Here is a 230,686-nt window from a genome sequence, read left to right as displayed (position 1 = left end):
AAAATGCGGCGGAACCGGTATAGCTGTGATCAAATCGTATGAAAGCGGGGCGTTGCCACAGGCTGAAACCGCGGTATTCAGCACCGAATGCCATTGTCCACTCCGGCACATCCGGTAAACGATCGCCACGCTTTGCCGGGGTGCCGGGCACATCGTTATTCAGACGGGCGCGGGTGTGATTCAGTGTCAGATTCCATTGCCATTGCGGAGAAGGGCGGTACGCCAGCTCCAGTTCCAGCCCGCGGCTGGTGGCGGAGCCGAAGTTGGCAGTCAGGTTAAAGCCACACTGCAGCACGATTTGTTGCTGAATATCCTGCCAGTTCATCTGATAGGCAGTGGCATTCAGTGTGATTCTTCGCTGATCCCAGCTGGTTTTACTGCCTATCTCATAATTCCAGACACTGTCCGGTGAAAATTTTCTTAAGGCATCGCTGTTAAGATTTAAATTGCGTACTTCCTGGCCGCAGGTGGCTTCCGGTGCCGGATTATTCGGCCCGCCAGCGCGGTAACCTTTTGATGCGGTAACAAACCAGAGCTGATCCGGCGTTGCCTGCCAGCTCAGATTCAGCTTGGGATTGATACCATGATCGGCGGCATCACCGGTGACGCCCGAAGGTTTGCCGCCGACAAATTCGCCATCCACCTGTTGCGCAAAACTCTGATGAATGCGGAAAGCGCGCAAGCCCAGTCGTGCGCTCCAGTTAGGACTGAACTGATAGCTGGCTTCACCGAACAGTGCGGTTTCGGCGGTGGTGGCAAGGCGCGCACCCTTGAAGAAACTCTGATAACTGGTACCAAACGCTGTGTTATAGCCATCGGTGACCGGAATTTGCGACGCCAGCGGCGCATTTACATGATGATAATACGCACCGCCGACAAACTGCCACGGGCCTTTCCAGTCGCTGGTGAAGCGCAATTCCTGCGTGAATTCGCGGTTGGTGTAGTTGCCGATCATGACGACCGGATAAATGCGGGTTTGCGGCGGCGAGAAGAAAGCATTGATGACCCGCGAGGCATCTTCATCAATGGTCACACTGCGGTAGTAATACGACGTGGACGACAATAATTCAAATTGTTCAAACTGTTTACGAATATCAATGGCGGCCAGCGCAGAAACCTGGGTGCCGGGTTCAGGGACCAGCCGGGTTTGTACCAGATTGCTGATACTGCCCGGTGGTGCATCTACCTGAAACGGTGCGCCGAGCACAGTACGTTGCTGCAGGGCACTGGCGGTGATACTCAGGCCATCCGGCAGCCACCAGCGCAGGGTGGTTTTGATACCGGTGGTTTTTTCGGTATTCGGTTTATCACTCTGCATGTTGTCGGGCAGAGCCAGCAGATTTTTCGGGTTGATCCCAACCCGCTGAATAAAGCCATCCTGCCAGCGGTAAAACACGGCAATGCGTGCTGCCAGCGTATTCTCAATCAGTGGTAGATTCGCAGCTGCGCTGGTTTGCATGTTCCAGCCGCCGTCCTGCGTGTGGCTCAATTGCTGGCGCAGATCCCATTCGTAGCGGTTCGGATCCGGCATTTTACTGATATAGCGTACGGTTCCGCCCATAGAACTGGAACCATACAAACTTCCCTGCGGACCGCGTAAGACTTCGACGCGCAGGATATCCAGCATGGCCGGATCTAATACACCGCGCAGCGACAGCAGCGAGGCATTGCTGGAGGCAGCTACCGGCGTATTGTCCAGGTAATAACCGACGGTGCCCGCACTGCCGGCGCTGGATGCAATACCGCGCATAATCAGAATATTTTGTCCGGGGCCGGAAGTGACCACGTTCAGACCCGGTACCAGCCGCGCGACATCCGATACGGTTTGCACGCCGCTGTTCTGCAATTGTTCAGCGGTGATTGCCGTGACACTGATGGCGCTGCGTTGTATGGCTTCTTCCCGCTTTTGCGCGGAAATGACGACGGTGTTTTCTGCGGCAGTGGTTTCCGGAGGTACTGTCTGTGCAAAGACTGGTCCGGCAATCAGAAGTAACAAAGTGCCGTTGCGGCCGGCACGCCATTGTTGCAGAGCAGCCATACCAGCCTCCGTTTCCGCAATATTTTTTGTTAGGTGCAGTGTAGATGCTGAGTTGCGAATTACCAGTTCTGTGCAGCGCCGGTTATCTTTTTTTTACAGTAAAAAAGTGAGCTTAAGTCTGAAAGGATTATGCCGTTATCCGCATCAGGGAATTCTGAAGGCCCGGACTTTCTGCCGACGACCGCCGGATCGCTATGCTGAACACCGCATTTGACCTGAAAATGACCGCAAACTGTGGATTCGCTATCTGGCCGCAGGTATTGTATGGTGCAGCTTCCCGGAAACAGTAGCTGTGATATGCAATGAAACCCGCCTTCCTCCCTTATCAGCCAGCGAGCGAATTCTTTACGGATGAGCTTTGCTACATCACCGAACTTTCAAATTCTCCGGCGGACGAAGCCATGTCCGTGGCGCTGGCCAGAGTCGCACCTGGCGTCACCACGCGCTGGCACAGCCTGCACAATACGGCAGAGCGCTATGTGATTTTATCGGGGCAGGGCGTGGCAGAAATCGGAGACGAAGCGCCGCGTGCTGTCGGCCCGCATGATGTGATTCTGATTCCGGCCGGATGCCGGCAGAGAATCCGCAATACCGGCAGCGATGATCTGCTGTTTTACGCGATCTGCACGCCACGGTTTTTGCCGGAAAATTATCTGGATCTGGAAGCCGGATAATCACTGCGCTTTCAGCAGACAATTGATGCTGTGTTGTTTTTAGCCATGTCAGATTGCCTTATGCTGCCATTTCACCGGAATCGCGCTGCAATTTATGCAAAAATGATTTTTTTATTTCTGTGCAGCAAAGTCTGACCACTTCTTTTCGTTGTAGTGGTTTCAGATCTGCTTATCTGGTATTCACTATGAAGAAAAAAATCATTCCGGTATTCCTTGCTTTGTTCAGTCTGTCCGCAGCCGCTGCCGAACCTGCATACACCTGCGATACAGCGCGTGGTTGTACAGAATTGCAGGGACCAGTCTTTGATCTGGGGCGTGGTGCGACAATCAGGTTGCCGGATGGATGGCGCTTTTACAGCTATCCGACCTTGCCGATTCCGGAAATGGCTGGCTTGCGGGAAATCCGTGCCGTGAAAAACGGTATGGTGATCGCCGTCACACCGCTCCCCAAACTGGAAGATAAAACTGTTTCTCAAACGCAATTGTGCGAATCAATGGCGGAAAGCGGTAAGCAATATGTTGCGAAATCGCTGGAGAAAACAGTGACGCCGGTGCCTTTTTCTGCGGGAAAAGTTAACGGATGCTATGTGGCATTTACCTCGGCCAATCCGGGCGAGAAGGTGTTTTCTGTGCTGAAAAACCGCCGCCATGCCAGCGTCGCCAGTTTTGCAATAGACCATCCTAAGGCCATTTTTTCCGTGAGTGCCGTCTCAGAAACAGCGCCGGATGACGATTACCGCGCCGCGCTGGACGCCATTCAGCACATACAGTAAGAGCCGGGCAGGGCGGTTAATGTTTAACGCCCTGCCGGCACATTTACTTTCGACGCTTCCAGTATTTTTGTCAGTTGTCCCGATTCACTGAGTTGCTGAAAACCGGCATCGAAGCGTTTGATCAGTTCTGCTGCGCGCGGCAGTTTTTTATTGATTACCACGTACACTGGCACTACCGCGATGGCTTTATTTTGCATAATGATGCGGTTGCGCTCTGCAGCGGTAAAGTGCTTTTGCAGTATACGCTGGCCGGTACCGGCATCGACCGGTACCAGATCGATCCGGCCATTGAGCAGCTTGCGGAAACTGGAAATGTCGCTCGGGCCGACATCGGTTTTCAAAATACCATGTGCCTGCAGACTGCTGAATTCCGGCGAATAGAAATTGCCCTGCACGACGCCAATAGTTTTGCTGCGTAAATCGTTCAGCCGTTCCCACGGGAATTCTTCGCCATTACGGTGAAAAAATACCACCCGCAAATCAAAAATCGGCCTGGCGGAGTACAGCAGTTTTTCTGCGCGTTCTGCTGTATGACCCCAGCCATAACTGCCCTCATACAAGCCCTGCATCACGCCGCTGATAGCGCGGTTATTCGGCACTTCCGCCAGCGTCACTTCGACATTTGCCAGCCTGAATGCACTGGTCACGATTTGTGTCAGCGGCGCGTCCGGTGCTGCACTGTCGATATAGGGCGGATAGTACTGTGCGGTCAGCGTCAACTGCAGTTTTTCCCGGAATTCAGTTGAACCAGCGCTGGCGGGTAAACACGCCAGTAACATCATGAGCGCCAGTAAGTTACGTCGCATACGGAATTCCGGTGAACTGAGAAAGAGATTTAATTGCAGAAATTCGACAAAAACAGGATTTCATAGAATCATGTTCAGGATATAAGAAAGTCTGCGGTTCACCGATATGTTTTACATCATTTGACCTTTTTTTATGCCTTTCTGACAAAGTGGATTGGTCACGAAACCGGTGTGCCGGACGGGCGGATAAACCCGTTTTGTACATACCCCCCGTCTTTTCAGTAAAACCGGCTGAATGCCGTTATAAAATCTGGCTTCCCACAGATACCCACGGGGGTATTATTGACCTTCAACAAATCGATAAAAACTGGTGTTGCGTGAAGTGTGCAGTAGCCCGCATTTCACTGGCCGTATGCTGTATTGTTGTCATCGTTATATATTTTTCAGGAATCCCATGCATTCGTTCACGCGCAAAGATTTACTGCGGCCGGTTGGCTATGCCGCGTTTGGCAGCGCTTTCGTTCTGAAAATTGCTGAAGTCAGTTCTCTCGTATGGATGACACAGGGAGTTGCCGTACTGATTTGTGTGCTGGCAGCTCTGACTGCCGCCAGACAGCGTGCCGCACTGAGCCGTCTTGCGCTGCCTGTGGCCGTAGCGGCAACCGCCTTACTGGCTGCGCCTTTGCTGATGCATGTACAGACACCGGCACGCTGGCTGATGGCGGGACCGGTACGCTTGTATCTCGCACCTGTGCTGTTGCCACTGATCTTGCTGACCGTGCAGCATGGTCTGGCGTTTCAGAGTCAGAAAGAAAAACAGTTTGCGCTGACGCTGGGCGGTGCGCTGATTATTCTGTCGCTGCAACCGGATCTGGCGCAGGTACTGGCGTTTGCAGTGGCCGCGATCTGGATCAGCTGGCAGCAGGGTTTATCCAAGGTCAGGCTGGCGGCACTGGTGATGATGTCGGTTCTGACCGCCGGCATTGCCGCCGCAAAACCGGATTTATTATCACCTGTACCGCATGTGGAAGAAGTATTCGCGCTTGGTTTCCGCCATTCGGTGTTATCTGGTCTGGGCATCACCGGCGCGGCAGTAGCAATGCTGATAGCGATCTGGCGTGTGCCGGGCCAGCACCTGCGCGGTATCGCACTTTATTATTTCTCTCTGATGCTGATCTCCCTGAGCGGCATCACTCCGGTGCCTATGCTTGGTTACGGTGCAGGCCCGTGGCTGGGACTGGCGATGGTTGTGGCTCTGGGAGCTTGTTTTCCATCCGGTCCGGTACCACCGGTGCAGGCAGATCAGCCGGACGCGCCTGTCGCACACTGAACGCATGGACTGTGCTGTAACACAGTCAGTTTAAGCCGGCATTCAGCCGGCTTTTTTATGCAGAAAACTGCATGACAGCATGGCATAAATTGCTGACCGACAGCGTGTCGCGGGAGCGCCGCGAAGGTCTTCCAGCGCCGCAAAGACATATACTCCCCCCGTTTTTCATCAAAACCGGCTGGTCGTCGGCATGAAATAAGGGCGTTTTCAGATACCCCTGGGGGTATTTTGAGGCCTGAAAATGGCTGTTTTGTACTGTTCAGGCATCCTGCTGTGCACCTTTCAGCCAGAACGGAGCCACTGTTCAGATACAGGCCGGCATGCCGGGGAAGCGGGCGGGATCGCTGAAAGCCGTGCACAAGGCGTCATAGACGACGCGGATGCGTGGCGGTACGGGGCCGCGTTGCGGGCGGTAGATGTACAAGTCCCACGGTGCCGGGTCGAGTTGCGGCAGTACGCGCTGTAACTGACCACTTTGCAGATAAGGGTGGGCCATAAAGCCGATCAGCTGACCAAAGCCCATGCCGTGCAGCATGGCGCGGCATTCGGCGCGGGTATCGGTAACCTGAATCGCTGGCTGACGGGGATGCCAGAACTGGCCCTCTGCCAGAAACCAGGGCCACGGGCGGCCGGTGTTCGGATCAATCACTGCCGTTACTGGCAGTTTGTCCAGATCTTCCAGCGTTTGCGGCGCACCACAGCGGGCAATCAGTGCGGGTGTGCCGACAAACACAAAGCCTGCCTGAGCAACACGGCGTGCAATCATCGATGCATTCCGCACATGGCCGAGCCGCAGACCGATATCGATTTGTTCGTCGACCGTGTCTGCCGTGGCATCTGATAAGCGCACATCGGTCTGCAACAGCGGATAACGTTGCTGAATATCGGCCAGTACCGGTATCAGGTAATCCTCGCCCAGCGCGACAGCAGCAGTCAGCGTCACCGTGCCGCGCACCTGCTCTTGCTGATCCTCCTGAAAACTCTGAAACAACTGATCAACCCCTTCCACGCTTTGCCTTGCACGCACCGCCAGCGCAGCGCCGACATGGGTGATGCGGGTCTGGCGGGTATTGCGGTGAAACAGCATTTCGCCGGACAGGGCTTCCAGTTCCTGTATCGCCCGTGTTACCGCCTGCGGCGACATGTGCAGACGCACCGCCGCTTCTTTGAAATTCTTACATTCTGCTGCCACACAAAAAATGCGCAGCATTTCCAGACGGTTCAGCATGTTTTGTCCTGATGTCAGATGGTTGATGCGGGATGACGCCGGATGAGCGCAGGGCAGGGAGCCGCGCCAGATTCATCTTCGTAATTTCCGCATGCCTTCATTCAATAATTCCAGAAAACGGAATACTGAAATCAATTTTATGTCATTTATTGGATTTAAGCTGCGCGCCATAATGCCTGACATCGCGGAACTCACCGCATACCAACATCAAAAGGAGCAGAACATGCAACAAGGTATTCAGGGCAAAGTGGTTGTGATTACCGGTGCCAGCAGCGGTATCGGTGAAAGTACCGCACGTCATCTGGCAAAACTGGGCGCTAAAGTGGTACTGGGTGCGCGCCGTACCGACAAACTGGCAGTCATTACCGAAGAAATCCGTGCCGCCGGTGGCGAAGCGGTGTTTGCTGCTGTTGATGTCACCCGCAAAGCGGAAGTTAAGGCACTGGTGCAAACCGCGATCGATCAGTTTGGCCGTATCGATGTGATGATCAACAATGCCGGCCTGATGGCGATTGCACCGATGAACCAGCTGCGTACCGATGAATGGGATCGCATGATCGACATTAACATCAAAGGCGTGCTGTACGGCGTAGCCGCTGCATTGCCACACTTTGAACAGCAGGGTGGTGGCCACATGATCAATGTTTCTTCCGTTGCCGGTATCAAAGTGTTCGCACCGGGTGGTTCTGTGTATTCCGGTACCAAGTTTGCCGTGCGTGCGATTTCAGATGGTTTGCGTCAGGAAATGGCCGGCAAAGTACGTGTCACCAGCATCGAGCCGGGTGCTGTGGATAGTGAACTGAAATACGGTTCCGGCGATCAGGCCAGCCGTGAGGCGGTGATCGGCTTCTACCAGCAAGCGATTCCTGCGGATTCCGTGGCACGTGCAATTGCGTATGCGATTGAGCAACCTGCGGATGTCGCGATCAATGAAATCGTTCTGCGTCCGACTGCGCAGGAATTCTGATCCGCTTTATCTGAATTTGTACAACGCGACAGCGTATGTCCTTCGGGGCATGCGCTGTTTTGCGTTTGAGGGATGGTATAAAACCAGATACGGATGGTTTCAGGCAGCGTTGTGTTGTCAGCAAAATGCAAGCAAATGCGCGCATCATAGGCGGCCGCGATCTTTTGGTCGCAACCACAATAGAGCCCGCTTTTTGTACTGCGGGTGTTTCTGATGCCTTTATTCCATTCCTGATGATGTTGATTCGCCCCGCTGACCAAAACGATTTACCTGCACTAATGGCACTACGTAACTGGTACATCGATCATTCATATGCAACTTTTGATGAGCAACACCTGAGTTTGCGCCAGATGGCGCAATGGTTCACGCAGTTTAATACGGGGCCGCACCGCTGTTATGTTGCGGTGGCTGACGGTGAAATTGCGGGTTACTGCAGCAGTCAGGCTTACCGCGCACATCCGGCATTTCGCCATACGATAGAAACCAGCATTTATGTCGCTGCGAACGCTGCACGCAGCGGTGTCGGCAGTGCACTGTATCAGCATTTGTTTGACGCTTTGCGCGGGCAGGATTTGCATCGCGCCGTCGTCGGAATCGCATTACCGAATGACGCTTCGGTTGCGCTGCATGAAAAATTCGGTTTTCGCCGTATCGGTGTATTCGACGAATATGCGATCAAACACGGACAGCGTATCAGCTCGGTATGGATGGAAAAAAACTTGTCTGAGCAGGGCTGGCACGCCTGATATTCCGCACTTGTGGCGCTGGCGGATTCTGCGTAAATCTGCGCTAAACGTCGTATTTATGCAGAATCCGAGGGATTTATCAAAAGAAAAATTAATATCCAATGATAGAATCGTTTGCTTTTGCAGCCCCGCGACGGCAGCAGGCAACTTCAGGCAAATTGTTGCTGTACTGCTGAACAGGCTGCTCCGGATCTCAGCCTGCTCCGGCAGGCGTACAGCACAAGACTCATGCCAATTCAGCGCTTTACTTCCACGAATGCAGCCCGCGGCTGCACCTCTTCTTTGCGTTTTTCTTCGATTGCCCGTGCGTTACTGCTTGCCGGTGTACTGAGTAGCGGGATGCTGCAGTTCAGCGTACTGGCACAGGAAACTGCCACAGCGCAGCGTCTGAGTCAGGCTGATCTGGCTGCCACCCTGCAGCGCGGTGTTGCGGTCCCTGGCTGGGTAACAGAACCGGATGCGCCTGCGCCGCAAAGTACGGATAAGCAACCCGTTGTGATGCGTCTGACGGATACCCAGTTTCAGACGGGGCCTGAAGCCGCAAGCTTTTACCGGCGTGTGATTGAAGTCAATCAGGCGAATTCGCTCGCCGGTGTGGCGCAGATGGAATTGCGCTACATGCCTGAATATCAGAAGCTGGCGATCCATACGATTCGTATTCTGCGCGGCGATCAGGTACTGGATAAAACCCAGAGCGCGAATCTGCGTTTGCTACAGCAGGAAAATAATCTGCATTCCGGCATTCTGACGGGTTCGGCAACAGCTGCGGTGTTCGTTGATGATTTGCGGGTAGGCGATTCGCTGGAAGTGCTGTACACCATCAGCGGCGAAAACCCTGTGTTTAACGGACGATTTGCTGCCTCGGCAGCATGGGATTCCGGTATACCGGTCTTAAGTCGCCATGTCAGCGTGCAATACGATGTGCGCGATCCGGTGTACTTCAAAATCATCGGCCCGGGTTCGCGTGAACTGAATCAGCGCGAAGAAAAAAACGGCCAGCGTACAACGCTGCATTTCTCGGCGAAGAATTTACGCGCCGTACACACAGAGCAATACACGCCGGCTGAATATGATCAGTTTCGCTGGCTGCAATTCAGCCAGTATCGCAGCTGGCGCGATGTGGCCGTGTGGGCGAACGCGTTATTTCAGGCGCAGGACAGTGGTGAACTGCTGAATAAGCTGGTTACCGAGTGGTCATCCTTACCCGGCGATGAAGAAAAAGTGCAGGCCGCGCTGGCCTATGTGCAGAGAGAAATTCGTTATTTGTCGATGTCGATCGGTGAAAATTCGCACCGGCCAACCGCGCCGGAAACGGTGCTGAAACAGCGCTACGGCGATTGCAAAGACAAAGCGCTGTTATTGACCACGATACTGAATCGTCTTGGCGTAAAAACCCAGCCAGTGCTGATTGCAACATATCAGCGGCGCGGACTTGATCGCTTATTACCATCCCCGTCGCTGTTCGATCACGCCATCATTCAGGTGCGGGTGAACGGAAAACTGTACCAGCTGGATGCGACCCGCGCCCAGCAATACGGCAAGCTCGACAAAATGGGGCAGGCGCACGTCGGATCGCAGATTCTGGTGGTCAGCCCGGATACGGATGCACTGAGTAAAGTCAGTCTGGAGCGCGATTTTTCCTCCAACAACCGTAAAGAAACGCTGATTGTGAAGGAGTGGAAGCGTCCCGCAGAGTTGCGGGTGGAGCAGCGCTACACCGGACTGGAAGCAGAAATGCTGCGTTATTACGCATCACAGCAATCACGCGATGAACTGGTTAAAGCCTATATTTCCGCGATTCAGAAACGTTATCCGCAAGTGGAATATTTGCAGGACTTTAAGCTGGATGATGATCAGAAAGAAAATGCCGTGACGATCAGGCTGGGTTTTATGGCCCCGGATTTGTTTAAGAAGACTGATAACGGCTGGAATATCACGTATTACGCATCGAATTTCCGTGAACGCTTCTGGGTGCCGGAAACGCCGCGTCGCCGTTATCCGCTGGCGGTGCCAACCTCGCCGGTTAACATCGATTACGAATTTAAAGTGCAGTTGCCGGCGGGATTTAATGGCCGTTATAAACCCGGCGTAACCAACATTCAGTCAACGGCATTTCAGTTCTCTGAGAAACTGGACTTCGTCAACCGCGATATCAGTGCGAAACTGCATCTGTCGCTGAGTAAAGATGCCGTGCCGGAAATGCAGGTACCGGATTTTCTGGATGAAGTGAAGCAGGTTGGGCGTTACATGGAAAATACGCTGGAAATTCGTAATACCGATGCCAGCGATGCGATTGTACAAAAGGCTGATAACGCGGCGCAGCAGGCGCAGGATCAGAATGCCGTTAAACGATTATCGCTGGAAAACCGCTTGAAAGACGATGAAAACAATCCGCTGTTGCTGGCAGAAAAAGCACTGATGATTGCGCAAAGCCGCGATACGGCGCAACTGGCGGGCCTGATGGCGAAGCTGGATGCAATTGCGACGGAAGATAACAAAGTTGCGTCTTACAAGGCGAAGGCATGGTTTTTCAGTGGTCAGTTTAAAAAGTCGGAAGACTTACTGACAGCGCTGACGAAGACCGGGGATGATGATCAGCTCTGGCTGATGCTGGCGCTTTCGCGTTTCCAGCAAAAAAAATGGGCGTCGGCACAAGATGCATTACGCAACATCATTGCGCAGGCAAAAGAGCCGGGCATGACCAAAACTGCCATGATTCTTCAACTTTTGTGTCAGTTAAGAATCAACGGTAAGTTACCGGAAATTCTGTTTGCCGACAAAAATAAAGACTGGCGCAGCGCGGTGCTGGATACTGTAAGCGGAAAAACCGGTGATGAAGCTGTGCTGCAAGCATTGCACGCAGATGCTGGCGAAGCAATAAACCCTGATGTCGCAGAAGCTTATTTCTATCTGGGGCAGTTTTACGCCGCAAAAAATAACAAAATCCGTTCAGTGGTTTATCTGAAAAAAGCCCGCGAGAAATCACTGCCGGATCAGATTATATTTCCCTTACTGTCGTTTGATAAATCGTTTTGATAGGCTGATATGCGTACATCTATGAAGAAAAAATTAATTCTGGCCGTCACCCTTTGCACTGCGCTGCTTGGCAATCCGGTCATGGCAGATGTTGTCAGTGATCCGGCACCGCAAAGCGATATTCAGGCCATGCTGAATGCCAATGAATATCGTCAGTTTTTCCGCGCTCAGGTACAGAAAGATTTGCAGCAGGCTGAGGCCACCGAAGGCAAGCTGGATATCAGTTTGCTGATGTCACCTTTGACCGATGAAGTTCTGGACCGGATCGCTACCGAAACGATTGGTAAATACTGGTCGGCAAAATACTCAAAGAAATATGTAGAGCAGCTGGCGACACCGGCAGGCAGGCTGACAGCAAAGTTTGATCAATACGCCATGAAAGGAACTGCGCAGACGGAGTTTCTGAAGCTGGCTCTGAAGGACAGAGCTGCAATAAACGATGTACAGCGCAGTTTGCCTTACAAGAGTCTGGAGAATGCGTTCAGACAGGGTACTCCTGAATTTGGTAGACAAGTTTCAGCTTATCTCCGTGAGAAAGATAATCAGCGCATACGCGATGGTTATAAATTCTTTCTTCAGTATCTGGAAGCGATGAATGCCCATGCTGATGGAAAGCTGGCTGAAGCACCGGAAATTCAGCCGCCGCTGAGTACTGGTCGCCAGAGGATAGATACGGAAAATCAGTTGCTGTACCAGTTCATTTTGAAACGGGATCAGTCTGACAGAGTTCTGTCCGCTAAACTGAATAACGGTAAACTGATTGACGAAATCCTGAGTCAGGCAGCGCTGGTCGATCCTGTCATGCTGGAAAAAAATCTGATCACCATTGCAGAAATTGAAGAAATGCGCGCAGCCAGTGCCACTAACTATGACAAACTACTGGAGACATATTTTGCGATTGATGGCGGGCAAACGATGACGGCGGCGGAACGACGTCAGCGCATTAAGCTTACCGATACGGCGGCCAGCCGTATGGTGACGACCTCACTGGAATTTGCAGAAGCTGAAAGCGCTTATTACGCATCAGTACGCCGGATACTGCTGGCTTGCCAGGCAGCCCAGGGAAAATTGAAACTGGAAAACGGTCAGCTTACCTTCAGTCAGCAAAAAGACCTTGCAGAGTTTGATGCCCGCCGTGCAGAGTTCCTGAAGGCGCTGGAAGTGATTAATGCACTGAATGACAGAGAACGTAAACGCCGAGAGCAGGCGATACAAAACCTGCGCGTAAAAATCTGATCTTACGTGAAAACAAGCGTGACAGTCGATAAAACGGGTGCTCAGCACCCGTTTTACATTTGGCATTCTTGCGCTTTAGTGTGTGCAAAGGTTTTATTTCAAGTCAGATCCGATTAGTAAGCAGAGCCATCTTTGTGTGTGAATTGCCACTGACCGCTGACAAACTGCGCCATCAGATCATCATCAGGATAGGTCACTTCATCACCCGCACTGCGATCACCAACTTCCAGAAAAATCAGTTCTGTTGTGCCGGTATTGCGAATTTGGTGCGCATTGCCCGTGCCCGATGGAAAACCAGCGCACATGCCTGGGCAGATGTTGGTTTCTCCTTCGTCTGTAACGATTACACCGCATCCGCTAAGCACATAAATGAATTCATCCTGACGCGTGTGTGCATGTCGCAATGCAGAGATGCCGCCGGGCACCAGCCGCGTCAGATTTACCCCGAAATTTTTTAATCCGAATAAATCGCCGAGTACATGTTTGGTCCGGCCTTCCATCTGCATTGCAAACGGTGCGGGATACAGGGATTTGACGGTACGTGCAGGAACGGCGGCGCTGTGTATTGCTACAGGTACCTGATCTTGGTTGCGCATTGTATTGAATTTGTTAATTGGTGACGGGCCAGCCGGGTGCTGACATCGTGATATTCCACTCTTTGATCTGATATTCTGCGACGCCCGCTTTGCAAAACGGATCATCGTGCAGCCAGAGACTGACTTCATCGCGATCACTGGCTTGCGCAAGAATGATACCGCCATCACGCGGTGTCCTTGCCCCAGACATCAGAAAATGTCCTGCATCGTAATGCGATTTCAGAAAAGCACGATGCGCATCCAGTGCTGCATCCACTTCCGGTAAAGGCCGTATATAGTCAACAAGAATCAGAAAGTATCGCAATTTGAATGTCACGCGGGTGGGGAGAGGGAAATATGCTGTATTGTATTTATGCTGAAGCCTGCTAACAGTTTCTTCAATCAGCCAGATGGCTTAATCAGCTATTTAATACAGCAGACGTCAGAATGAAAAAAGCCCCTGAATTTCAGGGGCTTTTGCAGGGAAGTATTACTTCGCTACTTTGGTTTTAGCAACGGCTTCTTTGATCACAGTCGATGCTTTAAAACGTACAGTATTCTTTGCAGGGATTTTGATCGCTTCGCCAGTAGACGGGTTACGGCCTTTACGGGCAGGACGTTTTGCGACCTGGAAAGTACCGATGTTTGGCAGTGCGATTTTGCCTTCTTTTTTTACGGTGGCAACAATCGTATCCAGGATTGTACCCACGATTTCATTCGCAGCTACTTTAGTCAGACCATGTTCCGCAACAATCGTTTCTACTAACAGGGATTTGCTCATGTTTTTCTCCAGAAAAAAGCAGTTTTACTGAGTGTATAGCGAGTTCTGCAGCGAGTGCAAGTCTTGTGTCGTGAAAAAACGCGTTCTGCTGCGGATTTTTTGACAGATACACGATCATAAGACCAGTTTGTTGCATTCCTTACGCCGGTAGTCCTGCCGGCACAGAAATTTATCCTGTCCGGACGATGATTTTCTTCAGGTTTCAGACCTACAGCAAGGCCGCAAGTTCCCGTAATTGCCGTATGCGCAAATACACTGGCAGCAGGCGCCAGACGACAATGCACAACAAGAACAGCATCACGAATGGCAGCAGGTTACGGTTGAACAGCATAGGAATCACCAGCGCCAGCAGCATCCCCGCGATAATTGACTGTGGTCCGAGCCATCCGGCGTTTTCTGTCATTCGTTCGGAAATATTGTTGGCAACCGGCGACATGCGCAGCAAGATGCGTTCGGTCTTGGATGCATTCTTTTTCAGATTCAGCCAGTCAGCAGACTGATGCGGCGCTTCACGAATTTCGGTCAGCAAACCAAACAGCCCATCGATTTCACGCTGCAGGTTAGCATCCGCCTCTTCAAAGAACAGCCAGGCTTTCGCAGCGGATTTCAGCGCCAGCACGGTGCCGTAGTAACGCTCCGATATGTCGCCAAGGCCGATGCTCGCTTCCTGGGCTTGCCAGGCTTCAGCCTGCTTTTGCTGCTCCACAGCCTTTTCCGCTTCGGGAATCAGTGCATCCATCACGAGTAATCCGGCGGCGGACATGCTGCTCAGATCGCCGAGTTCTTGCAGCCACGGGCAGTATGCAGCGAGGCCAGCGTAACTAGTTTGCAAACGCTTACGCAAGCGTTCGGCCCAGCGTGCATCGTATGCACAGGCCAGCAATTTTGCATGGGTATGCGGCAAGTCGGGGCCGACCGGAATGCTGTCGCTGAACATCAGCTTATCGACATTCACATAGCCAGCGGACGTACTGTGAATACGCTTCTGAATTTTTTCGCGGAAGCTGTGCCAGGTCTGAACAAATTCATCAGCGCTGCGGTACCAGCGCTGCGCCAGATCGGCAGAGGCGGCATCGCCTTGCTGTCCGTACAAATCGAGCACTTTATGGTGATACAGCGCGTGCAGCCAGCTTGCTGCATCTTTTTCACCTTTCAGTGACCGGTTTGCGTTCAGCAACACAGCGGACAATTCAACCGAGTCCCCGCGCCATACCGGTGGTAATCCCGGCGATAAATATAAAATCAGTTGCAGCAACTGAACATCAACCGATAACTGTCGGTCATGCCGGTTATCGAGCAGGATACGAACGGCATTATGATCTTTCTGCACGTCCCGGAACCACTGCAGCAATAAGCCGTTTGCCAGATCGTTGCTGGCCAGAGGCCAGTTTCTTGCCAGTGCAACGCCCAGTTGCTCCTTGGTATGGCAGATATCTGCACCAATGTGAAACGGTTCGCGGAATCCCGCTGTACCCGATGTCTCAACCGGTTCGGGCAGGGTAATATCATTCGCCAGCCAGCGCAGTATTTCTGCTGACGCCCAGCGTTTTGCCGGATCGCGCAGCAGCAGGCCGCGCAAGAGTTTTTTCCAGCTTTTATCGCTGACGCTGTTCAGGTCAATTTCACGGGTAGCCAGTTGATGCAGAATCACCGCTTCAGAAAACTGATTGAACGGATGCCGGCCGGTCAGTGCTTCTAGCAGTATCATCCCCAGCGCCCAGTAATCGGCTTTAGCGCTGATCACACCGGACAGTGTTTCCGGTGCAGCGTAATGCAGGGTACGGGCCGTGCCTGTCAGTTTTTGCGTTGCATCCAGTGCGGAAGCGATACCGAAATCGGTCAGGATTAAATCCAGCGGCTCTTTTGTACGGATCAGGATGTTTTCAGGTTTCAGATCACGGTGCAGCAGACCTGCCTGGTGCACGCTGCTGACAGCGCTGTCCAGCTCCAGCAAAATTGCCCGCAGCTGTACCGCGTCCGGTTTTTCCTGCTGAAGGTACTGGCGCAGAGAGCCGAGCTCGCAATACTCCATCAGTTCATACTGCCGGCCGGATAGTGTTCCGGTTTCCAGCACATGAACCCTGTGTTCTACCGGAACTTTTTCCAGTCGCTGTGCGATTTCGGTTTTGAGGCTGATGCCGTGGCGGTACAGCTTCAGGACGTAGCGCTGGTGGTCTGCGCCGCGCAACAGCAGTAAGTCCGCCTCACTGCCTGAGGCGGGTAAAGGTGCAATCAGTGTGTATTTATCCCTGAGGCCGGCAGGCAGATTCCATAAACCGCCGTGTATAGCGGTATCCTTACGCTCGTCTTCCTTGACAGGTGCTGACAATGGCCGGTTGCAATACAGGCAAAGCTCGGCATCAGAAGGGTTTTGCTGCGCACAGTCTTCGTGCGGACACTCAATCGTATCCGCAGACAGTTGATTTTTTTCCGGGGTAATGTCCGGTACGCTGCGGTCGGACGCTGCAGCCGACGGCGTTTGCGGGCGCACTGTCAGGTCGACACCGGTCAGCAGCATACCGCACTGGCAGCGCAGGGTGTCGTGGCTGTTTTCAGTGAAACAGCCGGGACAAACGCGTATGTAATCCTGAGTCAAACTTATCTCCAGCTTACCTGTTCAAAACGCAAACCCCGCGATTCTGCCAGCGACTCCAGCGCCTGCATATCGCCGCGTGCCGGAATACCAATGTACCAGATGTGTTTGCCATCGGTCATAGTCTGTATGCGTTTTTCCTGATTTTCTAACGGGCTATCCTGCCACGCAGCGTACTTTTGTTGCGCCAGTGGTGTCAGTATTACCAGCGGCTGATTGGCGGAACCGCGCCAGGCCAGTTCCGGTGGCTGCGCATCAATATAGGGTTCCGGTATCAGCGCATCGATTTTACTGAGCAGCTTACGGTATTTTCTCTGCAGAGTGGTCAGCGGGTAGCCGCTGTAGCACAGAATATCCATCGTGATACCGGCTTCCTCACGCCAGAAGTGAATTGCATCCAGTAAGGCATTCAGTGCTTCCGGCTGATCAAAAGGTTCTCCGCCGGAAATCGTGATGCCCTCGACACCATCCTTAGCCACGTCACGGCACCAGCTCATCAGCCTTGCGACAGTCATTTCATGTCCGGCATCGCTGGTCCACGTGTCCTGCGAAACGCAGCCTTTGCATTGTATGCGGCAGCCCTGCAGCCAGATCCCGATACGTTTTCCCGGGCCAAGTACCGTGACCGGATAGTGGGCTTTGTTGACGGCAATTTTCATGTTGCCTGCACGCTCAGGGAAATCACTTTATCCTGTTCCTGAATGCCGGTAATGATCAGCTTTTGTTTGCCTTCCAGATCGGTTTCAAACAAGGCGCGCGACAATGGATTAATCAGACAAGATTCCAGAGCATTACCGATACCGCGACCACCGTTGCTCAGGTCACGGGTGCAGCGCAACAAAAGTTCATCGCGTACTGCCTGCGGCATCGATAATTGCAGACGCAATTCTTCATGTAACCTGCGGGCGACATTCCGCAGCATGCCATCAAAAATCTGGGTGGCGACTTCGGCCTGAATAAAGTTAAACACTACGATGTTGTCGCCGATGCGGTTCAGCAGTTCCGGACGGGACAGGCGGAATTTGAAATAGTCGCTGATCGCATTGCGGACTTTGGATTCCACCATTTCATACGGATCACCGGGTTGCACATTTTGCTGACGATGGCCGTACTGATCTTCGGTAAATATACCGAGGTTGGAAGTAAATACCAGAATGGCTTCTGAAAAATATGCAGTATCGCCGCGGCCATCGGTCAGACGGCCATCTTCCAGAATTTGCAGAAATTTATCGAGAATACGCGGGTGTGCTTTTTCAATCTCGTCAAACAACACCACAGAAAAAGGCTTCTGGCGTACTGCATTAGTCAGTTCACCACCGGCATCAAAACCAACATAGCCCGGTGGTGCACCGAGCAGGCGTGCACTGGTGTGTTCTTCGGCGAATTCACTCATGTCAAAACGCAGATAGGCACGTTCGTCACCAAACACCAGCTGCGTCAGGGTTTTAGCCAGCTCGGTTTTACCGACACCGGTAGGCCCGGCAAAAAACAAAACACCGCGCGGACGGTTTGCACCGGAACGTGCATGGGCGCCGGTCAGTCCCATCGCAGAACGTTTCAGAATATCCAGTGTTTTGACAACGGCAGGTTTCTGGCCTTTGACGCGTTCTTCGATAAAGCCTTGCGCTTGCCGGATTTTGTCGCGCAGATAGTCTTTGCGCCACGGATTATCCAGTGCTCCGACTTTGTAGCAACGAACAGCATCGTCAATCGCATACATATCGAGTTGTTGCCGGTCTGCCAGTTCTGTAATGTCGGACAGGGCCGTCAGGCTCATGCCTTCGGTTCCCTCGGTGAAACCGCGTAAAAACTGCTCGCGGGCAGCCGGTGTTGCGCTGGAGAAACCGTTGAACAAAGGCGCCAGCAAACCTGCGGCGGCGCGACGGGTCTCGAAATCAGGTCTGGCGATTACCAGCGAAGCCACGCGTTCGCTGTCGAGCGTGAACCATGACGGTAAATCCTGCGCGCGGTTCAGTAGCCAGATCACCGGGTTGTACACAGGTTTGCCAACCGTGTTTTGCGGTACCAGCGGACTGGCCTGCAGCGAAATTTTTTCTGCCGCCACAAAAAAGCGGTGTTCTGCTTCGGTCAGTTGTTCATGGTGGCGTGCCAGACGTGAGGCGAAATCAACGATCAGCGCGCAGCGGGCTTCACGTTCCTGGCTGAGCTTGCGCATCAGCTTGCTCAGGCTTTCCAGACTGATCATTTGCAGTCCGTCGCACAGTTTTAAATCAAACAGACGTGTCGCCAGATCGCGTGCGGCAGGCTCGTCAGGATAGACGCGTAAGCCATCGGCAGGGTCAAAAATCAGTAAAAACTGAAATCCCTGCTGGCGCACCGATTCCCACAGACAGCGAGTCAGTGGCACCAGCGCATTTCCGGCAGCTACCGGTGAAATAAAGCTGTCGCGAATATTACCGGACAGCACAAACTGAGAACGTATCGGCAGCAGGCGTTGTAAGTCCTGCAACCAGCGCGGCGAGGAAATGGTCATTGCAATGGTCGTTGTCGGAGTTGTTGCTGTTGTACACGCTGTTCTTCTTCAAGGAACTGCGGCAGCTTCGATGCCAGTACCAGCTGTACCGGCAATTCACCGGCTTCCAGCCGGCGCGTGACTTGCAGTGATAATCCGCGTGCTTCCAGTGCTTTCAGTAAAGCAGGGAACTCGCTGCACCAGCGGTCTTCAGCAATGTGATCCATCACACTACGTTCATTCTCGCCTTCGGCAACGGCCCGGATGACATTGAAATTCGCCGTTTTCTGTTTAGGGTCTATGCGCAGGCGCACCATGTAAGCACCCCAGTCACTGCGACGGAAATGCACCACACCGCCTTCTACAAAAAGAGTTTCGCGGATTTCTTCGACCTGATAGCCAAGATCTTTCAGACTCTGTTCGATGATGATGGCCTGCGCTTCCTGCACCTGACGCTGCAATTCTGCATCCAGCAATTGCTGTACCTGCAGGCGCAATTCTGTTGCCAGCATGTCCGCATGCGGCCCCGGCAATGCCAGACTCAGTTGCTGCGCCAGTTGCTGTAAAGGTTCAGGAATATCGCCCAGATGTGCGATACGCTGCAATAAGCGCTCAGCGATGCGGCGCGGGATTTGCTGCTGTGCAGTGCTGGCCAGCGTAGTTTCTGTTCCTTCATGCAGTTGTTCGGCCCGCCTTGCCGCTTCTGCCAGCAGCACAGGCTTACATTGCTGATTCAGTGCCTGCAGTGCCTGTACATAAGTGGTCAGCGCCTCTGCATCTTCGGTTTCGGGGCGTACTGGGCGTGCGCAACCGATTTGTGCTTCACAACCTATCTGGTTTGCCAGTGCGATCAGTTCAGCGTAGTTATTTTCCGCCTGAAGTAAGGCTTGCTGTAACTGATGCTCGTAAGAAGTTGATTCATCGCTGAACGTGCTAATTCTGTTCTGCAGGGTCTCTTCGTTTTTGTCCGCTAACTGTTCTGCTGTCAGATGCGCATTCACGATGGCGGCTTGTGCGCGTATCAGTGCCGCACTCAGCAAAATACTGAGAGGATCAGACGAAAGGAATAAAGCTGTGGTTGGTCCGCTCATGATGTCTCACGGAAATTTTCTGTGTGCAGAAATATAACACGTGAAAGTATGGGCTGATACCCACCGGTCAGTCTGGCGGAAGCCTGTTGCGCGGGCGCAAAATGCGCTGGTGAAGGGTGTCAGCGCCGGCTGGATGGGGAGTCCGGCGCTGTCAACGGTGATTGCATGATGCGATCACCGTCCGAAATCGGGGATTACTTGATTTCTGTAATGAAGTTTTCTTTGCTGCGGCGGACTTTTTTCAGGTTCACCAGCCAGTCGTTTTCTGCTTCACGGTAGCCCAGTGGCAACAGAATAACGCTGCGCAAGCCTTTTTCACGCAGGCCCAGAATCTGGTCCACTGCATCCGGATCGAAACCTTCCATCGGCGTGGAATCAACCTGCTCTTCAGCCGCTGCAATCAGCGCGGTACCGAGGCCGATGTATGCCTGACGGGCAGCGTGCTGATAATTGGTTTCAGCATCACGTTTCGGGTAAGTGTTCAGCAACATATTGCGGTAGTTTTCCCAGCCTTCATTGCGGAAGCCGCGTTCTTCGTTGACCAGATCAAACATCATATTGATGCGTTCTTCGGTGTAGTTATCCCATGCTGCAAAAACCAGCAAGTGGGAACTATCCGTGATCTGACCCTGATTCCAGGCGACCGGTTTGATTTTTTCGCGCAGTTCTTTGTTGGTCACAACCAGTACTTCGTATTGCTGCAGGCCGCTGGAGGTCGCGGTCAGTCGGATGGCTTCCAGAATACGGTCTACTTTTTCTTGCGGAACCGCTTTAGACGGATCCATTTTTTTGGCGGCATAACGCCATTGCAATTTTTGAATCAGATCGCTCATAGCTCTTCTTTCAAAACAAGTCAGTGGGGAGAGATTTGTCTGACCGCGATATGCGGATTTCACTCAGGCAGGTGAAGCATAACAGGGTTTTAAAAAGTTTGCAGACGACCGGTCTAATCTGATGTCGAATGATTATTTTCGGGAGACTGATGGCAGGGCCTGACAGATTCCCGAGACAAAAAACCGCGTTCCGGCGGAAGAAATTGCCGGTCTTGCATGCGGTATTGTTACAATGCCGGAAATTCAGCATGAACCATGCTGCAAACAGCATTTCTTTTCCTTGATTCAACGCCGCTCTGCGGCTTTACCCGCGACTACGATGAAAAAACTTTCTCTTCTGGCCAGTGCCTTACTGGCGTCTGCTTACGCTTGCGCCGACGACACCAATACCAACGCCGATGTGCAGAAAGCGGATTCTGAAATCCGTTTTACTGCAGAGCGCATTACGCTGCCGGGCAATGAAGGCATGGGTATGCTGGGTGGTAATTACCTGATCAACATTAACAAGAACATTCAGTTCGGCCCGGCGGTATATGGTGCGGTGACCGGTAAACGTGGCGGTTTCTTTACCGGTGGCGCGGAATTGTCTGGTCGTTATGAAGTCATGCCAAAAGTGCTGGCGCAGGCGGGTGTGTATGTTGGCGGCGGTGGCGGTGGTGTTGCCATGGTGGGCGGCGGCCTGATGGTGCGTCCGCATGCAGATTTACTGTACAAATTTGACGGCGGCACCGCCGGTGTCAGCGTGTCGCAAGTGCGTTTCCCGAACGGCTTTATCAAGAGCAATCAGGTCGGTCTGGTGATGTCGCTGGACACGAATTTCCGTTACAGCCCGGTTTCTTCTATCGGCAAAATGCTGAACATTGATGATCGTGGCGGTATGGGTTTTGACCGTATCGCGGTGACTGCCGGTGCGTACAAACCAGCCAGCGGTGTTGCCGATCTGGGCGGCGTACCTTACACAGGGAAAATTGGTTACGCAGGCTTCCGCAGCGACCGTTTCATTTCTGAGCAAGTGTACTGGGGTATTGAAGCCGGTGCGGCAGCCAAAGGCGGTGCCGATGGTTACGCAGAAGTGCTGGGGACCGTTGGTGCAGAAACACCGGTGTTCGGTGACGTGAAAGTCGGTGCGCGCGCGGCGCTGGGTCTGGGCGGCGGCGGTAAGCTGACCGTTGGCGGCGGTAGCCTGGGTAAGGTTGCGGTGTACGCTAGTGCGCCACTGACCAAAGACGTATTCGTGGCGCTGGAAGGCGGCATGCTGCGCTTCCCTGACGGTCAGTTCAAAGCCAAGTTCGCTACCGTGCAACTCGGTGTGGAACTGGATACTCACCGCGAACGCGGCGAAGCGCGTACTGTGCGCGGCATGGAATGGGGTTTCTCCGGTGCTTACTATCCGAAAGCAAAACGCTATACCGGTACGGAAGAAGGCGTGAAACTGGTTGGTTTCAAAATCGACCGCGACATCACAGCAAACACCTATTTCAGCGCACAGGCACACAGTGCTTACGACGGTAAAGCCGGCGGTTTCTCGGTGGGTCTGGCAGGTCTGGGTGTGAAAACCGATATCCGTCCGAACAGCTTCTTTGCCACAGCAGAGGTGTTGTCCGGCGCAGCAGGTGGCGGCGGTATCAGCTCGAAAGGCGGCGCGATTGTGCAGGGCGTGGCTTACGCTGGTTATGATTTCAATTCCAAAGCCCGTCTGAAACTGGGTGTTGGCCGTGTGAAATCGCTGAAAGGTGAGTTCAACTCGAATATTTTCGACGTGACCCTGACCGTCCCGATCGGCGTTGCCAGCCGTTAATCAGCACGGACATAGCGATACATCTCAAAAAGGCCGGTTTTCCGGCCTTTTTTGCGTCAAATGCGGAGTTTTGCATAGCTGTTGCCTTGTCGTCGGCAGAAAGTCTGGTCTTCCGGAAAAGTGTGATGACGACTTCAGCATAATCTGGTGTACTTCCGTGGCGATATGAAAAAGGCCGGATTGCTCCGGCCTTGGTCTGCATCCTCAGGATCAGTAAATTAGCGCGAGCTGTCCTGCTGAGTACCGGTGTAGTACTTGACGCTGACGGCTTTCAGACTGCCATCGGATTGCGGAATGCCAGACACTTCCACTCGTGTTCCCGTTTTGATGGCAGCTTGCAATGCCGCCAGACCCGCTGCGCTGGTCAGGTCTTGCGGACTCAGGGTGACCTTATCATTACTGCGATCGACCTGATAAGCCAGTGTTGCACTGCCGCTGGCGGTACTGACCGTGATCGTTACCGGTTTCGTGCCACCCTGCGCGGTGACCGGGAAGGTATAGCTGCTGGCGGCGCCTGCTGTCAGCGTACCTGCTGCCGTGGTGCGCGGAATCGTGATTGGCATCAGCACGGCAAACGGTGCAGACCAGCCATTCGCATTGGCTTTATCTCCCCAGACGGCATAGGTTGATCCGGCTGCATAGTAGGTGGTGTTCGGCGTGCCGAAACTGATCGCCGCATTGTTCGCGCCGCCGGTTGCCGCAATAAATTGTTTGATCGCATCGGTGCTGCCACTGGTATAAGTGACCAGCGTCGGATAGCCGTAACTCCAGAATTTAAAGCCGGTAATGGCCGTTGCCGGATTCAGCGGATCGTTGCCGTTGGCGGTGGCGCTGTCGATGTAATTCAGTTTGGAGGTGTAATTGTCATTCGGCGTATTGAAGCGGTAACCGAGATTGAAACCCGTCGCTGTCACGCTGCTGATGCTGCCATTCATCGGTGCGGATTCAATATCCACGGTGCTCGCACGTAATGGCTTGGCAGTGGCATCCGCTGGTGTGACCTTCACTTTAAAACCACGCAGCAAATTACCGGCGGCGATAAAGGAGGTACCGGTGCCGATCGGCGTCGCATCCGAAGCCGCATTCGGATTACGGAAGAAGAATTTGGTGCTGGCATCGATCAGGATGTTGGTGGTGCTGCCATCCGCGTTATCCATCTGGAAGCTGCTGCCGTTACGACCATCGACATGGGTTACATGGCCTTCAGGGCTGACGAATACCTTGCTGAAGGATTTCGATGCATAAATGCGGGTGATGACAAAGCTGCCGTTTTGCTGGTAACGGGTAGCAATCCTGACGTATTCACCTGACTGCTGCAGCGCTGCCAGAATGGCTGCGTTGCTGAAGTCTTTGATCGTTGCGTTATTGGCGGGGGTATCCAGATCATAGAACAGCGTGCCGTTGGTCGTATCCAGTGTCGCCGTCATTGATTTTCCGGAATCGACCGGACCCCAGTTGCCATTCGTCAGCGTCGGGGTCTGCAGTTCAAACACAACGGAATTCAGCGAAGGCGCTACGCTGGTGACGCTGGCATATTTGTGGCTCAGCACCAGACGGGTCAGATCTGCGACGGGCTTGTGTTTCACCGGTCCGGAGAAATTAACTGACCAGATATTCGCACCACCGCCGGCCGGAACGTGACCAACGATAAATGCCGGATGATCGAGATCAAACTCCAGATTCAGCACGCCGCTGGAGCCGGTTGGCGTCGGGTTGGTGGCGGAGGTTGCCTGTGGTGCTGTGAATGGTTTTTCCAGCTTCAGGTTGGCTGTGACCGTTAAGTTACCGGTCGTACCGGTCGCATTCTGAATCACGATACGGGACGGATCAATCGTGGTATTCGGTTTTTCAGGGAAACCGGTTTCGGGATCGCTGGCAACGACCAGACCGACATCACCCGGATTGGCGCTGATCACGATGCTGGCGCTGGTGTAGGTGGTGCCGGATGTCAGATTCGCGGCATTCAGACTGCTGGCGATATTGTCCAGCTGAACCAGATTGCCGCTCCAAGGCGTGGTCAGCAGGTTGGCTGTTGTTTTGCCGGTGGAGTCAGTCAGCGTCAGCGACAGAATCTTGACATTAATCGCCGCCCAGTCTTCGGAGGAAGCATCGCTGACGACAATCGGCACGACCACCGGGGAATTGGTCGTGGCAGAAGGCGGCGTGGTCGGGTTATCCGTGCTGGCCGAGCCGCTGCCACCGCCGCCGCAGGCGCTGAGTAAGGCGAGCAGGGAAGTGCCGATCAGTAATTTGCTGTGCTTCATGTGAGTCTCCGTTGGCTGATTAAACAAACATTGCTGAAATCAGACTAACGAAGTAGCGCAGCTGCCTGTGTATCGAACTGTTAAATGACTTTGTTTTCTGCTATCGGAAATGCGGCAAAACGACGTTATTGCAGTGGTATTGCAACAGTGCGTTACTTTTTAACCGAATAAATGCAGTAAAAAACAACGCTTGCGTCTCAGGGGACTACTGAGCGGCGGGTGCGTTTTGCCAGATCATGCATGCCGGACTGCTTAAAAAACGTTTTTCAGCCCTCAATGCGGTGTTCTGCACAGCGGTTTCCTTGTCGTCGGCAAAAAGTCCGGGCTTAGCGAATGAGCTGATGACGGACTCTGCACAATCATGCGACGTTTGAACTGATTCGACTTACCACCAAGCACGCCGGAATAAGCCCAGCTGATTGACTTTAAACAGACGCGCTGGCCGTTGTGCGCCGCCTTTCATCGCATCAGTAGCGATCAGTAACTGTGCATCATCTGCGGCTTCACCCGGCGCGACATCACTGACTTTGATTCCCAGACGGGAACGGAAAGTGCCGCGGCTCAGCGTTTCGCCAAAAATCTGCTCATAAGTGCGCTGCAGCTCGGTCAGGGTAAAGGCTTCCGGTAACAGCCAGCAGGGCAGGGTGGAATAGCTGGATTTATTGCGCACCCGTTGTACTGCGCTCTGAATTTGTGCTGCATGGTCAAATGCGAGCGCCGGTAAAGCATCGACCGCAAAGAAATGAAAGATGCCGTTGCCGGACTGCTCCAGTGCTTCCAGCGGTATCAGCGCGACATAGGAAATGGCTACAGACCAGCCACGCGGATCACGCACCGGTCCGGCGAAACAGCGCAATTGCTCCAGATAGCGGGGTGTGAGGCCGGTTTTTTGTTGTAAGACCCGCTTCGCGGTCGCTTCCAGATCCGTATCTTCCTCGGTATGAATGTAGCCGCCGGGTAAGGCCAGCGCACCGGAAAACGGATCCTGCTGCCGCTGATGCAGGGCGACGTGCAGCGACTGGTTTTTCAGTGTTAGTAATACAATGTCAACGCTGACAGCGGGTGTGGTGTAGTGCGTGCTCATAAGCGGAGATGATCAGACGACAGAAAACGACCGATTGTCGCCTAGTTAGTTGATTTTTTCAATTAACTCGACTAAGCTTCACTTCGTCGAATAATTCAACTAAGAGGTTGCGATGATATCGGTTCAAGGTCACAGCGCACAGGGTTGTCAGGGATTGCCGCTGCAATCTCTGCGTTTTCCGGGTGGTGAATGGCATGTCAGGCTGACCGCGCCGGACAAAGCCGCAGTCTGTACACAGTTTGAGATCAGCGCGCTGATTCAGAACGCGGATCACGTCATGCAGTTACTGATGCTGACAGATGCGTTACGCCGCGTTGCACCGGATGCCAAGCTGCACCTGCATATGCCGTATGTACCCTATGCACGGCAGGACAGGGTAGCGAATCCCGGCGAGGCGCTCAGCATCCGTGTGTTCTGTGATCTGATCAATGCGCAGCATTACGATCGCGTCATCATCCAGGACCCGCACAGCGATGTCACGTCTGCATTACTGAACCGTGTTGTGATTGCATCGCCACTGTCCGCGCTGCAGAAAGTGCTTGCGGAAACAGGGCCGGTAGCCTTGCTGGCGCCGGATGCCGGTGCGCATAAACGGGTGGCAGTACTCGCGAAAGCACTGGGTTGCAGTATGCTGTGCGCGGAAAAAACACGCGATACCATCAGTGGCCAGCTGGCCGCAACGCGTATTCAGGGTGAGTTGCCGGAGTTGCCGCTGCTGGTAGTGGACGATATTTGCGATGGCGGCGGTACTTTTCTTGCGCTGGCAGATGCAGTCCGCGCGGCGCAGCAACATCAGCAAATATCGCAGCCGCTGTATCTGTATGTGACACACGGTATTTTCAGCAAAGGTGCGGATGCCTTACTGCAGCAGTATCAGCGCATTTTTACCCGCCATCGCTGGACAGATGACAGCCGTTGTGAAGTTGTGTAAGTATCCGGCTCAAAGTTTCGCCGGCAAAGACAGTGCAGTACTCAGGAGAAAATCATGCAAAGCAAAGAAAACCACGTTCTGAATGGCTTACAACCGTTTCATCTGGCAGATTTTTATAAAACCGGCCACCCTGCGATGTATCCGCAGCAAACTACGCGCCTCGTTGCGAATTTCACGCCACGCTCCGCGAAACATGCACCGGTACTGCCGCAATTGTTTGATCACAAAGTTGTATGGTTTGGTTTGCAGGGTTTTATACAGGAATTCTTAATTGATTTATTTCAGCGTGAATTCTTTGATTTGCCGGTTGATCAGGCGGTGCGTAAATACCGTCGCCGTATGGATACGGCCTTAGGCGCCGGTGCAGTGCCGGTCCGCCGACTGGAAGCCTTGCATGCACTGGGCTACCTGCCGCTGGAAATCCGCTCGATTCCTGAAGGTGCACGGGTGGATATCAAAGTGCCGCCGGTCATTTTTATGAATACGCATCCGGATTTTCCGTGGATAGCGACATATATCGAAACCCTGTTCAGCTGCGAGATGTGGAAGCCTGCCACCGTTGCGACACTGGCATTTGAATTCAGAAAACTGTTACTGCATTTTGCCGACCGCACCGGTACCGATACCGAATTTGTGAACTGGCAGGGGCATGATTTTTCTATGCGCGGTATGAGCGGAGTGCATTCTGCAATGCGCTGCGGTGCTGCGCACTTATTATCGTTCTGGGGTACAGATACGATTCCGGCGCTGGATTATCTGGAAGATTATTACGGTGGTAATGCGGATACAGAATTGCTCGGCGGTTCGATTCCTGCGTCGGAACACAGCGTGATGGCCTTACGTATTCTGCTGACGCTGCAACAGTTACGCACGCAGCCCGCATATCAGCACGCCGATGAAAATAGCTTACGGCGTGCCGCGGAACTGGAAGTCATACGCAGTTTTGTGACGGAAGATTATCCGTCTGGCATGGTTTCTCTGGTCAGCGATACCTTTGATTTCTGGAATGTGATGACGGTGATTGCACCGGCATTGCGTCAAGATATTATGCAGCGCAAACCGGATGCACTCGGAAATGCAAAAGTGGTGTTCCGTCCGGATTCCGGTGATCCGGTACGGATTCTGACCGGATACGATGCAAGCGAGCTTGAAAGCAGGGGCGGCGTGCCGCAACGCAATGCGGACGGCCTGTACACGCTGAAAACTGGTCAGCAGATTACCGATGCAGAGCGCAAAGGCGCGGTGGAATGTCTGTGGGATACCTTCGGCGGCACAAAAACTGCCAAAGGTTATCGCTTGCTGGACAGCCATGTCGGTCTGATCTACGGCGATTCGATCACGCTGGAACGTGCCCGCGACATTTTGCTGCGTCTGGAAGCCAAAGGCTTTGCATCCGGTAATGTGGTGTTTGGTATCGGCAGCTTTGTCTACGGCATGAACACCCGCGACACCTTCGGCTTCGCCATGAAAGCGATCTACGCTGAAGTCGGTGATACCGCAGTTGAAATTTACAAAGATCCGGCAACCGATGACGGCACCAAAAAATCTGCGCGTGGCTTAATTCGCGTCGACTATGAAGACGGTCATTATGTTTTGCACGAACAACAGAGTGAAGAACAATTTGCAGGCGGCGCGCTGGAACCGGTATTCCGTAACGGAAAATTGCTTAAAACCCAGACGATTGCAGAAATTCGTGAGCGTTTGCATGCGTCGTGGCAAGCGGACAGATGTCTTCTGAAAGACTGGTAATCATGAAAAAAAGCGGAACGTCAAAACGTTCCGCTTTTTTAGTTATCTCACGTCTGTATCTTTGCCGCTTGTTACATTTTACGGGTTCAGATTTTCCTCGAGGAATTTCAGCAAACGCTGATAAAAGTCTTTATTGTTTTTAAAATCATAAAAACCATGTACTTCATCAGCGTGGTAAATCCACTCATGTTTTTTCCCGGCCGCATTCAGCGCTTCGTGAAATGCAATCGCAGGTTTTGGGGGCGTGATATGGTCTGCGCCGCCGTGTGCAATTAACATCGGGATATTAAACTTCGCCACATGGGTTATTGGTGAAGCGTTTTTCAGATCTTCTTTGTCGCTGCCCATTGTGCGACTGAAGTAGCTTGCGCTCTTGGGATTTTCGTTTTCATAAAGTGAAACAAGATCGTATACTCCCGACATGCCTGCCACACATTTCAGCAGACCTGGTTCTTTGACAGCAATCATCATGCTGGCATAAGCGCCATAACTTCCACCGAATGCACAGGTCCGTTTGTTATCAATCCCTTTCAAACTGCCCGCATATTGAATGCCGTCAACCAGATCGTTAATCAGCTTCTTATCCCAGTTTTTATGACCGGATTCAATAAACTTTTCACCGCGCCCACCTGATCCCCGAAAATTGACCTGCAGTACTGCGTAACCGCGGTTGGCAAGTAATTGCGCTTCATAGTCATACGCCCAATTGTCACGGACACCAAATGGTCCGCCATGCGGAAGCACCACCAGCGGGCGGTTTTTGCCGCTCTCGGCAGGATGCGTCGTTAAATATCCCTCAATCTTCACGCCATCCCGGTTTGTGAACTGGATGGGCTGTCTGGCGGCCATTTTAGCCGGATCGAAGTTTTCGTCCGCGTAGAACGATGCACCGGATTTCCCGGTTGTTCTGTCGAATACAAAGTAGAAGCCGGGATCTTTATCGCTATAGACGAAAACCATCCATTTTTGATTATCTTTGCTGGTAGAAACGACCTTAACCATCTGACCGGGGAATTGTTTGATCAGTGCATCATAGGTCGCAGCTTCGTCAACCATAAAATCATTGAAAGTGACTTTTTGTACACCGGTTGAATTGTAATAGGAATAAACTTTACCAGTGACCGGATCAACATTTGCAAATAGGTCAGAGTCTCCTTCGGCGACTGTCGTAAACTCTTTAAAATCCTTTGAAATTTTCACTATTTTATAAGGACCTCCATTTTCAGAAATCCTTGCGAAATAACCGTCACTGGTTTTTGTGATGAAACTGAGATCTGAAATTTTTACCGGCACCTCGTAATTTTGCCATTCGTCTTTTTTATCAAAAGGCATTACGTATAATTTCTGCTTTTTATCATCAAATGTGTAAGCGAATGCCGCTTCACCATCATTATCAAAAAAATAATTTACGTCTGCATTTGTCGTGATATGGTAAGTTTTTCGGCTGGTCGTGTATGTATTGATGCGTGTGAGGGTTTGTTTTTTATTTTCCCAACCGCTGCTTACGACGAAAATATCGCCGTTACTATTGCTGGGAATCCCACTGATATAACCCCATGCTTCATCATTTTCGTGATGATAACCACGAACGGAGGCTTTACGCATTCTGTAACCAAACACATACTCCTGACGTTTTCCATCGATATCGTAGGCATAAATTTCACCGGTTAATTCAGGTGCGACACCACGTCCGCGCTCAGTTGCCTTGCTTACTGCAAGCCTGTCGGCACTGACCCACGCAAGGCGACCCGGGCGTTCAAATTTTGGTAAGCGAACATTAGATATCGTAGTCATATCGCTTAATCTGATCACAGAGATCAGATTTACCGGGTATTCTCCGTCATTAACAGTACGGATGAGTGCGACGTGCTTACCATCGGGAGACAACAAGGGTTTTGAAATCGTATCCGGCTTGATAAAAACATCCAGAGGAATTTGTTCGATTGCCTGTGCTGCGAAAGAGAACTGAGAAAATGCAAATGCTGAAAAGATCTGAACCAGATGGCGCTTATTGATTTTCATTGTTATGGTGATGAGTGAGTCAGTTTAAAGATATGATCAGTTGGATATGACTTGTAACTTATTCAGTAAAATCAATGAATATAAGTTAAATTTTATGTCAATTTAATATTGATTGTCGAATAATAGTTGAAATAAAGTATTTTTGTTTTTTGCACTTTTTAAATTAACTGCCAATTGAATAGCTAACGATATGCTTACTTTCCAGCTTCGCGCCACTCTGTTCACCCAGCTTGCAACCTTATCCGGTGCGGGTATCGCCCCCGCGCAAGCATGGGGAATGTTGCGGATACAGCGTCGGGTGGATCCTTTGCTGGCGCAGGTGAAACGGGCTGTAGCGCGGGGCGAAAGTATTGCGAAGGCGGGGCAGCGGGCTGGGGTGCTGACGCCGCTGGAAGCAGCGCTGATTGCAGCCGGAGAAAACAGCGGTGATCCGACGCCGGTATTTCGTAAGCTCGGCGACTATTACACCCGGCGTGATACGGAATGGCGGCAAATCCGGTCGCGCATGATGTCACCGGCTTTGCTGGCCGTCGCGAGTCTGCTGATCCCGCCTATCCCGCGACTTTTTGCCGGAACGCTGACGGGTGCCGCCTATTTCACCCACATTCTGACCGTTACCGGTGGTGCTGCAGCGCTGATGTTGGGCGGACGCTGGTTGTGGCAGCGCTTCGACCGCAGCAAACCGGCACCCGAACGACTGGTATGGGATCGTCTGATCTTATCTCTACCGGTCATCGGTGGTCTGCACCGCCGGCGCTGCCTCGCGGACTTCTGGTCAGCAATGGCAATGCTGGAAGAGGCGGGAGTGCCTTTGTTTGAAGCATTTCCGATGGCGGTGAATGTGGTGAACAACGGCGTGTTACAGCAGGCGCTGGCACCGGTGTTACGTGCCTTACACGCGGGGCAGACTTTCACCGCCGCGCTCAGAACTTCCTCTCTTTTCAGTGGTGATCATGTGATCCTTGGCATGATTCACTGTGGCGAATCTGCGGGACGTCTGGCAGAGCATTTACAGCGCGTTGCCAGTGCGGAACAGACGGCGCTCAGCGATGCGCAGCGCAGGCTGGCCGACTGGTTGCCGCGCGTCGTTTATGCGCTGGTGGCAGCCTGGGTGTTCTTCCAGCTGACCACTGGCCCGGGCATTCATCAGCGCTTACCGGAAGTCGGGTGAAAACGCAGTAACGGCATCGTGTATTGTGCAGGTATCCGCATCCGTCATTTCCGGAGACCCGGACTTTCTGCCGACGACCGGCGGATCGCTGTGCTGAACACCGCATTTCAGGGCATTTCTGGTCAAAATGACGGTTTGTCAGAACAAATCTGATGTTTTTGTTGCCGGATTTCTGAGAAATATCAGCTTTGCATAGGAAAGCACTGCGTGCTGGCGGGCTTCGGGTTACATTGACAGCCGGTGTTTCAGCTTTCGGGAGCGACAATTGGCGACAGTCTGGGGATATAAGCAAACCCGGCGCGGCAGAGGGTATATTGCGGAATGGTGTCCTGTGTGCAGGGAGATGACTGCGCACAAACTGATCCGTATGGGATCCGCTTTTCATATCAACTATGTCAATTTCACCGATGGCCGCCTGCTCGGCTTTGAACTGCGTTGTGAGCATTGTCAGACGCCTTACTGGCTGGAGGAACACAGCTACCCGCATTTCACCCGTGAGCGATTGCCGCTGGACCAGCTGATCCGCGAAACGCATCCTGACTATCATCAGCGCTTTGCAAACGTACTGGCACTGAGCCGGAAGGCGCGTACTGAACCATCCAGCCTGACCGAAGAAGAACGGCATTTTCTGGTTTCCTCGGCGCTGGTTGCTTTGTCATATAAATGGGAACTTCATCAGAACGGTACCCGTGCGCGGCTGGCGATGTGCTGGCAAGCGAGTGTGGGTCTGCTGTTTGCCGGTGCAGTGTACGCGGTGATTGATGCGAATGCAGAACCACTGACCTGGTGGACAGGCGCAGTGATGGCAGGTTCTGCACTCGCGATGACTACCGGTTTGCGGCGCTGGGCTCGACATCTTTATCTGCGGCGCCATATTTATCCGGCGCTGGCCAGATCATTCGCCACACTGCAATTACCCGTTTCGGTACTGCAACAGGTGTTGCGCGAGCTGCGCGAGGGTGGTTACGATCTGGCGGCGGTTCTTGACGAGACCTTACTGTTGCAAGAGGCAGACCGTTACGCAAAAAGCGCTTTTACTCTCGGAATAAATGGGTAAAGTTGCGGCTGACCGGCAGTTTCTCGCTATGGTCTTTCAGTATCAGCTGCATACGCTCCGCATCCACTCTTTCTGCTGCCGCAATCTGATGCACATTCACCATAAATGAGCGGTGAATCTGCCAGAATTGTTCAGGGTCCAGACTGCTTAGTAGTTCTTTGATCGGTGTCCGGATCAGGGCTTCGCTGTCCGCCAGCACAACGCGGGTGTATTTTGTATCCGATTGAAAGAACAGTACGTCAGCGACGTTGATCAGACGGATTTGTTTGCCGACGGTGGCTTTAATCCATTTCATCGCAGGCGCAGCTGGTGCCGGTGCAGCGGCGCTTTGCAGGCTGCGTAACAGCATCTGGATATCCGGTGGTGCAGAACTGAGTTTATCTTTCAGCCGCTCAACCGCTATGGCAAGGCGCTGTTCTTCCACCGGTTTAAGCAGATAGTCAACGGACCCCGCTTCAAACGCTTCAACGGCGTACTGATCGTAGGCGGTGATAAACACCACGTGCGCCTGACGACCGATTTTACGTGCCAGCTCCAGACCGCTCATGCCCGGCATGCGGATATCGAGAAATACGACGCTGGGTTCATGTTCCAGAAACGCATCCCAGGCATCGGGGCCGTTTTCTGCGATGGCGACGATGGCGGCTTGCGGCCAGACCCGCTGCAGCAATTCTTGCAAGCGTTCGCGCATTAAGGGTTCATCTTCCGCAATCAGGATTTGTGGTTTCATGTTTGTCTCGTGTATTTGTGATGAGTCACGGTGATTGTTCAGGCAGCGGTGTAAGGAATGCAGACACTGGCGCAAACGCCGCCTTCGGCACGTTCATAAATATCCAGTTTCGCGGCATCGCCAAACATTAAGTGCAGACGGTCTCGGGTATTCTGCAATCCGGTACCGCCGCTATCGACATCAGACAGTCCGACACCGTTGTCTTCCGTCATAATCTGAATGGTTTGGCCGGTTTGCCCGATGCGGATACGGATCATTCCGGGGTGAACGGATGGCTCGATGCCGTGTTTAATCGCATTTTCGGTCAGGGTCAGGATCAGCATAGAAGGGATTTTTACCGGTTCCAGTGCGGCGGGAAGATCAATCTCAAATTGCAGCCGGGCTCCCATTCTGACTTGCATCACATGCAGATACGCCCGTATCAGCGCACATTCTTCTTTCAGCGTGACTTGTTCCGAGCGGATTTCGCTGAGGCTGGCACGCAGGAAAGTGATCAGATTCGCGGTCAGTTCAGCGGCGCGGGCACCGTCGTGTAAAGCTAATTGCTGAACTGCACCGAGGGTATTGAACAGAAAATGCGGTTCTATCTGCGCGCGTAACAGGCGCAGTTCGGTTTCAGTTTGCTGACGTGCATGGCGTTCACGTTCCGCGTCGAAACTCAGTTGAGCATTCAGCAATTCATAGCTCTGATTCCTGACCACAGCGATACCACCGAGCAGGAGCGCATAGATGCCGCCGACAATCAGGCTGAGTTGTGCGAGTTCAGCCCAGTTTTCAGTCAGTGCCTGTGTTACAGGCTGGCCTTTGGCCAGTGCAAAGCCGGCCTTGGCGAACAAAATACCGAGCGTCATGCCGCCGACACCCATCGCAACCACTTTCAGCGGACGGGTAACCAGTTGCCGGTAATTAAACCAAATACTGAAAGCCGCAAACGAGACTGACCAGCCAAGCAACTGACCAATTGCCAGCGCCCCCAACACGCTGCCTTTTTGCTTGTACATATATAAGCCCACACCCAGCAGCACAAAGAGCAAGCTCATTTGCACGAGCCGCTTCCACAACAATGGTCCGCGCCATTTCTGACAAAAGTGGTAAAGCTGCAGCACCTCAATCCGGCTCAGTTTACTCAGACTGCGCGCCAGAAATGCCGATGAATCCGGTACAGATTTACCCTCGCTGAGCGCGGACAGGGTTGCCATTGTTTGAGCGTCCCATGCCTGATAGCGCTGAATGATTTGTGCGAACATCATTGGTCTCCTTAAAGTTTGATCGGTGAACGCAGTCTGACGTTTTGAAACGCAGAATTCATGCGAAACCAGACCAGTGACGAATTGGCGGGTATCAGAGACGAAAAAAGCGGACGTCCGTCAGGAGGTCCGCGTTTCGGAGTCAGCTTTGTTAATACGTCATACAGGCAGCATTGATCAGACCCATTGCCAGACTGAGTGCGGCGAGGAAAATACCGCTGGCGGTGCGGTTTTGCGGAATATCGCGGACCAGTTCCGGTAACAACAGGCGAGTAATCAGGTAGGCAAGCAACTGAACCGCCAGCGCAATGCCGCCCCACAGCAACATGTCGGCAAATGCAACGCTGTTGGCGATCGCGGATGCCAGTGCAATGCTGTATCCGAGCAGCGCCCCCGACAAACTGATCGCAGCAGCGCTGTTACCGTCGCGTATCAGTGCAATTTCGCGGTAAGGTGTGATGCGCACGTAGATCACAATAAATAAAAATATCAGCACCACGGCGGCGGCAAAGTGCGTCAGGAAGGGCGGAAAACCGTGGATAAACGAAGAGGCGATCATAGCTTCAGTCTCATTCAGTAAAAAAGTGAGGAATAAACCGGCTGGTGTCTTTGGTAATCAGGGTTGCGTCTTCACGTATGCCGATACCGGCGGCCTGATCACCGACAATCCACGAACCGATACAGGCAAAGGCCGGTGTAATGCCGTCATCATAAAACGGTAAAGGGGCAAGCTGCTGATATACATAGCCTTCCGCGCCGTACTGACCTTCCGTACGCAGGATCTGGCTGCCCTGATACAGGCTGATGTTGTCGCCTTCGCGTGAATACAGCGGTTTCTTCACATAATCGCCACTGATGCGCCACTGATCAAAACTTGCGGCGAGAAGATTAGGATGATTCGGGAACATCTCCCACAGCAGCGGCAGTATCGCTTTATTCGATAACAGCATTTTCCAGGCGGGTTCGATACACTGCATTTTGGTCTGCAACAGGGCAGGGCCGAAACCTTCGCGGCACATCCATTCCCACGGATACAATTTAAATAAACGCTGAATGGGCTGATTGTCCTGATCAACGAATGTCGCTGTATCAGCATTCAGTCCGATATCCGCCATATCCAGCTGCACGGTACGCAAACCGGCCTGCATCGCGGTATCGCGCAGATAGCTCAGATTTCCCCAGTCTTCTTCGCTGGCGCTGATTCCGGCAAAATGCACCGGTTTTCCGGCCGATATTTTCTGCCACTGCGCGATCAGTTTTTCATGCAGCGAGTTGAACTGATCGTGCTGGGGAAACACATCCTGCAGCCAGTACCATTGCGCCACGCTGGATTCCACCAGACCGGTTGGTGTGTCAGCGTTATATTCGAGTAACTTCGGTTCGCCGCTGCCGTTCCAGCTCAGATCAAAGCGGCCATACAGTGAAAATTCACCGGCCAGCCAGCTGTCTTCAATCTTTTTCCAGAATGGTTCCGGAATCGCGAATTTTTCATAACTGCCTTCACGCACAACCTGCCCGACCGCCTGCAACGCCATCTGATGCAATTCTTCTGTCACGCTTTCAAGATGATCGATCTGGTCCGATGTAAAACGATAGGCGTAGCGTTCGTCCCAGTAAAGATCATCAATGGAGTGATAGGTGAAGCCCAGTTGCTCGAACTGCTGCTGCCAGCCCTGGCGCGGTTTCAGTTGTATGCGTTCCATTAACCACCTCCTGAACCGTGTGCAGATCCGCCGAAACCGCCACGGCTGACACCGGAGACCGAGCCGGAGCGTACGACGCCGCTGCGCTGTGCCACTGCGCGGCTTGGCTCCGCATGACGGACACCGAAATCAGCCTGCGCTCGCTCACGCCCACCGGCAACGTAGTAAGGACCCCAGTAACCGCCGTGACCCACATAGGTGGAATGACCGGAATTCAGCGACTGCGCAGTTGTGCTGGCACTCTGATCCAGACTGCCGGTGATCTGGCTGCTGACCGGTGTTTCGCAGGCTTTGTCGCCCCAGTCTTTCTGGCAGTCTTCTAAGGAAGTGTATTCGTCACGAATGGCGTGCAGCGTTTCCGGAAGGCGCTCAGTTTGCGAATCCGGCGACGTATCGGAACTGCAGGCAACCAGCAATGTGCTGCCCGCCAGCATTAAAGGTAACGCCGCACTGACTCTACGACGGCGCTGATGAGATTGAGACACGTGAGTTCTCCGTTGAATGAATAGGCGGATTGTAGGCTGACGTTGTGAAGATGACTACGTTGGAAGGATGAGAGAATTACCGTTGTGTGCAAAAAAAAACACATTTCGGTTTGTCTGTAGCACAGCGGTCGTGCGCCAGTTTAAACGCAGATCAATGTGTGCAAAAGCAACCAGACAACGGCGGGACTGAGTAATTGTGAGCCCGTCCCGCCGGGTGATGTAAGAAAAGTGGAGAAGGGCGTCGTTTGTCAGTTTATGCGCTGATTCGACGCATTATTCATAAATACCGCCACAGACAATCGTATCCTCCAAACGCTCGCAATACATTTGTTTAGGTTCGATCTTTTTAGACTCGGGATTCACGAATTTATACTTCTGCCAGAAACTCGCATTTTTTGCCGCCAGATCGACGCGCTCTTTGACGAAGGCTTTGCCGTCGATATCTTTCAGATCAATCAGATTCTTGCCGATCATTTTTGTGTTTGCGCCATGCGCAAGTACGGTGCCATCCATACGATAGACAACGAGATACAGATCCCGTACGGTAAAAGGGCCGTTCTTGGCAGAGATATCCGAATAAACCTTTTCTTTATCTGAAGATTTTAAAGTCGCGACGCCTTTCTTCACCATCGCCTCAGCTTCCGCCTTCGTGGCGCGCGGCTCATCTGCGAAGCATACCTGTACCAATCCGGCAGCAGTAAGTACGAGCATCAGTTTCTTCATTGAGTTCTCCTTGTCGTTATTGAATTTCTGTCATGCCAGATTTGAGTATAGGTAACAAATCAAAAACTAAAAGGGGAACAGCAAACAATCACAAAACATAAATACAATTAACGGACTTATATGAAACAATTAACCAGGAAATTACAAACGGCAACCATACTCGATCACTGCAGCAAAAAGTCTCTAGAAAAGACAGGCTGATTGCTACTGACGGGTTGGTCAGAAAATATCCCGTTTTTCTGAATGTACTCGAACGGATAAACGGATTTGAACGAATACAGCCAGCCCGCCAGCAGGTAAAATCCTGTCTTTATATCCTTCGCGATTGCTCATTCTGCTTCATGCGTCTCTTACACACTTCCGACTGGCATCTGGGCCAGCACTTTATGGGGAAAACCCGTCAGGCTGAACATGAGGCGCTGATACAGTGGTTGCTGCAGCAAGTGCAGCAACATGCGGTGGATGTGGTGCTGATTGCCGGTGATGTGTTTGATACGGGTGCGCCGCCCAGTTATGCGCGTGAACTGTATAACCAGCTGATCCTGCAATTACACGATGCAGGTACCCGCTTGATTGTACTGGCTGGTAACCATGATTCTGTGGCCACGCTGGAAGAAAGCCGCCAGCTCGCTGGCCGTCTCGGCGCGACCGTGATTCCGGCACTGAGTACACAGCCCGCCGAGCAAGTCATCACACTGCATGATCGTCAGGGCAAACCAGCAGCCGTGTTATGTGCCGTGCCGTTTATACGTCCGCGCGATGTGTTGCAAAGTCAGGCCGGACAAAGTGCGGAAGAGAAGCAACTCAGTCTGCAGGAAGCGATCTTTTCTCATTATCAGCAACTGTATGCGCTGGCAGAGGATCAGCGTCATCAGCACGGCCAACTGCTGCCAGTGATTGCAACCGGACATTTAACAACGGTGGGGGCCAGTGCCAGCGAATCGGTACGCGAAATTTATGTCGGCGCTTTACAGGCTTTTCCGACCACGGCATTTCCGCCTACTGATTACATCGCGCTTGGCCACATTCACCGGCCGCAACTGGTTGGCGGGCTGAACCATATCCGTTACAGCGGATCGCCGCTGACACTGAGCTTCGATGAACTCGGGCAGAAAAAACAGATGCTGCTGGTCGATCTGAACGAAGATGGCTTACAACAGGTAACACCGCTGGAAGTGCCGGTATTTCAGGCAATGGCGACGGTGCGCGGCAGTCTGGCAGAACTGGAAAATGCGATTGCGCAGGCAGCACAGGCTGGCAGCGCTGAACGCCCGGTCTGGCTGGAGGTGACAGTCTGCGAAGATGATTATCTGAGTGACCTGCAAACGCGGGTACAAAGCATCAGTGAAGGACATGCTGTAGAAGTGCTGCGCATACGCCGTGACCGCAGCGAAGCAATCGCCCGTTTGCAGGCGGAAAGCCGTGTCACACTGGAAGAATTGCAGCCACAGGATGTTTTCAGCCAGCGTCTGGCGCCGCTGAATCTGCAGCCGGATGTACAAACCGAATTGCAAAGCCGTTTTGAGACTGTAATGCAGGCATTGCAGGGAGCGGCTGAATGAAAATCCTGACCCTGCGTTTAAAAAATCTGAATTCCCTGAAAGGCGAATGGCGTGTCGACTTTACCCAGACACCGTTTAAAGATCAGGGTTTATTTGCGATTACCGGGCCGACCGGTGCCGGTAAATCGACATTGCTCGATGCAATCTGTCTGGCGCTGTATCACGAAACACCACGCCTGAAGACCTTATCCGCCAGCAGCAATGACATCATGACGCGGCATACCGCAGATTGTCTGGCGGAAGTGGAGTTCGAAGTCAAAGGTCAGACCTACCGCGCCTTCTGGAGTCAGCGTCGCGCACGCAATAAAGCGAATGGTGCATTACAGGCGCCGGAAGTTGAACTGGCAGACGGGCAGGGCACAATCCTGACCAGTAAAATTGCAGAAAAGCTGCGCCGCACCGAAGCCATTACCGGCCTCGATTTCGGGCGATTCACCAAATCCATGCTGCTGGCACAGGGTGGATTTGCCGCATTTCTGAACGCGAGCGCGAACGAGCGCGCAGGCTTGCTGGAAGAACTAACCGGCACCGACATCTACGGTCAGATTTCTCAGCGCACCTACGAATTGACAAGGGAAGCGCAGCAGGAACTGAAGCAATTACAGGCCAGAGCCGATGGCATGGAGTTGCTGGATGATGAAAAGCGCAGCCAGATGCAACAGCAATTGCAAACGCTGGCGGCACAGCAAACGACTGTGAACGAAAGCACAGAACAATTTCGTCAATGGCAGCAATGGCGGCAACAACAGGCACAGGCGGCGCTGGCCTGGCAGCAGGCGCAGCAGGCTGAACAGCAGGCGCATGCCAGCTGGGAGGCAGCACAGGGCTTGCGCGATCAGCTGGCCCGCAGCGAACCGGCAGAACAATTGCGCCCGTTGTATCTGCGCTGGCAGGAAAGCCAGCAGCGTACCCAGGCCACGCAGCAACATCTGCAGCAACTGCAACAGCAAAAACACACCATGCTGCAACAGGCACAGCGCCAATTGCTGCAGGCGAATGCGCTTGCAGCGGATGCCGCTGCTCAGCACAGCAAGGCACTGGAACGCACCCGGCAACAACATCAGGCGCTTTCCATCTGGCGCGATCAGCATCAGGATGATGCTGCGCTGGGCGAACAATTGTCCGGCTGGGAAGCCACGCTGACGCAATGGGTGCAAACCACGCGGGAACAGCAAGCCGTGCAAAGCCAGTTGCAGCTGCAACAGCAGCAATGGCAGACACAGCAGCAAGCAATCACTGAACAGACGCAGGCGCTGCAACAGGCACAGGATGCGGAAACCCGGTGCAGTCTGCAGACGGAACAAGCGCAGCAACACCTGCAGCAATTGCAGAACAGCCACACGCCGCCGCACAACGCCGCCAGCCTGCGCGGCATCTGGCAGCAAAGTCAGCAGGATTTACAACACTGGCAGCAAAGCGCGCTGATCGCGGAACAATTACGCCAGTGCAGCGCAGATCACAGCAAACTGCAGCAGGAATTGCAGCAAACCCGTCAGCAACTGGCGCAGTTGCAACCGCAACTGACCGAAAAACGTCAGCAATTCAAACTGCTGAAAGAGCAGGTCGAAGACAAGCGCCGCTTACTCGAACAGGAAAAAATCATCCGCAGTCTGGATGCACACCGCGCTGCCTTGCAGCCGGGCGAAGCCTGTCCTTTATGCGGTGCGGAAGAACATCCGGGCATTGCGCATTATCAGGCGCTGGACAGCAGTGCGACGGAACGCGCTTTGCAGGAAAAATCCGCGGAGTTAAAAGAGAGTGAAGAGCAGGGCAGGTTACTGCGTTCACGCGCCGATAAGCTGGAACAAAAGGAAAATTCGCAAACGGAAGCACTGCATAAAAGTGCTCAACAGCTACAAAGCCTGCAACAGCGCTGGTCTGCGCTGGCACCCGTGCTGCAACTGAATGAAGACGGCTGGCGGGATGAAACTGGTTTGCAGCAACGCTGGCAGCAGGCACAGCAACAGGAAAGCCATCTGCGCCTGCATTTGCAGCAACTTGAGCAGGCAGAAAAGCAGGTGCAACACCTGCAACAGACACTGGCAAGCCTGCAGCAACAGCGACTGAGCGCACACAATCAGCTGGCACTGGCGCAACAGGCAGCAACTGCCGCGCAGGAACAAATTCAGGCGCTGCAGATACGCTGTCAGGCGCTGGAACAGCAATGCGCGCAACTGAAGCGGCCATTACACGCAGCAATGGGCGATGCAGCCGACAGCGGCATCAGCGCGCAGACATGGCTGGCGCAACGCAAAACCGCGTGGCAGCAATGGCAGCAGGAAAATCAGCGCTGGCAACAACTGCTGCTGCAACTGCAGCAGCACATTAGCACTGCTGAGCAATCTCAAAGCCTTGCCGCACAATGGCTGGCACGTTGTGAGCGCGAAGGGCTGACAGCGCTGGAACATGCTGGCGGACAGATCTCCGAACAAACGAACGATCCCGCAGGCGAACTGGCGACGCTGGCAACAGCGTATGAAACCAGTCAGGCAGCACTGGCCGGATTGCAGGGGCAAGTTTTGCAACTGGAGCAGGAATACCGGCAGCAGCAACAGCAACTGGCGTCACTGCAAACCGAATGGCAAAGCGCACTGGCTGCCAGCCCGTTCAGCGATGACCATGCATTTCTGGCCGCCTTGCTGCCTGTGGATCAGCGGGCAGCGCTGGAACAGCAACGGCAGGATTTGCTGCAGGCGCTGAAAGACAGTCAGGCGATCGGGCACAGTAAATACAGTGAATTTCAGGCGCTCAGCGCACAGGCTTTGTGTACGCAGACGCTGGAAGAACTGCAAACCGCACTCAGCGCACTGGAACAACAACGCGAACAATGCAGCCGCGAAGCCGGTGCAATTCAGGCTTTGCTGCAGGATGATGACGCCCGCCGCAGCCAGCAATCCGGCTTGCTGGCCCAGATTCAGGCACAGACTGCGAATGCTGACTGGTGGCAGCGTCTGAACGATCTGATCGGTTCTGCCGACGGCAATAAATTCCGCCGTTTCGCGCAGGGTCTGACGCTGGATCATCTGATGCATCTGGCCAACCGGCATCTGGCGAAATTGCATGGCCGCTACCTGCTGCAGCGCAAATCCAGCGGCGAACTGGAGTTGGAAATCGTCGATACCTGGCAAGCCGATGTCACGCGCGATACCCGCACTTTATCCGGTGGTGAAAGTTTTCTGGTCAGTCTGGCACTGGCGCTTGGTTTATCAGATCTGGTCAGCCATCAGACCTCGATTGACTCTTTATTTCTGGATGAAGGTTTCGGCACACTGGACCCGGACACGCTGGATATTGCACTTGATGCGCTGGACAGTCTGAACGCCAGCGGCAAATGCATCGGTGTGATCAGCCATATCGAAGGCCTGAAAGAGCGGATTCCGGTGCAAATCATCGTCAGTAAAGGACACGGGCTGGGTACGTCCACGCTGAAAGTCAGCGGCTGAAGCAGAGCAAATTGTGCCGGACTCCGCATCCGGCCATTTTTACACCTGCCCGCTCGCCCACTGTTTCTGCGGACATCGGTGAAAAACCGGCATTTTTCTGTGCTGAATGCCGCATTTCAGGGGTTTTACCGTTCTTGCAGCGTCAAAGCCGGATCAGGCTCCGCATAGCGGCAGCAGCAGCCGGTAACCTGCTCATGCGGTATAGCTTTTTGCATTGCGGGCCATCGCAATAAAAGATTGCAGATAGTCGATGTCGCGCTCGGCTTCGCGGGTACCCAGATAAATGTGCTTCTGTATGCCTGATGCCCCCAGTCTCAGCGTGCGCAGCTGCAAATGCGGGGCGTAATCGGTTACCAGCCATTTTGGCAGCGCAGTAACGCCGCGTCCGCTGGCCACCATTTGCAGCATGATGTCGGTGGTTTCTATGGTTTTGTGTCTGCGCGGCGTGACCTTTGCCGGCAGCAAAAACAGGTTGTAAATATCCAGCCGCTCGACCGGTACCGGATAAGTAATCAGGGTTTCTTCCGTCAGTTGCTGCGGACTGACTGCTTCCTGATTGGCCCACGGATGATCCTTATGCACCACCAGCACTTGCTCATAATCGAATACCGGCTCAAAAAACAGGCCGGGTTTATGCAAGGGGTCCGGCGTCACCAGCAAGTCAATTTCAAATCCGAACAGCGCACCAATGCCGCCAAACTGAAATTTCTGCTTCACATCCACATCCACCAGCGGCCACTGTGCCAGATAGCCGGACACGATTTTCAGCAGCCACTGGTAACAAGGGTGGCATTCCATCCCGATACGCAGCGTTCCCCGTTCTCCCTGCGCAAACTGACGCAAACGCGCTTCCGCCAGATCCAGTTGCGGTAACAAGCGTTGCGCCACCGCATGCAGATACTGGCCAGCCTGTGTCAGACGCAGGCTACGGCCTTCGCGCAGCCAGAGCGCAGTGCCCAGTTGCTGTTCCAGTCTTTTCATACTGTGACTGAGTGCCGACTGCGTGACATGCAAGACCTCGGCTGCCGCCGTCAGCGAACCTTGTTTTTCCACCTCCAGCAGGATGGCTAAATGTATGCGCTCCAGCATAAATGACAAAAATTCATAGAACTGTGAGAAAAGACCATTTTACTTCATTGTTTGCACTCTTTACGATGCCAGCATTCTGTGACGAAAAGTTATTGCCAGCGATGCGGAACGCGGCTGGCCGCCAACACAGAAAACCGGTAAATCCGGCGCAGACACGCCAACAGTAAGCGGAGATCACGATGAATAATGACTTACGATTCAGCATCAAAAGTATTCCTTTCGATGAACATTACCAGCCGGCAAACAGCACGCGCATCACCACGAATTTTGCCAATTTAGCGCGCGGGCAGCAGCGTGAAGAGAATTTACGCAATACCTTCCGGATGATTAACAACCGCTTCAATGCGCTGGCGCACTGGGATAACCCGACGGGTGACCGTTATGCTGTGGCGCTGGACATTATTTCCGTCGGCATCCATACCAGTGATGAACACACCAGTGCCTTGCCCTTAATTGAATTACTGAAAACCAGCATTACCGACCGCAGCAGTCAGCAGCAAATCGCCGGTATCGTCGGTAACAATTTCTCGTCGTATGTCAGGGATTATGATTTCAGCGTACTGCTGCCGGAACACAACAAACATCTGCCCGGTTTCAGCGTGCCGGATGATTTCGGTGAGCTTCACGGCAGGCTGTATCAGCATTTTGTCAATTCAGATATTTATAAAGCCCATTTCGGCAAACAACCTGTGATTTGCCTGAGTGTTTCCGGTAACCGGACCTACCAGCGCACAGAAAACCGGCATCCGGTACTCGGGGCAGAATACGTACAGGATGCATACTCGCTGACCGACGCCTATTTCAGCAAAATGGGACTCAGCGTGCGCTATTTCATGCCGCCGGGCAGTGCTGCGCCACTGGCCTTTTACTTCAGCGGCGATTTACTCAGCGATTACAGCAGTCTGGAACTGATCAGCACCATCAGCACAATGGACAGTTTTCAGAAAATTTATCGCCCGGAAATTTATAACGCCAACTCCCCGGCAGGTAAGACTTACCGGCCCAGTCTGAACAATACCGATTTTTCATTGACACGGATTGTGTATGACCGCGAAGAACGCAGCCGCCTGGCCGTGGAACAGGGGAATTTTGCCAAAGAACATTTCATCCGGCCCTGCAGCGCGTTTTTTGCGCAAAATTCAGCCCTTGCCGGGTAAACATCCATCACAAAGGAAGCCGATTCGCGATGAACACTTTACTACCCACCTCAACCGCCGGCAGTCTGCCCAAACCGTCGTGGCTGGCCGAACCTGAAAAACTGTGGTCCCCGTGGAAGCAGGAGGGCGAGGCATTACATGAAGCCAAACGGGATGCCTTGCTGCTGTCGCTGCAGGAACAAAGTCTGGCAGGCATTGATATCGTCAGCGATGGCGAACAGACGCGCCAGCATTTCGTCACCACATTTATCGAACATCTGGACGGTGTCGATTTTGAAAAGCGTGAAACCGTCAGAATCCGTAATCGTTATGATGCGAGTGTGCCGACGGTGGTTGGCGCGGTTTCGCGCCGCAAACCGGTTTTCGTCGAAGATGCCCGGTTTCTGCGTCAGCAAACCACGAAAACCATCAAGTGGGCACTGCCCGGCCCGATGACAATGGTCGATACCCTGTACGACAGTCATTACCGGAATCGTGAAAAACTGGCCTGGGAATTCGCCAGAGCACTGAATCAGGAAGCGCGCGAATTAGAGGCTGCGGGAGTCGATATTATTCAGTTTGATGAACCCGCATTTAATGTTTTCTTTGATGAAGTCAACGACTGGGGTATTGCATGCTTAGAAAAGGCAGCGGAAGGGCTGAAGTGCGAAACCGCAGTGCATATCTGTTACGGCTACGGCATCAAAGCCAATACCGACTGGAAACAAACGCTGGGTTCTGCGTGGCGGCAATACGAAGCAACATTCCCCGCACTGCAGGCATCGTCCATCGATATCATTTCGCTGGAATGCCATCGCTCCCGTGTGCCGATGGAACTGATGGAACTGGTTCGCGGAAAAAAAGTGATGGTCGGCGCCATCGACGTCGCAAGCAATCTGATCGAAACACCGGAAGAAGTCGCCTCCACTCTGCGGGCAGCACTGCAGTTTGTTGATGCCGGCAAACTGTATCCGAGCACCAACTGCGGAATGGCACCCTTAGCCCGTTCTGTTGCCAGAGGAAAGCTGAGTGCCTTATGTGCCGGTGCGGAAATCATCCGGCAAGAACTTAGCGCGCGCTAAGCCTGCAGCTAACGGAATCCGGTGATTGTCTGACCTGCAGTTCATTCAGCAGACAGTCACCGTCGTTTTTTAAGCATCCCTGCACACGCCTTAAAACAACACAATTGCCATCATCAAAAAACTGTTTGCGTTAACTACTAAAAGTTTAGTACTATTATTTTAGTTGATTAATTCTTACGCAGCAGGAGCCATTGATGAATATGCCGCTTACCCCGACCGATGCCGAACTCGCGATTTTGCGGGTGCTATGGCAACAGGCGCAGCCGTGTACGGTGCGTGAAGTACACGAAGCCTTGCTGCAGCAAAAAGAAAACGCGTACACCACCGTACTGAAAATGCTGACTATCATGCATGAAAAAGGACTGGTCACCCGTGACGCATCGGAACGCAGCCACCGCTACAGCGCTGCGTATCCGGAACCGGAAGTGCAGCAGGCGCTGGTGTCAGATTTATTGCATAAAGCCTTTTCCGGCTCGGCGCTGCAAATGGTGCAAAGCGCACTGGACAGCCAGCCTGCCAGCGATGCGGAACTGGATGCGCTGAGTGCGCTGATTGCCGAAGCGCGTCAGCGTCGTCAGTAAGATTTTCTGCCCGCCGGGGTGATACCGGTTTCCCTCTGAAGGAGAGCAGCAATGATATCGATTCAGCTTGTACAAACCGCACTGTGTCAGGCTTTACTGACCGCGTGCTGGAGCAGCGCCCTGATTGCCACCGGCGCATTTGTGTATTTCCGTATCGCCCGTCAGCACAGCGCCGCGCAACGGCATCTGAGCGGCATGCTGTGCATCCTGCTGATGCTGCTGATTCCGCTGAAAATCTTCTTTTCCGTATTACAAACCGGCGATATTCCGGATGCTTTACAGACTTCCGCAATAGGTATTGCGGCGGTGGTTCCGGCGGATGTGCTGATGGCTGAGGGCAGCGATACGCTGGCACTGGCAGGCTGGATTTCCTTAGCGTGGCTGTCCGGTTTCTCCGTGATGCTGCTGCGCTGGACGGTGGCGATGCTGTATCTGCGCCGCTGGCAACAGCAACTCAGTGCCAGTGTGCCAGCAGAACTGAGCGCCATGCTGCAAACGCTGCGTCAGCAAATGCAGATACGGCGTCAGGTCAGTCTGCGATTGCTGCAAGACCGTCTGGAACCCTGGACTGCGTATCTGTGGCATCCGGTGATTGCGCTGCCACATCAGGTTTTACAGCAATTACCGGTGCAACATCTGCGTGCGATTCTGGCGCACGAACTGGCGCATATCCGCCGCCTTGACTGGCTGTGGAACCAGATTCAGTTACTGGCAGAAACCATCCTGTTTTTTCATCCGGCAGTCTGGTGGTTATCAAAACAAATCCGTACGGATCGCGAACATGCGACCGATGATCTGGCGCTGCGCAGTACCGGTACCGATCCGCTGATTCTGGCCGAAGCACTGACCCTGCTGGCCCGTATCCAGCGACAACAGACAAGCCGTCGCAGCCATCGCTGGCAATTCGCCACCGTTAATCAGGCGCAGGATGATGCAGGTAAGGGCAGCCGTTTTCGTCAGCGCATTATGCGTCTGCTCAAGCAGCCAGACAGTCCGGCCGTACGTTTCAGTATGCCGCTGGCGGTGCTGATGGCACTGAGCTTTGCAGGCGGCGTAGCAGTGGCACCGGTATTACCCGATATGGTTCTGAAAGCCACCCAGATCGAGATCGCCACCGCACCGGAAATTCCTGAATTGCCTTCGCTGCCGGAATTACCTGCATTCCCGAAACTGCCATCATTGCCGCAAGCGCCGGATGTGCCGCAGGCACCGGAATTACCGGCCGCTATTCCGCCACTGTCCGAATCCGAACCGTATCAGGCCGTACTGGCGCAGTTGCAAAATGATCCCGGTATCCGCCGCCATGCCGGAGCAGATTTGCAATTCGGCCAGCCAGTGTACGGACGCATCTACATTCGCGAACACTGGTTTGAACCCGGTACCAGTTACGTGAAATATCACATTCCGGTCAGCGGCAGCCAGGGTTCAGCGATGGTGGTGGTACATGCAACCAAACCGGATAAGGTCTGGAAAGTCGACAGCATAGACCTGCAAGCCTTGCCACCCGCGACGGCTTCCGGCCCCGCCTGAGTTTTCTTTCCCTGCAGTCAGAGCGGCATATCTGTGCCGCTTTTTAAAAAATCTAACTACTAAAACTTTAGTAGATGACAGCACTCATCCTCAACCTTCAGGAGACATCATGAAATCACGCAAGCGCACGCCTTTTCTTACCTCTGCTATCGCCACCGGTTTGCTGTTATTCAGCCTCGGAGCACAAGCCGCCGGCGCACTGGATGCTGCGCAGCGCAAAGCCAGTCTGTACACGCTGGCGGATAAAGTCGCGGCCAATTATGTGTTTCCGGACAAAGCAGAACAGCTTGCAGCTGAAATCCGCAAACGTGCCGATCAGGATGCGTACAAAGACGTGGTCAGCCCGCAAGCCTTTGCTGAACGTCTGGGGAAGGATTTACAGGCACTCAGCCATGACAAACATTTCCGGGTCGATTTTGAACCCGGCTTTGTACCGGATGCCAAACCGTTTCAGGGGCCATCAGTCGCAGAAGTCGCCGAAATAAAAGCGGATGCGGCGATGCGCGCATTCGGTATCGGCCGCCTGGAACGCTTGCCCGGCAATATCGGCTATCTGGAAATTCGCGGTTTCGGGCCGACTTTTTCTGTTGCCAAAGCCTATGAGGCGGCGATGCTGATTCTGTCCGGCACTGATGGCCTGATTCTGGATTTGCGCCGCAATCACGGCGGTAGCCCGGAATCGGTGGCGCTGCTGATGAGTTATTTCTTTCCGGAAGGCGATAACCGCGTGATCAACAGCATTTACAACCGGCCGGAAAACGCCACCCGCGCATTCTGGACGCAGGATAATCTGTCAGTTCGCTATGGCGGGAAAGTCACGGTACTGACATCGTCCGACACGTTTTCCGGTGGCGAAGAATGCGCTTATGATTTTCAGACCCACCAGCGCGGCACCATCGTCGGTGAAACCACAGGCGGCGGCGCCAATCCGGTGGCACCGCACAGCATCCAAATCGGACTGGTCGCCGCGATCCCGTTTGGTCGGGCAGTGAATCCGGTCACAGGCACCAACTGGGAAGGCAAGGGCGTACAGCCGGATATCCGCGCTAAAGCCGCCGATGCTTTGCCGGTCGCCTATCAGCATTTACTGCAACAATTGCTGGAAAAGCCGCGCGACGATGAACACCGCGACACCTTGCAGAAAACGCTGGAAAAAACCCGCTCACCGAAGACCCTGTTTCCGGTGTATTACCCGGGCTGAGCGGTTATGTGGTCGCTGCATTATCCCCTGAACTGCAGCGGCCACGTCCCCCACTATTGTGCCGGACTCCGCATCCGGCCATTTTTACACCTGCCCGCTCGCCCACTGTTTCTGCGGACGTCCGTGAATAACCCACTTTTTTCTGTGCTGAATGCCGCATTCTGGCTAAAAATGACCGAAAACGGCTCGGGCAAGGTGCTGCGACTGATACTGTCCGTATCCTGAACACCGTTGCACATGCGGTGCCGGACGTCGCGTTTTTACCTGCAGACTGGCTGGAAATGCGATTTTTGTGTTGCAATTTCATCAGCGAATGAAAAGTCCCTGAAGCGCATCGTGTACAGTGAAATCTGCAGCTGCCGGAGATTTTCCGGCACATTCGAAATCCATTCGGTTACCGGAGAAAGTGCGATGCAGCCACGTTTTGATCTGAACTATTTACGCCATCATGAACACCGTTCTCAGCTGGGCTGGCTGATGCTGCGGCTGACGGTGGCCGGCATCATTGCAGCACATGGCTGGACCCGCGTTTTTAATGGCGGCGTGCTGCCTTTCGGTGAATTTCTGAACGGCCACGGATTTGTAATTGGTACGGCGCTGGCAATGTTTGTCACCGGCAGCGAAATCATCGGTTCGGTGCTGCTGATACTCGGTAAGCTGGTCACGCCGCTGGGTTTGTTATTTGCATTTATTTACGGCATGGGCATTGTGCTGGTGCATGCGAAAGAGGGCTGGTTTGTGGTCGGCCCCGGCAATGGTGGTGCGGAATACAGCGTGCTGCTGATCGTGTCGTTTCTGGCGCTGGCCCTGCATCACTATCCGCAAGCCAGATTACGTCTGGTGAAATCTGATCAGCACAGCACCGGCAAGCAGGGCAATCAGCGCTGAGGCGTGCTGTGCTGCTTCCGTCATCCGCAATTTAGTGAGGCCCGCGGATCACGCCGGCAAGCAGGCAATGGCTATGCTGAAAACCGCATTTATGTGCTGTCAGGGCTAAAGTACTTGCCCGTCAGCGGTGTCAGGACGAAACAGGCAATATCCAGCCCGTAATAAAAAATTAAGGAAACGCGGGAACCTTGTTTGTCCGTGCCAGTCTGATAGCACATTGCCTGTACTTCCCGCCGGTGCATCTTCTGCACCGCCTTTCCTGTTATGAAAAAAACGACTTCTGTTTTCCGGCCGGCATTGCTTCCGCGCCTGATTTGCGCTGCGCTGGGTCTGGCTGCTGCAACGCATGTCCTGGCGGATGACAGCGGCAACGCCGACAAAACTGCCGTCAAAACAAGCGCCGATAAAAACAATGCAATCAGCGGTGCGGAAGATGGCTTTGGCAATCAGTCCGGCAAAGAATCGATCGGCATTTACGATGATGGCAATGTGCGCGGCTTTTCGCCGTCCAAAGCTGGTAATTTGCGGATTGAAGGCATGTATTTTGACCGCGCCGCCTATCTGGGACACTTGCTGACCGATGGTTCCAAAGTGCGGGTCGGCGCCACGGTCAGCGGCTACGCGTTTCCGGCACCGACCGGCATCGTTGATTATGAATTGCGTAAAGCCGGTGATCAGCGCGAATGGAATATCGGTTTTGAAATGGAACAGTCGGCACGCGGACGCGGCGACCGCGCCACCGATGTGAATCTGTTACTGCCTTTGAATCCCGGCACAGACGGGCTGCGCTACGGCGTGTCGGTAGCAGGCTCTTTGTATCAGGAAATCACGCCGGGTCGCGAAGCCTCGTTTTATCGCTCCGCCGCCGTGGTCGGGCGTATCCGCTCTGCTGAAAATGCAGTAGCACCGTTTGAAATCCTGCCGTTTTACAGTCTGGATCAGACGCCGTACGAAACGCCGCATCCTTACTGGCAAACCACAGATGGCCAGCTGCCGCCTGCATCCGCGCTGCATTTGTCGTATCCGGCGGCGCTGCATGCACCGTGGCTGCGCGCCTCCGGCAATGCGCGCACTTACGGTGTGATCGCGCATCAGCAATGGCCGGAAGACTGGCAATGGCGTACCAGCCTGATACGTTCGCATGCAAAACACCGGCAATCGTTTGATCAGGTTTTCTCCCAGACCGCTGCGCAGCAATGGCAGCGCAGCCTGATCAGTGAGCAGGGCAATGAACGGGATTCACGCAGCGCTGAAATCCGTCTGAGCAAACGCTGGCAGACAGCGGACAACAGCCACTGGCTGCACCTGATCTGGCGTGGCCGGCATGCGCAACAGCGCTATGGCGGCGAGGCAGAAACCGATGGCGGCAGCGTGTCTGCGGAAACCGGTTTGCCCGCATTAAACCGGCCCGGCGCGTTCAGCTACACCGCAAAATCCTCGGACAATGTGCAGCAAAGCAGTCAGGGGCTGGCATATGCGTTTGCGCATCCGGCATGGCAGCTGAATCTGGGTATCATGCAAACCCGTTATGAAAAGCAAACCCGCGATGGCGGGACACAAACCGAGCGCAGAATTGAAGAAAGTCAGCTGCAGCCTTACTGGCATCTGAGCCACCGTCTCAGCGATACGCTGTCGGTGTACGGCGGCCAGACGCAGGGACTGGAAGAAAGCGGTGTCGCGCCGGTCAGTGCGAGTAACCGCTTTGAAGTGCTGCCACCGATCCGCACCCGCCAGCATGATCTGGGTGTGCGCTGGCAGGGTGAACTGAATGCGCAGCGCTTCAATGCCGTGCTCGGCTATTTTGATGTCAGCAAACCGTACTACGGCTATAACGCGGCGCAAGCTTTTGCCCTGACCGGTACGGTCAGACATCGCGGACTGGAAGGCAGTATCGCCGGTAATCTGCATCCGCAACTGAATATGGTGATGGCGGCAGTGTGGCAGGATGCGACGCTGAGTCGTACACAAGGCGGTACAACAATCCGTCCGGCAGGCAGTATTCCGCTGGAATGGCGCAGCTATCTGGATTACCACCCGCAACAACTGGCGGATACTTCGTTCGATCTGGGTCTGCAGTACAGCGGGCCGCAAACCACGTCCGAAACCACCGGCAGCCGTTTGCCGAAAAAAGTGCTGGTACAGCTTGGTGCGCGTTACCAGTTCCGTGTGCAGGACATGCAGGCGCAGCTACGCTTGCAGGTTTCGAATCTGTTTAACCGTGACAACTGGAATATGGACAGCGAAAACAGTTTCCAGCCTGGTAAACCCCGCACCTGGCGACTGGTGCTGACACTGAGCCAGTAAAGCGGGCAGGGCGCACGGACTGTGCAGCGATCCGCATCCGGGCAAAAAAACACCTGCCCGGAGCGCCACTGTTTCTGCCGACATCCGCGAAAAATGCCGTTTTTTCTGTGCAGGATGCCGCATTTGGGGTATTTAGACGCTGATGCGGACCATCCCGGACAAACTGCACCGACTCTGCCGGGCATGAGGGCCTCCGCATATACGGATCACCAGCTTGCGATCAGACTGATACGGAATGATCTGGATTCCTGCGGATGAAAATGCACATCATAGACTGGGCGCGGCTCTCCCGGCAGCTGAGAAGCGTAATAATAATCAATCGCCGATACTGCACGGTTAGTCAGGTTAAACCCTTCCAATTCAATACGTGCTGCCGGATGCAGCTGATATGCCAGTCGGCCATTCAGGGTAACGCCAGAATGGGAGCGGATACGGTTGTCAGTCGATAACGGACGCGGACCAAAATAACGCAGCCTGAGCGCACCTGACCACGGCCCCAGCTGATCGACCGAAAGCGCCAGTTGCCCGACACCCTCAACAGCACCCTCGACGTAATCACCTGCCAAAGGATCATGGTCACGCGCGCGTGCACGTGCATAAGCGGCATCCAAGTCTATCGAAAGCCATTTATTTAACTTCAGATAATTAGAGAACTCAATGCCGTAACGCCGGCTCGGACGGCCCGGTTCAGTTGTTCCGGCATCACCTGCATATACCAGCTCCGAATCAAAATCGAGGCGGTACAACGATACCGTCGTTTGCATCTGCGAAAACATTTCGGTTCTGAGCCCGATTTCCACGCCTTTGGAACGCACCAGACCCGGCACTGGTTTCAGGCTGTCACCATTGACAGGATCAATTTTTGCAACTGTGCCGCGTGCGTCATTACTGTGAAAACCGTGACCGGCATTCACATATAACTCGGTCTGCGCCCAGGGTCCGAAAATCAGATTGCATGAGGGGCTGGCAATCCCGGTCATCACGCGTCCGGAATTGGCAGCTGAATCACTTCTCACATCGAACCGGTATCGGTCTGCTCGTAAGCCTGCGACAGTGCGGAAAGTATCTGTCCAGCGCGTCGCATTCTCAACATACGCTGCAGCACTGGTTTCGACAATTCTGTCCCTGCGAATAATGGCGGTCTGCTGCCTTGCCTTGCTTTGGTACAAACCATTGCTGATATTATCATTCTGCCCGGTCACGCCTAAGGTCCAGTCCGACTCCAGACCTATCGAATTGTGACTGTGCCAGGTATGGCTTGCAGCGAATCCGGATGTTACCCGCTGATCAGGCTGTGCAAACTGATCACCATTCAGCGGATCACGCATGAAATAAGTGAAATCAGAAAATAAATCCAGTTTTCCCCGAATCAGATATGCATTGAATTTGCTGACAGAGCCGGAACTCGTCTGACGCCAGCTACCCGACAAACTCTGGCGGTTCGCTGCGCCGCCATCGCTGGCATTGATCGCGTCAAACCTTCCCAGCATTCCCTGGTCGACGGCCCGTTTAGGAATCTGGTCCGTCGCTTTCCAGTTTGCGCCGTAGACCATCGCTGTCATATTCCATCCATTGGCGGCGTAGCCTTCGCTGTATCGCAGTACAACATTATATTTCCGATAGTTATCACCACGGGTAAATGGTCCGTCATTACGCATCGATTCCAGTGCATACAGTACATTACCGTCACCAAGAACGGATGATGCCGCCAGCAGAACACGACGATATCCGTTCTGACCGCCACTCAGTACCAATCGGTTGTCGGGTAAACGATTGATATAGCTAATTGATGCTGTGCCGGCAGATGAGAAATCGCCTGAACGTGCTGAGTAAGGACCCTTACTGTACTCAAGACGTCCAACCAGTTCCGGGATCAGGAAGTTCAGATCCGTCCAGCCTTGCCCGTGCGCGTGACTGCGCTGATTGACCGGCATGTCATTGACGTAGCTAGCCAGATCGGTGCCATGGTCCAGATTCAAGCCGCGCAGAAAAAACTGGTTTGCTTTACCCTCTCCGCTATGCTGACTGACAATTAGACCGGGTGCGGCCTCCAGAATTTCGCCTGGTCGGTAAACGGTACGCTGCTCCAGCTCACGTGCTGACACAACTCCCTGACTGGCGGTATCAGCGATGCCCATCTGACTGGTCCGCGAACCTTCCACAAGAATACGCTGAATGGCCGGATCATCGGCAAACGCGGCATTCACTAGCATGAATGGTGTAACAAACGACAGTAACTTAAAACTTGCACTGTTTTTCATCTTGGGGCAGAAAAGAAATTGCGCTCCGCTACACTTAACGCACAGTACTTCGTACAGACCACCCAGTTCAGAACCGGATGCTGACCGGTGGTTCGCCGATATCAAGCACTGTCTGAACAGGACGGTATGAGACGACTAGCAAAGGTTGCCAGACCGGGTGCACCTGCAGCGTCACACTACTCACGGCTGCGGCTGCGACTGCACTGGCCTCAGCCCGTATCTCCAGCAGAGGCGTATGCTGATGTGAACCAGAAGCAACCGTTGCCTGCATCAGATTTTCCTGAATCACCGCCTGCACTTTGTCCGGAGTGGGCCACACCCAGTTGCGCAGTTTCAGGATCTGATTCTGCTTATCCCTGATCACGACCGCATTTTGCAATTGCTCCTGCACCTGCAACCAGCGTCGTGCAAATTCTTGTGCAGGCATTGACGCATGTGCCAGTAGAAATTCCTGATAGGTCGTCTTTTTCAGACTCATACGATACATGCTGTCGTCAAGTCGCATGAACAGGCTCAGCGACAGGTGATTCCCCTCGCGCAAAACCAGCGTTGCTTTATTCACTTCTGCTTCATGCGCAAAACAAACCGGACCTGCAGTCAACAGTATCGCTGTCAGCGTTGCGCAGAAAATCGTCTTTAAATTACTTTTTTTCATATTTTCTCGGCCTCAACCTTGATCAGAATGGTATCTATCGGCAATAGGCAATGGTCGGTTGCGTTGTTGTTCCGCTGCCATTCATAAACTGAAAATTCCAGCATATGCTTTTTCCGGCATTTTTCGGTTGTGCCAGTGCAGCGGCCAGTTCGCTGCCGGTCAGCACTTTGTAGCGAATCTGGTAAGTACCGGCTGCATTGGTATAGCTGTCGCTGCCGGTCTCCGTGCTCACAAAACTGTTTGCTGATGTGAAGCGCAATACCTGATAACCGTCTGCCGGATCTGTACTTAAGCTCATGCCGGAGACGCTGAACGGCGTTACCGGAGGCTGCCGCATCGGCGCATACTTGGCGCTCTGGCCTGCCAGATCAGGACTAGGGGTACCGCGCAGACAGGACAACACATAGGGCGATGCATCCGTCACGTGATAGCTGTAGCCGGCCGGTGCATTCGCGACAGCAACCGTATTGCCGCCGCAGATATTGTCGCGGGTTGCAGTTGTGCCATCCGGGTTGTTGTATCCGAAGATTGCAAATCCATCGAGCGCCCAGCCCAGCGGATGCGTATCCCAGTAACTGGCTGGCTTAGCCGCCATCAGACAGACTGGCGCCGCATGGTAGTGGTAATCATCTGCACGGCCCGCGTGACCATTACAGATATCGAGTTCGCCCAGCACTTTGGTATCACCAAACTGACAGCCGCCTTGCTTACAGGGATTGAAGATCGGAACCCCGTTAATCGCAACACCGACAGGTCCGTCGTTAACAGAAGTCGGTGTGGCAGCAATCGCAGGATTCAGCGGGATTTTCCAGCCATTTGCCCCCAGAAAATTCTGTACGGTCGGCACTTGCAGATTGGTCGCAGTAATCCCGTTCATCATCGTATGGGTGGCGATGCCGGTTGAACTGACATAGGCATAATTTGCATCGCAACTGACCAGTGCATAGCCACTGCCGGATGCTGCCATCGAATTGCGGATATTCTGACAGGCAGTACTGCTGCCCGTCATGGTAGTCCGGGTAAAACTGAGGCTGATCGATGCGCTGCCGAGTGTCAGCGGCGCAATCGCAGCACTGAGCACAGAACCGGTAACCTGCGCAGCCGGGACATTCAGCACCGGACTGCCGGACAAGGCATATACCGTCAGTGTGTATACTTTTGCCCCCGGTCCCTGAGAACACGGTGGCTGATACGCTGCCTGCGGGCCGTCACTGCCGACACCGTTGATACCAATACCGAAGCTGTCTTTTTTCAGACTGCTGACGCTTGCGGGAATACCATACAGCACCCAGTTCCATTTGGTCGTGCCGTCACCCGGCAAAGTCGTCATCAGCACGGCAAGCTCCTTCGTACCGGCCGGCAGATTGCTCCAGCTTAAAGGAATCGAGGAGCCGGTACCGTCACAGGTGTAATCCGCCGCCATTGCCGCACCATTCGTGCCGGCCAGACTGCTGAGAGTAAAACCGGCCGAAGGCGGCTGTGCTGCCTGCGGTGTGACGCTGACAGCGGAACTGGCCGTACCGCTGCCTACGGCATTGACCGCCCGCACACTGCAACTGTAAGTCGTGCCATTTGTCATGCCGGTCAGCGTTAAGGGGCTGGCCGTACCGCTGGTGCTGACGGTGCTTTGTGCCGCATTGCAAGTCGCCTGATAGCTGAGAATTTTGCTGCCGCCATCGCTGGCAGGCGCGGTAAATTGCAGGCTGACACTGGCATCACCGGCAGTGGCTGTCAGGCCCTGCGGTGTACCCGGAACCGTCGCGGATACAACCGGCCCCTGAGGCGCACCATTATCGGTACTGGCACCACCTGCACCGCCACCACAGGCAGCCAGCAACAAAGCGAGTATCACAGAAATACCCTGAGAGGCAGGACGTATCAGCATCATCAAACTCCGGATTAAGTTCAGAAGACAAAGCGCGCTGTCTGACAGCACATTGATTGCATTCTAGAAAATCCCTCTGAGCGGCAAATGACAAGTTCGTCATTTTGCAAACATCCGGTTACGGGTGCGTCAGTATCCGCGGCATCAGCGACGGGCCGGAATTTCGTAGCTGTAAGCTACTTCGCCGTCAGTGCGCTCAGGCGAAACATCTTTCGGAAGATAGGAGCGCAGATACTCAACACGGACTTTGTCAGGAGCGACATACACGCGCACATGGCCGGAGTTAGGTAACAGTTTTCCACTGCGGTAAGCATCTGCAAAGTAAAGCTTGTAATCAGGATCCGCAGGCTCCGGTACCGTCTGATAAACCACACCGTCCAGTTCCTGATGCGCAAAAATATGATCATGGCCCTGAAAAAATGCAGTCACTTTGTGCTTCACAAATAACTGGTGCAATGGCAAAGTCCAGCCGGGACGACGCTGCGCAAATTCACTGACACCACGCTTGTCTTTTCCACCCCATTCATACAACCCGGCCTGTTCTGTACCGCCACGCCCCGTGCCCAGCACATGGTGACTGAATATAAATTTATACGTGGCCGTACTGCTTTCCAGGGTCTGACGCAGCCACTGATACTGGCTGTCACCGAGCGTGATATCCCACAGATCGCGCTGCCCCCGTTTGTCGCCGCTTTTTTCATGTTTTCCCGGCTTGTTATCGACCACAGAGGCAGAGTGCCAGTAAGGATCGATCACAACAAATAAAGCATCGCCCCAGTGCCATGCAAAGTAATTTCTTAATAAACCGATATGCGGCACAGGTTCTTTGTTACCGGTATAAAAAGCATCCGGCGCTGGCTGAGAATAGTACTGATTACGTGCATTCTGCGCCCAGACTGCGACATTCTCTGCGCTGCCATTCAGATTCGCCGCCGCTGCCTGTTCATGATTTCCGTTGACCAGAAACAAAGGCGCAGACCGTCCTATCAGGCCGAGAAACGGACGCTGATACTGATAACGCTGCATTACAGTAGCGCGGTTCAGTTCATGCAGAGTATCGACACTGAAATCATCCCCCATCATCAGATAAAAATCCGGTCCGGCAGAGGCTGCTCTCTGCAGCGTCTGTACATACAGTGCCGCATCAAACTGGTGTGCACGTTCAGGATGAGAGTCGCCTTGCAGTGCAAACATAAATGATTGCCCGGGCGCTTTGGCAGTCCGGAAAAAACCGGTTTCTTCTTTCGTTTCTGCATCAGCACAATCGTGATTGCGGGGTGTACACAAACGATAGTGGTAAGTCCGGGCAGGAAGCAAACCGGAAATCAGCAATTCTGCAGGCTGGCCAGCCTTCAGCTGTAACGATGCACTGCGTACCGGCTCAGCGCTGCCACTTGCATACATCACGCTGACCGGCTGGTCTTCCTGCGCCAGTAAATTCATCGTGATGCGGTCTGTGGCAGGGCGGGCAAGTATGACCGACAGCTGTTGCTGTGCCTGTATTTCAACGGGTAAAGACGCAGTGCGCTGTTTACCCTGTCCTTTGCGTTGTCCCTGCGATGGCGGATCTTCCTGATTTTGTGCCTGCAACGCAGACTGCGGTGTATACATCGCAGCAAGTAAGCATAATGAACACCATGTGCGGCGGAAGCTGAAGCTTTGCATAACGGATCCTGTTCAGGGTTTGCGCGGCGCAATCTGATAACTGTGCAGCGGTGCGGCCGACGTATCAGCACCCGCCGGATACAGTGCAACCCGCGCCATTTGCGGACTGACACTGACCTGCATAAATCCTGCTTTTGCCAGTACCGTACCGCTCAGATAACCATATTCCGTCGCCGATTTTTCATCGCCGCCACCGCTGTGTGCAGGCTGCGGCACTTCCTGATAAATAATTCCGTCACGTTGCTGGCTGGCATACAGATGATCGTGCCCGTGAAATACCGCACTGACACGATAACGATGCAATAAGGCATGTACCGGCTCTTTCCAGCCCGGACGATTCGCTGCCATACCCGGTGTACCGTCTGCATTCAGTCCGCCCCATTCACCAAACGGAACCGCCTCCGCACCACCACGTCCCTGACGGTCTGCACCACCCGCTAACTGATGAATGAACACAAAAATATAGGCCGCCTTACTCTGGCGCAGCGTTTGCTCCAGCCATGCGTATTGCTGGTCACCCAGTGACAGATTCCAGCGCTCCGGTGCACGGCGCTCCGGCCCGTACCAGTAAGGGTTAAGAACTATCATCTGCGCATCGCCCCATTGCCACGCATAGTAATCTTCCAATGCGGATGCGCCTTCATGTACTGGTGCGCCGCTGTAAAAACTGTCCGGCTGCGGATTCGGAAAATACCGCCGTCGCTGAGTATTTGCCCAGACGGCCAGATTATCCGGGCCGCGCCGCAGTTTCACGTCCTCACCATCATGATTGCCAAGTACCAGAAACAACGGAACCCGGTCCGCCATACTGCTGAAAAAGATACGCTGCGCCTGATACTGGCGCAGCGCGTCGTCGCGCGACGGATACTTATCAGTCATGAAGGTATCGCCCAGATCAATGTGAAAATCTGGCTCACGCTGGCGGATATTATTCAGTGTTTCACGATACAAGGCGGTACTGGTGTTCTGATCCAGATGAGAATCGGCCGTGATGGTGAACTGAAAAGGCTGACCTGCAGATCTGGCCGTGCGGAAACGCCCCTCCGGTAATTTGCCGGTCTGGCCTGATACTCTTAACTGATAGAAATAGACCGTATCAGCACGTAATCCCTGCAAATGCAGGTTGCGCGGTTCTGCCTGACTTAAGGGAAAAGGACCCGCTATCGTGGCAGAAGCCGGATTGCTGCCCTCAGCCCAGTACAGCAATTCCGCAGTGCCGTCTGCATCATTGCGCCGAACACTCAGTGTTACGGATGCGCTTGACGGTCGGCCGACGATCACATCCGCATTTTCCGGAGCAGGGAAGGGCGGCGGCTGATGCGGCGGACCGGCACGCCTGCCATTTTTCTGTTCTGTATCCGGTCCTGTTGCGGTTTGTGCCGCCAGTTGTCCAGCGGTCAGCAAACTCAGCAAAGCTGCACACAGTGTGGCATTGATCACATCGCGTTTTTTCATAGATCCCCGGCTAAGGTGCGGCAACAGTCCAGCTGTCATCAATCTGTGCATTTTTCCGGCTTGCGTTTTCTGCAGCAGGTAACCATGCACGAACATATTCTGCTTTTACACCGGTTGGTGTTACGGTGACGCGGATATGACCCGCACTGCTGAGTATCGTACCGGAATTGTAATGATAAGTGCTTGCCAGTGATGCCCCGCTGCCGGTATTCACCGCACTGGGTTGCGGCACTTCCTGATACACAATACCGTCCAGAATCTGCTTCGCATACAGGTGGTCATGGCCGTGAAAAACGGCTGTCACCTTATTTTTCACCAGCAATGCATGTACCGGCATTGCCCAGCCGGGCCTGCGGGCAGCAAATCCGTCTGTACCATCCGCATTTTTTCCACCCCATTCATAGAAAGGTGCGGCTTCAATACCACCACGCATTTGTCCATCCAGTCCACCGACCAGATTATGCAGAAAGATAAATTTAAACTTCGCTTTACTGGCCGCCAGTACCGCTGTCAGCCATTGGTATTGCCGGTCGCCAAGGGTCAGATTCCAGCCATCTCGGCTGGCTTGCGTCATACTGTTCCAGTAAGGATCAAGCACAATAAACTGTGCATCACCCCATTGCCATGCATACCAGGATTGCCTTAGCCCGACAAAGGCTTCCGCAACCGGATCACCGCTGAACCAGCTGTCCGGCGCAGGATTCGCAAAAAATTCCTGCCTTGCCAGTGTGGCCCATACCGGCAGACTGGCAGCAGTACCGTTATTCAGCCAGCCTGCTTCGCCTTCATGATTGCCATTCGCAAGAAACAGCGGTACCGAATGAGAAATCAGGCCGAAGTTACCGCGTTCATAAGCATACCGTGCACGTACAGTTGCCTGATCAGGCGCACTCTGCACCACTGCCGTGAATGGTGCCGTATGTTTCTCCGTCATAAACGTGTCGCCCAGATCAATGTGGAAGTCGGGTTTATCCGCGAGCACATTCATCAGTGTGCGCTGGTACTGGTTTAAATCCGAATTTTCATCAAGATGGGAATCTGCCTGTATCGTAAAGCTGAACGTCTGCCCCGATGATCGTGCAGTACGGAAACTGTACTCATTGCCGGCAACGGTCTGGGTGCTGCCTGCCGCCTGATACTGCAAGCGGTAGTAATAGGCCTGATCGGCCTGCAGCCCGCTGAGCCGGATTCTAGCCGGTGTGCCTGCCTGTAAAGTGCTGAATACAGTCTGCCCTTCGTAAATGCCGGCATTTCGGCCGTAACTGATGGCGACGCTGCCATTCTGTGATGCCGACAACACGCTGATGATCAAGCCATCGGAAGAGGGTGCGCCAAGTAACAGCGATCCCTGAAAAGCTGTTCCCGAAACCGCTGCCTGCGGAGTGACAGACACACTGGCGGCAGGACCACTGCCAACTGCATTGACCGCACTGACCGTGCATTGATATGCAGTACCGTTACTCAAACCTGTGACCACAACCGGCGGCGTATTTGCAGTATTTTGTACGCTGGTTCCGCCACCGCTGCAACTTACTGCATAGCGCAGAACCGGTGATCCGCCATCACTGGCGGGAGCACTGAAATTCAGGGTTGCCTGCGCATTACCGGGTGTCGCAACCAGAGACTGTGGCACACCGGGCAGGGTCGCATTTCCGCCAGCGTTATTGCCATTCCCACTGCCGCCGGATGTACTGCCCGCGCTGTCCGCACCGCCGCCTCCGCCACCACATGCGCTCAGCAAGGCAGTGAGTATCAGACTACCGGCAAATGCCGGAATTTTTCCTGTTTGCATGGATTTGCTCCGTCTGAGAATGCCACTCATGGCAAGGTATAACTGAACGCCACGCTGCCACTGACCTTACCCGGTCCCTCATCTTTCGGAAGATAGGTGCGCACGTACTCCACTTTGACACCGGCGGGTGAAACGCTGACGCGGGTATAGCCGGTATTCGGATATTTATCACCACTCAGATACGCATCCGCATTCCACAGCGTGTAATTAGGATCAGCCGGCTCTGATAAGGTCTGATAGGTCACGCCGTCCAGTTGCTGGCGCACCCAGATATGATCATGCCCCTGGAAGAAAATACTGACCTTGTTTGCCACCATCAGTTGATGAATCGGCATCGTCCAGCCGGGACGATTGCTGCCGAACAGCGCACTGGTTTCACCCCATTCGTAGCTTTTTGCCAGTTCGATACCGCCACGACCGGTTCCCATCACATGATGTGCAAAAACGAATTTGTATCGCGCCTTGCTTTGTTCCAGTGTGGTTTTCAGCCACTGATACTGCGTATCGCCATGCGTGATATCCCACAGATTTGAACGCTTCACGCCACCGTAAAACGGGTTATCAACACATACCGGCGACTCCCAGTAGGGATCAATCACAACAAATAAGGCGTCTCCCCAGGTCCAGGCGAAGTAATTGCGCAAGTTACCGATAAAGGGTACCTGCGTGTTATTCCCGGAATAAAAGCGGTCCGGTGCCGGTTGTGAGAAATACTGGTTGCGCGCAGTTTGAGCCCAGACTGCCACATTGTCCGGTGTGCCATTCAGCAAATACCGTGCTGCCTGTTCATGATTGCCATTCACCAGGAAAACCGGCGCAGTACGTCCGATCAGGCCGAGGTAAGGCCGCTGCAGGGTATAGCGACCAGTCACCTGATCTTTCGTTACCGTATTCGGATCCAGTGTATCCACACTGAAATCATCACCACTGGTAATGTAAAAATCCGGCTGATCTGCAGCTGCGGTCAGTAAAGTCCGCTGATACAGCGCATCATTAAATTGTGTATTCAGCCGCTCAGGATGAGAATCGCCCTGAATTGCAAATACAAAACTGCTACCCGAAGCGCGTGCTGTATGAAAACTGTATTCGTCACTGGTCGAAGAGATACTGCCGTCAGTACTGCGGTACTGCAGACGATAGAAGTAGCGGGTATCCGGTTTCAGTGAGTCCAGCAGAATGTCAGCCGGCTGACCCGCATTCAGGGTAACGGGCTGTGTGCTGATGTCATAAATGCCGGACCGGGTTCCTGCGCGCAAACTGATACTGCCACTCTGTGCGACAGCATAAACATTGGCATGAATACTGGTATCTGACGGTGTTCCGAGCACAATATTTCCCGTAAATTCACCGTTACTGATAATGGCTGCCGGCGTACCACTGATACTGACCGCCGGACCGCTTCCGGCACTGTTAAGTGCGGTCAGGGTACACGTGTAAGTTGTTCCGTTGCGCAGACCGTCAATCAGCAACGGCCCGGTGCTTGCACTGACGCTGCGTGTCTGGCCATCAGCAGTGCAACTGCCGTTGTATGCGCTGACAGGTGCGCCTCCATCGTTCAGCGGCGGACTGAAACGCAGACTCAGCATACTGTCGCCACTGGTCAGCTGTACATTCTGCGGCGCACCGGGCGGACTGATTTTTACCGGCGGCGTAGCGCCACTGGTATCTCCTGACGATGTACCGCCACCACCACAGGCAGCAAGAACACTCAGCAGGCTTATGCCTGCAAAAAACAGGCTTTTACGGCGGCGAAAGCGGGAGCAAAGCAACATCGTAGTTCCTTTCAGACAATCCTGGTCAGGGCTGAGTGCGAACCGGACGCGCACGGCGTGCCGCAGCCTTGTCGGCCTGCAAACGCGCTTTATCAGCCTCAATCACTGAGCGGGGCGCACCTGCGGCTTTATCAGCAGCGAGCTGTTGTTTATCTGCCTGAATCTGCGCCTTAGCGGCTGCGTGTTTGCCAGTGCCCGCCAGCGCGGCGGTACAACTCAGCAGTAAGAGGATTGCGAAAGAAAAATGACGTAAGAAGAGTGAGCGCAGCATGGTTGTCTCCTGATGATATAAACAGTCAGGAACGAGTGTATGCAGCTGCAGACAGCCTTAAATGACATCTTTGTCATCCGGCAGCCTGATGTCCGGCGCTTGCGTCAACGGCAGGCGAAGCTCAAGACTGACTTCATTGTCAGGGGTGTCCAGCAAACGCAGGCTGCCGTGATGTGCCCGCGCAATTTCCAGCGCCAGACTGAGTCCGAGGCCACTGCCATCCGCATGGCCTGCGGCATTGGCGGCGCGATAAAAGCGTTCAAAAAACCGTGCACGCTCAGCAGCCGGAACCGGCAGACACTGATTACTGAACATCACGACCATCTCCGTATCACGCTGCTGTGCATGGATTCGGATCCATCCGCCGGGGCAGCAATAGCGCACCGCATTACTGATCAGATTATTCAGTAATTGCTGCAATAACACGTTATCAGCCTGCAGTTGCAATTGCCGGGGAATGCTGGCTTCGAGTTGCTGATTTGCGACCAGCATCCGGGCATCACTGATCAGATCATCCAGTAAGTCGCTGAGATTCAGCCATTCAGGATGGAGTGGTAACTGACCGGCATCTGCCCGCGATAACAATAACAGCCGCCGGGTAATTCCGTTGAGCTTGCCCACCTGATCCAGAATCTCGGCCAGCTCAGATTGACGCGTGGTATCACTGGTCTGGCTCAGAATCTGTTCCAGCTGCCCGCGCAGAATGGTCAGCGGCGTTCTCAGCTCATGCGCTGCATCGCCCGAGAAACGCGAAGCCTGATGAAAACTGATTTCCAGCCTTTCAAGCATGTTGTTATAAGTGGCAATGAGCTCCGCAAATTCTGCGTCAGCCCCGGCATCACTCAGCCGCTGCCCGAGATCTCTGGGAGTCAGACTGCGCATTGATTCGCGCAAACGGTTAACCGGACGTAAGGCCAGCCCCGCCAGTAACCACGCGGCAACCCCCGTCAGCAGCAAGGCCAGAGCCAGCACCGGCGGTAATTGCTGCTGTACTGCCTCGCGCAGCTCAGCACCGGTATCGGCCAGATCTGCAGCAACCAGACCTTCGCCTTCACTGGCCGTGAGCACTGCCACACGCCATGAAACTTGCTGCCATTGCCGGGTTTTCAAACGGCAGGAATCTGGCTGCCCGGCACCGTCACGCTGTACGGTGTCGCGGCCAGCGTGCTCCGGGACGATCTCCGTGACTTGCAGCTCTGCTGGCCACTGACCGAATTGCATACCGGTTTTTCCATCCGGAAACCGCTGAAGAAACATCAGTTGATCAGCAGACGGTAAGTGCAGTTTAGCTGCCATATCTGCCGCCAGTCGCTGCGCAGACTCGTCCCGCCGTTCTGCATGACTGACACGTCTGGCTTCCTGACACAGTCTCGCATCCAGCCTATCCTGTTCCTGACGCAACAATGCCGCCCAGCCAGCCCACAAAACGGCAGCCATCAGCATGGACACAACCGACAGCGATGCAACAAACAGCTTAAAGCGGAATGTGAGTCGCATCAGACGGAAACTCCCGTCCGGAAACGATAGCCGGTACCGCGCACCGACTCGATAGGAGACAAATCCGGATCAAGCTCTGCAATTTTGCTGCGTAATCGCCGGATACAAACATCCACCACATTGGTACTCGGATCAAAATCGTAGCCCCAGACGTGCTCGAGAATCTGTCCGCGAGTCAGCGTCTGACCATTTGAGCGCATCAGAAATTCCAGTAACGTGAACTCACGGGAAGTCAGATCAATATCGTGCTGATGACACCGGACCTGACGGTTCAGCCGGTCCAGCTGCAAAGGCCCGACCTGCAGCAAATGCTGATGATCACCACTGAGGCGACGCTGGATAGCCTGTATCCGCGCAGCCAGCTCTTCGACGAAAAATGGTTTGGCAAGATAATCATCGGCACCCAGATTTAATCCTTCGATTCGGTCCTGTAATTCATTCCGGGCTGTCAGCAGAATGACCGGGGTCAGAATTCCCTGTTCGCGTAACTTTCTGAGCAGCGTAAGCCCGTCCATTTCCGGCAGCATCACATCCAGCAGAATCAGGTCATGTGTGCGTTGCATCGCTGCCTGCAAACCGCTGCGCCCGTCGCTGCAATGACACATGGTATAGCCACGGCCAGCGAGTCCGGCACACACAAAATTCGCGATGCGTGCTTCATCTTCAATCAGCAGAATCTTCATCGTAATCTGCCCTTCAGCGACGACTGACCGCCGCTTTCGATGCCGGTGTTGGTGCCGGAACAGCCGCAGGAGGCGCATCAGGTGGTGGCCCCGGCGGACGTGGATCCAGCTCATCCAGTTTTTGCAATGGCAGACCTGCTGCACGCATCGCATCTTCCAGCGCAGGGCTGGGGCGCATACCAGCGTCACGCAATTGCCGCTTAATCAGTTTTGCATCATCTGCACTGAGTTTTGACGCCTTGTACGGCGCGAGAATTTCTTTCACTTTCTGCAATTGTGCTGCGCTCAGCGCAGCCGGTGGCGCTGAAGCAGGCGGTACAGCGCGGGGATTCGGTGGTGCAGGGGGCGTATTCTGCGCGAATGCAGACGCGCAGGGCATCAGTGTCACCAACACGGGCAGGCACAAGCGAACAAAATGAACCGGCAACATAAGCACTCCGAAAAAGATCTTCTGGATCAGGTCCGGCACACGCCGGGTTGGTACCGGTTCATTGTAACGCCGCACTAAGCCGGTGAAATGACAAACTTGTCATTTATGCTGTTGTGCAGAGATCCGCATCCGGGCAAAAAAACACCTGCCCGGAGCGCCACTGTTTCTGCCGACATCCGCGAAAAATGCCGTTTTTTCTGTGCAGGATGCCGCATTTGGGGTGTTTTGGCGTTCTATGGCGTTCTCTGCGCTTACTGTGCAGGCGGCGGGGTAAAGCCGAGCGGGCCGGCGATGCGGTTCCAGGCGTTAATGTGGGCGATTGCCAGCGTCAGGTTCACGCAATCTGCTTCGGAAAAGTGTTCACGCAGTCGTGGCATCAGCGCCGGATCGGGCAGGGCGGGTGTGCTGGTCAGCGCTTCTGTCCATGCCAGCGCGGCTTTTTCTGCGGCACTGAACAAAGGCGATTCCTGCCAGGTTGCCAGCTGATCGAGCTGTGCCTGCGGCACGTTCAGCGAACGCGCCAGATTCACATGAAATTGCAGACAGAATGCGCAAGCGTTTTTCTGTGAAGCGCGCACTTTCACCAGCTCGGTCAGTTGCGGCGATAAGCCACTGTCTTTAATCGCTTTGCCGAACTGTCCCAGTGCTGCCGTTGCTGCAGCATGCTCCTGTTGCAGGCGGGTATATGAAAAGCCCTGCGTTGTTTCCTGTGTCGTTTCTGCGGTTGTTGCTTGCGTTGTCATGTCAGTTCCTTGTTCAGAAAAAACGGTTTATGCGACAATATCAGAGTTCGAATATTATATCAGAGCACTGATATTATGCTTTTTAATCAAGAAAATCCGGTTCCGCGCACAGGCGAGGGCAAACGTGGTGAGCATGGCTATGCCGGCTATCTGTTACGTCAGGCAGCGCAGGCGCATCGCAGCTATGTGGAAACCTGCCTTACACCGACCGGTTTAACCCTGCCACAGTTCTCGGTGCTGACCATGCTGCATGCTTACCCCGGTTGCTCGAACGCGGATCTTGCACGTTTGTCGTTGCTGACGCCGCAAACTGTCAGTCTGATTGTCAGTAATCTGCAAAAAGCCGGTACCATACAGCGCGAAAAACATGCGACCCATGGCCGTATTCAGCAAATCGCACTGACCGAACACGGACTCACCCTGCTGCAAGCGGCAAGGACACAGGTGATGCAGGCAGAACAGCAAATGATGGCGGGCTTCAGCGATGATGAACAATCCACGGTGCGGCGCTGGCTGAGTCAGGTTGCGCTGCGCTTATCGGCAACGGATACGGCTGATGTGTTACAGAATTCCCATGCAACCGAAAGGAAAGAAATGCAATTTGCAGAAAAACTGGCAACGCTGCCAACAATCGATCATTTACGCGGCTTACGTCTGAAAGACGGCGATCTGGTGATTGCTGACATTCTGAATCAGCCCGGTTCAGCGGGCAGTGTGCGCGTGTACCATGCGCTGTTTCAGCAATTCGGCAGTATCAGCAAAGAGGCGGCCGAAGCCGGTATTACATGGTATGCAGAACACACTGCAGACGCACATCAGCATCCGGGCAAACATCCGAATATCGACCGGCTGATCGCGATCAGTGCAGGTCAGCTGCCTGCGCTGCAAGTGGAGCTGATCGCCGCATAATCTGAGGCGCCCGCCTGTGCTCAGTGTGCAGACGTAAAAAAACCGGCCAGTAATCGGCCGGTTTTTTATTTGTTCAACGCTGCGAATTAATCGCGGCTGATGAAAATACGCAGTACATACCAGAACATCAGCGCAACGGATGCAAACAATTGCAGTGCTGCACCGACATAGCGGTCTTCCGGATAATGGTGAATGACTTCCGAAGCGTCGTACAAAATCGCTGCACCGGCAAAACCTACCATCGCAACACTGAAAATAATGCCCAGTGTGAAACCGAAAACCGCGCTGCAAATGATCAGTACAATTGCGACCAGACCAGCCCACTTCAGAATGGTACCGAGGAAAGAAAAGTCTTTACGGGATACGTAAGCCACGCCCACCAGACCCAGCGTTGCCAGTACGGTGATCAGACCGGCGTTCGCAATCGCACCCGGTGCAACTTTGCTGGCAATCGTCAGCAATGGCACAAAAATAACGGCTTCCGCCAGAATGTAAGCGCCCAGCGCCAGATACTGGCTGCTCAGACTTTCCGCAGTATGCGCGGCACGGGTTGCAATCCAGCCGACGATCATGAAGGCGCCGAGGATGGCCATCCACGGCACAAATTTCAAAGCGCCCATAATGGCATTTGCAATACCGGAAGTAAAAAAGAATACTTCCAGCGCGGTAAATGCCAGTAAAGCACCACCCAAGTGATTAAATACCTTGGCGATAAAGCGTTCACGTGAACCGCCAAACGAATGTTCGCTGCCCGCGAGTTGCATATTGAATTCCCCTGAAAAGTGATTGTTGTAGCACTGATTTTACATTGTTTTGCAAATTTACCTATATAAAACCGAGGATTGGCAACAATCAGCGGGTTTGTGCCAGCTGATTGACAACAGCACAATACGATTGCTGCACATCCGCGCGCGCCATCAGTCCACTGTGTCCGGCACCGGCAATATTCATGAACTGTTTATCCAGAGAGGGAATCGCGTTGAAAACAGCTTGTCCGAGTTCTGCCGGTGTTTGCTGATCTTTCTCTCCGCTGATCACCAGCGCCTTGCCCCGGTACTGGCTGACCGCAACCCGGTTATCGATTTCCAGAATCGTTGGCGCATACGTGACTTTGGTAAACGGACGCAGTAACAACGGTGTCATCAGCGGAACGACTTCGTCCACCCGTGTCGCTGTGGTTTCCAGTACCAGTCCGTCCGGCTGACGGTGTTGTGCGATATAACCCGCCATAAAACTGCCGAGCGAATGGCCGTGCACAATCAGTTTGCCTTGTACGCGCGAGCGGACTTCGTCATAAATCTTTAAGGCATCTTCCTTCAGCGCCTTAGTGTCAGGTGTGCCCGGTGTGCGGCCATAGCCACGGTAATCAAAGGTGTACAGCGGAACTGCGCAGCTGGCGGTGGTCCGCAACAGCATCGGAATTGTGTCATCTGCATGCGAAAGATTGCCGCCAAAATACAGCACGGATACGCCGCTCAGCGGGCGCGACGGCAATGCCTCAATCCCTTTCAGACTTTGCTGCCCGCCGGAAACCAGTTCCAGATTATTCAGCCTGGCGCCCGGGCTGGCTTTCTGAATTTTTTCATCGCTGACCGGCCCCGCGTACTGATATCCGGTTGCGCTGTCCGGCCGTAAAAACGCATTATCTGCAACATGAATATTCATGCAACCTGTCAGCGTTGCGCTGGCCAGCAGGGTCAGGGTAAGAACAGGGTAAAGTTTAGCCATCGGTGTCTCCGTTTTGTTATTTTTCAATCTAATCACAAATGCCGTTGCGATTCAAATCACACAGCTTAATTCAGCGGCGGTATGCCGTTTTCGTCTGACCTGCAATGTATTACTTGCAGCATGCACCTCGGTGAAAAAGGAAAAAAGTACTGCGGGATTCGCTACGGCGGATTCTGACAAAGGATGCAGTTGAGATAGCAATGCAAGCGGGCAAGAGATTGCTAAGATGCGCAAAACAATCAGGGAGATCACGGTGAAAACAAATCCGGTAGCAGGTAATCGCTTAAAAACAGTGCTGGCAATCATGGCTTTCAGCTTCATGCATTGCGGTCTGGCAACCGCATCTGATGCGGAACCATCAGCCATCGATAACACGATGACTTGCTTCCGCGAACAAGGCCTGCAATTCAGTGATCTGACAAGGCGACAAAACAACCCCGCTTACCGTACCGTTCAGACCACACAAGGTACGGAAAAAATCTCAGTGACCGATGGGGTAAGATTTTTCTGGAGCGCAGCCGGGCAGCAGATCAGAATCAAACTGCACCTGGAGCAATCAGCAAATGGTCAGATTGCATCCGATGCCGACATCATTGCACGTGAATATCAAAAATTCGGTGCCACACCGGAAACGATGACACGCAATATCACGCCGGCAATAACTGAACTGGGACTGCGTAATCCGGTGCTGGGAAAAGGGCTGGTTGGTGTTCACAGCCTTATTTCGGCAAAACGGCAGCAGATTCTGACGATGTATATCAACTGGTTACCCGCACAGGATGCCACACAGGACAATGAAGCGGTTTATTCGGCAGCAATGTCAGAATTGCTGACCAAAACCAAAGCCTGTCTCTGAAACGGGCTATCGCAAGGGAATCAGCTCAGGATCAGTTTAAACGCGGTCATCGCAAAAATACCGGCAAACATCCTGTTGATCAGTGTGCGGGTACGTGACGGCCCGCTCAGATAGCTGGCTGCCCGCGCAGCCAGTCCGGCGTAAATCAGATCAAACAACCAGCCGGATACCACCAGGCCGGAGCCAAGCTTCAGGTACTCTGCAGCCAGTGTTTCACCTGGCCGGATAAACTGCGGTAAAAAAACGCCGCAAAACATCAGCGCCTTTGGATTCATCAGATTTGTCAGCAATCCCTGGCGAAATGCCACTTTTCCTTCAAACGCCGGTTTATCCGGATTCTGATCTGTATTACTGCGTAAACTACCGTAAGCCAGCCAGATTAAAAATGCGGCGCCGGCAAACTTTGCGACTTCCAGCAAGACCGGAAATACGTGAAACAATGCAGACAAGCCAACACCGGATAAAACCACATGGGCTGAACGGGAAAATGCCAGTCCTGCAGACGTCCAGACGCCGGCACGAAAACCGCGCTGTATCGCATTATTCATGACCAGTGCCATGTCCGGTCCGGGCAATAAGAAGACCGCACAAACAGCGCTGAAATATAACAACCAGTGTTCCACGTTTACTCTCCCTGTAAGACAGGGTGGATTTTACGGAAACCTCGGGTCAGAAATTAGCCCTTATTAGCCGGATACATCTATTTTTATGCATTATTTTTTCAATTTATCTAATAAATAAGCATAATTCTTTCAATATATCGCAAATCATCAGAAGTTACATGCGGACTATTGTGTAAATAAAACCAGGATACCGGGCGGTAAGCCCGGTTATCCTGGATTAGTGAAGGTAATTACACTCAAGCAAGTGACACAAAAAACCGGCGCTTTCCGCTTACAGCGCCTTTAATCAATTGCTTTCATCGATTTTACGATTTTCCCATTTTCATCAAGCATATTAATCTGCGTGTTGCCATCTGCATTCACAATCAGCAACATCCGCGTTCTGCCGCGGGCATCTTTCAGCGCCAGAGCAGATGCCTTATCAGCTGTCGTACCGAGACGAATGCGGTTTTCGGACAATCGCCCCTCATCACTGAGCTTTTGCCAGTAAGCAGCTTTCTCTTGCGACGACATTTTTCCGGATGCCTCACCGAATTCAGATATTTGTTTGAGCGAGGTCGTCAAGTGATGGGGAACATCATTAATCATAATCGCTGAGCTGGCCGATTTTTCATTGTTTGTATGCAGTAACTGCAAAGCCTGATCCTGTCGATAGCGATCAAAAGTCAGTGAAAGACCTGCACGGATTTTTCCATCAGCATCTTTACTGCCTTTCTGAATAAAGCCACCGTTTTCATTTCCTTCCTCATCGAGAAATATCATTCCGGCAAAACTGGCACGATCTGGTCTTGGTATTTCTTTTCCTTGCTCAAAAGCCCCGGGGAACTGCGCTTTGTTCGCGATAATCAGGCGCTTTGTACCATCCGGCTCAACAATATTTATACGTCCTACCGTAATTTCATCGAACTGTGCCTTAACTGGCCCGTCTTTTGCTCCCGTTAAAAATACTGTCGTCCCGATCACAATGGCAGCTGTCATTGCGCCGGAAAAAAACGGAGTTAATTGCTTATTAGAAATTTTCATGTGCATCTCCTGAAGGAATTTGTTAAACAAAGTGAACTAACAAATCGAGTCTAACAATGAAATCTGCACAATTCTTCAGATTGAGATGAGCAGCTTCTTACGCTGATAAACCGGCTGAAACAGAGACTAAACGGTATCGCTGATGGACTCAGATACGCTCCGTGTATAGCGGCAATTCATCTAAATTGCATATAAAACAATGCAAATTCAGCACAGAGAAAATTGCCCTAAAGGAAATGAATATTTACAAAATCGGAAAAAAAATGCCTAGAATGCACGGCAAAATGTACCTATTGCCTTTACTGGCATGCTGCCGATGCAGAAGAACAGCCTTGCGCTGTATAACAACGTGAAATGACTTGGAGAGAAAGAATGACTGATCCTTTAACCGATAGTCTGCTTTTGTTGTTTTCAGAAAAAGCGCGGGAGCAAAAGGATCCTGTCGCGGCCGTCGCTGAACTCAATTTACAACTGCAAATTCACCGGCGGACTACTGACCAGGACTCCGCGCCACTGGCGGGCCTCAGAAATATTGGTGCATTACATCTTACCCACGTCATCAAACGCGCCTACTCTCATCACATATCGCCGGAAATCATGGTCAGTACCCTGGCGAGGGCCGGGCAACCGCTGGATGCAACAGCTTTCGCCATCCAGCGAAGCTATGGTCCGATGACAGCGCTGACACTGATCGGATTGTTGAAAAACGATGAAATCTTTTCGCGTGCCAGTGAATCAGAACTTCACGCTGCGTTAACCGAAGCCGGTTTCGATCAGGTACAAATTGTGAATGCGCTCTGGATTCAGCATGCCGGATCAGATACATCTGATGAGCACGCTTACTCAGCCTGATTTTTACATGCTATTTACGTGTATTTACACGTAAATAGCATGGCAATATCTCTGACTACCATGCGAGATATCGGCCTGATTTTTATAACTACCCAGATTCGCTGAACCAGTTCAGACAAAACGAATGCTTTCCGAGCACATACTGCTGATGCTGCGTCTTTTTTCATGGCATTTCCAGCTTAAAATTATCAATAGGTAATTTTCCAAACATGTGTATCTGCCCAAGCGCCTTTGGCACAGAGCTTGCAATTCTTCCCGTACGGTTTGCGTAAAGGATGACAGAGATGCGGGGATGGGCGGGTCAAATTTTGAATTCTGTATCTTTAAACAAGGTTACCGAATGGCCTGCGCTTGCCAGTAACGTTCTGTCTGCCAGCCTGATCGGTGCATATACTGCTGCCAGTCTGCCATCCAGAGAACATATTATTGCGCTGGTATTTTCTATGTTGTTTGTAAATACCGGCCAAAGCCTCATTTTCATGATGCGCCCGGGCAATTCTGCAGCGACTATCAACAGTCAGTCGTTCATCAACAGCATTCCTGTCGGATTGCTTGCGGTAGTCGGTGTGGCCATGGTTTTTGTTGGCTGTTTCACAATTCAATCATTGTCACGGCATGACTCACGCTGGCTGATCGTGGGATTATTTGTTCTGATGTCTCTACAATTTCAGTTCTCTGAAAAACCCGTACTTGCCGTCATTTTCAGCGCTGCAGTCAGAGCATGCTATTTTTTACTTGCTGGTCTGGTTTTTAGTGAAGGATTTCCGGTTTTACTGGCTTGGATTGCAGGGTTGATCTTCACCTTTCATATCGCCAGTCACTTTGCATCACTGCACAAACAAAGCATTTCTCTCCGGAAAATCTGGGCAATTGTTCTGATGTTGCCTTTAGCTGCTTACGCAACCAGTGGATTGCAGCTTTTTCCGAGATTGCTGGCAGACGAAACCGGACAAAATGCATTCATATCCGGAATTCCGAACCAGAGCATAGTCATGCTGGTACTGATATTGTTTTCATTTGGCGTACTTGCCAAAGCAATCGAGACTCTGCTTTACCCTGTACAACCGGACGCATCAAGAATAGGGCGGGAATTACTAACGGCCGCGGTCAGCCTGCTGGACGCTGTAGCGATCATTACGGTGCTTATTCACCCGCCAATGTGGTTTATCACACTGTGTTTGCTGGCCTACTTAATTATCCGTGGGTTACAAACACTGTTCTGATTTGTTGAATACCCAACAAAAAACAACTTTAAATTCAATAATTCGGCACAGTATTTAGCAGTTTGCTACCATATTCATGCACCTGCAATATTTAACTTTTCACACCATGATTCCACGCCTCCCGGCTCACAAAATCAGCGTTGCCCTCTTTATCTGCGTAGTAGCAGCTTCTCTGAGCGCCTGCCTGAAAGATAACGTTGATGTAAAAGAAGTACCAGGATTAACGGAGTCAGATACGCAGTCTGCAAACCACAAAGAGTACTACATCAGTGTATTTTCAACTAAAAAAGAAGATAGTGATCGAATAAGCAATTATTTAACACAAAAGCAACTGAGAGTTGTCGCATCGCAGGAAAATGGTGGAACACGAATCTTTGCATATCCGCCACCTGACAAAAATAATCTTGCATTCATCATGGATGAGTTCCAGCAAACACAAAAACTGGCCATGGCGTCAAAAACACCGGATAGTACAAAAGTTCAGGTTTTCTCGAAGCACAACTCCGTAATCCCGTAAGCACGGAATAATCTCTTCCCTCAACTTAACTGCAGATTTCCCAAAAGCTAACGCTGCAAAAGTACAGGCGTAAAAAAAAACCGGATTCTTTAAACAGAATCCGGTTTTTCGTTTCAATTCAGACTATCGATTGCAGCCTGAATTCACTTTATCGAAGTTACTGCGCTTTCGCTGCATTCACAGCAGCAGTTGCATCAATAATACCAGCGCCACATGCAGGGCAGTTTGCCGGTGGACGACGCGATGTTTTCATCAGAATGTCTTTTACTTGCGCCTGCGTCAACTTAGGATTAACAGAAAGCATCAGAGCCACAACACCAGCCACGTGCGGTGTTGCCTGAGAAGTACCGGCCATTGTGCCATAGGCATTCACTTCAGCAGGGGTCATCGCAGTGTAACTTGTTTTGCCGGAAGGTAAAGTCGAGAAAATCAGATCACTTGCCGATGTAAATCCACCGCCGGGTGCAGCAACAGTGACAGTGCCACCATAGTTGGAATAACTGGAGCGTGCCCCGCTGATGTCATTGGACGCAACCGTAATGACGCCAGGGCAATTTGCCGGACTGGATAACTTAGCATCGATCGATTCATTACCTGCTGCCACAACAACGATTGTACCTGCTGCCATCACAGACTGAAATGCAGCTGCTGTTGTACGGCTACACGCATGAATACCACCAAGCGATAAGTTGACAACATTTGCCTTGGTTGTATTCACCGGCATGTTTGGAACTGTCAAACCGGCAGACCAGGCAACCGCGTCAGAGATATCTGAAGTTGAACCACCGCACAGTCCTAAAACACGCAACGGCAGGACCTTTGCCAGTGGAGCAACGCCAGAAATTCCTTTTCCGTTGTTAGCAGCCGCAGCAATGGTACCGGCCACATGTGTACCATGCCATGTACTATCTTCCGCAGCACAACTTGTACCATCTGACCAGTCCCCCATATCGATAGCATCCGGGCCGCGAACGGAAGATCCTGTCTGTGGTTTTGGCAAGCGCGCTCTGTTGTAGTCAGTAATAAAATTATAACCATACTGTCCAGCAGTACCACCTTGCGCCGGCACAAGATTTGCCGTCAAATCTTCGTGAGGTACGTAGCCTGTATCAGCCACGGCAACAACAATGCCTTTACCTTGTGTGATATCCCATGCGGCGGGAAGATTAATCGCACCAGGTTGCTTTGGCGCATCCTGCATATCCCACTGGTTAGTTGCGTAAAAAGGATCTGTCGGCACAGAAAGTCTGCGCATAATATAGTCAGGCTCAGCATATTCGATCGACGAATCTGAAGCTGCCAGCTTTTTAGCAAAACTCAGCATCTGTGATGTTTTCAAACCCGCGGAAGCTTTATATACCCAACCGCCAGTTGCGAGCTGGCGTTTCACTGTAAACGCAACTCCCATACCTGCGCCAATTTGCTGAAGCTTGCCAAGACGTTGAGCCTGCAAATTTACAAGTTCATTTTGTTTACCGGATGCAGAGGCAAATGCCTCAGCATTCATGTGATCATTGCGGTATTTCACAATGATCTGATCCAGGTTGTCTTCTTTTGGTGCCGATAAATTCGTTTTTACAGCTTTTGCAGGATTTACTGCATTTGCCATTGCGCCTTGACTCAGACAGAATCCTAACGCAGCGACTGCAATCGGGGTCAGTGTTTTAAGCATCTTTTTCATTCTTACAATTCTCCAATTAGATGGTCTTAGCTTGATTTTTGCTGGTCTTAGTTAGCGTATGTGATTTTTGTCAGTTTCGATGCGATCGCCGAACTATCGCCACCAACCCACGCATCACCCCAAGTAACGTAGGATCCATCTTTCGCAATCGCCAGGAAAGCACCAAACGGAGTTGCATAAATTGCACGAATATTAACGAGTTTTGAAGCTACTGATGCACTATCACCACCTTTACTACCCATACCCCAAGTCACAACCGTACCATCAGATTTAAGCGCCGCAAATGCGTATTTATTTGCAGTAACCGCGACAACTTTGTTCAAATTTGCTACAACTGAACTACTGTCTCCGCCATTTTGAGGATCACCCCAAGTAACAACGGTTCCATCTCCTTTTAAAGCAGCAAAGGCATATTCAGACGTCGCAATTGACTTTACGTTAGTCAAGGAGGCCTGCACTTTCGTCAGGCTATCGTTCATTCGCACAGAGTCGCCCCAGGCAACAACCGAACCGTCAGACTTCAATGCAGCAAACGCAGACTCTGTTGCAAAGATATTCGAAACGTTCGTTAATTGCGATGCAATGGATTTGGTATCAGCAGAATCAATCTGTGGTGTGTAACCAAATGCAAACGCTTCGTTTTTGGAGTTAATCGCTGCACCAGCATAACCATTCATAAACAGCTTAGAAACGTCGGTTGCATTTGGAACAGGTATAGACTGATCGCCACTTGAAGCGTATCCATAGCCCCAGTTGACAACCGTACCATCTTTGCGGAGAGCCAGGAAATCAAAATTTCCACCAACAATTTGCGTCACGTTGGTCAGAATAGCTTTTACATAGCTGGAGTCGCCACCGGTATCGGGATTACCAAATGTGACAACTGTGCCATCATTTTTCAATGCAGCGTATGACCCTTCATTTGCAACAATGGTCTTTACGCCAGTCATTGCAGCCTTAACTGCCGGACTAAACCCGTAAACCTGATCTGTCATCGGAAAATCACGAGGTCCGCCGAGTCCACGCGCACGTCCCCATGCAGCAACGGTGCCATCTTTCTTTATAGCGAACAATGCAATTTTTCCGGGTATTACAGTCGCTACGTTAGTCAGCGGGTCGGTTGTAATTGCTCCTGTTGCAGGATATGCGAGGGTTGGATCGGATACGGCGACAAAGCTGCTTCCCCAGGTTTTAACAGTGCCGTCATTCAGCAGCGCAGCAAACCCTCGCTCAGATGGAATGACTTGTGAGATGTTCGTTATTGCTGCAGCCGTAGAAGTGTTTCCTCCCCAAACCGGGTTGCCCCATGCAACAGCGCTTCCGTTTTGCATAACAGCAAAAGCTGCTGAGCCGGCATAGACAGCGTTTGCGGCCAGAGTTTGAGTGCTCGTTGCTGAAGAACAAGTAGCCGTCGCCACCAACGCAGCATTTGGCTGACTGTCCTGAATAGAAGTTCCTGTACCAGCTGCAACTCCAGACGTAGTCGCCCATGACACTGTCGGGGTAGTGGAACAATTTGTGGAACTTACAATCGCAGTCAAATAACCACCTCGCGCACCAAACACATCGATAGATACAGTTGGCGGAGGAGGTGGAGTGACAGTAGCGTCAGAACCACCGCCTCCACAACCAATCAATGCGGAACTGAAACCTGCGGCACTCAGTGCCAGTGCCAACTGCTTCAAACGAACTGCTGGCAAACTCGATTTACTTTTCATTTGCAAAAACACTCCAGACGGGTTAGGACACATGTATGCCAATTTTGCTTGGCAATTTTTTATATTTTTTATTCGAATTACGCACAGAGCTTAGCAGTCCACGTCTGGAGCGTGCTTACAGATTTAAGCGCAAACGCATGAAAATTTAAGAAAATTTGCTTCGCAGCAAATTTTCCAAACTTATATTTCGAATTGTGTTGTTTTATCACAAACCCGCACTTTATTTTACATAATCTAAATTCGACGCTTTTATTATGGTAATTTTCTGGTCATACAAATGGTATTTAATGAGAAATCGAGAAAAATCCCAAAATCTCAAGAATTTCAGGCACTTTTACGTCATTTAGTTAGTTTTTTTTCAACTTTTTAAAGTAAAAATCCGTTAAAATGTGCAAAATTAATTTGGCTGCGATAGGCTCAAATTCTGGATACACAGATCTTCTGTTTATCTACTAAAGCCTTTTGCGCAGCGCACAAAACTGTTACTAAAAATGCTCACAGCATCCTTACTTACACTTATTGTTTCATTCCTGACTTGCTATCTGCTGGTTAACTTTCAGCATATACACGCTCACATATCCACTGATCACGTTGCATCGGGTCCGCAAAAAATGCACGCTAGCGCTACCCCCAGAATTGGTGGCCTACCCGTTATGCTGGCCGTTGTTTCAGGTATGGTTTATCTCTACTTCAGTGAGAAACAGACAAACAGCTGGTATTTTTTATGTTCGCTCCTCCCGGTCTGGCTTGCCGGTATGACTGAAGATTTCACAAAAAAAGTCAGTGCATTGAAACGCCTGATTGCCGCATTTATCTCGGCGTTAGTTGGCATGTGGTTGATTAACGCTAAGCTATATCCTTTAAACATCGGAATAATTGACCAGTTCACGCAAACTTACATTTTACTGAATGCGCTAATCATCATGATAGGCGTAGGAGGAACAACTCACTCGCTGAACATCATCGATGGATTTAATGGGCTCGCTAGTGGTGTAACTATGATGCTGCTTACCGTGATCGCTTACGTTGCGTTTCAGGTAGGAGACAATTTTATCCTCACCCAATCATTGCTTTTATTATTCGCAACTTTGGGATTTTTCGTCTGGAATTTTCCGGGCGGCAAAATTTTTGCAGGTGATGGTGGCGCCTACCTTTGGGGCTTTGCGATTGCCGAACTGCTCGTTCTGTTAGTAAACCGCAATCCGGGCGTATCCCCATGGTTCCCTGTTTTGGTTGTGATCTATCCCGTCTGGGAAACCATTTTTTCAATTTACAGACGCAAATTTGTTCGCGGCCATCCGGTCGGTGAACCAGATGCAATACATTTACATAGCTTGATCTATCGCCGACTGGTGAAGTGTTCAGATAAAACACCTGCGCTTAAAATCCGCCAAAATTCCATGACGTCCCCTTATCTTTGGATAGTTTCCCTTTTCGGCACCATCCCTGCCCTTTTTGTATGGAACAATTCCACAAGGATATTCATATTCATGGGCTTATTTGTGTTAATTTACGGCGCTCTTTATTCGATGATTGTCAAATTCAAATTAAAGTCCTGGATGAAAAGTGGCCGAAAAAACCAAATTAACTCAGAAATTTCAAAGCCAACGATTTGATTCAAAGAAGTTACTTACTGTAGACAAACCCGGGCTCGATCCTAACCAGCACTCAGGTTGAAGAAAAGATTAATCTCATATGCAGAAAACAATGAAGCAATTTATACCCACTTTAACATTGCTGCTACTCAGCAGTGCAAATGCACAGCAAGCTGAACCTACGTCAACCGAAATATCTGCCATCCCCAACGAAGTGTTCAAAACGCCGAAAATTTCAAACCAAAGCAGCATTCAAAGCGTCTCCAACGAGCCTGTAGTTGCACAACGTGTAAATGCCGGAAATACGGATAAAAGCGATAAAAGCGAGTTTCAGGCTTTTGTACAATATTCCACCGGAAAAATTCTGAATTTATATGGACAGGACTTTTTCTCCGGATCCCCTTCCAGTTTCGCTCCCTTGCAGAACACCCCTTTGCCAACAGACTACGCTTTAGGGCCCGGCGATGAAGTGGTAATCCGCGCGTGGGGTGGCGTCGATATTGACTATAAAACGACAATCGACCGTAGCGGCAACATCACTTTACCTACCGTAGGAACTATCTCGCTTGCCGGTGTAAAAGCGGGTGATGCAGAGTCTGTTATCAAAGCCAGTGTCGCAAAACTTTATCGTGACTTTTCAATGAGTGTCACATTCGGTCGTCTGCGTGCGATCACGGTATATGTCGTAGGTCACGCCAAACGCCCTGGCTCGTACACCGTGTCTGGATTTTCCACTTTGGTTACAGCCCTTCTGGCAAGCGGTGGACCAAATTCCGTTGGCTCTATGCGGAATGTTCAGGTAAAGCGTAACGGTAAAACTGTTGGTAACTTAGACATCTACTCTTTCATTGCCAAAGGCGATAAGTCCGGAGACATTAAACTGCAAGATGGCGATACTATTTTCATTCCTGCTGCGATAGGTCACATCGCACTGACTGGAAAGGTAAATACACCAGCGATCTACGAACTGAAATCACAAAATGAAGCACTCAACAATATTCTCGAAATAGCTGGTGGTTTGCCAGTTATTGCAGATCCGCGACGCGTATTTTTGGAACGAATTGATCCGACGAAGTCACAACCTCGAAACGTCGAAGAGTTCAAGCTGGATAACCAAGGTCTAAATAAAAGTTTGAAGAGCGGTGATATCGTCACAATTAGCCCTATTACACCAGATTTTTCGAATGCAGTCTCCTTACGTGGAAATGTAAATCAACAACTACGTATTCCATATACAAACGGAATGCGCATCAGAGATCTGATACCAAACCGAGAAGCACTGACTACGCGAGCTACAATTGCAAGACGAAATTTTGAAGGTCTTGATGTCGCAGCTACAAATCAAAACAGTAATTCAATAGCCGCAAGAATCGGCAATTTGTCCGATGAAATCAACTGGGAATACGCCGTTATCGAACGGACCGATAAAGAAACCCAAAGTATCAGCCTGGTTTCATTTAATCTTGGTCGCGCGATGGCTGACATCAATAGTCCCGACAACTTGACACTTCAGCCCGGCGACGTTGTAACGGTATTTTCACAAAATGATATACGGGTCCCGGCGTCAAAGCGCAAAGTTGTTGTCAGAGTAGAGGGTGAAGTTAACATCCCTGGTGTTTACGAGATGACGCCGGGTGATACGATCCAGTCCTTAATTGCTAAAGCGGGTGGTGCGACAAATAATGCTTATATTTTTGGCGCAGAATTTTACCGAGAGCAGGTACGAAAAGAACAGCAAATTAACCTTGAAAAAGCAGTCCGACGTCTCGAAGCACAGGTGCGCTCAGAAAACGTCAAAGTTGCTGCAAACGACACAAGCAATGACGCAGCAACAGCATCGGCACGGATTCAGGTTGCTAAAGAATCTAGTGCTAATGCGATTGCCAGACTTCGAGATCTAAAAGCTACCGGTCGAATTTCTTTAGATTTAGATCCAAGTGAAAATAATGAAGGTTTAAATAAGTTACCAATACTAAAGCTCGAAAACGGTGATCAGCTTATTATTCCAAGCCGCCCGGATTTTGTTCATATATTTGGTGCTGTAAATCAAGAATCATCTTTAATCTGGCAAAAAGGAGCTACAGTTGATAAATATTTACAAAATTCTGGATTGACGCCTGACGCTGATACAGAAAATATCTTTATATTACGTGCGAATGGAACTGTTTTATCTTCGACAGGACGCGGATGGTTTTCCAGCATTAACTCTTATACATTGATGCCTGGAGATACAATCGTCGTTCCTGAACGCTTAAACAAAGAAACCCCCTACAAAGTATTTACTAGCGGACTCAAAGATTGGGCACAAATTCTCTCAGGATTCGGAATTAGTGCTGCCGCAATTAAAAGCCTACGCCAATAATTACCAGTCCAAATAATTCGAAAAATATTTTCGTAATCCTTAGATAATTTAGCGTAGCGATATTATTAATTTTTCAAAATATTATATGAATACATGCTTCCGTCGAAAAAGAACTTAGACATATTAGTATTCCAAATAACTAATTGGCTTAGTACGTTTGTTTGGTACTATTGTTTTTTAAGAGCTTTTGATGCTTCTACTTTCTCACAGATCGTAAAAGCTGAGGTGAGTTTTGGATTTTTTGGTATTTTCATAACTTCATATTCGTTAAATCAGCATCAATCTGATCCAAATAAAGCATCTGAAAATCGAAGCCTAGTCACAAGAATTACCGTGACTGGGCTCGGTTTTTTAACATATTGTTTAGGGTATATATCTTTTCCAGAAATACTTGCAATTTTAAGTGTTACTTCTGTACCGGCCCATCTTCCTTTGTTATTGAAATACAATAAAGTAATAACAATTCCACTTATATTAAGACTAGTATTTGCACCAATTGTCCTATACTGGAGTCCGAAATTTTCAATTAATCAAATAGCAATATTTTACTTTTTGCCTTTAATCGCGTACGGAGCTTTTTCCTATGTATTTTATTACCCAAAACTGAATGTAAAAAGTACGCTGAAATCGTCTCCTCGTACATTAACAGCCACCACAAAACTTGTCATCCAATTTTTTACAACATATCTTTCATCAAAAATTCAAGCAGATATCATATTTCAAATAATAAATTACTCAAAAGATTTTGCAACTTTAGAGCGTGTAATAAGGTCTGGATATTCTTTTACATTCCCATACATTATAAGAAAAAAATTCTTTAATGAAAAATGGAAAAAAAATTGCTCAATTATATTTATAATTATATTTGCAATATTTTTCAGTGTATATAAAAATATTTCACCGAAATATATGGTTTTTTTACCAGTTATTATTGATATGAACATGTCATTATTTATTGGAAATAACATTGCAATAGATTTAATATATCTTCTGCTACTTTTAGTGACGAATTGGTTATGAATAATAAAATAGCGCGTGTTCTAATTTCGGGTGGTCGTGAAACAGGAGGACTCGAATCTTTTGCACAAGCCCTAGCAATTGGATTTCGGGAATTAGATATAGATGCAGAAGTGATGTCACCATTTGAACTAGCAAAATCAATTAGGCTACTAAGAGATCCGACTATTTTAAAAATTTTTAGTACAACTTCAGTATTTTTAGCACCGATATCTAAAAATGCTATTTGTGTAGCACATGGTTTTCCCCGAATAGATGGCCAAGGGAAATTTAAATTTTTGGGAATTCTAATAAGTCTTTTTTTTGCCAGCAAATTTTCGAAACTCGTTTCTGTTTCAAATTACGTTGCAGTTCACTTAAGAGCAATATTCAATATTAAAAGCAATTCAGTAATTAAAAACCCACTAACAAAAATATTTCTTAATTCCGAGGCACGCAATTCAGAAAGAAAATTAATTACGTATGTTGGAAGACTACATTCGGTTAAAAATGTTGACAAAATAATAGACCCAATTTTAGATTTTTTAAGCGAAGAACCTGAATTACAATTTCACATTGTTGGTAGTGGTGAACTTGAAGGCCAATTGCGTAAAAAGATAAATCGTTTCAACGATCGAGTAATTTTCCATGGCTCGCAAAATCAGGACTTTATACTAAGTATTCTACAAAAAACAAAAGTATTTATTTCTGGCTGTGAAACAGAGGCATTAGGCTTATGTTACATGGAAGCGTTATCGCAAGGGTGCAATGTTCTTATGCCAGCCTCCGGTGGCGGTTTGGATATTGATCTTTCTTTAATTGAAAAGAGAATTTTTTTATTCGAACTCAATTTCAGTCCAAGCTTCATAAAGAGACAATTACAGAAAGCGTATTCTATAAACTGTCAGCCATGGGATGCTGGTTTATTTGCTCCCAAAGTTATCGCTAAAGCTTATCTTGACGTTGCAATGCACTAAGAGACGTTAGAATTTAATATATCAAATGAAAATGACACAAGAGAAAAATATTTCCAGCTTACAGTTGACATGTTTAATTTCTCTCTATCATAGAGATAATCCAACCCATTTTAAAGAAGCACTTGAAAGTATTGGAAACCAAACTATTCCAGCAAATGAAGTTGTTGTTGTTCAAGATGGACCTGTCGGGGAACAGCTTACAACAATTCTAAATGAAGCAAAAACAAAGTTGCCACTTAAATTAGTTCAAATTAATCAAAATGTTGGCCGCGGGGAGGCTCTTCGGATTGCATTACCTCAATGCACTCATGAGCTGGTTGCTATTATGGACGGTGACGACATTTCAAAACCTTATAGATTTGAAAAACAAATAGAAGAATTCAAAAGAGATTCAAATCTTCTGATTATCGGTGGGTGCATTGAAGAATTTAATCTTACTCCTGGTGATCTGAAACAGCGAAGGAATGTCCCTCTGACAAATGAGGAAATAAGAAATAAAGTACGCAGGAGAAATCCATTTAATCAAATGACTGTTATGTTTCGCAAGTCCGCTGCATTAGAAGCTGGCGGATATCGACATAGTATAGGTTTTGAAGACTATGATTTATGGCTCAGGCTACTCAAGCTAAATGGCAACGCCAAAAATTTGGAAGATATTCTCGTTGATGCAAGGGTTGGTAACGGAATGCTCGATCGCAGGAGAGGATTTTCGTATATAAAATCTGAAATACAGTTCTTCTTTAGAGCCTTTAAAGAGAAATCAATTAAATTCAATGACTTAGCAGCATCAATAACACTTAGACTAGCCTTTAGGCTATTACCACAAAAAATACTTAAATACTTATATATTAAAATTCTTAGAAAATAGAATGCTAAGCCTATTAAACAATGAAAAAAAAGGCTATACATACATCAAACTAACAATTTGTTTCTTAGCCATTTTTTTAATCCTATACTTATACGAGCAACTAACCGGCGACTTCGAATTATTTAGGGGAGACGCTTCATATTATTTTTCCATTTTACAAGATGATTCTTGGAAAAATATTTACGAACTTGAACCAACAATGTTTTGGATATTATCAATATTCAATCCAGATTTATTTTCACAATACATAATAATAGTAATTGGATTTAATTTAACATTATTAACATATATAATAGCAAGAAAAAAAATATCCATCATTAGTTCAATTTTAATTTTAAGCTTCTTCTCCTTTTCATTTTATGGAATTCATCTTGGATTAAATTTTCAACGTCAATTATTTTCAATCTCTTTCTTTCTTTACTTTATACTAGAGAAGAGATTAAGAATTTTGGCTGCATGCCTATCTATACTCAGTCATCAGTATGCTTTTTTAATGTTTTTATTTTATTTTTTATGCACTGCGAAATTAAATAAAAATCTGAAAATTTTTTTTGTTCTATTTTTCATACTAATATTTACAATAATATCTAATTTCTCATTCAATGACGCAGTCTCAACTTATGGTGAAGTTGGTGCAGAATCAAGCTTTAAGTATGCAGCGAAGCAACTTGTAAACACCGCATTTTTTTTATTTATAAAATATTTCAATGATAAGAAAGACACGTCCTTCGTTGATTCCATTGACATGTATATTATACTAAGTGTTCCATCGATTTTATCACCAATATACGCTGGAATATTTTCAAGAATCGACTACTATCTTGTCCCATATCTTATATTTCTTTGGCAACTACATCTACCTCAAAACAATAGATCAATTTCCTACATCACTTTAACATTATTTATTTTATTGACAGGTTTTTTGTGGTGGTATCTTAATTTTGAATGGATATTTAATGCAATTGAATAATTTCACACAGAATAAGAAATTTCATTAAAAAATGAATTTATTTAACAAAACAGTTTTTAACTACATGTAAAAATAAAATTATAATTTCAATAGATTCAAAAAAAACAATTAATAATTATTTTTAGCACCCAAAAAATAGTGAGAATAAATTGCTTACATTTAACAAACCAAAAAACTATGCATTTATTATAAAATTGTTTTTACCAAAAATTATACTTCCTTCGATTATATTCAGTATAATGGGGGTCGGCACTAGCTATTTAATAGCACCTGAGTATAAATCAAACATAAAAATACTACCTCCGCAACAAAGCCAATCTTCGGCATCGATGCTCATTGGTCAGCTAGGATCTGTCGCCGGGGGAGGAAGTTCAATGTTAGGCCTAAAAAATCCTAATGACTTATATATCGGAATCCTTAAAAGTCGCGCTATCTCAGATAAAATAATTAGTCGCTTTAATTTAAAGGAGCGATACAATCAAAAATTAATGTCTTCTGCTCGTAAAATTTTAGAGCAGAATAGCTCTATTGCAGCTGGGAAAGATGGCATAATATCAATCGATGTTTGGGACCATGATCCTGAAATAGCCGCAAAAATTGCGACTGCATTTGTTGACGAATTAATTATTTTAACGGGTGAGCTTGCGATCTCTGATGCGTCAAAACGCAGATCTTTTTTGGAAAAGCAAGTGAATTTAACGAAGGAAAAAATTCTGGCATTAGAACGTGATATTTCGGCCAACGTTGAAAAGACAGGCTTAATGAGTGTAGATATACAAGCAAAAAGTATTATTGAAACTACTGCCAAATTGCGTGCAGTAATCACTGCAAAGGAAGTTCAGCTCAAATCTATCGCGCCCTTCGTAACTCAAAATAATAATGAATATAAGCGATTAAACCAGGAGATCATCAGTCTTCGGACAGAACTTGACAAATTGGAAAATGGTTCTCATCAGTCAATAGCAACAAAGCCAGATGGTGAAATAGTTTCAACCAATGTCCAAAAAATACGGGATTTAAAATATTATCAGTCTCTATTTGAGTTGATTTCAAAACAATACGAGGCTGCAAAATTAGATGAGGCTAAAGATTATCCTTTAATCCAAACGCTTGACACTGCAGTAGTACCAGACACAAAAGATAAGCCAAAGCGAATGATTTTCGCATTTGGGTTCATGGTTTTCGGATTATTATCGTCAATTCTCTTTCAGGCAAAAAAACTGAATATACTTACTTTTAGGAAATTCAATGAAGATTAATGTAATTGGTGGTAGTGGTTTTGTTGGTACTCGCCTGTGTAAAAGCATTAAAGCGAAAAATGTTCATTCATTTTCGATTGTCGATAAGGTTACAAGCAAGTCATTCCCTGAATTATCCACTGTTGCGGATGTCAGAGATGTAACTGCCTTAAATAGTGCTATTGATTACGGTTCAGTGATTATTAATCTTGCTGCGGAACACCGAGATGATGTGACTCCCAAAAGCCTTTACCATGATGTTAATGTCACCGGCGCAGAAAATATTTGCCATGTCGCGCGAGAAAAAAATATTACAAAGATTATTTTTACAAGCTCAGTTGCTGTTTATGGCTTCGCACCACAAGATACAGACGAAAATGGTGCAATTAATCCATTCAATGAATATGGAAAAACAAAATACGCTGCGGAGCAGGTTTTTAGAAAATGGCAAAGTGAAAAACCCGATGAACGGTGTTTGGTCATTATTCGACCAACTGTTATTTTCGGGGAGCAAAATCGTGGCAATGTATATAACTTGCTAAAACAAATCGCATCTGGAAAATTTGTCATGATTGGGAATGGAAGAAACTCAAAATCAATGGCATATGTTCAGAATATCGCTGATTTTATTACTCATTCAGTTTCTTTTCCTGCTGGCTTACATATATACAATTATATTGACAAGCCGGATTTTAATATGAATGAATTAGTGTCAGTAGTTAAAAATACACTTGGCAGAGGTAACAAAGTTGGGATCAGAATGCCATACTCAGTTGGTTATGCGATCGGGAAAATCTTCGATTTTGCCTCAATAATAACAACAAAAAAATTTCCAATTAGTTCCATCAGAGTAAAAAAATTCTGCTCTGATTCTAAATTTTCCACTAGCGTATCAGAAACCGGATTTAAACCAAGTGTTAGTCTGTCAGATGGACTGAATAGAACAGTAAAGTATGAATTCTTAGAAGATCACGCAAATGAGCAGTTATTTTATTCAGAATAACCTTCCACATTAATGGCCCTCTAAAGGTTCATGTTTTTCTGAAAACTAGCTTCATTATTCACTTATTCCTAAAAAGTTTTTAGGAATAAGTGAATTTTTCCGAAATACCAATTTATAACATTAAAATTTCGTAAAAATATTCTTGAAATTTACTTCACATTGATTAATTCTTGTGAATTGCAACGACTGGTTGCAATTTTTATGATCCTCTCACCATCCGCTCCATAAATATAACGCCCCCATGCAATATTGCCAACGTGGTTGTTGTCGTAATAATTTATTTTTGACCACATTAGTTTGTCTTTACTGTATCTTAGATAGCGTCCAGCTTCAGTATCCTCTAGAAATAAACCTCCATCGTTTAGTATCTCTGCTCTTCCTTGCGTAATCGTTCTAGGTCTATCCTTTTTTAATAGATTCTCATAAGGCTCACTGACTTTATTAGTGTCAAAATCATATAAAAAGACTCTATTGATATCTTCTTCCCGTAAAAATCCCTGCACACCTTTTTTAATACTAACAATATTATTACTAAAAATAGATATTTTCTGATCATCAACAAATTTGGCTGAATGTTGATACAGCCACGGCCCTGTTTTGTACCATGTTATTTTATTTGTATTTGGCCGATATAAAAAAACTGTGCTTAAATGACGCGCTGAAATTAGCAAATCTCCTTTCTGCCAGTGCCGCGTATCAGAAGGTGCAATTGATATTTGATTCAGATGGATCGGATCAGGGTTTAGGCCATAACCATTCGAACCGAGAGCTAACGCTAATAAATTGTTATCGTATAATATTTTCATTATCGATATTTTTTTTATTAATTTTCCATCTTTGGAAAATTTAGCTATTGCATCGTCACGAATACTATTCTTTAATTTCTGAAGTCCATCCCATGTAAAATCATCTACCGAGGGTGCCCATATGTTTCCTTCGTCATCGATTTCAACTGAATGGTGGACAATTTGATCTGTAAGCCATATGGGTTCAGAAGAACATGGACTCATTTTAACCAGCGCAGTGACTGCACTAAATATGATATCTCCGTTATCAAGCAGTATAGGATGAACTGCTCTCGCGGACTCCAATGTTACGTAATCAGAAAATTTTTTCTGAGATGATTTCTTTAATATTAAATTCCAATCAGGGGACCATTTAATAACCTCTTTCCCATCTGAAATTTTTATTAATTTTACTACCGATTTTTTTTCAATTGAATCTAGTCCTGAAAACAACAAATAACCTGAATCTTCTTTATTAGGGAAGCTACTTTGAATTTTATTATCTTCTATAATTCTTTTTTCCTTAATCAATCTTGCTGGGTCACCACTTGCCCAATATTTGAGCTCGCGATAAAATTGATTAATTTCATGAGGAAAATTACTTAAGAATAAAATTTTGTCGGAAAGAAAATTCGGCACATATCTTTCATCTTCAAGAATTACTGACCTAGTTAAGTAGCACCATAAAATGGTATTTAATAAATATAAAAAAAATATCAAAAAAAATAAGTACAAAATTTTATATGTTTTTTTCATGATCAGTTAAGTAGTCATAGAATCTATCTATTTCATCAAATCCACAGCTACTTGATGTGAAAATATTTGAATTAATATGTAAATCAACATTCTTCACGTCAGAATCACTAACAACGGATAGTTTCGTCAGTTGCTCTTTAGGATTGCTGCACAATTTATCGTAATCAAATAGATACAAATTATCTTTATTTAATATATTTTGAACTGTGTTTTTATAAAAAAAATACCAATACTCACACCAATACCGGACATCTTTTTTTTCATACTGACTATTAAATCGCCTTCCATTTAAGATAAATGGTTTCTGATTTATACCAAACTCGTGATGGCCTAACCATTCAAAATATTTATTATCAAATTTCGATGAATTTTTATCCAAGAAATTTTCATGCATTCTCAAAAGGGATTTAGCGGTCTCCATTGGATTTCGATACACTAACAGTACTACGCTGCTACTATCTGAAAGAATCTCATTAATTCTTATGCAATTATTATTATTTTTAGATAAATATCTTAAGCGATTTGATGTGAAATTTGACAAGAATAGATTTTTTTTAAAATTTGAAAATTTATCTAAAATTTCTTTGTCAGGACTTTTTATGTCATAGGCAATTTTGTTATTTTTATCTACCTTACAAAAAGTTGACCAAAAAATTTCCTCAAATGCTTCAACACTATCAAAATTTATCAGCATTCCGTCGCCGTGCGCCCTTTCTTTTAACTCACCTTTAATTCTAAAGTTATTTGATATTAATTTCCAAAAATTTGGTGACATTACAAAAGGCATATTTCGATATGAAAGTGAATAAAATTGCCCTGTACCATACAATAAATTAAGTAACAAGGTAGTACCAGACCGAGCAAGTCCACAGACATGTATGGATCTTTCGTCATAATACATCTCTACAATTTTTTTATTTTTTTTTAAAAAAAAATCACACTCCAAATCAAATGCAAACTCTCTGGTAAATTTAAAGTCTAGTGCCAAATAATGCAGCGCTTTTTCGATTAAAGAGTAAGAGTTTTCATTCTTCATTTTTCATAATTTTACGATATTTATAAAAAAATAAAAAAAACATTGCTGTCGCAATGGAATAAAACATGATTTCAGCCAAATCCCACTGATAGATAAATATTGGAATAAAATATACAAATGAAACAAATAAAAATCGAATTGCATAATCCGCAGAATCTTTGATCATACAAATTCCAACTCTCTTCAGATATATCTGTTTCTCATCATCAGTTTTTAACTGTCGAAATTCATTAATTACTATAGCATTTCTAGCAAAAACAATTTTCAACCTGTTAATTGAAAATAAATGATACGATAAAAATATCGTGACACTTATACACACTAACCCTAAAAAAAAGCTCATTTTTTTCCTCTAAGTTTTTTTATAAGCTTTTTGAATGGGTACCAGACTGCTCCAATTAACAGAATAAAAAATCCTACAATAATTCCTAAGACACTTGCTATGGCGCCGACTCCCATACCCGGCCCCACATAGCCATAAGCATTTGTGGAAAACAATACAATCGTAATAAGAAGCATAAAAGCGGTATGTTGAAACTTCATTACTTTTCCTCCTAATGTTGCCACATTGTAATATATTTATATTATTGAATTATAACGTCCTTTTACACAGTGTATTTGAAAAATTTGGTTTAGCAGCAGCCTGAATGAGACTGTTACATAAAACGTCTGTAAAGTAACTGAATGTCGTTCTTCGTTGTAGCAGCCCCAAAGACCGAGTACTTACTACCTTGGTTTAGTTGAACTTGCAACGCAATTTCCCATTGGGCTTTGTTAAACCGCGCCTCCACCCAGTAGCGGCGGCTGCGGTCTTCGGGGATGTGGGTGATCATGGTGCTGAGGTCGAGATGGGGGATGATGGCGTCTTGCCAGGTGGCGTGCAGGAATAGCTGGCGGCGGGTGGTGAGGTTCTGGGTTTGCTGGCTGTATGCGCGGTACAACAAATAGGATGGCAAGGGGCCGGTTTGCAGTTGCTGCCAAGTTTGGTTGTCCGGTGCGGCGCTGTTGTAGTGGGCTTCTGCTGTCAGCGTCAGTTTATTGCTGGTGGTGTAGCTGATGCCGCTTGCGATCTGTTGTTGCCATTGCTGTTCGCCGGTGTGGAATGCCGGATTGTAGGCGGCAAATGCGGCATCCGTTTGTTTAGGTGCGTAGCCGCCCGACCATTCCAGATTGAAAACCGTCGCGTCGTTCAGTAAATGACTGAGATTCAGTCCGAAGCGCGGCTTCTGTCCTTTTTCCTGAAAAATAATTCCCTGCGGCGTGAAATCGCCGACTTTCTGGCTGACTGCCAGTAAATAGCGGTCATTGTGATTAGTTGCACCAATATTCGGATTCCATCCGGATTGCATCTGTAAATCTGCCAGTCGTGGTGATGCTATCAGCGTCAGCGAACCACTGTCCCACAGCTGCTGAGCGCGCAACATCACACTGCCCTGCCGGTTTTCTCTGAGGCTGGCCGGATCGACCGATACCGCAGAGCGCACCGCGTAGCTTTTGAAGAAGTCGGTCGGGTTATAGCCGAGAGCAATGCCGTAGCGGGCATTGATTCTGCCTGCATCCAGCAGGGTATTTTCTGCGGGTTTCCAGCTGACACCGGCTTCTTTCAGTGTATTGATTGCGCGGTCGCCGTTACTCGTGGCTGGCAAGCTGATATCCACGCGATCAGAGAAAAACAAGCGCCAGGCTGGCGTCAGGGTTTTATCGAACTGGACATCGACAGAAAGACGCTGGCTATTTTCATCGCCGCCATCCCGCAAGCGTGAGTAACCGCTGGCAACTTCAGCAAAAGCCCGCCAGTCGCTGGCTTTTTCGGGCTTCTTTTGCATATTATCTGCCAGCGTCAGCGCTTCCAGTTCGGGATCATCCGGTCTGGCATAAGCGTTCACTGACAGTAAGAGCATCAGCAATACAGGCAGCTTACTGCGAACAGGTTTGGCGGGACGATGGGTTCGCATAGACTTATTCCGGTTTAAAACGAGGCAGATAATCGCGTTGCAACCAGGTTTCCGGCACATCGCGTTTTACCCAGTCGGAATAGCGCATCACGGTGACCCAGTCGCTTTCCAGACCATCAATAATCACGGTTTCTGTCGGACGTTCGACACCAAATATCGGTTGATAGCGGCGGTAGTAGGCCGTTTTCAGTAATTTGCCGCTTTCCGCATAAAAACGGGATTTCACCGGACGCATACTGGTTTTATCCACCCACATCAGAATCCGGTGATATGCCGCGCCGTCGCCGCTGGCGTTCAGTTCCAGTTTGTAGGCGTGGCGGGTCTGACGCTCACCATCCTGCGTATCTTCCTCAGTAGCGCTGACTGCCTGATAATCCTTGGCGAAATTCACCGTGACCACGTCGCCATTGGAAGCCTGCCCGAGCAAGCGTTGCTGTGGTGACAGGCGGATACTGGCTTTGCTGGACGGATCAAAGAACCACATATCTTTGCCGCTGAATAAAATCAGCTTGTTCGCATCGCGTGCCGGTGCGACATAGCGCACCAGCGAACGGAACTGTCCGCCTTTCGGATCGGCTTTGGAATAAATCGCCAGCGTACTGGATTCCGTTTCCTTGCCTTTACGGTATTCCACCAGCGTATTGGTTAAACCAAACGGAAAGTCCGGATTACGAATCGCATCGCTGGCGGCCAGAATTTCCTGCGGCGACATGGCATAACCAGCGGGGCTGATGGCAATCGCTGCAGCCAACACCATAAACTTCCGACGATACTGAGAAAACACCTTCATCACATTCTCCGTGAACAATACATGATCAGACATGGCGCAGCGCATCCACAATTTCAAACTTCGCCGCGCGGTTTGCGGGCAGCCATGCAGATAACAGTGTGACAGCGATCATACTCAGCACACTGCCAGCCAGCAGCGGAATATCCTGCCCTACCCGTACCAGAATCAGATACGCATACGAATAACCGGGCGGATTCCATGTCCAGCCACTGTGATTAATCATGTAGGCCAGAATCAAAGCGGAGATCGCACCGAGGACAGAACCAATCACACCGAGCAACAGCGCTTCGCATAAAAACAGGCGGCGGATACCGCTGCGGCGTAAGCCGATGGCACGCAGGGTTCCGATTTCATTGGTGCGTTCCACTACCGCCGTTCCCATCGTATTACCAATCGTGAACAGCACAATCACTGCAATCAGCATCGCGATAAAACTGAACATGGAATCCATGAACTGATTGGTCTGTTTATACATCGGGTTCAGCGTATCGTAGTCGAGCACATCCAGTTCCTGCTGCGGGAATTTCTGTTTCAGCAGTTCCGTGATGCGTGCTTGTGCCGCCGCGACCTGCTCCGTTTTTTGCAGCTGAATCATGATCGCCGTGACCTGCCCCGGCTGGTTGCCGTAGATCAGCCGCTGCGCCTGTTCCAGATGCATCGCCATATACACATCGTCCAGCGCTTTGATGCCCATATTATTGGCTTTGATCACATTCAGACTGGCAACGTTCGGCGCACCACCGGCAGTTGCTGCCAGCACTTCGATACGGTTTTCTGAAGCCGGTGTCACAGGTTTTTGTTCGCCTTCTGCCATCGACAGCGCGGCAATATCATCCGGCACTTGCCCCGCATCCTGCCTAGCTTTGCTGACCGCAGGAATGCAATCATGCTCAGAAAGTAAACTACACAACTTCAGTTTACGTGCGACACCCGTACCAACCACCACGGCATCATTGCCCTTGCCTTCCAGTGGAATCGGCAGTGCATAGCTTTTTACGCCGTACTGATTCCATTGCATCATCGCATTCCGCTCTGCAGGCACCAGACCTTCTGCCAGCACCGAGCGCGAAACACCGGCAGAGAAATTCCCCGCCAGACCACCCAGACGTAAATTCGGTGTGATCAGAAACAATTGATCTTTTAATGCCGGATCATCTTTCAGCGTCTGAATAATCTGTTGATAATCGTGGATACCGTAAGCAGTCGGATTATCGCCACCATCAATAAAATAGCCTTTGTGCTGAATTTGCAGATGGCCGGTGTATTGCACAAAACCGGTCAGCGAACCGTACAGAATATTGGAGCGATAACCGCCGAACAGCAAAATTGCCGTCAGCCCCACCACCATCGTTAAGATCGTCGTCAGCGAACGGCGACGATTGCGCAACAAGTTACGAATTGCCAGCATCAGGGTATTCATGCTTTCACCTCTCTTTGTTCTGTACCGACAATTTTTCCGTCGCGGATAAAGACAACGTCATCTGCTTCCGCCTGAATTTGCGGATCATGCGAGGAAAACACAAAGCTGACATCGCGTTCGCGCTGCAAACGACGCATCAGTGCAATCACTTCTGCACCGGTCTGGCTGTCCAGATTGGCGGTCGGCTCGTCTGCCAGCACCAGACGCGGGCCGATGGCGAGTGCGCGCGCAATCGCAACCCGCTGACGCTGCCCGCCGGAAAGCTGTCCCGGCAAATTATTCCGGCGATTACTCAGCCCCACATCTTCCAGCAAAGCTTCGGTGCGCTGTTTGCGTTCTGCGGCTGGCACGCCGGCCAGTATCAGCGGGTATTCCACGTTTTCAAACGCCGTGAGCACCGGCAGTAAATTGAAATTCTGAAAAATAAAACCGATGTGACGGGCGCGGAAATCGGAAAGCTGATCATCATTCATGCTGCGCACATCAATACCGGCGATTTCTATATTGCCGCTGTCGGGCCGGTCGAGGCAGCCAATCAGGTTCAGCAGCGTGGTTTTGCCGCTGCCGGAAGGGCCGGACAATACGGTAAAACGACCGGGACGAACGTCGAGGGTAATCTGGCTGAGTGCGGGCACACTGACCGCATCCATGTGATAAGTCTTGCCGACATCTTTTAAGCGAACGGGATACATCACAGCATCTCTCCTGAAAAATACGCCCGGCGAACCGGAGCAATTGCACGGCATGCTACCGAAACAGTGCGCTGCAAAATTGTACCGTTACGACATTCAGGCGTATTTTTGTCGCGATTTTCACAAAATACCTATTCAAAACCCTCACCTGAATAAAAATTTTTTCGAAAATCTATTCTTTTTTCTCACCTTCCGTAAAGAAACACGACTGCAACAGACGCCGAACACTACATTTTCGATGCTTAGTTAGCAACAAAATCCAGCATTTCTGGCTGTTCTTGCTGCTTTTCATGGTTTTTTAAATAACTTTTTTGTTGGATTTGCGGAATACGCATCCGCTTATTCAAAATCCTCACCTTTTAAAAAATACCCTATACGAAGCTATTCTTTTTCCTCACCTTCGCAAAATAATGCAGATTAAGTGACGGAAACAGCCAATATCCGCACAGAATTTCCGGATACTGGACACACGCAGCAGTACGTTTTTTCACAGGTGCGGATTTTGTCGCCCGAACAGCGCTGATTTTTGCAAAGGTGAGAAATTCGAATATGGCAAAGTGAAAAATGTGCTGAAAATCAGGCTTTTCGTCGGCATCGTTGCGGAAGTTTGCGCACTGCCGAATTGAAACAGATCGTGATACACACCGAATTCCGGCGTAAGTTCGCGTATCCACGCCTAAACACGCGGCGGATTGTTTCTTAACTGGGTGCGTCAAAGCAGGATTTTTTATTTTTCCTATTCAAAATCCTCACCTTGCTGCACTGGCGGTGATTTTCTTCTGTCTGATCACGCCATACAGGCTTCAAAAACGGGCGTTTTGGCCTGAAATGCGGGTTTCAGCACAGCAATCAGGCGGTCGTCGGCAGAAAGTCCGAGCTTCAGAAAATGCCGGATGACGATTTCTGCATGGCTGTAGCGGGATTTCACCGGACTTTTTCAGCGTCAGCTATTAAAATTCCTCACCTTTGAAAAAAATCTGCCGGATTTTTACTTTCCTTATTCAAAGTTCTCACCTTCAGTGATTTTTGAGCGCCTTGCTTGCCTGCTCCTCATGCTGCATCGCAGAAAAAATGCTGATTTCAGTTAAAATGGCGGCCTTTCTGCATCCGCCCTTCCCCCGCACTTTGCTGTGCTGACTGCGGATTCACTTTGTTTTCTTCCGGAATAACCCCTTGCAACACATCAAAACTCCGTACGGCCAGATCGCGGTCAAAGTCTGGCAAGACACCCATACGCTTTCCACACTGGCACCGGTTGTGCTGCTGCATGATTCGCTCGGTTGTATACAGTTGTGGCGTCAGTTTCCCGGCTTACTGGCTCAGGCCACGCGCCGCCGCGTGATCGCGTATGACCGCGCCGGTTTCGGCCATTCCGCACCGCGCAATGGCTATATCGGTGACGATTTCATCGAAGCAGAAGCGCAAACCGTGTTTGCAGAATTGCTGATAGCCAAGGAAATCAACCAGTTCATCGTGATGGGCCACAGCGTTGGCGGCGAAATGGCGGTGAATGTCGCAGCCGCGTACCCTGATCGCTGCGTTGGTCTGATCACCGAATCGGCGCAGTCCGTGCTGGAGCCGATCACCCGCGCCGGTATTCTGGAAGCGCAGCAATTGTTTGCAGATCCTGAGCAATTCAAGCGTTTAGCCCGTTATCACGGCGAAAAAACCGCGTGGGTACTGAGCGCGTGGATCGATACCTGGCTGGGCGCCGCCTTCGATAACTGGTCACTGGATCCGGTTCTGCCTTCAGTGAAGTGCCCGACGCTGGTGATCCACGGTGAGCTGGATGAATACGGGACGACTGCGCAGGCAAAACGTATCGCCGATGGCGTCAGCGGATCTGCGCAACTGGAGCTGATGGCGGGTATCCACCATGTGCCGCACCGCGAAGCCGAACAGCAAGTACTGACCATGCTGAGCAATTTCATGGCGGCGCTGGCGTAATCGCCCAGTGAAAATCGCGCGGCATCGACGGAGATTTGTGCAGAGATCGTCATCCGGCATTTTCTGAGGCCCGGACTTTCTGCCGACGACCGCCGGATCGCTGTGCTGAACACCGCATTCCGCACTGAAAACATCAAAAAACGGGCCGCACAGCCCGTTTTTTTTATTTTCAGATATTCAAAGTCCTCACCTTTGGAACAAAAATCCGGCCGGAATACCGGCAAAAAACCATCGTAAACAGCTTTTTATGCAAGGTTTTTCAGGTAAATCCTTTGATTTTTTGATCCCTATTCAAAATCCTCACCTTAATACTACTGTTCATCAGAAAAATCTGTTTTTTGCAAGAAAGCGGCCTAAGATGAAAGAAGGTAACACCCGTTACCTTCGTTTCGAGAGCCGCACATGAACCACCCACCCTCTCAGCTGCAACCGATTTCCCGCCTGCCTGCCCTGCTCGAAGCGATTTCACGTCAGCTGCAATTTCTGCAGGAACAAATCACCACGCTGCAAAAACTGCGGCAAAGTCAGGAAACGCTGGATGAAGTCTCGCTGGCGCGGCTGCGGCGCATCTACAGCGAAATGGCGGATTTGCCGACGCTGCTGCATGAACAGTTGCTGTACTGGGATACCGTCGCGATCACCACCGAACAACGGCACAATCTGGAATTATTTGCGCAATGCATTTCGGTGCTGGATGACGGCATTGCGGTGATTCTGGAACTGATACAGTTGCTCCGCACCCGTTACTCAGCCTGATTTGCTACCTGAAGCCGGACGCAGATTGTCCGCACCATAAAAAAAGGCAAGCGTTGCCTTTGCCACGCTTGCCAAACCGGAGTGACGGCCTGACGTGCCGTCCACGAGGGGAAACCGGTACTCTCCACTACCACGTTGCAGCACCACTGCAACGCTCGTTCCTGCTTCAGACAATCATTAGTATTGCCAAAAAATGCGTTGCAACTCTTTGGTGTTATTCGTCGTTGCCAGTGCCACGCTGGCCAGAATGCGCGCTTTTTGCGGGTTCAGATCATGCGCCACGATCCAGTCGTATTTGTCGTCCGGCTGTTCTGCATTGCGCAGTACAAAGCCACCGGCATTCACATGCGAAGAACGGATAATCTGAATACCTTGCTTATGAATATCCTGCAGTACCGGAACCAGCGGGCCTGCAACAGAACCATTGCCCGGACCGGCATGGATAATCGCTTTCGCGCCAGCCTGTGCAAATGCGCGGTAAGCCGTGTCGTTCACATTGCCGCCTGCATATGCAATTTCGACTAAAGGCAGGGATTTTATTTTATCAATATCAAATTCAGAAGCATTGGTATGACGTTTGTCGAGGCGGCGGAACCAGTAGCTCTTACCTTCCACAATCATTCCCAGCGCGCCCCACGGGCTTTTGAACGCATCCGGACGGATGTTGATCATTTTGCTCACATCACGTGCGCTGTTGATTTCATCGTTCATCACTACCAGCACACCACGGGAACGGGATTCTTTATTACCAGCCACGCTGACCGCGTTGAACAGATTCAGCGTACCGTCTGCAGACATCGCCGTACCCGGACGCATAGAAGCCACCACCACAATCGGTTTGTCGGTATGCACTACCAGATTTAAGAAATACGCGGTTTCTTCCGTGGTATCGGTGCCATGCGTAATCACGATACCGTCCACATCATCGCGCTTCGCCAGTTCAGAAACGCGTTTGCCCAGCGTCAGCAGATTGTCATTGCGCAGACTTTCTGAAGCTACCTGAAACACTTGTTCGCCGCGTACGCTGGCGATATCGTTCAGTTGCGGAATACCGGCAATCAGTTTATCCACCGGTACTTTGGCAGCCTGATAGGTTGCGCTGTTGGTCGCATCCGCACCGGCGCCTGCAATCGTACCGCCGGTCGCCAGAATCACCACTTGCGGTTTTTGCTGTGCCATCGCCAGCGCACTGAAGCTCAGTGCAATCACCAGCATCCCGCATTTGCGCAAACCTGCTGTCATTCGTTTCATCTGCTTGTCTCCTCACAATAATTTTTTCAGATGACGCAGTGTAGAAGCGCTACCGCTTCCGGCAAAATGTCGGAAAACACGTAAAACGACGAAAATAAATTTTCCTGTTAAAGAAAAAAATTACCAAAACTTCAGAACAGAGCCTGAAAAATGCGACCGCGCTGCTATGACAGCGAACGGAATAGCGCCTGAGAGATTTTTTTCATCACCTGTATTGAGCACCAGTATCCGGGCGCATAAATATGCGGAAAAAAGCAAAAATGAGACAAAAAAACCCCGGACGATGCCGGGGTCTCTGCAAAACAGGGAAAATTACTTCGCTACGGTAACCGCCGTCACGGTGATTTCGACCGGTGCGCTGTTCACTGTGCCATCATTCACAATCAGGCGTGCCGTGTAAGTGCCCGGCAAATCCACACTGAACGTTGTGCGCGGAACTGTAGCAAGTCCCGTGAACACAGCTTTACTGCCGGCAGGTACGGTAACCAATGTCCAGTTATAACTTAACCGGTCACCATCAACATCATAGCTTGCTGTTCCATCGACAAGTGCTTCGCGGCCAGCTTCCCAAAAACCATTGCCAATTGGTGTAATCTTTGCCACCGGCGCGTTATTTGCTGACTTCGCAATAATAGATACCGATGCTGGCTGGCTATCTACTTTTCCGTCATTCACAACCAGCGTCGCGATATAAGGCCCAACGACATCTGTTTTCAGTACGGGGCGAGCCACATTATTCGCCGACAGGCTTGCTTTACTGAACTCTGGTACGCTCAGCGTCCATTTGTACGTCAGCGAATCGCCATTCGGATCATAGCTACCGCTACCATCCAGTGTTACTTGCGTTCCCGGTGTTACTGTCTGACCTGTTCCGGTCAAAGCAACCGGCGGAGAATTGACGGTTGCAGAAGTCACTGTCACAGTAGCTGCCGCGCTGTCTGACTGCCCGTCATTCACAATAAGCGTCGCAATATAATTTCCGTCGATATCCGGGGTAAATGTCGGATTCATCGCGCTTGCAGACGAGAGACTTGCTTTGCTACCGGCTGGTACTGTACTGAGGCTCCACTTATAAGTAATGGTATCACCGTTGCCGTCATAACTCTGACTTCCATCCAGTGTTACCGGTTTTCCGGTGACGACGCTCTGCGCCTTGCCTGCATCTGCAACCGGAATAATGTTCTTAACCGTCGCAGCGACAGTCACAGTCGCCGGTGCACTGTCCACCTTACCGTCGTTGACAACCAGAGTGAACACATAATTTCCTGTTTCGTCGGCGGTGAATGTCGGACGTGCATCTGTCAACGAGGATAGGTAGGCATTACTTTTCGCCGGACGGCTGGTCAATTTCCAGGTGTATTTGAGGGTATCACCGTCCACATCGGTACTGCTTGTCGCATCCAGCGTTACTAAACTGCCTGTGTAAACGCTCTGTGCTTTTCCGGCATTTGCTACCGGTGCTGTATTTACTTTGGGGCCGGGAACAGTTCCGGCGCTGTCTGTCGAAGAGGAACCACCACAACCACTGAGTACTGCCGCTGTGATGAACATCAGTGAAATCAATTGATTACTACGTTTCATGTTTTTCTCCGGAGAGTAAGGAATCCCGTACCGGCAAGCAGATGCGCCTTGCCAGCAAGAGAGAAATTGCGAATCTGATTTATTTAGTTTTTGCAGAGGACTGATATTTCAGTGCCGCAGACTTTTCTATCGCCAGCGGAATTGCACTGGCAGGTAATGCATATTCGTAATTGCCTGCCCAGCGTTCAGCAAAAAACACACCGGGTGGTGCTTTTTCAACCAGATAGAAACGGTTCGTCCAGTATTTACTATCCTGATCCTGAAAGACCGCAACATACACACGACTGCGCGATACAACGGTGTCCGCGTATGTATTGTTAACCCATTGTTTTTTATGCTGGTTTTCGAATGATGTTGCAGGATAGGTGTACACCAGTTTAAATGTCCGGCCAGACTGTGTTCCACCGACAGCTTGCGTCCTGATCAGAATATTCCATTGATTCTTTGCGGCTTCCATTTCTGCTTTTGTCGGCAGTTCAGACGATGGTTCACGCAAAGCAAGATTCGGATCCGCTGTCGCAGCAGTATTTTCCAGCGCGGTATCAAACGCTGCATCGGCGATCCTGTATTGCTTAATAATTCTTTCTGCAGTCCATGCCTTTGCAGCATCTTCTTTTCCTGCTTTTACCAACATTGGCAGTACAATGCCCTGGCGCAATAAGTTGTGTCCGTCGGGATTGGTTTTATCTCCTGCATACGGAGCAGACCCGACATATAAAACGCCGGGTTCGAGTTCCAAAAAGCTTTCCAGACCGGTTGGCAGTAACTTTTCAGGAACGAGATTGCCTTGCAGATCCGTTTTATAGCTCATTTGCCCGTACAAAAAATGCTGGCGCGACGCCGGATTTCCCTCTCTCAGCAAGAAATGCGTGGTCGTTTGCAAGGCGCGCAGATTGCGGTCTTTATATGTTGAAGTCCGGCTGAACTGTGCTTTCGGCACCAGCTTTGCCGGATCAGTCGCTTCGTAACTGTGGCGCGTCCAGATTGTTGCAACTCCGGTTGCATCATCGTATTCGACAAGGAATTTCCCAACGGCAAATGCACCTGCCTGATTCAGGGAAACGCCACCCATCGGGACATTTGCGAAGTAAATGCCACTGATACCACGCTTATCAGACTTAACGTTTTTCTGATCCAGCATGCCGTCTGCTTTATCTTCTTCAAGCTGCTTCTTATCGGATGCACTGAGCGTATTTTGCTGTAAACCACCGCTGGCGGAAGGCTGGGCAACTTTTTGCACCGCTTGTTCAACCAGCTTGCCAAACAAGCTTTGTGCATATACCGGAGCGGTGCACATCAATAAACCGCCTGATACCGCAAGGCATAAGGCGGCGGGTAATTTCTTACTGCGCGTCTGCACTTCTGAATGTTTCATCGGAGATCCTGTTTCATAAGAGGGATTCCGGTACTGTCTGATGTTGACTTCTGCAGCAGAATACTCAGCAGAGCACCGGATTGTTTTATCAAAATGATTTCTTATACATTTCGACAACATCTTATAAAATGCAGGGCGCATTGAAATCACATGAAAATGTGGTAAAGATGTGAAGTTCTGTGTATATGATGTGATCTTCCAGCACGTTTACTGCTACTCACTGCCGGTTCAGTTCACAAATTTTCAATTCGTGATGCTTATGGACGTCAAAATCGGGATCGTCGAAGACAATCCACGCACCCTCACCCGCTTCAGCAAGGCCATCAGTGAACATACTGGCTGGCAGTGTGCTTTCGCCTGCAGCAGGCTGGCAGATGCGATGCAACAGATTCGCGAACATGCCATTGATGTCTTACTGCTGGACCTGGGATTACCCGATGGTGCCGGTATAGATCTGATCCCGTTTACGCTGCAACGTCAGCCGGCATGTCAGATTTTGATTATTTCGGTATTCGGTGATGAGGAAAATGTGATTCGCTGTGTAGAAGCAGGCGCATCCGGGTATTTACTGAAAGGCCAGGGCGACGATGATCTGGCAGAGCATCTGCAGGATTTACTGAATGGCGGCTCGCCGATGTCGCCTCAGATCGCCCGCCGCGTCCTCAAACAACTGCGTCAGTACGCCAGTCCTGCACCGTTGTCCGGTAACGAACCGGTGAGCGTACCGACACCGAATGATCTGACCGGTAAAGAACTGGAAATTCTGAAAGACCTCGCCATCGGCCATACCTACAGCGAAGTCGCTGCCAATCTGCATATCAGTCTGAATACTGTCCGCCATCATGTTAAAAGTATTTACAGCAAGCTTTACGTCAATTCACGTACGCAGGCAATTAACACCGCAGCACGGTTGGGATTACTCTGAGTTTGCAATGACGGCACGAACAGAAAACGAAATCCGTTGGCTGAAAATGGTGACGGCTGGGATTGCGCTCGCCGTCATTTTATTTTTCTGCTCCATCGCCCATGCTGCTCCCGTAAAAATCTTACAGGCTGAAATTGCTGAGGGCCAGTACAGTCAAGCAAATGCTGCAACCGGTCAGTGGCAAACCGTTAGTTTGTCCGATGTCTGGCGAAGAAAAACGCCATGCCGCGATCATATTTGGACATACAGAGTACCGCTCAGTGTTTTTCCCGATCCGCAAGACCGTACTTTATTAATTTACCGCGCTGGAAATCGTCTGCGTCTTTTATTAAACGATCAGCAATTTGCCGAAGCCGGAAACTTTCTGAATCCGGATACGGATGTCAGTAATCATGCAATGATGTTCCGGCTGCCGACAACTGAACAGTCTGCTAACGCGACAATGCTCTACATTCAGGTTGCCGGTGACTGCCGGCGTTACTCTGGTTTATCCCAGATGCTTGCGGGAAAATTTACAGATATCGCCCCTTTGTATCAGCAAAAAGTCGATACTTTTATCTGGTCGACTGTCGCAATTGTGGTTGTGTGCAGTATCTTGTGTTTTGTGAGTCTCAGCGCATCCCTGCTGTACCGCTCATTTAATGCGTTGCTGTTTGGCATTACCTGCGGATTCTGGGCCTTGCGAGCATGGCTGTGGTCCATGCACGAATTGCCACTACCTTACGCAATCTGGTTTTTTCTGATTGACCTGAGTTTTGGTGTCTGGATGTCGCTGATTTGCATTCTTGCTATGCGCATCAATCAGATCCGGTATCGCTGGCTGGAAGCCGCGCAATGGATCTCACTGGTATTCTTTCTTGGCAGTTCTGTCGCGCTGGCCTTCGGAGCGCCTCCGGTGTACAAGGCTCTGGGAATCGACCTGGTCGTGGTTGCAGGAACCGGCGCGCTTATCTCCATCATGATTCAGGCATTCCGCACGCCTTCTCCGGGAAATATCGCCGTATCTTTAGCAGGATTTGTCATGCTGGTACTGGGTGTCTATGACCACTGGAACGTCTGGATGACCGATGCAGCAGATGCCTATCAGCGTTTTTACTTTACGCCGCTGATCGTACTGTTTTTTATCCTGGCGGTTGGAATCGTATTGAATCTGCAATATATGCGCGCTATGCGCAGCGACGCGCAGTATCAAAAAGTACTGGAAGTAGAAGTCAGCCGTCAGCGCGCAATTCTGGAACAGCACCATCAGGCACTTGCTCAGCAGGCCAGACAGGAAGCGGTCACGCTGGAGCGGGAACGAATTATGAAAGACATGCATGATGGTCTCGGTTCGCAACTGGTCAGTCTGATGTCGCTGGTACAAACCGCACCACAACAGAAAACTGAAATTGAACATGAGCTGCAAGAAGCGCTTGATACTTTACGTGCAACAATCGATACCCTGAGCCCCAGCGGTGAGGATCTGACGACCATACTCGCACAATTCCGTTTCCGCCACGAATCACGTTTCAAGCGTGCCGGCATTCAGCTGAACTGGCGGGTTAAACCATTTTCCAGCACGGCGTGGAGTTCGAACAACCTGATACAGTTCGAACAAATGATTCGCGAAATATTCACAAACATCATTAAGCATGCCGGTGCCAGTCAGATCTGGGTGGATGCGGGAACCAATACCGAAGATAACTTTCTGTTTATTCAGGACAATGGCACAGGCTTTGATGCCTCCGCACGGGTTGGTCGTGGCTTAAAGAATCTGCATCAGCGTGCGTCGGAACTTGGAATCCGGCTCCGCATCGACAGCACTGACGGGGTTGGTACCACGATCTCAATGCACTGGGCCTTATGATAGGCCGGCGGCCCATTCCTGCCCGGTGACGATTCTTCTCCCCCTAAAACGCGCCGGACAGCCTCAAATGCAGTGTTCTGCATAGCGATCCGGCGCTTGTCGGCAGAAAGTGCGGGCCTCAGGAAATGCCGGATGCGGACATCTGCACAATCAGCGTGTAAAAAACAGCGATGCAGCCCCTTATTGCTGTGCGACGGGCGATGCCGTTGCTGCGAGCTTGTCAGGCACGCTGACACCCATTGCCGCGTACAAGGCCACCGTGTCCGCGTAGCGGCTCAGCCGCGCCTGCAATAAAGCCAGACTGGCTTGCTGTTCTGCCAGTTGTGCCTGCAGTACTGTCTGCAGCGGAATCGCACCGGCTGCACGCTGTTTGCGGGCGACTTCCAGCGCTTTCAGGGTTGCCTGCTGCGCTTTACTGTTCAGCTGCCATTGCTGGCTGTCCGCATCCAGCGCCCGCAGGGTATCCGCCACATTCTGAAATGCATTCAGCACCACGCTGCGGTATTGCGCCGCTGCCTGCTGATACTGCGCTTCCGCAGCCCGTTGCTGATGCAGCAACGCACCGCCACGGAATACCGGCTGCGTCAGATTCGCGCCCAGATTCCAGAACGAGGAATTGCCTTTCAGCAGATTTGCCAGCGTCAGGCTGCTGCTGCCCAGCGTACCGGTCAGGCTCAGATTCGGCAGACGCGCCGCCACAGCCACGCCAACCTGCGCATTCGCCGCCTGCAACTGCGCTTCCGCGATGCGGATATCCGGACGCCGTTCCAGCAGTTCCGACGGAATACTCAGCGGTAACTGCGATGGTAATTGCAGTTGCGCCAGTGTGAATTCCGCTGGCAGCGCATCACCGGGCAGCAAACCCAGCAATACACGCAACTGCCCGCGCTGCTGATCCAGCGCCCGCTGCACCGGTAATAAGCCAGCTTCTGCCTGCGCCAGTGCCGCTTCCTGCGTGGCAACATCCGCGGCGGATGCAATACCCAGTGCTTTTTGCTGACGGGTCAGTTCTGCCAGCTGACGGTTCGCCAGCAATTGCGCCTGTGCGATCTGCAACTGTTCACGCAGACCGGCTTCCTGCACCGCCGCCAGAATCACATTCGATACCAGCGTTGTGCGGGCCGCCTGTACCTGGAAACCGGCAGCATCCACCTGCGCCGCAGCTGCTTCGTTCTGACGTTTCAGTCCGCCTGCCAGATCAAGGTTATAGCTGACGCTGACCTGCGCTGTGTGCAGCGTGTATAAGCCCGCACCGGAAGCCGCCGGACTGGCCAGCGGATCGGCCACTTTCTGGCGCGTCGGCTGCCAGCTGGCATCGACCGAAGGCAGCAGACCGGCGCGTAATACCAGCGCATTTTCCTGCGCTACCTTCAGCGCCGCATTGCTTGCCTGCAGATCTGCATTATTGCTGAGCGCCGTCGCAACCAGCTGATTCAGCGCTTCCGACCCGAACGCTTTCCACCAGCCGTCCTGTAAATCCAGACCGGGCAGCAATTGCTGAACAAGGGCTTTTTCATCCGCCGTGACCTTACCGGTAGTCGCTTGCATCGCCTGCTGCGGCAAACCGGCCTGATGTCCGGTCAGTAAATCCGGCCGGCGATAATCAGGACCCGCGGTACAAGCCGTCAGCGCAGAAATACACGCCAGTGTCAGTAATGATGTTGAAAATCGCATCATGCCTCTCCTTCGCTGGCATCAAATTGCACCGGTTGTTCCGCGACTTTTTTACGGTTACGTACACCGGATTCAATCATGTAATACAAAGCCGGCAGTACAAGCAGCGTCAGTGCGGTTGCGGTAATTAGGCCGCCCACCACCACAGTTGCCAGCGGACGCTGAACGTCACTACCAAGCCCATGTGCCATCGCGGCCGGAATCAGTCCCAGCGCTGCCACGGTCGCGGTGGTCAGCACCGGACGCAGACGTTCGCCAGCGGCTTTGATAACTGCCTCTTTCAGGCTGAGATCCGGCTGCTTACTCCAGCGGTTCAGATTCGAAATCATAATAATCGCATTCAGAACTGCCACGCCGAACAGTGCAATAAAGCCCACCGCCGACGAGACGTTCAGTGTCATATCGCGCAAATGCAGTGCACACAAACCACCCAGCGTTGCCAGCGGTACGGCAGACAAAATCAGTGCTGGCTGACGCAGATTTTTAAATTCGCCGAACAGCAGCACAAACATCAGTGTCAGCACCATCGGTAAAATCATCGCCAGACGCGCCTGTGCCCGTTGCTGATTTTCAAACTGGCCGCCCCAGTGGAGTGAAAAACGGCTGTGGTCGAACTGCACCTGTTTTTCGATTGCGGCATGGGCGTCATCCAGAAAGCCTGCCAGATCACGGTTACGCAGGTTCAGACGCACCGTCAGGTGACGCTTACCCATTTCACGGGTAATCGTGGTTTCACCCTCGGCAAACGAAATACGCGCCACTTGCGATAAAGGAATTTCTGCATTCGACGGTGTGATCAGCGTCAGATGACCGATTGCTTCCGGGCTGTTGACCACGGTGTTATTAAAGCGGGCAGCGATGTTATAGCTGCGCTCATCGATAAACACCTGCGTGACCGGCGCACCGCCGATACCGGTTTGTATCAGGCTCATCACATCCGCGACATTGATACCCAGACGGGCTGCGGCAAGCCTGTCCACATCCACTTTCAGCTGCGGCAGCGGTGGCTCCTGATCAATAATCACGTCTTCCGCACCGGGAATGGCACTCAGGGTACGCACCACATCATTCGCAATACGGCGGGTTTCGCGGAAATCATTGCCCATTACTTTTACCACCAGATCGCTGTGCGCGCCGGCCAGTTTATCCAGCACACCGTCTATCATTGGCTGGCTGAAGCCAACCTGCGTGCCGGGCAATTTTTTGAACCGCTCCGCCATTTTTGCGATCAGTTCCTGCTTGGTCAGACCACTTTTCCATTCACTATACGGATGCAGCGTGACGGCGGTTTCGATATGCGAAGGTGTGAACGGATCAGTACCGTCATCATTGCGACCCAGCTGAGTAACGACGTGATTCACCTCGGGAAATTCCAGCGTTGCTTCACGCAGCGCATCCGCCATACGCGTTGCTTTATCCAGCGAAATGCCCGGTGGCAGCGTCACTTGCAGCCAGATCGAACCTTCATCCAGATACGGTAAAAAGTCGCGGCCGATGGTCGCACCACTGACAATCACCGCCGCCAGTGTCGCGATAAAGATACCGGTCACCACGCGGCTGCGGCCTACCAGCCAGTTCAATACGCTGTTGTAACGCGGTTTCAGCCATTCCAGCACCGGATTATGAAAAATCTTCACCGGTTTTTTCAGCGCCATATAAGACAGACCGGGAATCAGCAACAGCGCAACCAGCAAAGCACCGAGCAGCGCAAAGCCAACCGCGTAGGCCATCGGTGAAAACAGTTTGTATTCAATGCGCTGGAATGCGAACAAAGGCAGATACGCGATGATGATAACCAGAATCCCGAAAAACACTGGCCGCGTCACCTGACGTACCGACTGCATAATGTTTTTGCCCTGCAGCGTTGCTTGCGGTTCTTCTTCGCGGCGGCGCAGAATGTTTTCCATCATCACAATTGCACCGTCCACGATAATCCCGAAATCAATCGCGCCCAGCGACAGCAAATTCGCCGGAATTTTGAAGTGGTGCATCAGGATAAATGCAATCAGCAGCGAAACCGGAATCGTGATCGCAACGATAATCGCGGCACGCGGGCTGCCGAGAAACAGCAGCAGTACCAGTGTCACCAGCGCAATCCCTTCAATCAGCGTATGGCTGACGGTGCTGACGGTCGCGTTCACCAGATTGCTGCGGTCCATATACGGCACCACCTGCACATCTTTCGGCAAAATCTGCTCGTTCAGCTCTTTCACGGCTTCATGCACACCCGCCATCACACGCGAAGGGTTTTCATTTTTCAGCAGCAGCGTAATGCCTTCCACCGAATCCGGATTGTGATCAATCCCCAGCACGCCATGACGTTCCTGATGGCCGTAAGTCACCTGCCCCAGATCGCGCAGCAACACTGGCACACCGGCTTTTTGCGTGATGACGATATTGCCCAGATCATCCAGATTACGGATCAGGCCGACACCGCGCACCACCATGCCCTGCTCGCCACGGGTCAGCACACTGCCGCCCGCATTGGCATTATTCGCATTGATGGCTGCGGTAATCTGATTCAGTGACACCTTGTATTTGCTCAGTGCTGCCGGGTCCAGCTCCAGCATAAACTGGGTCGTGATACCGCCGAAATTCGCGACATCGACCACGCCGGAAACCTGCTTCAGGCGCGGAATCACTTTCCACAACTGCAATTCAGACAATTCACGCAGGCTGCGGGTTTTCGATACCAGCGTGTAGCGGAAAATCTCACCAATCGGCGAAGTCAGCGGGTCCAGCCCCGGTTGTGCGCCATAAGGCAGGGATACACTGCTGATGCGTTCCTGCAAACGCTGACGCGACCAGTAATCATCTGCTCCGTCTTTGAAAACAACCGTAATCAGCGATAAGCCAAAGGTACTCTTGGAACGCATCACATGCATGCCGGGCGTACCCATAATCTGGCGCTCCAGCGGAATCGTGATCTGTTGCTCCACTTCTTCCGCCGCCAGACCATTCACCTGCGTCACGACTTGCGAGGTGGTGTCGGCGATATCCGGATAAGCTTCCAGCGGTAACTGATTCCATGCAAACCAGCCATACGCGGCAACCAGTAAAAACACCAGCGCGACGATACCGCGCCGGTTAAAACACAGGGTAACGAGGCGATCAATCATTGAAAATCACCCCGTCTTTCAGCAATACACGCTCGCCAGCTTTCAGACCGCTCAGTACTTCAAAACGACCGTTATTCAGCGGCCCGACTTTGACTTCACGTGCAGCCAACTCACGCGGCGCGACTTCCACATACACTTTGCTGGCAAACCCCTGCTGCACGACAGCCGTCGCCGGAACCAGCAAGCCCTGATGTGCGCCGGTACTCAGCTCGGCTTTGGCAAACATGCCGGGTTTCAGTTTTTTATCGGCATTGTTTAACGGAATGCGGACTTTGACCGAGCGCGTATCAGGGTCCAGCACATCACCGACGTACTGGACTTTCGCCTGCACCGCTTCTGCATATGCGTCAAAACGAATCGTTACGCTCTGGCCTTCCGCCAGCATGGCCAGATCTTTTTCTTTAGCAGAGGCGGTGACAAAGACTTTCGATAAATCCGCGATACTCATCAGCGGCTGATTCACATCATTCCAGTAAGCGCCCGGCGCCGCATTCAGCTCCACCACGCGACCGGCAGCCGGTGCGCGTACCACCAGCTGATGCCCCGGCAATACATCTCCGGCACTTTGTGCTTTCGCACCCAGCAAGCCCAGACGAGCTTCAGCACGGCTCAGTTCTGCCTGTGCCTGCGCCACATCGCTCTGCGCCTGTTCCAGATCGCGTTTGGTGCCGACATCGGCTTTGTCCATCGCTTGCTGGCGTTCTAACTGACGCTTGCTCAGATTCAGCGCCGCCCGTGCTTTTTCCTGATCGCTGATTGCCTGCGGCAGATCGGCGGAATCGATGGTGAACAGCACATCACCGGCTTTGACGATATCGCCAGCCTGTTTGCGCACGGCAGTAATCCGGCCTGCCAGCGGCGTCATGATTTTTACAAAACGCAACGGATCGGCTTCCACCACTGCAGGTAATTGCAAAGGTAATGCCACTTCCTGCGGCTGCACCACCGCAATTTGTAAAGATTTTTCGAGCGCAGATTTTGGCGCGATCAGAATATGGCCATCTGCGTTACGGGTATAGCCTTCTGCCTGCGCAGGTTTGTTATCCGCGCTTGCGCTACGGTTTGCCAGCAGCCACACGCTGCCACCCAGTACAGTAAGACTCAGTATGCCCGCCAGTAAGCGGCGGGGATGGATGGATTTTCTGATCATAATGCAGCCCTTTCTTTGCAACGAACAAGGATGTACACCCTGTCAACGGGCGCTATCGTAGGCAATCTTGCTGCGCTGCACACCTGAATCTTTCTTCAGGAAACGCGGACGAGTCAGCGTCGCTGCTATACTGCACGGCATCGCAAATCCGGAGGTAGCGCATGCGTATTCTGCTGGTGGAAGATGATCTGAAAGCCGCGCGTTTGCTGGTAGCAGGCTTACAGGAAGAAAACTGGCAGGTTGATCACTGTGCCAGCGCTGAAGAGGCAGAACAGCAGATTCCGCAAGGTTATGATTTGCTGATTCTGGACTGGAATCTGCCCGGCATGGATGGAATGCTGCTTTGCAACAAACTGCGCAGTGCGGGTGTTTCCACACCGGTCCTGATGCTGACCGCACGCGATGCGCTGCAGGATAAAGTGCAGGGTTTGCGTCAGGGCGCGGATGATTATCTGGTGAAGCCGTATGCGTTTGAAGAATTACTGGCCAGAATAGAAGCCTTGCGCCGCCGCGCAGAATTGCAACCTGCACCGGTATTACAGGCATTTGATCTGAGTCTGCACCTGCAAACCCACACTGCGGTGCGCGCCGGACAGGAAATCGAACTGACCCGCAAAGAGTTTGCACTGTTAGAATTTTTTATCCGCCAGCAAGGTCAGCTGATCAGCCGCCATCAGCTGGCAGAACATGTCTGGAAAGCAGATCTGATTGCGATTGATAATCTGATCGACGTTCATATCAAAAATCTGCGTAAAAAAATCGACCTGCCCGGCTGTGAGCCACTGATACAAACCGTACGCGGGCAGGGATTTGTGTTCGCTTTACCGGAGTAAACATGCTCTCGTTCCGCCAGCGTCTGGCACTGATACACAGTGCCGCGATTACGGCCATTGTGGCCTGTGCCGCCTTTGCAACCTGGTGGGGTTTGTCGCATGAGATGAATCAGCAATTAGATCAGGCATTGCTGGCGATTGCGGATGCGGAAGTATCCGTACTTAACAGTGCGCCGGATCAGCCGGTGCGGGTGCATGATCAGCAAACCGGCAAAGCGCCGCCCTCGCTGGTACGGCTGGACCGGCTGGTACAAATCAGCTTACGCGACGGCACCGTGATCGCAAAAAGTCAGAATCTGGGTGACGCCGATTTACCGCTGACCAAAGACATACTGCAGCAGACAGCGGCAAATGAAACCGCGCTGGTCACGATTGATAATTTTGGCGAAGAACCTTTGCGCATGATTGCCGTGCCTGTGCATGCCGGTGGCAAGGATTACATTGTGCAGGTAGCAGGTTCGCTGGATGACACGGTGCGTATCGTCGATTATGCCACCGGCTTGTTCAGTATTCTTGCAGTGGTGCTGATCGCTGCCGTGGTACTGGTCGCGAACAATCTGACCAAAAAAGTCTTTATGGCGATTGAAGATATTGCGAGTCAGGCAGACCGCATCGGTGATGCGAATCTGAGCGAGCGGCTGGCGCAATCTTCGGATGCTGATGAAATCGCGCATCTGACCGGTACGCTAAATCAGATGCTGGCGCGACTGGAAAATGCCTTTCTGATCGAACGCCGCTTTACTGCCGATGCCTCGCATGAAATGCGTTCGCCGCTGACACGCTTACGTGCTGAAATCGACATTTGCCTGCGCCGCGAACGCAGTCCGGAAGCCTACCGCGAAACCCTGCGCTCCTGTCTGGAAGAAGTCTGTGGCATTACCAGTATGGTCGAAGAATTGCTGTTACTGGCGCGCATAGAAAGTGGTCAGGAAGATGATGCCGGAGCCCATTGCAATGCGCAGCAATTGCTGGAAGCTGTTGCCAGCGCACACCGCAGTGCTGCCGATGCGAAGCAAATTCAGTTGGTGCTTGATAATTCCCTGCCTGTGGAAATCCGTTTATCTGAGCGCGCAGGTAAACTGATACTGAATAATTTTCTTGAGAACGCGCTGAAGTTTACCGGCCACGGTGGTGAAATCCGGCTGTCAGCAAGCATGGATGGCCAGCAATTGCTGATCCGCGTACAGGACAGCGGCCCCGGCATCGCAGAACAGGATTTACCGCATATTTTTGAACGTTTTTATCGCGGGCAGCACGCCAAGTCCAGCGGTATCGCCGGTGCCGGACTGGGCTTATCGCTGGTACAGCATATCGCCAGCCGCGCCGGAGCCAGCGTGGTTGCGGCGAATACCGGTTCCGGTGCGATTTTCACCCTGCAAGTCGCACTGGTCTGAGTTTCCGGATCTTTCGGATTTTCTGCAGTTCGCTGAACCGGCATCAGCAAAAGCCCCGTTTCAGCGCCATTTCAGCCATACATACTGAAACCGCACATTCATCGTGCTGACACAAATGCTGCCGACAATCAGCAGCAGCTAAAACGCATTTTGGCAACTCACGCCAACTCCCGGCGCTGAAAAAACACGCCTGACGCTTTACGGAGGACCCATGGAAGCATTACACAACATCAATCTGACATCGTTTCTGGATACCATGATCAGCCTGACAACCGCCTTCATACTGGGCGGACTGATCGGTTATGAACGCCAGATACGCCAGCGTACCGCAGGGCTGCGAACCAATGTGCTGGTCGCCGTCGGTGCGGCAGTATTCGTGGATATGGCAAACCGGCTGGAAGGCCATGAAGGCGCGGTGCATGTGATTGCGTATGTTGTGTCCGGCATCGGTTTTCTGGGTGCTGGCGCGATCATGCGTGAAGACGGCAATGTGCGTGGCCTGAATACTGCCGCGACCTTGTGGGGTTCTGCAGCAGTCGGTGCTGCCGCCGGTGCGGACCTGATCATGGAAGCGGTAGCCGCCACGCTGTTTGTGCTGGCAGCAAATACGCTGCTGCGCCCGATCGTGAACCGCATTAACCGTCAGCCGATTGAGGGCGCGGATGTGGAAGTCACCAATACCGTGTATGTGATTGCGTCCAGCACACATCAGAAATGGACGCTGGCGTATTTGTCTAAAGCACTGGAACAGGCGAATTACCCGATTCGTGATCTGGAAGTGCATGCTTTCGGCGATGACGATATCGAAATTGAAGCGACGCTGATGGCCACTTCCGTTGAAGCGGCAGAACTGGATAAAATTATCGCGACGATTTCAGAACAGGCTGCCGTGCGGCAAGCGTTCTGGAGCCCGAGTACCTCTGAATAAGCGAGATAGCCCTATGCGCACTGCCATGCTGATCAGCGCCCTGCTGCTGACTTTGTCCTTCTCCGCACATGCAGCAGAAACTGAAACCTGCTGTGGCGCAATCAGTGTGCGCGGTGTTCAACTGGCGGAGCAGTTACAGAACAGTGGTGTCGAGCGTCTGTGGCTGGCTGGAAAACACGTAGACTGGGAAAGCGGCGAGCCGGATCAGGGCGATAAGCCAGCGAAATCGCATTGCAGTGCCTTCGCCGCCGCATTTGCCAAAAAGCGGGATGTGTATCTGCTGCGTCCGCCGCAGCATTCGCAGGTATTGCTGGCATCAGCACAGGTGGTCTGGCTGCAAAGCGAAGCTGCGCGTGCTGCTGGCTGGCGAGCCGTGGCGGATGCGCGCGCAGCGCAGACACTGGCAAATCAGGGACAACTGGTCGTCGCCGGTTTTCAGAGTCCGGACCCGCATAAACCCGGCCATATCGCCATCGTGCGCCCTGCAGAACTCAGTGAACAGGATTTACAGCAAAACGGCCCTCGCCTGACACAGGCCGGACAAAGAAACTATCTGTCCGTCAACGCCCGCATCGCCTTCCGTTACCACGCGGGTGCATGGCCGGACGGGATTCGTTATTTTGCGTTTGAAGACACAATCGCGCCGTCATCGCATTAAGTAAGCGCAGCAGGCTGGATTTTCTGATTTTTCCGGTTTCTCCGTTTTTCGGCGTAGTTCCGCGTTATCCGGCAGCCTGAGGCCGGAAATTCCTGCTTTTTTGCCACAAATGCGGACTTCTGCACAGCCACCGCGCTGTCGTCGGCAGAAAGTCCGGACTTCCACAAATTCTATATGACGACTTTTGCACAATGAAACGGGTGGAATCGCGGTGTTTTCTCGTGTATTACGCTGTTTCAGCGCGGTTATTTATGAAATGAGTTCCATTCAGATCATAGTGACGACGTTGCGATGTTGATTACTATGCATTTTTTCACCACTTCTTAAGGTATTATTCATTCTGCATCTCTGACGACATACAGCGCGTCGCATCAGCCGCATTCACGCTGCGGCATTCACACATCTTGCTTGTTTCTTTGACGTATTCACCGAATTGGCGGGTCTATGGTCAGTATTCACCGGTATTTGCAATATCAGCTGAGCGGACTGGTTTTGTTGATTGGTCTGGCGTTCACCATGGGCGGTTATGCCTTCATGAGCCGCATGGCGGAAGATGATGCGGTGAAATCGCTGCGCTCCATGACCGGCGAATCCGGTTATGTGCTGGATCAGCTGTTGCAGCCACCCACCACCCTGCTGAAATTGCTGGTGAATGTGCCGGATTTAAAAACCGGTAAGGAAGAAGACTGGATGCTGCGGCTGCCTGCGCAGGCATCGATTCTGCAGGATAACAAGATGCTGAGCAGCGTTTACGTCGCCGGACCGCAGGGCCAGTTTCTGTTATTACGCACCCTGCATTCTGACTGGGATCGCAAGCGCTTCGACGCTCCGGACAATGCGCAGTGGCTGGTTCAGCTGCAAAGACTGCATCCGTCGGATGGCGAAGATCAGGTCTGGGTGATTCTGGATGATAAGTTTCAGATACTGGCGCGCCGCCGTGTCAGTTCGTTTGCAGATTACGATCCGCGCACCCGTCCGTGGTATCAGGCCAGCCATGAAAAAGACGGCGTGCTCAGAACAGCGGCGTATACGTTTCATGCCACCGGTAAGACCGGTATTACCCTTGCCAAACACATGGGCAAAGGCTGGGTGATGGGCATGGATATCCGTGTCGATTCGCTGGAGACGGAACTGACGCGACTGGCGCAAGCGAATGCAGCGCACATCGCCCTGTTTGAATATTCCGGTGCCATCGTTTCAGCAGACCGGCAAGATGCCGGCATGACCGAATTTCTGAAAGGACTGGAGCACGCATCGGCCGCATCCGCCACACAAAGGGTTGACTGGCTGTTTGATCACAAAGGCGAATCATGGTGGGTGGGTACGGCAGATATTCATATTGAGAATTATGAAGGTCTGAAACTGCATGTGGCCGTACCAAAAGACAAATTACTGGCAAAACCACGGCAATTGCGGAATACCCTGCTGGCGGTGACTTTACTGATCACCTTTCTGACGCTGCTGATCACGCGCAGAACTGCGATGCGGATTTCCTCGGTGTTTCAGACGCTGGCAGAGCGTGCCGATGCGCTGATTCACTTTGATTTCAAAGCCTTCGCCAGCACAAAAACCATCATCACAGAAATTGCACAGCTGGAAGCCGGACTGGAACAGACCCGCACCACCACCTCGGATTTTTTGCGTTTGCTGGAAAAGGTGTCACGCGAAGCCGATCCGGAAAAGCTTTTACCACTGGTGCTGGAAGAAACCACCAAAGTCGCGCGGGGCGAATCCTCGTGGCTGTATATCCATGATGGCAGCGAGTGGCAATTGCGGGCTGAACGCGGCCCCGGTCATCAGCATGACTGGCTGAATACCTGGCTGGCAATGCCGCAAACTGCGCGCAACGCGATGCTGCAAAGCCAGTCCGCCACCGGACATCACGCGCTGATGCTGCCACTGCGGGGACGACGCGGGCAATTGCTGGGCTTACTGGTCATCGACCGTCGCTCGCCGTTCAGCGAACAGCATCAGAATTTTGTGGAAACTCTGTCCGGATTCGCTGCTTTATCGCTGGAATCGCGCGAAGCCATTGCCCAGCAAAAACAATTGTTTGAATCGTTTATTAAATTGCTGGCGGAAGCAGTCGATGCCAAAAGTCCGCATACCGGCGGACATTGCCACCGCGTTCCGGTACTGACGGAATGGCTGGTGGAACTGGCGGCAGCCAGCGATGCGCCTTGTGTCGCCGGTTTTCAGCTGAATGAAGAATTGCGCGAGGCAGTGCATATCGCCGCATGGCTGCACGACTGCGGCAAAGTCGTCACGCCGGAATATGTGGTCGATAAAGCGACCAAACTGGAAACCCTGTATGACCGCATCCATGAAATCCGGATGCGGTTTGAAGTCTGCAAACGGGAAGCCACGCTGGCAGCATGGCAGGCAGCCTGTCCGCAAGGATTGCCGGAAGCGGCAGCGCAGGCATTGCATCAGACTTTACAGGCGCTGGACGCAGATTTTGCCTTCGTCGCGGAATGCAATCTGGGCAGCGAAAGCATGTCGCCGGCGGCAACAGAACGCCTGCGGCAAATCGCGGACAGAACCTGGACCCGCACGCTGGATGACCGGCTGGGCATCTCGCATGAAGAAGCACTGCGGCGCGGTGACACCGCGGACGACACCGTTCTGCCGGTACAGGAAAAGCTGCTGAACGACCAGCCACATCACAAAATCCCGCGCCCCGCCGGACAGGCATTCTCTGCCGAAAACCGCTGGGGATTCCGGATGCAGGTACCGGAATATTTGTACGATCGCGGTGAATTACGGAATTTATCGGTAGAACGCGGCACGTTGACCGAAGAAGAGCGCTATAAGATCAATGAACATATCGTCCTGACCATCAAAATGCTGGAAGCGCTGCCGTTCCCGCGCCATCTGAGCAATGTGCCGGAAATCGCCGGCAGTCATCACGAACGCATCGACGGCAAGGGCTACCCGCGCGCCGTTGCGGCCGGATCGCTGAGCATACCAGCCCGCATGATGGCGATTGCCGATGTGTTCGAAGCTTTAACCGCACCGGACCGGCCGTACAAATCCGGAAAATCCATCGCGGAAGCACTGGGAATCATGCGCAAAATGGCGGCTGGCGGCCATCTGGATATGGATTTATTTGAGATGTTCGCGCAATCCGGTATTCCGTCGCGCTACGCAGAAACCTTCCTGAATACGTCGGCACCTACCGGCGGAACCTTGCAATGATGCCTCAGGGGGGGTCGGGCTGTGGCTGGCTGAATGCATTCGGGTTGAGCGATCCGCCATTTCGCTGTCCGTCAGCCTGAAAACAGCCGGATGCAGGCGCAAATGCGGACTTCTGCACAGCCACCGCACTGTCGTCGGCAGAAAGTCCGGGCTTTCAAAAAGACGGGATGACGACGTTAGCACAATGATGCCCGCCGTCGGTCAGATGATGGCGGGAGACATGGACAATACAGGCTGCGGATGAACGCTCCTTATTTACTGTCCTTCATCAGCGATTTCTCGCTGACGCAGTGCGGCTTGAGTAACCACAAATCTACCTGCACACCCGGCCGGCTGTCATTTTTTCCGACATTGCCATAGCCCTGCCGGGAATTGGTACCACCCAATGTAAATGAATCTTTTTTCGGTGCGGACTGATTCATATCCTGCAGGGTGATTTTGACCAGCTCCGAAAAGGCAGTCCGTTTCGTTTGCTTCAGAATCTCGAGGTATTTTTCTTTTTCCGCCGGCTCGATTTTGATACCCAGTTCCATGCCATTCGGCAACTTCACGCGGTGATATTCGGTATTCAGCACATCCCAGGAATCCAGTACCTTGCCATTTACACTTAAATCCACGGACTGCACAGGCTCACCGGCATCATTACAGCCCATCGCAAAACTCAGCGGCGTCACGAAAAACGCTGCTGCCATCATCAGAACCTGCCATTTTTTCTGCATTTGAGTCATTCCAGTACCTCCGGATTTGGGGTGAGCGACCCGCCGTGTCGTCGCAGGATGCATGACGAATATAGCACATAAAAATTGCTTATCTGACTATCTTTCTTATCAGCAAGAGTCACGTCAAACCACAATGAAACCTGCACACTCGCAACGCCGCTAATCATCGTCATTTGCTTTCTGCACCGCGCAAACCGCAGTTGGTCGCAATCCGCAGGCAATGCAAATCTGCGCTTGCTACAGTAAGCACATGCACTCACCGCAGTGAACCCTGAAACATCTGAAAGGAAAGATCATGTTAATGACCGACAAACTCGACAGCTTATTGTTAGCCAGCATTGCACTGGTCGCGCTGATGCAATTCGCACAGCAATTACTGGCCTGAGCACAGACATCATGCTCGGATTTCTGATCTGGCTTTGCCTGTTTATTCTGTGCTGGCCGCTCGCCATCTTTGCGCTGCTGCTGTATCCGCTGTGCTGGCTGATCACCCTGCCCTTCCGCGTGCTGGGTATCGCAGTCGATGGCGTGTTTGAGTTGCTGCGTGCGATTGTGATGCTGCCGGCGCGTTTGCTGGGCGGCGGCAGATAAAAACGTAAGGCTGATAAGGCCTTCGCGCCGCAACCGGCTTAAGGATCAGGGCTTCAGGCGCACTGTTGATGAAGCTGCCGATGCCGCCTCAGAGCAACACGCACAACGCATAAATGGCAACGGCGATGATGCTGAGCACGGTGCCGCAGGCAATCATGCTGGCCGATCTGCCGGTCTGCAGATAATGGGTTTCCAGCACGACGATATTTGCCGCTGGCGGCAGCAGACAAATCATATACAGCGCAATCCGGTTCTGACTGACCAGCTCAATCTGCCACTGCATGCAGACCACGATAAACCCGCTCAGCAATACAAATAAACCCAGTGCCTTCCCAATAAACGGCAGCAGCGCCTGCCGGAAATCGCTGACACGCACCGGCGTTTCTGACAGCCAGATGCCGAGAATTGCCATGCCGGTAAAGCTCATCAGAAACTTCAGTACCGCATACGCCGCCTGCCCCTGACTCGCAATCACGTCGCTGAAAGGACTGAGTAAGATACCGGCTGCCAGTGACCATACCGGCGGCGCTTTCAGCGTTTCACGTATGCGGGTACGCAAATCCGCCCCTTTCACCAGCAATCCCACACCAACCGAATTCCCGAACAGGGAACTGCCGACATACGCCGCGATAAAAATCATCGCCGCCCCGTTACCAAACAAACTGCTGGCCACCGGCAACCCGAGCCAGCCGATGTTCAGGTAACAAAAGCACAGATTCTGTACCGGATCTTTCGTGACCAGCCGACTGATCACCAGCATCAGCGACATCACTACCATGATGCCGCCAATCACCACAAACACGCCCGGCGGATGCGTCGCGATATTAAAAATAATCACCAGCGGAATAATCAAACGGGTCAGCAAAGTCGAAGCACTGGCTTTCACGTTCAATCGGGATTTGCCCAGCAAAAAACCGACAAACAAATACAGCAGGGGAGCAAAAACGGTTACAGGCATGCGGGCTTTCAATCACAGGCGAAATCTGTCCGAAAGGCCTTGCGCCGGATCAGGCCGCTGATCTCCGCACAGTCCCGCACATCCGGACAAGAATCGCCCCTAAAATTTACTCTAAGGAAACTTTTTGATTATAGAAGAAAGCAATTCGCCCGGTCATTCACAGATCATGCGATTTTGCGGAATTCGCTGTTACTGAAGAAGACTCACGTCATCCGCTGCAAAAACCGGATTGTCACGAATGTTACCGGTGAATGTCATCGTCAGATTCAAGGCATCCATCGCAGGAAGAAAGTTCCTGCACCGGAAACGAAGAAATTCCTTTTCCCCCGCCGCCTGCCGGAAGCAGGCAATTTTGGCCCGAATGCGGATTTTCGCACAGCAACCTGGCGGTCGTCGGCAGAAAGTCTGGTCGTCCGGAAAATGCGGATGCGCATTCTTGCATAGTCCCCTCAGCGCTGCGAATGATAGTCAGGTATCACATTGCCATTCAGCACGACGGAGCACGGAAGTAATTCACGGCCCCCATCTTCTTCCGGTCGGGCGTATGCACAGCCACATTTCAAATTGGCAACCTCAAGAGACATTTTCAAATTGATAATCCCAAAAGCGCATCCGCCGCCGTTTCAAACTTATGCTGAATTTTTATTTGTCTGACGTGGTGGTTCGGTCACAGCCGGTCACACCATATCGAACCGGATGAGATTCAGGACGAAAACCGGGATTTTTGCAGTTTTTCAGCCACTATGGGCAACTAAATTAAGGGTTGATTACTTTTATAATCAACCTCAGTATTTTATACAGATAAATTCACAGAAAAATTTTCCAGTAAATCGTGGGCATGTCTGTTTCCTTTAAAAACAAGGGCTTGTCTGCGGTGAATCCGGAAAGCGCGGGAATACCTGTGCTAGTACGGACTATGCGCGGCAGCAATGATCTGTATGCAGATTGGAAGGTCGAATGCAGTTTTTTCAGGCTTTGCACCGTCCGGACAAATGCGTCCTGAATTCGTCATACCGCGAAGCGACACCGGTCAGTGCATGACGGCTGCGACAGAAGAAACGCGCCTTGTATCGGAGGCTGGATATACGCGAACCATAGTGATCCGACTTTCTGCGTAAAACGCCCCGAAGAGCTCGGAATCCGGTTCTGCTCAGCACGCACAATCTATGCTGATATCGACGAAAATAAAGTCGAATCAAGTAAAATCGGACATTCAGATGGCATTTCGCGCTGGCAATAAAACTCCTCAGTCAAACATCCGGGCGAAAACGCTGTGAATTGACGGGAACACATGCATTGCGGCGCATTGCCTGCCTTCCTCCAGCAAGTAGCCGATTCATGAGTCCAGTTCACCCGCTTTTCTACGTGGCAGCGTTATTGTGTGCGTATGCCGTTACCGCTATTTTGAGCCGGTTTGTCCCGCCACCTGCCGCCCACGGGCGGACAACAAGCATTGATGGCTTACGCGGTTATCTTGCGTTTTCTGTTTTCATTCACCATGCAGCGATCTGGTATTTTTATTTGCGCAGCGGAGAATGGCAGGCTCCGCCAACTGCGCTGTATAACCAGCTGGGTCAGGGCAGCGTCGCGCTGTTCTTTATGATTACCAGCTTTTTGTTTTTCAGCAAAATTCTCGATAGCCGGCAAAAACCGGTCGACTGGGGACAGTTATGGATGTCGCGACTGTGCCGGATCGCCCCGCTGTATTTTGTTGTGGTTGCGATCCTGTTTGTGCTGGTCGGTTTTCTGACTAACGGAACACTTTCCGATTCCCCCGCCCATCTGGCAAAACAAGTCGCGCACTGGCTGCTGTTCACGACTTATGCGGCGCCGGATCTGAATGGTTTTGCAAAAACAACTCTGATACTGGCAGGCGTTACCTGGTCATTGCCATACGAATGGTTTTTCTATCTTTGCCTGCCAGTCATTGCCTGGAGTCAGGGGCAGAAAGCACCAGCGGCTTTCCACAGGGCGGGACTGTTTTTCCTATTGCTGTTTATCGCGTGGAAGCCACAATGGCAGCACTTAATCGCATTTGCGGGCGGCATGCTTGCTGCAAAGCTTAGGTCTTCACAGGGCGTTTGTGCGTTCGCGACTTCACGCACCGGCTCCTTCGTGGCAACTGGTGCACTGATGCTGTGCTTTGGTCTTTGCGACAGCATCCGCCATCCGGCGGCGCTGCCCTTACTCACGCTGGCATTTGCGCTGATCGCGAACGGCAGTCATCTGTTCGGAAGTCTGACGAACCCTGTCTCACGTCTGCTGGGGGAGTTTGCCTACAGCATTTACTTAATACACGGACTTCTGCTGTTTTCATGCTTTTCGCTGCTGATGGGAAATGACAAGGCTGCAGCACTGAGTGTGCAGGAACACTGGCTGAGCGTATTTGCGTTAATCCCCTGCGTGATTCTGCTCAGTTATGTCAGCTTCCGGTGCGTGGAAGTGCCAGGAATGCGCCTTGCAAAGCCTGCGTTGCAAAAACTTCGCACATGGCGCTCATCTGTTGAAGAAGCTGTCTGACAGTCGGCCCAATTACTGGTTATTATGGGTTATTACAAGCTGAAAAAGAAAATAACACAAATGTTCTACTCAGCATTTCGACAACCGGTACAATGCGCGACTCAAAATGTTTTAAATAAGACAACATGAAGGCACCCTTAACTTTCTGGTTTACCGGATTATCCGGGGCCGGTAAATCTACCATTGCAAATGCGCTTTCATTAAAACTGAAAGCGGATGGCTATCCGGCATATGTCCTTGATGGCGATGTGCTCCGGCAGGGATTATGTAAAGATTTAAAATTCAGCCCGTCTGACCGGACAGAAAATCTGCGGCGAATTGCTGAGGTTGCAAAACTGATCAATCATGCTGGCATGCACGTGATCGTCGCAACAATTTCGCCAATGCGCTCCGACCGCGCAATGGCAAAAGCAATTATTGGCACTGCATGGCGGGAAATTCACATCGCCACGCCACTGGAAATCTGCGAAATGCGGGATGTTAAAGGACTTTACCGGCGTGCAAGATCAGGCGAATTATCCGAGTTTACCGGTGTATCAGCACCATACGAAGTCCCGGCGAGTCCGGATATCAGCATCGATACCGATAAAAAAAGTATTGAACAATGTGTTACCAGCATCCTCAGTAAAACAATTCTTTAAGTTTTTTTGAGATCAGATCATGCGTCGGACAATGACTCACAGCTTGATGTTTTTTTGTATGTTTCCGTTTTCTGTGCATGCGGAGCAAACACAAATGCAGTGGGTCAGGCTAAGCGATAGCAACCATACTTACATTTTTCCGGTATTTGCCAGTCAACCACTTGAGAGAATCTCACCCGCGGTTGAGCGGATCATCTTTGTGCAGCATGGTGCAAAACGCAATGCTGATGATTATTTCAGAACGATGGATTCCATTGTTCAGTCAGATCAGCGCACACTGGTGATTGCGCCTGCTTTTCTGACGAAAACCGACGAATCAGGTAAGGGATATGCCGGTCCCAGGTGGACGGCGTCATCGTGGATTACGGGACTGATTCCTTCTGTTGACGGGCAAGGTCCGGGCACTTTCCGGGTGTATCAGGACATCATTCAACTACTGCAAATGCAGCATCCGCATGCTTTCCGCCAGATTATTTTTGCTGGTCACTCTGGTGGCGGGCAATTCATTCAGCGCTTTGCCGTACTGAATCCTATCGACGAGCAACTACGGGCACAAGGTACTGATGTACGTTATCTGGTCGCTAATCCATCAAGTTATTTGTATACCAGTCCCGTCAGGCCTGTCTTACAAAAAGATGGTTCTTTCATCCTTGCAAAACCGGATCTCGCAAGTGTTAACTGCCCTGACTGGAATCAGTACAAATATGGTCTGGAGCAAATCCCGAACAGCGATGTTGCTGATTCAAATGAGGTCGGCAAACGCTATTTAAGCAGACACGTTTCTTACCTGCTGGGTGAGCTGGATACCGATCCGCAGCATCCATTGCTGGATAAACATTGTGCTGCCGAACTGCAGGGACCGTACCGACTCGCACGCGGACTTGGTTACCGGGCATTTTTACAAGAATTGGCGCAACAAACCCAGATGGTCGGGCCATATTCCAGCGGACACAAATTTATCGTGATTCCGCGCACCGGACATGATCAGAAGAAAATGTTCAGTGCGCGCTGTGTCGCAGCGATTTTGCAGGATCGTCCGGCAACAGAAAACTGTTCCGCCGACGATACGCCAGCCTCTCAGAATGGTGACTGAGTTGTGATCTGGCCACCCAGCGACATGAAAAGACCGCCACCGAGATGGTGAATGGTATGGGTTGCCGGGTCAGAGACATCCATATGCCAGTGGCCATTGGAGAATGCGCGCGGGTCTGCGGCAGCGGAAATGACTTCCGCAAAACAAGTATCGTAGGCTTGTTCTGTGTGCGACTCAGGAATCAGGCGGCATTCCATCCATGCGATGCAACCGTCTTCCAGTACCGGCAAGCCGAGCGCAGGACCTTGCTGCACTTGTAATTGCAAGCGATCAAACTTGTCTCCGTCGCGACCGCTGATACTGCCAGCGGCATAGGTTTGCGTTGCAAATTCTGCGCTCGGAATGACGATGGCAAACTGTCCGCTGGCATTGATCAATTCTTTGGTCAGCGTGGATTTATCAATCACAATTGCAATGCGCGGTGGCGTGAATTCCACCGGCATCGACCATGCGGCAGCCATCAGATTACGTTGCCCCGCAAAGGCCGTCGTGACCAGCACGGTCGGGCCGTGGTTCAGCAATCTGGATGCATGTTCCGGCGCGACTGGTTCAAAGCGGGACATCCGGCACTCCTCAGGCAAAACGACCCGGTCCGTCCGGCCACGGCGTCAGAATTTCGAAGCCACCGTCTTTCACCAGCACCATATGCTCCCACTGCGCTGACAAAGAGTTATCTTTGGTCACCACAGTCCAGCCATCTTTCAGTTGCATGATGTCGCGCTGACCTGCATTCAGCATCGGTTCGACGGTAAAAATCATGCCAGCCTGCAGCGTCATGCCGGTGCCCGGACGACCATAATGCAGCACGGTAGGTTCGTCGTGATAAATTTTGCCGATACCGTGGCCGCAGTATTCGCGCACGATGCTGTAACCGGCTTCTTCTGCCAGTTTCTGAATCGCATGTCCTACATCGCCCAGCGTTGCACCGGCGCGGACCTTCTGAATACCGGCCATCATTGCGTAATAGGTGGTATCGACCAGACGCTGCGCATCGTCGCTGACTTTGCCAACGGTGTACATGCGGCTGGTATCGCCGAACCAGCCATCTTTGATCACGGCCACGTCGATATTCAGAATATCGCCTTCATTCAGCACCGTTCCGTCCGGAATACCGTGACAGACCACATGATTCGGCGATGCGCACACAGTTTTCGGGAAGCCGTGATAACCAACGTTGGCAGGCTTGGCTTTTTGTTTATGCACGATAAAGTCGTGGCAAATACGGTCCAGCTCATCGGTGGTAATACCCGGACGAATGTGTTCGGAAATCATCGCCAGCACTTCTGCCGCCAGCGATCCCGCGTATTTGGCTTTTTTTACGTCCGCTGCGGTATGCAGCGGAACCCGGTTTTTAAAACGCATCACAGCTCCACATAGAATTTCCGGCATTGCGCCAACACTTCTGGACAAGTACCAGAAAACCGGGACCCATTATCCGCAACAGCAACAGATCTCTGCCCGCCATTGCGCAATGCGTCCGAAAGATAAGACTTTACCAAAATTCGGCGAATCCGTTTGGTGAATGCAGCATACAGAGTGCGTTTGTACCGGACAGATGTGCAGCCGGCAGGCTGATCAGGTCGTTTTAAAACTGCCTGCATCAATATCTTGTTAAGAAATTCAATCAGGATTGCCGGAATTGTCTTCGCCACTGCTGCGGCGGGATGCCGAACCGCTGACGAAAATGCATACGCAGGGTTTCTGCAGCACCGAATCCGGCCTGCACGGCAACCTGTTCGACCGGCAAACCCGTCATTTCCAGCAAATGCTGAGCATGACTCAGGCGCTGATGCAGTAACCATTCGGTGAAACTGCTGCCTGTCAGCTGACGAAAGTGGCGCGTGAATGTGCGCCGGCTCATCGCCATTTTTTCGGCAAGCTGATCCAGCGTATACCTTCGTTGCGGCGCGTTGCGCACTTCATCCAGCAGATCGCTGAGTTTGTGATCGCTGCGGGTTTCCGGCACTGGCTGTTCAATGAACTGCGCTTGCCCGCCCTGCCGGTGCGCTGCAATCACCAGCCGGCGTGCCAGCCGGTTGGCGACCTCAGCTCCGCATCGCTGACGTACCAGATGCAGACAGCAATCCAGTGCTGCAGCTGTTCCGGCGGACGTCATGATGCGACCCTGTTCAATGTAAATCACATCTGTATCGAGCAAGACCTGCGGAAAGCGCTGACGAAAGTCATCGGCATATGCCCAGTGCGTAGTGGCCTGCAATCCGTTCAGCAAGCCACATTCCGCCAGAACATACGCACCCAGACACAAACCCACCAGATACGCCCCGCGCGCTTCGGCTGCCAGCAGGGCTTGCCGTAATGTCTCCGAAACGGGTGTACCGGCATGCCAGCTGGGCAAAATGACGATATCTGCATGGGATATGGCCTCTAGCCCGCGAGAAATCCGGATCTCAAAACCAGCCGATGACGAAATCTGCCCAGTCTGCTCGGCGCAGACAACGCAGTTCACCGCCGGAAAACCCGGATGCGCCTCGCCGAATACCAGGCAAGGCACCGATAAATGGAAGGGGCTGATCCCCGGAAAAGCCAGTACCGCGACTTGCAATACGCTGCTCATACTCGCCCTCCAGATTTCGATTGACCCGATCCTACCGATTACTGTCTTTCAGGTCAATGGCGGGCGACCCGGGGCGAGCGCAGAATCCCGGTGTCACTCAACCGAAAAGAGGAATACACCATGACACAACAAGCACTGATCGTGATCGATGTTCAAAACGACTATTTTGCCGGTGGCCTGTTTCCGCTCTGGAATTCAGAAGCGGTACTGGAACAAACGCTGCGTGCCGTCAGCCATGCAAAAGCGCAGGGCATTCCGGTCCTGCTGGTGCAACATGTTGCGGATACCAGTCAGGGTAAAGCGCCGTTTTTTAATCCTGACAGTGAAGGCGTTGCGATTCACCCGCGTTTGCTGGCACTCGTGCCGGACGCACCTGTGGTCATCAAACAGGCGGCTGACAGCTTTTGGGAAACCAGTCTGGAGCAGCACTTGCGCCGGCTCAATATTAGCAAAATAACATTATGCGGCATGATGACACACAATTGCGTCACCCATACCGCTCTGTCACGCAGCGCAGACGCTTACGAGGTTGGCATACTGAGCGACGCCTGCACCACCGTTTCCGAAATACTGCATCTGATCGCACTGAGCGCCATCCGGAACCGGATACCGTTGCTCAGTACAGATGACTGGATCGCTGCGGTGTAACACTGTTTTACCGGAAGAAATCAGCAAAAACCGGACAAAAGCGCTATGATGAAAGCGTAATCGACACTTTTACGGAGCACATCATGTCCGGTACCGTCAGCGGCGTTAATCAGCAACAGGTTCAGCAACTGGCTTCGCAACTCAAATCCGCAAGCCTGAACCGCAATGATGCGGATGGAGATAACGATAAAACCAAAATCCCGCAGGCACAGGCAGTGCAGCAAGCAGAACGCAAGCTGGCAACCGTCGGCAGCGTCGGCACACAGATCAATACTTCTGCCTGAATTCTTCCGGCAAACCTGAACCGAATCGCTGGCTGGTGCGCCTTGCACTGGCCGGCAACGTCGTACCGTTTTCCGCATCACTCCTGCCCACGGTTTTCTGTGTTGGTATCTGCTTAGTTGTGGCCTGCAGATACGCTCGCCATCCGGCGCTCAAAAATTATTTGACTGAATATTATCGCCTCCGTATGCTGCGCACTTCCCTGTCGCAGACATCGCTTTAGGCATAACTGCACAGGCCCGATACCAAAACGCATTTTTTCACCAAAGGCAAATTGCCTTGCCACTCGTGGCTGCCGGTGAAATGTGTTCCGAAGACCGATCACCCGACCTAGCCATGCAGCGCCGCCAGATTACCGCTCTTTTTGTTTCCGTCTTTCCCTTGTCTGCCGTCCCCGCCGTTCAGGCCCAGCAAACAAACTCAAACGTACAGCAAGTCGAAGTGCAGGCGAAAACGCAGCCTGCAGATCACAAAACCGACAGCGCCGGAAAAGCCGTCTACACACGTCAGGAATTGCTGCAATTCGGTGATCTGAATGTCAGTGAAGCCTTGCGGCGTCTGCCCGGCATCACCGTCAGCGGTACGGAAATCAGGCTGCGCGGACTGGGTAGCGGATACACCCAGATTCTGCTGAACGGAGAACCGGTCGCGCCCGGTTTCAGCATCGACAGCCTGTCGCCGGAACTGATCGAGAAAATCGAGATTCTGCGCTCTGGCTCCGCAGAATACAGCGCACAGGGGATCGCAGGTACGATCAATATCGTGCTGCGCAAGCAAACCGCACAAAAAGGGCTGAGCTTACGTGCCAGCCTGCAAAGCGCACCGCGATGGCATTTGCCGCAAGCCGGTCTGGAATGGACTACCGGCAGCGGCGCCTGGCAAGGCGGACTGAATGCGGTCGTCAAGCAAACGCGCAATGAAATCCGGCTTCGTATTACCGAACAGCAGGCAACGCTGCAAGGTAAGCCGCTTGCAGAACGCTGGTTTGATGAACAGGATTTTTTCCGTACCAATACCATCAGTCTGGCACCGCGCCTGAACTGGAAAGGTGACAACGGGAATCAGGTTCAGACCCAGCATCTGATCGAATACAGCGAAAATCATATGCATGGCGGCAATCATGAAACTACGCTGCTTGGTGAGCATTCAAGCTATCCGGATACCGCGTTCCGGTCACAAGCCAGCGTCCGCAACTGGCAATCCGATATTCAGGCCAGCCAGCGGCTCGATGAAAATACCCGCCTCGAAGGAAAATTATTGCTGCGTTACAACCGGCGCGACAGCGACTATTTCTTCGATGGCGATGCGCCTGTACCGCAAACCAGCCTGCGCCGCGAAGTGTTGTCGTATGCCCTCGATAAAACCCTGAGCACCAGCGGCAAATATAAACGCAAGGCCGGTGAGGCACACAGTCTGGTACTCGGCTGGGATGGCGCGATGATTCAGCGCGCCGAACAACGCCTGCAACTCGATCAGACACCGCCAGTCGCCGGACAATCCATGCTGGATGAAAACTACCATGCGGATATCCGCAGACTGGCTTTGTTTGCGCAGGATGAATGGGATATCAGCGACCGGCTGCTAACCTATCTGGGCTTACGCTGGGAAGGTTTGCAAACCGATGTCAGCGGCAACGCACTGCCTGCGGTGCGCAATCGTTCCAGCGTGTTCAGCCCGGTCAGCCAGTGGTTGTGGAAAGTATCAGAAGACAAACAAGACCAGTTACGTCTGGCGATTTCGCGTACTTATAAAGCGCCGTCTACCCGCGATCTGGTGCCGCGCCGCTATACCGTGAACAATGCCAACAGCCCGGCCAATGCGGATTTTCAGGGGAATCCCGCCCTGTTACCGGAATTGGCATGGGGACTGGATCTGGGATGGGAAAAAACACTGGCCAAATACAGTTATCTGAACCTGTCCGGCTATCTGCGGCGCATCGACAATGTCACCACGTTCCAGTTATTCCGCTTCGGTGATGAATGGGTTTCCATGCCGGCCAATCAGGGTAAAGCCCATGTACGCGGCATCGAAATCGATACGCGTTTATCGCTGGAACGCTGGAGCACAGCCCTGCGCGGCGCACAGCTGAAACTCAATCTGAACCGTAACTGGTCGGAAGTCGACAGCGTACCGGGCCCGAATAACCGGCTGGTACGGCAAACACCGCTGAGCCTGAATGCAGGAATGGATTTTGTGCTCAGCGACACCATGCGCGCCGGCTGGAATCTGCAATTCCAGCGTAACGGGAAAATCCGCCCTTCTGAAAAACTGGATACCTATATCGGCACAAGTAAAGTGCTGGATGCCTACTGGAACTGGAAAATTGATAAGCAGACTCAGTTAAAGCTGTTCGCGGGTAACCTGCTGCATCCGCACGTGGTGACCGGCGAAGGCTATCATGATGCCTACCTGCTGTACCGTCAGTCGGAAGAGCGGACCTACCGCAATTTCCGTCTGCAATGGGAACAGCAATTCTGAGCGTTTTGCGCCGCGTTCAGTAAAACCACACGCGGCGTATCAGGCCATCGTCCACTTCATATACAGCAACCGTATGACGCGGGGACGGATCCAGACCGGTGACTTCTTCGTGATCCACCACAATATTGCCGCTGACAATGCGGTTGAGCACTTTTGCATGCAGATCCGGCAGCGTGAAACGGTTTTTTGCGTAATGCTCGCTGAACGCCTGCATACCCTGTAACACCGGTTCCGGCTGCGGTGGACGAAAAACCTGAACATCGTGGCTGTATTCAGCGACAAAGCGCTCCAGATCGTGCGCGTTGTAGGCATCTAATTGCCGCTGTACGACAGTGTCTGGTTTTTTCATAAGCTGGCTCCGGATAGGGGTAAGAGAACGCTGTAATCTGTCAGTGCAGTATAAACCGCCTGTTTGACATTTCGCTGACAACGTTCAGAACAGCGATAACTGTCCGGCGTCTGCAACATTCTGTATGCCGGACGTCAGCAAATCCGGCCTGAAATCCGCCGTACTCAGACCTTTAAAATGGCGACCGCGGTCCTTAATGCCACAACGTGCCGCTGCTTTTTCAAACCGCTGGCGTATCAGATCAGCCCAGATGCCCGTCCCTTTCATCCGCTGCGCAAAATCTGCCACATAATCTGCTCCGCCGCGCATATCACGTACACGGTTCATGACCCGTGCCGCACGTTCAGGATAATGCGTTTGCAGCCATTCCTGAAACAAGGGATTCAGTTCCTGCGGCAAACGCAGCACGATGTAGCCCGCACTGTGCGCACCGGCATCTGCGGCGGCTTCGATCACTTTTTCCAGATCCGGCTCGGTGATGAAAGGAATGACCGGCGCAATGCTTACACAGACCGGGATGCCTGCGTCGCTGAGCGCGTATGGTGCGCAAGCGGCGCGCCGGTGTGGTGGCGCGCGGCTCCAGAATACGCGCCAGATCAGCGTCCAGCGTTGTCAGAGTAATGGCGGCCGTCGCCTTCTGCTGAGCAGCAAGGTCTGCCAGTAAACCAATGTCACGCTCGATCAGCGAAGATTTGGTGATCATCGCCACCGGATGACGGGAACGATGCAGCACTTCCAGCACCTGTCGCGTAATACCGAATTCGCGCTCACAAGGCTGGTAAGCATCGGTATTCACACCCACAGCAATCGGCTCGGGCTGATAGCCGGGCTTCAGCAAGGTTTTCGTCAACAGTTCCGCTGCATTCGTTTTGGCAAACAGACGGGTTTCAAAATCCAGCCCCGGCGATAACTCCAGATAACTGTGGCTGGGTCGTGCATAGCAGTAAATACAGCCATGCTCACAACCCTGATACGGATTCAGCGACACCGAAAACGGCAAATCCGGCGACTGGTTACGACTCAGTATCGTTTTCGCCTGCACCGCTTGCACCTGCGTTTTCAGCGAGCGCTCACTGTCTTCAGAATCAATGTCTGATAAGGGGTGCTGCCACCCGTCATCTTCTGCACTGCGTTGCTGCTGATGAAAACGGTGCGCAATATTTCCGATTGCTCCACGCCCTTTTGTCGCGTGCAAAGCTACCTGTACCAGCGGTTCGGCAGGTTCAGCAATACGAATAAAAGTGCGGATTTTACGGGACATAAGAAAATACTGATCATATATACAGTATTTTAGATTGTAGCGTATTTCCAGCATACGACTGGTGTTTTTTTCTGCACTGACACATTGCATCTGATGCCACTTTAGTCACAAAAATAGCAGTCCGGCGCGAAAACGAGCAAAGTACAGTATCGATGATTATCAGACCATGACGGAGACCATCACCATGCGCCTTTCCCCTTTACCGCTGGCACAACTCAGTTTGTCAGTGGCCCTGGCTTGCACCGCATTTACCGCCTGCGCGGACGAAACAACGACAGCCGCCACCGCCAGCCAGCCAGCAGAGACCACCGCTCCTGCAATTGAAGTGAAAGCCTTACGCGATCCGGCCATCATGCCGTATAAACAAGCGTATGAAATGTTAACCGGTATTCAGAAAGCAACGCAGGATAAAGTAAGGGTCATCATCCGTGTGCTCGCATCCGGCACCAGACAACAGATTCCGGATCTGCAAATCCGGCTGGAAAGCAACGAAAACCGCTGGCCGGTGCCGGTCAGTGACAAAGGTATTATCGATGTGCCCGTGATCGCCAAAGCCTATGCGGAAGGGGCGGAATTCGTGACGAATCAGAAAAAAGGCAGTCTTGGTGCCGACCTGACGCTGGTACCGGTGCTGCCGCCGGATGGTTTCAGCGCCGCGCAAATCCGCGACAGTCTCGATGCCGGCCGCACAGCCTTACGCGAAATGGTCCCGTGGTACTACCGTATCTTCATTTCAAATCCCAAAGGCGTCGCTGTTTGCTACGATAATCCGCATCAGCAAATCGTGTTACGCGGTCAGCAGGAGCGCGTTGTCGCTGCGACCGAAGCGAGGAAAAATCCTTATGGCAGTAAATGGTTTTGTGGAAATTTCATCGCACGCGAACTGGAAAATGAACAAATCCTGCCCGCTGCCGGTTACCACCTGTTGTATCTGTAAAACTGAGTTTTCACACAAAACATCACGCCGCGTCCTATACTGAATTTGTCTGCCGTCGCGGGAGAGCATCATGGTCAGCGCTGCCGAACTGTGTGAACTGATACGCGAAATCGAAACCGAAGACCCGATCGATTTCGCCGACTTACCGTTTGATGATCAGGCGCTGCGACAGCAAGTTGCCAGCGACCTGTGCAACATGAGCGGACAAATGCAAAACCTGAGTGCGGAAGACCGGGAAATCACATTAATGGCGGTCGCAGCACGCCTGGTATTAGAAAATCTGGTACTTAATATCCAGCTATTGCGCCAACATCATCTGGCCACCGATGCCGAAATTCAGGCCCTGCTCAAGAACATAGGAAAAACCTGAGCCGTCTCAGCAGCACATGCTGAAACGGCTGCATCACCTTTGCCACAGACCGTGGCGAACAGCTTGCCGGAACCCCGATGACGACTACACTGAAATCAAAAGGGGGAGATCACGATGCTGGAAGGCATACGCATTTTAATCATCGGCGCCAGTCATCTGGCCACACCGGGCTATCTGATTACCGGTCTGCACGATCAGTTGCAGGCCAAAGGTGCGCAAGTGCACAGTATCGGCGTCTGCGGCGTCACGCCGTCGGCCTGGGTCAGTGAAACCCAGGGTTTGTGCGGCAGTGCCGAGCGCAAGGGTAAATCCCCGCCACGACTGTCAATACTGCGCGCTGCCCATACCACGCCTGTCCGCACACTGATTGCGCAAGACCAGCCGCAATGGGTGATTGTGGTCATGGGCGATACACTGGCCGGTTACAAAGAAGGGAATTTTTCACGCCAGTGGGCATGGACGGAAGTGCAGCAACTGACCTCTCAACTGGAACAAAGTCAGACCCGCTGTATCTGGGTCGGCCCCCCCTGGGGCAATGACGGCGGTGCGCTGCAGAAATCCAATCAGCGGGTTAAACAAGTCTCGGATTTTCTGGCAGAGCATGTCGCCCCCTGCCGCTATATCAATTCGCTGACCATGAGCCGTCCCGGTCAGTGGGCAACCGCTGACGGCCAGCATTTTTACGACGATGGCTACCGCGCATGGAGCACAGCAATCACCCGCGAAGTGCTGCAAATCGTCAACAGCCGCTGAGTCTGCTGACGCGCCGCTGGCTGATGTTCGGCAGCGGCTGGCTGCTGCTCGCTTATCTGCAAGGCTGGCAGGCGGGCAGCGCAACGTTGCTGCTGGCGGGTGTTGCCGCCTTCCTGATCTCTGCTTTACCAGCGCCCCTGCGGCGCGGCGCAGCTTTATGTGTATTGATGTTACCCGCGGTGCTGACCGCCACCGGCAGCATTGGCGTGCTGACCGGGTTTGCCGGTAACAATCAGCATCAGCACTGGACCGGCATCAGCTTCGTTTGCGCATCGCTGGCTGCCGGTTTATACCGCGCACCGCTGACCATGCCGCAGTGGCTGGATTGTGTGCAGCCCTGGCGCTTTAATTCCGGTCCCTGCGCACTGCCGGATACACGCTCAGCACCACGGCGAATTCAGACACGACGCCTGCGTTCTGCGCTGAGCTGGATATTGCTGGGGGCATTCTTTTACAGCGTGCCGGCTGCCGCCTTATCGCCGCTGTTACTGCTGCGACAGTCATTTGCCGCGCCGGACATTCTGCTGTTTGCACTGGTGTTTGAACTGTATGTGTATTTCAATTTCAGCGGCATCAGTTTCATGGTGTACGGTCTGCTGAAACTGGCCGGTTTGCCGGTTATCCTGAATTTTCAGGCACCGTTTTCTGCACGTCATGTCCCGGAATTCTGGCAGCGCTGGCATATCTCACTGTCACAAGTGCTGAAACTGTTGATTTTTCAGCCCTTGCGCCCGTTGGGCGGCATCTGGCTGGCGGTACCGGCAGTCTTTCTGATTTCCGCGCTGTGGCACGGGGTGACGCTGAATTTTGTACTGTGGGGCAGTTTCCATGCATGTGCCTGGCTGGTTTCGCACAGTCTGATCCGGCATGGCTGGCGTCGCAGTGCACTCGCGCTACTGGCCCCGGTGATTCTCACCGGCCGGCTGATTTTCTCTGAAGCCGACACCCACATCCTGCTGCATAAGTTGCAGCAACTGGCTGGCTGGCGTGATGCGGCAGACAGCTGGATCAGCGGTATATCCATGGACTGGCAAACCGCCACCGGCCTGATGTGTGTCGCGGTCTGGATTGGTTGTGAAATCGCTTTTCCGCGTCAGGTCAGGCATTACCGCCTGTTGCGCCGCACGCCGGTACAGATCGCTTTGTTGCTGCTGATCCTGCTGATCGGGCGCAGCGGGCTGGGCGGTGTGTATGGTGCCCGCTGAACGCATAAAACTGGCAGAAATGCGGTGTTCAGCACAGGGATCCGGCGCTCGCCGGCAGAAAGTGCGGTTGTCCGAAAATAACAAATGCTGATTTCAGCACATTGCCACACTCATTCCGCACGCGACAACAGCCTTTTTGCAGCCCAGCGCGCATCCTGTGCACGCTGAATGCCATCCTGCTCAGATCCGGCGGTGGCACCGTCAAACAACACCAGCAAGGCATCCGCCGTGCGCTGTGGTTCTGAGGCACCGGCGTCCGCGCACCAGGCCACCAGTTGCTGTTGCAGCCACTGGCGCTGTTCACGTGCGACGGTACGGGCAGGATGCGCCGCATCCGGATATTCCGAGACCAGATGCTGCACCGGACAACCACGGAAATCCGGCTGGCTGACCCAGTTCAGTAAAAAGTCGAATAAGCCCAGCGCACGCTCCGCCGGCGGCAGGCTGCCGACTTGCGCCTCAATCTGCGCGCGCGCATCCAGCGTTCGTCTTTGTATACAGGCAGCCATCAGTTCATCTTTGCTGCGGAAATGCGTGTACATCGAAGCTTTGGCCACACCGGCATCCGCCAGCACGCGATCTATGCCCACGGCGCGGAAGCCTTCCTGATAAAACAATTGATCGGCACTATTGATCAGGCGTTCGCGCACGCCGGTGCCGGATTTTGCGGAAATTTTTTTTGTCGTCATGTGTTGACAATACAGACCGGTCAGTCTAAAGTCAACTCCGCAAACAGACAGACCTGTCTGTTTTTTCATTCATTCAATGATCAGGAGTGCAATATGGGATTTCATATCGAAGGCGCCGTGGCGCTGGTAACAGGGGCAAATCGTGGTATCGGTGAAGCGCTGGTTGACGCACTGATCGCTGCCGGTGCGGGCAAAGTGTATGCCGCTGCAAGGCAAATCACCGATCTGGCAGCACTGCAAGCACGCCACGGCAACAAACTGGTGGCAGTACAACTGGATGTCACCCGCGCGGATGACATTCAGGCCGCCGCCGCGCTGGCAGGCGATCTCACGCTGCTCGTCAATAACGCCGGCGTGGCAGCTCATATGGGCAATGACTTTGCTGACCCGCAATGGCTGAGCGCAGGCCGCACGGAAATGGAAGTAAATTACTTCGGCACGCTGGCCATGATGCAGGCATTTGCCCCGGTGCTGGCACGTAACGGTGGCGGCGCAATTGCGAATGTGGCTTCCGTCGCGGCGCTGGTAAATTTCCCGCTGTTCCTGAGCTACAGCGCTTCCAAATCCGCCACCCATTCCGTCACGCAGGCCGCCCGTCTGGCACTGGAAGGGCAAGGCACACGGGTATTCGGCATCTACCCCGGCCCGGTTGATACCCGTATGGCAGAACAGGTGCCTTTTGACAAAGTCACCCCGGCCGCCGCTGCAAGCGCCATGCTGCAGGCAATGCAAGCCGGTCAGGAAGAAATTTATCCGGATCCGGTGGCTCAGGAGTTCGGTAAATTGTGGCACAGCAAACCGAAAGCGCTGGAAGACCAGATACGCGGCATGATGGCCGGCTGAAACTGAGTCCGCTGACCATCGTCACAAAACGTCCGCCTGCAGCGTGCAGGGCGGACGTTTTTCCGTTGCGGTCCGGCATGCCGGCTGATACGCATTCATCTCTTCGCATAACCCTGCAACCGCCCGAAACCACCTGAAATGCGGGTTTCTGCACAGCCATCCGGCTCTCGCCGGCAGAAAGTCCGGCGATCCGGAAATCGCTGATGCGGAAGTCTGCACAATGTGCAGGCTACCTTCAGGTTTATTTCGCGCCGCTTTCGTTGCGGCTGAAGCAATCGTTGAAGACGTCTTCGATGATGGTGTTGCCTTCACTCAGTCTTGCGCCGCCATAGGCCAGATTCAGGGTGGCGCTTAAAAAGTCGGCTGGCAGTGTCGGAATGCGTTGTTTGATGGCTGCCTGCACCTGATCGCGGTTTTTGCCGGCATTGCGCTGGCGGGCGGCGTACTCCAGCAAGCGCATTTTACTGAAGCAGGTTTCGGCTTTGGCACGATGCGACGGTTGCGGATTCAACTGCAGTTTCTCAGCACAACGGTAAAAACGCGCACCTGCCATCGCATTGCCGGATGCATAGGTTTTGTCTTCAAACGCGGTAAAGTCAGCGATTTCTTCGCGGGCAGCATTTTCCCCCATGATTTTCCTGCTCGCCTGCTTTGCCTGTTCCACTGTCAGCTCACCCTCATCAATCATATTCGTCAGATGCCAGGTGCGTTTTGCGTACATCACACAAAAATTGTATTCCGGCGCGCCACCGGCGCCCTGTGGCACAGGAAAGCCACCCAGACCACCGAGATCCGGATCTTTTGCCGCAGACGGGCTTTGTTGTGCCTGCGCAGTCAGCGCAATGGCGCTCAGCGTCAGTATCAGTAATGTTCGACGGCGGAAGTTCAGCATGATGTCCCCTGAGAAATAATATCGTTATGGTTTGTTTTGGAAGAATGTTGCCGGTCTGCATCTGACAGCCAGCGCAGCAAATTCTGTTCACCACCGGCACTGAAAGCAAACACCCGCGAATCCGGTAATCGTCTTCCCCAGCCCAGCGCGGTAAAGCGTAACAGCAGCAGATTCCCCAGTAAACCAGCCAGATGATGGCGGCGCTCGCTCCAGTCCAGACAGTGGCGGCAAACAGGACGTTTACCGGGTGTCAGGTCTTCCGGCGTGATACCGATCTGCGACAGCACTTGCTGGCCGTGCGCCGTCAGCGCCATGCCCTGTTCGCCCACCGTCAGGCAAGCCGCCTGCAGCAGCCTGTCGTACACCAGCACCCCCAGCTCACCGGCCAGATGGTCGTAACAGACCCGCGCCTTGCGTAACGCCGGTTCACGCGGACTGGAACGCAGCCGCAACGCACCGCTGCGAAACGCCACATTCATCAGCGATTCCAGCAACTGCGCGACATCCTCATTCGCCAGCCGGAAATAGCGATGCCGCCCCTGCGCCTCGACCGCCACCAGACCTGCTTCCAGCAATTTCGCCATATGGCTGCTGATGGTTTGCCGGCTCACACCGGCAATCTCCGCCAGCTCGGTGGCTGTCAGCGCCATGCCGGACATCAGCGCCGTCAGCACTTCCGCACGCGCATGGTCACCAATCAGTGCAGCAATCGCGACAATATTCGGGCCGTCTTTCATCGTATTTTTTCCGGAACTGAGTTTACATCTGTGTTTTATCGCCGCGTTCAGCAGCCCCGCCATAGTAACAGCAGCGCCGCCCTGCACCCTTCGATCCGCATCGAAGCATCGCGGCTACGCTACACCGTATAGTCCTGCCATCCGCTGCAACGGCAGCATTTATCGGGAGAAAAATCCATGATCACCTGTTTTATCCGCTATCAGATTGACCCTTTTCAGCGCGATGCATTCAAAGAATATGCCGACAACTGGGGACGGATTATTCCGCGTTGCGGCGGACATTTGCTCGGTTATTTTCTGCCGCATGAAGGCAGTAACGATATCGCGTGGGGTCTGATCGCGTTTGACAGTCTGGCTGCCTATGAAGCCTACCGTGCCCGTCTGCGTACAGACGACGAAGGCCGCGCGAATTTCCGGATGGCGCAGGAAAAGCGCTTCATCCTGCGCGAAGAACGCAGCTTTACGGAAGTGGTGGACAGTACTTTTCTGAAGCAGGCAAACCATGATTGCCGTGATCTTTGAAGTCAGCGTGCGTGAAGACGCGCAAAACGCTTATCCGGACGCTGCAGCGGCGCTGTCCGGCGTATTGCAGCAGGCCGACGGGCTGATTTCGATCGAACGTTTTCAAAGCATCAGCACGCCGGGCAAGCTGTTATCACTGTCGTTCTGGCGCGATGAAGCTGCAGTGGCCGCGTGGCGCAATCAGCCGCAACACCGCATCGCCCAGCAAGCCGGACGCGAAAAATGGTTCGCCGGCTACCGCCTGCGCGTTGCCAGCGTGCTGCGCGACTACGGCATGCATGAACGGGCGCAGGCACCGGCGGACAGCAATCAGCATCACCAGCCACCTCCTTTGGAAGCGTGAATCTGCAGCGGTCGCAGAAGTCGCGTGACGGTTGGCGGCTGCATTGTCTTCTGCCGGCTCCGTCAGACGGAAGCGAGCGTAATTATGCAGCTATCGTCATCCACTGTTTTCGGAGCGCCGGACTTTCTGCCGACGACCGCCGGATTGCTGTGCGGAAGTCCGCATTTGGGGTCAAAATTGGCTTTTCGGGCATGTCCAAGCCGGTTTTGGCGTCTGAATGCTGCTGACAGAACTCGCTGCGTTCCACTCTTCAGCTAACGGAGTTACTTTCGATATTCAGCTCACCATCAGGCAAATTTCATGCTGCAGGAATTTCCGGAATTTTTCTTCATCGCTAAGCTGACTGATGCTGCACAGAAGAGCCGTATCCCGGCGGCAGATACTGCCGGATCAAACCCAAGCACTCCTCAATTTCATCAAACCCGTCAGCAAAAATGCCACGGTATCACGTATGCGTGAAGCGGTGAAGCCAGCCATTCATCTGCGTTTTGACGCTACCGTGTCAAAGGAATTCCATTCCACACAGGCCGCGTTTGTCTTGCGTTATGAACGAATATCCACCACTTCCCATTCCCCCAAATAAAGGGCAGCACAAGCTGCCCATTAATGGTTACTGGCGAACTAAAATTAACAAAGACATCCCGGTATTTGTCCTGACCGGATCATTACCGACGGTTTCTGTTGAAATGTCCCGACCGATTAACAAGCCGCCTCCGACTGGGCTGAGAACAACATTTGTTCCGGCCAGATTAATCGTTTTACTGTTTTGATCGAAGTTCCAGTTCAACGTGGTTCCAAGAACGCCATTGCAGCCGGAAATCAGCTTGTTATTGAACGGGGTTACGTCAGTCACCCCGTTCGTTGTTTTTCCATAGCCGGAGTTCGGACTGACTTCTTCGCCGCTGTTTGCGCTGCAAGTTAAGGTCGCTGTGTAGGCAATATTGTTGCCGTTATTGACGGCAGAAAACACGACCGTTCCCAATGTCTGCCGGACACTGACATACGCCGTACCGACACCTGTATCCAGCATCATCAGTTTATAGCTGCCGATAAAGTCATTGATCGTCAGAGTGCTGTTGGATTCCATTTTGGCGACCCTGGCCGACAGTGCCGATAAGTTTGAATTAACACTGTCAATTGCAGTCGCCAGTGCCTGGAAATTCTGGTTTACCGCCGCCGCACTGGCGGGTTGTCCCGATGTGAACGTATTCGGAACAGTGGTTGCTGACGCATGCAACGCAATGAACATGGCACTGATAGCGGTGAGCTTGATGAAAGACAATTTCATGGTGTATCTCCTGTAAATGATAAAAATGTTTTTTCAGATGACCAGGTCAGCGCCATTGCGCAGTTCCCCAGATACCGCTGCTGTCCCACCGTAAAGTGTCTTTTGTGACCGGCTGTGTATCGACCAGCGGGTAGTTTGCCAAGGTGACTGCAGGGACCATTACCGGGTGTGTACTGTCTGCCTGTTGCGAACTCACTCCACTCGACGCGGTGACAGCAGCAAGCGAATCGGCGAAATGAGAAAGTACTTTGTCAGGTACCTCGCCTTTGGCAATACGATTGGCAATATTCACGACCTTGTCCGCCTGCGTCGCACCGGCACCATCGGTATTGGCTGCCAGTGCCAGAGCAGCGAGTTTGAAGGTGGTAACGTCGGATGTTTTTCCGTTCGAGACATTAAACACAGGCGGTGCCATCGCTTGTGACAAGGAGAGATTCAGCACGGAGCTGGCAACCATTGTTGTGACACTATTGACGAGTTCAGCTGTCATCGTCTCTCCGTCAGACACACGTTTGTCCAGTACTGCCGCAACGATTTCAGTCAACGGTGTGATGGCGATACCGCTTTTGACAGAGCCAACGTCAGGAATAACGCTGCGTAAGATCGCCTGGCTGGTTTCGGGGCTACCGGTTGCCTCATTACGATAGGTACCGCTGACATACAACGTGACCGGGTACACAGCATTCACCGGCATGTTCATATTCGCAACGCTGCCATTGATCGTACCGGTCGCGATAATCTTCCCTGAAGAATCTTTTGCCGTCACTGATCCGGAGGTATATGCCCCCTTATACGGTGTTACTACGATGGGAATGCCCGGATCGTTGGGAACGTCAACTGTGTTATTCGAAGGAGAAGAGCCGCCGCAGGCTGCCAGCAGTAATGCACAGCAACTGGCTGAAAGCATAAAAAGTACTTTTGGAATACGCATCATGTCGCTCCCTTTTACTGCAGAGCTGGCAAGGGTTCACCAGGCTTCACGCACTTCGGCAACGTTGCACCGGCAAATGAAGAGAGCATGCCGCAGCGGTAGGACTTACCACGAACCGTCGCAGTGAAAAACACTTGCGTGCCATTCAGTGTGTTGTCCTTACGCATGTCGGCAATACTGATATCCGTCGGTTTGACAGCGAATACCTTTGCTGTGGCCTCAGCCACTTCTTTTTCATCGACCGTACCCACGCCCAGCTTTTGAGCAACAACAGGTGCGAAAGAACATGCACTCACTTGGACGACTAACACTGCAATCAGTACGCTGCGAAAAACAATATATCCAGACTTCATCGGGCTCTCCTTAAAATATTTCCAATAAACGGCTGTACAATCTGACCGCTTAATTTCTAATTCGCCCGGACTGCTCGAAAGGTTCGATTTTTTTGCAGATTTTTTAAAAAATGTCGCTGCGCCCTTTTTTAGATCATTTGGCAACGTCTCCTGACGAGATGCGCCAGTTTTTTCAGCATGCGAGAAGCACCATGTTGCGCGTGCTCGGATACCGGTTTCCGAAGATCCCGCATCAATTGCTGGAAGACGCCGTCATGCAGACGTTTAAGCAATTATGGGGCGATCAGCTTGGACAGTTCTCATCTGTTCACCCAGTCCATACTGAACTCTTCAGAGCAGAGCTCATTCGTTTCCTGGCAAGAACAGTCGCGTTTCGTCGTTTGCTCGATATGCTTGAACAGCACAAGGATGAGATTTTGTTGCGTGACCTGATCACTTCGAACCAGGACGATTGCTCAGACGATACGATGTATGAGTCACTCATGCCGAAAGAAGACGATGATCCGATTCATGACGCTTTGGAAAATCTTCAGTTAGTACAGCGTTTACAACGATGTGTTGATCATTTGACGCCGAAATTAAGTGAAGTGATTCGTTGTGTACTGGGTGATTTAAGGCAAGCAGATACAGCGCTGATGCTTGGTATTCCCGAGGGAACTGTTAAAAGTCGTATCAACGAAGCGGTTAAAAAGCTGAAGCGTTGCATGGGTATTCATTCGGAGGATGTATGAGCGAAAACATACCCGTATCAAAAGAAGAGGCACTGTTGCTGACCCAGCTGGAACGATTGTTAACAGATGCTGAGTTACAAAGCCTGCGTCAGGCACTCTCTGAGGATCCTTCATTGGCAGGAGATGCACGACTGATTGCTTTACTGGAAAACTTGCGCCTTGAGCAGCGTATCGCGCAAAACGAAGATACCGCATGGCTGAAATTCAGGGAACTCGCCCGGCAAAGTCAGGAGGCATCGCCGGCTGCGAGCGAACAATCACAACCTGTATCACGCTGGTTTTCGTGGTTGGGACAATGGTTTTCGCCCTTGCGTGCAGCAATGCCGGTATTGGCAACGGTCGTTATCATTGCACAGAGCGGTGGACTGGTGTGGCTCTATAACAAGCCCGTATCACAAATTGAGCCTCAAACTGACACAAGGGGAGGCATTACAACGCAATGCCCGGCAATACTTGTGCGCCTGAAGTCGTCTGCGACGATAGAAGATTTAACGCGCATATTGACGCAAGGACAGATGCAAGTGGTAGCAGGACCTGACGCTAAGGGTTACTACCGTATCGTCGGACAAACCAGCTTGCCGGACGATGGCGTTATTTTGTTGAAGGATATAGCGACCGAAATCAAACCCGCCGACGATTGCAGTCAGGCACACAAGTCACTGTGAACAAATCCTCCCGGTCTTCATTTTGGATGACCAGGATGATTATCAAGATCGCTATGGACCGGAAAACGACTATTTAGGTGATTGAGGTTTACTCCACCGGTCCATATAATTTTTAATCGTACTGCTGTTATTCCTTAACTCTTTCGCCAGCTCCTCTGGACTGTAATTGCCGCGACGGACATTTAAATCCAGCAAATCAAGACGTGCACGGCCATATCCGGTACTCGCGGCTTCCTTGAGTAAGCTTTCGGCACGCTGATAATCTCTTGGAACCCCTTTGGGCGCTTCAATCAATAGTTCAGCCAGCAGGGTCTGCGCTACCGGAAAATGTTTGGCGGCTGCCTGCGAGAGATATTTCACGGCCAGTACCGGGTTATAGGGAACGACACCATTGCCCTTTTTGACTGGCTTGGATTCCAGTCCATATCCGGTATGCACGGTTTTCATACTGACTTGTTCGGGCGTCGCATAGACCAGTCCCAGCGTCGTTAGCGCCAGTACATCACCCGTTTTCGCTCTTTTTTCCAGAGTGACTTTGCCATTGACATCAAAATTCATCGCGTTGTACTGGATTGCTTCGTCCAGTCGTGCGAGATTTTCATCCCAGTACTTTTGCAAGGCAGCGGGTTCAGATTTTGTTTCGGTGCCGCGCTGTACTCCCGCCAGCGGCGTGTTCTTATCAGTTTTTGATAACTTGGCTAAGGGTTTTGCTGTGGAAAGCTGAACATCATTGACCAAACCACTGTTGACCCAGGGGATTTGCGTATCACCGGTAGCCTTACTGACGTCGGCTTGTGTAGCCAAGATCGCCTGCATCAGGCTGAGATCCTGTTTCAGGATATTGCGGTTAAACGCCAGCGAAAATTCGCTGTTCTTGCCAGAGCCATCGCCTGCCTGCGTCCCCGGTGCGGTGGAATAGAATGTCAGTGTCCCGTGCGGTGGCGTCGCAGGATCAACCATACCCTGAGTCGGTGCGCCCCGCATCAGCGGATTACGGCAGGCATCAATGATCAGAACGGATACCTGTGCATTGCTCTGTGCCAGAACGCTTTCAATCCAGCGTAACGAAATGCCATCCCGCTTGAGATCCAGAGATTTCAGTGTGGATAAGCGTTGATCAATTGGAATAAGGTAGTTAATGTTATCGACAGCAATGCCGTGACCTGCGTAGAACAGCAGAGCGATATCCGCATCTTTTGCGACAAGCGAGAAAGTCTGCAAGTCGCTTTTGAGTTGTGCAGCGGTACGATCCGTTGCCAGTGTGGTGGCAAACCCGAGTTGCTTCAGACTATTAACCGTCAAGGTAGCGTCAGAAACTGGATTCTTCAGTTTTTCATTGCTGGCGTAGGCTGCGTTGCCGATGACAAGAGCGACTTTCTTTGGTGTGGATGCATTAGCTAAAGCGAGGGATGTACTCAGGCTGTATACAGCCAGTGCGCATAGTGACTTTTTCAGTATTTTCCGGCGGTCTGCCATGTTTTTACTCCGTGCGGTAAGGTTTTAAGCTTTCAGGACAAAGCACTTCCAGAATTTCAGAAACTTCTTTTCCTGTGTTCTCGCCAATCAAAATCTGGGTATTCCTCGCTTGGGCACGGGTAATGTCACGTATGGCGCATGCTGCTGTAAAGTCAATTGCCTGAGTCATCGATAAATCAATACTGCGATGCTCACCAGCTTTCCAGCGCCGCATATGAGACCCAATGTTCAAAAAGTGAAGTCTGCCGCTAAAAACACCTTTGTTTGGAGTTTTCTGCTTTGGTGCGAGGAGCAAACCGGTTAGCGAGACAATGACCGCTGCCAGAAAGGCAACCGTGACGGCTAATTTTGACCATGGGCCGATCGCCATCAATACTGCAATACTTACCGCAAGTAAAAAAATCCAAAGTCCGTTCACCAGTGCCTTACGTGCTTTCGATGCACCAAGTGCTGTACGCCATAACAGTACAGATTTTTCATCCAGCATTTCGACCGAGACGACCACTAAAGTCCCGGCGATAACTGCTTTTGGTAAATAATCGAGTAACGGCCATTGCAATCCGATCAGGAAGAAAATCAGCAATAGCAGAAAAGCAGAATGAGAAATAGCGGGTATTTTGCTGTCTGCCGGTTTGAGCTCAGAGATTGTTCTGCTTCGGGATAATGAGATAGAGATAGGCAACAAACCGAGTGTCCCGAATACAGTATTGCCCCATGCATTGGCTAGCAATTCGTTCCGCACCATCGCATCGGGTTGACCTTCATCGCTCGCAAGCGAAGAAGCCGCAGAAAGCGTATCGATCAGACACAGCAATGCAAGAATCGCACTGCCTGAAAATAATGTCAGGATCACTTGGATATCCGATAAAAACGCCAGTTTTTGCCACGGCCACCGCCAGAACCCCAATAGTGCGTTAGCAATTTCACCGCCATGTATCTGGCTGACGGTGCTACACAAAGCGGGGGTTGGTGCGTAGTTTCGCCAGGCAAAGTAGACCAGAGAGCCGATCACGATACTGATAAATAAGCGACTCCGGTATAGCATTGTTCCGGGTTGCAGCCTGTATTTGATGCCAAAGGAAATGGCAATCACCGTGGATGCTACTGCCAGTGCTGGCCAGGCAACGCTCTCTGAGCATTGATTCATACCAGAAATTTGTCCGGAAATCGTCGTCGTTGCAACGATAAAAGCCAGTGCAGACAAGGCAGGGATCGACATGAAAGAGCGCAGTCGATCCGTCCAGTTCATGTAGCCAATAACGAGGAGTATGACCCCTGAGAAAGTGACGCAGAGAGATGCAACGATAAACGCAGACATGGCGCCACCTACTTTGATGGCTGGCAACGTCAAGGCGTACTCGAGAATCATGGCGTAGCAAACAACGGACAGGAATCGTGGCCCTGTGAGTGGATTTCGACGTGCTGAAAACAAAATGACTAACAGCGTACCGATTGCTGCGGTCATGAGTGCCGTCACTGAACCGGTATTAAATGCCTTATTCGCGATAGCACCTTGCCCGAGATATTCACCGACATAAATCAGCGCAGCCAGTCCTCCGATCGCGCAATCGGCAATTACTTGTGACATACCCTTATTCTTGTTCATTCCTGACGCTCCGATGATCCACAGAGCGGGTTAATCCGGATATCGATTGCCAGCGACCCAAATGCTTGACGAGTTTCCGGCAGTGTCAGTCCGGGTATTTCCATTTCAAAGGCACCACGGCTATTGGGTCCATTCACAATTGTGGCGTTAAAGTTCAGCGCCCATTGCTGCACATCTTGCATGCTGGTACTGGCCGAGAAGACGACTTCGTACTGTCCACAAACAGCGCTGGCCGTACCGCGGCTACTTTGACTCAGCTGCTGCTTACCTATCGACGCAGATAAGTTATACATTGCCAGGAGCAATCCAAGCTGAATCATCATCAGAATCAGTACCAAGGCTGACTTGCGACTGAGCCATGCAGCAATTAACTCGAGCACAGAATTTGATTCTTTATCATCTGAGAGCGACATTCAGCAACCTTTGTATTTTCTGATGGGTAATCAAATTGCTTAAAGATATTCAGTATTTCAATTATTCAATGAACCATAAAATTACTATTTTTATAATGCAAGTATTTCTCGCTATGTCTTTCTCTACAAGGACCAATTTGAGGAATAACGCCAGGTTTTTGTCTCAGCTGTGATATATAGAAAAATAGGAGGAAGCGTATGCATTCCCCCTATTCAGACTAATTCAACCAATCATTAAAATACGAGAATTTACTTTTAGCAAATTCACACTAATTGTGTTACCTGTCGGGCAGACAATGCTTGCATCAAATCTTCTTTGGTAATACGAATCGGATTATTGACCGGATCAATTGCCTCACTGGATTTCATAGCACGTGTTGTCGCACTGTTAGCAGCACCATCGACAAGATTACGTAAATCCCGGCCAGAATAACCTTCGGTTTGTGCGGCAAGATCCAGTACGATTACATCAATATCCGCACTTACTGGTTTATTACGGAGAAGATTTTTAAGGATAGCCTGCCGTGCTTGCAGCTCTGGTAAAGGAATTGCAATTTTTTGAAGAAAGCGTGAAAGGATTGCACTATCTAAAAACTCCGGATGATTTGTCGCACCAAGCACAAATACTTGTCCGGCCTGACTCTTAATACCATCCATTTCCTGCAAAAACTGTCCAACGATCTCTTCGGTTGTCGCTTCGTTGTCCGAGCCTGTGCGCTGTCCTGCAAGTATCTCCATTTCATCAATAAATAAAATACAGGGGGACATTTTACGTGCCTTCTCAAACATGTCGCGTACAGCAGCACCGGAATGTCCGATGTATTTCTGACGTAATTCTGCTGTCGTCGGTGCAAAGAAAGACAAGCCTGATTGAGAAGCCAGTACACGGGCCAATTGTGTTTTACCAGTGCCCGGAGGGCCATACAGTAATGCACTGCGCGGAGCGTCAATGCCGGAACTGCGTAATGCCTCAGCATTTTTCAGCATCTTACCAAGAGTGACGAACTGATCCTTGACACTGTCAGGCAGTACAATATCCTCCCAACTCAAATCAGCTACTTTCACAACTTCTTGCGCCTCGTCCAGTTGACTGGTCATATCGGCTAACTGCAGCACGACGGGATTTGCCTCATCGATTAATTCGCCCGTTGTCAGTGCACGCGTTGTCGCCCGGCTTCCGGCCCCCTTAACCAGCGTGTTCAAGTCCCGTCCTGACTTTCCTTCTGTTAGTAAGGCGATTTGATGAGCCCCGTGTTCCAGATCGAAGTCGATCGGCTTATTCTTAAGGATAATTTTAAGGATTGCTGTTCGGGTTGCGAGGTCTGGCAGAGGTAACTCTAATTTGGGCTCAAGACGTGAAGCCACAGCTGAGTCCAGTAAGGCAGGATGATTGGTTGCTGCAAGAACAAAGACCATACCATTCTGACTCTTAATGCCGTCCATTTCTTGTAGCAACTGGCCAATAATTTCAGTCGAAACAGAGTTAGCCTGATCGCCCGAGCGTGACGGCGCAAGAATTTCAATTTCGTCAATAAATAAAATGCAAGGCGATTGCGAGCGGGCACGTTCAAACAAGTTCTTAACAGCAATGCCTGATTCACCAAGGTTGCTTTTACGAATTTCAGCTGTCGAGGCTGCGATATAGCCTAACCCGGATTCACCTGCCAGTACTTTAGCCAGTTGAGTTTTACCAGTCCCGGGCGGTCCCCATAATAATGCGCCCGAAGGAACATCAATTCCGGATTTTTTCAGCGCCTCATGACTCTTTAACATTTTACCGAGGTTGATAAATTGGTTTTTGATGTTCTCGGGTAAGACAATGTCGTCCCAGGTCTGATCAAGTACGTCCGTAGAACTCTTACCTCGTACAAGGCGAATTTCTTTGAGTATTTCCGCCTCGGTAGGGTCATTGCGACCAGTAAGATCTGCGGCTAAAGAGACGACAAGTGTTTCTAAATCACGTCCGGCAAAACCAGTTGTGTCTCTGATGACTTTACTCAGATCATCAGGAACAATTAACTTTGCTTTTTTCATTTCGTTTCGCAAGATTTTTTCGCGGCAACGTTTATCAGGCAGCCCAATTTCAATGCGGGTTGTGAAACGGCTCATGACTGCAGAATCAATATTTTCGTGAAGATTCGTGGCACCAATAACGAGGATCTTAGTCTTGCTGTCACTTGCAATGCCACCCCATTGCACCAGGAATTCTTTCAGCATTTCGGTGTCAAAATTGACGTTGCCCGTAGCATTACTGCTTGAGCGTGACTTGAATACACCTTCACATTCATCAACAAATAAAATAGCTGGTTGATGTTTTCTCAGTTCTGAGAAAATTGCCTGTACTTTTGGTCCTGTATGACCCTGATACTGTCCTTTCAGATCACTTTCGCTGATCTTCTGGAAAAATAAATTCCCCGTTTTAGCTAATACATTTGCGATACTGGTTTTACCAGTTCCCGGAGGACCATACAGCAAAATGCCTTTTGGGCTGACATCAGATTCGCTGGTAAATAGCTCAATCAGCTTGATTAATTTGTTGCTGGTTTCGTCTGGTAAAGCGATTTGCGACCAGGCTTTTGCAAGTTCAAGATCTTTCTCATACTGAATTTTACAGATCGCATACGCGTCTTTGACGGATTTAAACTCTATAAATCCATCCGCCAGCGTATTCATCACTGGACGGATAGATTCGAGCTTGGCTGCAATTAAACGATTAAATTCCGGATATTTATTTAGAGAAGCATCGCCAGAAACGATTAATTCATGAGCATTATGCTTGTAGCCTAATTTCAGTCGCTGCTGACTTTTTTCTGAGCTTGCTGTAAGCAGAATATGTACAGCACCAGGCCCGTTAAGCATTGTGGGAACGAGATCATTCACGAAAGGGGGGTAGTACCCAACGCAATTACCATCGGCAGTTGGATACAAAGCGAGGGCGTCCGGTGTTGCTTTACCAGTAGTAGCATTTCCTGATATCTGTACTTCAGCCTTAGCTAAGGTCTGGTCTAAATGTGCGAATGAAGCTTTCAGAGCTGCTCGAGCAGCCAAACGCCGACTTTGCCGGACCAATAAGAAATATGGTGCGATAAAAAATACTATTCCTTTGAAACTGGTCAGGAGATGGTAAATATAGACGGGGAAAAGCCCGAGATTAGTGAATATCCCAAAAGAATACAAAAAGAGCAAAAAATATGCGTAAGCAGCATATTGCGCACCATTGAATGCGGTATTCAGGCCAGTCAGTTTCAGAGCGCTACCCCAGCGTTCTTCACTGAGTCGCTTTTTAAACATAGCATCTTTACTTTGCTGAATGGCCGGAGCCATGCCTTCTTTCACAGCATTCAGAGCAACCTCAGCCTCAGCTTGAATCGCGTTAAGTCTGTTGCGCACCTCTTCAACTTTTTGCGCGGCAACTTCAAGCGAAGCCGCACTTTTCTTTACCCGCTCCCGGATTGGTTGAGGAATTTCATCATCCCAGTCGGTCATATTTTTCTCCAAGTTTCGAAAATTCACACGTTAGTTTTGTGTTTTTGGTTTATATAGATCGGCTAGGATCTGAAATTGGTTCGATTTTTTAATGAAAGAAATGATTGCTTCATTTGCAAAAAAATTCGCAGCATAAAAAATTCAACAACCAATCTTTGTGGTAGAGATTAATTGTAAAAATAAGTAATTTTTCTAGCTCTAATTTTAATGTACTGACGGAGCAATGGGGAAAGTAACGACAACAATAGGGTTGTTCTTACATGAAAGTGACAGGAAATTTTCCGGATTATAAAATCTGAGTTGCGGTAACAACTAATCGGGAAGCAAACTAAGTGCTTCCCGATATATTGAAGTTTCAGAAAATTACATTATTTACAAGCAACCCTTGGCGCTTTAATCTTTGCCAACAAACTCTGGACCTGCGAGAGTTTGCAGGCCTATATGTAATAGATACACGCCGGTACGATGTACAAAAATTTCCATCTGCTTCGGAAAACTCAAAAACCTGCGCTGAGCCGCGACTCGGGAAATACACTGGCAAAAGACAGCTGTCATCTTTCACACTGAGGCTCAGTACGTCAGTCAGTCGGGATGTGCATGTCAGCGAGTATCCGCAGCGGCACGTATCAGGTACGCGCCGATGCGGAAAGTTCAGGCGACTTGCGGTTGCTGATCGTGGCGGGCGCTGTTCAGGGCGATGATGGCGTTGCGCAGCAGGCAGTCGGCTTTATGGATATTCGTTTTTCTCACCTTGGCCGAGGCGTTGTGCAGCATCTTATTGCACAGGGTTTGTACCAGCGTATTCAGGCCGGACAAGGCCATCAGTTCTTCCGGTGTGTGCTGGCTTAAAAAGTGCTGTTGCTGCTGCTCCTCGTTGCCGAAAGGCGGCAGGCAGGCTGCGACCGAGTAGAAGGCCGGTTTGGCGGCAATCGTCAGCATACCGTGATAGTGCTCGCCGAATTGCTGGCGCATCATGGTGTCGAGTGACTGCACGCGGTGCTGGATTTTCGGCGATTCCAGACGTTTCTTCCATTGCGCCAGCGTATTCGCCTGCCAGTTCACGATCAGGCGGATTTCGGTCTGGTCGTTCAGGTGTCTGCGCAGTTTTTCCAGTGCGGCCGGCGTCGGCATGATCGCATCATTGACTACATAAAACACTGCGTGCGCCTGCCTTAAAGCTTGCAGATTCTGAATCGCCGCCAGTTGAGAAGGCAGGCCGGTACCACCGAGATCGGTAATACGGAAGCGTCCCCAGCGGGTGGCGAAATGGTAAAACTGCGGCTGCGTGGTTTGCGGTTTGCCGCCATCGCCGATGATATTGCCGTCGCAGATTTTTTTCAGCGCGTCGCGTTTGCGGGTGAATTGCGCCAGCACGATTTCCGTGACGGCTGACTGATCATGCAATGCCGGTAACTGCTCGCGCATCTTGATGATGCGGCGGCGTTCGGTCACACGTTCATTTTTCCAGCGCTTCGCCATCTCCAGCAATTGCTGTTTTTCCGGCGGCGGACGCAGGCGGTAGCGCAGTTTGTTCCAGATTGCAGCATTGTCCAGCTTTTGCGCCAGTTTCTGACGCAGAGCCTGACGCTGCTCAGTCGCGTTCAGTTCTGCGACCTTCGCCTGATGTTCCACCACACCCAGCTCGGTCTGAAATGCCATCAGTTCCTGCCGCGTCGCATTCCGGGCGCGCAAGGCTTTCTGATAGCCGGCCAGCGTCAGTGTGCTGGCCTGACTGCTTGCCACAAAGGCCTGACGTTCTTCCTGTTTCGCCGCTTCTGCCAGAACAATGCGTAATGCTTCGATAATGCTGGATTTTCCGCAACCAACGTCACCGTAAAACGCAATCGTGAATTCCGCCCATTCTGCATTGGTCTTCAGCGCATTCAGTTCCGCCAGAAATCCCTGACGTATTTGCTTCAGCGCAAGAGGATCATGTTCCGTACAGGCAGCAAGACGCTTGTCAAACTCACTCTGTACCAGAGGATAAATTTTTGTCAGGTTGAAATGACGCCGCATAAAATCGGCGTGGTTGATTCCTGTATCGACACCGGAAGATGCGGAAGGAAGGGATGAATCAGGTGGAGTGGATGCGGGCACGATAAACAATAACTGGCTGAAATACTAACTGCTTTATTCATTCTAGCATTATTAGCAGCCAAATATATGTGAACTTTCGCTAAGTGGCGGGTAAGTGGTTTGCAATTTTATATGCATAGCAAAAACATTGCAAAAAGACAATGAAAAAGGCATTTACCTCACTGTAAATGCCTTTTGCGTCTTCGCTCAATCGCATCATGAAGGTAATTCGTAAATCAACGCGACTGGCAATCCTCCCTCGGAGCTAAACTGGGTTCGAACGCGAACCCAGTTTTCTGCGATTCATCTTCTCGGTGGATAAGTATTCTGCAACGTCCGCCTGCCCGCTCAAAATCCGGGTAATACGACATGCCCGCCACGGGAATAAAACTGATGTATGCACTGCAAGAACGTCTGTCATCAGTGTACGATCCTTCGACAGTGATTCGTTTTCCTGCGGGAATTAGGCCATAGCCGTTATCAGCTACTTTAGGAAAACTGAAACTGCCATTGTGACAAAATCGTTTTTGAAAACTGCCACCCATCGCCATCCCGCGGAGATTCAATTTTGCAGTCGCCTCATCTTGTGCAGGCGTATATGTCGCGGTACAAGCGGTAAGACAAAAAACAGTGAAAGTTAACAAGATAGAGTTAAGTATTCTCATTATTTACTCCCTTTAACTTTCTGGCCGAGATCTTGCAAAATTTTTTCAGCGTTGAAGTATCCGGACTGGTCATTTTCAGATAACAAGATATAAACCTCTGATTCAGACATGAGCAGGTGCGACCAAACAACAGGCTCATACTCTTTTTTGTCACGAATAGCATCCATCAAATTGTTATACATAGCGAAATACGGCTTGTTTTTGCTTTTGGCTATTTCTGCGCATCTGACCATCATGGAGTCGCTAATGTTATTTTTTGCGAATGGCGTAGACATATAATAGACTTTATGGAGTTTTCCGATTCCATCCATATCTACAAATCCCCCCCCTACTATCGGATTCGTGCCCATCGCACCGTACTGCGCACAACCACTCACTGCAGCCGTCAATAGTATGATTCCTGCAAGTTTCTTAGCCACGTAAATCCTTTCGACTGTTACCCAATAAGAAAATAGTCAAATATTTTAAGTTAAATTTAAAAAAGAGGCTGCCCGCAGGCAGCCCAAAAACAGAGTATTTGGATTTACAACAAGTGTTAGCTCTCTCCGATAACATCTCCTTTCATTGGCTGATTGCAGGTTTTGAAAACCGCGGGTTGGTGAGGAAGCCCTGATCTGTCAGGGTTTTGAGGAAGGCGACCAGATCGGCCTTGTCTTGTTCAGTGAGGTTGATCTGGTTCACCAGACCGCTTTTATACGGGTTAACACGGCCATCTCCGGCGTATAAACCACTGCGGATAACGCGACCACCGGCAGCGTAGAAATCCAGCACTTCTTCCAGCGTCGCCACTGAACCATCATGCATATACGGCGCAGTCACAGCGACATTGCGCAAGCTAGGTGCGCGGAATGCACCCATGTCTTTGGGATTGGTAGTTGCTTCGAACAAGCCGCGATTCGGGAAAGGGAAACCGCCTTTGCCGTCGATGTTATATAAGCCGGTATTGTGGAACGGTGTGTCCACCTGACTCAGGCCGACGTAGCGCACCTGATCATTGAAGTTAAAGCTGCCGTGACAATGGAAGCATTCTGCTTTTTCACCCATAAACAGATTCAAACCGCGCAGTTCGGATTCGCTGAGTGTGGTTTGCTTGCGCAGATACTGGTCGTAACGCGAATCTGCGGAAATCAGGCCGCGTTCAAACGTGGCGATGGCGGCGATGATATTGCCAAAGCTGACCGGTGCGGCATCGGTCGGAAAGGCTTTGCGGAACAAGCCATACATCGCCGTGTCATTCTGCAGACGGGCCAGCACGGTTGCTTTGTTGCTGTCGTTAATCCCCATTTCCACCGGATGTTCGCCGAACATCGGTACTTCCATCTGACGTTCCAGATCAATCATGACCGGGTTCGCCCAGGTCAGTGTGGCGTGATACACCACATTGGCCAGCCCTTGCGCATTACGCGGATGTTCTTCGCCGGTGGAGCCCAATGCCGTTATCCGGCCATCGGTAAATGCCTTGTCCTGATGATGACAGCTGGCACAGGACTGCGTGCCGTTGCCGGATAAACGTGTGTCATAGAACAGCGCACGGCCCAGCTGAAACTTATCTTCTGTATACGGATTGGAAGCGGGTACCACTGCCACCGGAAAGCCATCCACCGCAGGCAAGCCGGTACTGCCGTGATGATGGCCGTTGCCGGAAGGATTGCCGCCCTCACCACCTGCGCTGCAGGCTGCCAACATCACAGCCGCAGCACAGACGGCGATCCGCTGTTGCATCAGTAAACAGATCGCGCTGACCATTATTTTGCTCTCGCGATAAAGACAGACTGGATACCGGCCGTCGCTGGCGCACCGGTGTTCAGATCAATTTTCATGTTGGAGAAAATACCCTGGCATTCGGTATCCGTTTTGCCCGACATACAGCCCGGTGCACCAGCCGTATCGGAGCTCAGATCGACATTGTTGTACATTGCATTCAGATCCAGCGTGATTTTCTGGGTATCCGGATTAAAGCTGTTCAGACGTACCAGCATGCGGTTTGCATTGGTGCAGGCATAAGTGCCTTTAGTCGCATCGGATGTGCAGCCGGTTGCGCCCAGATGGGTGTACCACGATGCTTGTGTAGAACTGGTTACGGTTGGCGGATTGGTGGTGTTATTGGTGCGCGTTACGATAACGCCGCCAACCGGATTGACTTCCAGCAGCATAAATTTACGACCGGAAGTCCAGCTCCAGGCCATAGACTGCACATTCAGTGGTTTCGGTGCGCTTGCGTAGTCGGTGTGATTCAGGGATTCCGGCACGCCGATTTCATACTGAATACCGACATAATTACCTGCCGGAACGGTACCGGTGATCACGGCATTGCTTGCCTGTGCTTTACCACCGCATGCGGTACTGCTGCCATCGTTGAAATTGATCAGTGCAACTTTGTCATACTGCCAGTCGTTGCTGGCGAGTGTAACAGGCGTCAGATTGCCTGCAGCATCCACGAAATTAATATTGCTCACGTAAAAGGAAGCGTTTTGTAAATCCACGGTACTGGATTTGCTGCCCAGTCCGGTGATCGGGGTGCCGCACTTTGCTGCAACGCCATTTGCAATCATGTCAAAGCTGATGGACACACTGCGCGGACCGCCCGGTGCTGCCGGTGTACTGTCACTGCCGCCACCGCAGGCTGCCAGTACTGCTACGGAAATCAGAGATAAAGAAACTGCGCGGGATATTGCTTTCATACCTATTCCTTAACAAAAAAATCAATTCAGAAATTCAGAAACGGGTTTGCGCACCGAGTGCGAATGCATAACGTGCTGTCAATTGCTGACCATTGACGTACTGATACAGCGGTAATTGCACAAAGCCGTACACACGGGTTTGCGGTGCGACGCTGACACTGATGCCGGGACTCAGAAATGCACTGCGTCCGCCGGAAGCTTCCGGTTCTGCCTGCGCGCCGGCATCACGTCCACGCTGCTGCAGATTCAGTTGCAGCAAGCCGGTGATACGCGACGTCAGTGGCCGTGATAAGCCCAGATCCAGTCCGGTCTGGCGACCGGCTTTGAAACCATCCACGGTGTTCAGCGGCAGATCGGCATTCAGCTGAACAAACCAGCTCAGTTGCAGCGGCGCGATAAACTGGCGGTAATAAGCAGACAGCAGCAAGCCTGTGCCGCCGCTGCCGGGTTGCAGCGCACGTTCAGCCAGCGTGCCGGTGCTGTTGCGTACGCCGGTACGTCCGCTCGGCAGCTTCAGGCCGGCATGCAGCCCGCCGACACCCAGCGTTTCGTCGCTGTCATGCAGATTGGTCTGATAGCGCAGGCTGACTTTGGCATCACCGAACTGACGGTAATGCCAGCTGGCCGGTGCGCTGTCTTCAATGTGCCGGTGTTCCCGGTCAATAAATGGCAGGGTGACTGAGGCCGACCAGTGTTCATCCCAGCCGTAATCCAGCGTGCTGACCCAGCGCCGTGTCAGCGATTCGGTTTCGCGGTGGCTTGGGTCCAGCGCGCTGGCAAGCACCGCATCCGTGCCGCTGCGCAAGCGGTTTTGTAAGAGTTGCTCATAGCGGAAATCAGCACGCCAGCCTTTTTCCTGCCACGCGCCCTGCATGCCCCAGTCGGTATTCACCAGACAAAAACTGGCGCCGCAGGATGCCTGCGCCTGCGTGGCGTACGCCGCTGTGAACGTGACGGCGGCCAGTGCCAGCCATCGTGGTAATCGCATCGTCATCGCCGGCCTCAGTGCTGATGTTGCGCAGTCGGCATCGCACGCACGGTAGCGCGGACTTCCAGCGTTTCGGTTTTACCGTCAGCGTTTTCAAAACGCAGCTTCAGCGGTACGGTTTCGCCTTCTTTCAGCGCCGCCTTTAAACCCATCAGCATGATGTGGTAGCCGCCCGGCCGCAGCGCTACGGCTTTACCCGGCTGCAGATCGAGCTTGCCGATTTCGCGCATTTTCATGACCTTATCCTGCATGCTCATTTCATGAATTTCGCAACTGCCTGCCACCGGCGAACTGACCGCCACCAGACGGGTAGCCGTCGCTGACTGCAATTGCATGAATGCCCCGCTGGCTTTTTGCGCGGCAACCGTGGCACGCACCCACGGATCACTGACCTGCACTTCGGCGCGCGCAGCAGAAACAGTACACAGTAAGCTCAGAGCAAGCGCCATGGCGCCTGCCCCGCGAAGTGGCAAAGCAAACATACATCACCTCAAAAAATGAAATGGTTGAAAAAATTGAAGAAAACAACAGGGATGAAGCGATCAGACAGACCGCTGTTTGCATGGCATATCCGCACCAACGGTGCAGACACTCAGCAAGCGGCTGAAGATCAGCGACAGCAGAACGCTGTCAGGGAAGATCAGAGCGGAGGTGCTCTGGAAAGCGGAACCGCCCACTGGAACAGTGGCGAGGCGGCGTGATAAAACAGATCCGGCCAGCTTTCGCCGAGGCGCGGCAACAGCAGCACACAACGGTCGGCGGCGAGCAGCGCTGGCGGCGCAGCAGCAGTCTGGCAGAACGGGCAAGGTGAAGCATGGGCATCGGGTGCGGTTTCTGTTGACACAGACTTCTGCACCTGAACGGCGACGCTGCTGAACGCCGTATCCGGTTTGCGTGCGGCATCATCGCTGGTTTTTGATGCAAGGCTGATCACACGGCTGCCACCGCTACCGCAAATCACTTGCGTGACGCTGGCAATCGCCGCCATGCGCTGACTTTGCGCATGCATCAGCGCAAACCCCAGCGACGGCAGACACGCCTGCAGCATGATCGCAAAGGCGATCATGGCAGCGAGCCAGCGTTGTCGGTGTAAGGCATGCATTTGCATGGTCAGTGCATCTCTCCGTGATTCAGACTAAACGAACGACGACAAATTTTTTGCGCGGTGGTCTCCCGAATACTGCGTGTTCTGTGCAGAACTCCGCATTCAGGCATTTTCAGACCTGCCCTGCAGGCCAGACTTTCTGCGGACGTTCGCAAAAAACCGGCTTTTTTCTGTGCTGAACACCGCATTTGGCCCGTTTCAGCCTGTTTTCAGGCCATTCAGCCTGCTGCGGTGTGACAGCGACCGGCTACTTCGCCGGATAGGTACTCTTTATTTTTTCCAGCCAGTCCTGCAAACGGGCTCTGTCCGGTTTACCGAGAATAAAATCTGCCTGCTGCTGACTGACCAGCGCGATATACGGCGTGATGCCGCGCCATTTGCTGTTCACACTGTATTGCAGCGCCGCACTGTTACCCTGAAACACCCACAGCTGATCTGCCAGACTGTAATGCCCGTGCTGCAAGGCTTCCGGCTCATCAGCACCATCCATCACCACCAGATGCAAAGGCACGCGGTGGCCTTGCTTACCGTTTTGTAATTGCTGATGCAGGGCTTCCACCACCGCAGGGCAATGCGAACAATCGGTGCTGGTAAACACCACAATCGCCGCTTTGTTTTGCTGTACAAAGCGGTTCCAGCTCTGAGTTGTGAAATCCAGTGTGGCGGCCTGCGCGATAGTGCTGATCAAGAAAAATGCCAGCAACAAGCCGCTATTCCGCCAGCTGCGCCACGGATTAAAGCGTTTCCACATACAGTTTTCCTTTGGTATTCCAGATCCAGCGTAAAGGCTGATTTTTTTGCTGCGGCAAGGTGCTGACGAAGCGCGGATAATCATTTTCTTCTGCACTGGATGCCAGTTGGCGCAGCGTGAAATGCTGACCGTCATCGTCCGAAATCCAGGCTTTTACCAGCGTCTGCTCGCCGTCAAACACGCGGTACAGAATCACGACCTGCTTGCCGCGCACCGCAATGTCGGCATGCTCGGCGCGCTCATCCGGCAACACCCGGGATTCGCCCTGCGGTTGCCCTTCAGCCGTTAAACGGCCATAACGTACCGCCGCGACCTCGCCACGGATGCCGAACCACAGCGCATGAAATCCGCCGTCAGCCGCTTGTGCCAGCGCACCGCCATGATGCGGACAGGCATCAACCGCCCAGTTGTCAAACGTGGCGCGTACCGGTGCCTTGATCAGCGGACTATCGGCAGTCAGCGTGGCAAATGCGTGATCACGCAAATTCGGCGCAAACACATGCCGCCACATCAGGCGCACTTTGCCGCTGTTATCCAGCGTGGTCGCAATCCGGCAGCATTCACAACTGTGATCCGCCAGTTTCAGATCCGGCCCGAAACTCGCCCCGCCATCCAGCGACACATTGCGGTACACCGCACTGCCACGGTATTGCTGCTTCAGCTCCGCATCTGCCACACCGGCTTTCGCAAGTGCCGCTTTTTCACGGCCATCCAGCCAGACAGCGTGCAGCACGCCGTCACCGTCAAACAATACGCGCGGAAAACTGTGACCGATGATCTGACGGTCTGCATGCACCGTCACCGGTGTACTGAAACTCGCGCCACCATCGGCAGAACGGATCAGACGGACTTCGCCGGTAAAGCGTTTTCCCAGCGATTGCGGGTAAGCAATCACCACTTGCTGACGCGGACCGAAAGCCAGCTGCACCGGGCTTTCACCGGCAGGCGCCGGTTTATCCTGCGCGGTATCCAGCACACGCTCCGGCAACCATTGCAGTCCGCCATCACGGCTTTGCAAGATGCGTAACTGGCCCTGCGCATTCATATTCAGCACCCACAAACTGCCATCCGGCGCTGTCGCAGCGGTTGTCACCAGATTCTGTTTTGCCACCGGCGCAGCCGTTGGGGCGGCGGGTGCCGGCGCAGCGCCATGCATGGTATGTTGCGCCATCAATGGTGCAGACCATGCAAACAGCTGACCAATTAGCAGCAGGCGCAGTGATTTGCTGAAATGCGGCATCTGCGTTCCCCCCTCAAAATGTACAGTCCCGTCTTCCCGGCAAGCAGGCAGACGGGAGTTTCTCAACGTATTACTTCTGACCAAAACGGTAGTTCAGCCCTATCATCCAGCTGCGCGGCGCTCCCTGGGTGTAACTGTTCTGCACATCCGGCTGATACACACCTACACCGGAATACGAACTGGAAGCAGAATCCGCATACAGGCGGTTCGCCAGATTACGTCCCTGCAGCCAGATTTCCAGCTGACGATTCACTTCATAGTGCGCACGCAGATTGAACAAATGATGACCGCCGTATTCCACGGTGTTCGCATTATTCATCCAGTATTTGCCCTGATGCACCCATTCCAGCGCCACACGCGCACCGGCAAGCGGTTTAAAGCCGATTTCCGCGCTGGTGATATCGCGTGGTGCCTGCGGCATATCTTTGCCACTGTAATCGAGCGTGGACGACACCTGATAACGCTGGAAGCGGTGACGGGCGAAAGTCGTACCCAGACGTGCATCCCATGCACCGGCATTGAAATTCAGCGCAAGTTCTATGCCTTCGCTGCGTGTGCGGCCCGCATTACGGTTTTCACTGTTGCCCGGCGTGACGGTGTAGCTGACGATGGTATCGCGGCCATCAAGGCGGTACAGCGCACTGTCCAGCCGCAGTTTGCCATCCAGAAATGCCATGCGCAGACCGATTTCGGTATTGCGGTAAGTTGCCGGTGACAAGTCAGGTATCCCAGTCTTGCCGTATAACTGACTGATTTCCGGCGGCGTAAAACCCTCACTGATATTGCCGTACACACTGGCTTGCTGCGTCACTGCCCAGGTCGCGCCGATTTTCGGGCTCAGACGTGAAAAGCTGCGCACTTCGTCCGGTGCGCCATAGTTAGCGCTGCCTTGCGGAGCCAGCAGATTGTGGTAGTTGTATTCGATACGGTCATTGCGCACACCGGCCACCAGTCGCACATCCTGCAACGGACTCATTTCGTACTGCGCGAATACAGCCAGATTATCGATATCGGTCTGATAATTGCGTACACCTTTAGGTGTTGTGGCATTCGCCAGCGTATAGCTGATGTTTTTACCGGAAACCGGATCGCGCACCACGGCAATGTTGTTGCTGTAGTAAGGGTTATCGCTCTTATCCCAGTACACACCGGCGATCAGGCGCGATTGCATCCAGTTGAAGTTTTGCTGGTGCTTCAGATCCAGTCCCAGAGAATCAACATGGTTATTGTTCTCTGTGCCCTGACAGGCTTTTGCCGTACCGCTGCAACCCACCATGGTGTAGCTCGGAATCTGACCGTGATCATTCTGACGCTTGAACAGCGTTACCGTCGTCACGCCATCACGCAAAGTTTCGGCTTCCCATGCCAGGCTAGCGCGCGTGGTTTTATCTTTGCGGTAAGTGAAAGTATTGACGCTCTTGCCGGTGCTGTTGCGGAAATCTGTTTCATTCAGAGAACCCGCCATCGCCGCATCCAGATCGGTATGTACCAGCGAAGCGCGTAACACCGCCGTCGGTGTCAGCGCATAATCTGCGCGCGCTGTCAGGGAGTCTTTATTGCCATAACTGTACTCCTGCCAGTTATTTGCGCTGCGGCGCGAGCTGTAATGCGCAAAACGCAGGCCCAGATCGCCGAAAGTATTGCTCGCCATCGTATCAATACGACGGAAACCTGCAGTCTGGTCATAGCGCATACCAAGCAAGGCGGTCAGCTCTTTCGAAGGAGCTGCGCTCAGAAAATTCACTGCACCGCCAACCGCATTACTGCCGTACAAAGAGGACGCCGGACCTTTCACCACTTCCACCGTGCTGCTGCCCGCCATATTCATTTCATTCAGCGAGTTGTGGTTAAACACGCCTAAAGGACGAATCGGAATACCATCTTCCAGATACTGGTACACCGCATTGGTGGACACCGGCTGGCGTATGCTCATGCTGTGCTGCTCGTTGCCCAGATCATTCCAATGAACACCGGCGATGCGGTTGATGATATCGCCCATGGTTTTCGGCTTATCCCGCTTCAGCATGCTGGCAGTCACTACGCCAATTGCCTGCGGCGTTTCGTTCAGGTCGGCCGCGGCACGCGAACCGGACACGACAACCTCGTGCACAGCACCTGCATTCGCCGCAGCGACGTTCGGATTCGCTTCATCATTACCCGCCAGCGCAACAGCGCTGTAAGGAAGAAAACAGGCCATCAGGGCCAGTTGTAAAGTGGATTTCTGAAAAGATTTCATAACACGGCATTCATTCCCGTGCGGCAACAAAGTTACACGCACGCAGCCACCACTGCGCACATCCATCATGGCAGCACAGCGAGGCACAACAATGACATATGCGGACGCAAAGCAACTGCAGACAGCAGCGCATTACAACAGCACAAACTATGAGAGGAAAGAATCAGCCGCGCGGAGGCGCACGGGCGACAGAGGGACTCCAGATATGCGTTAAGAAACGCGACTGGTAGAACAGAGAAGGATAGGCAGCGGTAGCTGCCGGTAATACTGAGAGGGAAATTTCTGCAACCGGTAAAGGCGCATCACCCGCATGGGTCAGGCAGAATGCACAGTGCTGCATACCGGAAGAATGCGTTCCGTTCAGCGGCACACCATCAGCACCGTGCACCGTTTTGCTGGCAGAACAAATCATGCCCGGCAATACCACTTGCCCGCGCTGCATGGCCATCGCCGTTGCAATACCCGGCGCGAGCACGGCAAACAGCATCACGATCATCGTGATCCAGCTGCTGAGTCGGAGATGTGCACGCGAGAGTTTCATAAATGAGACTATATCAGAATTTTTCTGACAATCAGAACTGACTTCTGAAATTGTTTGCTGCAGAACAAGAAAACTGAAAACACATCAAACCGGAACACAGGAAAGAAAACCGGAGTAGTGTTCGGCCTGAGACCGCGTCGTTGCTTGTAATTTTTCATTGATGCATGCAACAGATTTTTCTCAGCCATTGTTATTATTGTTGTTATTATTATTGTTATTGTTGTTATTACTATTCACACTACTGGAAAATTCGTATTCAGCTTTTCTTTGTTCTGCCTGGCTCAACCCGGGCATCGTCAGCACCAGTCCGGCACTTCCCAGCAACAGTAAAGTCTGCGAATTCTGATATTGCGCTGTATCCAGTTGTGAAATCTTTTTCCCATCAGTCCAGACACTGGGGCCGTCAGACGGTGGCGCGGCGTAGTGAAGCGGAGGACTGAGTTTATCGCGATACAGAAAAAGTGCTTGCCGGTGCAAAATCGCAAATGACCGTCCGGTGTTACAACTCAGCAGCCATTGACAAGCTCTTTGCTCCAGTTCTGTACGGGCGGTATCGTCAGAAATCCTGGCCGCATTGAAAAAGCATTCAACGGTGTATGCAATTCTTTCACTCTGCGTCACGCCCATACTATGTCCTCCGCTGTATGGCACCGGTACCCGGATAAGCAGCGCTCACAAATAATAAAATTCGGCATTTTGAAATGGCAGGTTAATCGCCTGTATATGATAGAACGCATTATTTTTTTGCTTTTGATAATGGTAATCACGCAAATACTGGGTAGTAACAAACAAATTGTTCAGTACGCGGGGCATAAACAAATGACGGTGCATTGCTAATAATGGCGCCAGATCTGCCATCACAAATTCCGGCCCCATTTTATCGCTGGGTAACAGGCAATCTGCGTACAACTGCCAGCTGAACAGATGTGCCTGCTTGGTACGCTGTTCATCGCCATATTCCACCGGCGTATCACGCAGCAATTGCAGATACAGCGTATTTCTGACGGGCTCATCACAGGCAACAGCAAACAATGCGCGTGGTAAATGGATTACACAGCGGTCACCCTCAGCAATGATATAGAGTTCGCGCCGGGCTTTCAGCAGTTGCGAACTCAGCGGCAGCAATTCCTCATTCAGTTCCAGATAGAAATTGTTTGCGCTGTACAGTTGCTGCAAGACCGGGTCTTGCGCTATCAGCGCATGCAAGGTGTTTTTGTCCTGATATAAGTCATTCGGCAGTTGCACCTTGTCAGGCGGCTGCGGTGGTTCTGTTGTCAGTGCCAGCGCGGGGTGCATGCCACGCAGATAACTGTGCAAATACGTTTGCTGTTTTTCCGGTTCAGCCAGCGGGTAAGAAAGCGGATTCGCGGCATAAATTTGTTTTTGCAGATCGCAGGTGTAAGACTTCGCCTGCTTACTCTGATACTTCACGACCGGACACCCGGTATTACACAGCGGCAAACTTCCGCATGAGGCGCAATCCTGGTCCATACCGAATTGCTGATGGATTGCTGCAATCTGCCGTGCGCCGTTGGCAAGGATAGTTTCAACACTATCGGTATAAATATTGCCATAACAAAACTCAGCGATACCCTGCCCGCGCACACAAGAGTAAACACTGCCATCGCTTTGCAACAGATAAAAACGTTCGCCGCAGTTATAAGAATTGGTGCAATAGCTTGGTTTAAATTCATCAAACCAGTGCCGCTTCAGCCCGTCTTCGAGTTCAGTACCGGTAAATTCTGCATGCAGTGCTTCATACAACGCCAGCTGCGCCGCACTGCTTGCCGGCTCCAGCACCAGACTGCCCTGATCCTGCTGATTCAGCTCCGAGGCAAATGCAAACATCAGATTGAACTGGTTCATATCAAAACCAAGCTCCCTGTGTATGTACCAGATATCATTGATAAAGGCTGGTATATCCTGCAGATGCTCCTGTGATATCGTCGCGGAGATTTTTTTGGCATGCGGATAGGCAGCCAGCAAGCGTAAATTTTCTATCGTCCGTTCTGACCAGTCTTTCCCATGCCGGGTAGTACGGTATTTAGCATGCAGAGAGAGCGGTAAATCAATGCTGGCACTGACCGATACCTTGTGCTGACAAAATAAATCGTAATGACTGGCGAATTTAAACAAATTTGTTTTGATATGCGGTGCATTTTTCTTATGGCCGAGCGCATTCAGGGCATCAAAATGTTGCAGATAGTAATTGCTGATCAGCGAAAACATTTGCGCGAGCACTGGCGGTGGCATCACCGTCACTTCACCACCATGCAATGAAACATTAAACGCCAGCACTTGTGCCTGTTCCAGCTTGTTCAGTGCATAGGCCAGAGTGTCCACCGCACGACCTGCATCCTGCTTAATTTGCGCGGTACTGGTTTGCTCACCCAGATAACAATAGCGACAGGATAAATTACAGGCCAGCGTCGGACTGTACAGCAAATGGATATGGCGCTGATAAGTCTGCGCTGGCTGATGAATCTCCGCAGGCCGGCGCGGCAGCCAACTGACGGCCTTTGTCTCAGTCATGGCTGTTTTTCCTCAAACTGCTTTCCCCTGTGATTATTGCATCCGGCGCACTGCGCCTGACGTTTGCCAGAATTTTATCCGCGAGCTTGCAGAATTTTGCCTGTCTGTTCGCTGCAATTTTGTGTTCTTTACGTGCACTTGTCGGGAATTTTTCTCTGTCTATCGTCAGCTCTTCTCCGCTGCCACTGATCAGCCGCAAGCGTCCATGCGCAGCCTGGATATTCACTGTGCGGATATTCCTGAAGTAAAGCACCGTCTTGCCGCAGACGATGTAACGCGGACTGAGAATGATCTTTTCACGCGGAGCGAGCCAAAGGGCAAGAAAGATCAGAATAAACACGTACGGCACGATAAAAAATATGAAGTTTTTCGGTACGTAGTAAATTGCCGGAATCAGCAACAACAACCCGCACAACAGTAAAATGTTCAGCCAAAGCGGCCAGGCCGCTTCACCATGCAAATATTTGTATTCCGGAAATTTCGGGGTTCTCATAGCGTTATCAGTTTGCAATATCTTCTCAGCGCTTCGTCATCAACGATAACGACGTACCGGCCTTTCGTCCAGCCTGATACGTCCCGCGGTCTGTGTATCCAACATTTTTTTGTAAATTCATCAAACCGTCATGTACGCGTGCCAGCATGGCCTGGCTTTACCCTCGCTTTGCCTGACCAGAACTCATCGCCCGCGTTGCAGTTTCAGCAAAGAATCCTGTAAGCGCCGGCATCACTTGATCAAAGGAGATCAGCGTATGACGCATTTCGCTTCAGATATCGTAAAACTGCCGCAACTGAATGTAGAAAAAGGCCATAGTTCGGTTTCCGGCCTGTCTTCCGGCGCATTTATGACGGTGCAGCTGCATCTGGCACACTCTGCCAGTTTCACCGGTGCGGGTGTGGTGGCAGGCGGCCCTTACCGTGGCGTGGAAACTTTTCGCGGTTCCGCGCTGATCACGGAAGACGCGTGGGAGATCAATGCCATGCAGCTGTGCATGGCACCGCTGACTCCCGAACTGGCGCCGGATGCGCGTAAATCCGTACAACTGGCACAGCAAACCGAACGCGATCTGCTGATAGATCCGCTGTCGAATATGGCGCGTCAGCGCATGTACATTTTTACCGGCAGCAAAGACAGCGTGGTCATGTCGCCGGTGGTGGCGCAAACCCGCGAGATGTACCGCTTACTCGGCGTACCCGAAGCACAGATACATTATGACGACAGCGTGCCAGCCGGACACAGCCTGCTGACGGCCAATCCGGAAGACAATGCGCTGGGTGACAACAAGCCGCCGTATCTGAATCGCGGTCCGTTCGTGCATGCACACGCGATCCTGCAGCATATTTATCCGGACAGCAAAGCCCCTGCCCTCAATCCGACCGGTAAATTACTGCGCTTTGATCAGCGCGACTTTTTCGACAGCAACAGCGCCGCCAGCATGAGTGAGTTCGGCTATGTGTATATTCCGCAAGCTGTGCTGGACGGCGCAGCGGCACGGGTACATATCGCGATTCACGGCTGCAAACAAGGCAGCGCATTTGTGAATTACAGCTTCGGTAATCTCGACAGTCAGGATCAGCCGCCTTACGGCATGCGCTATATCACCAGCACCGGTTACATCGAATTTGCCGATGCAAATAATCTGATCATCCTGTTTCCGCAAGTGACGGGTTCCGACAGCAGTCAGACCCAAAATCCCGACGGTTGCTGGGACTGGTGGGGCTACAGCAGTAAAACGCCGGGCTATCCCGATTATTTTTCGAAAAAGGCACTGCAAATTCAGGCTATCCACGCGATGCTGACCCGTTTGGGCGGCTGATTCCGTAACGACAGGAGGAAATGATCATGACCGCACGTGAACACCATTTGATACCAGCGCTGAATGCGCTGCCACTGGCTCAGCACAATACCGCACTGATGCCACAACCTTTACAGACGGCCCTGCAAAGCTGGATTCAGCTGAATATGTCTGCACAGCAGCGTCTGCTGCAAACCCAGCACGATAATCTGCAGGCGTGGGGAGCATGGTTACAACGCATACCGCAAATCAGCCGTGCCAATACCATGTCTAAGCTTGCTGAGCAGGAAATGAATGTCGTGATGAGCGCCGGTCAGCTTGCCAGCCAGCAACTGGTGGATCTGATCAGTCTGCAGGAAAATCTGCAAGTCAATTACAGTTACTGGTTCAGTCTGCATAACCCTGTTGCGGGCCAGCTCAGCAACAAACTCTCGCCGTAAACACAGAGCCATGTGCCGCTTGCTTCTTTACACAGGCGGCACATCAGGAATTTTTCAGAAATTGATCCGGACCTGACTACGTTGTCGCGCTCAGTTTCACATGCCATTCTCAAAAATCAGGAGGCAGAGTGTTTCAGTTTTGCGCCGGGAAGCAGCGGGCCTCTGGTACATGAAGCCTGACGTTCCCCCGTAACACAGGTGTACACGACTGACGAAGCTGCATTTATCGTCATTGTTTCACCGGACTTCACTTCAATCTGCTCTGTGCCGACAGTAAAGTAGCAACTACCGGTTGTTGACTGCAGGCAATTCAGCACCAGTTTGCCACTGTCTTTATCGGATCTGATTTCAGAATTAAACGATACCGGCCCGGTCGCACAACCGCTGAAAACCACGCTGCTGAGCAATCCTGCCAGCACAATTTTAATTTTCTTCATCTACTTTTCCTCGTCAACCGGTCTTGCCGGAAGAATGGTGTTGACTCATACGCAAAACGCGCATGCCGAAGCACTTGCTCCCTGAGCAGCTTATGAATTATGCATTTCTCTTGATTTTATGACCAGAAAGACCTTTAATATACTGCTATCGTATGTAATTCTGAGGCAAGTTCCTCTTAACATTTGCCCGCTTTTACACAAAGAATGCCACCGCTTAACCTGTTCGTCTTACTGTTTTTTTGCGGTGCTGCCAGTGCGCAAGGTGTAAAGGCGGACAACGGCACAATTACCCTGCATTACTACAACCGCCCCCCGTTTCTATATCAGGATGCTGCCGGTCATGTGAAAGGGATACTGGCGGAACGCGCAGAAAAAGTCATGCAACAGGCTGGTATTCATTACCGCTGGGAAAATACGCCAGTGACGCGGATTTTGTATCATCTGGAGCACAGCAAACGCCATGACTGTGCGCCCGGCTGGTATTTCAGCGCCGAACGGGAAAAATTCGCCTGGTATTCGAAACCGGTCTACCGCGATTTACCGGTTGTGGTGATCTCAAGAGCGCAGCCGTTTTCCGCTGCGCCCGGTAATCTGGCAAGTATTCTGAACACGCCCGGTGTCAGAATCCTGCTGAAACGCGGATTGCTGCACAACAGTGAATTGCAGGAGCAATTGCGTAAGCCAATGGCAGCGAAAATCGAAACGACGGTAGCAGAAATGCCGGTCATGCTGGGGATGATAGAAAACGGCCGTGCGGACCTGACCATAGTCACACAAGAAGAAGCCAGTTACTACGCCAGCCTGCCGCAATGGTCAGGTCGGCAGTTGAAAATCAGTAAAATTCCCGGCCTGAATACCGCTGATGCCCGCTACATACTGTGCAGCAAAACCGTGCCCGCTGAGCTGATGCAGAAAATCAATACCGCAATTGATAAGGTGCTCCTGCCTTAGTTACCGGAAATGTCCCGCAGACAGCTTAGCCGGCGTCGCTACCGGTAATCTGATCAAACAGACGTAAATCATCATGAATCTTAGCCATCAGCATGGCACCTTCCAGCATCGCCATCTGACGTAAAGCCTGTTGCGCGGCCTGTTCCGGTGTAGTGCCGCTCTGCTGCGCAATACGTTCTGCAAGCCACTGCTGCGTACCCTCAAAAAATGCGCGCGTCGCCTGCCGGACTTCCGGCGGCAAGCCATCCCCTTCCGCAGCCAGCAAGCCGCACAGACACATCATGCCGCTGCTGTGTAAAGCATCGCGAAAACCCCGCTGCACAATCGCTTGCGGCGCTGCGTCTGCCTGCTCAGGCGTGGACGCTGCGGTATCCAGTGTCTGCAAAAACCGCGCCGTATAACGACGAACCAGTTCCACACCCAGATCCGGCTTGGTTTTGAAGTGGTAGTGAACACTCGCACTTTTAATGCCGACTTTATCTGCCAGATCGCGGAAACTGAAATTGTTATACCCACCTTCACGCACCATGGCTTCGGCGACATCCAGAAGTTGTTCCTTTACTGACATAGGCTTTCCTGCAATTGCTGGTTGATGTTGTTGTGAATTCTGCAAACCGGCGCATTCCTCAACGGATTTCATCCGGTTGCGGGCAGTGTACACAAGCTATCGGTAGATAGAAAGAACCCTGCACTTATAACCTATCAGTAGATAGATAAACAGTTTTCATCACAAATCTATCTATCGGTAGATATTGACGCCCGATCCGGCAGAACATACACTGGCGTCACTTACCTATCACTTGATAGACAAATGCGCGGTAAGTAGCAAGCGTTCTTATACGAACGAACAGACAGACAAACCATCCATTTCAGATAAAGGAAAATCATCATGTTGAACAAAAATGCAATCGCACTGATCGTTGGCGGCTCTTCCGGCATGGGCAAAGAAACAGCACGCCGTTTATTGCAACAAGGCGTCAGCGTACAAATTCTGGCGCACGATGCTGCATCACTGGCACAGGCAAAAACAGAACTGGAAGCCGAAACCGGTACTTCCGTTGAAGCCCTGCAAACCGATCTGTATGACCAGACACAAGTAGATGCGCTGATTGCGCGTATTCAGGCAGAACAACGTCATATCGCTTATCTGGTCAACGCTGCAGGCTTTTTCAAACCGGTGAGTTTTCTGGAACACAGCAGCCGCGATTACGATTTACAAATGGATATTAACAAAGCATTTTTCTTCATCACGCAAGCAGTTGCACAGAATATGCGTCAGCATGGCGGAGGCGCGATTGTGAATATCGGTTCGATGTGGGCGCATCAGGCAGTCAAAGCAACACCGTCTTCTGCGTACTCGATGCAAAAAGCCGGTCTGCACGCACTGACTCAGCATCTGGCGATGGAACTGGCAGATTACGGTATCCGCGCCAATGCAGTCGCACCGGCAGTCGTGATGTCCACTATTTATAAATCGTTTATCGCGGAAGACCAGATCAAATCGACACTGCAGGGCTTTAACAATTTCCATCCTATCGGCCGCATCGGTACACCAGAAGATATTGCGAATGCAATTCTGTTCCTGCTGTCCGATCAGGCTGGCTGGATTACCGGCACCGTGCTGGATGTGGATGGCGGTGTGATGGCAGGTCGTAACTGAAACGGGACATCAGCATGATTAACAATATCGATACCACCGCACTGCAGGCACTTGCAGAAAGTATTGCCGCCGATCCGGCCAAAGGCAAAATGGCTTTTGATGTGAAAACCGAATGGCGCGGCCAGTTCCGCACGGTGACGCAGCCGCAAACTATCACGCTGGGCGGGCAAGTGATTGCGCGTGATCTGGACATTCATGCCGATGAACCACCGGCTTTGTTTGGTCAGGACAACGGCGCCAATCCGCAAGAGTTACTGCTGGCGGCATTGAACAGTTGTATGTCTGTCGGCTATGTTGCCGGTGCGGCAATGCGCGGCATTACGCTCAGCAAACTGGAAATCCGTACCAAAGGCACACTAGATTTACGCGGTTTTCTGGGACTGGATGCCGCTGTACCTGCCGGTTACGAACAGCTGCATTATGAAGTCACGATTGCCGGTAACGCCACGGCAGAACAGTTTGCCGAAATTCATGCAGAGGTGATGCGTTTGTCACCGAACCGTTTCAATCTGGCGAACGCGATCCGGCTGGAAGCAGAGCTGATCGTATCCGACTAAAATCTGATCCGTCCGCCGGTACTGACACCGGCGGACATTTATCTGAAGAGCTGACTATGTCCGACATTCTCCGTCTGCGCGCTGACTGGCAACAACGTGAAGTCATCCTGCCGCAGGATTATCAATTTATTCCGTCACCGGAAGCACAGGTCGAACGCATGATGCTGGACCGCGTCGGCGGTGAACAGGCGATTGCCACCAGCATTGTGCGCTATGCACCCGGCAGCCGTTTTCCTGTCCACGAACATGGGCGCGGTGAAGAAATTCTGGTGCTGGAAGGCGATTTCTGCGATGAAAGCGGCGAATATCCAGCCGGTAGTTATCTGCGTAATCCGCCGGGCAGTCGCCATGCGCCATACAGCCGCAAAGGTGCGACGATTTTCGTCAAACTGCGTCAGTTTCATCCGCAAGACCGTGGCAACATGCGTATCAACACAGGTGCTGCAAACTGGTTTCCGGGAATGGTACCCGGCCTCAGTGTATTACCGCTGCACGAATTTGACGGCGTGAATACCGCACTGGTGCGCTGGGCGCCGGACACCCGCTTCAATCTGCACACGCATCCGGGTGGTGAAGAAATTCTGGTACTGGAAGGCGTGTTCCATGATGAACACGGCAGCTATCCGGCAGGCAGCTGGCTGCGCAGCCCGCGCTGGAGCCGCCACCAGCCTTTCACCGGAAAAGAAGGTGCACTGATTTATGTGAAGACCGGCCATGTCGGGCTGGCGGAAGAATACGCGGCAATGTATCTGGCAGCGGAATAAGCTTTTCTAAGGCTGTCTGTTACCCTCAGGCGGCTGCGCATGCAGACGGATAAAGTCGCAGTAAGCGGTTTTTACCGGCGTACTTTGCAGCAGATTCGTGTGCGTGCCGCCGGGGACAGAAATCCATTGTTTGTGCGCGGAAGGTAAGGCATCAAACACTCGCCGTCCCAGATTTTCCGGCGTCTGGGTATCCGCTGAACCGGCAATCACCAGCGCCGGATGCGGATATTGACTGACGGCGGCCACATTATCCAGCGCCGCCATACCTTCACTGAGCCGGAACTCCATCAGCGTTTGCACCCAGCCCGGCAAACGTTGCTGCATCGCTGCCTGCATACTGCTGGCAGTGGCTTGCAGAATGATCGCTTGCGGCTGACGCTGCTGCGCCAGATACGCTGTCATAAAGCTACCCATCGAATAACCGTGCACGAACAGATGGCCCTGTGTTTGCTGACGGTAATGATCGTAAATTTTCAGACTGTCAGATTTCAGCGTTGCCGCGCTGTGCTCGCCATTGCTGCGGCCAAAGCCGCGATAATCAAACATCACCAGATTCACCGGACAATTCGCCACCAGCCGCGCCATGCTGCGCACCGCATGATCAATATGATCGCCGCCACCTGGGAAATACAGCACCGTCGCAACCGCCTGCGGCTGCGTGATCCGCAATCCACCCAGACGCACATCCGGCGCAACCTCCAGTGTTTCCGTCACCAGCTCCGCGTCCGGTATCAATGCACGCAATGCCGCCTGATCGAAAGATTTTTCGATACGGTAACCGCTGATGCGGTCGGGTTTCATCACGTCGTTATCGGTCACATGCCAGCTTGCACAACCAGCCGACATCAGCGCTGCTGACAGGATCAGAATGGGTTTTGAAGTTTTCACAGGCCACCGGTGATGGAAAAACACCGGCAGCACTGTAGCAGATTGTCATCTGGTCGCCTGTACACGCAGCACAACAGATGGCGAAAGGAAGGAAATATTCGGTATCAGACTGCCTGCAATCTGAAGCGGCGGAACAGATGGCAAACGACGGTATCCGCACTCCAGCGCCCGCCGCCCTGTGTCAGCGTTGCCAGCAGCATGCACGCCATCATCAGCGGCAGTTTAAATCCCTGTCCCATTTCAGTATCGATCTGATCCCAGCCGGCAAAACCCAGATCAAAATGCACGGTGTACACCGCAACCCAGGTGATAAACAGCAAGCTCAGCGAGGCCAGACGGGTTTGCAGGCCGATCAGCAATAAGGCACCGAACACGGTTTCGCCCAGTCCGGCGGCTACCCAGTTCTGATCTTCCGACAATAAGCGAACCGGAAACGGAAAGTTCAGATTCACAAACCATTCCGGCGCCATGCTGCCGTGCTTTAGTTTCATCAGACCAGCGTGCAAAAATTCCTGAGCCAGCCAGATGCGTAAGGCCAGCAAACCCAGGCCATCACTGGCTTCACGCAGTTTCGCGGGCAATGAAAGCCAAAAATTCTTCATGTAAATCTCCGTAATACGGCGAGGTCCACGCAGACTGCCGGATGAAGGCAATCATCAGTGCTTTCCAGTCGTCTTCACCCATTTGTTCACGCATTTCAGGGTAATGCGCCTCTATCATCTGACTGACACCGAGATACACCAGATGCCGGTAAGCGCGCATGCCGGCGTCGCTGTAACCCGCCGGTATCTCGTCGCTCTGCCATCTCAGATAGCGATAGAACTCTGCAGACATTGCAGCTCCTTATTCAGCGTGTCCAGATCCGGCACATCGTTATCCCATTCCAGCAACACCGGAATACCCGCTTGCTGATTCAGTTCCCGCGCCAGTCGCTGCACCGGTGCTTCCACCGGCTGACTGTGGGTATCCATGTACAAGCCAAAGCGCGGATCGAATTCATGTCCCGCCACATGGATGTAAGCCACGCGCTGTAAATCCAGCTGCGCGATAAAGTCCTGCGGTGTTCCGGTGCGGTGATTTTTATCGTTCACCGCAATATTGTTCAGATCCAGCAACAGGCGGCAATCCGCCAGCCGAAGGACTTCCGCGACAAACTCGGCTTCCGGCAAGTCACCGGTATTGGTGTACCAGGTGATATTTTCCACCGCGATCTGCCGTCCCAGCACATCCTGCACCGCACGTACCCGGTCAGCCACGCGCCGTGCTTCCTGCAATGTGAACGGTACCGGAAACAAGTCATACAAATGCCCGTCGTATCCGGTTGCCGATAAATGATCGGAATACACCGGCGCACCGATATCCTCAATCAGGGCGCGGACTTCGCGCAGAAATGCCAGATCCAGCGGCGCTGTACCGGCCAGATTCAGCGAGACGCCGTGCAGATACACCGGCCTGCCGCTTTCAATCAGCCTGTACAAAGGACTACGGTCTTTGCGTATCCAGTTTTCCGGTGCCACTTCAAAAAACGCCGCCGCAATTGCCTGCGCATCCCAGTCCAGCATTTCTTTACGATAACCCACGCCTATCATGTTGCGCTCCGGCTTATTTCTTTGCGCAGGTCGCTTCTTTTTCCTTTTTAGAGCAGCTGGCTTCTTTCTCTTTTTTAGAGCAGGAAGCCTCTTTTTCTTTCTTGGAACAGGACGCTTCTTTCTTCGAGCAGCTGCCTTCTTTTTTCGAGCAGGACGCTTCTTTTTTCTCGGTGGTCTGCGTGGTTTCTGTCGTTTCCGTTTTCTTCACGGTTTCTTTTTTGCCGCAGGTACCTTTACCGCAGGTGGATTGTGCAACTGCACCGGCAGAAGCGGTGGAAGCGATGATGGCAGCAGCGATAGCAGCGAGTGATTTAACAGACATGAGAATCTCCTTGGTTTGGTTGAATTAGCAGCGAAACATTCGCGGCACGGAGACTCAGTCGCCCCGTTCACGGGATTCCTTACACATACCGCCAAAATTTCTACAAAATCTTTTTGCTCAGTATTTTCAGCAATCCGCACGCCACCATGACGTTATAGATCAGTATCCGCGAACTGTCACTCTGCAGAAATCGTCATGTGGCATTTCCGGAGGCCCGGACTTTCTGCCGACGACCGCCGGGTTGCTGTGCAGAAACCCGCATTTCGGACAAAAACAGCCGCTTTCCGGCCATTCCGGACAATCCTGAAGCGGCACAACCCCGCTGGCTATCTTGATACGATCTGCTGATCAGGCTAAGCTGCGCGTTTTCAGCTGCCGTTCAAGCCCCTTATGCCTGCTCTTCATTTGCAACGACAAGGCGTGGCACACATCCCCGCCGTACTCAGCGCCGCTGCCTGTGCGCAGCTGGAAACACCAGTATTGCAAGCCGCCAACCGTGGCGGCACGCGCTGCATGCTGGATCAGCCATGGTGCGCCGCGCTGGCAGACGAACTGCGCAATCACCCCTTATTACAAACCCTGCTCGGCGACAACGACCATGCTGTGCAATGCACTTACTTTGAGAAATCCGCCAGCCGTAACTGGTTAGTCAGCCTGCATCAGGATCTCAGCATTCCCGTCCGGCAAAAGTGTGCGCATCCCGCGCTGAGTGGCTGGTCAGAAAAAGAAGGCATGCTGTTTGTGCAGCCGCCGACCAGCCTGCTGGCAAACATGCTCGCACTGCGCCTGCATCTGGATGAATGCGGTATCCGTGACGGCGCACTGGTCGTCGTTCCCGGCAGCCATATGCAGGGCAGACAAACGCCGGAACAGGCGATCGCCAGCCGCGAACAACTTGGTCAGATTCTGTGTACCGCCGCCAGAGGCGACATCATCGCCATGCGTCCGCTAACCCTGCACGCCTCGTCCAAAGCCAGTGGCTACAGCCAGCGCCGCGTTTTACACTTCGTGTTCGGGCCGCGCAGTTTGCCGTATGGTCTGGCGTGGGCGAACAGCTGAGCAATAGATAAAAAAAGCCCGGGGCGAACTGCCACGGGCTTTTTTCTTAATCGTATTATTCAAAGACAGATTGGCACCGGAATACCGGATTCCGGTATCAGCACATTCAGAATTCCAGCTGACCGCAAGGCACGCTGAGTACCACGTTCGAACCTATCACTTTTTCTCTGGTTTTATTATCGAATTGCAGCTCAAGGTCTTTCAGCCAGTCTAAGAACGGTTTGCGTGCGCCGTCATAATTGTCCAGTTGCGTAACAATGTTCGGCGCGTACGGTTTGGTGTAACGCAGCTTCACATCAAACGGGCAGGACATGGTGTTGAAATCGAATTTTGCGGACTTGGTATCGGCTTTGGCAAACTTCAGAAATTCCGCCAAAGTGCCGCTCTTCAACACGACTCTGCCATTATCATCAAAACTAAACATGTAGTGTATGGTTGTGACAAAAGGCTCCTTTCCCAGACACGGAATCCGCAAATCTTCAACATAGGCATTAACAGCATTATCAAAATCTGCTTGTCCGCGCGTACTGCTCAGACTGACTTCCGGTGCTTTATCTGCCTGCGTGAAACGCAGGGTCGCAAAGACATGGGCTTCACGTCCGTCGCGGCTGGCACGGCGTGGAAATTCCGGAACGCTGCCCGGCTTTTTATGCACCATACAGGCGTTGTATCTGGCTTTTTCTTTTAACTCGGGATCATCCACCTGACTGGCTTTGACAATGCGGTGTCCGAGCGCATCAAAGTCAAAAGTCTGTTGCAGCACGACTTTAGACTGGCTACTGTCCATGCAGCTCAGACGCATATTGCTGACATACTGCTGAATCGCATTCGCGAAAGGTAGCAGCGGCGCACTGCCTTCGAAACTGAGCGCCGGTCCGCGATTCGGGCTGGTAAAAGTCAGCACCGCATTCACACGGGAGTTGACATTCAGTGCTTCCATGTCTTTCGGATAGGAAATCGCCGTCGGTGCTCCCGGTACAAAACTCAGGCAATCCACCCATTTTGAGGTCGGCGGTACCACTTCCCCCGCCTGCGCCTGCTGCCCCGTTCCGGCTAACACAGCGACCAGTGCCATCGCTGCGAGAGCATGTTGTTTCGCGAAAAATGTGCGCATATACAATCCGATAATGAAAAAACATGCACATTCTAAACAGCCGGACTGCAATTTCCGTAGAAACAACATGGTAATTTTCAGGCAATATTACCTATTTACAATAATTAGTTTTTGATTATTGATTTTGCGATGGATTGCGGGGGCAGGTACAGATCGCTTTACTGATCTTTGCATTGCATGGCTTGCGCGATATGAAATGAACGAACTTTGGCTTGTTCACGCTGGGCTTCGCTGAGCTCGCGCTCGACATGGCGGACACCGGCGATAGCATCCGGATTTTCCTGAGAATTGGCAGCCACGTACAGATAAGCCAGTGCTTCAATGCGGTCCTGCGCGATACCTTCTCCTGCATACAGCATTTGCGCCAGCTTCTCCTGCGCGATGTCGGAGCAGCCATCCGATGCTTGTTTAAAATAGCTGATCGCGCGTGCAGCATCCTTCGTCACGCCCTGCCCTTCGCGGTAAATGATACCCAGCATCGCACGTGCGGCCGGCAAACCGGCAGCAGAGGCGCGTTCAAATAAGGCACGCGCCTTCGGCAAATCTTTCTCCACACCCTGACCAGAGTGGTAATAGGTGCCGAGCGCAAACAAGCTTTTCGCATCACCTTTTTCTGCGCCCTGCCCGAAAAAAATCAGCGCCATGTTCAGATCGCCACGCTCCGCCATTTGCACACCGGATTCATAATCCGACTTCACGCGGATTTGCAGGTCATTACCGCCAGTGGCCGAAGCCGCTGTCAGCGCAAAAAGAAGAACGGCAGCAAGGCGGGGAAGACGCATCATAATTATCTTAAGAAGCAAAAATTCACTCAGATTCGGGTGAATGTTTACAAATCCTGCCCGTCGCGCAGCCGTTTCGTTTCCGCAGCTTCCTTAGCGAAGAATGTCAACACCAGCGTCACGACAAACACGATGCCCAGCGTCACTTCGACTTTGAAAAAAATATCCGCCGGCATCACCACAAACCACAATTGCACCAGTGCGATCAGTGCACCGAGTACAAATAAGCTGATACAGAATTTCGTTCCGAATCGCATTATCTGCCTCCGTTGTCATCCACAGGCACAACCACCACCGCCGTGCCGTAGCACAACACTTCGGTCACGCCGGCCATCAGTTCGGTGGCATCGTAGCGCATCGCAATAATCGCATTTGCGCCGTTTTTACGCGCTTCCTTACACATCAGTTCGTAAGCTTCCATCCGTGCCTGTTCGCACAAATTGGTATAAATCGAAATATTGCCGCCGAAGATCGTCTGAATGCCGCCGAAGAAATTGCCGACGATAGAGCGCGAGCGGACAGTAATGCCGCGCACAATGCCGACATTTTTTTCGATTCGGTATCCCGGCAAATCAAATGCCGAAGTAATCATGGATTTTTGCATGTTGTTTTCCCTGTCGTGATACTTCCCTGAACACCGCCCTGCATGTAAACGTGGCAGCTGAGACTGTCAATGTGCCACAGAGTGATTACCGGCAGCAAGCGGGAAATTATCAGCGCACGGGGCGTAGCACAGACACTGGCAGCGCCGCCATCCTGCTGTGCGGGCCTGCATCAAAATGGCACAAAGATCTGAATATGCAGCAAAAAATCTGTTAAATTCATCTGAATCAAAACTCTGACTCTGCCCGCCACTATGACCGAGATTACCATTCGTCCGTTAACACCTGCCGACGCTGCTGCCTTCAAAGCCTTACGCCTGCAGGGTTTGCAGGAAATCCCGTCGGCATTCGGCTCCAGTTACGAAGAGGAATGCGATACACCGGTGGAAGAGCTGGCACGCCGTTTTGCGCCGCAAGCCGGACGGGCACGTTTCGGTGCTTTTGATGGCGAACAACTGGTCGGCATTGCCGGTATCGGACAGGAAGAAAAGCGCAAGCTGGCGCATCGCGTGAATTTGTGGGGCATGTATGTTGCTCCGGCATATCGCGGGCGCGGTGTGGCACAACAATTGATGCAAGTGGCAATTGATGCGGCAACCGCGCTGTCCGGCGCGCGGCAATTGCATCTGAGTGTGAATACACAGAATAAGAATGCATTGCGCTTGTATCTGCGTACAGGTTTTCAGATCTACGGACAAGATCACGGTGCTTTACTGATTGATGGCGTGCTGCATGATGAATATCTGATGCAGAGACCACTGATGACAGCACCAGTAACGTCAGAACCGGATTCAGCAACGGAATCGGTAATGGCTGTCGCCGCATCCGGCCTGCTACCGGCGTACCGCCTGTTACCAGCAATTCCCGCAGCCGAAACCTATCTGCATCTACGTCAGGCTTCCGGCTTATCGCCGAAAACCATGGCGGCAGCGCTGCGCGGCCTGCCGCATTCGCAATTTGCGGTGCAAGTGCTGTATCAGGGCGAAGCCGTGGGCATGGGAAGGGTGATCGGAGACGGCGGTTGCTTTTATCAGGTCACAGATATCTGCCTGCTGCCCGCACACCGTGGTCTGGGCATCGCCAAACACATTATGCAAGCCATCATGCATTACCTGCATACCAGCCTGCCGGACGGCGCTTACGTCAGCCTGATCGCTGACGGCGAGGCAAATAAACTCTACAGCCAGTTCGGTTTTCAGATGACGGCGCCGAAGTCAGTCGGGATGGCAATGGTGATTCGTCGTCCGGCTCAGGAATCGGCAGACTGAAGACTGCGAAAAAACCGGCAGAACAAGCGCTCTGGCTATGCAGCTATCCGCATCCGGCAATCCCGGAAGCCCGGACTTTCTGCCGGCGAGCGCCGGATCGCTGTGCTGAACACCGCATTTGAGGCTTTTTCAGGACATTCAGGCCTGTCCGTTGCCCTGCACCGTCTCTACATCTTTATCGCGCTAATTTGGGGGAGCTGGTCACAAACCCACCGATCTCTAAAAGCGAAACTAACTCTGGATTATTTCAACGAGGTCGAATCGTCAACTTCTCCCACAGGAATATCGGGAGGATTCTCAACTAAGTTCGCTTTATTTAAGTGCTCGAATGGCTTCGCCTCTGGATCGCTTCGAATTGAATCCCAGTTGCCACGATTCAGGCCTTCGACGTTGAACCAGAGAAGTACGAGTTCGTACTGAGAAAGCTGCGACTTGATTAGATCGTAATATCGCTTTCGCTGAGCTGGGGTCGCGTCTATTTCCACGCTTTGATCTTTGACATGCTTGAAGAGATGGTAGACAGTCCTAAAATAATGCTCTATCTCCCATCCGTTTTCATCAAAAAATCGCTGATAAGCTGTCGACATAGGAACTCGGTCATTTTGTGATATTGAGACGATTCTACGGTAAAAGAATCTAAAGCAATCACGTCCATACATGATTGTTTTGTCCTTCATCTTTCGATCGATGGACTGCAATATGGATGAATGGAGTGAGAGAAGCGTGAAAAACTGGTGTTCAAAGGCCTGGAGCTTTGCCGCTTGAGTTTGGCTTCGCAAAGTAGCTGCCACTAATATCAAGGAGATGAGACCGAATAGCGGGTTCAGAACGCCGCCCATATAGTCACCAAATTGCCCCCATTCAGTAACGGTGCCGGGAATGTCGGCCTTTCTGAAGTTCAGTAGAAAAAAACCGAATGTTGTAGCTATGGCCGCGATTCCGAATCTGAATGGGTAACGAACTAACGGGTCATTTATTTTCATGGTTTCAATAATCGCTCAAAAATCATTAAAAAATACATTAGCGCAACTGCACAATTCACTAGCCACCTCTAGTCTTGATTAAGCCTAGGCGACGCAACTCGGCGATGATAATGGGACTTAATTTAGCTGTCTCAACATCTAACTCCCTGAGAACCTGCCGCGCTGCTTCGACTGAAAGTGGCCCACCATCAGATGAAAGCCGCTCTAGAGCAGAAGCAGCAATTCTTGAAAGGCCGAGTTCGATGTAAGCTGTTCCTGCTTTGGATGAGATTCCAAGCTCTAATGCCAGTGCAAAGTCGAAAACTTCCGGTACAAGTTTAGCGTTTCCTGTCTCCCGCAGTGCCTGCAGCAAGAGATCTCGATATGCCTTCCCAAGCTGTACAAACTGAAAACGTACAGTGTCTTCGATTAGCTCAAAAGCTTTGCGTATCAAAGTGTCAAGCGTCTGTGGCTTCGCAAGAGTCTCACCATCTTTTTTAGCTTGCTCAGCTTTTTTTGCTTCGCTTGTGCGTTGTCGTGTAATCCAACGGCCTAGCATTTCTGGGTAAGGGATGCCCTTCATCCACTCCACGGCCAGCTTTCCAGCAAGCGCCCCGAACTTCCTCGAATCTCCGTTCACTTGTTCAACGATTCGGCCAAATAACGCCTCATAGAACCCTTGCGGCGCATCCTTTGGGTTCATAGGCAGCAACTCCAACACCCGCCCCTCAGCGATCTTCTCGAGCAAGTTGTTGTAGAGCCGTTTGAGTCCAAACGGATCAATCGTCCAGTTGTCAGTAAGTATGTGATCTGGCAAGTCGATTTCCAGGTACGCTGAATTTGCCGCATCTGCAAGTTTCTCGATTTCCTTTTCAGATGCCGAACCGAGGATGCCTTTCAAGTAAGCGTGGATGTCTTTACGGGCAGCATGCGCGACCATCAATCCCGCCCCCGAACGAATGCGGCCAGTATCAGGATTTGTTCGCTGGGCTTTGGGCAGCGTTCGGGAGTTCAAAGCCTCGGCAATTTTCTCGCCAAGCGTGCGCAATGTAACTGCTGCCGCCGACTTCACGACGAAAGGGACAAAATTGTCCATTGGTTTGGACTGCCACTTATCGTAGTCAAGTAGAAACACATTTCCAACCACGTCTTGATTAAGTCGACCTGCCCGTCCGACGAAATTCCAAAGCAAGGCAGGACTGAGTTCATTGCCTTGTCCGTACTTAGGAGTATCTATGAAGACGTTGCGTGCAGGTAGATTGACACCTTGAGCAAGCGTCGTAGTACAGACAAGGTATCGAATACCACTTCGTTCCTCTTTAAACGCGGTTTCAATAGCCTCTCGAAGCAAGCTGGGCATCCTACCGTAATGATATGCCACGCCATAGCGAACCATTTCGGCAAGTTGATATTCGGCGTGCACATGTTCTTTGATGAACTTCGATAATTCGTCTAAAGGTCCTGGGCCAGGCCTAATCCCTCTCGCCTTAAGAATTTCCACCAGTGACGCTGCGGTCTTTTCGGCTTCCGTTGGCCCCGTCTCGTAAAGCAGAGATCCACCCTCACCGCCGAACTCTGCAGCTACAAGTGCGAGACGGCTTTTCGTGTCATTCAACGATTCCGTGAGTTCCACTTTTCCCAGTTCGATACGCACGCCTGCGGAACCAATCACTCCAAGGGCAATCTCTCTGGGCTTCTTATGCACCTTTGCCAGCACAATGCGGTTCTGCTGGACTGGTGATAGCTGCGTAGTCAATGAAGCAAGGTCAAAAATTCCGAAAGTCTTCGCTACTTCCGGCATGCCAACAGCACCAGGAGCCAACAAAATGAACCTTGTTTTGTTCGATCGCTCGGAGAGTCGTTCTAAACAGTCCTGAAGAATAATTCCTCTAGAGTCATCGGCAATGTTCTGCGATTCATCGACAACTATGAGCTCAAAAATGAGGTCGCTAGGGGCGACCGAAAGCAAGGTGCTTAATCTTTCTTGAGTCAGGACAAAGATTTGTTTAGGATAGGCCGCCTCTTCGTCGAGAGTCGGTATTGTAGAGACGCGTATTCCCGGCTGGTCTTGCAGTCGCACTTGAATTTTTTGATGAACTTCTGAGAGTAGCGCACGTGTTGGCGTCACATAGACAGCAAAAAATCGCCCGGGCTTTTCAGCAAGCCCGCATAAGTGTTCAACAACGAGAAACGACTTACCTGCCGACGTAGGTGCGCTAATAACAGAAGCGCGAGTTCTGTGAAGATTATTCCACACCCACTTCTGATAAGAAGTGAGAGCAATATCGTCATCGCCAAAGACAACTGTGTTTAGCTTTTCCGAGACGCGACGGTTGATCAGGCTTGCCAGTGAAGGCGTACTTTTCGCAAGGTTTCGTTCAACGTATTTCAATCCGGGAAAATTCCCTAATTCCGTGAGTAAGGAAAGCGCACGCTCACGCGGCGCAGCCCAATCTTCGTGATCAGACACCAACAATGTGTGAATCGCGATCTCCTGCGCTTGCCGATGCAAGGCTTCGTTGTCAGTTTGAACAAAAACCTCGGCGCAATAAAGTAGCTTAGCTAAATCATCCGTTGCGATCGGTATGTATTCAGGCCTTCGGTGTAGCGTTTTAATAACCCCATTGGCCTGGAGCGAAGCAAGCAAGGACGAATATTGGCTATTGTTGATCAGCCGCTCAGCGAGCTCCTGAGCGAAAGTGGAAGTAGTCATTTCGGGCTCTTTTTTACCGCATTCTTCTTCGAGGTAAGTACTGTCTTCGTCATAGCACTGGCATTTTTTACTACCGGAACGACCGACTTGTTGGTCGCCTTCCCCAACGGCACGTAGCCCATCGCTTTATAAAGAAGATTTCTGAGATCATCCGCATCAGGAACCGCTACAAAATACACTCGACACTTCTCCGCATTCCCATTTTCGTTTTCGATGTGCTTGAGCGCAGAAGCTTGATGAGCTCCAAGTTGCTTGGCATATTCCTCAGAAAACACCTTCTCGTGAAAGCCAGGCTCCTGCTCATCTTTCACTTCAGGAAGTGAGTTGTAGCTTTTCGGATCTGAGTACAGAATCACGCCAACATAACGTTCGCGTCGATGCTTATCTGAAGACCCAAAGATGTCGAAATATTCAAGCGCAATTTTCTTATCGTCAGGCGACAATGCATCCAAATTGCCAAGCTCTTTGACAAGTTGATATTCACGTTGATATTGCTTCGAGTTGTTGCTAAACCCAGCAACAGATTTTGCGAATTCTTTTGCGCCAGCGTTGGCGGAACCGCTCAACTTAGACTCTAAAAAGTACAAAACCAGCCAGCCGTTTTCGACCTTTCCATGAATACCATCTAACCCGTGCACCGGCATATTGTTGTTTGTCTTCAGTGCCATCTTCGCCAAAAGCTGAGCTGCACCCAACTGTTCAAGTGCAATGCAGTAAGCAAGCAACTCGCCAACCTCGCTAGATCTGTGTGGATATTCATTGTTGAATTCCATAAAGGCATCTCGTACGGCATTCGTAACCAAAGTGAATGCAGACAGATCACCACCTGGTGCCGCTTCAATTTGAGCACGAATTTCCTCTCGCCGTCGCCTCGACAACGAGTAGTTTTGCGCAGCGCTCCAAAGGTAGGCGGCCAACTTTGCCACGTCAGCCTTGTCCTCGACGAAGCGAACATGCATCAGCGTTGTCGATGGTTTCGAAGGCGGTTGAGAAACAGCAGCGACAGCAACATGCTGAGAAAGTTTTACTGGGTCTAAAAGCCCCTCCAAGCCTAACTTCAGCTGCAACAACTCTTCTTCTTTTTCCGCCATCCATCATTCTCCTGGAGCCCTTATAGCACAAGTAGCTGCTGATGCTCTGCAGCTACTAAAAAACGAATAAATTTTACCCAGCGATCCGCCCGTGATTGCAAAGGTGATCTCATTTATCGCTAGAACTCCGAGACCGCTAAAAGCTGTAAATTTCAATCTTGAAGTTAAATTGATAACAGATTTTACCTGATTGCAGCTTTCACGTACAACTGAGCATTTTTGTTTGCAAATTCTAGAACTCATTTCATAAATACCCCCTGTTAACTTTTTCTGCCATGTGTTAACTTTCATGCATGGCACGAAGAGAAGAACTTACTGATGAGCAATGGGCTGTTCTGGAGCCCCTGATCCCACCAACCATACGCCGCAGCGATGGTCGTGGACGACCCGAAATGCACGATAACCGAGCTGTCCTTAACGGCATTCTGTGGGTTTTGCGTACCGGTGCATCCTGGGCAGATCTCCCGGAGCGTTTCCCCTCCGGCTCAACCTGTTTCAGGCGATTCAGTCGCTGGGTAAAAGACGGTATTTTCAGACAAATACTGGAAACACTGGCCCGTCATTTGGAAGAAGCTGGCCAGATTGATCTCTCAGAATGCTTTATTGACGGCACTTTTGTGCTGGCAAAAAAAGGGGCCAAAAAATCGGAAAAACCAAGCGGGGCAAAGGTACGAAGCTCATGGTCTTCCACTCGCCGTGTACACGTCTTCTGCTAGCCCACATGAAGTCACCCTTGTCGAAGCTACGCTCGCTGAAGCCATCACGCTGGGGCGACCCGAACGACTTGTCGGGGATCGTGCCTGCGACAGTGATCCGCTCGATCAAAAGCTGGCGAAATGGGAATAGAACTGATTGCGCCACACAAATGCAATCGAAAACGTGCTGCGACACAGGACGGTCGTGTATTACGCCGGTATAAACGCCGCTGGAAAATTGAACGCTTGTTTGCCTGGCTGAATAAATTCAAAAGGGTACTGACCAGATGGGACTATTGCGCAGAGCGATACACAGCCTTTGTTCATCTGGCTTTCTCTATAATTTTGCTTCGACGGTATTTATGAAATGAGTTCTAATCTTTAAATGGACACGAATTTCTTAGGCTCTCATCAGTCGCCCGAAATACTGTTTTTCATCTTTCATCGGCGATAGCTTTTTGCAGAAGCTGTACGGACGTTTGGGATTACAAAACACCTCAATGTAATCAAAAATATCACGCTTCGCCCCCCTTGTTTCCTACGATTTTCTACATATCCGCTCGCGTTTGAACAACTGGAAAAAACTTTCAGCCACCGCATTGTTATGGCAGACCCCACATCGACTCATACTTTGCTGAATGTTATTTGTTTTAAGAAATCCCTGCCGATCATAGCTGCTGAATTGACTCCCACCTAATCTGAATACACCATCACGGTTTGTTTGAGATAACGGCGGCAGTCAGCCATCTGCAAGACACTCAACGCCGCAGCATATTTTGTACTCGCATTCTATGTCCGCGGAAATGAAGCAACCGGCTACTGCAAATAGCCGTCTGCACGCACGTAAACGTCCGCTGCAACGCCGTTCTGCCGCTACGGTCAGCGTAATGCTGGAGGCCGCTGCTCGCATTCTGGAACAGCATGGGCTGGCAGGTTTCAATACCAATCTGGTTGCGCAGCGTGCCGGTGTCAGCATCGGCAGCCTGTATCAGTATTTTCCGGGAAAGGAAGCCTTGCTGGCCGCGTTAATCCGTGATGCGCGCAGTGACCTGCTGGCATCGGTACAGCAAGTCTGCGCCCAAAGCGGCTTGCTGGAAACACAATTGCAGGCACTGATCCGTGCTGCCGTCACTCATCAGTTACAACGACCGCAACTGATGCGGCATCTGGAATACGCCGAACTGATGCTGCCTTTGGATCAGGAAACGAATGCGCTGAATCAGGCGCTGCAACAGGCCGTGCAGGATTTACTGCTCACACACGGCACGCCGGACGCGACCATCGCCGCACAGGATCTGATTGCACTCAGCCGTGGCATGATAGACAGCGCCGGTCTGGCCGGCGAAACCGACGCCGCAGCGCTGGAGCGGCGTGTCCTGCGTGCGGTGCGCGGTTATATTTTGTCAGGCCATGCTACCTGATCAAAAGGATGTCGCGCCTTGTCAGACACATCCGGGACTGCCGTCTATTCACTGAAATACCGGTTTTTCCGTATGCGCTCTTCGAACGAGAAGCGCTGCAGTAAAAATCCAGTTCTGCAGCAGTGGCCATGCTGCGTATGCTGTTTCAGCAATGCTGCCATTTGCCGGCTCATATCCAGACGCGGAAAACGCTTTACCAGTTCATGAATCTGTTCCGGGTCCAGGACATGCAGGCCCAGTCCTGCAACATCGGCACCGGAACCATTGCGCAGCATTTGTGCTTCCTTGCCATGACTGTTATCAAGGTGAATATTCAGATGCAATGTAATCGCCTGTGCAGCGAGCTCTGCCCGGCGATCTGACCAACCATGGCGCAACGCGATCACCTGTGCCGCTTTAGCACCCGCCAGGGTAAAGCACGCCGCATCATGTGCGGGTATAGAAGGATGATCACACAATCCTGCATCATGTAATAAGCAGGCAGTAAACATCGCTTCATCGTCAAATGGACGGCAATCGTTATCCAATAAGCGCGCCCAGAAATATGACCGCAGACAGTGATTCAGTAAAAACGGCGGGCTGATTTCCTGACACAGGGCGAATGCTTCGCGGGTGACTGCGGTATCCGGAGGCATCAGCTCACTGAATTCACGCATCTGTATATGTTGCTGATGCAGGGATCGCCGTCTGGCGGCAGATTGCGCCTGCACACCCTGATACACCATATGCAAACGATCCCACCATGCCAGCTTCCCACCGGTTCGCTCCAGCCAGCTGATGGTGCCGATTCCCTGATTTGTAAGCATATTTGATTCCTCTCTCTGAAAGAACTGCTGCGTTCACAGTGAAAATATCTTATGGCTTGCGGTTTGTTGGCGTAAATGACAATATCAGACTGTTTTCTGCCAAATTATCTGCACCATTAACCCTGCACCGTTACGCCGCATTGTGTTTGTGATTTACGAAGGCTTTGAACTGCTGGATCTGGCTGGGCCAATGTCGGTCTTCACCAAAGCAGACGAACTGGCCGGCGGCGGCCGCTATCAGATCGTGACCGCATCGCCTGAAGGTGGTGCCGTGTCCTGCAGTGCTGGCGTGCCTGTCGGATCGCAGACCTGCAGTGAATTGCAACTGACGCAGCACGATACGGTGCTGGTGACAGGGGCAGGGGCTGACGTGTTACGCCGCGCAATGCGTCACCGCGCCATACTGGATCTGATGTGTGATGCCGCGCAGCAGGCAGAGCGTTACGGTTCCATCTGCAGCGGCACCTTTATTCTCGGTGCCGCAGGATTACTGACCGGAAAACGGGTCAGTACGCACTGGCTGGCGACAGGGCAGCTGAGTACCCTGTATCCGCAAGCGGATACCTCACCGGATTTGCTCTATGTGGTTGATGGCAGAATGTGGACGTCTGCCGGGGTCTCCACCGGTATCGATATGGCAATGGCGATGGCAGAAGCGGATCTGGGCGGCGCACTGGCTGCAAGAGTAGCGAGACATCTGGTGATGTATGCACGGCGTCCCGGCCATCAGTCTCAGTTCAGTTCATTTCTGGAAGCACAGCAAGCGGGCAATCAGTGCTTTGGTACGCTGATAGACTGGATCGAAAACCATCTGGGCGAACGCATTCTGGTGGAAGATTTAGCAGAGGTCGCCGGTATGTCAACGCGCACATTTCACCGCAAGTTCACAGCGGCAATGCAGATAACACCCGCCAGATATCTCGAGGAACGCAAAATGGAATGGGCAAAACGATTGCTGGAAGCCGGCCACTCGGTTAAAACTGTGACCGGCAAATCCGGATTTTCTTCTGAAGCCGCGTTCCGCACTGCATTTACGGAACGGTTCGGAATTCCACCCTCACTGCATGCGAAACTGAATCAGTATGGCGATTAATCTGCCGGGGCATCTCTGCTGACAACGTCAGCGGTTCACCATCGCCATGACTTGCGCCGGATAGCGCGCACCGGCCACGGCGTCCGGCGGAAAAACCGCATTCAGCCGCTGTAAATCCTGCTGCGATAAGGACAAACGCAGTGCGCCCAGATTGCTGTGCAGGTTCGCGATCCGGCGGGTACCGGGAATCGGAATAATGTGTTCACCCTGCGCCAGTACCCAGGCCAGTGCCAGTTGCGAAGCCGTACAGCCGTACTGCTCTGCCAGTTGTTCCACCTGCGTCACCAGTTGCAGATTTATTGTGAAGTTCTCACCCTGAAAGCGCGGGCTGTGGCGGCGGTAATCGTCTGCATCAAATTGTTCAGGGCTGCGGATCGCACCGGATAAAAAGCCGCGCCCCAGCGGACTGTAAGCAACGAAGGCGATACCCAGTTCGCGGCACAAGTTCAGCACGTCCGCTTCCGGATCGCGTGTCCATAAGGAATATTCACTTTGCAGCGCGGTCAGCGGATGTACTGCATGGGCACGGCGTATGGTTTCCGCTGACGCTTCCGACAAACCGATGTAGCGGATTTTGCCAGCCGCGACCAGATCTGCCATCGCACCAACAGTGTCTTCAATCGGGATATTCGGATCCATGCGGTGCAGATAGTACAAATCGATCACATCCGTTCCCAGTCGTCTCAAACTGCCTTCCACGCTACTGCGCAGATACGCGGGGCTGGCATTCACACCACGCAATTGCGGTTGCGCCGGATCACGTACGATACCGAACTTGGTAGCGATCAGCACCCGGTCGCGCTGACGGCGGATTGCACGGCCTATCAGTTCTTCATTGGTGTAAGGACCGTACATATCGGCGGTGTCCAGCATGCTCACACCCGCATCCAGCGCGGCTTGCAGCGTCGCAAGGCTGGCAGCTTCATCGCTGCTGCCGTAGAACTCGCTCATGCCCATACAACCCAGCCCCAGTGCAGCAATCACAGGCCCGTTTCTGCCGAGCTGACGCTGCGGCAGCGGTCGCGGAAAGGAAAACGGTGAAACAAGGTCGGTGTGCGTAAGGTGGCTGGTTTGCATGATGGATGTCCGTTAAATGAAGTTATAAAACGTCTCCCGCCCCGCGGTCTGCTCCGGAGCGGACAGGAACTAAGCTGCTGCCTGTTGCAACATCCCGTCGTACATCACCAGTTTGGCTTGTAAAACACGCAGATTATCCTGCAGTGCAGCGATGTTTTGCTGCACTTCCTGCGTATGCTGTTCCAGCAAGGCTCGGCGGGCAGACATACTTTCCACGGTATTACCGGCGCGCCGCAATTCCGCGTAGCGCAGCATCTCGCGCACCGGCAAACCGGTTGCTTTCAGCTTCAGCAAAAACTGTATCCACGCCAGATCCTGCTGGCTGAACAAGCGATGGCTGTTGTCGCGCCGCCCGACCGGATCGAGCAAGCCGATACGCTCGTAATACCGCAGCGTATGCGTGCTGAGTCCGGTCAGGGCAGCCGTTTCCCGTATGGTCAGAAAGTGTGTCATGGCAGGCAGTCTAGAAGTTGGAGTGCACTCTAAGTCAAGCGGGTATTGTAGAACGCATTTTTAATACGCGAACTTCATCAGATGCGAAACGCGAAATACTGACGTCAGCGCAGATTCAATGCGGATTCTGAGCCTGAATACACACCAGCACAGCCTTCTCGCAAATACACATGTGAAAACCGGCATCCTGTCTGTGCGCAACACTTTGCCCTAAAGGACAATATCAGCGCAGCGTTTCTGTTTTTATGATCCCGACATGCTTGAATTCGGGATATCACCATGAAACCACTTTCTGACTGGTCTGTTTTTGCAGATACCAATCGTCCGGCCTCTTTACTGACTGCGTTTGCCATGGCTGCGATGCTGACTGCCTGTGGCGGTGGCGGTAGCAGCGCGACGGACAGCACAGGCAACAACAATACCAGTCAGTCGGCTCAGAGTACGCTGGGCATCAGCAAGCTGGAACTGGCGCAAACCCATGTGATACCGCCATCCGGTCTGCAATGGCAAACCAAAGATGCCCCGGCGATGGTGCTGGCCGGACAGCGCGATACCCTGTTGCTGGTGCGCTTTGCGCAGAATAATGTCAGCGCACCGGTTGCAGAGATCCGCAGCGGTCAGCAATTACTCGGGAAAATTCCCTTAGATCCGCCGCTGCAACTGCCGCCAAGCGAAGGCGCAGATCAGCCGTATGCCAGTGATACCTGGTCTGCGACGATTCCGGCGGCGATGGTGGTTCCCGGCATGCAAGTGCGTTTTGTGGCGGCGAATCAGGCTGTCAGTCTGGATCAAACTGTTGCGGTCGGGCCGGACACCGATCTGCAGGTACAGATTCTGCCGTTTATTCTGTTTGGCGCAACCGAAGCGAATACCGGTCTGAACTTCGCGAAAGAGCGTTTGCTGAACATGAGCGAAGCTGTGCAAAAAGAAGGCGCAGCGAATTTTCCGGCGTCGCGGACTGCATTCAGCAACCATCCGTTCGGCGTGTTCCAGAGCGATTTTCTGGTGATCCCGCCGAATGCCGGTAATCCTGCGTATGCAGCCCGCTCCAAAAGCGATATTCCGGACACCGGCTTTCTGGTCAGCGTGATCAATGACACCCTGTATCAGATCCACCAGGCCAGCGGCGATGCGGCGCTGAATAAGCTGAGTTATGCCTCCGTGATTGCGGCAGACTACAGTAAAACCGGTACCAATAAACTGGCATGGATAGGCAATGGCGTCAGCCTGACCGGTAGTGGCGTCGGCACCGGCGCAAACAATTTCGGCTTTTTCAGCCATGAAGGCGGTCACGGACTGGGGCTGGGACATTCCTCACCGGAATCCTCTGCTACACCGGCCAGCTTCCCGTATCTGCGCGGTTCTCTGCAGGGTTCTGTATGGGCATACAATGCAGCGCTCAGACAATTCCGCAGTCCGCTGATGCCAAAAACGGCAGCGGCATTTGTTAACTGTGTAAAGAATAATTACCCGCTGGATGCGAATCAGCGCTGCTACCGGCTGGATCCGATGGATAACGCCGATGGTGGCAGCGACCCGGCATTCAGTTTTCCGGTGTTTTCTGATTTTAACGCTGCGCGTATGCAGCGCTGGATCAGCCAGCGTGTCAGAATCGATACGCAATCCCCGACGAAGTTTTCAGTATGGGATAACAGCGCGCAGAAATGGCTGCCGTACACGCCAAAAACGGAGCAATCCGGCGCATACCAGCTCAACAACAATCTGCCGGTATTACTGCAAACGCCGTTAGCGCAAATCGCGCTGACCTATAGTTATGCCGGCACGCCGGGCGCTTCGCGCTTTTATCCGCCGGTGATTGCGGTGAGCAATGCCATTGAAACGATAGACCCAACGGATCCGGTGCAACTCGCAAAAATTTATCCGTATAACCTGAATGGTCAGACCCCGCCTTACACCTGGTACTGCCATATCTCCGGCTGCGATTACACACTGCGTGTCAGCTTTTCCGATGGCAGCCAGCAATACCGCGTGCTGAAAGGCGGCTTCCGCAAAATGTCAGCACCGGAAACCTTTGAGACCGGCATCAGCGATCCGACTAACCGTAAGAGTTTCCAGATGTGGGCAATAAATGTCCCCGCACCGGCGAACAGCAAAGTGGTACAGCTGGCCTTGCTGGATACCCCGAAAGTCTGGTCAATGAGCGCGACACAGGTTCGCAATGCCAGCGTACTGATCAGCGAAAACTACTGATCCACACACCAAAGCCTGTGCAGAACTCCGCATCAGGTATTTCCGCAAGCCCGGACTTTCTGCCGACGTCCGGGCGATTGCCATGCTGAAATCCGCATTTGGGGTGATTTCGGGGGTATTTCCGGCAGTTCAGCTTGCCATGGAAGTTGTTGTGGCAATCTCAGGGCTGATCCGTCACGGCGTGTCGATCAAATCTGCGAAAGCCCTGTAGTTCTGCAGGTAACAATGTCCGGCACCGGGCATGCAAAACAACAACGACAGAAATTTTGGTTGACTTCAACATTTACACGTGTAATCGTTTACATATGTAAATGCACTGAAGGAGTATCCGCATGACCGATCACACCAGCATCAGCGAAGCGGAAGCGCTGATTATGCAATTGCTGTGGGAAAGCCATCCGCGCAGCGCGGAAGAGATTTGTCAGGCTCTGTGTGAACAACAGCAATGGCAGGTATCGACTGTCAAAACCCTGCTGAACCGTTTGCTGAACAAAGGTGCGATTCGCGCAGATAAGCAAAGCCGGTATTTTTTATACAGCCCGGTGCTGCAAAAAGAAGTCTGGCTGCAGCAGGAAAGTCAGGGATTCCTGAATCGTTTATTTCAGGGACGGCTGGCACCGCTGGTTGCGCATTTCAGTCAGCAACAGAATTTGTCGGCACAGGACATCGCCGATATTAAAAAAATTATTCAGGAACTGGAAAAATGAATACCGGTTTTTCCATATCGGTCTGGCTGCTGACCAATGCGACGATTGCGCTGACTTTTGCGCTGTTCACGGTAGCAATACTCAGACGCGTGTTGCGGCCAGTTCTCGCGCCAACCGGCATTTACGCTTGCTGGGCATTGCTGCCGTTATCGCTGCTCAGTGTTTTTCTGCCACACAAATCCACCGGATTTCAGATGACAGAACCGGTGACAGATTCCGGCAGCGATGCTGTTGCAACCGTGCTCAGCCAGAGCACTGCATCCATCACACTCAGTGACAGTGCCGTATTATGGCTATGGGGTGGCGGTGCGATCTGCACGCTGGCTTTCATGGCATTTGCACAGTACCGCTATCAGCGCCAACTGGGAAAACTGACAGCACATCAGGCGTACTGGTGTGCGGATCGGACAGGGATCAGTCCTGCACTGACCGGCCTGCTGCGTCCGCGCATTATTGTTCCGGCAGATTTCACTGAGCATTACAACAGCAGTGAACAAACGCTGATACTGGCGCATGAACAGCAGCATCTGAAACACAGAGATCACTGGTGGAATTTTCTTGCGCTGTTGCTGCATACGGTGTTCTGGTTTCATCCACTGATGCCTGTGGCGAAACGCTGGTTTCGCAGCGATCAGGAAATCGCTTGCGATGCAGCTGTTGTCAGCCGCCATCCGCAAAACACCGCTGCTTACATCGCCACCATGCTGAAAACCACCCTGCAAGGACAAGCTGTGCCACTGGCCTGCACCTGGCAATCCCACCACCCACTGAAGGAGAGAGTTATGCGTATTCAACAAGCACGTCAGCACCGTTATCGCCGCCCACTGGCAAGCATGCTGATCGCCACCGGTTTTGCCGCCTGTGCAGCACTGAGCTGGGCCAGCCAGACTACGGCGCCGGTTACGCAAGCGGTGACTGAGCAGAATCCTGCCAGCGGCAAAGTCCGTTATATGATCAGCAATACTATCGTGCTGAATGGCAATCGCTATCAGCCGAAAATCATGCTAGCCGATGGCGATACGGGCAGCATTCGTATTGAAGATAAGCAATCGCAGTGGGAAATTGTGATGAAGGTCAGCGCAGTGCCAGACAGCGGAAATCCGGGAAAGGTACAAGCCAGCCTGGTGGTGAATAAAGATGGGAAGCAAGTTGTGAAAGTACCGAAACTGATCAGTACGCTCAACAAAACCATGACGATAGAACACAGCAGCGATCCGAAAACGGACGATGTGCGCATCGAATCTCTGGTGGCGCAGGCCAGCTGATTTCCGGCGTGTTGCGGTTCCGCCATCTGAGCCAGCCGGCGTTGCGGAATCTCCGGTTCCGCATCAAAATGTTCTTCTGATTTTTTTGCAGAGAAGGCCGCAACATGCAACGTCCGAAACCACTGACTGCAGCACTGAGTCTGCTGTTCCTGCTGATGACAAACCCGGCAGCAGCGCTTGTCAACAGCCAGTCCGTTACCAGCGAGGAAATAGCGGTCAGTGAAGAACCGGTAAATCCGCAACCTGAAGAATCCGCAATGCCCTGCAATCCGGACGGGGACTGCAGTGATCCCTGCAAGTATTTCAACAAACACACGATATTTGCCTGGGGTGGTGACGGGCCGGTGCTGAAGTACAAAGGCAAAATCCATGTCCTGAAGGAAGTACGGCGGGTCGCAGTGCGCAGCATTCAGAGTCTGACCGATGTACCGGGTGGCAGTGAGCGCGTGGATTTTGTCAGCGGCAAACTGAAAGTCAGCCTGACCACCAGCACAACCGCAACCAGTTGCTACGTAAAAGACCAGCGTGGCCGCTGGCGTTCGCTGGACACCTGTTGCTGGTCCACGCAACGGCTGACACTGGAGATTCATGACGGAAAACAAACAACGCGCTTAAAAACCACAGCGGATTATGGTTGTTAGGCACAGGACATCCGTTTGCAATAAATCTCCGCTATGCTTATATGGTTATCGAATAAACAATAGCCATCATGAACAGCCTGACGCCACAAGCCTGCACCGGCCTCGATGATATCCGCGCCGAAATTGACCAGATCGATCAGGCGATGATCCGCCTGATCGGTACCCGCCGCCAGTATGTGATGGCTGCGGCCCGCTTCAAAACGGACCCGACAGCAGTCGGCGCACCGGAGCGGTTTAAGACCATGCTGGAAAAACGCCGTCAGTGGGCGACTGAAAATGGAGTGCATCCGGACCTGATTGAAAAGCTGTATTCCGATCTGGTACATCATTTCATCAAAGAAGAAATGCAGCACTGGCAAGCCTTACAGGCCAGCTGAAATTAGAACTTCAGAATCCGCTGCACATTAAGGCTTGCGCACTTTCACAAAGCGCATCGTGCAAGCCAATGACCAGCGGATCACGCGTCATTCCCTGTCTGCGGGAAATCCACCAGGTTTTTCCGCGCCTTACCGGCAGCTCCGGCAATCTGCGTAATTCCCCCTGCTGTAATGACTGCCAGCACGTGCTTAACGGCAGAAAAGCCAGTGTCTGCCCTTGTTTAACCACTTCCAGCACCATGCGCTCGTCATCGCAGATCAGACTGCGGCGGAACTGCCCGAGATCCTGCATCAGCACATCACCGCAAATCGGATCAGCAAAACTTTGCTCCAGACAAACCAGTGTCAGACCATTCTGTACCGGATGGCAGGCGCTGGTAACGCATATCCACTGATCCTGAAACAGGATTTGCGACTGCACATCCGCCTGTTGCAGCGGTGTGTCGCTGATCAGTAAATCCACATCCAGCTCATCAATAAAACGCGCGCTTTCATCGACAGAAATCACCGGCAGCAGCGTTGTCAGTGTTTCCTGAATGCGGTTCATCGCTGGCTGCAGCCAGCCCTGTGCAGGTGCCGCCGGACACACCACTGTTACGAGTCCCGGTGCCAGATAGGTGGAGATACGCCGGATACCGCTTTCCAGACCATGCAGCGAAGTCTGGACGGTACGCAGTAAGGCTTGTCCGGCCACCGTCAGCTCCACACCGCGCCCGACACGATGAAACAAGGGCTGCCCCAGTTCCTGCTCCAGTTGCTGTATCTGATGGCTGATCGCGGACTGCGACAGATTCAGTTCTTCTGCCGCACGGGAAAAATGCCCGAGGCGGGCTGCGGCTTCAAAACCGGCCAGTAATCTGAGTGATGGTAAGCGCATGGCTATTCATGAGAAAAAATGATGAATTTATGCTGATAATATCAATTTTTCTCATCTTAAGGAGGAACTACACTGCTCGCATCCCGATTTGATTTTCTTCGCAAGGAATCTGTATGACAAACGTAAGCCACCCTCTCACCCGTCGTCGTTTCTTACACCGCTGCGCTGCGTTCAGTGCATTCTCAGTCACACCGGGCTTACTCAGCGCCTGCGGTGGTTCCGGTGGCGGCGACAGCGCCGGAGGCAATCCGGATCAGAACAGCGGCGGAGAACCACCGGCACCGGCCGCATCCGCCTGGGTCTGGCCGGATGAAGGTGCAGCGCATGCAGCGAGCTGGATGAGTTTTCAGGTATCAGCAGCAATCTGGGGCCGTGACATGGTCGCGCCGGTACAGGAAGCGCTGGCACGCATCGCGAATGCGATTATTCCGTTTGAACCGCTGAATGTGATTGTCGCTCCGGAAAACATGGCGCGCGCCCGTGTGTTGCTGGATGCAAGAATCCGTCTGGTCAGTGGTACCGCCGATGATTTGTGGATACGTGATACCGGATGCATCACGGTACGCAATGCGCAGGGCCAGAAACGCGCTGTCAGCTTTAATTTCAATGGCTGGGGCAATAAACAGGCATACAGCCGTGATGCCACTGTGGCACAGCAAATGAGTCAGCAACAGGGCGTGAATCTGGTGCGCAGTCAACTGGTGCTGGAAGGCGGTGCATTAGAAACCGATGGCGAAGGCACCGCGATCATCACCGAAAGCTGCGTCCTGAACGCGAACCGCAATCCCGGCTGGACAAAATCAGCTGTCGAAGCGGAACTGAAAGCGACGCTGGGATTCAGTAAGATCATCTGGCTGCCGGGTATTGCAGGTAAAGATATTACCGATGGTCACACTGATTTTTACGCGCGCTTCGTTAAACCGGGTGTGGTGCTGGCAAATCTGGAAACCGATCCGGGACATTTTGATTATGCCGTCACGCGCAAACATCTGGATATTCTGCGCAGCGCCACCGATGCGCAGGGACGGCGCTTACAAATCACGACACTGAGCCCGCCGGCACAAACACGCCCGGACTTTGCCGGAAAAGATTTCGCCGCAGGCTATATCAACTTTTATCTGGTGAATGGCGGTGTGCTGTGTCCGGAATTCGGTGATACCGCCGCCGACAATCAGGCCCGTACAACGCTGGCAGCACTGTATCCCGACCGGAAAATTGTGATGCTGAATATCGATGCAATTGCCGCTGGCGGCGGTGGTATTCATTGTTCGACCATGCATCAGTGTCGTTAAGCCGAAGTTCAGCCCGTTTTTCTCTCAAAAAATACATAAAACAATAAACAAAAAGCCTGACACCGTTACCGGTGCCAGGCTTTTTATGCGAACGACAAATCAGTTTGCAGCTGCTGGTTTTGTACCCATGACTGGCTGACCATCTTTCTCTGCAGAACGGTCAAAAACCTGAGTCTCACCGAACGTCATCTGAATCCATGTCGGGTAGGTGTATGCAGTACCTTTGTTGTGATCAATGATCGCACCAATACCGCCACCGATCAGGATATTGCCTGCCAGACCTGCATTTGCGCGGGAGATCAGACGTGCGCTTGCATCAGGGTTGTTTGCCATTTTGCACACGATATCCATGTCTTTGCTGGAACGGCGAATCTGAACAATGCTGCCGGATTTCGCATTCACTGCACCGTAGTCGTTAGAAATAATGCAGTCAGCACCGGAAACCATATCGCCTGCGCTGGTTTTTGTTTCCAGACGCAGAGAATGCGTGGTTTCGTTAACAATCGATGCGCAACCAGTCAACATCATTGCGGCGGCCAGTGCAGACAGGGAAATAATTTTCATAATATTGAAGTAACAAAATGTAAATGAGCCGTGATTTTACGAACTTTATTTCAATGATGAAAATAATATTGATATAAATGTTGTTTTTTACATGAAATAAAGATGTTTGTGTTGATCGGTGTCTTTAGAGGAAATTCCATCTTAAATACCAGTCCGAAATCAGCCAGAACCAAATACACCGGACAAACCAGATCCGGAAAATTCAGATCGAGGTGCACCAAACCCATCGACTGAATGACTAAAGGCACTGCTGTCCTCCGCTGCCTTACTCTTCTTCCGCTGTCAGCTGACAGCGTGACGGTCTTGTTCCGATGGGCATTTTCCAATGTTGCCGGTGAGCGTTGTCGGGGCTCGCAGATCCTCTGAAATCATTGATGCCCGTTAAGGATTAAGCGCCGGAAAGGGGCTATCGTGGCCTGCGCTTTGCAGTCAGAAACTGCGCGATATCAGCGCAGTACATGCAAAGCTCCCTGTGCCACTTTTTCTGAAACGGACAGAAATGAATGCGAATGCGGGTGTACCGCCGGCTGCCGGCCATGATGCAGCCACCACTTTCCGGATACCTGAACTGGTTTGCCCCGCCGGCAGTCTTGCCGCGCTGAAAGCGGCCGTCGATCATGGTGCGGATTGTGTCTATATCGGGTTTCGGGATGCGACCAATGCGCGTAATTTTGCCGGTCTGAATTTTGATGATAACGCGGTCGCACAAGGTATACGCTATGCGCACAGCCGTGGTCGTAAAGTGCTGATTGCGCTGAATACGTTTCCGCAGCCGGGACATCATCTACCGTGGTATCAGGCCGTAGATAAAGCCGCCGGTATGGGCGTGGATGCAGTGATTCTGGCGGATCTGGCATTGATGGCCTACGCAGCGGAACGCCATCCCCAATTGCGTTTGCATCTGTCTGTGCAGGGCTCTGCGACCAATTATGAAGCGATTCGTTTTTATCAGCGCGAGTTCGGTGTATCGCGTGCCGTTTTGCCACGGGTACTGGCAATTGAACAGGTAGAGCATGTGGTCAGAAATGCCAATACTGAAATCGAAGTATTCGGATTTGGCAGCTTATGTGTGATGGCAGAAGGCCGCTGTGCGTTATCTTCGTATGCCACAGCAGAATCGCCGAATACCCACGGTGTGTGCTCACCGGCCAAAGCCGTGCGCTGGATGCAGACGCCACAGGGGCTGGAATCGCGTCTCGGCGGCGTGCTGATTGACCGCTACGGCGATCAGGAACAAAGCAGCTATCCGACACTGTGCAAAGGCCGCTTTGAGGTCAATCACGAAACTTATTACGCAATGGAAGAACCGGCCAGTCTGAACACGCTGGATTTGCTGCCGCGCCTGATGCAAATGGGCATTGCCGCGCTCAAAATCGAGGGCCGTCAGCGCAGCCCGGCCTATGTGGCCGATGTCACGCGGGTCTGGCGCGAAGCCATTGATCAGTGTGCTGCCGCAGCTCAGCGCTTTTCCGTACGTCCGCAATGGATGCAGCAGTTAAACCGGCTGGCAGAAGGTCAGCAACATACGCTGGGTGCTTATCACCGCGCGTGGAAGTGAGGAGAGATCATGCTGAAACTGGCTCTGGGCCCTTTGCTGTATTACTGGCAACGCGAACGTATCGTACAGTTTTATGAAGAAGTGGCGGAAAGCTGCGCTGATATTGTTTATCTTGGCGAAACCGTCTGTTCACGCCGCCATGAAATGAAACATGCAGACTGGTTGCAAGTTGCTGCCATGCTGCAGGAACATGGCAAACAAGTGGTGTTATCCACGCAAGTGTTGCTGGAATCGATGGCGGATGTGAAAGCCATGCACCGGGTGCTGGACAGCGGCGCTGCGCTGATCGAAGCCAATGATATGGGTGCGCTTTCCAGTGCATCGGAACGCGGGCTACGATTTGTCGCGGGTCCGCATTTAAATGCCTTCAGCACACCGGTACTGGCCCAGTTTGCCAAACGCGGCGCAGTGCGCTGGGTGATGCCGCTGGAACTGGGGCGGCAGGCGTTGCAAGCCATGCAGAAAGGTAAACCCGCCGGACTGGAAACAGAAGTCTTCGCGTATGGGCGTATGCCACTGGCGTTTTCTGCGCGCTGCTTTACTGCCCGCCATCATAATTTGCCAAAAGATCAGTGCGACTTTGTCTGCCGGCAATATCCGGACGGCCTTTCATTGCAAACCCGCGAGCAACAGGATTTTCTGAATCTGAACGGCATACAAACCCAATCGCACGCAGTCTGCAATCTGTTGCCGCATTTGGACGAACTGTGTGCAGCAGGCGTGGATGTGTTGCGCATCAGTCCGCAGTCTGCACATACCGGCGAGATCCTGCACATCTTCGATCAGGCACGCCGTGCACCGGAAAAAGCGCGGACGCTGGCAACACATTTGCCGCCGCTGATGCCGGGACTCAGCTGCAATGGTTACTGGGTGGGGCAGCCCGGTATGCAACAGCACAACCCGTCATTTTCTTCTGCAGGAGTACATGTATGAATGCTTCCGGTTTTACGGCGCAGGCAGCGCTGAGAAAAACCTCAACCGGCCCGCGCGTTCCGCCGTCCGTCAGCCGTTTGCTGAACCGCTTGCCTGTCTATCCGGGCTCAGTTTTATTCGTGCAGGGATTAAATCAGATATTGCTGCCTGCTGTTGCCAGCGACTGCCGCGCAGCACTGGTGCAGCGCAGTTTCCGGATTGAAGTGGCAGATGCCGGCCTGGCGTTCCATTTCACGTACGACGGCCAGCGCTTCCGTGCCATGCAGGCGCAGCCGGAACCAGATCTGTGTATCCGTGCGAATGCCTGGGATTTTCATTTGCTGATGCAAAAGGCCGAGGATGCCGACACCCTGTTCTTCTCACGCCGCCTGACCATGACCGGCGATACTGAGTTGGGCGTGCTGATCAAGAATACGCTGGATGCCTTAGAATTAATTTTACCGGGTATGCAATGGCTGACGTCGTTAACAGGTTCACCGCCATCCCGTTGACGCAGGTTTGCCTTCAGGAAAATCCAATATTTGCACTGATAATTTAACAGTCTTCAAAGCAAATGACAGTTTCACGTCAGAAGTTGGTGCTAATCTGAACAGAAATGCAGCCGTTTCATTGTCAATACAGTGATCTGACTGCAAACATCAACGATCTTGTCAATACAGGTTTCTGCCGATGATGCGTCTTCTCTCCTGTTTTCCGCACACTACCTCTCTGACTTTTATCAGATACGCAGCAATGTGTATGCTGTTGGTTTCTGCCTGGCTACCGGTTGTCAGCGCGGCAGAGCAAAAGTCTACGCAGTGGTTTGTGATTTACCATAGCCACCCGCCACTGTCATTTGAAGACCACGGTAACCGAAGCGGTTTCGTTTCAGATATTGTGGATGCCATCCTTGCTGAAGCAGAACTGGATACTCAGTCTCAATTAATGCCGCTGGCACGCGCATTTCAAGTCTTAAAAACACAGAAGAACACCATGTTATTTCCGGTTACACGCCTGCCGGAGCGGGAAGCTCTGTACGAATGGCTGGGACCGGTCGCACCGCGCAGTATCTATTTGTACAAACTGCGCACACGTACTGATATTCAAGTCAGTCATATAGATGAGATCAGTAAATACCGGATAGGACTGGTACGGGAAATGGCGTCGACCCAGAATTTTCTGAGTACCTATCATGTTCCGAAAGATACTCTGGATTACGCTCCGACGCCTGACTCCAATTTCCGGAAATTTCTGATGAACCGCAATGATTTAATTGTGGCGTCAGAATGGACGGCAACCTATATCATGCGCTCTCTGGGCCACAGTATCCGTGAACTGGAACCCGTAATACTGCTGGATCAGCAACACCAGTATTACATCGCGATCAGCAAGAACAGCGATACGAAAGTCATACAGCGATTACGCACAGCGTATGACAAACTACAAAAGTCCGGCGTACTGGAAAAAATCCGGCAGAAATATACCGAGTAAGGTACTAAGCTGGTCTTGGTCTGATCCGCTTTTTTTCTGTAGTCACATCTTTTCCGGTGCAGGTTATTTATCAGGAAATCAACCAGACCGCCGCAAACACGGTAAAAATGCAGCCTTGGCAGCAGATTCATGGTTGCCGAAACCATCGTAACTCTGTACTTTGACAGGAGCCGGCATGAACGATGATCAGGATCTGATGGCGATACAACAACGTATTGCCCGCTTTGCCAGCAGCTTTGATTTGAAAGACTGGGATGGTCTGGGACAATGCCTTTGCGATCAGTTATACACCGATTATTCGGATTTGCGTGGCACACCGCCTGAAACGATCAGCAGGGAAACTTGGTTGGCACTGAGACAATCCGCATTACAACACTTAAAAACACATCATCTTTCTGGAAATCCGGACATTTCTGTACAGGGAAATCTGGCAGATGCCAGTGTATCTATGGTCATTTTTCGTAAAAACAATGCGAACGAGACCCTGCATACGCACTGCCTGTACAGGTTGAAGCTGCAAAAAGACGATGGTGTCTGGCGTATCAGCAGCATTATCCAGAAGGTTTTCTGGAGTGACGGGCAAACCGCTATACACAGTGGCATACAGAAAACCTGACGCCCCTGAAAAAACGGGGCAGATGTCTGCTCCGTTTTCTTTACATTACAGCCGCTATGTATCACCGGTTAAGTCTGGTGATGATGCTGCCCTTCTGCGATTTTCATGCCGATGCGCACACTGGTTGCGATTTCCTGATACGAACGGAATTGCTGTACATACGGAATTTTTCTTTCCTGCGCACGGTGACGCTGGTCAAACACATTCTGTACCAGTAAGGCCAGCAGGCAGACTTCGGGCAGTTTTTCCCGCATCACATCTGCCAGCGCAAACAATTCCTGCGCTTTCTGTTCGTTGTCTGCCGCCACAAAACAAATCGCGGCGACCAGATCGCTCGGCACATCCACCGGCGGATTCAGTAAATCGTCGGTCAGCACATGGCGCGCATCCACATGATCAGCCCGCAGTACCCGTACCAGAATTTCTGCCGCCAGTTCATCGTCCTGAGCACCGACGCCGACCACCAGCACCACCGATCCTGCAGGCACATCAATCGGCCCCTGATACTCGCCATGCAAGGCTTCACGTTGATGAATCAGATGCCGTGCCAGCGTTTCACCATCCAGCACAGAGCTGCGCCGTTTGCGTATCCATGCAGGTTTGCAACCTTCCAGCGAGATCAGCACCGAAGCAATCGCACCGCCGACTTTCACGCGCTCATCATCGGTAATCGCACGTTCTGCGAAATCAATCTGCGCCAGATTCAGCGCAGGAACCAGTACCGTATCGCAGTATTCCGCCACGGACTTGCGGCGGATGAAGCGTTGGGCGCCTTCAATCAGTTCGTCAGAATCCCCTGCCAGTGCGCGCTGATAGAATTTTTCCGGCAGGGTTAAGGCTGTAACTTCACCAAGCAAAATCTCAAGGAATTTCAGCGAAGGAATATAGCGCCCCGCCACCACCAGACACAGCGTCAGCGGCGTCGATAACACCAGTCCGACCGGTCCCCACAACCAGTTCCAGAACACTGCCGCCAGCACCACAGACAATGGCGACAAACCCGTGGTATGACCATACAGCTGAGGCTCCACCACTTGCGACACGATCAGCTCAATCACCACAAAAATCACCAGTGTCGTGATCGCTAACTCCCAGCCCGGTGAAATCGCAAACGCCAGCAAAGTCGCCAGTCCCGCCGCCATCCATGCACCGATATAAGGAATAAAACGCAGCAGTGCCGTCATCACCCCCCACAGCACCGCCTGCGGCACACCGGCAATGGCAAGCGCAAGGCCAATCGCCAGACCACAGGCACCGTTGACGGCAAACTGCGAAATGAAGAAACGGGATAAACGCGTACCGGCATCATTCACGGCAATCGTGGTGGCGCGCAGATTATCGTTACCAATCAGGCGGATAAAACGGTCGCGCAGTGATTCATGTTCCAGCAACACAAATACCAGCATCACAAACACCAGCCCCGTGGTTTCGATAGGGCCGGTAATCGAACCGAGAATTTTAGAGACCAGTTCCAGCGGCGTCGGGGCTGGCTGATGCACTTCCACCGGTATCGGTTTTCCGTTTACCTGCGCAGGGAGACTGGATGCTGTGGATTTGCCTTCGGCATCATCATCCTTGCGCGGCAAGCCCTGTATTACCAGATCAGCTTTTCCGGTCACGCTGTGTAATTTTTCCAGCGTGATCTGGTTAATAGTCCGCAACTTGTCGCGGATCGTGGTTTCGTACTGCGGCAGGCTGGAAGCCAGTTTGATCACTTGTCCGCCCAGTACCATACCGGCGACCGAAATCGCGGCAGTGAACACCGTGACCGTCAGCAATACCGACACTGTCGCACCGATACCGACATGGCGCAGCCGCCTGACCGCCGGTGCCAGCAGAAACGACAGAATCACCGATAAAGTCACCGGAATCAGAATTTCCCGGCCAAAGTACAGAAAGAATAAAACGATGGCGCCACTGATCAGTTGTAATGCGCGTCGCAGAGGTTGGTTTTCAGTCATTGTTCAGAGTTGCCATTGGCAAAGACAAATGCAGCGCTGAATGGCTGCAGGTGCAAAGATCATACCTGAGCTGCTGCCCCTGTGCACTTTCTGCCGCTCTGTGTTTGACTTGCGCCACGTCCGGCATTGTCTGACGGCGTGTTTCAGTTATGATCGCAACTGCATCCGGATCGCCCGTTTACACAACCCGCTGCCCTGAAAGCACATCCACCATGACGCTGACAGATCTTTCGCCTGCTATCCGCCCGCGTTGCCCGCCCGGCGCCTGCGACTGCGAACTCGACGATCTGCTAGTCAGCATCAACGCCGACACCCGCATCCTGCGCCTGACCCGCAGCGACGAACAACGCTTGCTGGAACGACTTGAAAACCTGAGCAGCCTCGCAGACTTACGCCGTATCGAACAAAAGATGGAAGAACAGGTCGGCATTCGTCTGAATATCAGCAAAGTCAGTGCGGTGCGCACCCTGCGCGGCATCCTGATCCGCGTCGAACCCATGCCCGGTCTGTGCCGCAAAACCCGCAAAGCTATCCCCGCCGCGATTCGTAAAAGTCTGGAAAAACATCCGGACATCGCGTACCAAATCGCGGATATGGGTGGCTTGTTTGATGGCGCTTAGCCAGCGTTTAATCAGCGTCGCGCCAGTTCTTAGCCTTGTCTTCCCTCCCCCGCGCCGCGCATAATGCGGCTCTGCTGAATTTCTTTTGCGCTGCGCATGCCTCGTCCTAAAGCTACCGAACAAACCGTTATTCTGATTCTGGATAAAGTCAGCCGGCATCATTTTGCTTTTCTGAAAGGTTATCTGGAAGGTCTACCGCTGGCGCGGCTGGCGGCGACGTATCTGGAAAACTGGGATGAAGGCCATGTGGATTTGCGGATTGCGCGTTCCACGCTGGACTGGATACGGCGCGAACTCGGTCAGGTAGCGCGGCGTCTGGGTAAGGCATCCTACGCACGTGTGATCAGACTCGAACCGGAGCAATTGCTGGATCCGGTTCCGGCAGCTGTGCCGACGCTGGAGCAGTTTCGTGAGGAATACGATCCTTATGAAATGTATTCAGAAAATGATTTGCTGGAGCGGTTTGCGGAACTGTTTCCGGAAGGCGATGGTGTTGACGCACAAAAAGCAGCGCGGAATGAGCGCTTGCGTAAGCGTCAGCATGCGGCGCTGTTATGGCTGCAGGATATGGCGGTGGCCGATCCGCATCCGCAGGATTCTGTGCTTGGCTGGCTGAATGCCCGCATCGCCAACCGCCTGATACGCGCCGGTGTGAATACGCTGCAGGAATTATGCGAAGCGATCAACAACAATGGCTACCGCTGGTTTAATCTGGTGCCCGGTCTGGGTGAGCGTACCGCGCAATGTATCGTGCGCTGGCTGGAACTGAATCAGGAAACCCTGCAACTGGCGCTGGAACGCTATGCGTTGTCCCGCCGAAGCAATCTGGATATTGAGAGTCTGAAAGCGGGGCGCGCCCGCAGTACTTCTATCGTGCCGCTGGAATATTTTCAGCCGTCCGCAGCGCTGAATGGTGAGCAGGGTTATAACCGGGCAGCACGCAATATGTCCGGTGTGCATAACGATTACGATGCGGTGCAGTTATGGCTGCAAACCTTTCCGTTCGGATCGAACACTTATTTGTCTTACCGCTCACAGGCAGAACGTTTTCTGCTATGGGCGGTACTGGAGCGCGGCAAAGCGATGTCGGATTTAACGACGCAGGATTGTCTGGCTTACCGCGACTTCTTATGGGATCTGGGACGGCTGGCACCGGAACTCTGGCACAGCCAGTACAAATTGCCGGAATCGGCGTGGCTGGGTAAGCGTCATACAGAGCGCTGGAGCCCGGGCTGGCGGCCGTTTGAAGAATTGAAACCGCCAGCCGTTCCAAAAGAGATTCCGCGCTTATTGCGTGTGCAATGGCAGCGCGAACACACAGAACGCAATGGCGTGCTGAAGCCTTCGTCGCAGAAACTGGCAATCACGATTCTGACCTCGATGTGCGAATGGCTGGTGCGCCGCCGCTATCTGGAAGTAAATCCGTGGGACGGGATCCGTCCGCGTGTCGATCACAAACCGGTGATTGCGACGCAGCGCAGCTTCAGTCAGGAAGAATGGGCTCTGCTATTGCAGGCCGCGATGCAAAAGCCGTTTTCAGAGGCACATCTGCGCCTGCAATCCATGCTGATGCTGGCGTACGCCACTGGCATGCGCTTATCGGAACTGAGTGCTGCGCGCAAAGGGGATTTGTATTTTCAGAGTGGCAGCAACGGGCTGGCCGGTGGCTGGGTGTTATCAGTGATCGGTAAAGGCAACAAGCAGCGCGCAGTGCCGGTGCCGCAGGCAGCAATGCAGATACTGCAGCGCTATTTCGCGACACGCGGTTACGGCAGCTTGCAGGATATGCCGGCGGAAGCACCGCTGTTCAGCCATCTGGAGGACAGCCCCGCGCACTTAAAACTGCTGAACAACAGCACGCAGCGACGCGAGCAACAGGAAACCATGGCGCACAGCCGTATCTACCGGAATCTGAAAAAATTCTTTGAAGAGACTGCCGCTCTGATCGCGGAACAGGCACCGGAAACAGCAACTAAACTACGTGCTGCCTCCACCCACTGGTTGCGCCACACCTCCGGTTCACACGCCGTCGCGAATGGTGTTCCGGTTGAAGTGCTGCAACAGAATCTGGGACACAGTTCGCTGAACACCACCACGATTTATGTGACCACGGAACTCGAACAGCGCATCCGTCTGATGGAACAGTTCGTGAACCAGAGTCAGCAGGTACGTCCACCGGCCTGTATCAATACCCGTGATTTGTTCAGTGCGCCGCAAAATGCAGCGCAGCCCGCTGCCGCACTTTCTGATGATATTGAAGGCAATGACGCAGAGAAGGCTTAACAGCCTCTGAAAACCGGCATTTTTGCCTGAAATGCGGAGTACAGCACAGCGATCCGGCGGTCGTCGGCAGAAAGTCCGGCTCTCCGAAAATCACACATGCGCAGTTCTGCACAATACGGTGCGGCTGGCGCGAAATTCCGTTCTGCTACCGATGGCGTTTTTACAGGGATTTACGCTGGCAAAAGCGCTTCTTAATTCCTGAACAGATGCGGAAGTGAATACGGGCGCGGTTGCGATTAAAGTCGGATTTTCTGCGAGTCCCCTGCTCTTCCACCAATCCGGCAATCTGCGAATCCGCAAAGATGCGCTCGCCATGTGCAACTGCCCCGGAAAAGAAAAAGCGCAGACTCGCTGCGCTTTATTCTTATTTACTGCTATTAATAATTAATCAGGACAACAATTCTTTGGTGATCTGATTCAGACGTTCAGAGATTTTTTCGATCAGTTCTTTATCTTTGATATCCGAAATTTCCAGCTGAATCTTGCCTTTGTCTTCAAAGCGTTTCAGCAAAGAAGAACCGTGTGCATATTTCATCGGTACCGACACTGCACGGCTGCGTTTGGATTTTACTTTCGATAAAGCCTGACGACGTGCATCCACTTCACGAGAACTCAGATCATGGTTATCAATTTCCAGAATCAGAATTTCAGTCTGCTCATCACCAGCGGCTTCCCAGTATTTACGAATCGCATCCAGCATACGCAGATTCAGCAAATTCGGACGGTCTGCCAGAATGCGGACGATAGTTTTCGGGATCACACCGAGATTGAAGATACGCGAAAAAACGGTTTCATCGATACCCAGATCGCGTGCAATTTCGATTTGCGATTTATATACGCCGTCTTCCAGCAGAACTCGCCACGCCAGCGCATCATCCAGTGGAGACTGGTCTTTACGTTCCACGTTTGCACGACGCGAAGCCAGATACAGATCGCGTGTACTGACCGGACGCACCTGAATTTCCACACGCAGACTGGATTTCCCGGCCAGCCGGCAAGCTTCCAAACGACGGTGACCATCCACCAGACACACCACGCCGGCGTCGTCCAGATAGGCAATTGCGGGCGTATCTTGCTGTTTGGCGATCGACAGTGACAATTCGTCGATACCATCCTGCGACATCAGACGACGCGCATTATATGGATTGACCTTGATTTCAGAAATCGGCACGTCATACGTGGAGCCGGTCTGATAACCGCGAACTGGCGCAACTTGCGCCGGCTCAAGTTTGGCTACCGCCGCAGAAAATGTGCCTGCGACCTGAGAGATTTTGGCGATTTCGTCCTGCGACGGTTTTTTAAATGGTTTCATCATGCACCTGCTAATGCTTTAATTTCCTCATACACCGCACGAATTTCTGCTGTCGCTTTCGGGTCAGCATCACGACCGGTCATTTCATGCATCGCAGCACCTGCACGACGGGAATTCCGCCAGGATGCACGGCCTTTCAGCTCAGACTTGAACACCGGATAGGTTTCATCCGCGAAAAACTCGCGCAGTGCAGCTGCTTCTTTTGATTTAGCATTGGTCGGCATCTGATTCAGCAGGATATTGACCGGCACTTTGCCATCTTTATGACGCGCATCCATGGTTTGCAGAATCGAGCAGACGCGCAGTGTCGCTTCCGCTTCCAATTGATCAGCACCGGTAGGCACGATGATCATATCGGCCAGAATCGCCGCTTTTTCCATCGTGCGGTAATTCTGCGCGCCGATATCGACAACGATTAAGTCAAACTTCGGTGCGATGGTTTGCAGCTCATACAAAGGATCCGGCGGAATCGTCACCACCGGAAACTGCGTTAAGCCTTCCTGCGAGCGACGAATGCGTGCCCAGGCGGTAGCAGAACCTTGTGGATCAGTATCCATCAGGCACACTTCAACGCCTTCGGATGCTGCTAATGCGGCGATATTTGTAGAGATCAGCGTTTTACCCACGCCACCCTTTTCTGCGCCAACAACGATGATCATAAAAGCCTCATTGTGTATTAATAAGTTTTATTATTATAAAACAGATTCTTATTAATACAATTGCTTATTTGTAGATATTGGGCTAGTTGTGCGAATTATTTCGGATATTCGATCTGTTTTTTATGTTTATCATGAGATGCTTTTATTAGTTCACATACTTCTGTCATGCAAAGGAACTTATGTTGCCAGACTTGAGCCGGTTCAAGAATAGTATGCACCATCGTTGTTGCCGGATGCGTTCATGTTTCATTTCTAAGGATCATGCACATGCCAATACCGGTGCGACTTGCGCCGGCTCAAGTCGGGGCATTACTGGTGTTTTTGAATTTGAGATTCGCGTAACGATGGATGGTCACGCAATTGAGCTCAGTCCGAATTTCCATCGATTCCTGAAGCATATCTGAAGCGAAGGTTCGCCGAATATTTGTTCCGACAATCCATTGTGATGTGCGCACTGTGTGAAAAAGATTCATTCGCAAAGTCGATTCCGTTTCATCCGGGTGATTTGCGCCAACTGAAACTTGAGCCGGCGCAAGTTGAGGATTTTACATAGGACGTTCTCCCCTCTTCGTAATCTTCGCTCTCAGTCATTCAGGCTGCCAGGGAGTGCTTCATTCTTTTTCCATCACAAATGAAGACATACTGAAAAGTATGTGTCGTAGCAATTTCCTACTGCAAAGGTTAGCGATACGTTCTGGGGGAAATAATGATCTAAAAAAGTGAAACTGGTTCTGGCATCAAACAATTCAGAAACTTTCTCTCGTTTGCCTAATGCATTTCACCAGACTTGCGCCGGCTCAAGTTACAAAATTGTCGACCGAATTTCATTCAATGCGAACATATTTTGATTCGATCTAACATGGTGAATTATGGATCGCTATTCCGGACAGAAAAACTGTTGCGACTTCTGCGGCCCACGCAACATTTAATGTCACGACCATCTACAGATGAACGAATTGCATAAAACGCGCCCTGAAGACTCAAAAGAATACTCTTGCTTTCAATGGGCAGCGATGTATCGGCGATCAAACTCAAACCCTAAAATTCAAAGCATCGAATATTTTTGAATTAACCGACGAAAAGACGAAGAATAAAGTTCACAGCCAAATGTAACTGCAATCTGTTTAGTGAATTTGGAGATGTTTTTTACTGAAGAAATGATGGAGCAGATAAATCAAACGGCCTTCTGTCTGAGTGCTTTTCATTGCCGCGACTATTGATGGCTATTCGTTTTTGCCGTTCTATATCCGTGAATGTTTTTGCAGGCTAACCGTTACTTTTCTATACCGAGTATTTGGCAGAATACAGTGAGAGTAACTGCTTAAAGCATAATCAGTGGATACGCTCCTTATCTATGCGAAACAACATTGCGCACATATTCCCCTTTCTTTGAGCATAGCAATAATGCGAACAAACATCGTACCTTTATCTGTTCTAGAAGGTGATTGCATCAATCGAACTTTTCCTTTTACGAAATAAAAAAGCACCTGTTATTAGCAGGTGCTTTTTTATCACAGATAAGAATTATTATTTTTTAATCTTCATGGTGAATTCAATAATCTCTTCCGGCGTAGGATCGCCCCAGGTTGTCTTTGCCAGCCATTGATAAAACGGGATCATATGCCGGTTATGACGGTCTTCAATGTCAGCCGGAATTTGCTGTTCAGCGTGTTCATTCACAGCATTGTACTGAGCGATTTTTTGTTCCTGATCAGCCAGCGGCATTTCACCAAACATGCGAATCGCGTCATCCGTTCTGACCTTCTGGAATTCTGCAAGTACGTCAGACACTTTCATGGTGCCATTACCGTTGCCCTGGCTTTGCGCTTTCTGCTTTGTGAATCCGGCGTAATCCTGTTCACAGGCTTTCAGTAAATAAGCGCCCAGATTTTTAATGGAATCCTGGGTCTGATCATTCATCCGGCTGATGGTGTACTGGATGTTTGCCTGAATCAGCGCGAGATCATAAAAATTAGTAAGCTTTTTCTTATAGTAATTAGAAATATCTAATTTTTGCAGCTGATCATTGATATCTTTCAGCGTCGGGCCGACATCGACCACCTCTTTGTTTTCACCTTCTTTCGAGTTGAATTTCGGCTTCTCAGTGATCTTAAATTGCAACTCTTTTACCCTGCGTGAGCCATCTTTATTTTCGATTAGCTCCAGCATGATATCGGTCACTTCATTGATTTCTTTGATGGCTGGCAACAACTTATCGCGCTTGAATAACTTGTATTCCTGCAGATAACTTTTCTTGTCCACTTCGCCGTAAATAATCCAGCGCCACAATTCCCAGGGGTCGCAGTTGGTACGTTTTGACGGATTGGTTTTGTAGCGGCTTACCCAGTCATACAACTTTACCGATTCATCCCGCTTTAACAGACGCTGAATGCCGAGGTTAAGGTGGTGGAAAATTTCAGAATTGAACAGCATTGGTTCGATGTGTTCAACGAACGAATAATGCACGTATTCGTTATCCACAACCAGAAACGGTAACAGTACGCACGATGCCCATGCATTGTTGCCATCTTGTCCAAGAATATCCCAGGTTGCTTTCAAATCTTGCATTTTGATTAATGCTTCTTTGAAGTGCTTCCGGTTGGTGGACTTATAGCCCATTTTGTCCATTAGCTCCAGACGGTTAATCCGGAACGTACGCGGCTTTTTGGTTTCACCTGCCTTGATGGTCAGGTTGTATGCATCGTTTTGCTCTTTTGCATGTTTGAGCAAGGTATTCCAGGCTTTGACCTGTTGCCCGGTCATGATGCCGTTTGCGATCAGAATTTGCGTGGCCTGTACAGGCTTTTTGTAGATCTCGGTATTTTCAATATTGCTGAATAAATTCAGGCTGTACTGATCAGTTCGGGAAGACATAGAAAAGTGAAGGTGAGAATTTTTTCAAATGTTCTCACCATGGCAGCACAGCGTCAAGCCGCAAATAATGAATCTCTTATTGAATAAGTCCTTAGTTGTTAACAGTTAAGTAAACGGTTAACCATAGTTAACTTACGTTAAGCCAGCGCAGAACCACTATTCATGCGGGTTTCCGGAGGATTGGGTGAGTCATGAGGATAGGCAGGTGAGTTTACCGAATATTCTGGGGTTGTGGATGGAATAGGGGCGGTGAGTTTTCTGAATAGCCCGGGGTTGTGGACAGAATAGCAGTTGTGAAAAGGGTGAGTTTTTGGAATAAGGCTTGTGAATAAGTCAGAAAATGTCTGTAAAGCCCGCTCTGAACCGATTTTTCCTGTGAAAAACCCCGTGTTTCAAGGTTGCGAGCGTCGTAAGCGTTTCGCCAAAAGTGTGAATTTCGAATAGCTTTTGTAAAAAGCGAACGCGTCAGAACAGCAATTTTTTGCAAAGGTGAGGAATTTTAATAGCGCTTAGGGGTAAAGATACGATTCAGACCGATCTTTGCGCTGTTCTGAAACGGTCATTGCACCATGATTTTTTCAAAGGTGAGATTTCAGAATAGGTGGATTCATTTTTGACTCACCTTTGAAAAAAATCCTTTAATGACGCGCTTTTTCAAGATAGTAATTACAAACAAACTGTTTTCATTTTTGCTGTAGATAATCTGATGATTTCTCCACAGGTGAGGGATTTTAATAGCTTATTTTTCAGATTTGTGGAAAAAGCCACTTTTTTCAATTCAATAGCCTCGTGTGTTTTGCTGAGAGTGAGTCTAAACATACAAACAAAGGTGAGGAATTTTGATAGGCAGGCAGAGAAAATACTTACTGGTGAGAATTTGGAATAGGGCTTTTTAAAAAGATACGGACTGGCATCTTTGAAAGTGATGATTTTGAATAGGTGTTCAGAAAAAATCTTTTCAAAGGTGAGTAATCTGAATAGTTGTTAAGCGATTCTGAGGAAACTGTGAACTGAGTTCAGTTTTTTGTTGAACGTAGAACGTGAGAAAAAAGAATAGGTCTTTTTAAAAAAGATCCGCAAGATTTTTAAAAGGTGAGAAGACGCAATAGGGGATGTACGATTTTTGCCTTTGCCTTTTCGAAAATTTGGATTGTTAATTGAAGTTTTGAATGATGAATGCCGTGACCCTGGCATTTTTTCGGAGTACAGGCTGGCCTCATCAATAACGAGAAGCCCCGATTGAATATTTTCAGGGGTTACAGAAACGGAACTGCTTTTTGCATTTTCTCGCCAGAACGCCGTTTAAGCGCTTTTCGTGTATTGCGCTGACACAGGAAGCAAAACCGGAAAAAATCCCTGCTGAGGCGGTTTACGTGCGTTTTAAGCGTAAGGATCGACGTAAGCAGCCAAATTTGCCTGTGAATATTCGGCAAACTATCCCGCAGCAGCATCGCCATCACCTGAATAATTGCCAGACCATCCGTCGGGTGCTGGTAATGGTTGCTGACCGAAAAGTCCCCACCAAGAAAATCGCTCCCCTCGTTGGCATAACCGGAAAGTACGTCAACGGCGAGCAAATTCCGGAATAGTCAGATCTTGTCTGACATCATTTTGACCAGAAGTTCAAGGAAGAGTGACAAATCCCTCACCTTTGAAAAAAGCCTTTGAAACCGGCGTTCTTCTCAGTTGTGAGTACGTACTATAAATGTATGCCAGAGTTAGCATTTTGATCGGCATGTTCATTGAGCTGGCATGACAGCAGGGCAGGGGGGAGTTTGACAGGAAATTCGCGTTAGTCAGGGCATTGCGCAGAAATCACGGTGTTTCGGACAGAAGTGAGGACGCGCAGAAGCTTGCCAATGAGATGTATCGAAACCCTCTCCCGGTCGCCCGAAACCTCCGAAAAGCGGCAAAAACAGGTGAAATGCGGTATTCCGCATAGCAATCCGGCGGTCGTCGGCAGAAAGTCCGGGCCTCCGGAAAATGAAAATGACGAAATTTGCACAAAGTATCAGTCAGGAAGGCCCTGATTTCAACGGCGCGACTCCCTGAACTTGCACCTAAACGTAACCCAACGCAATTGTCAGGAAAAAAACAAGAACGAGACGCGGTTTTCAGCGCTTAGCAGTGACGAATGGCAAATGCAGGAACATTCCCCATCACAGCGGACCAGAAAATCATCAGAAGGCCAATGCTGAACAAGCACGCATCAGCAGACCGTCAGTACACAAAAAATATCCGATGGCGGATTGGCAAAAATGCCATGCAGAAGGAGAGAGATGCCAGCGGCATCAGGTTTGATGTCCCGCGCCCTTACACCGCTCCTTTACGTCAAACGTCTCTATCCGCTTATCACCGGCTCAAAAGTACACCGCAATTGCCAGCTGCCATCGTCGGCAATTTTCCCGAATGCCAGTAACTGTCGGGTTCCCGGATTCGGGGCGTCGAAGTCGGCGCGTGGCGCAGAAATGTCCTGAATCTGCAGACTGACCGGCGCACCTTCAAACCGCAGGCGCAGCTGCTTGCCTTGCTGGGTCAGCAGAGCAATATTGCCCTGAATGCGGATGTCTGCTGTCGTACACATTGCCCAGCGGACTTGCTGCTGCGGCTGGCATCCTGACAGCTGATCATCCAGCCTGACGCTGGTGCCGGCAAACTGTGCGGTACGCACAGCGTGCGCTACGCCCAGCACCGCGCTGAGATCAATCTGCGCGCGATCTTTTGCTGAGTTTGTCATGCCGGCCATCGCATTCACATGATGCGGCTGGCCGTCCAGCATCAGCGTGTTATGGGCCTCGGCGGACAGGCGGAAGACCTTCCACCGCGGCGATTGTTGCTTGTTGTTCCATAAATCGATGCCTCTGGATTCCAGACTCTGATAATCCTGCATCCCCAGATCCTTCGCCCAGCGCAATCCCGCCCAGTCCAGACAAAAACTGCCCGCATCCATGTGCGCATGGCTGTGTGCAGCACCGCCACCCTTGATGGCAAACCACAGTGCATCCGGGTCCTGCCAGCTACTGCGCCAGAAACTGAGCGGTTGCGCACCCTGACCAGCGAATTGTGTTTCCAGTGCTTCTGCGCTGTCTCGCTGCGCAGGCCACCACAAGGCGGAAAGCGTCGCAAAGCGGTCGTTGGAACCGTTTTTCTGGCGAATCAGCGCCCGTTTCGCATCCAGCAAGACGGGTTGTTGCAACTCACGCGCCATCCAGACCAGTGCAGCCGCCAGTTCCTGACCTTCGCCGCCGTCTGCAAAATTGAAATGCTTACCGGAAGGCCCGACCGAATGGGCATAAAACAGGGCGCTGCGCATGAATCCCGGTGCACTGCCAATCCCCCAGTCGCCCAGCCGGTGCTGACGCAGCGCAGCCAGTAACAGCACAGAATATGTTGTGCCGTAACTCCAGTAGCTTGGCCCCTCAGGATAAACGCCGTCCGGCTGGTAAGCCTTCAAACCGGCAGGAATCGCGGCGATTGCCGGTGCCAGCATGGCGCGCATCAGTTCAGGCTGGCTGTCTGCCACCACCAGCGCGCCGAGGATCATGCCGGTGATACACACCTGATTCCAGTTATTGTCCCGTTTATAGGTGGCATGGCCATTTCTGGCCTGCGCAATCCCTTTATCGATGATCGCCTGCTGAATTTGCAGTCGCTGTTCCGGTGTCAGCACTTCGTACAGCCAGTCGTAAGTAATCGCCACGCCGGTGGTCATTTCTGCCACATCGAGATAATGCGCCGGATTCCAGTCAGAAAATGCCGCCACCGCCTGTAATTCCGCGACAGCACGCTCCGCATACACGATGTCCCCGCTCAGACGCCACGCAAACGCCCAGCCCAGACAGCGGCGTATCAGTTCGCGCGAAACGCTGAGCAAACGCTTTCCGATCAGTTTTCGTTCCGGCAGTGGCAGAGTCAGATCCTTTTTCGCTCTTTCCAGGATTGTTCGCACCAGCAAATCCAGTTCCGGATCAGTTTCCCGCCGTTGCGCCAGATCCTGCCATTCCCGTTCGCTGATCAGCAGCGGGGTTCGCGTTGCATTCGCAGAACCGGCTGCCAGCGCAGAGGGTAAAACACCGGACAAAAAAGGCAATAAAAGCGCGGAAAACAGATCACGTCGTTGCATAGATATCTCTCATCAGAATCGGCATCGGTCTGCAGAATGCCTGAACCAGACTGAATTGTCATGATTCAAGGTGAGAAATCGGAATAGCTACGGCAAAAATTTGCGATGCGCCAAAGCTGGCGAGCAATGGATATCAATTCAGCTTTTCAAAAACGAATGCTGATGCCGAAGATGGACGTGGTGCAAATTTCGGCAAACCGGTTCTGTGTGATGGCAGGGCATTTTCAGAAGCGACTTTGTATCAGGTCTTCTTATCTGCTTGCGCAGGAGAGGGCGAAAAGCAAAAAAACACGTGATATTTGCTTTTATAAAAACATTTTCCGGTATTGGCTCTGTGTTCAGTTCTCAAAAATAATTAACCTCATTAAAAAATCTCTATTTTCATTAAAAACTAGTGCCGGCTATTTTGATCTGCTGACTTACTCAGGCATTCCCGAACTTTGCAACACGCGATAAGCCCCTGAATTCATTGCCTTTTATCGCTGTCGAAATTCACTTAACTTTGAATTTTGTTCAGCTAACTCTGAATTTTCTGGATTCAATGGAAGTTTGCTTTTTGCAATTTCCGAGAGTTGATGGTCAACGTGGGGCAATACTAGCGACCGAGAGAAAGACTTTCATGAATGGACGCAGCATATAATCTTTGAATCGCTACCGACCTGTGCCGATGGTCTGTCGTAATAACTTGCCCCCATTTCATTGACTAGGCAGACGGCAGTTTTCTTATGAAAAACAAGTATTTGATTGTCTTCAAAAGCTTCACAAAGCAGCAGAACATTAACTAAAACGCAAACTTCAAGAAAATATGCCCAAGCGCAAAGAACCCTATGTAGCTCTCGCCAATATTCGTCCGAATGCTGTTGTTGACTACGATATTTTTCCTTTTTCGATACCTGCAGTGCGTGAAATCGGGAGTATTCATTTTCATCCAAACGTAACTTTTTTTGTCGGCGAAAATGGTGCTGGTAAGTCTACGGTATTGGAAGGTATAGCGTTAGCTTTAGGTTTTGGGGCAGAAGGGGGGACAAAAAACGTTCATTTCCGGTCTGCCGGATCTACATCTTCTCTTCATGAAAATCTTCGTATTTCACGCAGGGTACCGGCACCTAGCGATGAGTACTTTCTCCGGGCAGAAAGCTTTTTCAATGTGGCGAGCCATGTGGATGCAACCGGTTATCTGAAAGGGTACGGAGGAAAATCCTTACATACACAATCGCATGGTGAGTCATTTATGGCTGTATTGCTTAATAAATTTCGAGGAAATGGTCTTTACCTTTTGGATGAACCAGAGGCAGCATTGTCACCGGGTCGCCAGTTAGCTGCATTAAACGCAATTCACAAGCTTGTAGAAAATCATTCACAGTTCATCATTGCAACTCATTCGCCGATCCTCATGTCATATCCAAACGCCAAAATCATTCAATTTGATGAATCCGGAATAAATGAGGTCAACTTCGAGGATACGGAACACTTTTTGATTACGAAAGATTTTCTGAATAATTATCCCCGACGCTTAAGTCAACTGCTTCAAGATGATTAAGTGTTCAACATAGCGTAGAAGAACTTTTGAATTCAATATTCATATTTTTCTCAATGGAATAATTGGATACACGGTACGAATACCTTCAGCATAAGGAACAATACGTGCCCAAGTTGCTTGAACTATCGAACCATCTGGCTTGATTAATCGTTTCACAGGCTCCGTCCAAAAATAGGTCTGTCGCATATTTCCAATGGGCGCAGCATTGTCGCGCTCCCAATCCGACCCGCCACCGCAAAGAAAATGGGGTCAAGCCTTACATTTCACATTCAACAATCAATCAACGCCACATTCTTTCTGTTTCACAGCCCGACTAACGTCGCGTAGCTTACTCCGAACTGTGCACCAACTTGCTGAAGCGAGTAGTGCCCACTTTAATATGCCAGCGCCATATCTTCATTTCGCATGTTTCCCAAATTGACAAAGTAATCCAATGGTTTGATGGAGGCGTGTTTTTGTTTTTTGAGGGATGTCTTTGAGTGATCGGCATTTTTCAACAAGGTACTCGCTATATTCTCTGAAGCAGAACACAAAATGCTGCTTCGCATTCCGGTTTCGAACAGCGTCCTCAGCCTGTTTCACATAAAAGGATTGAGTAAAGTCCTGACGCGTGATTGCCGGCCAGCGGCCCCTAAATTGCCTAAGGTAGAGTTTCACGAAAAGGCCATAAATACCTGAGATCAGCACAAGCAATCAGATACGTCGCTCCATGAGCGCAATTAATTGATACAAACGCTTTTTGTTGTATTGCTGAAGTAAGCAGGGATAAAGGTTGCCAATGATATTGAAAAAGACAAAACCTATTCCGGTCTTCAGGCCATGAGTATTCCATGCGTAGAACGTCATAACCATCATCACAGTAAAGCCAACCCAATGTGACACTTCTGCGGTCGCAATGTGCTTTCGAATCTCATTTAACAGGCGGAGGTCCCGATTTTTTGGAATCTTGATATTGGTATTAAACATTCGCAGCGGTGTGGCGAGGAGAATTTTTCGAAATTGTTCTATGCCCAGGCGCTCATACATTTTCGGATCGGAGAACAAATAACGCTCGCTTAACCAGCCATAGAATGGCATTCGGCGCATTGCAAGATCAGCTATAACGCCAATAATGAATGACAGAAACATGACTGCGACCGGATTGTTTAATAGTTGCATTTTTACTTCCCCGAGGTATTGTTGAAGAATATGAAATCTTCACTGTAAGGAGGTCGCGCTTTTCTTTGATCAAGCCCTGTCGCAGATGCGGGCTGTGTTCCACCGGAATGGAATAAAACTAAAATTTATTTATAAACAATCAGTGGTAAAAGCAGCATTCCGGTAGAAAGAATTTCTGGTCAGGTCTGGTAATTCTGAATAACCGCTACCACAAGTCAGAAACCAGACAGCGTACCAGCATGGGACTGCACTTTACGCGATTGGCAAAAGATAAAACGAGGCAGCAGTCGTTAACGGGGCAGACTTATGAACGGTGTTCAAAGCACGCTTAGCCATGACTTTGCTGCTTCGTTTCTGTCACAGTATATTCAATAGTTATGGGTTTGAAGAATGAAAACAACCAAAGTCCAAATGCAATGACGCTACCCAGGATGGCAGTAAAGAGGAGAGACATGAAAACTGCCATCAGAGGGCCAACAAAAATTGCCTTGAAGCCTGTTACGGGTGCTTTATTCCACATCAGAGTTTCCAAACCGAACGCGCCCATGACACCAAATGCTGTAAATATTGGTAAAAAACCTACCGTCAGGCCCACAGCAATGAGCTTATAAACCGTTCCAGCGCCAATTTTTTTTACGGATAATGATTGTATTTGATGATTCATTGGTTTTTGTATTTCGATGTGAAGTTAAAAATTTCATTAATCCTGCAAAAGATATTCAAAATTATAAAAAAATATATTACTTAATATATTTTTACTAAAAATAGTAAATGTCTCTTGCTTATCGGTAGTTGTTATTGCTAGCATCTAGTCAGCCTCGTTTCACGAGGAAGATGCCTTCGCCGGGACACCCATCCCAATTTGAAAAATATCAGTCACTAGTCAGGTTGGGGACTCGGCTAATCCTGTATTACTTCGGCATGACGGGTGCAGGCAAACCGAATTGGGCGCGGCAGGCCTTGCGCATTGCAAATTCTTCGGCTAAAGATTGGGCGGCCGGTGTATCACGCAAAGCAGCGGCACCTTTCTTCTTCACATCTTCACTCGCCTTCAGCGCGCGTTCGGCAAATTTTTCACCGAAACAAGTGCAGTAATTATCCAGCTTAGGATGATCTTTTATATCCGCATCGCCACCGTATTCTGCCGGAATTTTCACGCCGTCTTTTTTACACATGGCGGCATATGATTGCGCGACCGACGCAGATGAGGGAGTAGTTTGTGCATGAGCCAGTGTTGTTGTCAGGCTCATGATAGCGATTAGTATCGAAATGCTGCGCATAAATACTCCACGTGAGAAAGATGCATAAATTTACACGCTTTTTTGTTCGCATGGAACGGAATGTAAGGAAAACTCGTGGTTTTTAGTTGTGATGCGTAGCTGGCAAGTACTCTCAAGAAACACTGACACAGCTGACTGCAATGAGGTGGTGAAACCTAAGAGTACGACGAGTGCAGCCACTTATCTGCATTACCGTACGAAGGCAGATGTGCAGGTAAGTGCCTCGATGGCTGCTGATTACAGTGATCAGAAAATGCAGAAGCCAGGCGTAAATTGCGTGAATGCTGCCGCTGCAATTTTTACGGATTTCGGTTGGCAGACAATTTGAGACACTGTTAGAACTCATTTCATAAATACGGGCACCTCGCGTTTGCACTGGTGGCTATTGGTGAAATGCGTTCGAATTCTGCGTGAAATTTTCTCAATGGGAATATGTTATTCTGCACAAAGCTGCCGAGTTGGCATGCAAGCCTGTGAAACCCTATCAACAAGAAATTCCCATGAAGCAGTCTGATTCGTCCGCCCGTCTAATCGGGCTGGATACTTTACGTGCGCTCGCTATTGCGCTGGTCCTCATGTCTCACTACAACGGTTTTGTCAGACACGCACCCGGGTTTCGTGCAATCGGTAGTGTAGGCTGGGCCGGAGTCGATTTGTTTTTCGTGTTGAGCGGCTATCTGATCGGGAATCAATTACTCGCTCCTGCAGCACGCGGTGAGCCTTTGAGTGTGCCCAGATTTTTTGCCCGTCGTCTGCTGCGCACCCTTCCGAACTACTATGTCGTGCTGGCTATTTACTTACTTCTACCCGACAGTCCGATTGCAGGCCATGCGATGGCATCGGTCTGGCGTTTTCTGACCTTCACTCAGAATTTCGTTCTGACTTACGGGGAAACCTTTACCCATTCATGGTCGCTTTGCATTGAAGAGCAGTTTTATCTGGTACTGCCGCTGGCGGTGATCGCGTTGGTCGGAAAACAGCGTTCGCCACGCCTGCTCTGGTGCGCGCTGGCTGCTGCAATTGCCGTGGGTATGGCAACACGTGGCATGGCCTTTCTGGATGGCAAGGATATGTTCGCTGCTTCGGTGTATTACTCGACTCTGGCACGTTTTGATGAATTGCTGCCCGGTGTTGCGATTGCCATGCTGAAGCATTTTCACCCTGCTGCATTCACACGCCTGCTTCGCTTTGGTAACACTTTGTTGTTGACCGGGCTTGTTGCGGTAACCGCCGTACTCTACGGTGTGATGAACGAAGCACCCAACGCTTTTCTGGCCTCCACATTTGGTTTTTCACTGATTGCTTTTAGTTTCGCCCTCCTGACCTGCGCGGCGCTGAGTCCAGCCTCGTTGTTAAACCGGTTGCGTGTTCCGGGCGCGACCAGCCTCGCGCTCTGGTCATACGCGGTGTATCTTGCGCACAAACCAGTGTTTATGGCTTTGCGTCCGGAACTTCTGGCGCGCGGTATCAACCCGAATGCGCCGCTGACCATCGTCGCCGTCATGGCGGCCGGAATCTTTTGCGGCTGGCTGCTTTACCGTCTGGTAGAAACGCCGTTCATGCAGCTAAGGAAGCGCTTATTTCCGACGGAAGTGCCGATGGTCTGTCAGGCAGGCCTTTCCTCTACGGTTAGCGGTGTTGCCGGTAAATAAGTCCCGATTTGAAACACTGCCGCCGTTACTACGACGGATGGTTATTTGCGCTGACGGTAACGGGCGGCTCAGCGGCATCGATGGTGATATCGCTGAGTTCAAACCAGAAGCTGGCACCCTGGCCTTCCGTATCAAAAAAGCCGATCCGTCCTCCCATTCGCTCCACCAGTTCTTTGGTGATGGATAAGCCGAGTCCGGTGCCGCCGTGGCGACGGGTAGCAGGTTGTTCGGCCTGCGCGAATTTCTGGAAAATTTTTCCACGGAAGTTACCGGCAATCCCACTACCATGATCAATCACCGTAAACCGGATGACCGGGTGCAGGCGTTCCACTTTCAACTCCACTTGCCCACCCGGCGGGGAAAACTTAACGGCGTTTGACAATAAATTTGCGAGTATTTGTTGCATGCGCACCGGATCTGCAAAGACCCGCCAGCCGGGGTCGCATGTGCTCAGGAAGAAACGGATTTCGTTACTCGTGGCAAACGTTTGCATGCTCTCTATTGCCTGCTCCAGCGCCTGTGCGACGCTCAGCGACTGGCAGTGCAGACTTAATTTACCGGCTTCCAGTTTTTCAATATCCAGCAAGTCATTGATCAAATCTTTCAGGCGCAGACTGTTTTTTTCTGCCAAATGCAGCAGGCTGGCGATTTTTTTGGGCACAATACCGACGGTGCCGCCGTTAATCAGGCCGAGTGCGCCGCAAATTGAAGTCAGTGGTGTGCGTAGTTCGTGGCTGACCACGGCGACGAAGTCTGATTTCAACTGGTCGGCTTTGCGCCTTTCGGTGATATCAATAAAATTTATGACAAGGTGATATTCGTTACGTTGCGCTATCATTACACGGGCGATCGTCAGTAATACCGGAAAACTGTCGCCTGTACTGTGCCTGCACAGGCATTCCGACTTCCAGACCGTCTGAATATCAGCAGTCGCCGGGAAGGTCTGACCATTTTCCGGCTCAAAGAAGTATTGCCACGGTTGCTGAATCCATTCGGCAGACGCATAACCGGTTAAGTGGCTGCAATACTGATTGACTTCTTCAACCAGCCCGTCACGACTGACCAGCATAATGGCTTCACCGCCGGTTTCAAACGCGCTGGCCAGCATGCTGATGCGGTTTTGCTGTGCGCTCATGACTTGCAGCGAACGCCGTTCGCGTCGCTGGCTCTGGCCCAGGCGCCACATCAGCAGCAAAGAAAGCACGCCAACCAAGGCGACAGCCGCTGCCAGCATCAGTGTGCGTTTACGCCAGGCTTCGAGTATTTCGTATTCATGAAAAGCAACGGCTACATAGAACGGATAGTTTTCAAGCCTGACAATACCGAAGACCCGGATTTCATTGTCGGCGCTGGCATGATGACGGGAATTAAACTCACGTTTGCCATTTTTGATCTGGATTCCGATAGGATCGTTAGCAATCAGTGGTTGATTTACCAGGTTCGGCAAATGGGGCCAGCGTACAATCAAATGCAAATTATCGCTGCGGCGAATTGCAACAGAGCCGCGTTTTCCGACATCAATGGCACTAAACTGACGCTGAAAATTCTCGAGTGCAATCGCAATAATTGCCACACCCAGAAAATCACCGTTGACCGCTCGTAATGCCCGTGTGAACACGATGATTTGTTTTTTCAGGATTTTTCCGTCCAGCACCGGAGAAATATATAGCTGCGGTGCTTTTTCATTCAGATGCAGGCGAAAGTAGGGCCGGTCCGAGAAATTAACTTTTTCGCGAGGAAAATCCGCACCATAACCATAAATCACATCGCCTTGCCGGTTAACGATCCAGGCACCGGAAACTTCCTGAAATAGATGCAAATTATCGCGCAGAATTTGCGTGACTTCTGTCTGATGGTCTGCGGGCAGACGGGTGGTTAGCGCACGCTCGGGTATCTGATGATTCAGTGCCTGCAGAATGGCATCAATCCGGTTTAATGTGTCTTCCAGCCTTACTGACAGCACCCGTGCATCATTCAATGTAGATATTTCTGCATTACGGAGGTCGTCCTGCTTATCAATAATAGCGGTATAGGAAACCAGAGCGAACAGGCTGACTAGCAGCAGCAGAAATGGCATCCACAATGCAGGACCACTGGCCAGGCCGGGTGTCGGCAGGGTGGGCAAGTTCTCAGGCTTTTGACTGGTTGCGGACACTGCGGTTTTCCTTTGTTACTGTGGCCTGCCGGTATGGCGATGCGAAAGAAACAGACTAAAAACCAAATCAGGAGAAATGCCGGTAAGCTTCAACAAGCTAACGGATCGCGGATATTGCTGCCCCCTGGCATACAAAAACATGGTGCAGAAATACCGGACTAAACTGGTAGCTGCTTGAAGCTTAACACCGGGTGGTGCCAACAGGCATGATGCAGAGCAGTAAAAACAACAACACCGGAATTCTGGTTACTATCTTAGAATGATTTTTCTGAAGCGCAACCGCTATCTCTCTGCGCTTCAGCGCCGGTGACGATCTGCTGTAAAAAACAGTATCCGGTTGGCCTGCTCAGGCAGCCAGTTGCGGTTGTTCCGCCGAGCGTAAATCGGCGCTCAGTGCATCGCAACTGGCGGACCATTGCGCCAGCCAGTGCGGTAATTCCGGCGATGCTGACGGTAAGCCCAGTGCTTCGATGAATACCTGCGGTTTCAGCACATCGCGTCCTGCCCGAAAAACACCGCGCATGATCACGGTACCCAGCACGCGCCCTTCGCGGCGGAATTCATGCTTCATGAAAACCCATTTTTCATCCCAGCCCAGCATGCTGGTATGAATCTCAAACTTTTGAAACAGCTTCAGTTCTTTGCGGAATTTGCCCCAGTTATCGCCAACAATCGGCAACGCGCGGTAAGCCAGCGCGACTTTATACGCGCCGCTGCGGAATAAGTAATCGGTGCGGGCGATATCGGCCATTGAAAAATAGCGGCCATTAGTGACATGCCGGTTGATATCCAGATCCAGCGGCCAGACGCGCATGGTGGTGACGATGGTCGCATCCGGGCCGGCGACACGGCGCCACGGGCGGCTCAGTAATAATCGGGTCAGGCGAAACCACAGGTTCATCAGTATCTCCGCAGGATTGCGCTGTTGTGATTGCAGGCAGGCTTGCTGCAAACATCAGCCAGAATTTATAACGACTGTTATAATAACATGCCTCGTAACCAATCGTGCATACCGTGACGAAAGAACAGAACAAAGCCCGCCTGACTGCCGCCGCCGCTGACCTGATCCGCAGACGTGGCTTACATGCGACCAGCGTCCGCGAACTGGCAAAACATGCGGGTGCACCGCTGGGTTCGGTGTATCACTATTATCCCGACGGGAAACAGCAATTTGTCAGCGAAGCAATCGCACTGGCAGGCTGCAAAATTGCACAACAGCTGGAAAACTGTCTGGCAGACGGGCCGCAAGCCGGATTTCGCGCCTACTTTGCGCACTGGCGTCAGTTACTGACGGAAACCGATTACAGTGCCGGATGTCCGCTGGCCGCGATCTCTCTGGATGCGAATGCGCGTCATGATGTGCCTGCTGCCTTGCTGCAGACTGCCGAGGTGTTTTCCAATCTGCAGGCGCAGATCGCGGATAGTCTGCAGGCGCATGGTGCACAACTTGAACCGGCGCAAGCGCTGGCAATGGCGATTATTTCGACAATTGAAGGTGCGATTCTGGTATGCCGTGCACAACGCCAGCTGACGGCGCTGGATGCCGCGGAAGAGATGGTAATGCGTCTGCTGCAATCAGTTTTACCATCAGCCGCTCTGAATGACTGCCGGATACCGGCCTGATTTTCCGGATTATTGTGCAGATATCCGCATCGGGCATTTCCGGAGAGCCGGACTTTCTGCCGACGACCGCCGGATCGCTGTGCTGAACACCGCATTTGGGCCTGTTTTTGCCTGATTTACGTTCAATCAAGGCCTGACGCCATGCCACAGGCATGTATCAGGTCGGGCGGAGTGAAGGAAGTCAACTCTGCAGAGGAAAACTTCCCACGCTGATGTACTCAGACGGAAGGCTGCTCGGTATCTTTCTGCAATTGCTCCAGCCGCTGTTTTTCTTTTTTTGCTTTTTCTTCCTGTTCACGGTCGTAATGCCATTTGATGGCGTAAAACATGCCCGTGCCGAATACGATCAGCTTGAACGTGACTAAAAATACGGGAACCCATTCCATGGTTTTTCTTTCAGTGAATTAACGCAGGCCCATCACCTGCGTTTGCAGATGTCATTCTGCAGGGTTTGGTAATGCAGGCCGGATTACAGCATACTACCGAAAAGCAAAATCCATACATCGTGACAAAATGTCCCAGTTTAAATCCATACAAGATCCTTCGCCGGTCTGGATGCCGGTACTCAGCCGGCAGGCGGGGCCGCGCTTTCTGCAAATTGCCGATGCATTGCAGGCTGCCATTGCGGCAGGATCGCTGAAGGCTGGCGACCGTCTGCCGCCGCAACGCCAGTTAGCAACACAACTGAATATCGACCTGACGACCGTAACCCGCGCTTACGATGAAGCCCGCCGCCGTCATTTGCTGGAAGGGCGCGGTGCACGCGGTACCTATGTGGCAGCGCCGAAAGCGGAACTGACGCCGGTGCTGGATCTGAGTATGAACACGCCGCCACCGCCGCATGGTGTGGATGTGGAGGACACGCTGAAGCAAGGTTTGTCTCAGGTGCTGATGCGAACGGATAATACGCAACTGATGACGTATCAGCTGGCCGGTGGCAGCGACGAACACCGACAGGCAGCAGCAGACTGGCTGGCACCCGCATTCGGTAAAACGGATGCGCAGCATTGGCTGATATGTCCGGGCGCACAGGCCGCGATCGCCGCCCTGATTCTGGCAGAAACTGCGCCGGGCGATGTGATTCTCACGGAGCCGGTGTGTTATCCCGGTTTACATGCCGCCGCAATGCAGCTCGGGCGGCGGGTGATGGTGGTGGATACTGATCAGCATGGCATGTTGCCAGCACAGCTGGAAAACGCTTGTCTGCAATACCGTGCCAGATCGCTGTATCTGAATCCGACGCTACAGAATCCGACAACCACGACCATGCCGGAAGCGCGCCGCCGCGCAATCGCTGCCATCGTGCAAAAACACGGATTACTGCTGATCGAAGATGATCCTTACTGGTTGCTGGCGGATCAGGCACCACCGCCGCTGGCAAGTCTGGCACCGGAACAGGTTTGCTATATCTCCACCCTGTCAAAAACCCTGATGCCGGGACTGCGGGTGGCCTTCGTTTTGATAGGGAACGCACAGCGGCGTGATCGTTTTCTGGCTGCGCTGAAATCCTTTGCACAAATGACGCCGCCGCTGATGGCAGCGCTGGCGACCCAGTGGATACGGGACGGATCTGCAAAAAAATTATTGCAGGGCGTGCGTACAGAAGCGCGTGCCCGCCATCAGTCAGCGCGTCAGATTCTGGCAGGATATGAATGCGGTTCCCCCGAAGCCTTGCATCTGTGGCTGTCCTTACCGCCATACTGGAATGCATCCGAACTTGCAGATGTTGCGCGTGCGGAAGGCATCGTGGTAACACCGGCTGATGCGTTTATGCATTCCGGTCACACCGTCAATGCGATCCGTATCTCACTTGGCAGTCTGCCGGACAGGCAACGCTTGCAAGCAGGGCTGCAGAAGCTGTCACGCTTACTCGCACATGTACCCTGAATTCTCAATAAGAATATTGAGAAGGTGATTTCAGGATGATTCAGAGTTTACTGACGCGGAATTTTTCCAAACGCTTCGCCCGGATTCCAGACCGGCATTTTGCTGTCGTTGCCGACTTCCTGACCCAGTCTGAGTGTGAACAGCGCTTGCTGCAGCATGCCGCTCAGATCCCAGTCAGGATGATACACATCGCGCACCGTGTGGTAGTCCTGCTTGAAGTCACGCATTTTTTTCAGGTACACCTCCTGCGGTGCTTTATCGAAATCAAAATGCCCGTCACCGGAAAATACCGCAGAGCCGACATTGAAAGCCGGAATGCCAACCCGGGCAAAATTAAAATGATCGGCACGGAAATACGCTCCGCCTAAATCCGGTACGGAAGGCGCAATACGCAGCTTCATGGCTTTCGCCACTTTGACCGCACTGTGATACAGACTGCTGCGCTCACTGCCGGCAACGCCGATGTCTTTGGTTGCGGCGACAAAATTCATGCTGTCCAGATTCAGATCAGCCGCAGTTTTTGCCAGCGGCCACGGTGCTTGCTGTACATAGGTTGCGCTGCCAAGCAGATACTGTTCTTCTGCAGCTGGCCACAGAAAAATCTGAGTTCGTCGGGTCGGCTGGCGCACCGCCACGCGTGCCATTTCTATGAGTGCAGCGCTGCCGGATGCATTATCAACTGCACCGTTCCAGATCTGCGTTTTTCCGTTCGCATCGGTTTCGATACCGAGATGGTCCCAGTGGGCTGAATAAATGACGGCTTCTGACTTTAGTACCGGATCAGTGCCGGGTACCATGCCCAGTACGTTGTACTGACGTACCTGTCGCACGCTGTTATGTACTTCAGCCTGTGCAGTTGCATTCAGCAGCACCGGCTGGAAGTCTCTGCGTTCGGCTTGCTGCCGTAACTGATCGAGGTCCAGACCTGCTGCAGTAAACAACTGACGTGCGGCGTCTTCCTGTATCCAGCCCTCCAGCGGATTGCCCATGCCGGGTAAGCTGAATCGTTCGTGACTGAAACTGGTTTGCGGTACATTCCAGCCATAGGCGGCGGAGGCGTCGGTATGAATCAGTAGCACGCCCGCTGCACCTCTGCGCGCCGCTTCTTCGAATTTATATGTCCAGCGTCCATAGTAAGTCAGTGCAGCACCGCCAAAACGCTGCGGTTCTTCTGCAGTCGGTTGCGGGTCATTGACCATCATGACCAGAAGTTTTCCTCTGACATCAGCCTGTTTGAAATCATCCCAGTTTTCTTCCGGCGCATGAATGCCGTAACCGACAAACAGCAGTGGTGCAGAAAACTTCACGTTCTGACGACCACCTGAAGAACCGAACACCACATCTTTACCCGGCACCGGCATCCACTGCTGCGCGCTGGCGAAAAACCGAATCTGACTTTCTGGTAAGGTCTGGCTACCCAGAATATCGACCGCCTGACGATAGCCCTGTACTTTATTTCCCGGCAGTACCTGTAATCCAACCAGCGCAGCCTGCGTTTCAAGGTAACGTACTGCCAGATCCCCGCCGCGCTGGCCCGTACCGCGGCCTTCCAGCAAATCGTCAGCTAAAAAAGATAAGTGCGCCCGCAGGTTGCGCTCGCTCAGGGTCATACTCGTAGCAGCGCGTGTCGCCATCACAGGTTCCCCTGCAAAAGCAGGGGCGTGCACACCCGTGTTCAGACAGCATGCGGTCAGTAATAGTGTCTTCAAATAGCGGGGAGAAAAATCAGAAGGCTTCAGAATAGTCATGTAGTTTGGCGGTATATATATGTATTTAATGCGGCCGCAGGCAGAACATATATTATGTGCTACCGCATGAACACCCTTTAGTCCCGCCGCATCCGTTGTTCCGGTAAAACGTAAATGGTCTGCAACGATAAAGGATTTGTGCAGTTAATGCTAATGATTGAGTGATTGATGCATATATGTATCGCAGCAGTATATAGATAGTGATTGCGCGCTATATAACCGGAGAAACCGAATACACATAAAAACCGGGAAGGGGGGCTTGCAAAACGGTGGGATGTCCGTCATAATCTCGTTTCTCTGCTGCTGACGAACACAACGCTTCGCAGCGATAGCAGAAAAGAATACAGTTCTTTAACAATCAACAGCCAATAAATGT

General features: G+C 51.5%; 207 protein-coding genes and 2 pseudogenes (1 of these 209 cut by a window edge). 91 read left to right on the top strand and 118 right to left on the bottom strand.

Translation table 11 applies throughout. The features are described from left to right. A protein-coding gene (locus IE092_RS05280; RefSeq protein ID WP_189355989.1) for a TonB-dependent receptor crosses the window boundary here: on the bottom strand, window positions 1-2,038 show its 5' portion. The gene continues 242 nt to the left of window position 1, outside the view; the window shows 2,038 of its 2,280 coding nt (coding positions 1-2,038); its start codon is at window positions 2,036-2,038; its stop codon lies beyond the left edge, outside the window. A 302-nt stretch (window positions 2,039-2,340) separates the two neighbouring features. On the opposite strand from IE092_RS05280, the gene IE092_RS05275 reads away from it, so the two are divergent. Beyond that, complete coding sequence (locus IE092_RS05275; RefSeq protein WP_189355988.1) at window positions 2,341-2,712, top strand: cupin domain-containing protein; 372 nt, start codon at window positions 2,341-2,343, stop codon at window positions 2,710-2,712. A gap of 185 nt (window positions 2,713-2,897) precedes the next feature. Beyond that, a complete protein-coding gene (locus IE092_RS05270; protein ID WP_189355987.1) occupies window positions 2,898-3,485 on the top strand; it encodes a hypothetical protein in 588 nt (195 codons plus the stop codon). Window positions 3,486-3,508: 23 nt separating this feature from the next. Here the strand turns inward: IE092_RS05270 and IE092_RS05265 are convergent, their stop codons facing one another. After that, on the bottom strand, window positions 3,509-4,291 hold the full coding sequence (locus tag IE092_RS05265) for a substrate-binding periplasmic protein (protein WP_189355986.1): 783 nt from the start codon (window positions 4,289-4,291) through the stop codon (window positions 3,509-3,511). A 394-nt stretch (window positions 4,292-4,685) separates the two neighbouring features. Between IE092_RS05265 and IE092_RS05260 the strand changes: the two genes are divergently transcribed. Beyond that, complete coding sequence (locus tag IE092_RS05260; protein ID WP_189355985.1) at window positions 4,686-5,561, top strand: hypothetical protein; 876 nt, start codon at window positions 4,686-4,688, stop codon at window positions 5,559-5,561. Between the two features lie 304 nt (window positions 5,562-5,865). On the opposite strand, the gene IE092_RS05255 is transcribed toward IE092_RS05260, so the two are convergent. Continuing rightward, window positions 5,866-6,789, bottom strand: a complete 924-nt coding sequence (locus tag IE092_RS05255) for a LysR family transcriptional regulator (RefSeq protein WP_189355984.1) — start codon at window positions 6,787-6,789, stop codon at window positions 5,866-5,868. A 223-nt stretch (window positions 6,790-7,012) separates the two neighbouring features. On the opposite strand from IE092_RS05255, the gene IE092_RS05250 reads away from it, so the two are divergent. The 4 genes from IE092_RS05250 (at window position 7,013) to IE092_RS05235 (ending at window position 12,774) form a co-directional block, all read left to right on the top strand. Then, window positions 7,013-7,756, top strand: a complete 744-nt coding sequence (locus IE092_RS05250) for an SDR family oxidoreductase (RefSeq protein WP_189355983.1) — start codon at window positions 7,013-7,015, stop codon at window positions 7,754-7,756. Window positions 7,757-7,791: 35 nt separating this feature from the next. Then, the gene (locus IE092_RS05245; protein ID WP_308427109.1) at window positions 7,792-8,502 is read left to right on the top strand and encodes a GNAT family N-acetyltransferase; all 711 of its coding nucleotides are present in this window, start codon (window positions 7,792-7,794) and stop codon (window positions 8,500-8,502) included. A 228-nt stretch (window positions 8,503-8,730) separates the two neighbouring features. Continuing rightward, the gene (locus tag IE092_RS05240; RefSeq protein ID WP_189355981.1) at window positions 8,731-11,538 is read left to right on the top strand and encodes a DUF3857 domain-containing transglutaminase family protein; all 2,808 of its coding nucleotides are present in this window, start codon (window positions 8,731-8,733) and stop codon (window positions 11,536-11,538) included. A 21-nt stretch (window positions 11,539-11,559) separates the two neighbouring features. After that, on the top strand, window positions 11,560-12,774 hold the full coding sequence (locus IE092_RS05235) for a hypothetical protein (RefSeq protein ID WP_189355980.1): 1,215 nt from the start codon (window positions 11,560-11,562) through the stop codon (window positions 12,772-12,774). 113 nt (window positions 12,775-12,887) lie between these two features. On the opposite strand, the gene IE092_RS05230 is transcribed toward IE092_RS05235, so the two are convergent. The 7 genes from IE092_RS05230 to IE092_RS05200 form a co-directional block, all read right to left on the bottom strand. Continuing rightward, window positions 12,888-13,370, bottom strand: coding sequence for a cupin domain-containing protein (locus tag IE092_RS05230; protein ID WP_189355979.1), 483 nt, complete (start codon window positions 13,368-13,370; stop codon window positions 12,888-12,890). Window positions 13,371-13,383: 13 nt separating this feature from the next. Further along, window positions 13,384-13,674 (bottom strand): YciI family protein, encoded by a 291-nt coding sequence (locus IE092_RS05225; RefSeq protein WP_189355978.1) that lies wholly within the window; start codon window positions 13,672-13,674, stop codon window positions 13,384-13,386. A gap of 165 nt (window positions 13,675-13,839) precedes the next feature. Continuing rightward, window positions 13,840-14,130, bottom strand: coding sequence for an HU family DNA-binding protein (locus IE092_RS05220; RefSeq protein WP_189355977.1), 291 nt, complete (start codon window positions 14,128-14,130; stop codon window positions 13,840-13,842). A 208-nt stretch (window positions 14,131-14,338) separates the two neighbouring features. Next, window positions 14,339-16,726: a serine/threonine-protein kinase gene (locus IE092_RS05215; RefSeq protein ID WP_189355976.1), complete on the bottom strand. Its 2,388-nt coding sequence runs from the start codon at window positions 16,724-16,726 to the stop codon at window positions 14,339-14,341. Between the two features lie 2 nt (window positions 16,727-16,728). After that, on the bottom strand, window positions 16,729-17,382 hold the full coding sequence (locus IE092_RS05210) for a 4Fe-4S single cluster domain-containing protein (protein WP_189355975.1): 654 nt from the start codon (window positions 17,380-17,382) through the stop codon (window positions 16,729-16,731). Next, window positions 17,379-19,217 carry an AAA family ATPase gene (locus IE092_RS05205; protein ID WP_189355974.1) on the bottom strand — a complete coding sequence of 613 codons (1,839 nt, stop codon included), beginning with the start codon at window positions 19,215-19,217 and terminating at the stop codon, window positions 17,379-17,381. Before IE092_RS05205 ends, IE092_RS05210 begins: the two co-directional genes overlap by 4 nt. Continuing rightward, a complete protein-coding gene (locus tag IE092_RS05200; RefSeq protein ID WP_189355973.1) occupies window positions 19,214-20,287 on the bottom strand; it encodes a hypothetical protein in 1,074 nt (357 codons plus the stop codon). Before IE092_RS05200 ends, IE092_RS05205 begins: the two co-directional genes overlap by 4 nt. A 40-nt stretch (window positions 20,288-20,327) precedes the next feature. Here IE092_RS05200 and IE092_RS18955 point away from each other — a divergent pair, with 40 nt between their 5' ends. Next, the gene (locus tag IE092_RS18955) at window positions 20,328-20,456 is read left to right on the top strand and encodes a hypothetical protein (RefSeq protein ID WP_268249268.1); all 129 of its coding nucleotides are present in this window, start codon (window positions 20,328-20,330) and stop codon (window positions 20,454-20,456) included. A gap of 25 nt (window positions 20,457-20,481) precedes the next feature. Here the strand turns inward: IE092_RS18955 and IE092_RS05195 are convergent, their stop codons facing one another. Beyond that, a complete protein-coding gene (locus IE092_RS05195) occupies window positions 20,482-21,120 on the bottom strand; it encodes an NAD(P)H-dependent oxidoreductase (RefSeq protein WP_189355972.1) in 639 nt (212 codons plus the stop codon). A 319-nt stretch (window positions 21,121-21,439) separates the two neighbouring features. Between IE092_RS05195 and IE092_RS05190 the strand changes: the two genes are divergently transcribed. Next, the gene (locus tag IE092_RS05190; protein WP_189355971.1) at window positions 21,440-22,918 is read left to right on the top strand and encodes a hypothetical protein; all 1,479 of its coding nucleotides are present in this window, start codon (window positions 21,440-21,442) and stop codon (window positions 22,916-22,918) included. Between the two features lie 218 nt (window positions 22,919-23,136). On the opposite strand, the gene IE092_RS05185 is transcribed toward IE092_RS05190, so the two are convergent. Then, entirely contained in the window at window positions 23,137-25,182 is a 2,046-nt protein-coding gene (locus tag IE092_RS05185) for a hypothetical protein (protein WP_189355970.1), read from the bottom strand. A 385-nt stretch (window positions 25,183-25,567) separates the two neighbouring features. Further along, entirely contained in the window at window positions 25,568-26,266 is a 699-nt protein-coding gene (locus IE092_RS05180; RefSeq protein ID WP_189355969.1) for an NUDIX hydrolase, read from the bottom strand. Window positions 26,267-26,378: 112 nt separating this feature from the next. Between IE092_RS05180 and prs the strand changes: the two genes are divergently transcribed. Together prs and IE092_RS05170 are read left to right on the top strand one after the other, a co-directional pair. After that, entirely contained in the window at window positions 26,379-27,197 is an 819-nt protein-coding gene (gene prs, locus IE092_RS05175) for a ribose-phosphate diphosphokinase (RefSeq protein ID WP_189355968.1), read from the top strand. A gap of 54 nt (window positions 27,198-27,251) precedes the next feature. After that, the gene (locus IE092_RS05170) at window positions 27,252-28,946 is read left to right on the top strand and encodes a nicotinate phosphoribosyltransferase (RefSeq protein WP_189355967.1); all 1,695 of its coding nucleotides are present in this window, start codon (window positions 27,252-27,254) and stop codon (window positions 28,944-28,946) included. Between the two features lie 78 nt (window positions 28,947-29,024). On the opposite strand, the gene IE092_RS05165 is transcribed toward IE092_RS05170, so the two are convergent. Continuing rightward, window positions 29,025-30,968, bottom strand: a complete 1,944-nt coding sequence (locus IE092_RS05165) for an alpha/beta hydrolase family protein (RefSeq protein ID WP_189355966.1) — start codon at window positions 30,966-30,968, stop codon at window positions 29,025-29,027. 190 nt (window positions 30,969-31,158) lie between these two features. On the opposite strand from IE092_RS05165, the gene IE092_RS05160 reads away from it, so the two are divergent. Both IE092_RS05160 and IE092_RS05155 read left to right on the top strand, forming a co-directional pair. Continuing rightward, window positions 31,159-32,139 carry a type II secretion system F family protein gene (locus IE092_RS05160; RefSeq protein WP_189355965.1) on the top strand — a complete coding sequence of 327 codons (981 nt, stop codon included), beginning with the start codon at window positions 31,159-31,161 and terminating at the stop codon, window positions 32,137-32,139. Between the two features lie 343 nt (window positions 32,140-32,482). After that, on the top strand, window positions 32,483-33,196 hold the full coding sequence (locus IE092_RS05155) for a hypothetical protein (protein WP_229793048.1): 714 nt from the start codon (window positions 32,483-32,485) through the stop codon (window positions 33,194-33,196). Here the strand turns inward: IE092_RS05155 and IE092_RS05150 are convergent. From IE092_RS05150 to IE092_RS05125, 6 genes are all read right to left on the bottom strand, one after another. After that, the gene (locus IE092_RS05150) at window positions 33,174-33,926 is read right to left on the bottom strand and encodes a LytR/AlgR family response regulator transcription factor (RefSeq protein WP_189355963.1); all 753 of its coding nucleotides are present in this window, start codon (window positions 33,924-33,926) and stop codon (window positions 33,174-33,176) included. The genes IE092_RS05155 and IE092_RS05150 overlap by 23 nt on opposite strands. 38 nt (window positions 33,927-33,964) lie before the next feature. Beyond that, a complete protein-coding gene (locus tag IE092_RS05145) occupies window positions 33,965-35,176 on the bottom strand; it encodes a sensor histidine kinase (protein WP_189355962.1) in 1,212 nt (403 codons plus the stop codon). A 148-nt stretch (window positions 35,177-35,324) separates the two neighbouring features. Next, complete coding sequence (locus IE092_RS05140; protein ID WP_189355961.1) at window positions 35,325-35,732, bottom strand: DUF350 domain-containing protein; 408 nt, start codon at window positions 35,730-35,732, stop codon at window positions 35,325-35,327. 10 nt (window positions 35,733-35,742) lie between these two features. Next, window positions 35,743-36,876 carry a glutathionylspermidine synthase family protein gene (locus IE092_RS05135; RefSeq protein WP_189355960.1) on the bottom strand — a complete coding sequence of 378 codons (1,134 nt, stop codon included), beginning with the start codon at window positions 36,874-36,876 and terminating at the stop codon, window positions 35,743-35,745. Further along, window positions 36,876-37,361, bottom strand: a complete 486-nt coding sequence (locus tag IE092_RS05130) for a hypothetical protein (protein ID WP_189355959.1) — start codon at window positions 37,359-37,361, stop codon at window positions 36,876-36,878. Before IE092_RS05130 ends, IE092_RS05135 begins: the two co-directional genes overlap by 1 nt. Window positions 37,362-37,634: 273 nt before the next feature. After that, the gene (locus IE092_RS05125; RefSeq protein ID WP_189355958.1) at window positions 37,635-38,084 is read right to left on the bottom strand and encodes a cache domain-containing protein; all 450 of its coding nucleotides are present in this window, start codon (window positions 38,082-38,084) and stop codon (window positions 37,635-37,637) included. 341 nt (window positions 38,085-38,425) lie between these two features. On the opposite strand from IE092_RS05125, the gene sbcD reads away from it, so the two are divergent. Then, a complete protein-coding gene (gene sbcD / locus IE092_RS05120) occupies window positions 38,426-39,646 on the top strand; it encodes an exonuclease subunit SbcD (RefSeq protein WP_189355957.1) in 1,221 nt (406 codons plus the stop codon). Beyond that, window positions 39,643-43,089: an AAA family ATPase gene (locus IE092_RS05115; protein WP_189355956.1), complete on the top strand. Its 3,447-nt coding sequence runs from the start codon at window positions 39,643-39,645 to the stop codon at window positions 43,087-43,089. The genes sbcD and IE092_RS05115 overlap by 4 nt, the downstream gene beginning before the upstream one ends. A gap of 192 nt (window positions 43,090-43,281) precedes the next feature. Here the strand turns inward: IE092_RS05115 and IE092_RS05110 are convergent, their stop codons facing one another. Further along, on the bottom strand, window positions 43,282-44,178 hold the full coding sequence (locus IE092_RS05110) for a LysR family transcriptional regulator (RefSeq protein WP_189355955.1): 897 nt from the start codon (window positions 44,176-44,178) through the stop codon (window positions 43,282-43,284). Between the two features lie 179 nt (window positions 44,179-44,357). Between IE092_RS05110 and IE092_RS05105 the strand changes: the two genes are divergently transcribed. From IE092_RS05105 to IE092_RS05075, 7 genes are all read left to right on the top strand, one after another. Beyond that, on the top strand, window positions 44,358-45,335 hold the full coding sequence (locus IE092_RS05105) for a DUF1852 domain-containing protein (RefSeq protein ID WP_189355954.1): 978 nt from the start codon (window positions 44,358-44,360) through the stop codon (window positions 45,333-45,335). A gap of 29 nt (window positions 45,336-45,364) precedes the next feature. Continuing rightward, on the top strand, window positions 45,365-46,396 hold the full coding sequence (locus tag IE092_RS05100; RefSeq protein WP_189355953.1) for a methionine synthase: 1,032 nt from the start codon (window positions 45,365-45,367) through the stop codon (window positions 46,394-46,396). A gap of 194 nt (window positions 46,397-46,590) precedes the next feature. After that, window positions 46,591-46,977: a BlaI/MecI/CopY family transcriptional regulator gene (locus IE092_RS05095; RefSeq protein WP_189355952.1), complete on the top strand. Its 387-nt coding sequence runs from the start codon at window positions 46,591-46,593 to the stop codon at window positions 46,975-46,977. A gap of 51 nt (window positions 46,978-47,028) precedes the next feature. After that, on the top strand, window positions 47,029-48,507 hold the full coding sequence (locus IE092_RS05090) for a cytochrome c oxidase assembly factor Coa1 family protein (RefSeq protein WP_189355951.1): 1,479 nt from the start codon (window positions 47,029-47,031) through the stop codon (window positions 48,505-48,507). 109 nt (window positions 48,508-48,616) lie between these two features. After that, window positions 48,617-49,708, top strand: a complete 1,092-nt coding sequence (locus IE092_RS05085) for a S41 family peptidase (RefSeq protein ID WP_189355950.1) — start codon at window positions 48,617-48,619, stop codon at window positions 49,706-49,708. A 411-nt stretch (window positions 49,709-50,119) separates the two neighbouring features. After that, window positions 50,120-50,596, top strand: coding sequence for a DoxX family protein (locus tag IE092_RS05080; RefSeq protein ID WP_229793047.1), 477 nt, complete (start codon window positions 50,120-50,122; stop codon window positions 50,594-50,596). A 264-nt stretch (window positions 50,597-50,860) separates the two neighbouring features. Further along, a complete protein-coding gene (locus tag IE092_RS05075) occupies window positions 50,861-52,900 on the top strand; it encodes a porin family protein (protein WP_189355949.1) in 2,040 nt (679 codons plus the stop codon). Between the two features lie 206 nt (window positions 52,901-53,106). On the opposite strand, the gene IE092_RS05070 is transcribed toward IE092_RS05075, so the two are convergent. The 12 genes from IE092_RS05070 to IE092_RS05015 form a co-directional block, all read right to left on the bottom strand. Then, complete coding sequence (locus IE092_RS05070) at window positions 53,107-55,161, bottom strand: TonB-dependent receptor (protein ID WP_229793046.1); 2,055 nt, start codon at window positions 55,159-55,161, stop codon at window positions 53,107-53,109. Between the two features lie 67 nt (window positions 55,162-55,228). Continuing rightward, window positions 55,229-55,816: a hypothetical protein gene (locus tag IE092_RS05065; protein ID WP_189355948.1), complete on the bottom strand. Its 588-nt coding sequence runs from the start codon at window positions 55,814-55,816 to the stop codon at window positions 55,229-55,231. A gap of 34 nt (window positions 55,817-55,850) precedes the next feature. Further along, window positions 55,851-57,704 carry a YHYH protein gene (locus IE092_RS05060; RefSeq protein WP_189355947.1) on the bottom strand — a complete coding sequence of 618 codons (1,854 nt, stop codon included), beginning with the start codon at window positions 57,702-57,704 and terminating at the stop codon, window positions 55,851-55,853. A gap of 141 nt (window positions 57,705-57,845) precedes the next feature. Continuing rightward, on the bottom strand, window positions 57,846-59,366 hold the full coding sequence (locus tag IE092_RS05055) for a metallophosphoesterase family protein (RefSeq protein WP_189355946.1): 1,521 nt from the start codon (window positions 59,364-59,366) through the stop codon (window positions 57,846-57,848). Window positions 59,367-59,378: 12 nt separating this feature from the next. Beyond that, entirely contained in the window at window positions 59,379-60,821 is a 1,443-nt protein-coding gene (locus tag IE092_RS05050) for a metallophosphoesterase family protein (RefSeq protein WP_189355945.1), read from the bottom strand. 10 nt (window positions 60,822-60,831) lie between these two features. Continuing rightward, window positions 60,832-62,613, bottom strand: a complete 1,782-nt coding sequence (locus tag IE092_RS05045) for a fibronectin type III domain-containing protein (RefSeq protein ID WP_189355944.1) — start codon at window positions 62,611-62,613, stop codon at window positions 60,832-60,834. Between the two features lie 26 nt (window positions 62,614-62,639). Next, window positions 62,640-64,385 (bottom strand): fibronectin type III domain-containing protein, encoded by a 1,746-nt coding sequence (locus tag IE092_RS05040; protein ID WP_189355943.1) that lies wholly within the window; start codon window positions 64,383-64,385, stop codon window positions 62,640-62,642. A gap of 25 nt (window positions 64,386-64,410) precedes the next feature. Beyond that, complete coding sequence (locus IE092_RS05035; RefSeq protein ID WP_189355942.1) at window positions 64,411-64,656, bottom strand: hypothetical protein; 246 nt, start codon at window positions 64,654-64,656, stop codon at window positions 64,411-64,413. A gap of 57 nt (window positions 64,657-64,713) precedes the next feature. Next, the gene (locus tag IE092_RS05030; RefSeq protein ID WP_189355941.1) at window positions 64,714-66,153 is read right to left on the bottom strand and encodes an ATP-binding protein; all 1,440 of its coding nucleotides are present in this window, start codon (window positions 66,151-66,153) and stop codon (window positions 64,714-64,716) included. After that, entirely contained in the window at window positions 66,153-66,836 is a 684-nt protein-coding gene (locus tag IE092_RS05025; protein WP_189355940.1) for a response regulator transcription factor, read from the bottom strand. The genes IE092_RS05030 and IE092_RS05025 overlap by 1 nt, the downstream gene beginning before the upstream one ends. Before the next feature lie 13 nt (window positions 66,837-66,849). Continuing rightward, window positions 66,850-67,266, bottom strand: a complete 417-nt coding sequence (locus IE092_RS05020; protein ID WP_189355939.1) for a hypothetical protein — start codon at window positions 67,264-67,266, stop codon at window positions 66,850-66,852. 251 nt (window positions 67,267-67,517) lie between these two features. Then, window positions 67,518-68,009 (bottom strand): carboxymuconolactone decarboxylase family protein, encoded by a 492-nt coding sequence (locus tag IE092_RS05015; protein ID WP_189355938.1) that lies wholly within the window; start codon window positions 68,007-68,009, stop codon window positions 67,518-67,520. A 75-nt stretch (window positions 68,010-68,084) separates the two neighbouring features. Here IE092_RS05015 and IE092_RS18995 point away from each other — a divergent pair, with 75 nt between their 5' ends. Further along, on the top strand, window positions 68,085-68,918 hold the full coding sequence (locus IE092_RS18995) for a DUF2322 family protein (protein WP_308427108.1): 834 nt from the start codon (window positions 68,085-68,087) through the stop codon (window positions 68,916-68,918). A gap of 86 nt (window positions 68,919-69,004) precedes the next feature. Here the strand turns inward: IE092_RS18995 and IE092_RS05000 are convergent, their stop codons facing one another. The 3 genes from IE092_RS05000 to IE092_RS18750 all read right to left on the bottom strand — a co-directional run bounded on the left by IE092_RS05000 (window position 69,005) and on the right by IE092_RS18750 (window position 70,952). Continuing rightward, window positions 69,005-69,682 (bottom strand): Bax inhibitor-1/YccA family protein, encoded by a 678-nt coding sequence (locus IE092_RS05000; RefSeq protein ID WP_189355937.1) that lies wholly within the window; start codon window positions 69,680-69,682, stop codon window positions 69,005-69,007. An 88-nt stretch (window positions 69,683-69,770) separates the two neighbouring features. Beyond that, the gene (locus tag IE092_RS04995; RefSeq protein ID WP_189355936.1) at window positions 69,771-70,646 is read right to left on the bottom strand and encodes an alpha/beta hydrolase; all 876 of its coding nucleotides are present in this window, start codon (window positions 70,644-70,646) and stop codon (window positions 69,771-69,773) included. Between the two features lie 51 nt (window positions 70,647-70,697). Beyond that, window positions 70,698-70,952 carry a hypothetical protein gene (locus tag IE092_RS18750; RefSeq protein WP_229793045.1) on the bottom strand — a complete coding sequence of 85 codons (255 nt, stop codon included), beginning with the start codon at window positions 70,950-70,952 and terminating at the stop codon, window positions 70,698-70,700. Between IE092_RS18750 and IE092_RS04990 the strand changes: the two genes are divergently transcribed. Beyond that, window positions 70,951-71,502 carry a hypothetical protein gene (locus tag IE092_RS04990; RefSeq protein WP_229793044.1) on the top strand — a complete coding sequence of 184 codons (552 nt, stop codon included), beginning with the start codon at window positions 70,951-70,953 and terminating at the stop codon, window positions 71,500-71,502. The two genes, IE092_RS18750 and IE092_RS04990, sit on opposite strands and share 2 nt — an antisense overlap. A gap of 20 nt (window positions 71,503-71,522) precedes the next feature. On the opposite strand, the gene IE092_RS04985 is transcribed toward IE092_RS04990, so the two are convergent. Both IE092_RS04985 and IE092_RS04980 read right to left on the bottom strand, forming a co-directional pair. Beyond that, window positions 71,523-72,125 carry a LysE family translocator gene (locus tag IE092_RS04985; protein WP_268249267.1) on the bottom strand — a complete coding sequence of 201 codons (603 nt, stop codon included), beginning with the start codon at window positions 72,123-72,125 and terminating at the stop codon, window positions 71,523-71,525. 282 nt (window positions 72,126-72,407) lie between these two features. Then, entirely contained in the window at window positions 72,408-73,148 is a 741-nt protein-coding gene (locus IE092_RS04980; RefSeq protein ID WP_229793043.1) for a hypothetical protein, read from the bottom strand. A 372-nt stretch (window positions 73,149-73,520) separates the two neighbouring features. On the opposite strand from IE092_RS04980, the gene IE092_RS04975 reads away from it, so the two are divergent. From IE092_RS04975 to IE092_RS04965, 3 genes are all read left to right on the top strand, one after another. After that, on the top strand, window positions 73,521-74,000 hold the full coding sequence (locus tag IE092_RS04975) for a hypothetical protein (protein WP_189355933.1): 480 nt from the start codon (window positions 73,521-73,523) through the stop codon (window positions 73,998-74,000). A gap of 284 nt (window positions 74,001-74,284) precedes the next feature. Next, window positions 74,285-75,223 (top strand): hypothetical protein, encoded by a 939-nt coding sequence (locus IE092_RS04970; protein WP_189355932.1) that lies wholly within the window; start codon window positions 74,285-74,287, stop codon window positions 75,221-75,223. A gap of 76 nt (window positions 75,224-75,299) precedes the next feature. After that, window positions 75,300-75,740: a hypothetical protein gene (locus IE092_RS04965; protein ID WP_229793042.1), complete on the top strand. Its 441-nt coding sequence runs from the start codon at window positions 75,300-75,302 to the stop codon at window positions 75,738-75,740. Window positions 75,741-75,897: 157 nt separating this feature from the next. Here the strand turns inward: IE092_RS04965 and IE092_RS04960 are convergent, their stop codons facing one another. Together IE092_RS04960 and IE092_RS04955 are read right to left on the bottom strand one after the other, a co-directional pair. Then, window positions 75,898-77,421 (bottom strand): S8 family peptidase, encoded by a 1,524-nt coding sequence (locus IE092_RS04960; protein WP_189355930.1) that lies wholly within the window; start codon window positions 77,419-77,421, stop codon window positions 75,898-75,900. 47 nt (window positions 77,422-77,468) lie between these two features. Then, the gene (locus IE092_RS04955) at window positions 77,469-79,139 is read right to left on the bottom strand and encodes an RCC1 domain-containing protein (protein ID WP_189355929.1); all 1,671 of its coding nucleotides are present in this window, start codon (window positions 79,137-79,139) and stop codon (window positions 77,469-77,471) included. Between the two features lie 611 nt (window positions 79,140-79,750). Here IE092_RS04955 and IE092_RS04950 point away from each other — a divergent pair. From IE092_RS04950 to IE092_RS04915, 8 genes are all read left to right on the top strand, one after another. Continuing rightward, window positions 79,751-80,755: an MraY family glycosyltransferase gene (locus IE092_RS04950; protein ID WP_189355928.1), complete on the top strand. Its 1,005-nt coding sequence runs from the start codon at window positions 79,751-79,753 to the stop codon at window positions 80,753-80,755. Between the two features lie 91 nt (window positions 80,756-80,846). Beyond that, complete coding sequence (locus IE092_RS04945; protein WP_189355927.1) at window positions 80,847-83,096, top strand: polysaccharide biosynthesis/export family protein; 2,250 nt, start codon at window positions 80,847-80,849, stop codon at window positions 83,094-83,096. 93 nt (window positions 83,097-83,189) lie between these two features. Then, window positions 83,190-84,116 carry a hypothetical protein gene (locus tag IE092_RS04940; protein WP_189355926.1) on the top strand — a complete coding sequence of 309 codons (927 nt, stop codon included), beginning with the start codon at window positions 83,190-83,192 and terminating at the stop codon, window positions 84,114-84,116. Further along, a complete protein-coding gene (locus IE092_RS04935) occupies window positions 84,113-85,069 on the top strand; it encodes a glycosyltransferase family 4 protein (protein ID WP_189355925.1) in 957 nt (318 codons plus the stop codon). The genes IE092_RS04940 and IE092_RS04935 overlap by 4 nt, the downstream gene beginning before the upstream one ends. A 31-nt stretch (window positions 85,070-85,100) precedes the next feature. Then, window positions 85,101-85,937 (top strand): glycosyltransferase, encoded by an 837-nt coding sequence (locus tag IE092_RS04930; protein ID WP_229793041.1) that lies wholly within the window; start codon window positions 85,101-85,103, stop codon window positions 85,935-85,937. A gap of 1 nt (window position 85,938) precedes the next feature. Beyond that, complete coding sequence (locus tag IE092_RS19035) at window positions 85,939-86,907, top strand: EpsG family protein (RefSeq protein ID WP_189355923.1); 969 nt, start codon at window positions 85,939-85,941, stop codon at window positions 86,905-86,907. 149 nt (window positions 86,908-87,056) lie between these two features. Next, window positions 87,057-88,166 (top strand): Wzz/FepE/Etk N-terminal domain-containing protein, encoded by a 1,110-nt coding sequence (locus tag IE092_RS04920; protein WP_308427106.1) that lies wholly within the window; start codon window positions 87,057-87,059, stop codon window positions 88,164-88,166. Beyond that, entirely contained in the window at window positions 88,156-89,148 is a 993-nt protein-coding gene (locus IE092_RS04915) for an NAD-dependent epimerase/dehydratase family protein (RefSeq protein WP_189355921.1), read from the top strand. Before IE092_RS04920 ends, IE092_RS04915 begins: the two co-directional genes overlap by 11 nt. 149 nt (window positions 89,149-89,297) lie before the next feature. Here IE092_RS04915 and IE092_RS04910 read toward each other — a convergent pair whose 3' ends face one another. The 9 genes from IE092_RS04910 to IE092_RS04870 form a co-directional block, all read right to left on the bottom strand. After that, window positions 89,298-90,572 carry an arylsulfotransferase family protein gene (locus IE092_RS04910; RefSeq protein WP_189355920.1) on the bottom strand — a complete coding sequence of 425 codons (1,275 nt, stop codon included), beginning with the start codon at window positions 90,570-90,572 and terminating at the stop codon, window positions 89,298-89,300. 100 nt (window positions 90,573-90,672) lie between these two features. Further along, a complete protein-coding gene (locus IE092_RS04905; protein ID WP_189355919.1) occupies window positions 90,673-91,725 on the bottom strand; it encodes a sulfotransferase in 1,053 nt (350 codons plus the stop codon). Then, a complete protein-coding gene (locus IE092_RS04900) occupies window positions 91,715-92,068 on the bottom strand; it encodes a hypothetical protein (protein WP_189355918.1) in 354 nt (117 codons plus the stop codon). Before IE092_RS04900 ends, IE092_RS04905 begins: the two co-directional genes overlap by 11 nt. Continuing rightward, entirely contained in the window at window positions 92,065-92,268 is a 204-nt protein-coding gene (locus IE092_RS04895) for a hypothetical protein (RefSeq protein WP_189355917.1), read from the bottom strand. Before IE092_RS04895 ends, IE092_RS04900 begins: the two co-directional genes overlap by 4 nt. A 113-nt stretch (window positions 92,269-92,381) precedes the next feature. Next, complete coding sequence (locus IE092_RS04890; protein ID WP_189355916.1) at window positions 92,382-93,680, bottom strand: hypothetical protein; 1,299 nt, start codon at window positions 93,678-93,680, stop codon at window positions 92,382-92,384. Window positions 93,681-93,684: 4 nt separating this feature from the next. Continuing rightward, window positions 93,685-94,470 (bottom strand): outer membrane lipoprotein-sorting protein, encoded by a 786-nt coding sequence (locus IE092_RS04885; RefSeq protein ID WP_373295319.1) that lies wholly within the window; start codon window positions 94,468-94,470, stop codon window positions 93,685-93,687. Between the two features lie 25 nt (window positions 94,471-94,495). Further along, window positions 94,496-95,890: an ABC transporter permease gene (locus IE092_RS04880; protein ID WP_189355915.1), complete on the bottom strand. Its 1,395-nt coding sequence runs from the start codon at window positions 95,888-95,890 to the stop codon at window positions 94,496-94,498. Further along, window positions 95,887-96,582, bottom strand: a complete 696-nt coding sequence (locus tag IE092_RS04875; protein WP_189356326.1) for an ABC transporter ATP-binding protein — start codon at window positions 96,580-96,582, stop codon at window positions 95,887-95,889. Before IE092_RS04875 ends, IE092_RS04880 begins: the two co-directional genes overlap by 4 nt. Window positions 96,583-97,369: 787 nt before the next feature. Continuing rightward, entirely contained in the window at window positions 97,370-97,510 is a 141-nt protein-coding gene (locus IE092_RS04870) for a hypothetical protein (RefSeq protein WP_189355914.1), read from the bottom strand. Between the two features lie 245 nt (window positions 97,511-97,755). On the opposite strand from IE092_RS04870, the gene IE092_RS04865 reads away from it, so the two are divergent. Together IE092_RS04865 and IE092_RS04860 are read left to right on the top strand one after the other, a co-directional pair. After that, window positions 97,756-98,529, top strand: a complete 774-nt coding sequence (locus IE092_RS04865; protein ID WP_189355913.1) for an alpha/beta fold hydrolase — start codon at window positions 97,756-97,758, stop codon at window positions 98,527-98,529. Between the two features lie 402 nt (window positions 98,530-98,931). Continuing rightward, a complete protein-coding gene (locus IE092_RS04860) occupies window positions 98,932-99,285 on the top strand; it encodes a hypothetical protein (protein WP_189355912.1) in 354 nt (117 codons plus the stop codon). 177 nt (window positions 99,286-99,462) lie between these two features. Here the strand turns inward: IE092_RS04860 and IE092_RS04855 are convergent, their stop codons facing one another. The 3 genes from IE092_RS04855 to IE092_RS04845 all read right to left on the bottom strand — a co-directional run bounded on the left by IE092_RS04855 (window position 99,463) and on the right by IE092_RS04845 (window position 103,492). After that, the gene (locus tag IE092_RS04855) at window positions 99,463-100,500 is read right to left on the bottom strand and encodes an asparaginase (protein ID WP_229793078.1); all 1,038 of its coding nucleotides are present in this window, start codon (window positions 100,498-100,500) and stop codon (window positions 99,463-99,465) included. 348 nt (window positions 100,501-100,848) lie between these two features. Then, complete coding sequence (locus IE092_RS04850) at window positions 100,849-102,117, bottom strand: PKD domain-containing protein (RefSeq protein ID WP_189355910.1); 1,269 nt, start codon at window positions 102,115-102,117, stop codon at window positions 100,849-100,851. A gap of 79 nt (window positions 102,118-102,196) precedes the next feature. Further along, window positions 102,197-103,492, bottom strand: a complete 1,296-nt coding sequence (locus tag IE092_RS04845) for a hypothetical protein (RefSeq protein ID WP_189355909.1) — start codon at window positions 103,490-103,492, stop codon at window positions 102,197-102,199. 259 nt (window positions 103,493-103,751) lie between these two features. On the opposite strand from IE092_RS04845, the gene IE092_RS04840 reads away from it, so the two are divergent. Next, window positions 103,752-104,417, top strand: coding sequence for a response regulator transcription factor (locus IE092_RS04840; protein ID WP_189355908.1), 666 nt, complete (start codon window positions 103,752-103,754; stop codon window positions 104,415-104,417). 7 nt (window positions 104,418-104,424) lie between these two features. Continuing rightward, window positions 104,425-106,263: a sensor histidine kinase gene (locus IE092_RS04835; RefSeq protein WP_189355907.1), complete on the top strand. Its 1,839-nt coding sequence runs from the start codon at window positions 104,425-104,427 to the stop codon at window positions 106,261-106,263. Window positions 106,264-106,443: 180 nt separating this feature from the next. Here the strand turns inward: IE092_RS04835 and IE092_RS04830 are convergent, their stop codons facing one another. From IE092_RS04830 to IE092_RS04820, 3 genes are read right to left on the bottom strand one after another with little or no spacing between them, the layout of a single operon-like run. Then, window positions 106,444-107,940 (bottom strand): efflux transporter outer membrane subunit, encoded by a 1,497-nt coding sequence (locus IE092_RS04830; RefSeq protein WP_189355906.1) that lies wholly within the window; start codon window positions 107,938-107,940, stop codon window positions 106,444-106,446. Then, entirely contained in the window at window positions 107,937-111,056 is a 3,120-nt protein-coding gene (locus IE092_RS04825; RefSeq protein WP_189355905.1) for an efflux RND transporter permease subunit, read from the bottom strand. The genes IE092_RS04830 and IE092_RS04825 overlap by 4 nt, the downstream gene beginning before the upstream one ends. Further along, window positions 111,049-112,206: an efflux RND transporter periplasmic adaptor subunit gene (locus IE092_RS04820; RefSeq protein ID WP_189355904.1), complete on the bottom strand. Its 1,158-nt coding sequence runs from the start codon at window positions 112,204-112,206 to the stop codon at window positions 111,049-111,051. Before IE092_RS04820 ends, IE092_RS04825 begins: the two co-directional genes overlap by 8 nt. 161 nt (window positions 112,207-112,367) lie before the next feature. Here IE092_RS04820 and IE092_RS04815 point away from each other — a divergent pair, with 161 nt between their 5' ends. The 5 genes from IE092_RS04815 to IE092_RS04795 all read left to right on the top strand — a co-directional run bounded on the left by IE092_RS04815 (window position 112,368) and on the right by IE092_RS04795 (window position 119,217). Then, the gene (locus tag IE092_RS04815; RefSeq protein WP_189355903.1) at window positions 112,368-113,039 is read left to right on the top strand and encodes a response regulator transcription factor; all 672 of its coding nucleotides are present in this window, start codon (window positions 112,368-112,370) and stop codon (window positions 113,037-113,039) included. A gap of 2 nt (window positions 113,040-113,041) precedes the next feature. After that, the gene (locus tag IE092_RS04810; protein ID WP_189355902.1) at window positions 113,042-114,433 is read left to right on the top strand and encodes a sensor histidine kinase; all 1,392 of its coding nucleotides are present in this window, start codon (window positions 113,042-113,044) and stop codon (window positions 114,431-114,433) included. 211 nt (window positions 114,434-114,644) lie between these two features. Beyond that, window positions 114,645-115,361 (top strand): MgtC/SapB family protein, encoded by a 717-nt coding sequence (locus IE092_RS04805; protein ID WP_189355901.1) that lies wholly within the window; start codon window positions 114,645-114,647, stop codon window positions 115,359-115,361. A gap of 13 nt (window positions 115,362-115,374) precedes the next feature. Further along, entirely contained in the window at window positions 115,375-116,019 is a 645-nt protein-coding gene (locus IE092_RS04800; protein WP_189355900.1) for a hypothetical protein, read from the top strand. 444 nt (window positions 116,020-116,463) lie between these two features. Beyond that, window positions 116,464-119,217 (top strand): HD domain-containing phosphohydrolase, encoded by a 2,754-nt coding sequence (locus tag IE092_RS04795; protein ID WP_189355899.1) that lies wholly within the window; start codon window positions 116,464-116,466, stop codon window positions 119,215-119,217. Between the two features lie 251 nt (window positions 119,218-119,468). Here the strand turns inward: IE092_RS04795 and IE092_RS04790 are convergent, their stop codons facing one another. Continuing rightward, window positions 119,469-119,945: a hypothetical protein gene (locus IE092_RS04790; RefSeq protein WP_189355898.1), complete on the bottom strand. Its 477-nt coding sequence runs from the start codon at window positions 119,943-119,945 to the stop codon at window positions 119,469-119,471. Window positions 119,946-120,332: 387 nt separating this feature from the next. Between IE092_RS04790 and IE092_RS04785 the strand changes: the two genes are divergently transcribed. Continuing rightward, window positions 120,333-120,527 carry a hypothetical protein gene (locus tag IE092_RS04785; protein ID WP_189355897.1) on the top strand — a complete coding sequence of 65 codons (195 nt, stop codon included), beginning with the start codon at window positions 120,333-120,335 and terminating at the stop codon, window positions 120,525-120,527. A gap of 88 nt (window positions 120,528-120,615) precedes the next feature. Here IE092_RS04785 and IE092_RS04780 read toward each other — a convergent pair whose 3' ends face one another. Then, window positions 120,616-121,485: an AEC family transporter gene (locus tag IE092_RS04780; protein WP_189355896.1), complete on the bottom strand. Its 870-nt coding sequence runs from the start codon at window positions 121,483-121,485 to the stop codon at window positions 120,616-120,618. 1,338 nt (window positions 121,486-122,823) lie between these two features. On the opposite strand from IE092_RS04780, the gene IE092_RS04775 reads away from it, so the two are divergent. The 3 genes from IE092_RS04775 (at window position 122,824) to IE092_RS04765 (ending at window position 125,739) form a co-directional block, all read left to right on the top strand. Beyond that, window positions 122,824-124,005 (top strand): acyltransferase family protein, encoded by a 1,182-nt coding sequence (locus IE092_RS04775; RefSeq protein ID WP_189355895.1) that lies wholly within the window; start codon window positions 122,824-122,826, stop codon window positions 124,003-124,005. Between the two features lie 125 nt (window positions 124,006-124,130). After that, complete coding sequence (gene cysC / locus IE092_RS04770; protein WP_189355894.1) at window positions 124,131-124,646, top strand: adenylyl-sulfate kinase; 516 nt, start codon at window positions 124,131-124,133, stop codon at window positions 124,644-124,646. A 244-nt stretch (window positions 124,647-124,890) separates the two neighbouring features. Continuing rightward, window positions 124,891-125,739 carry a hypothetical protein gene (locus IE092_RS04765; RefSeq protein ID WP_189355893.1) on the top strand — a complete coding sequence of 283 codons (849 nt, stop codon included), beginning with the start codon at window positions 124,891-124,893 and terminating at the stop codon, window positions 125,737-125,739. Here the strand turns inward: IE092_RS04765 and IE092_RS04760 are convergent. From IE092_RS04760 to IE092_RS04750, 3 genes are all read right to left on the bottom strand, one after another. Then, window positions 125,724-126,302, bottom strand: a complete 579-nt coding sequence (locus tag IE092_RS04760; RefSeq protein WP_189355892.1) for a flavin reductase family protein — start codon at window positions 126,300-126,302, stop codon at window positions 125,724-125,726. The two genes, IE092_RS04765 and IE092_RS04760, sit on opposite strands and share 16 nt — an antisense overlap. A 10-nt stretch (window positions 126,303-126,312) precedes the next feature. Continuing rightward, window positions 126,313-127,101, bottom strand: a complete 789-nt coding sequence (gene map, locus IE092_RS04755; RefSeq protein WP_189355891.1) for a type I methionyl aminopeptidase — start codon at window positions 127,099-127,101, stop codon at window positions 126,313-126,315. 262 nt (window positions 127,102-127,363) lie between these two features. Beyond that, window positions 127,364-128,314, bottom strand: coding sequence for a GlxA family transcriptional regulator (locus tag IE092_RS04750; protein ID WP_189355890.1), 951 nt, complete (start codon window positions 128,312-128,314; stop codon window positions 127,364-127,366). A 120-nt stretch (window positions 128,315-128,434) separates the two neighbouring features. Between IE092_RS04750 and IE092_RS04745 the strand changes: the two genes are divergently transcribed. The 3 genes from IE092_RS04745 to IE092_RS04735 all read left to right on the top strand — a co-directional run bounded on the left by IE092_RS04745 (window position 128,435) and on the right by IE092_RS04735 (window position 131,722). After that, window positions 128,435-128,962: a cysteine hydrolase family protein gene (locus tag IE092_RS04745; RefSeq protein ID WP_189355889.1), complete on the top strand. Its 528-nt coding sequence runs from the start codon at window positions 128,435-128,437 to the stop codon at window positions 128,960-128,962. A gap of 83 nt (window positions 128,963-129,045) precedes the next feature. Further along, on the top strand, window positions 129,046-129,246 hold the full coding sequence (locus IE092_RS04740) for a hypothetical protein (RefSeq protein WP_189355888.1): 201 nt from the start codon (window positions 129,046-129,048) through the stop codon (window positions 129,244-129,246). Window positions 129,247-129,532: 286 nt separating this feature from the next. Beyond that, window positions 129,533-131,722 carry a TonB-dependent receptor plug domain-containing protein gene (locus tag IE092_RS04735; RefSeq protein ID WP_229793077.1) on the top strand — a complete coding sequence of 730 codons (2,190 nt, stop codon included), beginning with the start codon at window positions 129,533-129,535 and terminating at the stop codon, window positions 131,720-131,722. Window positions 131,723-131,738: 16 nt separating this feature from the next. Here IE092_RS04735 and IE092_RS04730 read toward each other — a convergent pair whose 3' ends face one another. Both IE092_RS04730 and IE092_RS04720 read right to left on the bottom strand, forming a co-directional pair. Further along, entirely contained in the window at window positions 131,739-132,071 is a 333-nt protein-coding gene (locus IE092_RS04730) for a nuclear transport factor 2 family protein (protein WP_189355886.1), read from the bottom strand. A gap of 84 nt (window positions 132,072-132,155) precedes the next feature. Then, window positions 132,156-133,386, bottom strand: a pseudogene (locus tag IE092_RS04720) (PA0069 family radical SAM protein). Between the two features lie 130 nt (window positions 133,387-133,516). On the opposite strand from IE092_RS04720, the gene IE092_RS04715 reads away from it, so the two are divergent. From IE092_RS04715 to IE092_RS04700, 4 genes are all read left to right on the top strand, one after another. Next, window positions 133,517-134,269 (top strand): hypothetical protein, encoded by a 753-nt coding sequence (locus IE092_RS04715; RefSeq protein WP_189355883.1) that lies wholly within the window; start codon window positions 133,517-133,519, stop codon window positions 134,267-134,269. Window positions 134,270-134,339: 70 nt separating this feature from the next. Next, on the top strand, window positions 134,340-134,639 hold the full coding sequence (locus IE092_RS04710; protein WP_189355882.1) for a hypothetical protein: 300 nt from the start codon (window positions 134,340-134,342) through the stop codon (window positions 134,637-134,639). Between the two features lie 114 nt (window positions 134,640-134,753). Next, complete coding sequence (locus IE092_RS04705) at window positions 134,754-135,392, top strand: SGNH/GDSL hydrolase family protein (RefSeq protein ID WP_189355881.1); 639 nt, start codon at window positions 134,754-134,756, stop codon at window positions 135,390-135,392. Then, the gene (locus IE092_RS04700; RefSeq protein WP_189355880.1) at window positions 135,341-136,597 is read left to right on the top strand and encodes an MBOAT family O-acyltransferase; all 1,257 of its coding nucleotides are present in this window, start codon (window positions 135,341-135,343) and stop codon (window positions 136,595-136,597) included. Before IE092_RS04705 ends, IE092_RS04700 begins: the two co-directional genes overlap by 52 nt. A gap of 110 nt (window positions 136,598-136,707) precedes the next feature. On the opposite strand, the gene IE092_RS04695 is transcribed toward IE092_RS04700, so the two are convergent. After that, window positions 136,708-137,286, bottom strand: a complete 579-nt coding sequence (locus IE092_RS04695) for a TetR/AcrR family transcriptional regulator (protein ID WP_189355879.1) — start codon at window positions 137,284-137,286, stop codon at window positions 136,708-136,710. 93 nt (window positions 137,287-137,379) lie between these two features. Here IE092_RS04695 and IE092_RS04690 point away from each other — a divergent pair, with 93 nt between their 5' ends. Continuing rightward, entirely contained in the window at window positions 137,380-138,129 is a 750-nt protein-coding gene (locus IE092_RS04690; protein WP_189355878.1) for an SDR family oxidoreductase, read from the top strand. Between the two features lie 241 nt (window positions 138,130-138,370). Here IE092_RS04690 and IE092_RS04685 read toward each other — a convergent pair whose 3' ends face one another. Both IE092_RS04685 and IE092_RS04680 read right to left on the bottom strand, forming a co-directional pair. Continuing rightward, window positions 138,371-139,021 carry a hypothetical protein gene (locus IE092_RS04685; protein WP_189355877.1) on the bottom strand — a complete coding sequence of 217 codons (651 nt, stop codon included), beginning with the start codon at window positions 139,019-139,021 and terminating at the stop codon, window positions 138,371-138,373. Next, complete coding sequence (locus IE092_RS04680) at window positions 139,015-139,758, bottom strand: ArsR/SmtB family transcription factor (protein ID WP_189355876.1); 744 nt, start codon at window positions 139,756-139,758, stop codon at window positions 139,015-139,017. Before IE092_RS04680 ends, IE092_RS04685 begins: the two co-directional genes overlap by 7 nt. Before the next feature lie 177 nt (window positions 139,759-139,935). Between IE092_RS04680 and IE092_RS04675 the strand changes: the two genes are divergently transcribed. Both IE092_RS04675 and IE092_RS04670 read left to right on the top strand, forming a co-directional pair. Then, window positions 139,936-140,280 carry an NIPSNAP family protein gene (locus IE092_RS04675; protein ID WP_189355875.1) on the top strand — a complete coding sequence of 115 codons (345 nt, stop codon included), beginning with the start codon at window positions 139,936-139,938 and terminating at the stop codon, window positions 140,278-140,280. After that, window positions 140,261-140,623 (top strand): antibiotic biosynthesis monooxygenase family protein, encoded by a 363-nt coding sequence (locus tag IE092_RS04670; RefSeq protein ID WP_189355874.1) that lies wholly within the window; start codon window positions 140,261-140,263, stop codon window positions 140,621-140,623. The genes IE092_RS04675 and IE092_RS04670 overlap by 20 nt, the downstream gene beginning before the upstream one ends. A 610-nt stretch (window positions 140,624-141,233) precedes the next feature. Here IE092_RS04670 and IE092_RS04665 read toward each other — a convergent pair. From IE092_RS04665 to IE092_RS04655, 3 genes are read right to left on the bottom strand one after another with little or no spacing between them, the layout of a single operon-like run. Further along, window positions 141,234-141,911 carry a hypothetical protein gene (locus tag IE092_RS04665; protein ID WP_189355873.1) on the bottom strand — a complete coding sequence of 226 codons (678 nt, stop codon included), beginning with the start codon at window positions 141,909-141,911 and terminating at the stop codon, window positions 141,234-141,236. A gap of 46 nt (window positions 141,912-141,957) precedes the next feature. Further along, on the bottom strand, window positions 141,958-142,845 hold the full coding sequence (locus tag IE092_RS04660; RefSeq protein ID WP_189355872.1) for a hypothetical protein: 888 nt from the start codon (window positions 142,843-142,845) through the stop codon (window positions 141,958-141,960). A gap of 11 nt (window positions 142,846-142,856) precedes the next feature. Continuing rightward, window positions 142,857-143,339, bottom strand: coding sequence for a hypothetical protein (locus IE092_RS04655; RefSeq protein ID WP_189355871.1), 483 nt, complete (start codon window positions 143,337-143,339; stop codon window positions 142,857-142,859). On the opposite strand from IE092_RS04655, the gene IE092_RS04650 reads away from it, so the two are divergent. Then, on the top strand, window positions 143,306-143,926 hold the full coding sequence (locus IE092_RS04650; protein ID WP_308427105.1) for an RNA polymerase sigma factor: 621 nt from the start codon (window positions 143,306-143,308) through the stop codon (window positions 143,924-143,926). The two genes, IE092_RS04655 and IE092_RS04650, sit on opposite strands and share 34 nt — an antisense overlap. After that, on the top strand, window positions 143,923-144,591 hold the full coding sequence (locus IE092_RS04645) for a hypothetical protein (protein ID WP_189355869.1): 669 nt from the start codon (window positions 143,923-143,925) through the stop codon (window positions 144,589-144,591). Before IE092_RS04650 ends, IE092_RS04645 begins: the two co-directional genes overlap by 4 nt. A 69-nt stretch (window positions 144,592-144,660) precedes the next feature. Here IE092_RS04645 and IE092_RS04640 read toward each other — a convergent pair whose 3' ends face one another. The 18 genes from IE092_RS04640 to IE092_RS04555 form a co-directional block, all read right to left on the bottom strand. Next, entirely contained in the window at window positions 144,661-146,067 is a 1,407-nt protein-coding gene (locus tag IE092_RS04640; RefSeq protein ID WP_189355868.1) for a caspase family protein, read from the bottom strand. Window positions 146,068-146,071: 4 nt separating this feature from the next. Further along, complete coding sequence (locus IE092_RS04635; protein ID WP_189355867.1) at window positions 146,072-147,673, bottom strand: SulP family inorganic anion transporter; 1,602 nt, start codon at window positions 147,671-147,673, stop codon at window positions 146,072-146,074. Then, entirely contained in the window at window positions 147,670-148,086 is a 417-nt protein-coding gene (locus IE092_RS04630; protein WP_189355866.1) for a hypothetical protein, read from the bottom strand. Before IE092_RS04630 ends, IE092_RS04635 begins: the two co-directional genes overlap by 4 nt. Before the next feature lie 264 nt (window positions 148,087-148,350). After that, window positions 148,351-151,572: an AAA family ATPase gene (locus IE092_RS04625; protein WP_189355865.1), complete on the bottom strand. Its 3,222-nt coding sequence runs from the start codon at window positions 151,570-151,572 to the stop codon at window positions 148,351-148,353. A 651-nt stretch (window positions 151,573-152,223) separates the two neighbouring features. Continuing rightward, complete coding sequence (locus IE092_RS04620; RefSeq protein WP_189355864.1) at window positions 152,224-153,588, bottom strand: AAA family ATPase; 1,365 nt, start codon at window positions 153,586-153,588, stop codon at window positions 152,224-152,226. Between the two features lie 724 nt (window positions 153,589-154,312). Next, window positions 154,313-154,732: a hypothetical protein gene (locus tag IE092_RS04615; protein WP_189355863.1), complete on the bottom strand. Its 420-nt coding sequence runs from the start codon at window positions 154,730-154,732 to the stop codon at window positions 154,313-154,315. A 142-nt stretch (window positions 154,733-154,874) separates the two neighbouring features. Then, window positions 154,875-155,999, bottom strand: coding sequence for a methanobactin export MATE transporter MbnM (locus IE092_RS04610; protein ID WP_229793040.1), 1,125 nt, complete (start codon window positions 155,997-155,999; stop codon window positions 154,875-154,877). A 59-nt stretch (window positions 156,000-156,058) separates the two neighbouring features. Next, the gene (locus tag IE092_RS04605; RefSeq protein ID WP_189355862.1) at window positions 156,059-156,994 is read right to left on the bottom strand and encodes an MbnP family copper-binding protein; all 936 of its coding nucleotides are present in this window, start codon (window positions 156,992-156,994) and stop codon (window positions 156,059-156,061) included. A 34-nt stretch (window positions 156,995-157,028) separates the two neighbouring features. Beyond that, window positions 157,029-157,982, bottom strand: a complete 954-nt coding sequence (locus tag IE092_RS04600) for a hypothetical protein (RefSeq protein WP_189355861.1) — start codon at window positions 157,980-157,982, stop codon at window positions 157,029-157,031. Between the two features lie 14 nt (window positions 157,983-157,996). Beyond that, complete coding sequence (locus tag IE092_RS04595; protein WP_189355860.1) at window positions 157,997-158,464, bottom strand: copper chaperone PCu(A)C; 468 nt, start codon at window positions 158,462-158,464, stop codon at window positions 157,997-157,999. Window positions 158,465-158,622: 158 nt separating this feature from the next. Then, window positions 158,623-159,090, bottom strand: a complete 468-nt coding sequence (locus IE092_RS04590; protein WP_189355859.1) for a DUF2946 family protein — start codon at window positions 159,088-159,090, stop codon at window positions 158,623-158,625. Window positions 159,091-159,334: 244 nt separating this feature from the next. Continuing rightward, window positions 159,335-159,838 carry a thioredoxin domain-containing protein gene (locus IE092_RS04585; RefSeq protein WP_189355858.1) on the bottom strand — a complete coding sequence of 168 codons (504 nt, stop codon included), beginning with the start codon at window positions 159,836-159,838 and terminating at the stop codon, window positions 159,335-159,337. Continuing rightward, window positions 159,822-161,078 (bottom strand): exo-alpha-sialidase, encoded by a 1,257-nt coding sequence (locus IE092_RS04580; RefSeq protein WP_189355857.1) that lies wholly within the window; start codon window positions 161,076-161,078, stop codon window positions 159,822-159,824. Before IE092_RS04580 ends, IE092_RS04585 begins: the two co-directional genes overlap by 17 nt. A 70-nt stretch (window positions 161,079-161,148) precedes the next feature. Continuing rightward, window positions 161,149-163,314, bottom strand: a complete 2,166-nt coding sequence (locus tag IE092_RS04575; RefSeq protein ID WP_229793039.1) for a TonB-dependent receptor — start codon at window positions 163,312-163,314, stop codon at window positions 161,149-161,151. A gap of 163 nt (window positions 163,315-163,477) precedes the next feature. Beyond that, the gene (locus tag IE092_RS04570; RefSeq protein WP_189355856.1) at window positions 163,478-163,855 is read right to left on the bottom strand and encodes a DUF2946 domain-containing protein; all 378 of its coding nucleotides are present in this window, start codon (window positions 163,853-163,855) and stop codon (window positions 163,478-163,480) included. Window positions 163,856-164,035: 180 nt separating this feature from the next. Then, a complete protein-coding gene (locus tag IE092_RS04565; RefSeq protein ID WP_189355855.1) occupies window positions 164,036-164,482 on the bottom strand; it encodes a hypothetical protein in 447 nt (148 codons plus the stop codon). Window positions 164,483-164,527: 45 nt separating this feature from the next. Further along, on the bottom strand, window positions 164,528-166,387 hold the full coding sequence (locus IE092_RS04560) for a radical SAM protein (RefSeq protein ID WP_229793038.1): 1,860 nt from the start codon (window positions 166,385-166,387) through the stop codon (window positions 164,528-164,530). After that, entirely contained in the window at window positions 166,380-166,880 is a 501-nt protein-coding gene (locus IE092_RS04555) for a hypothetical protein (protein ID WP_189355854.1), read from the bottom strand. The genes IE092_RS04560 and IE092_RS04555 overlap by 8 nt, the downstream gene beginning before the upstream one ends. Before the next feature lie 256 nt (window positions 166,881-167,136). Between IE092_RS04555 and IE092_RS04550 the strand changes: the two genes are divergently transcribed. Together IE092_RS04550 and IE092_RS04545 are read left to right on the top strand one after the other, a co-directional pair. Then, the gene (locus IE092_RS04550; RefSeq protein ID WP_189355853.1) at window positions 167,137-168,201 is read left to right on the top strand and encodes an extracellular catalytic domain type 2 short-chain-length polyhydroxyalkanoate depolymerase; all 1,065 of its coding nucleotides are present in this window, start codon (window positions 167,137-167,139) and stop codon (window positions 168,199-168,201) included. Window positions 168,202-168,227: 26 nt separating this feature from the next. Beyond that, window positions 168,228-168,620 (top strand): hypothetical protein, encoded by a 393-nt coding sequence (locus tag IE092_RS04545; protein ID WP_189355852.1) that lies wholly within the window; start codon window positions 168,228-168,230, stop codon window positions 168,618-168,620. Between the two features lie 116 nt (window positions 168,621-168,736). Here the strand turns inward: IE092_RS04545 and IE092_RS04540 are convergent, their stop codons facing one another. Then, complete coding sequence (locus IE092_RS04540) at window positions 168,737-169,057, bottom strand: hypothetical protein (RefSeq protein WP_189355851.1); 321 nt, start codon at window positions 169,055-169,057, stop codon at window positions 168,737-168,739. Window positions 169,058-169,261: 204 nt separating this feature from the next. Here IE092_RS04540 and IE092_RS04535 point away from each other — a divergent pair, with 204 nt between their 5' ends. Further along, on the top strand, window positions 169,262-170,008 hold the full coding sequence (locus IE092_RS04535; protein WP_189355850.1) for a substrate-binding periplasmic protein: 747 nt from the start codon (window positions 169,262-169,264) through the stop codon (window positions 170,006-170,008). A gap of 25 nt (window positions 170,009-170,033) precedes the next feature. Here IE092_RS04535 and IE092_RS04530 read toward each other — a convergent pair whose 3' ends face one another. Beyond that, a complete protein-coding gene (locus tag IE092_RS04530; protein ID WP_189355849.1) occupies window positions 170,034-170,576 on the bottom strand; it encodes a TetR/AcrR family transcriptional regulator in 543 nt (180 codons plus the stop codon). A 321-nt stretch (window positions 170,577-170,897) separates the two neighbouring features. Here IE092_RS04530 and IE092_RS04525 point away from each other — a divergent pair, with 321 nt between their 5' ends. From IE092_RS04525 to IE092_RS04515, 3 genes are read left to right on the top strand one after another with little or no spacing between them, the layout of a single operon-like run. Next, a complete protein-coding gene (locus IE092_RS04525) occupies window positions 170,898-171,668 on the top strand; it encodes an SDR family NAD(P)-dependent oxidoreductase (RefSeq protein ID WP_189355848.1) in 771 nt (256 codons plus the stop codon). A gap of 14 nt (window positions 171,669-171,682) precedes the next feature. Continuing rightward, entirely contained in the window at window positions 171,683-172,225 is a 543-nt protein-coding gene (locus IE092_RS04520; RefSeq protein WP_189355847.1) for an OsmC family protein, read from the top strand. A gap of 56 nt (window positions 172,226-172,281) precedes the next feature. Beyond that, window positions 172,282-172,989: a cupin domain-containing protein gene (locus tag IE092_RS04515; protein ID WP_189355846.1), complete on the top strand. Its 708-nt coding sequence runs from the start codon at window positions 172,282-172,284 to the stop codon at window positions 172,987-172,989. A 6-nt stretch (window positions 172,990-172,995) separates the two neighbouring features. Here IE092_RS04515 and IE092_RS04510 read toward each other — a convergent pair whose 3' ends face one another. From IE092_RS04510 to IE092_RS04490, 5 genes are all read right to left on the bottom strand, one after another. Next, window positions 172,996-173,877 (bottom strand): alpha/beta hydrolase, encoded by an 882-nt coding sequence (locus IE092_RS04510; RefSeq protein WP_189355845.1) that lies wholly within the window; start codon window positions 173,875-173,877, stop codon window positions 172,996-172,998. A gap of 104 nt (window positions 173,878-173,981) precedes the next feature. Further along, window positions 173,982-174,479 carry a DoxX family protein gene (locus IE092_RS04505; RefSeq protein ID WP_189355844.1) on the bottom strand — a complete coding sequence of 166 codons (498 nt, stop codon included), beginning with the start codon at window positions 174,477-174,479 and terminating at the stop codon, window positions 173,982-173,984. Next, on the bottom strand, window positions 174,439-174,711 hold the full coding sequence (locus IE092_RS04500) for an HvfC/BufC family peptide modification chaperone (protein ID WP_189355843.1): 273 nt from the start codon (window positions 174,709-174,711) through the stop codon (window positions 174,439-174,441). The genes IE092_RS04505 and IE092_RS04500 overlap by 41 nt, the downstream gene beginning before the upstream one ends. Then, a complete protein-coding gene (locus IE092_RS04495; RefSeq protein ID WP_189355842.1) occupies window positions 174,684-175,466 on the bottom strand; it encodes an MbnB/TglH/ChrH family RiPP precursor modification enzyme in 783 nt (260 codons plus the stop codon). The genes IE092_RS04500 and IE092_RS04495 overlap by 28 nt, the downstream gene beginning before the upstream one ends. Before the next feature lie 13 nt (window positions 175,467-175,479). Continuing rightward, window positions 175,480-175,788 (bottom strand): hypothetical protein, encoded by a 309-nt coding sequence (locus IE092_RS04490; protein ID WP_189355841.1) that lies wholly within the window; start codon window positions 175,786-175,788, stop codon window positions 175,480-175,482. 390 nt (window positions 175,789-176,178) lie between these two features. On the opposite strand from IE092_RS04490, the gene IE092_RS04485 reads away from it, so the two are divergent. Continuing rightward, window positions 176,179-176,847, top strand: coding sequence for a phytanoyl-CoA dioxygenase family protein (locus IE092_RS04485; RefSeq protein ID WP_189355840.1), 669 nt, complete (start codon window positions 176,179-176,181; stop codon window positions 176,845-176,847). Between the two features lie 106 nt (window positions 176,848-176,953). On the opposite strand, the gene IE092_RS04480 is transcribed toward IE092_RS04485, so the two are convergent. From IE092_RS04480 to IE092_RS04465, 4 genes are all read right to left on the bottom strand, one after another. After that, window positions 176,954-177,961: a hypothetical protein gene (locus IE092_RS04480; RefSeq protein WP_189355839.1), complete on the bottom strand. Its 1,008-nt coding sequence runs from the start codon at window positions 177,959-177,961 to the stop codon at window positions 176,954-176,956. A 158-nt stretch (window positions 177,962-178,119) separates the two neighbouring features. Next, complete coding sequence (locus IE092_RS04475) at window positions 178,120-178,746, bottom strand: tetratricopeptide repeat protein (RefSeq protein ID WP_189355838.1); 627 nt, start codon at window positions 178,744-178,746, stop codon at window positions 178,120-178,122. A gap of 44 nt (window positions 178,747-178,790) precedes the next feature. Beyond that, the gene (locus IE092_RS04470) at window positions 178,791-179,000 is read right to left on the bottom strand and encodes a hypothetical protein (RefSeq protein WP_189355837.1); all 210 of its coding nucleotides are present in this window, start codon (window positions 178,998-179,000) and stop codon (window positions 178,791-178,793) included. Further along, window positions 179,000-179,347 carry a YbjQ family protein gene (locus IE092_RS04465; RefSeq protein WP_189355836.1) on the bottom strand — a complete coding sequence of 116 codons (348 nt, stop codon included), beginning with the start codon at window positions 179,345-179,347 and terminating at the stop codon, window positions 179,000-179,002. Before IE092_RS04465 ends, IE092_RS04470 begins: the two co-directional genes overlap by 1 nt. A gap of 252 nt (window positions 179,348-179,599) precedes the next feature. On the opposite strand from IE092_RS04465, the gene IE092_RS04460 reads away from it, so the two are divergent. Further along, window positions 179,600-180,613, top strand: a complete 1,014-nt coding sequence (locus IE092_RS04460) for a GNAT family N-acetyltransferase (protein WP_189355835.1) — start codon at window positions 179,600-179,602, stop codon at window positions 180,611-180,613. Window positions 180,614-180,855: 242 nt separating this feature from the next. On the opposite strand, the gene IE092_RS04455 is transcribed toward IE092_RS04460, so the two are convergent. From IE092_RS04455 to IE092_RS04445, 3 genes are read right to left on the bottom strand one after another with little or no spacing between them, the layout of a single operon-like run. Beyond that, window positions 180,856-181,596 (bottom strand): putative phage abortive infection protein, encoded by a 741-nt coding sequence (locus IE092_RS04455; RefSeq protein WP_189355834.1) that lies wholly within the window; start codon window positions 181,594-181,596, stop codon window positions 180,856-180,858. Window positions 181,597-181,654: 58 nt separating this feature from the next. Further along, window positions 181,655-184,288, bottom strand: coding sequence for a DEAD/DEAH box helicase (locus tag IE092_RS04450; protein ID WP_189355833.1), 2,634 nt, complete (start codon window positions 184,286-184,288; stop codon window positions 181,655-181,657). Beyond that, window positions 184,285-185,379 carry a HamA C-terminal domain-containing protein gene (locus IE092_RS04445; protein WP_189355832.1) on the bottom strand — a complete coding sequence of 365 codons (1,095 nt, stop codon included), beginning with the start codon at window positions 185,377-185,379 and terminating at the stop codon, window positions 184,285-184,287. The genes IE092_RS04450 and IE092_RS04445 overlap by 4 nt, the downstream gene beginning before the upstream one ends. A gap of 293 nt (window positions 185,380-185,672) precedes the next feature. On the opposite strand from IE092_RS04445, the gene IE092_RS19030 reads away from it, so the two are divergent. Continuing rightward, on the top strand, window positions 185,673-186,095 hold the full coding sequence (locus IE092_RS19030; RefSeq protein WP_373295318.1) for an IS5 family transposase: 423 nt from the start codon (window positions 185,673-185,675) through the stop codon (window positions 186,093-186,095). Window positions 186,096-186,474: 379 nt separating this feature from the next. On the opposite strand, the pseudogene IE092_RS18745 reads toward IE092_RS19030, so the two are convergent. Then, window positions 186,475-186,839: pseudogene (locus IE092_RS18745) on the bottom strand (transposase); the annotation flags it as partial. A gap of 26 nt (window positions 186,840-186,865) precedes the next feature. Here IE092_RS18745 and IE092_RS04435 point away from each other — a divergent pair. Beyond that, window positions 186,866-187,495 carry a TetR/AcrR family transcriptional regulator gene (locus IE092_RS04435; protein WP_229793037.1) on the top strand — a complete coding sequence of 210 codons (630 nt, stop codon included), beginning with the start codon at window positions 186,866-186,868 and terminating at the stop codon, window positions 187,493-187,495. A gap of 44 nt (window positions 187,496-187,539) precedes the next feature. Here IE092_RS04435 and IE092_RS04430 read toward each other — a convergent pair whose 3' ends face one another. After that, the gene (locus IE092_RS04430; RefSeq protein WP_189355830.1) at window positions 187,540-188,301 is read right to left on the bottom strand and encodes an HD domain-containing protein; all 762 of its coding nucleotides are present in this window, start codon (window positions 188,299-188,301) and stop codon (window positions 187,540-187,542) included. A gap of 142 nt (window positions 188,302-188,443) precedes the next feature. On the opposite strand from IE092_RS04430, the gene IE092_RS04425 reads away from it, so the two are divergent. Next, the gene (locus tag IE092_RS04425; protein ID WP_268249265.1) at window positions 188,444-189,394 is read left to right on the top strand and encodes a GlxA family transcriptional regulator; all 951 of its coding nucleotides are present in this window, start codon (window positions 188,444-188,446) and stop codon (window positions 189,392-189,394) included. Window positions 189,395-189,421: 27 nt separating this feature from the next. Here IE092_RS04425 and IE092_RS04420 read toward each other — a convergent pair whose 3' ends face one another. Together IE092_RS04420 and IE092_RS04415 are read right to left on the bottom strand one after the other, a co-directional pair. Further along, complete coding sequence (locus tag IE092_RS04420) at window positions 189,422-190,471, bottom strand: aldo/keto reductase (protein WP_229793036.1); 1,050 nt, start codon at window positions 190,469-190,471, stop codon at window positions 189,422-189,424. Window positions 190,472-190,540: 69 nt separating this feature from the next. Next, window positions 190,541-190,924, bottom strand: coding sequence for a MerR family transcriptional regulator (locus tag IE092_RS04415; protein ID WP_189355828.1), 384 nt, complete (start codon window positions 190,922-190,924; stop codon window positions 190,541-190,543). A gap of 279 nt (window positions 190,925-191,203) precedes the next feature. Here IE092_RS04415 and IE092_RS04410 point away from each other — a divergent pair, with 279 nt between their 5' ends. The 6 genes from IE092_RS04410 to IE092_RS04390 all read left to right on the top strand — a co-directional run bounded on the left by IE092_RS04410 (window position 191,204) and on the right by IE092_RS04390 (window position 196,125). Then, a complete protein-coding gene (locus IE092_RS04410) occupies window positions 191,204-193,135 on the top strand; it encodes a M66 family metalloprotease (RefSeq protein WP_189355827.1) in 1,932 nt (643 codons plus the stop codon). Between the two features lie 82 nt (window positions 193,136-193,217). After that, window positions 193,218-193,346, top strand: coding sequence for a hypothetical protein (locus tag IE092_RS18950; RefSeq protein WP_268249264.1), 129 nt, complete (start codon window positions 193,218-193,220; stop codon window positions 193,344-193,346). A gap of 121 nt (window positions 193,347-193,467) precedes the next feature. Further along, window positions 193,468-193,842 carry a BlaI/MecI/CopY family transcriptional regulator gene (locus tag IE092_RS04405; protein ID WP_189355826.1) on the top strand — a complete coding sequence of 125 codons (375 nt, stop codon included), beginning with the start codon at window positions 193,468-193,470 and terminating at the stop codon, window positions 193,840-193,842. After that, window positions 193,839-195,107 carry a M56 family metallopeptidase gene (locus IE092_RS04400; protein WP_189355825.1) on the top strand — a complete coding sequence of 423 codons (1,269 nt, stop codon included), beginning with the start codon at window positions 193,839-193,841 and terminating at the stop codon, window positions 195,105-195,107. Before IE092_RS04405 ends, IE092_RS04400 begins: the two co-directional genes overlap by 4 nt. 104 nt (window positions 195,108-195,211) lie before the next feature. Then, window positions 195,212-195,748 (top strand): hypothetical protein, encoded by a 537-nt coding sequence (locus tag IE092_RS04395; protein ID WP_189355824.1) that lies wholly within the window; start codon window positions 195,212-195,214, stop codon window positions 195,746-195,748. 68 nt (window positions 195,749-195,816) lie between these two features. Further along, complete coding sequence (locus IE092_RS04390; RefSeq protein ID WP_229793035.1) at window positions 195,817-196,125, top strand: isochorismate lyase; 309 nt, start codon at window positions 195,817-195,819, stop codon at window positions 196,123-196,125. Between the two features lie 10 nt (window positions 196,126-196,135). Here the strand turns inward: IE092_RS04390 and IE092_RS18945 are convergent, their stop codons facing one another. After that, a complete protein-coding gene (locus IE092_RS18945) occupies window positions 196,136-197,002 on the bottom strand; it encodes a LysR family transcriptional regulator (RefSeq protein ID WP_189355823.1) in 867 nt (288 codons plus the stop codon). A gap of 113 nt (window positions 197,003-197,115) precedes the next feature. On the opposite strand from IE092_RS18945, the gene IE092_RS04380 reads away from it, so the two are divergent. Then, window positions 197,116-198,294, top strand: a complete 1,179-nt coding sequence (locus IE092_RS04380; RefSeq protein WP_189355822.1) for an agmatine deiminase family protein — start codon at window positions 197,116-197,118, stop codon at window positions 198,292-198,294. A 99-nt stretch (window positions 198,295-198,393) separates the two neighbouring features. Here the strand turns inward: IE092_RS04380 and IE092_RS04375 are convergent, their stop codons facing one another. After that, window positions 198,394-198,858 carry a hypothetical protein gene (locus IE092_RS04375; RefSeq protein ID WP_189355821.1) on the bottom strand — a complete coding sequence of 155 codons (465 nt, stop codon included), beginning with the start codon at window positions 198,856-198,858 and terminating at the stop codon, window positions 198,394-198,396. A gap of 499 nt (window positions 198,859-199,357) precedes the next feature. On the opposite strand from IE092_RS04375, the gene ubiU reads away from it, so the two are divergent. From ubiU to IE092_RS04350, 5 genes are all read left to right on the top strand, one after another. After that, a complete protein-coding gene (gene ubiU / locus IE092_RS04370; RefSeq protein WP_189355820.1) occupies window positions 199,358-200,416 on the top strand; it encodes a ubiquinone anaerobic biosynthesis protein UbiU in 1,059 nt (352 codons plus the stop codon). Window positions 200,417-200,425: 9 nt separating this feature from the next. Beyond that, window positions 200,426-201,349: a U32 family peptidase gene (locus IE092_RS04365; RefSeq protein ID WP_189355819.1), complete on the top strand. Its 924-nt coding sequence runs from the start codon at window positions 200,426-200,428 to the stop codon at window positions 201,347-201,349. Continuing rightward, entirely contained in the window at window positions 201,346-201,840 is a 495-nt protein-coding gene (ubiT, locus tag IE092_RS04360) for a ubiquinone anaerobic biosynthesis accessory factor UbiT (RefSeq protein ID WP_189355818.1), read from the top strand. The genes IE092_RS04365 and ubiT overlap by 4 nt, the downstream gene beginning before the upstream one ends. Before the next feature lie 247 nt (window positions 201,841-202,087). Then, window positions 202,088-202,819: a substrate-binding periplasmic protein gene (locus IE092_RS04355; protein ID WP_189355817.1), complete on the top strand. Its 732-nt coding sequence runs from the start codon at window positions 202,088-202,090 to the stop codon at window positions 202,817-202,819. Window positions 202,820-202,994: 175 nt separating this feature from the next. After that, window positions 202,995-203,435 carry a nuclear transport factor 2 family protein gene (locus tag IE092_RS04350; protein ID WP_189355816.1) on the top strand — a complete coding sequence of 147 codons (441 nt, stop codon included), beginning with the start codon at window positions 202,995-202,997 and terminating at the stop codon, window positions 203,433-203,435. Between the two features lie 68 nt (window positions 203,436-203,503). On the opposite strand, the gene IE092_RS04345 is transcribed toward IE092_RS04350, so the two are convergent. Next, complete coding sequence (locus IE092_RS04345) at window positions 203,504-205,396, bottom strand: AI-2E family transporter (RefSeq protein ID WP_189355815.1); 1,893 nt, start codon at window positions 205,394-205,396, stop codon at window positions 203,504-203,506. Between the two features lie 212 nt (window positions 205,397-205,608). Between IE092_RS04345 and IE092_RS04340 the strand changes: the two genes are divergently transcribed. Beyond that, window positions 205,609-206,016, top strand: a complete 408-nt coding sequence (locus tag IE092_RS04340) for a hypothetical protein (protein WP_189356320.1) — start codon at window positions 205,609-205,611, stop codon at window positions 206,014-206,016. Between the two features lie 96 nt (window positions 206,017-206,112). Then, window positions 206,113-208,299: a tyrosine-type recombinase/integrase gene (locus tag IE092_RS04335; RefSeq protein ID WP_189355814.1), complete on the top strand. Its 2,187-nt coding sequence runs from the start codon at window positions 206,113-206,115 to the stop codon at window positions 208,297-208,299. A 388-nt stretch (window positions 208,300-208,687) separates the two neighbouring features. Here IE092_RS04335 and IE092_RS04330 read toward each other — a convergent pair whose 3' ends face one another. The 3 genes from IE092_RS04330 to IE092_RS04320 form a co-directional block, all read right to left on the bottom strand. Continuing rightward, on the bottom strand, window positions 208,688-209,614 hold the full coding sequence (locus IE092_RS04330) for a ParB/RepB/Spo0J family partition protein (protein WP_189355813.1): 927 nt from the start codon (window positions 209,612-209,614) through the stop codon (window positions 208,688-208,690). Beyond that, window positions 209,611-210,270: a ParA family protein gene (locus IE092_RS04325; protein ID WP_189355812.1), complete on the bottom strand. Its 660-nt coding sequence runs from the start codon at window positions 210,268-210,270 to the stop codon at window positions 209,611-209,613. Before IE092_RS04325 ends, IE092_RS04330 begins: the two co-directional genes overlap by 4 nt. 1,527 nt (window positions 210,271-211,797) lie before the next feature. Further along, on the bottom strand, window positions 211,798-213,144 hold the full coding sequence (locus tag IE092_RS04320; protein ID WP_189355811.1) for a replication initiation protein: 1,347 nt from the start codon (window positions 213,142-213,144) through the stop codon (window positions 211,798-211,800). 1,277 nt (window positions 213,145-214,421) lie between these two features. Between IE092_RS04320 and IE092_RS04315 the strand changes: the two genes are divergently transcribed. Continuing rightward, window positions 214,422-214,733 (top strand): hypothetical protein, encoded by a 312-nt coding sequence (locus IE092_RS04315; protein ID WP_189355810.1) that lies wholly within the window; start codon window positions 214,422-214,424, stop codon window positions 214,731-214,733. Window positions 214,734-215,485: 752 nt separating this feature from the next. On the opposite strand, the gene IE092_RS04310 is transcribed toward IE092_RS04315, so the two are convergent. Beyond that, window positions 215,486-217,267 carry a heparinase II/III domain-containing protein gene (locus IE092_RS04310; RefSeq protein ID WP_189355809.1) on the bottom strand — a complete coding sequence of 594 codons (1,782 nt, stop codon included), beginning with the start codon at window positions 217,265-217,267 and terminating at the stop codon, window positions 215,486-215,488. A gap of 105 nt (window positions 217,268-217,372) precedes the next feature. Here IE092_RS04310 and IE092_RS04305 point away from each other — a divergent pair, with 105 nt between their 5' ends. Both IE092_RS04305 and IE092_RS04300 read left to right on the top strand, forming a co-directional pair. Next, the gene (locus IE092_RS04305; protein WP_189355808.1) at window positions 217,373-217,723 is read left to right on the top strand and encodes a hypothetical protein; all 351 of its coding nucleotides are present in this window, start codon (window positions 217,373-217,375) and stop codon (window positions 217,721-217,723) included. A 349-nt stretch (window positions 217,724-218,072) separates the two neighbouring features. After that, window positions 218,073-218,807 carry an AAA family ATPase gene (locus IE092_RS04300; RefSeq protein WP_189355807.1) on the top strand — a complete coding sequence of 245 codons (735 nt, stop codon included), beginning with the start codon at window positions 218,073-218,075 and terminating at the stop codon, window positions 218,805-218,807. A 693-nt stretch (window positions 218,808-219,500) separates the two neighbouring features. Here the strand turns inward: IE092_RS04300 and IE092_RS04295 are convergent. The 3 genes from IE092_RS04295 to IE092_RS04285 form a co-directional block, all read right to left on the bottom strand. After that, window positions 219,501-219,965, bottom strand: coding sequence for a glycosyl-4,4'-diaponeurosporenoate acyltransferase CrtO family protein (locus tag IE092_RS04295; RefSeq protein WP_189355806.1), 465 nt, complete (start codon window positions 219,963-219,965; stop codon window positions 219,501-219,503). A gap of 328 nt (window positions 219,966-220,293) precedes the next feature. Then, the gene (locus IE092_RS04290; protein WP_189355805.1) at window positions 220,294-220,629 is read right to left on the bottom strand and encodes a hypothetical protein; all 336 of its coding nucleotides are present in this window, start codon (window positions 220,627-220,629) and stop codon (window positions 220,294-220,296) included. A 247-nt stretch (window positions 220,630-220,876) separates the two neighbouring features. Further along, complete coding sequence (locus IE092_RS04285; protein ID WP_189355804.1) at window positions 220,877-221,245, bottom strand: hypothetical protein; 369 nt, start codon at window positions 221,243-221,245, stop codon at window positions 220,877-220,879. 500 nt (window positions 221,246-221,745) lie between these two features. On the opposite strand from IE092_RS04285, the gene IE092_RS04280 reads away from it, so the two are divergent. Then, window positions 221,746-222,897 carry an acyltransferase family protein gene (locus IE092_RS04280; RefSeq protein ID WP_189355803.1) on the top strand — a complete coding sequence of 384 codons (1,152 nt, stop codon included), beginning with the start codon at window positions 221,746-221,748 and terminating at the stop codon, window positions 222,895-222,897. A 28-nt stretch (window positions 222,898-222,925) separates the two neighbouring features. Here IE092_RS04280 and IE092_RS04275 read toward each other — a convergent pair whose 3' ends face one another. Then, window positions 222,926-225,052, bottom strand: coding sequence for an ATP-binding protein (locus IE092_RS04275; RefSeq protein WP_189355802.1), 2,127 nt, complete (start codon window positions 225,050-225,052; stop codon window positions 222,926-222,928). A gap of 346 nt (window positions 225,053-225,398) precedes the next feature. Next, window positions 225,399-225,953 carry an acyl-CoA thioesterase gene (locus tag IE092_RS04270; protein WP_189355801.1) on the bottom strand — a complete coding sequence of 185 codons (555 nt, stop codon included), beginning with the start codon at window positions 225,951-225,953 and terminating at the stop codon, window positions 225,399-225,401. A gap of 113 nt (window positions 225,954-226,066) precedes the next feature. Between IE092_RS04270 and IE092_RS04265 the strand changes: the two genes are divergently transcribed. Then, window positions 226,067-226,675: a TetR/AcrR family transcriptional regulator gene (locus IE092_RS04265; protein WP_189355800.1), complete on the top strand. Its 609-nt coding sequence runs from the start codon at window positions 226,067-226,069 to the stop codon at window positions 226,673-226,675. A 218-nt stretch (window positions 226,676-226,893) separates the two neighbouring features. Here the strand turns inward: IE092_RS04265 and IE092_RS04260 are convergent, their stop codons facing one another. Next, entirely contained in the window at window positions 226,894-227,061 is a 168-nt protein-coding gene (locus IE092_RS04260) for a hypothetical protein (RefSeq protein ID WP_189355799.1), read from the bottom strand. A 127-nt stretch (window positions 227,062-227,188) separates the two neighbouring features. Between IE092_RS04260 and IE092_RS04255 the strand changes: the two genes are divergently transcribed. Further along, window positions 227,189-228,562 carry an aminotransferase-like domain-containing protein gene (locus IE092_RS04255; protein ID WP_189355798.1) on the top strand — a complete coding sequence of 458 codons (1,374 nt, stop codon included), beginning with the start codon at window positions 227,189-227,191 and terminating at the stop codon, window positions 228,560-228,562. 47 nt (window positions 228,563-228,609) lie between these two features. On the opposite strand, the gene IE092_RS04250 is transcribed toward IE092_RS04255, so the two are convergent. Further along, a complete protein-coding gene (locus IE092_RS04250; protein ID WP_189355797.1) occupies window positions 228,610-230,196 on the bottom strand; it encodes a M28 family peptidase in 1,587 nt (528 codons plus the stop codon). Window positions 230,197-230,686 lie beyond the last annotated feature (490 nt).

This window comes from Cognatundibacterium squillarum, from assembly GCF_014652435.1.
Taxonomy (GTDB): Bacteria; Pseudomonadota; Gammaproteobacteria; order Burkholderiales; family Burkholderiaceae_D; genus Undibacterium; species Undibacterium squillarum.
This window is presented reverse-complemented; position numbering and strand designations above follow the sequence as displayed.

Bases quoted from the DNA above. Each gene is read 5' to 3' on its own strand.
- IE092_RS04740 (WP_189355888.1), top strand. From the start codon at position 129,046: ATGTCCGGTACCGTCAGCGGCGTTAATCAGCAACAGGTTCAGCAACTG.
- IE092_RS04325 (WP_189355812.1), bottom strand. From the start codon at position 210,270: ATGATCATCGTTGTTGGCGCAGAAAAGGGTGGCGTGGGTAAAACGCTG.
- IE092_RS05210 (WP_189355975.1), bottom strand. From the start codon at position 17,382: ATGAAAATTGCCGTCAACAAAGCCCACTATCCGGTCACGGTACTTGGC.
- IE092_RS04680 (WP_189355876.1), bottom strand. From the start codon at position 139,758: ATGAAAGACGGCCCGAATATTGTCGCGATTGCTGCACTGATTGGTGAC.
- IE092_RS04260 (WP_189355799.1), bottom strand. From the start codon at position 227,061: ATGGAATGGGTTCCCGTATTTTTAGTCACGTTCAAGCTGATCGTATTC.
- IE092_RS04270 (WP_189355801.1), bottom strand. From the start codon at position 225,953: ATGAACCTGTGGTTTCGCCTGACCCGATTATTACTGAGCCGCCCGTGG.
- IE092_RS05140 (WP_189355961.1), bottom strand. From the start codon at position 35,732: ATGATCGCCTCTTCGTTTATCCACGGTTTTCCGCCCTTCCTGACGCAC.
- IE092_RS04900 (WP_189355918.1), bottom strand. From the start codon at position 92,068: ATGAGCTTTTTTTTAGGGTTAGTGTGTATAAGTGTCACGATATTTTTA.
- IE092_RS05030 (WP_189355941.1), bottom strand. From the start codon at position 66,153: ATGCGACTCACATTCCGCTTTAAGCTGTTTGTTGCATCGCTGTCGGTT.
- IE092_RS04555 (WP_189355854.1), bottom strand. From the start codon at position 166,880: ATGAGAACCCCGAAATTTCCGGAATACAAATATTTGCATGGTGAAGCG.
- IE092_RS04645 (WP_189355869.1), top strand. From the start codon at position 143,923: ATGAGCGAAAACATACCCGTATCAAAAGAAGAGGCACTGTTGCTGACC.
- IE092_RS05050 (WP_189355945.1), bottom strand. From the start codon at position 60,821: ATGAAAAAACGCGATGTGATCAATGCCACACTGTGTGCAGCTTTGCTG.
- IE092_RS05220 (WP_189355977.1), bottom strand. From the start codon at position 14,130: ATGAGCAAATCCCTGTTAGTAGAAACGATTGTTGCGGAACATGGTCTG.
- IE092_RS05035 (WP_189355942.1), bottom strand. From the start codon at position 64,656: ATGCTGCGCTCACTCTTCTTACGTCATTTTTCTTTCGCAATCCTCTTA.
- IE092_RS04820 (WP_189355904.1), bottom strand. From the start codon at position 112,206: ATGATCAGAAAATCCATCCATCCCCGCCGCTTACTGGCGGGCATACTG.
- IE092_RS04340 (WP_189356320.1), top strand. From the start codon at position 205,609: ATGACGCTGACAGATCTTTCGCCTGCTATCCGCCCGCGTTGCCCGCCC.
- IE092_RS04715 (WP_189355883.1), top strand. From the start codon at position 133,517: ATGCGCCTTTCCCCTTTACCGCTGGCACAACTCAGTTTGTCAGTGGCC.
- IE092_RS04625 (WP_189355865.1), bottom strand. From the start codon at position 151,572: ATGACCGACTGGGATGATGAAATTCCTCAACCAATCCGGGAGCGGGTA.
- IE092_RS05265 (WP_189355986.1), bottom strand. From the start codon at position 4,291: ATGCGACGTAACTTACTGGCGCTCATGATGTTACTGGCGTGTTTACCC.
- IE092_RS05095 (WP_189355952.1), top strand. From the start codon at position 46,591: ATGAATATGCCGCTTACCCCGACCGATGCCGAACTCGCGATTTTGCGG.
- IE092_RS04955 (WP_189355929.1), bottom strand. From the start codon at position 79,139: ATGAAAAGTAAATCGAGTTTGCCAGCAGTTCGTTTGAAGCAGTTGGCA.
- IE092_RS04585 (WP_189355858.1), bottom strand. From the start codon at position 159,838: ATGTGGAAACGCTTTAATCCGTGGCGCAGCTGGCGGAATAGCGGCTTG.
- IE092_RS04445 (WP_189355832.1), bottom strand. From the start codon at position 185,379: ATGGCGGAAAAAGAAGAAGAGTTGTTGCAGCTGAAGTTAGGCTTGGAG.
- IE092_RS04565 (WP_189355855.1), bottom strand. From the start codon at position 164,482: ATGGGCGTGACGCAGAGTGAAAGAATTGCATACACCGTTGAATGCTTT.
- IE092_RS04620 (WP_189355864.1), bottom strand. From the start codon at position 153,588: ATGCGGCGTCATTTCAACCTGACAAAAATTTATCCTCTGGTACAGAGT.
- IE092_RS04805 (WP_189355901.1), top strand. From the start codon at position 114,645: ATGGAAGCATTACACAACATCAATCTGACATCGTTTCTGGATACCATG.
- IE092_RS04515 (WP_189355846.1), top strand. From the start codon at position 172,282: ATGTCCGACATTCTCCGTCTGCGCGCTGACTGGCAACAACGTGAAGTC.
- IE092_RS04295 (WP_189355806.1), bottom strand. From the start codon at position 219,965: ATGCAACTATTAAACAATCCGGTCGCAGTCATGTTTCTGTCATTCATT.
- IE092_RS05195 (WP_189355972.1), bottom strand. From the start codon at position 21,120: ATGAGCGATCTGATTCAAAAATTGCAATGGCGTTATGCCGCCAAAAAA.
- IE092_RS05190 (WP_189355971.1), top strand. From the start codon at position 21,440: ATGAAAAAACTTTCTCTTCTGGCCAGTGCCTTACTGGCGTCTGCTTAC.
- IE092_RS05230 (WP_189355979.1), bottom strand. From the start codon at position 13,370: ATGCGCAACCAAGATCAGGTACCTGTAGCAATACACAGCGCCGCCGTT.
- IE092_RS05250 (WP_189355983.1), top strand. From the start codon at position 7,013: ATGCAACAAGGTATTCAGGGCAAAGTGGTTGTGATTACCGGTGCCAGC.
- IE092_RS04590 (WP_189355859.1), bottom strand. From the start codon at position 159,090: ATGCAAATGCATGCCTTACACCGACAACGCTGGCTCGCTGCCATGATC.
- IE092_RS05125 (WP_189355958.1), bottom strand. From the start codon at position 38,084: ATGAAGAAACTGATGCTCGTACTTACTGCTGCCGGATTGGTACAGGTA.
- IE092_RS05170 (WP_189355967.1), top strand. From the start codon at position 27,252: ATGCAAAGCAAAGAAAACCACGTTCTGAATGGCTTACAACCGTTTCAT.
- IE092_RS05070 (WP_229793046.1), bottom strand. From the start codon at position 55,161: ATGAAAAACAGTGCAAGTTTTAAGTTACTGTCGTTTGTTACACCATTC.
- IE092_RS04290 (WP_189355805.1), bottom strand. From the start codon at position 220,629: ATGAATCATCAAATACAATCATTATCCGTAAAAAAAATTGGCGCTGGA.
- IE092_RS04345 (WP_189355815.1), bottom strand. From the start codon at position 205,396: ATGACTGAAAACCAACCTCTGCGACGCGCATTACAACTGATCAGTGGC.
- IE092_RS04785 (WP_189355897.1), top strand. From the start codon at position 120,333: ATGCTCGGATTTCTGATCTGGCTTTGCCTGTTTATTCTGTGCTGGCCG.
- IE092_RS04435 (WP_229793037.1), top strand. From the start codon at position 186,866: ATGTCCGCGGAAATGAAGCAACCGGCTACTGCAAATAGCCGTCTGCAC.
- IE092_RS05275 (WP_189355988.1), top strand. From the start codon at position 2,341: ATGAAACCCGCCTTCCTCCCTTATCAGCCAGCGAGCGAATTCTTTACG.
- cysC (WP_189355894.1), top strand. From the start codon at position 124,131: ATGAAGGCACCCTTAACTTTCTGGTTTACCGGATTATCCGGGGCCGGT.
- IE092_RS04280 (WP_189355803.1), top strand. From the start codon at position 221,746: ATGAAGCAGTCTGATTCGTCCGCCCGTCTAATCGGGCTGGATACTTTA.
- IE092_RS05115 (WP_189355956.1), top strand. From the start codon at position 39,643: ATGAAAATCCTGACCCTGCGTTTAAAAAATCTGAATTCCCTGAAAGGC.
- IE092_RS05055 (WP_189355946.1), bottom strand. From the start codon at position 59,366: ATGCAAAGCTTCAGCTTCCGCCGCACATGGTGTTCATTATGCTTACTT.
- IE092_RS05105 (WP_189355954.1), top strand. From the start codon at position 44,358: ATGAATAATGACTTACGATTCAGCATCAAAAGTATTCCTTTCGATGAA.
- IE092_RS05185 (WP_189355970.1), bottom strand. From the start codon at position 25,182: ATGAAGCACAGCAAATTACTGATCGGCACTTCCCTGCTCGCCTTACTC.
- IE092_RS04450 (WP_189355833.1), bottom strand. From the start codon at position 184,288: ATGACTACTTCCACTTTCGCTCAGGAGCTCGCTGAGCGGCTGATCAAC.
- IE092_RS04790 (WP_189355898.1), bottom strand. From the start codon at position 119,945: ATGACTCAAATGCAGAAAAAATGGCAGGTTCTGATGATGGCAGCAGCG.
- IE092_RS04705 (WP_189355881.1), top strand. From the start codon at position 134,754: ATGCTGGAAGGCATACGCATTTTAATCATCGGCGCCAGTCATCTGGCC.
- IE092_RS04545 (WP_189355852.1), top strand. From the start codon at position 168,228: ATGACCGCACGTGAACACCATTTGATACCAGCGCTGAATGCGCTGCCA.
- IE092_RS04670 (WP_189355874.1), top strand. From the start codon at position 140,261: ATGATTGCCGTGATCTTTGAAGTCAGCGTGCGTGAAGACGCGCAAAAC.
- IE092_RS18750 (WP_229793045.1), bottom strand. From the start codon at position 70,952: ATGATTGCCAGCACTGTTTTTAAGCGATTACCTGCTACCGGATTTGTT.
- IE092_RS04465 (WP_189355836.1), bottom strand. From the start codon at position 179,347: ATGCAAAAATCCATGATTACTTCGGCATTTGATTTGCCGGGATACCGA.
- IE092_RS04285 (WP_189355804.1), bottom strand. From the start codon at position 221,245: ATGCGCAGCATTTCGATACTAATCGCTATCATGAGCCTGACAACAACA.
- IE092_RS04875 (WP_189356326.1), bottom strand. From the start codon at position 96,582: ATGTATCCCGTTCGCTTAAAAGATGTCGGCAAGACTTATCACATGGAT.
- IE092_RS04550 (WP_189355853.1), top strand. From the start codon at position 167,137: ATGACGCATTTCGCTTCAGATATCGTAAAACTGCCGCAACTGAATGTA.
- IE092_RS19035 (WP_189355923.1), top strand. From the start codon at position 85,939: ATGCTAAGCCTATTAAACAATGAAAAAAAAGGCTATACATACATCAAA.
- IE092_RS05020 (WP_189355939.1), bottom strand. From the start codon at position 67,266: ATGTTGCCGGTTCATTTTGTTCGCTTGTGCCTGCCCGTGTTGGTGACA.
- IE092_RS04830 (WP_189355906.1), bottom strand. From the start codon at position 107,940: ATGATGCGATTTTCAACATCATTACTGACACTGGCGTGTATTTCTGCG.
- IE092_RS05155 (WP_229793048.1), top strand. From the start codon at position 32,483: ATGACTGCGCACAAACTGATCCGTATGGGATCCGCTTTTCATATCAAC.
- IE092_RS04300 (WP_189355807.1), top strand. From the start codon at position 218,073: ATGCCCAAGCGCAAAGAACCCTATGTAGCTCTCGCCAATATTCGTCCG.
- IE092_RS05045 (WP_189355944.1), bottom strand. From the start codon at position 62,613: ATGCAAACAGGAAAAATTCCGGCATTTGCCGGTAGTCTGATACTCACT.
- IE092_RS04975 (WP_189355933.1), top strand. From the start codon at position 73,521: ATGACTGATCCTTTAACCGATAGTCTGCTTTTGTTGTTTTCAGAAAAA.
- IE092_RS04950 (WP_189355928.1), top strand. From the start codon at position 79,751: ATGCACGCTAGCGCTACCCCCAGAATTGGTGGCCTACCCGTTATGCTG.
- IE092_RS05135 (WP_189355960.1), bottom strand. From the start codon at position 36,876: ATGGAACGCATACAACTGAAACCGCGCCAGGGCTGGCAGCAGCAGTTC.
- IE092_RS04855 (WP_229793078.1), bottom strand. From the start codon at position 100,500: ATGCTGGTGATTGCACTGAGCTTCAGTGCGCTGGCGATGGCACAGCAA.
- IE092_RS04400 (WP_189355825.1), top strand. From the start codon at position 193,839: ATGAATACCGGTTTTTCCATATCGGTCTGGCTGCTGACCAATGCGACG.
- IE092_RS04530 (WP_189355849.1), bottom strand. From the start codon at position 170,576: ATGTCAGTAAAGGAACAACTTCTGGATGTCGCCGAAGCCATGGTGCGT.
- IE092_RS04825 (WP_189355905.1), bottom strand. From the start codon at position 111,056: ATGATTGATCGCCTCGTTACCCTGTGTTTTAACCGGCGCGGTATCGTC.
- IE092_RS04885 (WP_373295319.1), bottom strand. From the start codon at position 94,470: ATGAAGGTGTTTTCTCAGTATCGTCGGAAGTTTATGGTGTTGGCTGCA.
- IE092_RS04525 (WP_189355848.1), top strand. From the start codon at position 170,898: ATGTTGAACAAAAATGCAATCGCACTGATCGTTGGCGGCTCTTCCGGC.
- IE092_RS04675 (WP_189355875.1), top strand. From the start codon at position 139,936: ATGATCACCTGTTTTATCCGCTATCAGATTGACCCTTTTCAGCGCGAT.
- IE092_RS04335 (WP_189355814.1), top strand. From the start codon at position 206,113: ATGCCTCGTCCTAAAGCTACCGAACAAACCGTTATTCTGATTCTGGAT.
- IE092_RS05160 (WP_189355965.1), top strand. From the start codon at position 31,159: ATGCTTACTTTCCAGCTTCGCGCCACTCTGTTCACCCAGCTTGCAACC.
- IE092_RS04765 (WP_189355893.1), top strand. From the start codon at position 124,891: ATGGATTCCATTGTTCAGTCAGATCAGCGCACACTGGTGATTGCGCCT.
- IE092_RS04570 (WP_189355856.1), bottom strand. From the start codon at position 163,855: ATGAAACTCTCGCGTGCACATCTCCGACTCAGCAGCTGGATCACGATG.
- IE092_RS04580 (WP_189355857.1), bottom strand. From the start codon at position 161,078: ATGCCGCATTTCAGCAAATCACTGCGCCTGCTGCTAATTGGTCAGCTG.
- IE092_RS04575 (WP_229793039.1), bottom strand. From the start codon at position 163,314: ATGAAATCTTTTCAGAAATCCACTTTACAACTGGCCCTGATGGCCTGT.
- IE092_RS05040 (WP_189355943.1), bottom strand. From the start codon at position 64,385: ATGTTGCTTTGCTCCCGCTTTCGCCGCCGTAAAAGCCTGTTTTTTGCA.
- IE092_RS04650 (WP_308427105.1), top strand. From the start codon at position 143,306: ATGTCGCTGCGCCCTTTTTTAGATCATTTGGCAACGTCTCCTGACGAG.
- IE092_RS04835 (WP_189355907.1), top strand. From the start codon at position 104,425: ATGACGGCACGAACAGAAAACGAAATCCGTTGGCTGAAAATGGTGACG.
- IE092_RS04365 (WP_189355819.1), top strand. From the start codon at position 200,426: ATGCTGAAACTGGCTCTGGGCCCTTTGCTGTATTACTGGCAACGCGAA.
- IE092_RS04430 (WP_189355830.1), bottom strand. From the start codon at position 188,301: ATGCTTACAAATCAGGGAATCGGCACCATCAGCTGGCTGGAGCGAACC.
- IE092_RS04605 (WP_189355862.1), bottom strand. From the start codon at position 156,994: ATGAAAGCAATATCCCGCGCAGTTTCTTTATCTCTGATTTCCGTAGCA.
- IE092_RS04350 (WP_189355816.1), top strand. From the start codon at position 202,995: ATGAACGATGATCAGGATCTGATGGCGATACAACAACGTATTGCCCGC.
- IE092_RS04760 (WP_189355892.1), bottom strand. From the start codon at position 126,302: ATGTCCCGCTTTGAACCAGTCGCGCCGGAACATGCATCCAGATTGCTG.
- IE092_RS05255 (WP_189355984.1), bottom strand. From the start codon at position 6,789: ATGCTGAACCGTCTGGAAATGCTGCGCATTTTTTGTGTGGCAGCAGAA.
- IE092_RS04695 (WP_189355879.1), bottom strand. From the start codon at position 137,286: ATGACGACAAAAAAAATTTCCGCAAAATCCGGCACCGGCGTGCGCGAA.
- IE092_RS04775 (WP_189355895.1), top strand. From the start codon at position 122,824: ATGAGTCCAGTTCACCCGCTTTTCTACGTGGCAGCGTTATTGTGTGCG.
- IE092_RS04935 (WP_189355925.1), top strand. From the start codon at position 84,113: ATGAATAATAAAATAGCGCGTGTTCTAATTTCGGGTGGTCGTGAAACA.
- IE092_RS04960 (WP_189355930.1), bottom strand. From the start codon at position 77,421: ATGAAAAAGATGCTTAAAACACTGACCCCGATTGCAGTCGCTGCGTTA.
- IE092_RS04990 (WP_229793044.1), top strand. From the start codon at position 70,951: ATGGCTTTCAGCTTCATGCATTGCGGTCTGGCAACCGCATCTGATGCG.
- IE092_RS05080 (WP_229793047.1), top strand. From the start codon at position 50,120: ATGCAGCCACGTTTTGATCTGAACTATTTACGCCATCATGAACACCGT.
- ubiU (WP_189355820.1), top strand. From the start codon at position 199,358: ATGAATGCGAATGCGGGTGTACCGCCGGCTGCCGGCCATGATGCAGCC.
- IE092_RS04845 (WP_189355909.1), bottom strand. From the start codon at position 103,492: ATGAAACATTCAGAAGTGCAGACGCGCAGTAAGAAATTACCCGCCGCC.
- IE092_RS04250 (WP_189355797.1), bottom strand. From the start codon at position 230,196: ATGGCGACACGCGCTGCTACGAGTATGACCCTGAGCGAGCGCAACCTG.
- IE092_RS04610 (WP_229793040.1), bottom strand. From the start codon at position 155,999: ATGTTGGCAGCCTGCAGCGCAGGTGGTGAGGGCGGCAATCCTTCCGGC.
- IE092_RS05235 (WP_189355980.1), top strand. From the start codon at position 11,560: ATGAAGAAAAAATTAATTCTGGCCGTCACCCTTTGCACTGCGCTGCTT.
- IE092_RS04815 (WP_189355903.1), top strand. From the start codon at position 112,368: ATGCGTATTCTGCTGGTGGAAGATGATCTGAAAGCCGCGCGTTTGCTG.
- IE092_RS04410 (WP_189355827.1), top strand. From the start codon at position 191,204: ATGAAACCACTTTCTGACTGGTCTGTTTTTGCAGATACCAATCGTCCG.
- IE092_RS04320 (WP_189355811.1), bottom strand. From the start codon at position 213,144: ATGTCTTCCCGAACTGATCAGTACAGCCTGAATTTATTCAGCAATATT.
- IE092_RS04390 (WP_229793035.1), top strand. From the start codon at position 195,817: ATGAACAGCCTGACGCCACAAGCCTGCACCGGCCTCGATGATATCCGC.
- IE092_RS04850 (WP_189355910.1), bottom strand. From the start codon at position 102,117: ATGAAACGTAGTAATCAATTGATTTCACTGATGTTCATCACAGCGGCA.
- IE092_RS04560 (WP_229793038.1), bottom strand. From the start codon at position 166,387: ATGACTGAGACAAAGGCCGTCAGTTGGCTGCCGCGCCGGCCTGCGGAG.
- IE092_RS04630 (WP_189355866.1), bottom strand. From the start codon at position 148,086: ATGTCGCTCTCAGATGATAAAGAATCAAATTCTGTGCTCGAGTTAATT.
- IE092_RS04795 (WP_189355899.1), top strand. From the start codon at position 116,464: ATGGTCAGTATTCACCGGTATTTGCAATATCAGCTGAGCGGACTGGTT.
- IE092_RS04490 (WP_189355841.1), bottom strand. From the start codon at position 175,788: ATGTCTGTTAAATCACTCGCTGCTATCGCTGCTGCCATCATCGCTTCC.
- IE092_RS05075 (WP_189355949.1), top strand. From the start codon at position 50,861: ATGAAAAAAACGACTTCTGTTTTCCGGCCGGCATTGCTTCCGCGCCTG.
- IE092_RS04330 (WP_189355813.1), bottom strand. From the start codon at position 209,614: ATGATGAAACCATTTAAAAAACCGTCGCAGGACGAAATCGCCAAAATC.
- IE092_RS04970 (WP_189355932.1), top strand. From the start codon at position 74,285: ATGCGGGGATGGGCGGGTCAAATTTTGAATTCTGTATCTTTAAACAAG.
- IE092_RS04455 (WP_189355834.1), bottom strand. From the start codon at position 181,596: ATGAAAATAAATGACCCGTTAGTTCGTTACCCATTCAGATTCGGAATC.
- IE092_RS05085 (WP_189355950.1), top strand. From the start codon at position 48,617: ATGAAATCACGCAAGCGCACGCCTTTTCTTACCTCTGCTATCGCCACC.
- IE092_RS04980 (WP_229793043.1), bottom strand. From the start codon at position 73,148: ATGAAAATTTCTAATAAGCAATTAACTCCGTTTTTTTCCGGCGCAATG.
- IE092_RS04685 (WP_189355877.1), bottom strand. From the start codon at position 139,021: ATGCTGAACTTCCGCCGTCGAACATTACTGATACTGACGCTGAGCGCC.
- IE092_RS05245 (WP_308427109.1), top strand. From the start codon at position 7,792: ATGTCCTTCGGGGCATGCGCTGTTTTGCGTTTGAGGGATGGTATAAAA.
- IE092_RS04310 (WP_189355809.1), bottom strand. From the start codon at position 217,267: ATGCAACGACGTGATCTGTTTTCCGCGCTTTTATTGCCTTTTTTGTCC.
- IE092_RS04880 (WP_189355915.1), bottom strand. From the start codon at position 95,890: ATGAATACCCTGATGCTGGCAATTCGTAACTTGTTGCGCAATCGTCGC.
- IE092_RS05015 (WP_189355938.1), bottom strand. From the start codon at position 68,009: ATGACAACGCAAGCAACAACCGCAGAAACGACACAGGAAACAACGCAG.
- IE092_RS18950 (WP_268249264.1), top strand. From the start codon at position 193,218: ATGCTGAAATCCGCATTTGGGGTGATTTCGGGGGTATTTCCGGCAGTT.
- IE092_RS04470 (WP_189355837.1), bottom strand. From the start codon at position 179,000: ATGCGATTCGGAACGAAATTCTGTATCAGCTTATTTGTACTCGGTGCA.
- IE092_RS04945 (WP_189355927.1), top strand. From the start codon at position 80,847: ATGAAGCAATTTATACCCACTTTAACATTGCTGCTACTCAGCAGTGCA.
- IE092_RS04915 (WP_189355921.1), top strand. From the start codon at position 88,156: ATGAAGATTAATGTAATTGGTGGTAGTGGTTTTGTTGGTACTCGCCTG.
- IE092_RS05065 (WP_189355948.1), bottom strand. From the start codon at position 55,816: ATGAAAAAAAGTAATTTAAAGACGATTTTCTGCGCAACGCTGACAGCG.
- IE092_RS04860 (WP_189355912.1), top strand. From the start codon at position 98,932: ATGAACCACCCACCCTCTCAGCTGCAACCGATTTCCCGCCTGCCTGCC.
- IE092_RS04780 (WP_189355896.1), bottom strand. From the start codon at position 121,485: ATGCCTGTAACCGTTTTTGCTCCCCTGCTGTATTTGTTTGTCGGTTTT.
- IE092_RS05000 (WP_189355937.1), bottom strand. From the start codon at position 69,682: ATGCAACTCGCGGGCAGCGAACATTCGTTTGGCGGTTCACGTGAACGC.
- IE092_RS04505 (WP_189355844.1), bottom strand. From the start codon at position 174,479: ATGAAGAATTTTTGGCTTTCATTGCCCGCGAAACTGCGTGAAGCCAGT.
- IE092_RS04810 (WP_189355902.1), top strand. From the start codon at position 113,042: ATGCTCTCGTTCCGCCAGCGTCTGGCACTGATACACAGTGCCGCGATT.
- ubiT (WP_189355818.1), top strand. From the start codon at position 201,346: ATGAATGCTTCCGGTTTTACGGCGCAGGCAGCGCTGAGAAAAACCTCA.
- IE092_RS05100 (WP_189355953.1), top strand. From the start codon at position 45,365: ATGAACACTTTACTACCCACCTCAACCGCCGGCAGTCTGCCCAAACCG.
- IE092_RS05060 (WP_189355947.1), bottom strand. From the start codon at position 57,704: ATGATGCTGATACGTCCTGCCTCTCAGGGTATTTCTGTGATACTCGCT.
- IE092_RS04540 (WP_189355851.1), bottom strand. From the start codon at position 169,057: ATGAAGAAAATTAAAATTGTGCTGGCAGGATTGCTCAGCAGCGTGGTT.
- IE092_RS04710 (WP_189355882.1), top strand. From the start codon at position 134,340: ATGGTCAGCGCTGCCGAACTGTGTGAACTGATACGCGAAATCGAAACC.
- IE092_RS04600 (WP_189355861.1), bottom strand. From the start codon at position 157,982: ATGCGATTACCACGATGGCTGGCACTGGCCGCCGTCACGTTCACAGCG.
- IE092_RS04690 (WP_189355878.1), top strand. From the start codon at position 137,380: ATGGGATTTCATATCGAAGGCGCCGTGGCGCTGGTAACAGGGGCAAAT.
- IE092_RS04895 (WP_189355917.1), bottom strand. From the start codon at position 92,268: ATGAAGTTTCAACATACCGCTTTTATGCTTCTTATTACGATTGTATTG.
- IE092_RS05240 (WP_189355981.1), top strand. From the start codon at position 8,731: ATGCCAATTCAGCGCTTTACTTCCACGAATGCAGCCCGCGGCTGCACC.
- IE092_RS04840 (WP_189355908.1), top strand. From the start codon at position 103,752: ATGGACGTCAAAATCGGGATCGTCGAAGACAATCCACGCACCCTCACC.
- IE092_RS04700 (WP_189355880.1), top strand. From the start codon at position 135,341: ATGGAGCACAGCAATCACCCGCGAAGTGCTGCAAATCGTCAACAGCCG.
- IE092_RS04305 (WP_189355808.1), top strand. From the start codon at position 217,373: ATGCGCCAAAGCTGGCGAGCAATGGATATCAATTCAGCTTTTCAAAAA.
- IE092_RS04355 (WP_189355817.1), top strand. From the start codon at position 202,088: ATGCTGTTGGTTTCTGCCTGGCTACCGGTTGTCAGCGCGGCAGAGCAA.
- IE092_RS04995 (WP_189355936.1), bottom strand. From the start codon at position 70,646: ATGGCTAAACTTTACCCTGTTCTTACCCTGACCCTGCTGGCCAGCGCA.
- IE092_RS04930 (WP_229793041.1), top strand. From the start codon at position 85,101: ATGACACAAGAGAAAAATATTTCCAGCTTACAGTTGACATGTTTAATT.
- IE092_RS04495 (WP_189355842.1), bottom strand. From the start codon at position 175,466: ATGATAGGCGTGGGTTATCGTAAAGAAATGCTGGACTGGGATGCGCAG.
- IE092_RS04745 (WP_189355889.1), top strand. From the start codon at position 128,435: ATGACACAACAAGCACTGATCGTGATCGATGTTCAAAACGACTATTTT.
- IE092_RS04965 (WP_229793042.1), top strand. From the start codon at position 75,300: ATGCACCTGCAATATTTAACTTTTCACACCATGATTCCACGCCTCCCG.
- IE092_RS04475 (WP_189355838.1), bottom strand. From the start codon at position 178,746: ATGATGCGTCTTCCCCGCCTTGCTGCCGTTCTTCTTTTTGCGCTGACA.
- IE092_RS04255 (WP_189355798.1), top strand. From the start codon at position 227,189: ATGTCCCAGTTTAAATCCATACAAGATCCTTCGCCGGTCTGGATGCCG.
- IE092_RS05270 (WP_189355987.1), top strand. From the start codon at position 2,898: ATGAAGAAAAAAATCATTCCGGTATTCCTTGCTTTGTTCAGTCTGTCC.
- IE092_RS18995 (WP_308427108.1), top strand. From the start codon at position 68,085: ATGCTTTTTAATCAAGAAAATCCGGTTCCGCGCACAGGCGAGGGCAAA.
- IE092_RS05205 (WP_189355974.1), bottom strand. From the start codon at position 19,217: ATGACCATTTCCTCGCCGCGCTGGTTGCAGGACTTACAACGCCTGCTG.
- IE092_RS19030 (WP_373295318.1), top strand. From the start codon at position 185,673: ATGGCACGAAGAGAAGAACTTACTGATGAGCAATGGGCTGTTCTGGAG.
- IE092_RS04635 (WP_189355867.1), bottom strand. From the start codon at position 147,673: ATGAACAAGAATAAGGGTATGTCACAAGTAATTGCCGATTGCGCGATC.
- IE092_RS05200 (WP_189355973.1), bottom strand. From the start codon at position 20,287: ATGAGCGGACCAACCACAGCTTTATTCCTTTCGTCTGATCCTCTCAGT.
- IE092_RS04480 (WP_189355839.1), bottom strand. From the start codon at position 177,961: ATGCGCACATTTTTCGCGAAACAACATGCTCTCGCAGCGATGGCACTG.
- IE092_RS05110 (WP_189355955.1), bottom strand. From the start codon at position 44,178: ATGCTGGAGCGCATACATTTAGCCATCCTGCTGGAGGTGGAAAAACAA.
- IE092_RS04665 (WP_189355873.1), bottom strand. From the start codon at position 141,911: ATGAAATTGTCTTTCATCAAGCTCACCGCTATCAGTGCCATGTTCATT.
- sbcD (WP_189355957.1), top strand. From the start codon at position 38,426: ATGCGTCTCTTACACACTTCCGACTGGCATCTGGGCCAGCACTTTATG.
- IE092_RS04415 (WP_189355828.1), bottom strand. From the start codon at position 190,924: ATGACACACTTTCTGACCATACGGGAAACGGCTGCCCTGACCGGACTC.
- IE092_RS05165 (WP_189355966.1), bottom strand. From the start codon at position 30,968: ATGAAAATCAATAAGCGCCATCTGGTTCAGATCTTTTCAGCATTTGCA.
- IE092_RS04405 (WP_189355826.1), top strand. From the start codon at position 193,468: ATGACCGATCACACCAGCATCAGCGAAGCGGAAGCGCTGATTATGCAA.
- IE092_RS04380 (WP_189355822.1), top strand. From the start codon at position 197,116: ATGACAAACGTAAGCCACCCTCTCACCCGTCGTCGTTTCTTACACCGC.
- IE092_RS05180 (WP_189355969.1), bottom strand. From the start codon at position 26,266: ATGAGCACGCACTACACCACACCCGCTGTCAGCGTTGACATTGTATTA.
- IE092_RS04500 (WP_189355843.1), bottom strand. From the start codon at position 174,711: ATGTCTGCAGAGTTCTATCGCTATCTGAGATGGCAGAGCGACGAGATA.
- IE092_RS05260 (WP_189355985.1), top strand. From the start codon at position 4,686: ATGCATTCGTTCACGCGCAAAGATTTACTGCGGCCGGTTGGCTATGCC.
- map (WP_189355891.1), bottom strand. From the start codon at position 127,101: ATGCGTTTTAAAAACCGGGTTCCGCTGCATACCGCAGCGGACGTAAAA.
- IE092_RS04750 (WP_189355890.1), bottom strand. From the start codon at position 128,314: ATGAGCAGCGTATTGCAAGTCGCGGTACTGGCTTTTCCGGGGATCAGC.
- IE092_RS04660 (WP_189355872.1), bottom strand. From the start codon at position 142,845: ATGATGCGTATTCCAAAAGTACTTTTTATGCTTTCAGCCAGTTGCTGT.
- IE092_RS05150 (WP_189355963.1), bottom strand. From the start codon at position 33,926: ATGAAACCACAAATCCTGATTGCGGAAGATGAACCCTTAATGCGCGAA.
- IE092_RS04485 (WP_189355840.1), top strand. From the start codon at position 176,179: ATGCCTGCTCTTCATTTGCAACGACAAGGCGTGGCACACATCCCCGCC.
- IE092_RS04905 (WP_189355919.1), bottom strand. From the start codon at position 91,725: ATGAAGAATGAAAACTCTTACTCTTTAATCGAAAAAGCGCTGCATTAT.
- IE092_RS18945 (WP_189355823.1), bottom strand. From the start codon at position 197,002: ATGCGCTTACCATCACTCAGATTACTGGCCGGTTTTGAAGCCGCAGCC.
- IE092_RS04460 (WP_189355835.1), top strand. From the start codon at position 179,600: ATGACCGAGATTACCATTCGTCCGTTAACACCTGCCGACGCTGCTGCC.
- IE092_RS04535 (WP_189355850.1), top strand. From the start codon at position 169,262: ATGCCACCGCTTAACCTGTTCGTCTTACTGTTTTTTTGCGGTGCTGCC.
- prs (WP_189355968.1), top strand. From the start codon at position 26,379: ATGATATCGGTTCAAGGTCACAGCGCACAGGGTTGTCAGGGATTGCCG.
- IE092_RS04940 (WP_189355926.1), top strand. From the start codon at position 83,190: ATGCTTCCGTCGAAAAAGAACTTAGACATATTAGTATTCCAAATAACT.
- IE092_RS04375 (WP_189355821.1), bottom strand. From the start codon at position 198,858: ATGAAAATTATTTCCCTGTCTGCACTGGCCGCCGCAATGATGTTGACT.
- IE092_RS04420 (WP_229793036.1), bottom strand. From the start codon at position 190,471: ATGCAAACCAGCCACCTTACGCACACCGACCTTGTTTCACCGTTTTCC.
- IE092_RS05145 (WP_189355962.1), bottom strand. From the start codon at position 35,176: ATGATGTTCGCACAAATCATTCAGCGCTATCAGGCATGGGACGCTCAA.
- IE092_RS04730 (WP_189355886.1), bottom strand. From the start codon at position 132,071: ATGAAAAAACCAGACACTGTCGTACAGCGGCAATTAGATGCCTACAAC.
- IE092_RS04800 (WP_189355900.1), top strand. From the start codon at position 115,375: ATGCGCACTGCCATGCTGATCAGCGCCCTGCTGCTGACTTTGTCCTTC.
- IE092_RS04520 (WP_189355847.1), top strand. From the start codon at position 171,683: ATGATTAACAATATCGATACCACCGCACTGCAGGCACTTGCAGAAAGT.
- IE092_RS04395 (WP_189355824.1), top strand. From the start codon at position 195,212: ATGCAACGTCCGAAACCACTGACTGCAGCACTGAGTCTGCTGTTCCTG.
- IE092_RS04595 (WP_189355860.1), bottom strand. From the start codon at position 158,464: ATGTTTGCTTTGCCACTTCGCGGGGCAGGCGCCATGGCGCTTGCTCTG.
- IE092_RS04890 (WP_189355916.1), bottom strand. From the start codon at position 93,680: ATGCGAACCCATCGTCCCGCCAAACCTGTTCGCAGTAAGCTGCCTGTA.
- IE092_RS04640 (WP_189355868.1), bottom strand. From the start codon at position 146,067: ATGGCAGACCGCCGGAAAATACTGAAAAAGTCACTATGCGCACTGGCT.
- IE092_RS05025 (WP_189355940.1), bottom strand. From the start codon at position 66,836: ATGAAGATTCTGCTGATTGAAGATGAAGCACGCATCGCGAATTTTGTG.
- IE092_RS05090 (WP_189355951.1), top strand. From the start codon at position 47,029: ATGATATCGATTCAGCTTGTACAAACCGCACTGTGTCAGGCTTTACTG.